This is a genomic window from Myxococcales bacterium, assembly GCA_023898405.1.
Classification (GTDB): Bacteria; Myxococcota; UBA727; order UBA727; family JABDBI01.
This window is the reverse complement of the sequence record CP060221.1, coordinates 1,894,214-2,124,899: the sequence shown is the minus strand read 5'-3', so window position 1 is coordinate 2,124,899 and position 230,686 is coordinate 1,894,214. Positions and strand designations below refer to the sequence as shown.

The 230,686-nt window shown below is 39.1% G+C and carries 211 protein-coding genes and 4 tRNA genes (2 of these 215 cut by a window edge); 112 read left to right on the top strand and 103 right to left on the bottom strand.

Annotated features, from left to right (window positions below; translation table 11 throughout):
- Positions 1-511, bottom strand: the 5' portion of a protein-coding gene (gene mreC, locus H6731_09675; protein USN50516.1) for a rod shape-determining protein MreC. It extends 368 nt beyond the left edge of the window; only the first 511 of its 879 coding nucleotides appear in the window; its start codon is at positions 509-511; its stop codon lies beyond the left edge, outside the window.
- 29 nt (positions 512-540) lie between these two features.
- On the bottom strand, positions 541-1,572 hold the full coding sequence (locus H6731_09670; GenBank protein USN50515.1) for a rod shape-determining protein: 1,032 nt from the start codon (positions 1,570-1,572) through the stop codon (positions 541-543).
- A 337-nt stretch (positions 1,573-1,909) separates the two neighbouring features.
- Between H6731_09670 and H6731_09665 the strand changes: the two genes are divergently transcribed.
- Both H6731_09665 and H6731_09660 read left to right on the top strand, forming a co-directional pair.
- On the top strand, positions 1,910-3,463 hold the full coding sequence (locus H6731_09665; GenBank protein ID USN50514.1) for a peptidylprolyl isomerase: 1,554 nt from the start codon (positions 1,910-1,912) through the stop codon (positions 3,461-3,463).
- Between the two features lie 178 nt (positions 3,464-3,641).
- Positions 3,642-4,658, top strand: a complete 1,017-nt coding sequence (locus H6731_09660; protein ID USN50513.1) for a hypothetical protein — start codon at positions 3,642-3,644, stop codon at positions 4,656-4,658.
- Here the strand turns inward: H6731_09660 and H6731_09655 are convergent.
- The 3 genes from H6731_09655 to ilvA all read right to left on the bottom strand — a co-directional run bounded on the left by H6731_09655 (position 4,629) and on the right by ilvA (position 9,063).
- Positions 4,629-5,855 carry a rhomboid family intramembrane serine protease gene (locus tag H6731_09655; GenBank protein USN50512.1) on the bottom strand — a complete coding sequence of 409 codons (1,227 nt, stop codon included), beginning with the start codon at positions 5,853-5,855 and terminating at the stop codon, positions 4,629-4,631. The two genes, H6731_09660 and H6731_09655, sit on opposite strands and share 30 nt — an antisense overlap.
- Before the next feature lie 81 nt (positions 5,856-5,936).
- Complete coding sequence (locus H6731_09650; protein USN50511.1) at positions 5,937-7,835, bottom strand: diguanylate cyclase; 1,899 nt, start codon at positions 7,833-7,835, stop codon at positions 5,937-5,939.
- On the bottom strand, positions 7,828-9,063 hold the full coding sequence (ilvA, locus tag H6731_09645; protein USN50510.1) for a threonine ammonia-lyase: 1,236 nt from the start codon (positions 9,061-9,063) through the stop codon (positions 7,828-7,830). Before ilvA ends, H6731_09650 begins: the two co-directional genes overlap by 8 nt.
- A gap of 112 nt (positions 9,064-9,175) precedes the next feature.
- On the opposite strand from ilvA, the gene H6731_09640 reads away from it, so the two are divergent.
- From H6731_09640 to H6731_09625, 4 genes are read left to right on the top strand one after another with little or no spacing between them, the layout of a single operon-like run.
- Complete coding sequence (locus H6731_09640) at positions 9,176-9,475, top strand: hypothetical protein (protein ID USN50509.1); 300 nt, start codon at positions 9,176-9,178, stop codon at positions 9,473-9,475.
- Complete coding sequence (locus H6731_09635; GenBank protein USN50508.1) at positions 9,472-9,867, top strand: hypothetical protein; 396 nt, start codon at positions 9,472-9,474, stop codon at positions 9,865-9,867. The genes H6731_09640 and H6731_09635 overlap by 4 nt, the downstream gene beginning before the upstream one ends.
- The gene (locus H6731_09630; protein ID USN50507.1) at positions 9,852-10,259 is read left to right on the top strand and encodes an NADH-quinone oxidoreductase subunit C; all 408 of its coding nucleotides are present in this window, start codon (positions 9,852-9,854) and stop codon (positions 10,257-10,259) included. Before H6731_09635 ends, H6731_09630 begins: the two co-directional genes overlap by 16 nt.
- A gap of 24 nt (positions 10,260-10,283) precedes the next feature.
- On the top strand, positions 10,284-11,468 hold the full coding sequence (locus H6731_09625; GenBank protein ID USN50506.1) for a hypothetical protein: 1,185 nt from the start codon (positions 10,284-10,286) through the stop codon (positions 11,466-11,468).
- 9 nt (positions 11,469-11,477) lie between these two features.
- Here H6731_09625 and H6731_09620 read toward each other — a convergent pair whose 3' ends face one another.
- Positions 11,478-12,314, bottom strand: coding sequence for a hypothetical protein (locus tag H6731_09620; protein ID USN50505.1), 837 nt, complete (start codon positions 12,312-12,314; stop codon positions 11,478-11,480).
- A gap of 155 nt (positions 12,315-12,469) precedes the next feature.
- On the bottom strand, positions 12,470-13,495 hold the full coding sequence (gene tsaD, locus H6731_09615) for a tRNA (adenosine(37)-N6)-threonylcarbamoyltransferase complex transferase subunit TsaD (GenBank protein ID USN50504.1): 1,026 nt from the start codon (positions 13,493-13,495) through the stop codon (positions 12,470-12,472).
- A 356-nt stretch (positions 13,496-13,851) separates the two neighbouring features.
- Between tsaD and H6731_09610 the strand changes: the two genes are divergently transcribed.
- From H6731_09610 to H6731_09600, 3 genes are read left to right on the top strand one after another with little or no spacing between them, the layout of a single operon-like run.
- Entirely contained in the window at positions 13,852-14,118 is a 267-nt protein-coding gene (locus H6731_09610; protein ID USN50503.1) for a hypothetical protein, read from the top strand.
- A gap of 34 nt (positions 14,119-14,152) precedes the next feature.
- Positions 14,153-15,079, top strand: a complete 927-nt coding sequence (locus H6731_09605) for a thioredoxin domain-containing protein (GenBank protein ID USN50502.1) — start codon at positions 14,153-14,155, stop codon at positions 15,077-15,079.
- A gap of 17 nt (positions 15,080-15,096) precedes the next feature.
- A complete protein-coding gene (locus H6731_09600) occupies positions 15,097-15,753 on the top strand; it encodes a thiamine diphosphokinase (protein USN50501.1) in 657 nt (218 codons plus the stop codon).
- On the opposite strand, the gene H6731_09595 is transcribed toward H6731_09600, so the two are convergent.
- Both H6731_09595 and scpA read right to left on the bottom strand, forming a co-directional pair.
- Positions 15,737-16,684 (bottom strand): methylmalonyl Co-A mutase-associated GTPase MeaB, encoded by a 948-nt coding sequence (locus H6731_09595; protein USN50500.1) that lies wholly within the window; start codon positions 16,682-16,684, stop codon positions 15,737-15,739. The two genes, H6731_09600 and H6731_09595, sit on opposite strands and share 17 nt — an antisense overlap.
- On the bottom strand, positions 16,684-18,822 hold the full coding sequence (scpA, locus tag H6731_09590; GenBank protein USN50499.1) for a methylmalonyl-CoA mutase: 2,139 nt from the start codon (positions 18,820-18,822) through the stop codon (positions 16,684-16,686). Before scpA ends, H6731_09595 begins: the two co-directional genes overlap by 1 nt.
- 254 nt (positions 18,823-19,076) lie before the next feature.
- Between scpA and H6731_09585 the strand changes: the two genes are divergently transcribed.
- Positions 19,077-19,802 carry a hypothetical protein gene (locus tag H6731_09585; GenBank protein ID USN50498.1) on the top strand — a complete coding sequence of 242 codons (726 nt, stop codon included), beginning with the start codon at positions 19,077-19,079 and terminating at the stop codon, positions 19,800-19,802.
- Here H6731_09585 and H6731_09580 read toward each other — a convergent pair.
- From H6731_09580 to H6731_09570, 3 genes are all read right to left on the bottom strand, one after another.
- Entirely contained in the window at positions 19,799-20,536 is a 738-nt protein-coding gene (locus H6731_09580) for a competence/damage-inducible protein A (protein USN50497.1), read from the bottom strand. The two genes, H6731_09585 and H6731_09580, sit on opposite strands and share 4 nt — an antisense overlap.
- 9 nt (positions 20,537-20,545) lie before the next feature.
- Positions 20,546-20,875 (bottom strand): integration host factor subunit beta, encoded by a 330-nt coding sequence (locus H6731_09575; GenBank protein ID USN50496.1) that lies wholly within the window; start codon positions 20,873-20,875, stop codon positions 20,546-20,548.
- Between the two features lie 337 nt (positions 20,876-21,212).
- Entirely contained in the window at positions 21,213-21,632 is a 420-nt protein-coding gene (locus H6731_09570; GenBank protein USN50495.1) for a hypothetical protein, read from the bottom strand.
- A gap of 191 nt (positions 21,633-21,823) precedes the next feature.
- Here H6731_09570 and ffh point away from each other — a divergent pair, with 191 nt between their 5' ends.
- From ffh to H6731_09540, 6 genes are all read left to right on the top strand, one after another.
- Positions 21,824-23,383 carry a signal recognition particle protein gene (ffh, locus tag H6731_09565; protein ID USN50494.1) on the top strand — a complete coding sequence of 520 codons (1,560 nt, stop codon included), beginning with the start codon at positions 21,824-21,826 and terminating at the stop codon, positions 23,381-23,383.
- 126 nt (positions 23,384-23,509) lie between these two features.
- Positions 23,510-25,843 carry a hypothetical protein gene (locus tag H6731_09560; GenBank protein USN50493.1) on the top strand — a complete coding sequence of 778 codons (2,334 nt, stop codon included), beginning with the start codon at positions 23,510-23,512 and terminating at the stop codon, positions 25,841-25,843.
- Between the two features lie 141 nt (positions 25,844-25,984).
- Positions 25,985-27,982, top strand: coding sequence for a tetratricopeptide repeat protein (locus H6731_09555; protein ID USN50492.1), 1,998 nt, complete (start codon positions 25,985-25,987; stop codon positions 27,980-27,982).
- A 6-nt stretch (positions 27,983-27,988) separates the two neighbouring features.
- Positions 27,989-28,906, top strand: a complete 918-nt coding sequence (locus H6731_09550) for an NAD(P)H-hydrate dehydratase (GenBank protein USN50491.1) — start codon at positions 27,989-27,991, stop codon at positions 28,904-28,906.
- Between the two features lie 13 nt (positions 28,907-28,919).
- Complete coding sequence (gene tsaE / locus H6731_09545; protein ID USN50490.1) at positions 28,920-29,366, top strand: tRNA (adenosine(37)-N6)-threonylcarbamoyltransferase complex ATPase subunit type 1 TsaE; 447 nt, start codon at positions 28,920-28,922, stop codon at positions 29,364-29,366.
- 36 nt (positions 29,367-29,402) lie between these two features.
- Positions 29,403-29,479 (top strand) — tRNA-Met (locus H6731_09540).
- A gap of 59 nt (positions 29,480-29,538) precedes the next feature.
- Here the strand turns inward: H6731_09540 and H6731_09535 are convergent.
- Positions 29,539-30,738: a hypothetical protein gene (locus H6731_09535; protein USN50489.1), complete on the bottom strand. Its 1,200-nt coding sequence runs from the start codon at positions 30,736-30,738 to the stop codon at positions 29,539-29,541.
- 320 nt (positions 30,739-31,058) lie between these two features.
- Between H6731_09535 and H6731_09530 the strand changes: the two genes are divergently transcribed.
- Positions 31,059-32,816 (top strand): ABC transporter ATP-binding protein, encoded by a 1,758-nt coding sequence (locus tag H6731_09530; GenBank protein USN50488.1) that lies wholly within the window; start codon positions 31,059-31,061, stop codon positions 32,814-32,816.
- Here the strand turns inward: H6731_09530 and H6731_09525 are convergent.
- A complete protein-coding gene (locus H6731_09525; protein ID USN50487.1) occupies positions 32,806-33,978 on the bottom strand; it encodes a hypothetical protein in 1,173 nt (390 codons plus the stop codon). The genes H6731_09530 and H6731_09525 overlap by 11 nt on opposite strands.
- A 615-nt stretch (positions 33,979-34,593) precedes the next feature.
- On the opposite strand from H6731_09525, the gene H6731_09520 reads away from it, so the two are divergent.
- The 3 genes from H6731_09520 to H6731_09510 all read left to right on the top strand — a co-directional run bounded on the left by H6731_09520 (position 34,594) and on the right by H6731_09510 (position 36,482).
- Positions 34,594-35,295, top strand: coding sequence for a hypothetical protein (locus H6731_09520; protein ID USN50486.1), 702 nt, complete (start codon positions 34,594-34,596; stop codon positions 35,293-35,295).
- 146 nt (positions 35,296-35,441) lie between these two features.
- A complete protein-coding gene (locus tag H6731_09515; GenBank protein USN50485.1) occupies positions 35,442-35,906 on the top strand; it encodes a hypothetical protein in 465 nt (154 codons plus the stop codon).
- 150 nt (positions 35,907-36,056) lie between these two features.
- Positions 36,057-36,482, top strand: coding sequence for a hypothetical protein (locus H6731_09510; protein USN50484.1), 426 nt, complete (start codon positions 36,057-36,059; stop codon positions 36,480-36,482).
- 625 nt (positions 36,483-37,107) lie between these two features.
- On the opposite strand, the gene H6731_09505 is transcribed toward H6731_09510, so the two are convergent.
- Genes H6731_09505 through bamA form a run of 3 tightly spaced genes read right to left on the bottom strand, consistent with a single transcriptional unit; the run spans position 37,108 to position 41,779 of the window.
- Positions 37,108-37,590: a GreA/GreB family elongation factor gene (locus H6731_09505; GenBank protein ID USN50483.1), complete on the bottom strand. Its 483-nt coding sequence runs from the start codon at positions 37,588-37,590 to the stop codon at positions 37,108-37,110.
- Positions 37,590-38,873 carry a dihydroorotase gene (locus H6731_09500; protein USN50482.1) on the bottom strand — a complete coding sequence of 428 codons (1,284 nt, stop codon included), beginning with the start codon at positions 38,871-38,873 and terminating at the stop codon, positions 37,590-37,592. The genes H6731_09505 and H6731_09500 overlap by 1 nt, the downstream gene beginning before the upstream one ends.
- Positions 38,873-41,779: an outer membrane protein assembly factor BamA gene (gene bamA / locus H6731_09495; protein ID USN50481.1), complete on the bottom strand. Its 2,907-nt coding sequence runs from the start codon at positions 41,777-41,779 to the stop codon at positions 38,873-38,875. The genes H6731_09500 and bamA overlap by 1 nt, the downstream gene beginning before the upstream one ends.
- 560 nt (positions 41,780-42,339) lie before the next feature.
- On the opposite strand from bamA, the gene H6731_09490 reads away from it, so the two are divergent.
- Complete coding sequence (locus tag H6731_09490; protein USN50480.1) at positions 42,340-43,056, top strand: hypothetical protein; 717 nt, start codon at positions 42,340-42,342, stop codon at positions 43,054-43,056.
- 377 nt (positions 43,057-43,433) lie between these two features.
- Here the strand turns inward: H6731_09490 and H6731_09485 are convergent, their stop codons facing one another.
- Positions 43,434-43,913, bottom strand: coding sequence for a hypothetical protein (locus H6731_09485; GenBank protein ID USN50479.1), 480 nt, complete (start codon positions 43,911-43,913; stop codon positions 43,434-43,436).
- Positions 43,914-43,981: 68 nt separating this feature from the next.
- On the opposite strand from H6731_09485, the gene H6731_09480 reads away from it, so the two are divergent.
- From H6731_09480 to H6731_09465, 4 genes are all read left to right on the top strand, one after another.
- Positions 43,982-44,590 carry a PspA/IM30 family protein gene (locus H6731_09480; protein ID USN50478.1) on the top strand — a complete coding sequence of 203 codons (609 nt, stop codon included), beginning with the start codon at positions 43,982-43,984 and terminating at the stop codon, positions 44,588-44,590.
- Between the two features lie 98 nt (positions 44,591-44,688).
- The gene (locus tag H6731_09475) at positions 44,689-45,030 is read left to right on the top strand and encodes a hypothetical protein (protein USN50477.1); all 342 of its coding nucleotides are present in this window, start codon (positions 44,689-44,691) and stop codon (positions 45,028-45,030) included.
- Positions 45,031-45,242: 212 nt separating this feature from the next.
- Complete coding sequence (locus H6731_09470; GenBank protein USN50476.1) at positions 45,243-46,706, top strand: sodium:solute symporter family protein; 1,464 nt, start codon at positions 45,243-45,245, stop codon at positions 46,704-46,706.
- Between the two features lie 319 nt (positions 46,707-47,025).
- Positions 47,026-47,976: a HAMP domain-containing histidine kinase gene (locus tag H6731_09465; protein ID USN50475.1), complete on the top strand. Its 951-nt coding sequence runs from the start codon at positions 47,026-47,028 to the stop codon at positions 47,974-47,976.
- A gap of 113 nt (positions 47,977-48,089) precedes the next feature.
- Here the strand turns inward: H6731_09465 and H6731_09460 are convergent, their stop codons facing one another.
- Both H6731_09460 and H6731_09455 read right to left on the bottom strand, forming a co-directional pair.
- Positions 48,090-49,244 (bottom strand): metallophosphoesterase, encoded by a 1,155-nt coding sequence (locus H6731_09460; GenBank protein USN50474.1) that lies wholly within the window; start codon positions 49,242-49,244, stop codon positions 48,090-48,092.
- Positions 49,245-49,554: 310 nt separating this feature from the next.
- On the bottom strand, positions 49,555-51,588 hold the full coding sequence (locus H6731_09455; GenBank protein USN50473.1) for a Zn-dependent oligopeptidase: 2,034 nt from the start codon (positions 51,586-51,588) through the stop codon (positions 49,555-49,557).
- A 170-nt stretch (positions 51,589-51,758) separates the two neighbouring features.
- Between H6731_09455 and H6731_09450 the strand changes: the two genes are divergently transcribed.
- Genes H6731_09450 through H6731_09430 form a run of 5 tightly spaced genes read left to right on the top strand, consistent with a single transcriptional unit; the run spans position 51,759 to position 57,710 of the window.
- Positions 51,759-53,585, top strand: a complete 1,827-nt coding sequence (locus tag H6731_09450) for a TonB-dependent receptor (protein USN50472.1) — start codon at positions 51,759-51,761, stop codon at positions 53,583-53,585.
- On the top strand, positions 53,582-55,129 hold the full coding sequence (locus H6731_09445; protein ID USN50471.1) for a hypothetical protein: 1,548 nt from the start codon (positions 53,582-53,584) through the stop codon (positions 55,127-55,129). The genes H6731_09450 and H6731_09445 overlap by 4 nt, the downstream gene beginning before the upstream one ends.
- Entirely contained in the window at positions 55,126-55,986 is an 861-nt protein-coding gene (locus tag H6731_09440; GenBank protein ID USN50470.1) for an ABC transporter substrate-binding protein, read from the top strand. Before H6731_09445 ends, H6731_09440 begins: the two co-directional genes overlap by 4 nt.
- A 4-nt stretch (positions 55,987-55,990) precedes the next feature.
- Entirely contained in the window at positions 55,991-56,980 is a 990-nt protein-coding gene (locus tag H6731_09435) for an iron ABC transporter permease (GenBank protein ID USN50469.1), read from the top strand.
- Positions 56,970-57,710, top strand: a complete 741-nt coding sequence (locus H6731_09430; GenBank protein USN50468.1) for an ABC transporter ATP-binding protein — start codon at positions 56,970-56,972, stop codon at positions 57,708-57,710. Before H6731_09435 ends, H6731_09430 begins: the two co-directional genes overlap by 11 nt.
- Here H6731_09430 and H6731_09425 read toward each other — a convergent pair.
- Positions 57,638-58,642: an NAD(P)-dependent glycerol-3-phosphate dehydrogenase gene (locus H6731_09425; protein ID USN50467.1), complete on the bottom strand. Its 1,005-nt coding sequence runs from the start codon at positions 58,640-58,642 to the stop codon at positions 57,638-57,640. The two genes, H6731_09430 and H6731_09425, sit on opposite strands and share 73 nt — an antisense overlap.
- A gap of 349 nt (positions 58,643-58,991) precedes the next feature.
- On the opposite strand from H6731_09425, the gene H6731_09420 reads away from it, so the two are divergent.
- Positions 58,992-61,460: a M36 family metallopeptidase gene (locus H6731_09420; protein ID USN50466.1), complete on the top strand. Its 2,469-nt coding sequence runs from the start codon at positions 58,992-58,994 to the stop codon at positions 61,458-61,460.
- Here the strand turns inward: H6731_09420 and H6731_09415 are convergent.
- Positions 61,443-63,941: a PBP1A family penicillin-binding protein gene (locus H6731_09415; protein USN50465.1), complete on the bottom strand. Its 2,499-nt coding sequence runs from the start codon at positions 63,939-63,941 to the stop codon at positions 61,443-61,445. The two genes, H6731_09420 and H6731_09415, sit on opposite strands and share 18 nt — an antisense overlap.
- A 166-nt stretch (positions 63,942-64,107) precedes the next feature.
- On the opposite strand from H6731_09415, the gene H6731_09410 reads away from it, so the two are divergent.
- Genes H6731_09410 through rpmF form a run of 3 tightly spaced genes read left to right on the top strand, consistent with a single transcriptional unit; the run spans position 64,108 to position 65,978 of the window.
- Positions 64,108-65,124: a DNA adenine methylase gene (locus tag H6731_09410; GenBank protein USN50464.1), complete on the top strand. Its 1,017-nt coding sequence runs from the start codon at positions 64,108-64,110 to the stop codon at positions 65,122-65,124.
- Entirely contained in the window at positions 65,124-65,765 is a 642-nt protein-coding gene (locus H6731_09405) for a DUF177 domain-containing protein (GenBank protein ID USN50463.1), read from the top strand. The genes H6731_09410 and H6731_09405 overlap by 1 nt, the downstream gene beginning before the upstream one ends.
- 24 nt (positions 65,766-65,789) lie before the next feature.
- Positions 65,790-65,978, top strand: coding sequence for a 50S ribosomal protein L32 (gene rpmF / locus H6731_09400; GenBank protein ID USN50462.1), 189 nt, complete (start codon positions 65,790-65,792; stop codon positions 65,976-65,978).
- A gap of 84 nt (positions 65,979-66,062) precedes the next feature.
- On the opposite strand, the gene H6731_09395 is transcribed toward rpmF, so the two are convergent.
- From H6731_09395 to H6731_09380, 4 genes are all read right to left on the bottom strand, one after another.
- Positions 66,063-67,127, bottom strand: coding sequence for a hypothetical protein (locus H6731_09395; protein USN50461.1), 1,065 nt, complete (start codon positions 67,125-67,127; stop codon positions 66,063-66,065).
- Between the two features lie 141 nt (positions 67,128-67,268).
- Entirely contained in the window at positions 67,269-67,637 is a 369-nt protein-coding gene (locus H6731_09390; GenBank protein USN50460.1) for a hypothetical protein, read from the bottom strand.
- Between the two features lie 102 nt (positions 67,638-67,739).
- A complete protein-coding gene (locus tag H6731_09385; protein USN50459.1) occupies positions 67,740-69,212 on the bottom strand; it encodes a hypothetical protein in 1,473 nt (490 codons plus the stop codon).
- A gap of 77 nt (positions 69,213-69,289) precedes the next feature.
- The gene (locus H6731_09380) at positions 69,290-70,360 is read right to left on the bottom strand and encodes a hypothetical protein (protein USN50458.1); all 1,071 of its coding nucleotides are present in this window, start codon (positions 70,358-70,360) and stop codon (positions 69,290-69,292) included.
- A 183-nt stretch (positions 70,361-70,543) separates the two neighbouring features.
- Here H6731_09380 and H6731_09375 point away from each other — a divergent pair, with 183 nt between their 5' ends.
- Positions 70,544-71,404, top strand: coding sequence for a hypothetical protein (locus tag H6731_09375; protein USN50457.1), 861 nt, complete (start codon positions 70,544-70,546; stop codon positions 71,402-71,404).
- A gap of 137 nt (positions 71,405-71,541) precedes the next feature.
- Here the strand turns inward: H6731_09375 and H6731_09370 are convergent, their stop codons facing one another.
- Positions 71,542-72,036 (bottom strand): hypothetical protein, encoded by a 495-nt coding sequence (locus tag H6731_09370; protein ID USN50456.1) that lies wholly within the window; start codon positions 72,034-72,036, stop codon positions 71,542-71,544.
- Positions 72,037-72,200: 164 nt separating this feature from the next.
- A complete protein-coding gene (locus tag H6731_09365; protein USN50455.1) occupies positions 72,201-73,079 on the bottom strand; it encodes a hypothetical protein in 879 nt (292 codons plus the stop codon).
- A 262-nt stretch (positions 73,080-73,341) separates the two neighbouring features.
- Between H6731_09365 and H6731_09360 the strand changes: the two genes are divergently transcribed.
- Complete coding sequence (locus H6731_09360; protein ID USN50454.1) at positions 73,342-73,506, top strand: hypothetical protein; 165 nt, start codon at positions 73,342-73,344, stop codon at positions 73,504-73,506.
- Positions 73,507-73,701: 195 nt separating this feature from the next.
- Here H6731_09360 and ruvC read toward each other — a convergent pair whose 3' ends face one another.
- From ruvC to H6731_09340, 4 genes are all read right to left on the bottom strand, one after another.
- On the bottom strand, positions 73,702-74,187 hold the full coding sequence (ruvC, locus tag H6731_09355) for a crossover junction endodeoxyribonuclease RuvC (protein ID USN50453.1): 486 nt from the start codon (positions 74,185-74,187) through the stop codon (positions 73,702-73,704).
- 5 nt (positions 74,188-74,192) lie between these two features.
- On the bottom strand, positions 74,193-74,957 hold the full coding sequence (locus tag H6731_09350) for a YebC/PmpR family DNA-binding transcriptional regulator (protein USN50452.1): 765 nt from the start codon (positions 74,955-74,957) through the stop codon (positions 74,193-74,195).
- 149 nt (positions 74,958-75,106) lie between these two features.
- Positions 75,107-75,901: a PhzF family phenazine biosynthesis protein gene (locus tag H6731_09345; protein USN50451.1), complete on the bottom strand. Its 795-nt coding sequence runs from the start codon at positions 75,899-75,901 to the stop codon at positions 75,107-75,109.
- Between the two features lie 221 nt (positions 75,902-76,122).
- Complete coding sequence (locus H6731_09340) at positions 76,123-77,349, bottom strand: hypothetical protein (GenBank protein ID USN50450.1); 1,227 nt, start codon at positions 77,347-77,349, stop codon at positions 76,123-76,125.
- A 109-nt stretch (positions 77,350-77,458) separates the two neighbouring features.
- Here H6731_09340 and H6731_09335 point away from each other — a divergent pair, with 109 nt between their 5' ends.
- The 4 genes from H6731_09335 (at position 77,459) to H6731_09320 (ending at position 81,912) form a co-directional block, all read left to right on the top strand.
- On the top strand, positions 77,459-78,301 hold the full coding sequence (locus tag H6731_09335; protein USN50449.1) for a substrate-binding domain-containing protein: 843 nt from the start codon (positions 77,459-77,461) through the stop codon (positions 78,299-78,301).
- 203 nt (positions 78,302-78,504) lie between these two features.
- Positions 78,505-79,188 (top strand): protocatechuate 3,4-dioxygenase, encoded by a 684-nt coding sequence (locus H6731_09330; protein USN50448.1) that lies wholly within the window; start codon positions 78,505-78,507, stop codon positions 79,186-79,188.
- A gap of 87 nt (positions 79,189-79,275) precedes the next feature.
- Positions 79,276-80,004 carry a hypothetical protein gene (locus tag H6731_09325; protein USN50447.1) on the top strand — a complete coding sequence of 243 codons (729 nt, stop codon included), beginning with the start codon at positions 79,276-79,278 and terminating at the stop codon, positions 80,002-80,004.
- A 60-nt stretch (positions 80,005-80,064) separates the two neighbouring features.
- The gene (locus tag H6731_09320) at positions 80,065-81,912 is read left to right on the top strand and encodes an AAA family ATPase (protein ID USN50446.1); all 1,848 of its coding nucleotides are present in this window, start codon (positions 80,065-80,067) and stop codon (positions 81,910-81,912) included.
- Positions 81,913-82,027: 115 nt separating this feature from the next.
- Here the strand turns inward: H6731_09320 and H6731_09315 are convergent, their stop codons facing one another.
- From H6731_09315 to pyrF, 8 genes are all read right to left on the bottom strand, one after another.
- Positions 82,028-82,900, bottom strand: a complete 873-nt coding sequence (locus tag H6731_09315; GenBank protein USN50445.1) for a helix-turn-helix transcriptional regulator — start codon at positions 82,898-82,900, stop codon at positions 82,028-82,030.
- A gap of 25 nt (positions 82,901-82,925) precedes the next feature.
- The gene (locus H6731_09310) at positions 82,926-84,389 is read right to left on the bottom strand and encodes a hypothetical protein (GenBank protein USN50444.1); all 1,464 of its coding nucleotides are present in this window, start codon (positions 84,387-84,389) and stop codon (positions 82,926-82,928) included.
- A gap of 203 nt (positions 84,390-84,592) precedes the next feature.
- Positions 84,593-86,092 carry a hypothetical protein gene (locus tag H6731_09305; protein USN50443.1) on the bottom strand — a complete coding sequence of 500 codons (1,500 nt, stop codon included), beginning with the start codon at positions 86,090-86,092 and terminating at the stop codon, positions 84,593-84,595.
- A gap of 11 nt (positions 86,093-86,103) precedes the next feature.
- Complete coding sequence (locus H6731_09300; GenBank protein ID USN50442.1) at positions 86,104-86,895, bottom strand: helix-hairpin-helix domain-containing protein; 792 nt, start codon at positions 86,893-86,895, stop codon at positions 86,104-86,106.
- 74 nt (positions 86,896-86,969) lie between these two features.
- The gene (locus tag H6731_09295) at positions 86,970-87,326 is read right to left on the bottom strand and encodes a hypothetical protein (GenBank protein USN50441.1); all 357 of its coding nucleotides are present in this window, start codon (positions 87,324-87,326) and stop codon (positions 86,970-86,972) included.
- Positions 87,327-87,493: 167 nt separating this feature from the next.
- On the bottom strand, positions 87,494-88,366 hold the full coding sequence (locus H6731_09290) for an SDR family oxidoreductase (protein ID USN50440.1): 873 nt from the start codon (positions 88,364-88,366) through the stop codon (positions 87,494-87,496).
- 64 nt (positions 88,367-88,430) lie between these two features.
- Positions 88,431-89,144 (bottom strand): RNA methyltransferase, encoded by a 714-nt coding sequence (locus tag H6731_09285; GenBank protein ID USN50439.1) that lies wholly within the window; start codon positions 89,142-89,144, stop codon positions 88,431-88,433.
- Position 89,145: 1 nt separating this feature from the next.
- Positions 89,146-89,868, bottom strand: coding sequence for an orotidine-5'-phosphate decarboxylase (pyrF, locus tag H6731_09280; protein USN50438.1), 723 nt, complete (start codon positions 89,866-89,868; stop codon positions 89,146-89,148).
- A gap of 251 nt (positions 89,869-90,119) precedes the next feature.
- Between pyrF and H6731_09275 the strand changes: the two genes are divergently transcribed.
- A complete protein-coding gene (locus tag H6731_09275; protein ID USN50437.1) occupies positions 90,120-90,284 on the top strand; it encodes a hypothetical protein in 165 nt (54 codons plus the stop codon).
- 136 nt (positions 90,285-90,420) lie between these two features.
- On the opposite strand, the gene H6731_09270 is transcribed toward H6731_09275, so the two are convergent.
- The 3 genes from H6731_09270 to H6731_09260 all read right to left on the bottom strand — a co-directional run bounded on the left by H6731_09270 (position 90,421) and on the right by H6731_09260 (position 94,730).
- Positions 90,421-91,305, bottom strand: a complete 885-nt coding sequence (locus H6731_09270) for a cation transporter (protein ID USN50436.1) — start codon at positions 91,303-91,305, stop codon at positions 90,421-90,423.
- Positions 91,306-92,355 (bottom strand): 3-deoxy-7-phosphoheptulonate synthase, encoded by a 1,050-nt coding sequence (locus H6731_09265; protein USN50435.1) that lies wholly within the window; start codon positions 92,353-92,355, stop codon positions 91,306-91,308.
- A 125-nt stretch (positions 92,356-92,480) separates the two neighbouring features.
- Positions 92,481-94,730 carry a serine protein kinase PrkA gene (locus tag H6731_09260; protein ID USN50434.1) on the bottom strand — a complete coding sequence of 750 codons (2,250 nt, stop codon included), beginning with the start codon at positions 94,728-94,730 and terminating at the stop codon, positions 92,481-92,483.
- Positions 94,731-94,953: 223 nt separating this feature from the next.
- Here H6731_09260 and H6731_09255 point away from each other — a divergent pair.
- The 5 genes from H6731_09255 to H6731_09235 all read left to right on the top strand — a co-directional run bounded on the left by H6731_09255 (position 94,954) and on the right by H6731_09235 (position 99,826).
- Positions 94,954-95,038: transfer RNA gene (locus H6731_09255), tRNA-Leu, on the top strand.
- A 64-nt stretch (positions 95,039-95,102) separates the two neighbouring features.
- The gene (gene tig, locus H6731_09250) at positions 95,103-96,383 is read left to right on the top strand and encodes a trigger factor (GenBank protein ID USN50433.1); all 1,281 of its coding nucleotides are present in this window, start codon (positions 95,103-95,105) and stop codon (positions 96,381-96,383) included.
- Between the two features lie 86 nt (positions 96,384-96,469).
- Positions 96,470-97,861, top strand: a complete 1,392-nt coding sequence (gene miaB, locus H6731_09245; protein ID USN50432.1) for a tRNA (N6-isopentenyl adenosine(37)-C2)-methylthiotransferase MiaB — start codon at positions 96,470-96,472, stop codon at positions 97,859-97,861.
- An 8-nt stretch (positions 97,862-97,869) separates the two neighbouring features.
- Positions 97,870-98,505 carry a phosphoribosyltransferase gene (locus H6731_09240; GenBank protein ID USN50431.1) on the top strand — a complete coding sequence of 212 codons (636 nt, stop codon included), beginning with the start codon at positions 97,870-97,872 and terminating at the stop codon, positions 98,503-98,505.
- 67 nt (positions 98,506-98,572) lie between these two features.
- Positions 98,573-99,826: an Hsp70 family protein gene (locus H6731_09235; GenBank protein ID USN50430.1), complete on the top strand. Its 1,254-nt coding sequence runs from the start codon at positions 98,573-98,575 to the stop codon at positions 99,824-99,826.
- Between the two features lie 17 nt (positions 99,827-99,843).
- Here H6731_09235 and tatC read toward each other — a convergent pair whose 3' ends face one another.
- From tatC to H6731_09215, 4 genes are all read right to left on the bottom strand, one after another.
- The gene (tatC, locus tag H6731_09230) at positions 99,844-100,569 is read right to left on the bottom strand and encodes a twin-arginine translocase subunit TatC (GenBank protein USN50429.1); all 726 of its coding nucleotides are present in this window, start codon (positions 100,567-100,569) and stop codon (positions 99,844-99,846) included.
- Positions 100,562-100,798, bottom strand: a complete 237-nt coding sequence (locus tag H6731_09225) for a hypothetical protein (protein ID USN50428.1) — start codon at positions 100,796-100,798, stop codon at positions 100,562-100,564. The genes tatC and H6731_09225 overlap by 8 nt, the downstream gene beginning before the upstream one ends.
- Positions 100,799-101,313: 515 nt before the next feature.
- Positions 101,314-102,270, bottom strand: coding sequence for a tRNA pseudouridine(38-40) synthase TruA (gene truA / locus H6731_09220; GenBank protein USN50427.1), 957 nt, complete (start codon positions 102,268-102,270; stop codon positions 101,314-101,316).
- Positions 102,271-102,335: 65 nt separating this feature from the next.
- Complete coding sequence (locus H6731_09215) at positions 102,336-102,566, bottom strand: hypothetical protein (protein USN50426.1); 231 nt, start codon at positions 102,564-102,566, stop codon at positions 102,336-102,338.
- A gap of 975 nt (positions 102,567-103,541) precedes the next feature.
- Here H6731_09215 and H6731_09210 point away from each other — a divergent pair.
- The 4 genes from H6731_09210 to H6731_09195 all read left to right on the top strand — a co-directional run bounded on the left by H6731_09210 (position 103,542) and on the right by H6731_09195 (position 106,388).
- A complete protein-coding gene (locus tag H6731_09210) occupies positions 103,542-104,267 on the top strand; it encodes a DUF72 domain-containing protein (protein ID USN50425.1) in 726 nt (241 codons plus the stop codon).
- A 62-nt stretch (positions 104,268-104,329) separates the two neighbouring features.
- The gene (locus H6731_09205) at positions 104,330-105,091 is read left to right on the top strand and encodes a CoA transferase subunit A (protein ID USN50424.1); all 762 of its coding nucleotides are present in this window, start codon (positions 104,330-104,332) and stop codon (positions 105,089-105,091) included.
- Positions 105,091-105,744 (top strand): CoA transferase subunit B, encoded by a 654-nt coding sequence (locus H6731_09200; GenBank protein USN50423.1) that lies wholly within the window; start codon positions 105,091-105,093, stop codon positions 105,742-105,744. Before H6731_09205 ends, H6731_09200 begins: the two co-directional genes overlap by 1 nt.
- Before the next feature lie 224 nt (positions 105,745-105,968).
- Positions 105,969-106,388 carry a hypothetical protein gene (locus H6731_09195; GenBank protein ID USN50422.1) on the top strand — a complete coding sequence of 140 codons (420 nt, stop codon included), beginning with the start codon at positions 105,969-105,971 and terminating at the stop codon, positions 106,386-106,388.
- Between the two features lie 334 nt (positions 106,389-106,722).
- Here the strand turns inward: H6731_09195 and H6731_09190 are convergent, their stop codons facing one another.
- The gene (locus H6731_09190) at positions 106,723-107,844 is read right to left on the bottom strand and encodes a mechanosensitive ion channel (GenBank protein USN50421.1); all 1,122 of its coding nucleotides are present in this window, start codon (positions 107,842-107,844) and stop codon (positions 106,723-106,725) included.
- A gap of 428 nt (positions 107,845-108,272) precedes the next feature.
- On the opposite strand from H6731_09190, the gene H6731_09185 reads away from it, so the two are divergent.
- The 5 genes from H6731_09185 to H6731_09165 all read left to right on the top strand — a co-directional run bounded on the left by H6731_09185 (position 108,273) and on the right by H6731_09165 (position 112,867).
- On the top strand, positions 108,273-109,925 hold the full coding sequence (locus H6731_09185; protein ID USN50420.1) for a hypothetical protein: 1,653 nt from the start codon (positions 108,273-108,275) through the stop codon (positions 109,923-109,925).
- A 289-nt stretch (positions 109,926-110,214) separates the two neighbouring features.
- A complete protein-coding gene (locus H6731_09180) occupies positions 110,215-110,700 on the top strand; it encodes an ATP-dependent zinc protease (protein USN50419.1) in 486 nt (161 codons plus the stop codon).
- On the top strand, positions 110,697-111,596 hold the full coding sequence (rimK, locus tag H6731_09175) for a 30S ribosomal protein S6--L-glutamate ligase (GenBank protein USN50418.1): 900 nt from the start codon (positions 110,697-110,699) through the stop codon (positions 111,594-111,596). The genes H6731_09180 and rimK overlap by 4 nt, the downstream gene beginning before the upstream one ends.
- A 75-nt stretch (positions 111,597-111,671) precedes the next feature.
- Entirely contained in the window at positions 111,672-111,983 is a 312-nt protein-coding gene (locus H6731_09170; protein ID USN50417.1) for a transposase, read from the top strand.
- A complete protein-coding gene (locus tag H6731_09165; GenBank protein USN51978.1) occupies positions 111,941-112,867 on the top strand; it encodes an IS3 family transposase in 927 nt (308 codons plus the stop codon). The genes H6731_09170 and H6731_09165 overlap by 43 nt, the downstream gene beginning before the upstream one ends.
- Positions 112,868-112,948: 81 nt before the next feature.
- Here the strand turns inward: H6731_09165 and H6731_09160 are convergent, their stop codons facing one another.
- Complete coding sequence (locus H6731_09160; protein ID USN50416.1) at positions 112,949-113,950, bottom strand: phosphatidylinositol-specific phospholipase C domain-containing protein; 1,002 nt, start codon at positions 113,948-113,950, stop codon at positions 112,949-112,951.
- 305 nt (positions 113,951-114,255) lie between these two features.
- On the opposite strand from H6731_09160, the gene H6731_09155 reads away from it, so the two are divergent.
- On the top strand, positions 114,256-114,768 hold the full coding sequence (locus tag H6731_09155) for a hypothetical protein (GenBank protein USN50415.1): 513 nt from the start codon (positions 114,256-114,258) through the stop codon (positions 114,766-114,768).
- 129 nt (positions 114,769-114,897) lie between these two features.
- On the opposite strand, the gene H6731_09150 is transcribed toward H6731_09155, so the two are convergent.
- A complete protein-coding gene (locus tag H6731_09150; GenBank protein ID USN50414.1) occupies positions 114,898-117,195 on the bottom strand; it encodes a DUF1554 domain-containing protein in 2,298 nt (765 codons plus the stop codon).
- A 247-nt stretch (positions 117,196-117,442) separates the two neighbouring features.
- Here H6731_09150 and H6731_09145 point away from each other — a divergent pair, with 247 nt between their 5' ends.
- Positions 117,443-117,901: a hypothetical protein gene (locus H6731_09145; protein ID USN50413.1), complete on the top strand. Its 459-nt coding sequence runs from the start codon at positions 117,443-117,445 to the stop codon at positions 117,899-117,901.
- A 43-nt stretch (positions 117,902-117,944) separates the two neighbouring features.
- On the opposite strand, the gene H6731_09140 is transcribed toward H6731_09145, so the two are convergent.
- The 7 genes from H6731_09140 to H6731_09110 form a co-directional block, all read right to left on the bottom strand.
- Positions 117,945-118,919: a polyprenyl synthetase family protein gene (locus H6731_09140; protein ID USN50412.1), complete on the bottom strand. Its 975-nt coding sequence runs from the start codon at positions 118,917-118,919 to the stop codon at positions 117,945-117,947.
- Positions 118,920-119,026: 107 nt separating this feature from the next.
- Positions 119,027-121,186: a polyphosphate kinase 1 gene (ppk1, locus tag H6731_09135; GenBank protein USN51977.1), complete on the bottom strand. Its 2,160-nt coding sequence runs from the start codon at positions 121,184-121,186 to the stop codon at positions 119,027-119,029.
- Between the two features lie 165 nt (positions 121,187-121,351).
- Positions 121,352-124,138, bottom strand: a complete 2,787-nt coding sequence (locus tag H6731_09130; GenBank protein ID USN50411.1) for a hypothetical protein — start codon at positions 124,136-124,138, stop codon at positions 121,352-121,354.
- Between the two features lie 204 nt (positions 124,139-124,342).
- Positions 124,343-125,431: an endolytic transglycosylase MltG gene (gene mltG / locus H6731_09125; protein ID USN50410.1), complete on the bottom strand. Its 1,089-nt coding sequence runs from the start codon at positions 125,429-125,431 to the stop codon at positions 124,343-124,345.
- A gap of 10 nt (positions 125,432-125,441) precedes the next feature.
- A complete protein-coding gene (ruvX, locus tag H6731_09120) occupies positions 125,442-125,867 on the bottom strand; it encodes a Holliday junction resolvase RuvX (protein ID USN50409.1) in 426 nt (141 codons plus the stop codon).
- The gene (locus tag H6731_09115) at positions 125,864-126,961 is read right to left on the bottom strand and encodes an AAA family ATPase (protein USN50408.1); all 1,098 of its coding nucleotides are present in this window, start codon (positions 126,959-126,961) and stop codon (positions 125,864-125,866) included. The genes ruvX and H6731_09115 overlap by 4 nt, the downstream gene beginning before the upstream one ends.
- Positions 126,958-127,866, bottom strand: coding sequence for a hypothetical protein (locus H6731_09110; protein USN50407.1), 909 nt, complete (start codon positions 127,864-127,866; stop codon positions 126,958-126,960). The genes H6731_09115 and H6731_09110 overlap by 4 nt, the downstream gene beginning before the upstream one ends.
- 196 nt (positions 127,867-128,062) lie before the next feature.
- Here H6731_09110 and dnaK point away from each other — a divergent pair, with 196 nt between their 5' ends.
- Positions 128,063-129,982 carry a molecular chaperone DnaK gene (gene dnaK, locus H6731_09105; protein USN50406.1) on the top strand — a complete coding sequence of 640 codons (1,920 nt, stop codon included), beginning with the start codon at positions 128,063-128,065 and terminating at the stop codon, positions 129,980-129,982.
- A gap of 260 nt (positions 129,983-130,242) precedes the next feature.
- Entirely contained in the window at positions 130,243-131,403 is a 1,161-nt protein-coding gene (locus H6731_09100; GenBank protein ID USN50405.1) for a S8/S53 family peptidase, read from the top strand.
- Positions 131,404-131,419: 16 nt separating this feature from the next.
- Here H6731_09100 and H6731_09095 read toward each other — a convergent pair whose 3' ends face one another.
- From H6731_09095 to H6731_09070, 6 genes are all read right to left on the bottom strand, one after another.
- Positions 131,420-131,950, bottom strand: a complete 531-nt coding sequence (locus H6731_09095; GenBank protein USN50404.1) for an NUDIX domain-containing protein — start codon at positions 131,948-131,950, stop codon at positions 131,420-131,422.
- 294 nt (positions 131,951-132,244) lie between these two features.
- Positions 132,245-133,294 carry a glutamine synthetase beta-grasp domain-containing protein gene (locus H6731_09090; protein USN50403.1) on the bottom strand — a complete coding sequence of 350 codons (1,050 nt, stop codon included), beginning with the start codon at positions 133,292-133,294 and terminating at the stop codon, positions 132,245-132,247.
- Positions 133,295-133,310: 16 nt separating this feature from the next.
- Positions 133,311-134,474 (bottom strand): DsbA family protein, encoded by a 1,164-nt coding sequence (locus H6731_09085; GenBank protein ID USN50402.1) that lies wholly within the window; start codon positions 134,472-134,474, stop codon positions 133,311-133,313.
- 6 nt (positions 134,475-134,480) lie between these two features.
- Positions 134,481-136,154, bottom strand: a complete 1,674-nt coding sequence (locus H6731_09080) for an FAD-dependent oxidoreductase (protein USN50401.1) — start codon at positions 136,152-136,154, stop codon at positions 134,481-134,483.
- A gap of 152 nt (positions 136,155-136,306) precedes the next feature.
- Positions 136,307-137,467, bottom strand: a complete 1,161-nt coding sequence (locus tag H6731_09075) for a thiolase family protein (GenBank protein USN51976.1) — start codon at positions 137,465-137,467, stop codon at positions 136,307-136,309.
- Positions 137,468-137,504: 37 nt separating this feature from the next.
- Positions 137,505-139,883, bottom strand: coding sequence for a hypothetical protein (locus H6731_09070; protein ID USN50400.1), 2,379 nt, complete (start codon positions 139,881-139,883; stop codon positions 137,505-137,507).
- Positions 139,884-140,132: 249 nt separating this feature from the next.
- Here H6731_09070 and H6731_09065 point away from each other — a divergent pair, with 249 nt between their 5' ends.
- Positions 140,133-140,975, top strand: a complete 843-nt coding sequence (locus H6731_09065; GenBank protein ID USN50399.1) for a hypothetical protein — start codon at positions 140,133-140,135, stop codon at positions 140,973-140,975.
- Positions 140,976-141,475: 500 nt separating this feature from the next.
- Positions 141,476-142,615 carry a branched-chain amino acid transport system II carrier protein gene (locus tag H6731_09060; protein ID USN50398.1) on the top strand — a complete coding sequence of 380 codons (1,140 nt, stop codon included), beginning with the start codon at positions 141,476-141,478 and terminating at the stop codon, positions 142,613-142,615.
- A gap of 283 nt (positions 142,616-142,898) precedes the next feature.
- On the opposite strand, the gene H6731_09055 is transcribed toward H6731_09060, so the two are convergent.
- The 6 genes from H6731_09055 to H6731_09030 form a co-directional block, all read right to left on the bottom strand.
- The gene (locus H6731_09055; protein USN50397.1) at positions 142,899-143,432 is read right to left on the bottom strand and encodes a hypothetical protein; all 534 of its coding nucleotides are present in this window, start codon (positions 143,430-143,432) and stop codon (positions 142,899-142,901) included.
- 77 nt (positions 143,433-143,509) lie between these two features.
- Complete coding sequence (locus H6731_09050) at positions 143,510-143,911, bottom strand: PilZ domain-containing protein (GenBank protein USN50396.1); 402 nt, start codon at positions 143,909-143,911, stop codon at positions 143,510-143,512.
- 61 nt (positions 143,912-143,972) lie between these two features.
- The gene (gshB, locus tag H6731_09045) at positions 143,973-144,995 is read right to left on the bottom strand and encodes a glutathione synthase (GenBank protein ID USN50395.1); all 1,023 of its coding nucleotides are present in this window, start codon (positions 144,993-144,995) and stop codon (positions 143,973-143,975) included.
- A gap of 25 nt (positions 144,996-145,020) precedes the next feature.
- Positions 145,021-146,403, bottom strand: coding sequence for an NAD(P)(+) transhydrogenase (Re/Si-specific) subunit beta (locus H6731_09040; GenBank protein USN50394.1), 1,383 nt, complete (start codon positions 146,401-146,403; stop codon positions 145,021-145,023).
- Positions 146,404-146,409: 6 nt separating this feature from the next.
- Positions 146,410-146,712 carry an NAD(P) transhydrogenase subunit alpha gene (locus tag H6731_09035; protein USN50393.1) on the bottom strand — a complete coding sequence of 101 codons (303 nt, stop codon included), beginning with the start codon at positions 146,710-146,712 and terminating at the stop codon, positions 146,410-146,412.
- Positions 146,709-147,836, bottom strand: coding sequence for an NAD(P) transhydrogenase subunit alpha (locus H6731_09030; protein USN50392.1), 1,128 nt, complete (start codon positions 147,834-147,836; stop codon positions 146,709-146,711). The genes H6731_09035 and H6731_09030 overlap by 4 nt, the downstream gene beginning before the upstream one ends.
- 265 nt (positions 147,837-148,101) lie before the next feature.
- On the opposite strand from H6731_09030, the gene H6731_09025 reads away from it, so the two are divergent.
- From H6731_09025 to H6731_09000, 6 genes are all read left to right on the top strand, one after another.
- Positions 148,102-148,551 carry a hypothetical protein gene (locus H6731_09025; GenBank protein USN50391.1) on the top strand — a complete coding sequence of 150 codons (450 nt, stop codon included), beginning with the start codon at positions 148,102-148,104 and terminating at the stop codon, positions 148,549-148,551.
- A 133-nt stretch (positions 148,552-148,684) separates the two neighbouring features.
- The gene (locus H6731_09020) at positions 148,685-149,641 is read left to right on the top strand and encodes a hypothetical protein (GenBank protein USN50390.1); all 957 of its coding nucleotides are present in this window, start codon (positions 148,685-148,687) and stop codon (positions 149,639-149,641) included.
- 588 nt (positions 149,642-150,229) lie between these two features.
- On the top strand, positions 150,230-150,463 hold the full coding sequence (locus H6731_09015) for a glutaredoxin (GenBank protein ID USN50389.1): 234 nt from the start codon (positions 150,230-150,232) through the stop codon (positions 150,461-150,463).
- A gap of 15 nt (positions 150,464-150,478) precedes the next feature.
- Positions 150,479-152,386: a biosynthetic arginine decarboxylase gene (gene speA, locus H6731_09010; protein ID USN50388.1), complete on the top strand. Its 1,908-nt coding sequence runs from the start codon at positions 150,479-150,481 to the stop codon at positions 152,384-152,386.
- Positions 152,387-152,725: 339 nt separating this feature from the next.
- A complete protein-coding gene (locus tag H6731_09005) occupies positions 152,726-153,439 on the top strand; it encodes a hypothetical protein (protein USN50387.1) in 714 nt (237 codons plus the stop codon).
- Positions 153,440-153,699: 260 nt separating this feature from the next.
- Positions 153,700-154,062, top strand: a complete 363-nt coding sequence (locus tag H6731_09000; GenBank protein USN51975.1) for a methylated-DNA--[protein]-cysteine S-methyltransferase — start codon at positions 153,700-153,702, stop codon at positions 154,060-154,062.
- 123 nt (positions 154,063-154,185) lie between these two features.
- Here H6731_09000 and H6731_08995 read toward each other — a convergent pair whose 3' ends face one another.
- The 6 genes from H6731_08995 to dapF all read right to left on the bottom strand — a co-directional run bounded on the left by H6731_08995 (position 154,186) and on the right by dapF (position 162,080).
- A complete protein-coding gene (locus H6731_08995; GenBank protein ID USN50386.1) occupies positions 154,186-155,043 on the bottom strand; it encodes a hypothetical protein in 858 nt (285 codons plus the stop codon).
- Positions 155,044-155,172: 129 nt separating this feature from the next.
- On the bottom strand, positions 155,173-157,308 hold the full coding sequence (locus H6731_08990; protein ID USN50385.1) for a PAS domain-containing sensor histidine kinase: 2,136 nt from the start codon (positions 157,306-157,308) through the stop codon (positions 155,173-155,175).
- A gap of 146 nt (positions 157,309-157,454) precedes the next feature.
- Positions 157,455-158,474 (bottom strand): M20/M25/M40 family metallo-hydrolase, encoded by a 1,020-nt coding sequence (locus H6731_08985; protein ID USN50384.1) that lies wholly within the window; start codon positions 158,472-158,474, stop codon positions 157,455-157,457.
- Complete coding sequence (locus tag H6731_08980; GenBank protein ID USN50383.1) at positions 158,464-160,035, bottom strand: Rne/Rng family ribonuclease; 1,572 nt, start codon at positions 160,033-160,035, stop codon at positions 158,464-158,466. Before H6731_08980 ends, H6731_08985 begins: the two co-directional genes overlap by 11 nt.
- A 31-nt stretch (positions 160,036-160,066) precedes the next feature.
- Positions 160,067-161,179, bottom strand: coding sequence for a Glu/Leu/Phe/Val dehydrogenase (locus H6731_08975; protein ID USN50382.1), 1,113 nt, complete (start codon positions 161,177-161,179; stop codon positions 160,067-160,069).
- Positions 161,180-161,198: 19 nt separating this feature from the next.
- Complete coding sequence (dapF, locus tag H6731_08970; GenBank protein USN50381.1) at positions 161,199-162,080, bottom strand: diaminopimelate epimerase; 882 nt, start codon at positions 162,078-162,080, stop codon at positions 161,199-161,201.
- Between dapF and H6731_08965 the strand changes: the two genes are divergently transcribed.
- Entirely contained in the window at positions 162,075-162,860 is a 786-nt protein-coding gene (locus H6731_08965; GenBank protein ID USN50380.1) for a hypothetical protein, read from the top strand. The two genes, dapF and H6731_08965, sit on opposite strands and share 6 nt — an antisense overlap.
- 89 nt (positions 162,861-162,949) lie before the next feature.
- Here the strand turns inward: H6731_08965 and H6731_08960 are convergent, their stop codons facing one another.
- A complete protein-coding gene (locus H6731_08960; protein USN50379.1) occupies positions 162,950-164,470 on the bottom strand; it encodes a transporter substrate-binding domain-containing protein in 1,521 nt (506 codons plus the stop codon).
- Between the two features lie 65 nt (positions 164,471-164,535).
- A complete protein-coding gene (locus H6731_08955) occupies positions 164,536-166,008 on the bottom strand; it encodes a transporter substrate-binding domain-containing protein (protein USN50378.1) in 1,473 nt (490 codons plus the stop codon).
- Positions 166,009-166,299: 291 nt separating this feature from the next.
- On the opposite strand from H6731_08955, the gene H6731_08950 reads away from it, so the two are divergent.
- The 10 genes from H6731_08950 to sufT all read left to right on the top strand — a co-directional run bounded on the left by H6731_08950 (position 166,300) and on the right by sufT (position 175,500).
- Positions 166,300-166,626: a hypothetical protein gene (locus tag H6731_08950; GenBank protein ID USN50377.1), complete on the top strand. Its 327-nt coding sequence runs from the start codon at positions 166,300-166,302 to the stop codon at positions 166,624-166,626.
- Between the two features lie 24 nt (positions 166,627-166,650).
- Entirely contained in the window at positions 166,651-167,997 is a 1,347-nt protein-coding gene (gene gcvPA, locus H6731_08945; protein ID USN50376.1) for an aminomethyl-transferring glycine dehydrogenase subunit GcvPA, read from the top strand.
- Positions 167,990-169,555 carry an aminomethyl-transferring glycine dehydrogenase subunit GcvPB gene (gene gcvPB, locus H6731_08940; GenBank protein USN50375.1) on the top strand — a complete coding sequence of 522 codons (1,566 nt, stop codon included), beginning with the start codon at positions 167,990-167,992 and terminating at the stop codon, positions 169,553-169,555. Before gcvPA ends, gcvPB begins: the two co-directional genes overlap by 8 nt.
- Positions 169,556-169,653: 98 nt before the next feature.
- Complete coding sequence (locus tag H6731_08935) at positions 169,654-170,103, top strand: Rrf2 family transcriptional regulator (GenBank protein USN50374.1); 450 nt, start codon at positions 169,654-169,656, stop codon at positions 170,101-170,103.
- Positions 170,096-171,547 (top strand): Fe-S cluster assembly protein SufB, encoded by a 1,452-nt coding sequence (gene sufB / locus H6731_08930; protein USN50373.1) that lies wholly within the window; start codon positions 170,096-170,098, stop codon positions 171,545-171,547. The genes H6731_08935 and sufB overlap by 8 nt, the downstream gene beginning before the upstream one ends.
- Positions 171,548-171,556: 9 nt before the next feature.
- Positions 171,557-172,333: a Fe-S cluster assembly ATPase SufC gene (gene sufC, locus H6731_08925; protein USN51974.1), complete on the top strand. Its 777-nt coding sequence runs from the start codon at positions 171,557-171,559 to the stop codon at positions 172,331-172,333.
- A complete protein-coding gene (locus H6731_08920) occupies positions 172,330-173,259 on the top strand; it encodes a SufD family Fe-S cluster assembly protein (GenBank protein USN50372.1) in 930 nt (309 codons plus the stop codon). The genes sufC and H6731_08920 overlap by 4 nt, the downstream gene beginning before the upstream one ends.
- 1 nt (position 173,260) lies before the next feature.
- The gene (locus tag H6731_08915) at positions 173,261-174,490 is read left to right on the top strand and encodes a cysteine desulfurase (protein USN50371.1); all 1,230 of its coding nucleotides are present in this window, start codon (positions 173,261-173,263) and stop codon (positions 174,488-174,490) included.
- Complete coding sequence (locus H6731_08910; GenBank protein ID USN50370.1) at positions 174,487-174,930, top strand: SUF system NifU family Fe-S cluster assembly protein; 444 nt, start codon at positions 174,487-174,489, stop codon at positions 174,928-174,930. The genes H6731_08915 and H6731_08910 overlap by 4 nt, the downstream gene beginning before the upstream one ends.
- Positions 174,931-174,933: 3 nt before the next feature.
- A complete protein-coding gene (gene sufT, locus H6731_08905; GenBank protein ID USN50369.1) occupies positions 174,934-175,500 on the top strand; it encodes a putative Fe-S cluster assembly protein SufT in 567 nt (188 codons plus the stop codon).
- 94 nt (positions 175,501-175,594) lie between these two features.
- Here the strand turns inward: sufT and H6731_08900 are convergent, their stop codons facing one another.
- Positions 175,595-176,455, bottom strand: a complete 861-nt coding sequence (locus H6731_08900; GenBank protein USN50368.1) for a hypothetical protein — start codon at positions 176,453-176,455, stop codon at positions 175,595-175,597.
- Positions 176,456-176,548: 93 nt separating this feature from the next.
- Between H6731_08900 and H6731_08895 the strand changes: the two genes are divergently transcribed.
- The 3 genes from H6731_08895 (at position 176,549) to H6731_08885 (ending at position 180,106) form a co-directional block, all read left to right on the top strand.
- Positions 176,549-177,007: a PaaI family thioesterase gene (locus H6731_08895; protein ID USN50367.1), complete on the top strand. Its 459-nt coding sequence runs from the start codon at positions 176,549-176,551 to the stop codon at positions 177,005-177,007.
- 206 nt (positions 177,008-177,213) lie between these two features.
- A complete protein-coding gene (locus H6731_08890) occupies positions 177,214-179,388 on the top strand; it encodes a S8 family serine peptidase (GenBank protein USN50366.1) in 2,175 nt (724 codons plus the stop codon).
- Between the two features lie 190 nt (positions 179,389-179,578).
- Positions 179,579-180,106, top strand: a complete 528-nt coding sequence (locus tag H6731_08885; protein USN50365.1) for a septation protein A — start codon at positions 179,579-179,581, stop codon at positions 180,104-180,106.
- Between the two features lie 8 nt (positions 180,107-180,114).
- On the opposite strand, the gene H6731_08880 is transcribed toward H6731_08885, so the two are convergent.
- Positions 180,115-180,645, bottom strand: coding sequence for an isochorismatase family protein (locus tag H6731_08880; protein USN50364.1), 531 nt, complete (start codon positions 180,643-180,645; stop codon positions 180,115-180,117).
- A gap of 176 nt (positions 180,646-180,821) precedes the next feature.
- On the opposite strand from H6731_08880, the gene H6731_08875 reads away from it, so the two are divergent.
- A complete protein-coding gene (locus H6731_08875) occupies positions 180,822-181,301 on the top strand; it encodes a hypothetical protein (protein USN50363.1) in 480 nt (159 codons plus the stop codon).
- A gap of 252 nt (positions 181,302-181,553) precedes the next feature.
- Here the strand turns inward: H6731_08875 and H6731_08870 are convergent, their stop codons facing one another.
- Entirely contained in the window at positions 181,554-183,065 is a 1,512-nt protein-coding gene (locus H6731_08870) for a hypothetical protein (GenBank protein USN50362.1), read from the bottom strand.
- 211 nt (positions 183,066-183,276) lie between these two features.
- On the opposite strand from H6731_08870, the gene H6731_08865 reads away from it, so the two are divergent.
- Positions 183,277-183,534: a hypothetical protein gene (locus tag H6731_08865; protein ID USN50361.1), complete on the top strand. Its 258-nt coding sequence runs from the start codon at positions 183,277-183,279 to the stop codon at positions 183,532-183,534.
- Between the two features lie 47 nt (positions 183,535-183,581).
- Here H6731_08865 and H6731_08860 read toward each other — a convergent pair whose 3' ends face one another.
- The 4 genes from H6731_08860 to ribD all read right to left on the bottom strand — a co-directional run bounded on the left by H6731_08860 (position 183,582) and on the right by ribD (position 188,425).
- A complete protein-coding gene (locus H6731_08860) occupies positions 183,582-184,244 on the bottom strand; it encodes a hypothetical protein (GenBank protein ID USN50360.1) in 663 nt (220 codons plus the stop codon).
- An 85-nt stretch (positions 184,245-184,329) separates the two neighbouring features.
- A complete protein-coding gene (locus H6731_08855) occupies positions 184,330-185,640 on the bottom strand; it encodes a hypothetical protein (protein ID USN50359.1) in 1,311 nt (436 codons plus the stop codon).
- Between the two features lie 84 nt (positions 185,641-185,724).
- Positions 185,725-186,888 (bottom strand): hypothetical protein, encoded by a 1,164-nt coding sequence (locus H6731_08850; GenBank protein USN50358.1) that lies wholly within the window; start codon positions 186,886-186,888, stop codon positions 185,725-185,727.
- 418 nt (positions 186,889-187,306) lie between these two features.
- A complete protein-coding gene (gene ribD / locus H6731_08845) occupies positions 187,307-188,425 on the bottom strand; it encodes a bifunctional diaminohydroxyphosphoribosylaminopyrimidine deaminase/5-amino-6-(5-phosphoribosylamino)uracil reductase RibD (protein ID USN50357.1) in 1,119 nt (372 codons plus the stop codon).
- Between the two features lie 113 nt (positions 188,426-188,538).
- On the opposite strand from ribD, the gene H6731_08840 reads away from it, so the two are divergent.
- Positions 188,539-188,615 (top strand) — tRNA-Pro (locus H6731_08840).
- Positions 188,616-188,674: 59 nt separating this feature from the next.
- Here H6731_08840 and H6731_08835 read toward each other — a convergent pair.
- From H6731_08835 to H6731_08810, 6 genes are all read right to left on the bottom strand, one after another.
- Positions 188,675-189,337 (bottom strand): TIGR00730 family Rossman fold protein, encoded by a 663-nt coding sequence (locus H6731_08835; protein USN51973.1) that lies wholly within the window; start codon positions 189,335-189,337, stop codon positions 188,675-188,677.
- A gap of 158 nt (positions 189,338-189,495) precedes the next feature.
- Entirely contained in the window at positions 189,496-190,332 is an 837-nt protein-coding gene (locus H6731_08830; GenBank protein ID USN50356.1) for an N-carbamoylputrescine amidase, read from the bottom strand.
- Between the two features lie 4 nt (positions 190,333-190,336).
- Positions 190,337-191,329 (bottom strand): agmatine deiminase family protein, encoded by a 993-nt coding sequence (locus tag H6731_08825; protein USN50355.1) that lies wholly within the window; start codon positions 191,327-191,329, stop codon positions 190,337-190,339.
- Positions 191,330-191,394: 65 nt separating this feature from the next.
- A complete protein-coding gene (locus H6731_08820) occupies positions 191,395-192,318 on the bottom strand; it encodes a DUF4215 domain-containing protein (protein USN50354.1) in 924 nt (307 codons plus the stop codon).
- A 51-nt stretch (positions 192,319-192,369) separates the two neighbouring features.
- Positions 192,370-193,194 (bottom strand): biotin--[acetyl-CoA-carboxylase] ligase, encoded by an 825-nt coding sequence (locus H6731_08815; GenBank protein USN50353.1) that lies wholly within the window; start codon positions 193,192-193,194, stop codon positions 192,370-192,372.
- A 6-nt stretch (positions 193,195-193,200) separates the two neighbouring features.
- A complete protein-coding gene (locus tag H6731_08810; GenBank protein USN50352.1) occupies positions 193,201-193,515 on the bottom strand; it encodes a DUF167 domain-containing protein in 315 nt (104 codons plus the stop codon).
- Between the two features lie 95 nt (positions 193,516-193,610).
- Between H6731_08810 and H6731_08805 the strand changes: the two genes are divergently transcribed.
- From H6731_08805 to H6731_08750, 12 genes are all read left to right on the top strand, one after another.
- On the top strand, positions 193,611-193,910 hold the full coding sequence (locus tag H6731_08805) for a hypothetical protein (GenBank protein USN50351.1): 300 nt from the start codon (positions 193,611-193,613) through the stop codon (positions 193,908-193,910).
- Between the two features lie 91 nt (positions 193,911-194,001).
- A complete protein-coding gene (locus H6731_08800; GenBank protein ID USN50350.1) occupies positions 194,002-194,403 on the top strand; it encodes a nucleoside triphosphate pyrophosphohydrolase in 402 nt (133 codons plus the stop codon).
- A gap of 143 nt (positions 194,404-194,546) precedes the next feature.
- Complete coding sequence (surE, locus tag H6731_08795) at positions 194,547-195,353, top strand: 5'/3'-nucleotidase SurE (protein USN50349.1); 807 nt, start codon at positions 194,547-194,549, stop codon at positions 195,351-195,353.
- A 78-nt stretch (positions 195,354-195,431) separates the two neighbouring features.
- Positions 195,432-196,835 carry a hypothetical protein gene (locus H6731_08790; protein ID USN50348.1) on the top strand — a complete coding sequence of 468 codons (1,404 nt, stop codon included), beginning with the start codon at positions 195,432-195,434 and terminating at the stop codon, positions 196,833-196,835.
- The gene (locus tag H6731_08785) at positions 196,836-197,726 is read left to right on the top strand and encodes a DUF368 domain-containing protein (protein ID USN50347.1); all 891 of its coding nucleotides are present in this window, start codon (positions 196,836-196,838) and stop codon (positions 197,724-197,726) included.
- Complete coding sequence (locus H6731_08780; GenBank protein ID USN50346.1) at positions 197,723-198,457, top strand: M23 family metallopeptidase; 735 nt, start codon at positions 197,723-197,725, stop codon at positions 198,455-198,457. The genes H6731_08785 and H6731_08780 overlap by 4 nt, the downstream gene beginning before the upstream one ends.
- Before the next feature lie 148 nt (positions 198,458-198,605).
- Positions 198,606-198,968, top strand: coding sequence for a hypothetical protein (locus H6731_08775; GenBank protein ID USN50345.1), 363 nt, complete (start codon positions 198,606-198,608; stop codon positions 198,966-198,968).
- Positions 198,969-199,115: 147 nt separating this feature from the next.
- The gene (locus tag H6731_08770) at positions 199,116-199,616 is read left to right on the top strand and encodes a hypothetical protein (GenBank protein ID USN50344.1); all 501 of its coding nucleotides are present in this window, start codon (positions 199,116-199,118) and stop codon (positions 199,614-199,616) included.
- A 10-nt stretch (positions 199,617-199,626) separates the two neighbouring features.
- Positions 199,627-200,355 carry a hypothetical protein gene (locus H6731_08765; GenBank protein ID USN50343.1) on the top strand — a complete coding sequence of 243 codons (729 nt, stop codon included), beginning with the start codon at positions 199,627-199,629 and terminating at the stop codon, positions 200,353-200,355.
- Positions 200,348-201,073 carry an isoprenyl transferase gene (locus H6731_08760; GenBank protein USN51972.1) on the top strand — a complete coding sequence of 242 codons (726 nt, stop codon included), beginning with the start codon at positions 200,348-200,350 and terminating at the stop codon, positions 201,071-201,073. The genes H6731_08765 and H6731_08760 overlap by 8 nt, the downstream gene beginning before the upstream one ends.
- A 17-nt stretch (positions 201,074-201,090) precedes the next feature.
- Complete coding sequence (locus H6731_08755) at positions 201,091-201,939, top strand: phosphatidate cytidylyltransferase (protein USN50342.1); 849 nt, start codon at positions 201,091-201,093, stop codon at positions 201,937-201,939.
- 33 nt (positions 201,940-201,972) lie between these two features.
- Positions 201,973-202,539 carry a hypothetical protein gene (locus H6731_08750; GenBank protein USN50341.1) on the top strand — a complete coding sequence of 189 codons (567 nt, stop codon included), beginning with the start codon at positions 201,973-201,975 and terminating at the stop codon, positions 202,537-202,539.
- Between the two features lie 72 nt (positions 202,540-202,611).
- Here the strand turns inward: H6731_08750 and H6731_08745 are convergent, their stop codons facing one another.
- Together H6731_08745 and H6731_08740 are read right to left on the bottom strand one after the other, a co-directional pair.
- Positions 202,612-202,998 carry a hypothetical protein gene (locus H6731_08745; protein ID USN50340.1) on the bottom strand — a complete coding sequence of 129 codons (387 nt, stop codon included), beginning with the start codon at positions 202,996-202,998 and terminating at the stop codon, positions 202,612-202,614.
- 153 nt (positions 202,999-203,151) lie between these two features.
- The gene (locus H6731_08740) at positions 203,152-203,709 is read right to left on the bottom strand and encodes a GNAT family N-acetyltransferase (protein ID USN50339.1); all 558 of its coding nucleotides are present in this window, start codon (positions 203,707-203,709) and stop codon (positions 203,152-203,154) included.
- 385 nt (positions 203,710-204,094) lie between these two features.
- Between H6731_08740 and H6731_08735 the strand changes: the two genes are divergently transcribed.
- The 5 genes from H6731_08735 to H6731_08715 all read left to right on the top strand — a co-directional run bounded on the left by H6731_08735 (position 204,095) and on the right by H6731_08715 (position 208,751).
- Complete coding sequence (locus tag H6731_08735; protein ID USN50338.1) at positions 204,095-204,694, top strand: peroxiredoxin; 600 nt, start codon at positions 204,095-204,097, stop codon at positions 204,692-204,694.
- A gap of 69 nt (positions 204,695-204,763) precedes the next feature.
- Positions 204,764-205,585, top strand: a complete 822-nt coding sequence (locus H6731_08730; GenBank protein ID USN50337.1) for a 3'(2'),5'-bisphosphate nucleotidase CysQ — start codon at positions 204,764-204,766, stop codon at positions 205,583-205,585.
- A gap of 165 nt (positions 205,586-205,750) precedes the next feature.
- Positions 205,751-206,719: a methionyl-tRNA formyltransferase gene (locus tag H6731_08725; protein ID USN50336.1), complete on the top strand. Its 969-nt coding sequence runs from the start codon at positions 205,751-205,753 to the stop codon at positions 206,717-206,719.
- A gap of 101 nt (positions 206,720-206,820) precedes the next feature.
- Positions 206,821-207,651 (top strand): site-specific DNA-methyltransferase, encoded by an 831-nt coding sequence (locus H6731_08720; protein ID USN50335.1) that lies wholly within the window; start codon positions 206,821-206,823, stop codon positions 207,649-207,651.
- 326 nt (positions 207,652-207,977) lie between these two features.
- Positions 207,978-208,751: a DUF1295 domain-containing protein gene (locus tag H6731_08715; protein USN50334.1), complete on the top strand. Its 774-nt coding sequence runs from the start codon at positions 207,978-207,980 to the stop codon at positions 208,749-208,751.
- 117 nt (positions 208,752-208,868) lie between these two features.
- Here H6731_08715 and H6731_08710 read toward each other — a convergent pair whose 3' ends face one another.
- Positions 208,869-209,093 carry a hypothetical protein gene (locus H6731_08710; protein USN50333.1) on the bottom strand — a complete coding sequence of 75 codons (225 nt, stop codon included), beginning with the start codon at positions 209,091-209,093 and terminating at the stop codon, positions 208,869-208,871.
- A 222-nt stretch (positions 209,094-209,315) separates the two neighbouring features.
- Here H6731_08710 and H6731_08705 point away from each other — a divergent pair, with 222 nt between their 5' ends.
- Positions 209,316-210,674 carry a winged helix DNA-binding domain-containing protein gene (locus H6731_08705; protein ID USN50332.1) on the top strand — a complete coding sequence of 453 codons (1,359 nt, stop codon included), beginning with the start codon at positions 209,316-209,318 and terminating at the stop codon, positions 210,672-210,674.
- A gap of 184 nt (positions 210,675-210,858) precedes the next feature.
- Positions 210,859-211,326, top strand: coding sequence for a CinA family protein (locus tag H6731_08700; GenBank protein ID USN50331.1), 468 nt, complete (start codon positions 210,859-210,861; stop codon positions 211,324-211,326).
- Positions 211,327-211,405: 79 nt separating this feature from the next.
- Here H6731_08700 and H6731_08695 read toward each other — a convergent pair whose 3' ends face one another.
- Entirely contained in the window at positions 211,406-214,162 is a 2,757-nt protein-coding gene (locus tag H6731_08695; GenBank protein ID USN50330.1) for a hypothetical protein, read from the bottom strand.
- 297 nt (positions 214,163-214,459) lie between these two features.
- Between H6731_08695 and H6731_08690 the strand changes: the two genes are divergently transcribed.
- The 3 genes from H6731_08690 to H6731_08680 all read left to right on the top strand — a co-directional run bounded on the left by H6731_08690 (position 214,460) and on the right by H6731_08680 (position 217,965).
- A complete protein-coding gene (locus H6731_08690) occupies positions 214,460-215,365 on the top strand; it encodes a hypothetical protein (protein USN50329.1) in 906 nt (301 codons plus the stop codon).
- 58 nt (positions 215,366-215,423) lie between these two features.
- Positions 215,424-216,341 (top strand): hypothetical protein, encoded by a 918-nt coding sequence (locus H6731_08685; protein ID USN50328.1) that lies wholly within the window; start codon positions 215,424-215,426, stop codon positions 216,339-216,341.
- A 481-nt stretch (positions 216,342-216,822) separates the two neighbouring features.
- Positions 216,823-217,965 (top strand): cation:proton antiporter, encoded by a 1,143-nt coding sequence (locus tag H6731_08680; protein ID USN50327.1) that lies wholly within the window; start codon positions 216,823-216,825, stop codon positions 217,963-217,965.
- A 107-nt stretch (positions 217,966-218,072) separates the two neighbouring features.
- On the opposite strand, the gene H6731_08675 is transcribed toward H6731_08680, so the two are convergent.
- The 4 genes from H6731_08675 to H6731_08660 all read right to left on the bottom strand — a co-directional run bounded on the left by H6731_08675 (position 218,073) and on the right by H6731_08660 (position 221,938).
- Positions 218,073-219,305 carry a zinc carboxypeptidase gene (locus H6731_08675; protein ID USN50326.1) on the bottom strand — a complete coding sequence of 411 codons (1,233 nt, stop codon included), beginning with the start codon at positions 219,303-219,305 and terminating at the stop codon, positions 218,073-218,075.
- Positions 219,306-219,474: 169 nt separating this feature from the next.
- Positions 219,475-219,852, bottom strand: coding sequence for a DUF423 domain-containing protein (locus H6731_08670; protein USN50325.1), 378 nt, complete (start codon positions 219,850-219,852; stop codon positions 219,475-219,477).
- A gap of 260 nt (positions 219,853-220,112) precedes the next feature.
- Positions 220,113-220,928: an IS5 family transposase gene (locus H6731_08665; protein USN50324.1), complete on the bottom strand. Its 816-nt coding sequence runs from the start codon at positions 220,926-220,928 to the stop codon at positions 220,113-220,115.
- Between the two features lie 56 nt (positions 220,929-220,984).
- Positions 220,985-221,938 carry a hypothetical protein gene (locus H6731_08660; GenBank protein USN50323.1) on the bottom strand — a complete coding sequence of 318 codons (954 nt, stop codon included), beginning with the start codon at positions 221,936-221,938 and terminating at the stop codon, positions 220,985-220,987.
- A gap of 614 nt (positions 221,939-222,552) precedes the next feature.
- On the opposite strand from H6731_08660, the gene H6731_08655 reads away from it, so the two are divergent.
- Both H6731_08655 and H6731_08650 read left to right on the top strand, forming a co-directional pair.
- Positions 222,553-222,768 (top strand): hypothetical protein, encoded by a 216-nt coding sequence (locus tag H6731_08655; GenBank protein ID USN50322.1) that lies wholly within the window; start codon positions 222,553-222,555, stop codon positions 222,766-222,768.
- A gap of 1 nt (position 222,769) precedes the next feature.
- The gene (locus H6731_08650; GenBank protein ID USN50321.1) at positions 222,770-223,585 is read left to right on the top strand and encodes an IS5 family transposase; all 816 of its coding nucleotides are present in this window, start codon (positions 222,770-222,772) and stop codon (positions 223,583-223,585) included.
- On the opposite strand, the gene H6731_08645 is transcribed toward H6731_08650, so the two are convergent.
- Genes H6731_08645 through H6731_08635 form a run of 3 tightly spaced genes read right to left on the bottom strand, consistent with a single transcriptional unit; the run spans position 223,528 to position 225,910 of the window.
- Positions 223,528-223,779, bottom strand: coding sequence for a hypothetical protein (locus tag H6731_08645; GenBank protein ID USN50320.1), 252 nt, complete (start codon positions 223,777-223,779; stop codon positions 223,528-223,530). The genes H6731_08650 and H6731_08645 overlap by 58 nt on opposite strands.
- A 12-nt stretch (positions 223,780-223,791) precedes the next feature.
- Complete coding sequence (locus H6731_08640; GenBank protein ID USN50319.1) at positions 223,792-224,322, bottom strand: TlpA family protein disulfide reductase; 531 nt, start codon at positions 224,320-224,322, stop codon at positions 223,792-223,794.
- Positions 224,285-225,910, bottom strand: a complete 1,626-nt coding sequence (locus H6731_08635; protein USN50318.1) for a hypothetical protein — start codon at positions 225,908-225,910, stop codon at positions 224,285-224,287. Before H6731_08635 ends, H6731_08640 begins: the two co-directional genes overlap by 38 nt.
- A 372-nt stretch (positions 225,911-226,282) precedes the next feature.
- Between H6731_08635 and H6731_08630 the strand changes: the two genes are divergently transcribed.
- The gene (locus H6731_08630) at positions 226,283-227,299 is read left to right on the top strand and encodes an ABC transporter permease subunit (protein USN50317.1); all 1,017 of its coding nucleotides are present in this window, start codon (positions 226,283-226,285) and stop codon (positions 227,297-227,299) included.
- A gap of 64 nt (positions 227,300-227,363) precedes the next feature.
- On the opposite strand, the gene H6731_08625 is transcribed toward H6731_08630, so the two are convergent.
- The gene (locus H6731_08625; GenBank protein ID USN50316.1) at positions 227,364-228,296 is read right to left on the bottom strand and encodes a TerC family protein; all 933 of its coding nucleotides are present in this window, start codon (positions 228,294-228,296) and stop codon (positions 227,364-227,366) included.
- 165 nt (positions 228,297-228,461) lie between these two features.
- On the opposite strand from H6731_08625, the gene H6731_08620 reads away from it, so the two are divergent.
- The 3 genes from H6731_08620 (at position 228,462) to H6731_08610 (ending at position 229,729) form a co-directional block, all read left to right on the top strand.
- Positions 228,462-228,538 (top strand) — tRNA-Arg (locus tag H6731_08620).
- Between the two features lie 221 nt (positions 228,539-228,759).
- Positions 228,760-229,458, top strand: a complete 699-nt coding sequence (locus tag H6731_08615) for a hypothetical protein (protein ID USN50315.1) — start codon at positions 228,760-228,762, stop codon at positions 229,456-229,458.
- A gap of 115 nt (positions 229,459-229,573) precedes the next feature.
- Positions 229,574-229,729, top strand: a complete 156-nt coding sequence (locus H6731_08610; GenBank protein ID USN50314.1) for a hypothetical protein — start codon at positions 229,574-229,576, stop codon at positions 229,727-229,729.
- Between the two features lie 180 nt (positions 229,730-229,909).
- On the opposite strand, the gene H6731_08605 is transcribed toward H6731_08610, so the two are convergent.
- Positions 229,910-230,686, bottom strand: partial view of an IS5 family transposase gene (locus H6731_08605; GenBank protein ID USN50313.1) — the 3' portion only. The gene runs 39 nt beyond the window's last position; only the last 777 of its 816 coding nucleotides appear in the window; the start codon falls outside the window, past its right edge; the stop codon is at positions 229,910-229,912.

The following is a 230,686-nucleotide window of genomic DNA, read 5'->3' as shown; positions in this document are numbered from 1 at the left end:
CGCTAAAATTGGGGGCAACACTTAGCACTTGTCCTAAAACTCCTTCATGACTTAAGACCGGACACGATGGCCTGATACCATGTTTACCTCCTTTGTCGATGCGCACCATCCGCGCCATTGGGGCCCCTACCCGAGCAATGACACGAGCAAATTCTTTTTTTGCCTGAGGAAAATCCGGCGTATGAAAATAAAGATCGAGTATCGATGATTTTTCGTTGACAAGTTCCTGTACTTTAGCTTTGAGAGCCCTACTTTCAAGCACCTCCGCTCTCAATCTAAGCACCTCCTCACTTCGGCCCACTATAAAAAGATAGCGATACAGTAAATCAGAAACGGTACCGGTAACAGCCAAAGTACCTTTTTCTAACACGCCTGCAACCTGCACCACAGGCCACACAAAAACTGATCTTATTTTAGTATCCTTGCTCTGCACATAAAGAAGAACCAAAGGAATTACGCTAAGTACGAGAATAAAAATTAATTTCTTTGCGCGTTCCAATAATGACCACATCGGCCACCCGCCTTACTCAATGGCTCAAATTAATTTCTTAGAACTAATCGAAGCTGATCGATTTCTTCCAAAACCTTGCCTGCTCCTAACACCGTTCCACTAATAGGGTCCGCTGCTAAATGGACGGGCACTCCAGTTTCTTTTTGCACCAACACATCTATGTTTTTTAATAATGCTCCTCCACCAGACAACATGATTCCTCGGTCAACGATGTCTGATGCCAATTCGGGTGGAGTTCTTTCAAGACTCATTCGCACGGCTTCCACAATTGAAGCCACGGGCACTTGAAGAGCCTCTACCACTTCACGAGCCCTAATCTCCACATTGCGTGGAACTCCAGCCATAACATCGCGCCCTCTTATGATCATTGACTCTTCATTATTATCATAAATAGCACTACCAAGCTTCTTTTTTATCTCTTCTGCAGTTCTTTCTCCAACCAATAAAGAATACTGTTTCTTGACGTGGTTAATAATAGCCTTATCCATATTATCTCCACCAATACGAATAGAGTGACTATATACAATTCCGCCCAAAGAAATCACCGCTACCTCGGTAGTACCGCCTCCGATATCAACGATCATATTACCAAAGGGCTCCGTGATCGACATCCCCGCCCCGATAGCTGCAGCCATCGGTTCTTCGATCAAAAAAACTTCTCCAGCATTTGCTGACTCAGCAGATTCACGCACTGCTCTTTTTTCCACCTCGGTTATACCGACGGGCACTCCAATCACAGCGCTGGGTTTCATCAAATTCATTTTACCGTGCACACGTGTAAGAAAATTTCTCAGCATTGCCACTGTTGCATCAAAGTCAGCAATAACCCCTTTTTGAATTGGTCTGATTGCCGAAATATTGTGAGGAGTCCTACCAAGCATTTCTTTTGCTTCTTTTCCCACAGCAACCATGCGATCTTTTTTGTAAGGATTTTGATGAATTGCGACCACAGAAGGTTCATTTACAACAATTCCCTTACCTCTCACAAAAAAGAGCGTATTCGATGTTCCTAAATCGATGGCTATGTCATTGGACAGCCAACTATGCAAAAAATTCGCCATCATTTCACCCTAAAACGATTTATCGCAACTGGAGCGACTTAGTTTTCCTATACAAAAATTTGAGAGCTTTTAAAATGAGCACTTGCTTGAAATAGTCAATCATATTAGAAATCGCTTGCAGCGCACTCTCATTGTGCCAAAATGATATTGATATAAGCTAATTCGAAAGCTTTAGCTAGAGCTGGCTTCAAAAGTGTTGTGTAAGTATTTTAGTTTAGCTAAAGAAATTAAGGTTGTGTTCAACAATGAGGCCTTATTTTTTATAGACTAGAAAGTTTGCTCTAACAAAAAAATTTGTGGGCTTAGTTTAAAAGCTTGTTAAAAAGGAAAGATTCTCATGCTTGATTTTATGAGGCGAAACGCCAACTCTTGGGTCATGATTTTTTTATTCGCTATCATCATATTTGTGTTTGCCATTAACTTTGGCCCATGGGCTGGAAATGTTTCTGGCGGAAAGCCTTATGCAGCAATTGTTAATAACCAAACTATATCTTTAGCGGAATTTCGTGCAGCCTATGCTAACCAGTTTGCTCGCATAAAACAATTTCGACCAGACTACAGCGAAGAGCAAGCTAATAAGGATGGGTTAAAAAAACTAATTCTCGAACAATTGATTTCTCGCGAACTACTCACGCAGCTAGGCCGTAAAAATCATCTAAGTATCGGCGCTAAAACCCTCGCCGAAGAAATTAAAGAACGTGTATTTGGCGAACAAGATTTTAACAAAGAAGACTATCAAAGACGTGTACTGAGTTTTTTCGGTACAAGCGTTTCAGACTTTGAAAAACTAGTAGAAAAAGAAACCATAGCCCAGTTTATGGCTGATTTTTTGGGTACCGCTCTTTATGTTTCTGATTCAGAAGTAAAACAATCGTTTATCGATAAAAACACCAAAGCAGTTGTAGAATTTGTCAAGATTAATCCTCAATACTACACATCGCAACGAGCTATTTCTCCTCAAGAAATTGGCAAATTTATAACAGAACACGAAGAGCAAATCTCAAACTATTACAACGAACATCTCAGTCAGTTTGTTAAAGAAGAACAGGTGAAAGCCAGCCATATTTTGATAAAAATTGCCTCCAATGCAAGTGATGAAGAAAAGTCAAAGAAAAAGGCTCAGGCTCAAGATTTGCTGGATCGTATTAAAAAAGGTGAAAATTTTGCAACCCTTGCCCAAAAAGAATCTGATGACTTGGGCACTAAGGCAAGCGGTGGAGATTTAGGATTTTTTACCGCCGGTATGATGGTCGAAGAATTTTCCAAAGCAGCGTTTGCTCTTAAGCCTAATGAAGTAAGTGATGTAGTAGAATCACCCTTTGGTTATCACATCATCAAAGTAAGCGACAAAATGGATGCTTCCACCCAAACGCTGGAAAACGCTCGTAATGAAATCGCTGAGATTTTAATCAAAGAACAAGAACAAAAAAGCAAAGCCCACCAAGCAGCTTCACAAGCTCTTGCCCAGCTGCAAAAAGGTGTACCGCTCAAAAATGTGCATATTCCAGGCTTGATCAATAAAATAAATTCAGCTGCCGCTGTGAGTGGAAATTCCCCTATCGCAGATGAAACAGCAAGTTTTAATCGCTCAGCTCGGTACATTCAAAAACTCGGCAAAGCCGATGACATAAGCGGAACCATTTTTAAATTGGACATGAAAAACCCAAGCGCTCAGGAGGTCATTGAGTCTAACGGCTTGCTTTATGCCATCAGACTCAAAAGTTTAGAGGAAGCCGATATGAGCAAATTTGATGAAGAAAAAGATGCTATCAGATCTAACCTTGCCTATCCTCGTAGACGTGAACTGGTACAACAATATTTAACTCACCTCAAAGACCAAGCAAAAATTAGCTACAATCAGGAGCTTTTCGCTCAAAGTGATTCTATGTAAACAAAGCTCCTTGCTTTTTCTTCGAATGGCCCCACCTCAAAATGGGGCTTTTTATATCTTCTTTCAGTCAGCTACAAAATTCACATAAAACACAACAGCCATATTTACAAAACTTATTTATCATATAATATTATATAATACAAATAGAAAACAAAAAATTATACCTTTGGAGACTGTCTTGATTAAAATTATTTTTTCTATTATTTATACCTTAATTTTAAGTTCATGCGGTTTAAACAACAATAATAACCATAAATTAATTAATAATGATCAACAAGAAAATAAATCATTAAAAAACAATAAGATAACCGCAATCAACAACAAAAATAATGATGATAATTACTGGTCTAAGCCAGATAATCTTGGTCCTCAAGAAAATATTGTTACTTATAATTCACAACAAAATTTAGCAAATGACCCAAGAGTAATCAAAGGTTATAATGATTATTATCCTGAAATAATGAAACGTTACGTGCTTTTTAGAGTTGAACATAATGGTTCTTGTTGGGTTTATTCAGCCTTAACTAATTTAGTTGTTAACTTAATAGATTCAGGTAAGGACAATTTCACTAAATCCATAACTACTCTTGATAATCTTGCAAAAGAAAATGCAGAAAAATATGAACATTTTGAAAAATTTTATAAAAGTGATGATTATAAAAAGGTTATAGATGCCTTTAAATGGATCAGCAAATCTATGGATTTTAAAAAATCTCTTGATTTTATAAATCATAAAGAAGTTCACAATGTTTTAAATAAAGCTATGCGTGCTTTTTTAGCTGCAAATAAAAGAAAACTCAATAAGATAGATCAAGCAAAAGAACTTGAAACAGAGGCTACTTGCTGGGGTGATATAGGTGATTTCTCATTTATTTTTAATACATTAAACATAAACTTATCAGGAATTAAATTTATCACTGAACAAGAAGCACTTCAGGATAAAAAAGTTACTTATAACCCATTAAATAACACTTATGTTTTCATAAATTCTAGCAAGTTATACAAAAATTTTTTAAATGAAAAACTCATTAAAACTACTGGTTATAATCATAAAAAAGATAATTTTAAAGAACACTTAAATATGTTTTTTGCCAAAGCAAAAGATACAGATTTACCAAAAATAATATATGTAAGATCTAACATTGCTTATATGGATGCCGCAGTTTTAAGTAGTTTTGCTAAAAGATTTCAGTGATTCAATAATTCTATGAGCCAAATTTTCAACTTGAGCTTGCTTAGTTGATGACTCAGTGATTACGGCAATTTTGATTACATAAGATTCACGAACAATTATGTAGGTAAAAACCGCTAAAGCACTTTGAGGCTCAAGCTTATAAAATAGCTCCGGGCCACTTTTAGGAGTCCGGAAATCGATGCTTCGTTTTAAGTCGCTCCCTACTTTTGCATCGCTAAGCAAATGTCTTTGTTGAGTTTGCAACCACTCACGTGCTAAACCTTGGCCAAGGCTCATATCTTTAAAAAACTGCAATTCTATTATCATTTGATCAAGGGAAATATCCCCAAAGATAAAGACTTGATGATGGTCTTTAGCTTCGCTTTTTTTTAATGTGAGCCCTAGAGGTAAACTTAAAGAAAATGGCACACCTTCTAAAGCAACCTGCTCTAAGCTTGCATCAAATTTATTAGTCCACGGTTTAAAGCTTATAATCACAAAAATAATGCTGTAGAGATAAGCTAAGGCAAGCACCAACGCTGACATACGGATAAAATATATTTTTACGCGATTTAAAAAATTATTCTTACTATTAAAAATTATCACTAAACTTAAAAGAAAACCCGCGATACCACCGCCAAAATGAGCCCACATATCTACCATAGGCAAAAATGAAACACCTAAATTTATTGCTAAGTTTATCAAGGTTATTTTTCTTAGACGTACGCGAATTAGATCAGGAATAATGGAATTTTTAAAAAAAGCTAAGCCTACACTTGCTCCAAATAATCCCCAAAGAGCTCCCGACGCCCCTACACTCACCAAGCCTTTGCCCCAAAAAAAACTTGATATTGATCCACCAATTCCTGAAGCAAAAAATATCATCAAATATTTTGCCTCACCCAATATGCGATTAAAAAACCCGCCCAGGGCAAATAAAACGTAAGTATTAAAAAATACATGCATAAAACCTGCATGCAAAAATACCGAGGACATGAGACGAACATACTGCCCTTCGGCAACCAAACTTTTTACATTCGCCCCCATTCTCACCAACACCGCAGTGTTAGTGCTACCGCCAAAGTATTCTTCTAAAAGATAGAGAGCGACAATAACCGCGGCTAGCGCCCACGTGGCCTTGATATCTTGCTTACTGTAGGAAAGCTGAAATCCAATAACTTGCCTTACTTCTTTTTCTTCTTGACTCGATAACACCACAATCCACTACTCCAAACTTTGGGCCTTTAAATAAAATACGTTTATAAATCTTTTTTTTGGATTTAAAAAACATAAAATTTGCTAACTAAAATCTCGATTTACAACAAAACGATCCCGCCCCAAGCCCTTAGCCTGATAAAGGGCCTGATCAGCAGCAGCAATAAGTTCGGTTGAAATTCCCTCACGGTCCAAAATATCTGCTTTACCAGAAATAACCGCAATTCCTATGGATATGGATAAGTGCCCCAAAGCTTGTTTATCAGCTCCTCGCAATTTTAGACCACGAACAGCATGACATAATTTTAAGGCCACCTCAGAAGCTGCTTTTTCATCTGTTTGAGGAAGAATTACACAAAACTCTTCGCCACCAAAGCGTGCCACAGTATCCACTTTACGAATACAAGACTTCAAAGCGCTCGCAATTTCTTTTAGGGCCAAATCCCCTAAAACATGACCCATACGATCATTGTAGGCTTTAAAATGATCTACATCTACCAAAAGCAAGGAAAGATCATTATTAAACCGCTGGGTTCTCGTCAACTCAAATTCTATTTGCCGCATCATCGCCCGACGATTTAATATTCCCGTCAATGGATCCGATGTGGCCAACTCCAATGTGGTTTCATAAAGCTCGGCATTGATTGTGGCAAGAGCAGTTTGCGCAGCCAAAGCGGCGATAAGATCAACATCTTCTTTATCAAAAACACTGTTTTCAGAAGACAAAAATAAAAACACTCCCGTCACCCGCCCCTTATGAATCATCGGCACAGCCATAAGTGATCCGCTATTACCAAGCTCCAAGGGTACTCCACTGCGATCGAGAGTCTGCCATAATTTTAGATTTTTTTCTTTTTCAAGATTGCCCATAATGATGGGAGCTCCTGTTTGAGCTACCATACCCACGACACCTTCCCCTATTATTACTTGGCTCGGTTGGGAAATTTTTCCTTTATTAATTCCTAAGGTGGCAGCTAGTCTTAAAAAATGCCGATCATGGTTTTTGCTTTCAAGCAAGAATAGGGCAAATTGAGGCCACGATAATTTTTCTTGTATAAGCTTAACCAAACCATCAACCACCGACTCTCTTTGCAAAGTCCCCCCAAGTCTGTGCGCCGCTTCCATAAGCAATTCTTGAGCATGAACCTTGCTATTAAGTCGTTCATTTGAACGTTCAAGCTGAAACAAAGTCTCTTCTAATTTTAAGCGCATATTTTTTTGCGCCTCTGCATCATGAAGGCTATGCTCTTTTTCCAAAGAACGCGCCTCAATCTGAGTAATCACTCCGAGGAGTTGATTAAATCCTACTATGGTATGACCTATTTCATCATTGCGATCAACTTCCGCTCGTATCAAAAATGATCCTTTTTCTGCATCCTCAATAAAATGCATTAAGCGAGCTAAACGAAAACTTACATGCCGCTCAACCAAACCCTTAACTAAAAAAGAAAGTACTAAGATAACGCCAAATAGCCCAATTCCAACCTGCACAAAAAGTCGATGGGTATCTAAAAACATTAAATCGCGATCAATAAAAACAGAAACACTGCCAATACCATTATTTAGGTTCGATAGCAGATGAGTAACACTTAAGAGATTGTCTTCCTTAGTAACCCCCGGACGAAAAGCATCAAATCTTCCAAGTTCTCGAGAGTCTGTACTGTAACGCACAACTCCCTGCGTATCATACACGTTTACAAGAGATATATGAGGTGTACGAGCGACTCTCAATAGCAGTTTTCGAGCAATATCGTTTGGTTCTTTTGGGCCCAATCTTTGATAAATTGCAGAAACTGCCTCTGCAAGAATGCGCGCTTCTATTATCGCGTCTTGTTCAACTCTTCCGTATTGAAATGGCAACAAAAGGAGCAAAACTCCCAGACATAAAATGCTTCCGGTACCGGCAACATATAATGACAGCCGCCACCCGATAGGCAAACTTTTTTTCCCAACGAAAGCTGAATTTTTATTTGCATCAGCCAACAACGCTATTCCCCATCAAAGTTTCAACTTTATAAGATTCCTGTTCGAGCATCATCAATAAATTGTGTTCATGAATTTCATCTCTAGTCTCGATAGTCACTATTACCATTACTTCATTCCATTTTAAAACCGCAAAAGAACGTTCATGCTGAATATCCACTATATTGCCGGATGCTTTCGTTATGGTTGATAACAGATGTGACAAGGAACCAGGCGTATCTTTAATGATCAAAGACAAACGGCACAAGCGACCTGAATTTATTAACTCCTGTCCCGTCAAACGCGATAGTAAACTGATATCAATATTTCCCCCAGAAACAATCACAACAATTTTTTTATCGACCAATTCGTCTTTAAAACGCTCTAACAACATACCAGCAGTTGCTGTTGCCCCAGCTCCCTCTGTGACAATTTTTTGCCGTTCCAGCAATAACATAATTGCGCGCTGTATCTGATAATCATCCACACCAACTAATTTTGGTTGCAACTCATCACAAATTTTATGAGTCAGCTCTCCTACTCTACGGACGGCAATACCATCGGCAATAGTTTTTTCTCCGGCCAATGAAAAAGGGCTCCCTTTATCTAACGCCTGAGCCATTGATTGAAAAGCCATTGCCTCAACACCTATCATCTGTACTTTTTTTATACCTGATAAATTCGCAAAATATTTAGCAATACCCGCAAATAACCCTCCCCCCCCAATGGGAGCAAACATATAGTCAGGTACACCTATCTGATTTTGTATTTCAAGGCCAATAGTGGCCTGCCCAGTGATTATTTCTACATCGTTATAAGCATGCACGTATTCAGCTTCGTGTTCTATGGCAAATTCTTTGGCACAAGAATAAGCCTCGTCGTAGTTTTGCCCAACGAGCTTTACATCTGCGCCATATCTCTGCGTTTGAAGAATTTTTGTATTAGAAGTGCCGATGGGCATAAATATGGTTGCCTTAACTCCCAGCCTTCGAGCATGAAAGGCAACTGCCTGGGCATGGTTACCAGCTGATGCGGCTACCACATGCCTTAAAGAAAGAGACTGTTTGCTCAACAAGAAGTTAAGCGCACCTCTTTCTTTAAACGATCCGGTGTGCTGCATATTCTCGAGTTTTAAATACACTTGCCCAGAAGTAAGCTTCGAAAGATAAGGGGAAAAAATACATGGGGTTATCACAATATTATCTTTTATACGTAAATGCGCATTTTCAATTTGTTTGTTGGTAAACACAAACACTCCTTCGGGATATCAAAATAAAATCTTAAGCTTGGCTATTGAAGCAACCTAAGGCTGCTATATTTATAGTGCTAAGGTTTTAAAAATAGGTTTTTAGTTGATAGCAATGGCACATAAAACATTCGTAGCATTGAGCGTTCTCTTTCTTGTTATCCTTTTTATATTTCTTTTTCGTGCTCTTTTACGTGCTAAAGACGCCATTAAAAAAACTCCCAGTCCAGCTATTTTGCCAGATGACTTTCTTTTCACCATCATGCTTTTTTTCAACCTTTGGATATCCTTATTATTCCTATTGTTGTCTATGAATCTTGAACTTGAGGACAAACAAAACATCATTATTATTTCTGCTATAGTAACTCCATTTTTATTTTGGTGGTGGAGAAAAAAATCGGAGAAAAAAATATGAAAACTCTACTTCCCACTTCATTCATTCCCCTAAATATTTATCAAATACTTGGAACAACATGTTGCACTAGGATGGCAAAAAACTTTGCTCATAAAAATTTTAGCCGTCACTACTTATGCTACGACACTGCTTCAATACTTGAAGCCAACATGCTTATCCTTTGGGGAAGTATTTCAAAAAAGTTGGCTCTCAAAATAAATGATTATCTTCCTTTATTGCCCGAAAAAAATTTTATCTTGCATATGAGTGGATGCAAAAAAAGAATAAATAATGAAATTACTTTTTCAGATTTATCTATTATTAAAACCAACAAAGTAATTCAGCAGTGTCAAATAAATAATGCAGAAATAAAAAATATTATCCTTGAGGCAAAAAAATGTTTAAGAGCTTAAAACAACTTTTAGATCAGCGTTTAGGAAGTCTCATAGTTCAAGATGACCTTGCACTCGACGAAGGTTATTACATCAAGGTGGATGCAACTCACCTTAATGCTGCAAGTTATTTTTTAAAACATGATCCTGATACTCGCTTGACGCTGCTCGATTATATTATGGTAATCAAAGTTGATACTCTTCCCTGGACTCTAGGAGTAATCGAGCCAAACTCCACACACGAAATTGTCTATCAACTTAAAAGTTTAAAGCTGCCTTATAAAATTAACATTGTTATCGAAGTGAGCAAAAATACAGGAGTTATTCCAAGCATTCAGAACTTATTTATTGGCGCGCGTTGGTTGGAGAATGATATTAGAGAAAATTATTATTTCGATATCAACGAAGACTAGCAACAATCTCTGAATGGAGAAATTATGAAGCCTTCAAATATTCCCCCTGATCCATCGCTACTTATTTCACGTTTCCAACAAAAGGAACTTTATCAATCGGCATCGAAAAGCAGCAATATTTCTCTGAGTATGAGTCAACTGCCCAATCATTACATAGCTCCATTCTTTGATCCCCTCGCTATTAAGATTGGTCTAAAACTTAAATTACTTGGAGCTAAAATTATCCACTGCCAAATTGAACGAGGCTTCTTAAGCCATGGCCTGGAAAAAATTATCGCCCAAGATGGTTATAAAGATGCCATAAATGATATTGCACGCATCAACCAACGAACACCCATATTTTATCAAATGGCACTTTTGAGCGCTTATGAGAATTTATGCGCTATTCATGTCTCACAAGAAATAAAAATGACGCGGGCTTTGGCTCTAGAAATTGCCCGTATCTATCATCACTTTTATGTATGCAAAAATGTATTTGTCAGCCTAAATGCTGACTCACTATTTGAACTTGCTCGAAACGGAAAAAATTCAATAAAAGATTTTGCAAAAATTTTTGGCAACCTCGATGAAATTGAAAAACAATCACCAAAACTTATTATTGATGAACTAATTGATATATGCGATTTTATCACGCAAATTGTCGAAGATATTAATAATAGTTTTGAACAGGAAAATATCTTAATCCCTAAGCTCAAACAAAAAGCCGTTATCAATTTAACTGCGGCAAGTTCATTAGGACTTACTGGAGCTTTTATCAGAGCAAATCGCTGTATCTATGACCTAAGACTGCAAAAACAAGCTTCCATTGATTACATAAAAATACCAAAAATAAACACTTCAGAAGGCGGTGATGCCTTTGCGCGTCTTAACCTTAGAATTCTCGATATACTTTCAAGCTCTCTGTGGCTGAAAGAAAAACTTAAACAATTTGATGAGCGAAATTATAAGTTCATTGCTTTTGATTATGAAAAAATTCCTGATGTAGAACTTGCCCAAAAAAACTTTTCCTTTGGTGAAATAGAAAGCCCAGAAGGCGATATTAAAGCGGCACTTTTCATAGATAAAGAACACTCGCTGACTTTCCACCTAAGAACACCTGCATATTTTATCGCCCAAGCCCTACCTCAACTTCTACTCCATGCAGATTTAGACGATCTCCCTGCGCTACTAGCTTCTTTAGGTATTAGCGCAGAAGAAATTGATAAATAAGCGAAAGGTTTAATTAAGGCCATTTACGACCAAACATCCTTCTCCTGTGCAAGAGCAACGGCTATCCCCCAAGGCACAAGCACCAACAACACAGTCCTTGCCCGAGCAGGAACAGGATTTTGAATTTCGATCGCAGATGACAGAACACTGCTCCCCCGAACATGAGCAAGAAGATCCCGATGCACAATTGAGCAAACATTGCTCTTTATCGCATTCACACCTTTCATTATCCTTACACAGGGCTGTGGGAATATTCAGACAATTTTTTCCCTCGCAGGTGCAGTTTGCGCCGTCTACACAAAAAACCCCGCAATTATCTCCTGTACAACTGCATTGTGCTTGCGGAGCACAGATTGTTGTACAATCCTCTGCTGAACAGTTGCAACTGCCCCCCACACCACATTCCACCGAGCACCCTGGCTCGTCACAGCTACAATTTTTTCCCGATTCACAGTTCTCATGATTAATAACCCGGCAATCTTTACTGGTACAATCACATGAGCGTGCTCCCTCGACACAGTCGATAGAACACCCTGCTCCACTACAGCTACACTCAGAGTTATCCGCACACAGAATTTTGCATCCAGCTCCGCTACACGAACATGAGCCTTCTTTCTCGCATAACAAAGAGCAACCATCCTCATCGCAAGAACAATTTTTTCCAGCCTCACAGACAGAAGTATTGCTCATTAAATTTTTCCCAATCAAAATGCCATCTTGAGTTTCCTTACAAAGGCTGGAATCTAACCCTTGGCATTCATCGCTGGCTTTTTGAGAACTTGAGCAGCTCCCCAAAAACAAGATAAAAATAATTTTGAAAGCTAAAAAAGACTTACTGTTTTTCATACTGCATCCCCACTTGCACAAACACAGTATAAATCAAACAAATCATTAAAAATAATTTATAAAAAAATAGACATCAGACAAATAATACACTCATTTTTAACAAGTATTTTTCTTAAACTAATTTTGCAAATATTTTCATCTATTTCTTTGATGGTTTATTGAACAAGTGCATCAGCTTGTTCTACTGGAAGAGTTGCCTTCACATCAGTTGCCAGTGAACTCACTCTGCCATCTTTTAACTCAATAAGCGCTGCACGGGCAATCATCACCGCATTATCAGTACAAAGCTCCTTAGGAGGAAGATAAAGTGAAATGCCTAAAGTATCACACTGGCTTTTTATGGTATGGCGTAAACCGGTATTCGCTGCTACCCCTCCACCGATCACAATATTTTTTATGTTTTTTTCTTGAGCAGCTCTTAGAGTTCGCTCGCACAGCGCCTGAGAAATTGCGCATTCTACCGAAGCACATAAATCTTTTAAACTCTGTTCATTAAAGGGATTTTGTTCCCGAATGCAACGTATTGCTTCCGTTTTAAGTCCAGAAAAAGAAAAATTAAAATGTGATTCTTTGCGCATGGCGATAGGTAATTTGAAACGGCTTGCATCACCTAAGCGTGCAAGTTCATCCATTTTTTTGCCTGCGGGATAGCCTAATCCCAATGCTCGACCGATCTTATCAAATGCTTCTCCTGCTGCATCATCTAAGGTTTCACCGATCAAGCTGATGCGATAATTTTTATCGCACTGATACAAAGCACTATGCCCCCCTGATGCAATCAGCGCAATGAAAGGAGGCTTTGGAAAATCAGGCTCGCTCAAGCCTGCAAGCACATGACCTCGAATATGATGCACCCCCACAAAAGGAATATTCAAAGACAAAGCTAAACCTTTAGCAAAATTTGCGCCTACCAATAGAGGGCCTACCAGCCCGGGAGCTATAGTCGCTGCTACCACATCAATTGCTGAAATTTCTAAGCATGCTTTTTTTAAAGCCAATTTAGTGGTGCACAAAATCTGTTCAATATGAGCCCTCGAACCAATCTCAGGCACCACACCACCATAACGAGCATATTCATGCACCTGAGTGTAGATTGCGTTGCCTAAAATCTGTCCTTGTTCATTGATCACGGCAACAGCTGTATCATCGCAGCTTGTTTCAATAGCAAGAATTTTTTTCATGTTTTTTTGCCTTAAAGACTGTTTAAAAATATTTGGCAAAGTTTTTTTACAACGTTTAGCTTAAACCTCACCTATACCATACAAGAAAAAATCGCACTTACTAGTCCCTTATTAAAATATAAATATTATTATTCAATAATAAACTAAACCCAGTAATTCCGGTCTAGATCAATTTTAAGATTCATCTCGTTTTTTTGTACATCAAATTATGTTGTATATTTCTACAGACATTGTAAGAGATACGGGTTTAAGAAAAACCTAAGCTTGTATCACCACAAAAGTTGGTTTCAGATACAAACATCCGTTCATGGTTGAGCCCAACATAGCCGCATAAAGATTTTACACGAGAGGTTTTTATGAGAAACAATATCTATAAGTTTATTATTTTCATGTTTTTTGCTTTTGTAACAGTGGCTATGCATCCTGCTGAATTCATGGAAGGAATTGAGCTTGAAGAAATTAATGAGATTGGGTCCGAAGAAAATGAAGAAAATACTCAGCAACAGCCTGCTGATATCGACTGCCTTTATCCACTAGATACTTTGAAAAAAATTTTTTCATGTTTTGTAGACTGCGTAGAGCTTTATGGTTCAGGTAACTATGCCAATTTAAATACCTATTAGTGCATATTTCCTACTTTTAAAAGGACGCATGGACATGAAACGTATAATATTGCTCATGGTACTTATTCTCGCCTCGTGCACTGATCAGGGATGCAGCTCGAAAAAAAACATACGAAAAGACGATGAATATGCAAAGGTCGGCAATAAAATTGAGCAGTTTCCGGCTCTTGATTTTTCAAAGCTTAATAATCAAGAACAACAAGATAAAATTATTGCTCTCTTCAACGACGAGATCTGCCCATGCGGATGTAGGAAAACTTTTGCTCAATGCTTAGTTATGAAAAATGCTTGCAAACCGGGTATCATGCTCGGCCAATGGGCCATTGATCAATTGTCTATGGGTCATCCTGAGCGCTATGTCATTCAAGGCTTAAACGAAGAAATCAATGCAGGCTTTCTTGCTACTCCTCGAAAAGTAAATCTTCTTGGAGCGCATCATAGGGGCAACAAAAAGGCTCCTATCACCATAGTTGAATTTACTGACTTTGAATGTCCTGCATGCAAAACAGTGTTTAAACCTTTATCAAAACTGATTGACGATGAAAAAGATAACGTGCAGCTGTACTTCATGCATTTTCCTCTCAAAAGACATGCCAATGCGCAAAAGGCAGCTGTCGCAGCTGAAGCGGCGGGACTTCAGGGAAAATTTTGGGAAATGCACGATCTGCTCCTGAGCCAAAATGGAAGTTTGAACGAAGATATCATCAAAACTTTGGCCTCAACTATTTTTAACGAAGAACAAATGCTGCAGTTTGAAAAAGATATACAACGAGAAGATTTAGCACAAAAAATTATTGCTCAACGTGACCATGCCATTAAAGATTTAAAACTTCTTGCAACCCCAGCGATTCTCTTTAACGGACGTCCTTTTCACCTGAGCCTAAAAGATGATGCGCTTAAACTACGTTTAGCAATGGAACTTGAGCGTGCCTCAATCAATTGCGAAGCACGTGGCCCATAGATAACTACAGGTATTTTATGTACCCATTTCCAAGCAAACAATTCACCTTAATTGCAGCTGATGGTCAAAAACCAAGCCCACATTTTTTTTTGAATCATCTCAAGCATGCATCTTCTTTGCTCGCTGCTGATGGAGCTGCATCATGGTGCTTTGACCATAATTTCAGTCCTGATCTTGTTATTGGTGATATGGATAGCTGCTCTCGCTTAACAATACCTTTCGTTCATGTAGAAGATCAAAATAGTAATGACCTGGAAAAAGTCTTTAAGTACTGCATGGAAAAGAATTTAAAAAATCTCTTAGTGATGGGGGCTTTTGGCTTAAGAGCAGATCATTTTCTCACCAATATTTTTGTTCTCAATAAATATTCATTGCATCTAAATATTTTTTTTATTGATGACCAACAAATGGCTTTTATCTGCCCACCCAATAAGCATCTTCTGATTTCAGGGAGTAATTTATCTTACTTTTCTTTATATCCACTTGCTCACCAAGTAGGACCGATAAATACTGAAGGAGTTTTGTATCCTTTAAAAAATGAATATCTGTCGATACATAACAGTCTGGGAACCCTCAATAAAATTTCTCACAACACTATTTCATTACGCTGCCAAAGCCAAAATTTATTGGTGTTGCTTCCATTTGATAAGGATCTTGTTATTGAATGCGATTAAAAATCTCATCAATCCAGGCGTTGAGCTCAGGAGCGAGCGCTTGTTTTTTTGTGACAATCTCTTGGATAATTCTTTGCGCTTTTTCTTGAGTAGAAGATTGCTCAAAGAGTCTTTTCATAAATTCACGTTCAAAAGCAAAACGTAAAAATGAATGCAAGCGCTTTTGCCGTTCTGAAAAAAGATAAGCACTCGCCATTTTTTGTTGATGGGTTTTAAAAAGATCAGAACAAAAATCATCTACACCAATATCTAGCATAGCACTCACTAAGTAGACCGGCGTATTGAGTGCTCCTTTAAGTTGATTGTAGGTCGCTCGAGCTAAAGACTTAAGGGCATCATCAAATTTATTGACAATAATAAAATCAGCTCGTTCAAGAATACCTTTTTTTAAGGCTTGCAGCTGATCACCTGCTCCAGGCTGCATCATCACAACAAAATGATCAGCTAGAGAATAAGCCAATGTTTCCGATTGACCAACTCCAACTGTCTCGATTATCACGGCATTAAAACCAAATGATTCAACGGCAAAAATTACATCGTGTGTTGCAACACTCACTCCTCCCAAAACTGCTCGTGATGAGGATGGGCGAATATACACACCTTCATCATCAAGCAATTGCGTCATCCTGGTTTTGTCAGCAAGAATACTTCCTCCATGTACCTCGCTCGCCGGATCAATAGGAAGAATAGCAACTTTATAATTTTGAGCACGCAACTTTTTGCCAAGCACATTGATAAGACTACTTTTCCCCACGCCTGGTGGCCCTGACAAGGCAATACGCAAACTCTTCTGAGAATTGTGCATGTTCTTTAAAAGATGAGCTGCTTTTTTACGATCACTTTCGCGATCCGATTCTATCAAGGTAATGAGCTGTGAAAGCGCTCGCCTATCACCGGACAAAAATGACTTGAGTAATTGTTCGTCTTTCATTATTTGATCCGTGCTTTTAAACATTCCAATACACGATGAGCAGCACTCAGCACGCTTGTACCCGGCCCAAAAATTTCTAAAACTCCAAGGCTTTTTAGTGTGTCATAATCCTGCGGAGGAATAACACCTCCCACCACCACTAAGATATCGTTGGCACTTCTCTTTTTAAGCTCTTTCATCAGCTCAGGCACCAAAGTAAGATGTCCTGCAGCTAAGGTGCTTACACCTATCACATGCACATCATTATCGATTGCTTGCTGGGCTATAGTTTTTGGCGTTTGAAAGAGTGGAGAAAGATCAACATCAAAACCAAGATCGGCAAAGGCACTGGCAATAACTTTTGCTCCCCTATCGTGCCCATCTTGACCCAATTTTGCTACCAACAATCGAGGCTGACGTCCCATCAGCTTAGCCAATGCTTTGGTTTCACTAAGTAACTCTTGAAGTTCATCTTCCTTATCATACATTTTTTTATAGACTCCAAAGCTCGATGACACTTTTGGCTCAAAGCGCCTAAATACTTGTTCTAAGGCCTCACTTACTTCACCAACACTCGCGCGATTGCGCATAGCATTGATACTCAGTTCCAATAAATTTTTTCCATCTTTCGCTCCCTGTGCCAAAGCTTCTAAAGCAAATTTACATTTGCTTTCATTGCGAGTGTTTTTAAGTTGAGCCAACTTTTCTTTTTGCTCTTTGATCACTTGATGGTTATCGATAGATAAAATTTCGATAGGTTCCTCTTCATCAAGTTGATATTTGTTTACTCCTACAACTACTTCTTGCTGACTATCGATCCTGGCCTGTCGTTCAAGTGCAGCTTCCTCAATCCACTGAGAAGGCAAACCTGTCTCTAAGGCTTTTGTCATTCCACCTGCCAAAGCTATCTGATCCATAATATGCCTTGCTTTTTTGGCAATCTTGGCTGTCAAATATTCTACATAATAAGAACCACCAAGCGGATCTACTACATCGCAAATACGGCTTTCATGTTGCAAAATTAATTGTGTGTTACGCGCTATACGTGAAGAGGTTGACGTTGGTAAAGAAATAGCTTCGTCATAAGAATTGGTATGCAGCGATTGGGTACCACCTAATACTGCAGCCATCGCTTCAATAGTAGTTCTCACCACATTGTTGAGAGGATCTTTGGCAGCAAGGCTCCAGCCTGATGTTTGACAGTGAGTTCTTAAAAACAAAGATTTTTCTTCTTTGGCTCCGAACTCTTTCATAGTGTGTGCCCAAATTGTACGAGCTGCTCGAAGTTTTGCCACTTCCATAAAAAAATCCATTCCGGTGGCAAAAAAGAAAGATAAACGCGAAGCAAAATTATCAATAGCAATACCACGATCAAGTGCGGCTTTTACATACTCAATCCCATCGGCAAGTGTAAGTCCAAGCTCTAGCGCTAAATCTGCTCCAGCTTCGTGAATATGATATCCACTGATACTGATGGAATTAAATTGAGGCAAATATCGAGAACTGTATTCAATTATATCGGCAACAATTCTCATTGAAGGTTTTGGCGGGTAAATAAAAGTATTGCGCACCAGAAATTCTTTTAAAATATCATTTTGAATCGTACCTGAAATTTTTTCTTTACTAACTCCGCTTTCTTCAGCAGCCACGATAAAAGCCGCAAGTACCGGAAGCACCGCCCCATTCATGGTCATAGATACACTCACTTGAGACAGATCGATGTCCTTGAATAATTCTTGCATATCGAGAACTGAATCAATAGCAACTCCTGCTTTACCAACATCAGCCACAACCAAAGGATTGTCAGAATCATATCCGCGATGAGTGGGTAAATCGAATGCTACGGACAAACCCTTTTGCCCCTTTTTTAAACATTCTTGATAAAAAACATTTGATGCCTTCGCGCTGCTGAAGCCTGCATATTGGCGAATAGTCCAGGGACGATGGGTGTACATAGTAGCGCGAATGCCACGGGTGTAGGGAAAAAAACCAGGCATAGATTCTTTCATGTCTGCTGTATCAAGTGAGCTATAGACAGGATCATGTTGATTTTTTTTGCTCTCTTTGCTTGAAAAAGAGTTGTTCTTTCCTGCACGCTCATACTCAGCTAATTTTTGCCAGCCAAGAATATCTGCAGAATTAATTTTATGCTCTTTCATTATGGCCTCGAGATTTTTTTGCATGTATAACGTGCATATTCATCTTTGCCCACTCTTTCTTAAAAGACCTAATTTTTTTTTAGACAAAAATAAGAACACTACCTTCAAGCTAATGACTATTACTGTCCTGAGCACAAAAAACAGAAAGGCTTTACAAATCCGAAAATAATGGTAGAAATTTCTATCTACTATTTTTGCCACATATTTACTTGAGATTAAACATAAAATAATATATTAAAAAACCAGGAAAACAAATGACATTAAAAAGATTATTTTTATTTTTTTTCATACTTATACAATCCTGTGAAAATGAAAAAAAGACATATTTTAAGCAAGAATTCCACCAAACACCCACTAAAAAACATGAGCATAATTTGACAAAAAATGACTCACCACCCAAACTCAACCGTAATCAAACAACTCTTCCCACACCTAAAAATCAAACAACTCCTCCCACACCTAAAAATCAAACAACTCTTCCCAATAAGCCAGTAACCCCTACTTCCACCCATTCAGATAAAAATGCTCAGGAACTTAGAAAACTTGAAAGTTATTTAAACGATCCACTAATTCAACTTATTACCGCCTCTCCACAGGAACTTGAGAACTCTGCTCAAAAGCTTAAAGCAGATGTTTCGATTAAAAAGTGGCCTGAAATTTATAAAATCAGCTGGATTCGGAATATTCAACAACACGAAAAAACATCAGCAATTATTGAAAATATTTTTAAAAATAGCAAACAACAAGGTCTTTTTGATTACGTGCGCGAGTTGAAAAAAAATAGCAATGATTTTTCAAAGATAGTCTTAGAAACCTGTGCCGGCAATAAAATTAACAGCACTTCTCTTAGCTTATGCCAAAAAGCCCTTACTACTAATATAAGATATTCTGGCGCATTAGCAGGATTCCAAGGGCATATTGTAGCGATCGGCGATTATTTATTCATTGATATTCCTGAAGATATTCGTGGAGGACATTAATAGTATAAAACGCGTCTTCCATCGAGCACAGAGAGTAAAAGATTTGCCACCGTTAAAACCTGATCTTTATTTTCTCCCTCCACGCTCACCAAAACCCTAAAATCTTTTTGTGGTGATTGAGGATAGGAGCCGATTTGAACTTCATTAAATTGATCTTGGATGGTGCTTAAGTCATGAGCGATCGTGCTTTCGCTTTTATCAGTAGCTATAAGTTCTCTAAAAAATTGCGAGCCATCAAACAAATAGGAGTTATGTTTGAGTAAGCGTTCAAATAGAAAAGGAACTCCGGGAAATATATAAACATTTCTCAACTGAATAAGTGGAAGCCATAGTGGTTCCACAAAATACACCTTACTACCTTTAGGAAAAGCCAACATTTTTCGCTGTGCATCGCTGACGACTGAGCCTCGACCAGCTTTTTCTTGCGCTAGCTGAAAATAGCGAAAAGCTTCTTGATGTTCGATAAGAGGTTTTCTAAACGCTAGCGAAATACCCTCTAAGGTACGATCGTCGTGAGTTGGTCCAACGCCCCCTGAAGTACACACATAATCGTACAGAGAGCTGAAACGTTTAACTGTATCGGCAATAGCTTCCAGCTGATCAGGAATTACTTCAATCCTTTCTACTTTGACGCCTCGCTCAAACATCACCGATGTGAACACAAAGCTATTCTCGTCTTTAATTTTTCCGCTGAGAATCTCGTCACCGATGACGATCAGTCCTGTTTTTTTCACAAGTAGATTTTACTCCTGCCAAGGAGATTTATTACCGCCATAAAGACTTTCTCTCGTTGGCTCTTCGTTAATGCGCTCTTTTAGTTCCTTACCTACAGTAAAAAAGGGCACATACTTTTGGGGCACCTGCACTTCATCACCGGTCCTGGGGTTCCGAGCAGCTCTGGACTTTCTAAGCTTAGGAACAAAAGAACCAAAACCTCTTATTTCTATTCGTTGCCCACGGGATAATGCTTCTGTCATGGTTTGTAAAATGGTATTCACCACCAGCTCCACATCGCGTCGCTGTATTTCTGGTGTTTGTAGGGCGATATCATCAATTAATTCACTTTTGGTCACTCGTATACCCACTGCACCCTAGGGGTGGAAAAAATCTATTTTTTTGCTTTCATCAATGCACCATTGATTAAGCCAACAACATTTATTTATCCTAGCGACACTTGTTACAAAAGGCGAATTTATAGTTTTAAAGGGCTTTAGTATGAGCTATTCGATTGTTTTTTGGGCATATTTAAATAATATTTTTTTACCCACTAAACATAAGCAATGCTCGGCTCGCTGCAAAAAAAATTCACCCAGAGTGATTGTTCAATATCAAGGGACAAAAACTGTTTTGCCCCCTTCAAAAAAGAGCGTACTAAAAATATTTATTTCAAATTGAATAAGCAGCAAACACTTAACGCAGATCTACTTTATATTCCTGTTGATTTTCAGGGTTCCATGAATCTGTCACCTTTGCCGAAAATTGATTATCTTTCAGAATAATAATGACGTGGGATCCATAATTTATGCTTCGGAAATTGAGTTCTGCCTCCTTGGAATTATATTTTACTTGGCAATACAGTCGAGTATCGGGGCTTGGATAACCCATGCCATCGGCATAGCTGTAATCAAGGTAACGAACTTTTTCTTGATTGCTTGCTAGTTTATAGGAAAATAATCTATCTTCTTGGTTTTGTTCGTAGGCCCAACAGCTTATTCCTGCATCACCAAACGAACTTTCGTTTTTAATTTCCCATCTACTGTTAAGATAATGTCCGTGGGCTTGAACAAAAAAACAAAACAGCGCAGATGAGAGAAGTAATAATTTTTTCATGGCCTATCCTCTTGTAATTCGGGGATTTGGCTCAACAACAGATAAAAAAAAATTAACATTTCAAGCAACACAAAATTATGACTAGAAAAACTCAAAAACCTGGCGTTTATAAACACCCGCTTGAACAAGCCTTCAGATTAGACTAGCCTTCGGCCCGTATATTTTACCTTTTCGCGCGGGAGCCTTCGTGCATGCTTGAGACAATTTCCAAAGGTTTTAGTGCCGCTAAAAATCTGCTTAAAAAAGAAAGCGTATTAAATGAAAACAATATTGCCAGCGCTTTGAAAGAAGTGCGTCTTTCCTTGCTCGAAGCTGATGTTGAGTATGGAGTAGTCAAGACTTTTATTAGCCGCGTTAAGGAACGCAGCCTTGGCGCGACAATCAAAACTTCTATAACGGATAAGAAAGGGCGCACCCATAAACTTTCTCCCAGTGAGCATTTTATTGGCATTTGCTATGAAGAGCTCGAAGCTCTCATGGGGCCTGAATGTGAAGAGGTTGAATTTTTCAAGCCCATTACCTCATTTATGATGGTTGGTTTGCAAGGGAGTGGAAAAACTACAACCAGCGCTAAACTTGCACGCTATCTAAAAGAAGATAAAAATAAAAAACCTCTTTTGGTTGCAGCAGATATTTATCGGCCTGGAGCAGCTCATCAGTTGGAAATTTTAGGTGAACGCCTCAAGATCCCTGTGTTTCACATTGAAAACGCAAGCGCTCAAGAGATCTGCAAACAAGGTTTTCAAAAAGCCAAAGAGCTCAAATGCGATGTAGTCATTTTCGATACAGCGGGCCGTCTCGCTATTGATGAAAAACTCATGGCCGAACTGGATGATATAAAAGATATGATCAACCCTCAACATATCTTTTTGGTTGTTGATGCGATGATCGGTCAAGATGCTGTTACCACTGCCTCACAGTTTAACAATCGCTTGGATATAAGTGGCTTTATTCTGACCAAATTGGATGGTGACGCTCGTGGTGGCGCTGCCATATCTATCAAAGAAATCACCAAAAAGCCTATTAAATTCCTCGGCATGGGAGAAGATCTCAACAGTCTAGAGCCTTTCCGGCCGCAAGGCTTAGCGAGCCGAATCCTTGGAATGGGCGACGTAGTCTCGCTAGTCAAAGATTTTGAAAAACATGTGGATGAAAAAGAAGCTGAAGCCGATGTTAAACGTCTTATGCGTGGCTCATTTTCATTCAATGATTTTATTAAACAGCTCAAGATGATTAGAAAACTAGGTTCATTTCAATCGATCCTTGAGCGTCTGCCTGGTATGCAAGATATGCTTGGTGGTCAAGCCAAAGTTGATGAGCGCGAGTTCAATAAATTTGAAGCGATGATTTCCTCAATGACTGAGCAAGAAAGAAATTTCCCTGAATTGCTGGCTAAGGTAAAGCGTCGCAGGGAACGTGTAGCCAAAGGTAGTGGTCATAAGCTTTCTGAGCTCGAGGCTCTTATTGAGCGTTTCATGATGATGAGACAGATGATGCAATCATTGGGTAAAAATCCCAACGCAATGGCTCAAATGCCTATGTTCAAAAATATGAACCGCATGTCGCAGATTGCTCAAAATTATGGGCAACCGGCAGGAAGCAACCCTCTAGATATGTTTGGACCAAACATGATGGGCGGCCAAGCTCGACCACCTGCACCACAGTTTGTTGCACCCAAAGTATCGAGCAAACAAAAGAAAGATAAACGAAAGCAACAAAAACAAGCTAGAAAGAAAAATAAGAAACGCTAGCAATTTTAGTGTGTTTCATTAATTTCTAAAAAATTGGCTCACTCAAAAATTGCTATCATTTTTATGAAACTCTGATGGCTTGTGATAAAAATCATGTTTTTTTTCAGTCACTTATGGGGTGATTCCGTGCGAACCTGGCAAAAAATAAATCTTTCATTGATCGTGCGCGCAATTATTTTCTTAGTGGCTGTTATATTTTTTTTGCTCAATCGGAAAATGCCTTTGATCGGCACAGCAGGCTTTGAGGCGGCAAATTTATTTATTATTATTTTAGGCCCGATTTTTTGCTTGGCCAGCGCTCTTCATAAAACTGAAAAAAATACCCCCAATTTTCGTTTAGTTTTTCTGAAAGAATTATTTTGGGCCTCCGTTATTGTTGGATGCTATAGCCTGCTGCTTCTCTACAATGGCTTATTTATTCATAGTTGCAGTCCGGGGGCTGGATTAACCCCATTTTTTATCACTCTTCTTCCACCGCTTCTTCTCAATGTTAGCGTAGGTGCTCTCATTGCAACGATCTTTAGGCCTTTATGGCTAAGGATAATTATTTTTGTCACAGGATATCTTTTTTACTATGCCTGGATTTTTTTAGCTTGGTGGCAGGAAACCAGCTTTCGAGTATTAACTCATGCCTCTTTGATGATCAGCTCAGATCTTTTGGCAGGAAGCGCTCTTAATTTAGGGATGGTTGGCTTTAGAACCGCAACACTCTTAATCGCAACAGCTTTAATAATTTTTGGATTTACATTTCAAACCCATTCTCGCACAAGTTTTTTTAACAGCAGCAGTAATCACCCTATAAAGAATTCTTTCCTAATTTTATTTCTTTTGCTCAGCGCAACCGTCACCCATTGGCAGAGTTTAAAAAACATAGGAAAAAATCATGCTTCTCTTGAGTCGGATTATTCTCTATCCGTATCTCATAACAGCATAATTGTCAGAACCAATCCTGAATTGGTCTCAGAACAACAGGCTCGAGAAATTCTTAATGAAGCACTGCTTTACCAAAATCGCATCAGAAAGTTTTTGCCCCCTAAGCTTTCAAAACCTATCACCATTTGGCTTTATCCAAACGACCAGGCAAAATTCACCTATACAGGAGCAGCCCACGTACACTTTGCTCTTCCCAAACACCGGGAACTTCATATCTCTTTGGCGAGCATTCCTCACCCAGTTTTAGGTCATGAACTTGCTCACATTTATATTGGTGAATATAGTCAGACCTTACTTGGGCTCCCTGGACGATTGGGAATTATACCCAATATGGCTCTAACTGAAGGACTGGCTATGTATCTGACGCCTGAGCTTGCCATAGAGAATGATTTGAGCATGTTCGAGCAAGCCCAAGCGCTTCATCAAGCAGGATTGGGAATCAATATTGAAGAGCTCTTTTCTTTGGATCCCACTCGCTTTGCTTTAAGCCATCCTCACTCCTCATATATTTTTGCCGGAGCTTTTTTAGCTTTTGTATTGGAGCACTCCGCTCATAAAGAAAGAGCAAGCGAACGGCTAAAAGTCCTTATTGCTCAAGGAACAATTGATTATCTATTTGCCTCCGATAAAGAAAAGACACAGACAATCACAGCATTTAGAAAGGAACTTGAAAAGCCGATTGAAGCCTATGCACTTTTATGGGCAAAGCATAATTTTGACCGCAGCAGCATCTTGGGCAATAACTGCCAAGACCCTTATCATAAGCAAAAATCTGCTTTTAAGAGAAATATACTCAATGACAACTACACTTCAGCACTGACTTCAATTTCCTCCCTTCCTCAAAGAGCCCAAATCGCTCTTATAAAGAAAGCTCAAACAAGTCTGCTGAATCAAGGACGTTACCAAATGACATTGGCCTTGATCAAGAATCTTGAAGAGCGCTACTCCCCACATGCCGCTGAATTTAATGAATTATGGCTTGATCAATGCAGTGCTCTGATCTACCAAGATGATTTTTCAAAAGCTTCACAAGTTCTGCAAAATATCGATCCCGAGTACCTTAATCAAGCAAGCAAACGCCAAATTGCCATTGGCAAACAACTTTTATTCAACCCAATTCAAAGCCCACTCTCAATCGCTATCCTTCAAACCACATTTGCCAAAAATAATAAGCTGTTATCACTTGTCTCTAGGCTCGGAATGAATTTGGGAAAAAATATCAGAATAAAAAATAGTGAGCTTAGTATTGGTCAATACCTCTATGCACGAATCTTAATGAGAGACAAAGATTATCAACGAGCATTAGCTATTATTGAAGAGCTTTATAAAAATCAAGCTCTGCTCCCCAAAGAACTTTTGCAAGAATTGCAGCTCATGCTTGCTCAAAGCAATTTCCATCTAAAAAACTACTCACAAGCTAAAAACATCTATCTTGCTCTTCTTAATCACGCTCAAAAAACTGCTGTTACGATTGTGCTCAACGATATGCTGGCGAGAATAGAATTCTTGCAAAACTCTCCTCTTTAATCATCAAATAAAATTCTTGCGCAAAAAAACTCACCTTTGACCACGCAGCGTTTCTTAAGCCAACCAAGCCAACATCAAAGGAATTTTTATATATTTATTTTTTAAAAAATCTATCAATTATTTCGGTGATATATTTTTTCAATGACTAAAAAAATAGATACAGATTATTTAGCAACCGCCATAGATTGGATCGGAAATAATTATGATGACATCAAGCAATTAAGCCTTGATACGTGTATTATTTCCCAAGCAAAAGATTCGTGCACACAGCAAAAAAACTTGCTCCAAGAAATTCAACCTGGAATCTTTGTTCTTACCATTCCTAAAACTCACAACATCTCACCCATTGAGATAAAAAAAATATCTGATCGTGCTCAATATTCGATACTACCAAACCGACATGATAATACCCCATTAATTAAACTTACTTTTAACCAAATAAAAAATCTTTGTTACAACGAAAAAGATTGCAATTGGGCTCAATATTTAAGCAACTATTATCAATACGACCCCAAAACACATGTAATATTTTTTTATCATTCATCAAGCATAGAAGATCAGCTTAAAAATAATATCAATAAATTGAACTTAATTATCACAGAGAAACTCTCAAATAAAACATTAATACTTTCAAATAATAAATATCATTGTCCATTTAATATTTCCCAGCTCGTAGCCTATGCTTTATGGCGAAACGAGCCCATCAAAAAAAGCATCACAGCTGAAATGCATCAACTTGAAAAACGTTTTCTTATTTTTCCTTTGTTGCATAAGACGTTGGAAAAAAATTTCAAAAATTTAAAATGGCAGCTGAGCGATGGTCTCCTACGCTACAGCTATGAAGGTGTAAGCAAAAACTTTGACTATGCAAGTCTCACTGATGATATGCTGGCGGGAAATTTCAAAGAGAGCATAGAAGAAAATTTAAGTGGATTTAAAATAAGCGATCTTGACACCTCTTCTTCCTTTCCCACAGTTGCTGTTCGTTCTTTAATTCATTTAAAAGCTCGCCCCCATTCACTTTCCTGTATCCAAAATGGTTATGCCATTTGTGCAGCCAAAGAATACGCAGGCAAACAGCATCCCATTTCTTATTCTGGCGCACATCCCAATCTAAGCTATGAAAGATGGCTTGCTCGTTCATCTCGACATTTGGCCAGACATAACTATCAAGCACGCGTTATTTTTTCAGATGAAAATAATCCTCAAGCCTTCTCTTTAGTCGGTGAGCAAGTAGCCAGCATCGCTATTTTTCCAAAGCTTGTAAAAGGTGTTTTTGAGCAACTAGAGATTCCTGTTGAAAAGAGCGCACGCCTTATCGCACACAACGAAGATGTACTCACGATCGCTACAGAATCTGCATCGTGGCAAGAGATCAACGAGGTCAACCGTAAAGCAGAGACTCTCTTTAAAATGGTTGCCACCGATGGCGCAGATCCTCTTTCTTTATTTGAAAAAAAACTACTGCCAAATCATGGTGCTGGTACATTCCATTTCAGTAAAGTGCCTCACGAATTTTTTGATTTGCTTGATACCGCTCATACTATGAAGCAAAGCATGCCACCAGGACACGATCATTACCTTATTGGTCTTGCTTACGAATGCCTTCATGAATGGAGCATGGCAGTAGAATATTTTCAAAAAGCGCTTAGGCAAGACAGAACCGATCCTGATATTCTGAACGCTCTAGGTTCAGCACACCTTGAACTTGGTCAGGCTTCAGTGGCACTACCTTTTATCAAGCGAGCTTTTGATCTTTTGCCGCAAGATCCGGAAGTGGCCGATAGCCTAGGACGCATTAATCTTGAATGCGGAAAAATCGATGATGCAATCAAAGCCTTTGAAAGAGCCGTAAGGCTTTCTCCCGCTTCAGCTAATTTTTTATCTAATCTAGGCAATGGTTACATGCTTGCATCGAGAACTAAAGAAGCATTGAGTATGTTCACCAAAGCCTTGCAATGTAATCCTAATTTTGCCCCCGCACACGAAAGCCTTGCATACTTGCACATACAAAGTGGTGACGAGTCAGAAGCCAAAAAGCACGCTTTGTTAGCTTTTAAAGAAAATCCAGTCGATCCTAATATTGCCAATCTTTTATGGCGGCTTACATTGGGAAAGAAAGATTCTCGTGAGAAATAAAGAATTATGACTACCATCGATAAGCTCATCAAAAAGCATGTGTTTATCACACTTAAAAATTTTGATGGCATTCCATGCTATCACTTCGCTTGTGATCGAGTACTGCACGAGCTTTTGCTTCCACTTGATCCTCATAGCCACAAGGGAACTTTTGGCCATGTTCTTGCTCTTCAGGGACATGAAAATTTTATAGGCGCTTCAAGGCTCTCACTTCTTGGGGCTTTACGTGCAGGTACAGGGCTTGCTACTCTTTTGTGTAAAGATTCTATACAGCACCACCCAGCCGACCTTTTTGAATTTATAAAAATAAAAGATCGCGATCTGACAATAGAATATCTCAAAAAAATATCAGCCTTAGTGATAGGACCTGGTCTTAGTAAAGATACAAATTTACAAAACTGGGGATTAGAAATGCTCCACCAAGCAGGAGCGATAGTACCGAATATCATCATCGATGCTGATGCACTTAATTTACTCAAGCGTCTTGATCCTGCTTTCATGGGTACTTCAGTCTTATGCACCCCTCACCCAAAAGAAGCGGCTCTGCTGTTGGATATAAGTATTGCAACTCTTGAATCAGATCGATTGGCAGCTTTAAACAGGCTTGCAACCCTTCCCATCAATAAAAAATGTTCGATCATTTGGCTACTCAAGGGCTCTACCACGCTTATTTATCATAAAAAAATGGGAATCTTTGCTTTGGAGGGAAATGCTCCTCTTTTATCCACCGGGGGGAGCGGTGATCTTTTAGCTGGAGCGATAGCTGGCTTAGTTTCTCAAACTAATTCGCTGCTGGAAGCGGCTATTTTAGCAGTGAATCTTATGATTGCGGCTGCGCGAAAAAATTCTTTTCTTATGGATCGAGGTATGCTTCCAAGCGAACTTAGTCAGCATTTCCCATATTTATTAAAAAGAAAATTTTGATAGTCCCAGGAATATGAAAACTATTGAGAATAAGCTTGCGAGTGTTTGTGATACCCAAGAATATGCCCGTTCTTTGGCTAAAAAATATGGCAAAAAGCCTTTACTTATCTTGTTATCAGGAAATTTAGGAGCAGGCAAAACCACCTTTGCCCAGGCTTTTCTCAGGCAACTGCTCAATAATAATATTTCTATCCCAAGCCCTACCTACAGCTATATGAATTCCTATATGGGAAATTTTTCTATCTATCATTTCGATCTCTATCGTATTGAGGAACCAAACGAGATTTATGACTTAGGACTAGCCGATGCATTAATGGATCCTCACGCTCTGCGCCTGGTTGAGTGGCCCCAACGCATGCCTAGTCTTTTTGATAAGGCAGACATTATAATTAAGCTTCACTCGAGCAATGGTTTTGTATCTGCAAAAACTATTTTTCATGCACATCACTCTATCGCTTGACACCCTAGATGTAGGGTGCTAGCACTCTACACGTGACGCGGGGTAGAGCAGCCTGGTAGCTCGTCGGGCTCATAACCCGGAGGTCGTTGGTTCAAATCCAGCCCCCGCAACCAAAAGTAAAAAATCAGCGCTTAGGTGCTGATTTTTTTGTATCTCCTGTAAGAGATTATAATTACTTCCACCATTTAGACATAAGATCGATGCAATCATCGTAATCTTTACAATATTTACCCTCAGGAACCTGACTTCCTCTTTTATTAAGAACCTTCTTAAAAGCCCTTAAAATAAGATTAAACATGTATAGATCTTGATTTTGTGAGCTAAACCCAATTTTGGTGCGCGCAATGAGAGATATCCCATCTGGCCTCATTAATTTTATAAAATCTTCCAACTCCTTTATGAAAGGACGATTTTTTATCCATACCGAATAATTAAAAGATTTTTCCTGGTCAAAGCCTTCGGAAGCCCCCAAACCAAAATCAATAATTTTTACCAATGGCCCCACCAATGGCATTTTTTTACCATTAAATTCAATGTAAAAATCTGCTTTTTCATGCTTAGCAAGCAAAATGTTGCCTGTATGAAGATCTTGGTGAACCAGCTGCCAGACTAAATATGGATTTTTTAAAGCGACAATAATTTGCATGAGCACCGACTCTAACACCATGGGCGGAGCATTGTTCAAATCGAAACCATAGTTTTCAATTTTAGCAGCCTCTTTGGGGCTTCTAGCAAACTTAGTCAAAGTAAAACCATCAACCGCTTCCCCTATCAGATAGGGATAATATTTGTTATTGCTTGAGGTAAGGTTAAAAAAAGGATCAGCGGCATTTAAAAAAGCATTATCGTAAATATCGACAAAAAATCGTGAAGCAGGAACATCCGCAGGTAAATTTGCAGCGAGGTTTAGTTTAGATAGGCGACAACTTTGAAATATCTCTAAATAACTTTGATCTTTAAGTATATCAGTTTTTTTTAAACCAGCTTCAATGGGGGGAAATAATTTGAAAAACTTAGTGTTATTATCACGCTGAGAAATAACCAATGCTGGAAATGCACCACTTTTACTTTCACTGCGTAAATCTTTTTTCAAAACATAGGCTTTACTAAATTCTTTTTTATCAATCAGATATCTTTTAGGATCTTTAAATTCCTCTAAAATATCGCCGCATGTTTCTGGTCGCCCTGGATGCAGCTTATCCTCTGGTTTCGATGGGGGCTGAATCGAAGTTTTAGTAGTTTCTTTAGAGGCCTTTGTCCCTTCTTGTTGATAGGAATCTTTTTTTGGCGAATTTAGCGCTGTATGGTCATAGCTTAGTTCATCGTTGCAGCTGTGCAAGATAATAAGGCACACACAAAAAAATAAACTCATACAGATTTTCATTTTCTTTCCAAATAAAACTATTTTAACTATAATAAAAAACAAAAAATACACAATTATAACTAACAACAAATTCCATCATTTTACATAGCTAATAAAATATCTTTCTTGCTTAAAGGCCTTCATAATAATCATTCATTGGCCCCTTACTGCAGCAGTTAGCATAAATTTTGAGACTGCTTTGCTCGTTTAAATAGCTCAGAAATTCTCGCTTGCAGCAAAAAAATCTAAGTCAAAATCCCTAGCGCCAATCTATTCCCAAATTTATGATAATAACTGCGTTAATCACAAAAAGTGCCAGGTCAAAATTCATGAGTTCATTATCGCGTCTTTTTCATTATTCACGCTCTTATCAAAAAGATATTACTCTTGCTACCATTTATTCAACACTCAACAAGCTATTCGATATTATGCCGGAAGTACTGATCGGGGTTGCGGTCGATATCGTAGTGAGAAAAAACGAATCCTTCATAGCTTCCCTTGGGATCAAAGATGTTTTCACTCAACTCATGGTGCTAGCAGGAATTATTTTATTTGCCTTTATGAGCGAATCGGTGCTGCAATTTTTATTTCAAGTAAAGTGGCGCAACCTCGCACAAGCACTGCAACACAACATGCGCATGGATTGCTATGAGCATGTACAGAAACTTGATGTCGCCTACTTCGAAGATAAAAGCACCGGCAATCTCTTATCGATCATGAACGACGATGTAAATCAGCTGGAGCGTTTTCTTGACGGTGGCGCTAACTCCCTTATTCAAGTTATTAGCGGCACTATACTGGTTGGCATAATCTTTTTTTACATCTCGCCTACGCTAGCTTTGATAGCTCTTTTTCCTATGCCATTCATTCTCTATGGTGCCTACAAATTCCAACACTTACTAGGACCTCGCTATGTTCTCGTTCGAACCATGGCCGGTAAAATAGGAGCACGGCTTTCAAATAATTTACTAGGCATGGCCACTATTCGCAGCTACAGTGCCGAAAAATTTGAAAGTAGACGTCTTGAAAAAGACAGCCTCAATTATCAAGCCGCGAATGAAAAAGCCATCACGTTAAGCTCCGCATACATCCCTATTATTCGTATGGCTATCGTTGCTGGTTTTGTAGCAACACTTATTTTGGGCGGCTATTACACGCTCACAGGCCATCTTCAAGTTGCTAGCTATAGCGTGCTGGTTTTTCTTACCCAGCGTTTATTATGGCCTTTCACGCGTCTTGCTGAAATGACCGATCTTTATCAACGAGCAATGGCTTCAGCTGATCGCGTGCTTGATCTTTTAAATACTCCAATAAAAATTCGCGATGGAGAACGTGAGCTTAGGCAAATCTATGGCGCCATAAATTTTGAACATGTTGACTTTGGTTATCAAAAAGATCTCTTAGTGCTTAAGAATTTTAATCTCTCAATGGCTCCAGGAGAAACCGTTGCTTTGGTTGGCGCTACGGGCGCAGGAAAAAGCACCATTGTTAAACTTTTATTGCGCTTTTATTCTCCACTATCGGGAAAAATTAGCATCGATGGTCAGGATATCGCCCAAATTAAACTTAGAGATCTCAGAAAGGCTATTTCATTTGTCAGCCAAGATGTTTTTCTTTTTCCCGGCACTATCAAAGAAAATATCGCTTATGGTCAAGCAAATGCTCGCTTGGAAGAAATTATTGAAGCCGCCAAAATTGCTGAAGTACACGCTTTTATTATGGGTCTGCCAAATAAATATGACACTATAGTTGGCGAGCGAGGAATCAATCTTTCTGGAGGCCAAAAGCAACGTCTTTCCATAGCCAGAGCCGTATTAAAAAATGCAGCAATATTTATTTTAGATGAGGCTACATCAGCGGTAGATAATGAAACAGAAGAAGCTATCCAAAAATCTTTGGCAAAAATCATGGGCAATAAAACCACCATTATCATTGCTCATCGCCTATCAACATGCCGCCATGCTTCAATAATCTGTGTGCTTGATAAGGGTGAAGTAATCGAAATGGGTACCCATGAACAACTACTCAAACAAAAAGGAAGCTATGAAAGATTGTGGAGAATTCAAACTGGCGAACTTACAACCTAAGAGCTTGCACTTGTTCTCTGATATTTTTCATACGCTCAGAAACCTGACCGATGAAACTTTCCACATCGGTGTACTGAGCGAAGTGACACTCCTCATCTTCGTTTGACAGATATTGTCTAGTAAATTCCATAATCTTGACCATAGCTATTTCAATTTCTCTTTCAGAAAAACCGACTATATTTTTTTTATTTTTTACAGTTTTTAGAAGCGAACCAATCAAGAAAATTACAAATTGACGATGATTTGTATGAGTATAAACTTCTAGTCCCTCATCTAAAAATCGCCAACCAAAGTTTATAGCAGATTCCAAAAGTAGTTTTATATTGTTCTTTTCTTGTTCAGATCGGAAAAAATTAATATGCCGAAAACATTTTTCTTTGCACAAACAATCTTTAAGACTTCGATCGTTAAATAACTTGTTATTCAAAATTCCTATCGATGCATCGAAATCAGAAACGAGAACATCTTTGACAAGATTCCATAGTGGCATTTGAATTTTATCAAGATGAACATTTATGTTTTTGTCTATCTCTATAATAATTTTCGTTCTTTCTTTAATTAAATTTTTTATATGCTCAGGCATAAAAAGCCAAATAAAAAAATGATTAAATATGTCATGAAAATAATTTTGGTATAAAAAACTATTCCCCTGGATTTTTTGATTCTTCACTCCACAAATTGGGGCTTTTCCTTGAGCGAGTAATTGTAGAAATTGATCCGTGCTAGCAAGTTCATGATCCAAAAGAAAATAAAAATGCTCATCTAACTGCATCTCTTTTAGCAGCTTAGATAATTTTTTAGGCCCAGGAAGGTAAAGAGAAAGTTCACAATAATCATGCCCAAAAGCAAAGTCATCATCATAGACAAAATCAAATTGCGGACACAGAGGTCTTAGAAAATAAAAAATAAAAATACGGGGATCACCCTGCACCGAAGGTAAGTCATCTTTAGAAAAATTTCCCCAGCAATGACACGGATCAAAAGGGTTTTGTTCAGCTAAACCGCAGTTACATTCCTTGAGAGCTAGCTGCAACACTTCAGGCTTATTTTGATGATTACAGACAACGAGGCTGCGCGATCCAACGGCGGAATGCTTTACTTCAGTCTGCCCGCCTCCAAGAAGCGATACAATTACAAACAGATAATTGATTACTATTTCCATTCATAGTCTCACATATAATTAAAACTAATAAACAAATTTAATTACGTAAAATATAAATCACTGTAAGTGTAAATCACACACAAAAAAACAACAAAGATAGCTCTAATCTAAACTTCAACTTTAAATTTGCACCATCATCTTTATTCCTGGCAAATTTTTGTAATTTCTAACTTATGTTTTTTTGAATATTTTTCGAACGATACCACAGCCAATGTGGAAACATAGTGAGAAAAAATCAAGCAGTAAATCTCCTAGTTACAGCAAAAAATTGATCAGTGTGAAAAAGTTAGATGTGGCATAGAATTTACTAAACCAAGATCTCATACTTCATGAGCACTAAAGCACATCAAATAAACGCGTTAATTATTTTGAAAATAAACTCCTATCTTGAGCTTATATTTTCTGGCTTAAACAAAAAGTAAATTACCGAGAAAATAAGGCATGTAAATGCATTTTATCCTTTTAAAACATCTAGCAACCTCATTTGATGCCTTTCTGATCCCTTAGCTGCGCATGGTGCCAAAAATTGCTAGATAGGCTCACGAAAATTGCATGCTTAACATCATATAGGACCTAACACCTTTTCAAACATGCATTTTTCAGGGGGGCAACACTATGAGAAATTTGAAATTCGGGCGCTATCTTTTGATGGCCTCTGCTCTATTCTTAAACTTCAGCTGTGCGCAAGAAGATGGCGCATACAATGCTGCAGATGAAATTGCGCCAGAGCATATAAAACTTGAGATTTCGCTAAAAAATGAAGCTGAAAAAACTTCGATAGCAAAATCACTGGAATCAGCTCCTCAGGCCGCATCTTTAAATCCTGCAGTGAAAAGACCATGCAGTTCAAGACAGCAAGCTATGCCAATGGGGATGGGTTTTAATCAACAACAAGGTCAAGGTCAGTGGCCAAACATGTTCAGTCAAGGTCAACAATCCCAGTGGCCCAACATGATGAACCAAAAAGCACAATGGCCAGGACAAGCTCAAAACAGCAAATGGGGACAACCATACAACCAAGGGCAATACCAATGGCCTAACAACCTTAACAGTGCTCCTGCATCCACAACTACCACTGTTGTCGATAATGTAGGTGAAGACTGTTATGATGCCGCTGCAGGAGCTCCTGGATTTGCTGGCGCTGTAGGATATCCACCGCCATTTGGTCCTCCTGCTCCTCTTCTTAACCCATACGGACCTTATTTTGTTGCTGACATCATAAGTGATGATGATGGCTTCTCACATCGCCGTCGTCGTAGACATCATGGCGATGACGATAACTACGATAGCGATGATAGCGCTCCATTAAGCTTCTAAAAGCAATCGATAATTTTGCCATAAGCCCCTTTTTTAAAAGGGGTTTTTTTGATCCGATCTTCAAATTTTTGTGTGCATATTTCAACAAGCTTAGCTACATAATGCGCGTGTGTGAGGGCAGAGGCTTTCTCACACGAGGGGGCATTATGAACTTTTTTAGCAGGATACTGGCTTCGGCTTCATTTTCTTTTTTATTGATGAGCTGTGGAAACCCGCAGGATGCGATCTTTGATGAGCAATCTTTGTGGGATGCTGAACGTCAAGAACAAAGTGAACAAAGCTTTAAACCTCAAGGCATTCAATATGAGGTAAAGATTGCTGACAGCAATATGATTCCTTCTCAGCAAAACAAGCAGGTTTCATTTGATAACAAAATTGTAGAGTCAGATAATGTGGCTTTAGCCGTACAAGAACATACTCAAATTGATCCTGTAGCACCTTCAGTTGCTCGCCGGGGATTTTTGGCTGGGGCCCACGAAGTTGATCCTTCACTAGCAAATTATGTGAACTCATATGGAGTGCTACCAACGCGCTATGCTAAAGATGGCCCCTTTCTCTATTCTCTCGATGTTCACCCGCATACAAGCGAGCATCTTGCCGGCAGCAAGTAGGTTTAAGAAAATATTTTCTAAAAGTCGAGCCTCAGGGCTCGTTTTTTTTGGATCACTTTTGGTGCCATGGTATGCATGAGAACCACTTAGTTAGTATATCCCCGCACAAAACCCACAGTGGACAACTGTGGAGTATTAGGGGGCATCACGATGAAAATTAAACACTACGCACGTAGCATATTCTTTGTTTCAGCAACTTTAATTGCAACAACACTACAGATTGGCTGTGGTGAAGATCCAAGCCTTTATCAAGGTGAAACATTAGCTTTTGAGAACACTCCTTCCATCAGCGCGAAAGATGTTGTCAATAACCCAGATGAGCTTGATCTCGGCGCAGATGAAAGCTCAGATTTCTGGCTTAATTATTACTATCCCTGGGCAGCACCTTATGCTCCATATCCTATCTTTGACTATTACCTTAGTCCCTTGGCTATAGATGTACCTATTTCTCCCGTTGCATCAATAGTTGACTATGTACATCCTTTTTACGCTTATCGTCACATAAACCCTTTCTGGGGATTTGATGATGATGATGATGGACACCGCAGACATCATGATAACGACGATGATTTTTAACCAAAATTAAAAGTAAAAACTAAGCTACTCCCCTTTTTAAAAAGGGGAGTCTTTATTTTTATAGCGGCACTTTTATAATCTCATGGGAGTTATTTGATTGATAAAATTGGATACCTTTGAACAGATATTTTCTTTTTAAAACTTTCATCTGCTTTATCGATTGCTATCTCTTGCCAATCAATTTTATCAAGCACTCGATCTTTCTTAAAATAATATGGTCCTCGAATATCGCTCATAGAATCTGTGAACTTAAGTTTCCAGCAAGACCTGCGTATGATTCAATTTTTCGCATATTTTTTTTAAGAAGAGTCGAGTAACTGCTCTAGAAATAAATTCAACAGAGCAAAAAAGAATATTTTTTACAGCGTTCTGCCAGATGTTTATTAGGTAGTTAAATTTAAAAAATGTAATACACGAACTCACATTGGATCATGTGCTGCTTACATTTGACCTCATCGTTAGAATGTGGGGCGAAAAGATGGAGGAGTAATTGCTCCTGCATTTTTTTACATCAAAAAACGGCTTTGTAAGAATTCCTAAACTTACATATTTGGGAATGCCCCCCAACGGAGCGGATGATACACCCTCGTGATTCACGATGATGGCTCATTTGCTCCGCCTATTTTTAAGGATCGATATCACCACTATTAATGGAAAGGATTTCGAATTCAGTTATTCCCTTTTGCAATTCTACTTCCACCACATCTCCGATTTTTTTGCCCAACAATGCTCTCGCTACTGGCGCACGAGCACTAATAGTACCCTGCTTATAGTCAGCTTCACCTTCGCCCACAATAGTCCATACTTTTTTGGCTCCATTCTCATCCATGACCTCGACAATGCAGCCAAAAGACACCACACTCGTATCGACCATTGATTTACTTACAATTTTAGGATTTTTCAAAATCTTGCTTAAATACTGAAGCCGCTTATCAATTTCTCTGAGGCGTTTTTTTCCATAAATATACTCCGCATTTTCAGAACGGTCCCCTTCGGCTGCAGCATTAGCAACTCCCTGAACAACCTTAGGGCGCTCTTTAAGACTCAACTCATCAAACTCTGATCTAAGCTTTAGATAGCCTTTTTTGCTCAGCATAATATTCAACATTAAATTTTTCCCGCCTGATAACCTATCTCACCGTTTAAAAATGTTGCTAAAACTCTTCCTCTGAGCTCCATTCCTAAAAATGCACTATTTTTTGAACGGCCATACATATGATTTTCATTGAGCATAAAAACAACATTTGGATCAATAAGCACAGCATTTTTAAGCGCTCTATCTCCAACTAAAGTCCCAATTCGCTCGTGCTCTTGAAGAATTTTTGCAGGGCCATCGGTCATAAGGCTTATCGCTCTCATCAAGGAAATTTTTCCTTCGTGCACTAAGCGCAACAGCACCAAAATACTTGTCTCAACGCCAACGACTCCAAAGGGGGCTTTTGTAAATAAAAGTAATTTTTCTCGTCGATGATGCGGCGCATGATCACTTGCTACAGCGTCTATGACACCATCATTGATGCCATTGAGCAGCGCATCTCGATCATCCTTGCTTCTTAAAGGAGGATTCATTTTTTTATTGCCATCTGCAACATGGATATCGCTCTCTGACAACAAAATATGATGGGGTGTCACTTCACAGCTCACCAAAGCCTTTCTCTTTTTTGCTCTTGCTACCAATTTCAATGATTGTGCGCATGATAGATGTAGCACATGATAGCGAGCCTCCAACTTTTCAGCTAAATCAATATCCCGCGCAACCATGTCGTATTCAGCTTGAGCTTTTTGCCCAGGAATACAGAGTCTTTGGCTTGCCTTACCCTCATTCAGAGCATGGCCACAACTTATTCCGGTGTGCTCAGCATGTTGCATACAGACAAGTTTATGAGCTCGGCAGGCCTTTAGCACATTCATCATCAAGCTATCTTCTAAAATTGGCTTACCATCATCAGTAATCGCTTTTGCACCACTTTGCTTTAATGCCGCAATATCGGAAATTTCTTTTCCTAAAAGTCCTTTAGTCGCTGCTGCCGCAACCATAAGATCAAAACCAAACGTGCGCGCTTTTTTTAACTGAAAGAGTACAGACTGTGGGGTATCGAGCGCGGGGTTGGTATTGGGCATAACTAAAGCCGATGTCACTCCACCCGCTAACGCCGCCCTAATTCCGCTGGCAATATTCTCCTTGTGAGTAAACCCAGGTTCGCGAAAGTGTACATGAAGATCCACCAGTCCTGGAGTTAAAATGCGGTTTCTACCATTAATGGTGGTGTATCCTTCCTTCACGTTGCTAGGAGCAATTTCAATGTTCTCAGATGAGATTAAAACATCATCAACCATATCGGTATGGGTACGAGGGTCAATGATGCGTACTTGTTTTATCAAAGTTGCCATTAGAAACTCGGGCCGATATTAAATTCAAAACCAATGGGACGATCACCTTCTTCTATTCCTGGGGTATTGGCAGGACGACGATTGAGAGGAATACCCCACTCAAATCTCAAATAACCTAAAGGACTCTGCCAGCGCAAACCAAAACCAACAGAACTATAAAGCCCTAACAGACTGTAAAGTTTAAGTGGATCAGTTGGATGAACGCGACTCGCACTTTGTGATTTTCCTCCGATGTAAAAGAAATTATCTTCATATGAGTACACATTTCCAAAATCAAAGAAGATCACTCCCCCTAGTTTAAGAGCTTTAATCAAAGGAAACTCAAGTTCAAATGAGCCATAAAATTGCTTATTACCGCCTACCAGAAGATCGCGCCTGCGATCAAAGGGGAATTGGGCACCAGATTTTTCCGTAGGACTGATTGAACGATATGCATAGCCTCGAATGCTATTTGCTCCTCCCAATGCATAATTTTCAAATAAAAGTGGGTTTCCCAAAGAATCCAAAATACCAAGTTCCAAATTGGTTTTTAAGACGAAGCCTTTTAGGAAAAACCATTCATCCAGATTGTGATACAACCTAAGATTAGCCCCGTACTTGATAAAATTATTCGCCGAGGAGGGAGGGGTTAAATAATCGCGCCCACTGCTTAACTTAGTGGTGTCTCTATTGCTACGAACATGATTTTCTAAGCGAGCAAGACCAATACTGCCTAAATACTCCGAGGCAATATCAGCGCGAATCTCAGCATAAATTCCTCGCGTAGGAAAAATACGGTTATCTCTTTGATCCAACCTTAGTGTGGGCCTAATGGATGTCGTGTAACGAGGCACTCCTTGATAGAGGTCCCATTTTCGAACATCGCTCATCAGCTCGCTAATTTTAATTCTCTCAAGGGTATAGGTCATATAAAAGAATAGAGCATCAAAATCAAAGACATAATTGACCAGACTAGGAGATACCTTACTTTTCCAATTTTTAGATAGAGATGACCACGGGCCTCCCACAGGATAACCAAAGGTTACATCTCCCCCAATGGCACTTCTGGTAAATTCACCCATTACGCGCCTACGATTATATGCAGTAAAGGCAAATGTGACGGGATTTTTCCAGGCATAAAAAAGATAAGGCTCAATAAACATAACATCGAATTCTTTACGATTGTTCGAATAATTTATCTGAGCTGAAAGTGTTTGTCCTCGGCCAAACAGGTTTTGATTGGATACCTGTCCACGCAGAACGAAACCTTCCCCACCGGTACCATAACCTGCACCAGCCTGAATATTACCCGTACTTTGTTCTTTAACTTTGATCTTCACAACCATGCTTTCAGAAGAAGTTCCAGGCTCATTAGTCACTTCTACTTTTTCAAAATAACCTAAGCGAACAACATTATTTTCGCTTAATCTTAAGGAAGTAGAGGAATAATAATCACCTTCTATGATCTCTAGCTCTCGACGAATTACTTCATCTTTGGTTTTTTCATTACCCTCGACATCAATACGTTCAATTCGAACTCTGGGACCACTTTCGATTTGAACCTTTATAGAGATACTTTTATTTTCTTCGTCAAAAAGAGGAATGGGCGAAATATTTGCATATGCATAACCTTTGTCTCGATAAATTTCTGAAATAGCCATGATATTTTGAGCCATAAGAGATTTATTAAAAATATCTCCTTGTTGCTGCCCCATTTCTTTGAGTAAATTATCGGCAAAAAATACTGGTTCATCGGGGTGCGCTTCTTGACGCAGGCGATACACCATTTCACTGTGTTCGACTTTATCGCCCTCAATACTCACTTCGCCAATCCGATATTGTTCCCCCTCAATCATGCGAAAACCAATGGTGATAGTACTTTTATCAGGACTAAGCTCTACTAAAGGAGGCAAAACTTTAGCTTTGAGCATCCCGTTGTCCTGCAAAATCTTCTCAATAATCAAGGAATCTATCTCTAAATAATCTTTACGAAATGTCCCCATATCATTCAAAATAGACAGAGCATGTCGCTCATGGGTGCGTAAAAATGGCCTAAACGCATCGGCATTTAAACGATAGTTCCCTACAAAATAAATTCGCTCTACTTCTACCTTTGACTTCTCTTCAATTTTAAAAACCACGTCAACAAAATCTGGAGCAAGAACTTTAGTTGTATCGATGTCAATCATGTAGCCCTTAGGACTAAGCGTTCCTATCCCCTCTTTTTCACGCCTTTCGATATCTTCTTGAGCTGTTGCTCTAAGCTCATAACTCACTTTAGCGAGATAGTATCCCTTCGATACATAAAGTTCATGTATTTTTTCTCGGTTTTCCTGCAAGCGTGCCATTGTTGCACCTTGATAATTTTCAAGCCCCGATAAAACCTCTTTGATTTCTTGATCATTGAGAACTTCATTGCCTGTTATTTTTATCTGAAAAATGGTTGGAATTTCTGTCAAAACATATTCAAGTTCATAAGCCCTGGAATCTTTGAGCTGATGTTTTTTTACTTCAACTTGAGAAAAAAGACCAAGCTTATATATTTCACGGACGTCTTGGGCTACCAGAGTAGGATCATAGAAGTGTCCAATTTTAGTATTCAAGCGTAAAACAATTGCATCAGGTTCAACTTTTTTAGCCCCACTGATAGTAATACGATATACCCTATCCGCTTGCGGGCTCTCTCCTATTAACTCTCCAGGTTTTTTCCCACGCTTAAAAGCCTCTTTCGTCATTTCATCAAAGCTCAGTGGACCTTCAATATTTCTTAAGGCTGGATCGAGGTTGCTTTCTTCGGACTTAGAATTTGACTTTCTCAAGTGAGTTGCCTGACCGGCCAATAAAACTTCACTTGAACATAAGAATCCTAACGCAGATAACAGTAGTACCAAACGAAATGCTAGAGTGCTCTGATAAATAGGTTTCAAAACAGTTTCCTAATGGTATTAATAAGCCTGATTTCTTTTTTTGGGAAAAAGAAATTTTCACCTTCTTCCAACTAAGACACAATCTCTCAGCATTCAATAAGCGTTCTTCAGCTTTTGTTTCAAGAAATTCACATGCTTTAGTGTAATTGCTCATTTGTATGAGACAAGCCATGTTTTTAGGCCAACTTTTTTAGTTATTTTTTACAGATAATCTCACTTACTGCTGAAATTTCAAATCTTGCTCCTCTATCCCACATAAAACCACACAAAAAACATACAGTTCAATTAATAATGATTAGTTATTAAAATAAGAAATTAAACTAAAAATAACTACGAATATTAAATCAAAAACAAAATAAAAAACACCAAACAGCACACACATACACACATATAGAATCTTCTACGTCGCTATTATTATTAACAATTAAAAAACTGATCCTAAAAACATTACTTTTACATGAAAAAAATGCACTCACTTATTACATCCCCCCAGTGCTGAAGCGCGCGTGCTCAGTGCGGCAAACCAAAGACTTTCACGCGTCATTACCTAGGGGGGTAAAATGAAAACAAGCATGATGACGAAATACGCAATGCTTGCATTATTTTCGACAAGCTTCATTGCGTTAAATAACTGCGGCAATCAGTCAAATTCAAGTGAAGACCAAGCTTACAATACCGAACAAAATGGATCTGCATCTGATTTGGTTATTTTGCCTTCACCTCCAGCTGGCTATCCGGTTTACAAGGATACTGTACTACCTACAGAAGCGGTAGAAACTACCTGTGTAGACGGTGTGGATAACGATGGTGACGGTTTGGCTGACTGCGCTGATAGCGACTGTGCAATTCACCCTGAGTGTGCTGAGTTTGGTCCTCCATTAGAAGAACTCGACAACAGTCGCTCTTTAACAATCTATCCAAACGGAATTTTGGTTCCTGAAGATGTGGTTTTCTTAAAAGAACGTGGGGCAGATGATGATGACCAACATCGTTCGCGCAGAACCAACTTCTTCTCTGCAAGTATTACAGATTGCTGGATTCGTCCACTTGAACAAGATCCTTATGAGTTTATCGCTCTTGGTGATCCTCTCGTTGCTGGCCCTGCTGGTCCAATCGGTCCACAATATGGCAAAGTTCCTCATGTTGTTGGTCCACGTCGTGGTCTGATCGATGAATGCGAAGAAGGCACTGACATCTTCGAATTCCATATGGACGACGATAACGGTGACGGCGCTGGCGCTGGTGGTGACTATAGCGATGACGAAGGTGGTACATGATAGGTTTTTGGTCGCCGCAGTGATTGTTTAACAAAACGATCACTAGGAGAAGGTCTCACCTCGGCCTTCTCCTTTTTTTTAATTTTATTTTAGGATCAATACATGCACACGGGCACAAATCATACTAGATAAAATCATCTTATTGTGCGATCAAAACTTATTGGAGAAAAAATATGAAAAGCGGCTATTGGATTCTTCCAGCAGCACTTCTTGCTGCCTTTATTTTTGTTTCAAGTGGATGTCAGGAAAAACATAGCAACGATAATCCCTACACGCAAACCGCCTAACAAGCTGCAAAGATATAATCTACAAAGCACAACAAAGCCGCCCTGCGGCTTTATTTATTGGTTTCAACAGACAAAGGCTCTTGAGCTCTACTAACCACGTGCATGAACGAGAATTTTTGGACCACTCTCAAACAAAACCTCGATCTTTTGTACATCCTTTTGCTCAACCACAACGCCAAAACCAAATTGACTATGATTGATGACATCACCGCGTGCAAACTGGGTCCTGATATTATAGGCCACCGCCATATCCACACTGCGACTTTGCAAAAGTTTAGTAAAATCTTGAGCTTTGGAACGCGTCCTCGGTGCTTTCTCTGACTTTAGCCTTGGAGAGCTCTTTTTCGATGACTCGCCTGGCTTAGTATCTTTAAACTGATGTTTCCCCTTACAGGTATTACATTGAACTCTCTTAATAACTCCTGATGCAATTGCTTCGATTGTATGCGCAAGTATGAGCTTACATTTGGTGCACCAAGAATCAACATTGGACCCGACACGATAGGTACCCATATTCGTTTTTCCCATATGACTGTAAAATAAAAGATAAAAGCTTAGCGTTTCTATCATAATTTCCCTATTGGACAAGGGTCTAAAACCTGCTTTGATGGCACTCCTAACTAAGGTGGTGAAAAATCATGAGTTTATTGAAAAGATTTAATAACGTGGTACGCGCTCATCTGAACGACTGGCTTGATAAAGCCGAAGACCCTCAGAAATTACACGCGCAAAAAATTCTTGATCTTGAGCAATCCAAAAAATCCGCTCAACAGTTGCTTATATCAGCTATGAGCTCATTAAAGTTGGCAAAAAGCAAACAAGCAAGCATTGAAGAAAAAATTGAGTCTTTAAAAAGTACAAACTCACAAAACGAAACTCAATCGCTTGAGCAAAATTATAGAGAGATGAAATCCATCATTGAGGAAGAAGAAAAAACTATAAATATGATAAACCACGGATTAAAGGCTTTAGAGAACAAGATTCTTCTTTTAAAAAATTCACCGTGCAACACCCACTTGTCCCCCTCTTCTGACACAAAAAATCAACCCGACTATGTCAACGATAGCCATGCTCTCGATACTTTTAAAAGAATGGAAGAAAAAATTGAAGCAAACGAAGCCGAAGTAGAAGCTCTTGGTGAACTCTTATCTTATCTAGAGAATAAAGAGCCAACACAAGAGGCTAAAAGTGGCCCGAGCCTTGAAGAGGAACTTGCCAAACTTAAGAAAAAACTTGAGCAAAAATAGGTCCTCTTTTGCTTTAAAAACTTAGAAAAAGCTATGAATACTAAATTAATTTACAACTTAAGCATCATGAAGAAATATACTTGGTATATCGAGATACAATGGATTGTAAAATAATGAAATCAAGCTTGGTAATTTTATTGCTTTTAATCGGATGTGGCCCTTTTAATAAACCGAATTTAGCCAATAAAAACAAAGAAACAACAAAAAAATGTGTAGCCATAGACATTCCTCTTCTCGCGAAAAATTGCAGCGCTAGCCAGATTAATGAACATCGCTATTGCGATGGTATAGGCTGTTCTATAGAGGGAACCCAATGTTTGTTCAGCCGGGAAAAATATCTTTCGCATATGAACGCTACGTGTGGAGAAATCAGTAAAAAAAATGAATGTGTGAGTATACAATATTACTTTGGCCATGCTTGTGAATGGAATGAAGATTAGAAGGCAGTTATTAACTCGTTTAAAAATATTGCACCGCAACTCAAAATACCCTCCTGCAATGAATTGATCGTGACTGGATTTTTACGTTTAGTTCTGTATTGCATTCAATGTATGAAAATTTATTTTTGTGAATTTTCCTTTTAAGCCATATCAGTTAGCAAAACTTTTTTGGGAATTAATGCATCCACCTTTAACACTTTTTTGAGTTTTTTATGGATATAGCTATTGTTGTCGTCTATTTGTTTGTAATTCTTCTTGTGGGCCTCAGAAGAGGCTATAGAACCAACAATATCCGTGACTTTGCCGTCGGAGATAAAAATTTTGGTTTTCCCGTTTTGTTGGCAACCATTTCAGCCACCTACATTGGCGGCGGCAGTACCTTAGGAGATACGGAAAGAATCTATACGATGGGAATTCTTTATGCCATCGTCTGCATAGCTTATAGCTCGTTATTTAAATTTATCATTACCTTTGTCATCACTCCCAAATTTAAAAATTTACAAAAACACATCTCTTTTGGAGAGGTGATGGGCGAATATTATGGAGAAAATGCTAAAATCATTTCAGGTTTGTTTGGAACCTTGCGCTGCATCGGAACATTGGGCAGCCAAACTGTCGGCCTAGGATTTATTTTTCATTTTTTCTTGGGAACTTCTTTTGAATTAGCGGTTATATTTTCGGCGGGAATTTTGGTACTTTACACAGCATTTGGTGGTATCCGTGCTGTAGCTGCTACTGACTTCATACAATTTTTTTCTTTGATAATCGGCATCGTTGTCATCGCCAATTGCGCTCTCATTGCCGTAGGCGGTTATGAAGCTTTATGGAAAAATCTACCAGAATCTAAGACCGTTATATTTTCTGACTCTGCCCTATTTTGGGAAAACGTATCCATGTTTTTCATTTTATCAGCCCCATTTTTAAACCCCGCTCACATCCAGCGCCTCTTGCTTTCTAACGACATTAGAAAAACTCAAAAATCCATGTTTTACTCATTCCTAATGGATCCAGTATTTTTCTTTTTAATAGCCTGTATTGGTCTAAGCTCAATCATATTATTTCCAGCCGTCGACCCGAGACTCGCTATGTTGACTTTGATCAAAGAAGTCATTCCTTCTCCTTTTTTAAAGGGAATTTGTCTTGCGGGGCTCATTTCTGTCATTATGTCCACCGCCGACTCATATCTCAATTCTGCAACTGTTGCATTTTTTAACGATTTCATTCTGCCCATCAGAAAGAAAAACTTTACTCCTCTGACAGAAATGTGGTTGGTTCGGGCCATCACCTTGTTCATTGGTATATCATCTATTTTCGTTGCTCTTTATTTCAGAAATTTAATCGATATCGTGATTGCTTTTACAAGCTTTTGGGGAACATTCATGTTCATCCCCTTCATGGCAGGTCTTTACAATCTCAAAGCCTCTAGCAAGAGTTTTTGGGCAAGCACAATTTTAGGAATTCCTTCATTTTTGATTTGGGCTCACTATTTTCAAAGCCAAACTCATATTCGAGCGATTGTACCGGGGCTTATCATGAGCTCCATTGGATTCTTTTCAATTTATTTCATTGAGAGGATGAGCGGAAAAATCCGCCGTGAAAAAAGAACTTTTACTGAACGTGATGTAATTAAAAAAAAAAAAGTTTGGCTTAGCCCAACTCACAACTGCTCTCTCTAAAATTAAATCGCCGTTTTATTACTTCGACAAAGAACGATGCGAAAAATATTACGGTGTTTTTTGTGTTTTTTGCGTGGCCAATTATTTTTTACCATTGTTTGTTTGGATGCCTAAGGAAATTGCATTTTATGATCTCACTTTGCTCCTAAGATTAATATGCGGCATGCTTTGCTTTTCGCTTTTATTTTATAAAAATTGGCCGAAAATTTATCAGCCCTACCATCCTTATTTTTGGATATTCACACTTTTTTACTGCCTTCCTTTCCTTTCAACCATCATGTTTTTGTTCAATAATTCCTCATTTTTTTGGCATGCGGGAATGTGCCTTTCTTTTTTCTTATTAGCTACATTAGTTAATTGGCAAATGTATCTAAGCCTACTTGCTGGAGGACTAATAACTGCTTTTATCCTCAGCGGGCTCTTTGTCGGAAATTTTTATTTCACTCTTTCAGCACTTTGCCAACTTCTCTATGTGGTCGCTTTCTCTCTTATCATAGGCATGGTTTTTAGCAGAAAGCGCGATAACGATACTCAAGAAAAAATAGCCAGCCTAAGAATACTCAGTGCAACAATCGCTCACGAGCTACGAACTCCTTTAACCACTATTTCTCTTGCTTGCAAAACCTTTGATTCTCATATGCCATCTCTTGTTGACACTTATGAGCGATATCCTGCAAAGGAAAAAATTCCCATTGCTCCACAAATATTAAACTATCTATCTAGTGCCCCCAGCGGCCTGTATAAAATGAGCAGAAGTAATCTCTTATTTATCGATATGATGCTCAAACGTTTTCGAGGAGTAAAAGGATTAGACAAACTAGAAAAGTGTCACATAAAGGAAAATTTAGATTTTGCCTTTGAAAATTTTGTTTTTGAAAATAACGAGCGCACACTTATCGACAGCTCTCAAGTAAGCGATTTTTTGTTTTATGGTGACTCTAATTTATTTGTACATGTAATCTTTAATCTGCTTAACAATAGCCTGAGTCAATTCCGCATAAAAAAACAAGGATGCATTATTCTAAGTAGCCATTGTAGCGAAACAAAAAACCAACTCCACTTTTGTGACTATACCGGTGGAATTCCAAAAGATATTTTTCCCTCTTTATTTTTGCCTTTGACAACTTATGGAAAAAAACATGGTACGGGAATTGGTTTGTCATTTTGCAAAGAGGTGATGCAGCGATTTCAGGGAGAAATCTCTTGCTCAAGCGATCATAAAACTTATACAAATTTTATTTTAAGTTTTCCAAAAATCGACCAACCATAATAAATGCTAGCGCAATAAAGCAGGCAAACTGCAGCAAAAGCTGTATGTTGTTTTTTACGTAAATCCACATCACAGCTCTACTCTCTAAAATCAGTTTGCCCTTACTGCATTTTTTATAAGCACCCAGTAGCTGAAATATTTTTTCCTTTTTCAATGGTAAAGCAGCCATCCTGTCTCAACTTGGTGTTTCCGATAGTTTGTTTCATTATGAGTTTAGCTTCTGTAGGGCTCACAATTTTTACATATGAAAACCCTAAAGCATCATCATCGCTGTGGTAGATAGATTTGTCACCTTTATAATGCTGACCATTACCCCACAGGAAATTTTTTTCCGAAGAAAATATAGGAAATGAGCTCTTATAAATCCTCCCCCGTTTAGCAGCTGCACCGCTTATAACGGAAACTATGACATGCCCATTGGAACAAAGATGTTTGTCTACTTCCAAATGATGGTCATGACCCGAAAGATAAAAATCAACTTTATTTTCACACAGCGTATCTATGATTGAGTTGCGGAAATTCTTGATGGAAGAGCTTTCTAACCATCCATGCAAGCCATGGCTATACAGTGGCATATGACCAAAAACTATCTTCCATCCTTTATTTGAAGACAAGGATTTTTCCAGCCACTTTTTCTGCTCAAAATTTTCACTTTTCGTATTGATAGCATCATTATTATCCGAAAGCGCTCTATGAGGATAAGTATTGGTATTAATGCTATGCAGGTAAGTGTTTCCTTTCTCAGTAACGGAATAATATGCATCAGGAAAATACCATAAGCTCGAAGAACGATTCATAGAGTCAGTGAGCGTTGGGTTATCACTATTTTTCGTAAAATTAATTTCATTACTCATCAAAGCCAGAGTTCGTTTTTTTAGAGTAGACTCTCCTTTAAATAAATCTTTAAAAATACTTATAGGACCTTCATTCCCCACATCGTGATTACCGTAACTCATGTAGAAAGGCATTTTCATAGGGCCATAAAATTTAACAAATTTTTCCACGGCAACCTTAAAGTTTGGCTTTCCATTATTGTAGTCTGCTTCATTATTTTTGAGGTTTTCTATACCCCTCGGATAGACATTATCTCCCGTGGTTATGGCAAAATCACATCCATTTTCTTTGCAGTACTGAATCATCTGCTCAGCTACCAAGCCTTGATCTTTTTCTCCCGTACCAAAATCACCAAATAAGAGAATACCTGCAGAATCAGCCACCCCACTTGTGCCAGCAATAAAAAAAACCAACAAAACAATATTTAATTTCACAGCAATCACCATCAATAAAACATTTAGAAACAGATTAAATCGCTTATTGATGTAATATCTAAGACGGATCTAAACAGCAATTCTGTCACATTAATGAAATAAATTTTATAACTGCATGACTAACAAGCTTTTTTCAAAATAAAGAATATTAAAACTAGATTTTTTTTAGCAGACAAGTCTTAAATTGTTTTTTAGAACATAAAAAACAACGCCACTTCTTCGAGCGGCATTGTTTTTTACTTACTATAGATAGATTTTTACTGGCCTTAGTAAACTATGTAGGGAATAACCAACACCAATTCAACAAATCTTAAGCTTTCAACCATTTTTCAAAAGCATCAAAACTAAAGGAACGCCCCAAGAAATCTTCGACCAAATCTTTGGCATCCTTGGAGCCCCCTGGTTTGAGCACTAAATCACGATAGCGAGCTGCCGTAGTTAAATCCATAAGCCCGTTATTTTTAAAAGGCTCCAACAAATCTTTGGCAATGCTTAATGACCACATGTAGGTATAGTACATCGCTGAATAGCCTTCGAGGTGACCAAAACTATTCTCAAAATGTGTTTTACTCTGATAGGGAAAATAAGAGTATTGTGCTTGTAGCTTTTGCAAAAGTTCGAGCGGCTCAAAACTTTTTGGATCTTTATCAAAATAATCTGCGCTCAAGGCTGCGTAAAACATTTGCTGACGCACCGATATAGCCTTACCAAATTCCTCCGCTGCACGCATTTTACTCACTAACTCAACAGGAATTGCCTCATTTTTTTCATTGGTAGCAAAAGTATTTAAAACTTCAGCAGACCACGCCCACTCTTCCAGCAACTGCGATGGGGCTTCAACAAAATCCCATTCGGTAGCAACACCCGAAAATGCCATCCACTGTTGTTGGCCGGCAAAAATATGATGCAAAAGATGACCAAACTCGTGAAACATAGTAACAACTTCACGATGTTCCATCAAAGCATTAGCATCATTTTCGGTGGGTTCAGGCAAATTACACACCAGAGCACCTTCAGGGTATTGCCGATCTTTAAGTCCACTTAACACCGTGAATTGAGCCGCGTGTTTGTATTTTCCCTCACGCGGATGCATATCGAGATAAATGCGGCCAAGTTTTTTCTGATTATCAAAAACATCATAGCTCACTACCGAAGGATGCCAAACCTCAGCATTACTCACTGGCTCATAATGAATTCCAAAAAGTTTTCCTGTTACAGCCAATAGCCCATCAAGCACTTTGTTATAGGCAAAATAAGAACGCACCTGTTGAGAATCAATGCCGAAATGCTTTTTCTTATAAAGTTCTTCTAAGTAGCTGCTTTCATAGCCTTCAATGGCAGAAGCTTGAGAATCTTTTTGACGCTTAAACTGTAGCAGTGCTGCATATTCTTTATCTGCACCTTCTTTAGCAATATCAGAAATCTTTTTAATAAACTCATGGATTGATTGAGCATTTTTAATCATTTTATCTTCAACAATATAGTCAGCATATGATTTGTAGCCGAGCAATTGTGCAAGTTCATAGCGCTTAGCGATCATCTGTTTCAAAACTGGGCTATTAGCAGCAGCTCTGTTTAAATACTGAAAGCGCAATTCCTTTTTGTACTTATCGCTATCGGCATATTTCATAAAAGGAATGTAGTCTGGATAATCGGTAGAAATTTCGATTTTGCCATCCGCTCCCGCTTGATGAGACTTAATAAAATCTGCTGGCATACCTTTAAGATCATCAACACTATCGAGCTTGATCACCAAACGATCATCGCGAATGTTTTGTCCAAATTGCTGTCCAATATCCACCAGCTCTTCTTGTATCTTTTTGATGTGCTGGCGCTCTTCTTCGCTCTTATCTACCCCAGAACGTCGGAAATCTCTTAATGTGTGTTCTACCAAGCGTGAGGCTTCTTGATCAAGCTTAGCGTTTTCTCCTTGTTGAAGAGCAGCAAATACTTCGTGGTCCAAAAATAGATCCGTAGAAAAACTTGATGCCTTCTGTTCACAACTTTCAGCTTCTTTGCGCACTTTTTCATTTGGATGGACCTGTGAAAAAAGTGAAGCCTGGCTCATGGCAGCATCAAGTCGTATTAAGATCTCATTGTAAGTATTAAGTGTGTTAAGAAATGAAACTCTCGGTGCTTGCTCTATCAATTGTTTTTTTAAAGCCCCTGCCTCATCAAGATAATTTTGACAACGTGCAAAAATATCACTGCCGCCCATATTCGAATGCGAACGATAACTTCCTTTCATAGCTCTCGTACCCTTAATTGTTTTTGTCCATGTACTGTTGCAGCCTAACAACACCACACTGACAAGCAATAGTGAGCTTTTAAAGCATTTCATCATTACTCCCCCTATTTTCTTTTTTTGATTATTGTCCGAGGCGCATTACAAAATCCATGATTATTTCTTCCCCATTTGAATTATCGAAATCCCGTTGCTAGTCCATTCTTTAAATCTTTCAGTTGTTAATGCTCCGTCTCAATTACCGTGTATTAAAGCGATGGGTGTGTTTTATGTCATTTCAAAAAAATATTGGAGCAGTCTTTGTATTTGCTTCCCTGCAGGTTTTCACTGCCCCTCAACAAGAAAGTAAAGCAGAAATTTCTCACAATAATAATCAAACAATCATCGAAGAAAAAATTGAACCCGTTGATGAAACCAACTTTGATTATTTTACCGATAGCAGTTCCTATCAGACTCCCGCCGACTCTTCCATGCTTTTGCATATTCCAGGGCTCACCCTCACACAAAAAGGTGGACCTTTGGGAAGTTCTGATATTCGTTATCGAGGACTTTCTCATTCTCAACTCAAAATTGATTTGGAAGGTTTAAATCTTAACAATCCGGTAAATGGTTTTAGCGATGCCAATGCCATGTTTCTCTTTGCAGCCAGTCGCATGCAAGCTAGCGCCCAAAGTCTTTCCATCTCTCTCCCACACTTTACCACTCCTTACGCCAAAGGAATTTTTGGTATTGGCTCTGAATATTCGATCAAAGCTGGCGCCAGCGCTGGTATGCCCATCGATGATTACTCCAGTATTTTTGCCGCAATGCAAATATCATCTACCAATGGTCGTTTTAGCTTTTCTTCACCATATCTGGATAAAAATGATCCAAAAAATCAATTTACTAGGGAGAACAATGATCAGCATCGCATGCAGGGGCTGCTCAAATACCAACGAAAAACTCCTACATCGGGCGGGCATATATTGTTTGCCATCAACACTCATGAAGGTGGCATTGCAGGATTTGCTTCTGCTCCAAGTCCAGATCTAAGAAGCAACACTGTTTTTTCTGGCTTATCACTCGGAGTATCCAAAAAGCTTGACAGCGTCGAATTCTACACCAATGTTGCTAACAGCCTCTTTAACTATCAAACATCAGATATTCCCCTCAAGAACGAGCAATTTTTAAGTAGCACTCATGAAATCACTTTTGGTGTACGCCCAATAAAATGGTTCAAGGGTATGGACTTTGATCTGGCACAACAAATCGTAATTGAAAAAGCCTATGAGCTTGACCAAAGCCGCTTTGGTGGCGGTTTTGTCATGAAGCGCGTCAATCATTTAAGTGGCCGCATGAAACCAACCATATTTGCTGAATTTAGTATGATCGGATATGAAAAATTTGGATTGGTTTTTAAAAAGAATCTTGGATTTAGCATTGAGCCAAGCAAGCAGTTGACTCTCACTGCTCGCTACGCGCGTTCTCAGCGACTGCCAACATTTTTAGAGCTCTACGCCAACAACAATTTTTTTGTGGGCAATCCCGATCTCACCAAAGAAGGTGTATGGGACATTGAGTTGGGCGCAGGCTACAAAATAGGCTCCAATGCCCATGTTCATGTTTTAGCCTTCTTAGGCCATTTGAGCGACGTGATCATTCACATTCCTCTGTTTGCAAGCAAGTACTACCCTATCAACACAGAAGAAGCCCAACGATATGGGGTAGAACTGAGTTTTGATTACGAACCTTCTGACTGGCTTAAATTTGAAACTAAAAATTCCTTTCTTTATACCAAAGTCAAAGAAACTAATGCCCCTCTTCCCCAAGCGCCACCATTTCTTGGTTTAAGCAAACTGCGCATAGGTCCACAAGATTTTATAAATTTCAGTATTCTTTCTCGTTATCGAGGGCCAACTTCAGCAAATTTAAATGGCACATTAAAAACCGATGCATATGCTTTAGTTGATGCAATCATCTCAGCCAGAGTGTTCAAAAAAGCCACCACCTCATTCTCGGTAAGCAATATTTTCAATGTAAAAACGGCGAGAGATACGTATGAAATGCCACTTCCTGGCACTATATTCTACGCCCAAATTGAATTGGAGAGTCTATGAGAAAATTTTTTCTGCTCTTATTGAGCCTGTTCTTCCTGTCTGCTTGTGGCAGTGACAAAACTCTATTTAAAGACCTTCCAAAAGGGCCGATCAAACATCAATACATTGTCATGGCACAGACCCAAAAAGGTGTTCGCGCCAGAGGATTTAAAGGCGCTACTCCCCCTAAAACCGGCATATCTTTTGGAGTGGGCACTAAAGAGTTCAAAACAACTTCGGCTCAAGATGGAAGTTTCGATATTGAAATAGATCTTGATTCCAAGCAACCAAGGGGAGATCTTGCCTTTACTGTTAATGGCAGAATTTATTATTCCAACTACTCAGTTAAAGACCTCAGCGAAAAACTCGCATTTGCGGCAAAAAAGCCTTTCAGCACTGGCCTAGAGATTGATCATATTTCACTAAATAAGTCTGAAGCTCTTTTACTATCAAGCTCTGCGGCTTTAGTCAGAGCTCACCCTGTCGATGAGCACTGGAAGCTTAAAAAAGCACCTACAAAAACTATTTTCTTAAATCCAAAAATGAGCTCAAATCTCGTTCCACGCATGGTGGCACGACTCAACGATTATGCCATAGTTCCATTTTTTGGCACCAGCGAACTTGCTTTAATCAGCCTTGAGAAAAATGAAATCATCTCGAAAACTCGCCTACTCGATAACACCGGCAAACTTTATCTCTTTGAAAATAAGCCACCGCTAACTTTAAAAAATCCGATACAAGCTGATGGTCGTTCACCTGCCAGTACAACAATCACCCGCTCCTATGCCCATAACCCTGAAAATATTCACGTCTTAGATAAAAACACTTTTCTTGTAAGCTTTGTCAATTACTATCAAGCGGCCGGAACAGTTAAAGGCGAAAAAGCCTTGGTGGGACCTGGCATTATTGCGCTGATCGCAATTGAAAATGATAGTTTTGTAACACGAGACATCATTGCTCTTCCTTTTAAAAATCCACAATATTTTGTGGCGCAATCAAACTCTGAAGTTTGGGTAAGCTGCTCTGGAAGCTATCACGATATAAACTCAAATCCGGCCAAGAGTGATAATGCGGGATTAGTAAAAATTGTGATTTCCGCTAAGCAAAAATTGAGCGTAAGCTCTCAAATTACTATGAATAACTTTACACCAGCCATCCCTACTTTTATCGATGGAAAACTGGTGGTTCCCGAGGCATGGGGTAACCGCATTGCTGTGCTTGAAGTAAGCGCCACAAGTCTTAAGAAAGAGCATATAAAAACCCACAGCTACCATCGTCCATTTGCGCTTACATTGGCCAAACACTGGCATGACGACATAGTTTTTTTGATTAGTGCTGATGCAAATTTGATTGCATACAGTCTCAAAGATGGATTTTTTCCTTTTCCCTTCGTAGAGCCTATCAAACTTAATAAAGATCAAAATAAAAAAGTCGTAATAAATCCTGCTCAGCTTTTTATACGCGATTATTCTGAAACCTACGTTCCTGGTTACAATCTATGGGCTTTAAGTCCAGTCACCAATCAAATATATCCTCTTGATCTCATGGAGATTTTTGGCCCGTGAAATTTTTGCCCCCATTGCTCGTTATATTTTTTGTGGCGAGCTCGCTTTTTTTTCACAAATGGAACGGGGAAGGTAGAGCTAAAGTTCCTTCCGATTATCAGCGCATTGTGAGCATGGCCCCTTCGTATAGTGAAACTATGGTGGCACTTAAGCAAAGCCACCGCTTGGTCGGAGTAACGACTCATTGCGATCTCAAGGAACTCAAAGAAATTACTCGCATAGGAACTTTTACCAATGCCAACGTGGAAATTATTTTATCACTTAAACCAGACCTAGTGCTTGCTGTCCCCCATCCTCTCGCCACACAAACGCTGCGACTTCTTGAAAAGCAAGGCATTGAAGTATTTGCTCATCAACCTGATTCCCTCAATGATATTCGCTTTGTCACCGAATCGCTTGCAGAAAAATTGGGAGTAAAATATCAAGCAGCTGAGTTAAATACACAACTTGAACACGCGTTGGCGCTTGCTAAAAAACGGCTTGAAGATTATCAAAAACCAAACTCCACCATTCTGATTGCGATAGCTCACACTCCCTTGGTGGTTGCCGGTAAAAAAACCTTCATGGCCGAGATTGCCAATCATATTGGTTTCACGAATTTAGCCCATAATACTCAGGCTGCTTGGCCAATTTGGCCTTTGGAAAATCTTATCAGCAACCCTCCTGATTTCTTTGTCATTCTTGAAGGAGTAAAAGTGTTAGGGGCGTATCAACGCCTATTTCGAACACTCAACCTCCATAATCATAGCTCTCACTTCAAGCTCATAATACCTAAACGACCTCTCTTCTTTTCTCCATCACCAGCCATTATTAGAGACATTGAATATTTTGCAGAGTTGCTTTCCACCAGTGTCTAAGATTATGTCGCATAAAAATATGAATCAAAAGCTTAGCCAAGCATTCTTTTTCTCTTCAATCGTTATTTTATTTTTAACTATTATTTTTTGTCTGATGATTGGTCCCCTAGGCATATCAAAATTATCTTTGAGCTCTTCTTATTTTCCAATTTTTAATTACCGGATTGGTCGGATAATACTTGCCATTATTGCTGGTTCTTCTTTGGCCGTCAGTGGAACTTCACTTCAGGCTCTCTTTCGCAATCCCCTAGCAGATCCTCACTTATTTGGTATCAGCGGTGGTGCAGCACTTGGAGCAGCACTCTCCATTGCCTTTTCGTCAAATGGTTCGTGGATTGCACCGAGTATTGGAGCTATTATTGGCGGCCTCATGGCATTTTTGTTGATATTTTTTTATCTAGAAAAATCATCAACACAATCTTTGACTCATTGTTTACTGGTAGGTGTTTTAATAAATTCTCTGGCTGCAGCCATCATCAGCTTCTTAAAAACTATTCTTCCACCGATTAAAACCCAAGGTATTTTTTACTGGATGATCGGCCACATTAGCCCTGTAGAAAATTCTCATTTTCTTTTTATTATCCCCATTTGGATACTCGCTTTATCAATTCTGATGAATATGCGCGGAGAGATGGAAATTTTATCTTTTGGTAGAATTGAAACAAGCATCTTGGGTATCAATGTCAACTCTGTCGTCAGACGATCTATTATTGCCAACAGTCTTTTGATCGGTAATGTTGTTGCCTTTACCGGGATGATTGGTTTTTTGGGATTAATGATTCCGCACTTTATTCGTCTTTTTATTTTTCCTGATTTGCGCTTTGTAATGCCAATGTCAGCCCTAATAGGCGCTATTGTTTTACTTTTTTTTGATGGACTGAGCCGTTTGAGCTTTTTTATTTGGCAAACAGAAATTCCAGTTGGTGCTCTGTGTGCATTTTTTTTATCGCCTTTATTTTTCCTCATGCTTACGAGAGGATTCAATGAAAGGTGAACTCTTTATTGATAAGCTCTGTGTAAAACGTAATTCTTCGCTCCTCATAGATAACTTTAGTGCCCATATCTGTCAGGGTTCTATCGTGGCTTTGGTAGGCAATAATGGTTCTGGAAAATCAACATTTCTTCACACCTTGGCAGGATTACTTCCTGTTGCTTCAGGCTTTCTAAAGCTCAATGGACACTCGATTGATACAATGTCCCCCTGGGATCGAGCAAAAATAGTTGTGCTCTTACAACAAACTTCTCCCTTTCAACCTTACTGTCTTACGCAGCACAGGATTGCCCATGGCCTTGTGCCTATTCATGGTTTTTCCTGGTTGAACGATGAGTGCATTGCACAAATTTATTCGCAAGCAAAAAAACTCAATATTTTTCACCTGCTCAACCGTAAGCTCAACGCAATAAGTGGAGGCGAACACCGTCTTATTGATATTGCCAAGGTGTTGATCAATCAAGAGGCCAAGCTTATTCTCCTTGATGAGCCCTCTGTATTTTTGGATTTTAGCCAAAAAAAAATTCTAACGAACAATATTATTGAAAGATCAAAAAGCGCTGTTACGATTTTCTCGAGCCATGATTTGGACTTCATTGAGAATACCGCCACCGAAATCATTCTGATCGAAAATGCTTGTGCCACCCTTATGTCAGTGGCTCAATTTCGTTCTTCTTTTAATGCGCGCTCGAGTAAGTCTTCGATAGCACGTTCAGGTTTGACTCCCCCATAAAGCACCTGATGCACTGCATAACTAATAGGCATATCGATACCGTATTTTTGCATGAGCGGTACAATGGCCTTTGCCGTTTTTGCCCCTTCTACAACAGTGCCAATGCTCTTAAGAGCGCTCGATAAATCCTTAGCCTCAGACAACAAAAGACCAAGACGGAAATTACGAGACATCTCATCGGTGCAGCTCAGTAATAAATCCCCTACGCCTGCAAGACCACTCATCGTATCTGAACGAGCGCCCATTTTTATTGCCAAACGCGTCATCTCAGCTAAACCACGAGTGATCAATGCTGCTAACGCGTTTTTTCCCAATTTGAGACCAGAGCATGTGCCTGCCGCAATCGCAATTACATTTTTCATGGCACCACCGACACACACACCTACCACATCATCTGACCAGTAAAGCCGACAATTTTTACTGGAAAAATGAATCTGGAATTTCCGTGCTGACTCATGGTTAAAACTTGCAATGGTTAAAGCCGTTGGTAAATCTTGCGCAAGTTCCCGCGCAAAAGAAGGGCCTGATAAATAACAAGCCCGTATTGCTAAATCTTTACATGTATTTTTTTTTACGATGTCTGCGCTTAACTCGAGTGTGTCACTCACAATACCTTTGGCAGTATTAATGATGATCGCATTTTGATCGATAGGAGCTTGTTTGAGCACCTCAGCCGTAGCATCCATGGGAACTGCCAATATCACATAAGAAGCTTGACTTACCGCCTCTTTTATACATGATGTTGCGTTCACATTATTATCAAGCATTATATCTCTAAGCTGCTTTGGATGCTTTCTAAGAGTGTTAATACTTTTGACCACTTGATTGTTGCGTGCCCAAACAGTTACTTGATGAGAATTTTTGGCCACAAGTTTACTTAGTGCAATACCAAATGCTCCTCCTCCCAATATGGCAACCTTATCTACTGTCATTTTTTTAACCCATCCGTTTCCAAATTATCCTAGACGCCATACATAACGCCACCTTGCTCATACAAGCTTCGTAAATAAAAAGCAAAAAAGTATTTTTGCTCAAACAAATATTTTTTTAATAACAATCCTATCTTTTGCATTAATAGATAATTTTTATTTATCATTAAAATCAAGATGAAGAGCTAAAAGGTTTTCTATTATGTCAAAATTAACCGTGTTTTTTTGGGTGTTTTTCTGTGCAACTTGCTGGACAAAAACAGATATCAAACTCCACGAATCTTCGTCGAAAAAGAGCTATAATTTTTCCATTGAAAATCCTATATCTGACATCAAACGATTCCATAGGAGCATGCTCTTATCATCTTCGCTCAGTAACCCAAGCGATTCAGAATTAAATTTTATCAGTAAAAAGACAAATATTGCTGGACAAGAAGTGCAGCGTCTTACTCCTATTATTAACGGTATCATTGTCGAAGGGGCCGATAGTATTTATAACAAGTACTCACCTAATAGCTCTTTTGAATACACGCATTTTTCTTTACCCAAAGTGCAATTCCAACTAAGCCCTGCTGAGTGCCTCGAAATAGCTATAAAAGCTCAACCTTATTCGCTCATAAAAAATCCATATACAGAAAAAATAAATGGTACTTTTGAAGCTGTATGGCTAATGCACTTTGACTCTTTAAGGCCCGTCTACAAAACACGCCTTCCCACTCTATCTTTGGCTGATCTAAAAGACATCTACGTTGATGCACAAAGTGGTGAGATCCTAAAAATTGATGAAAGTGCCTACTTTGATGAAGCCTACGCCAAAGTTTTTACCTACTCTCCATCAACAAATGGGGTTAATGAAAGTGATCTTAAAGAGGTAAAACTCAAAGACTTGGTGAATGTAAGAGAAAATAGTTTTTTAGAAGGTGAATATATGCAAGTGCGTACCTGTTGCAAATATTTTACCTGCCCTAATGATGGCCCTTGCAGCGATGAAGAAAAGCGCTGTGCTCTTTCAAGTCACCCTGGTGCTCGACAAACAAGAGAAATAATTCAACTCCCCACTGACTCTTTGGGGCTCGATCCCTTAATGTCACTCCCTCCAAAAATTAGCGTTGATACCGTTCGTTGTACCTATCTTCCTTTTGCCAAAGCAAGTCCAAAAAACAGTAACGGTTCAGCCCTTGCTTTTTATGCAACTCCAATCGATGAGCCGGGGCCTGCTTCAGAAATGGATAGCTTTAGTGAAATCCAAGCATACTTTTCAATGTCTTCATTTTTTCAGAATATTCGCTCTTTGCTTGAAGATCAGACTTGGTGCCTTCGCTCTACCGCTATGAGTTGTGACGAAGACGGAAAACCAAAAATGGAAAATAACAAACCGGTCAATCCTTACCGTATTTTTGTCAATCAACTCATTCCAGATATGAAATTGGGAAACGATCAATCAGATCCAAATAATTTCATCGTACAGATTCTTGCCGGCAAGGGCTCAAAAGAAAACCCTGTCGTGCTCAAGCAATTTACTCGTATGGGCAATGCTGCTTTCGTACCAGCCTTAAGCCAACTAAAAACCAACACCCCTCGCGCAGATGAAATTCTCTCCGACCTAATTAAGCCCTATGACCACAACGTTTTCTTCCAAGGAGACCGTGATTTTGCATATGACGGTGATGTAGTTTTTCATGAATTTATGCATGCAATCACAACCTCATTGGTCAATAAATTAAACTCGATGGGTCTTAATCGATGGGGAATTCATTTTGAGCCAGGCAGCCTTAATGAAGGTTGGTCTGATTATTTCGCAGCCGCTTTCACAAATGATCCAAGCATAGGTGAATACGCAGCCATAAGAGGTGGGTCTGGAGAAGCTAGTTTAAGAAATATTGATAACGATGCCACATGTCCAGAAAGTGTTATCGGTGAAATTCATAATGATTCTCAAGTGTGGTCTGGTGCTTTATGGGCAATTCGCAAGCAAATTACCCAGCAAAAGGGGGCTGCAGAAGCCTTAGAATTTGATCGTGCAGTCCTTACTGCTCTCTCGCAGGCAACAGTAAAAGAGGATTTCGAAACTCAAAGCCAAAAGCTTTTGGCCGCAATAAGAAAACGAGCCGCGCTAGGGGAAGGTATCGCCCAACTAGCAGAAGAGATTCTCGAAAAACGCGGTGTCAGCAATTGCTTTCGAGCATATCCTCTTTCATTTGTTGATGAAAAAAATCATCTCACAACACGAAGTAAGAACACTCTTTTCATCCCATCAAAAAATCAAATTGGACTAAAAAACTTTGCACCTTCAAGTTCTCAATTAGAAATTGCTATTCCAGCCGGTGCAAAAAAATTAACGCTGCAATGGAAGCAATTCCTAGGAGGAACAGGTGCCCTTCTTGGCACAGAAAGCACTCCAAGCTCAACAGCTAACATTATTCCCATCAGTATGATTGCAAGCTTTGATACGCCTATCACATGGCAATTTAAAAAGGCATATTCTCTGCCTTATCGTTATGGAGAAATAATTTCCGACGATCAATATGAAGCTACTTATGAAAATGGTGTTTGGCAAATAACGCTTCCGTTGGACTTTAAACGATGTGAGCAAAAGCTTCTCTATGTTTCCTTACTCAGCCATGATTTTAAATATATCTTGACTAATCTCGGCGTAGAATTCCAAACGGATAATCAAACTTCGCGCTCAGATTGCCAATTCGAGCTCACCAAGGATATGCCAAGAATTCCGAGCGCCATGAATTGCGAAACTATTCAACCTGATTTCTTTTACTTTTTATTTTGCTTAATCACATGGATGCGTTTACGGCGCAAAAGCTGAGTTTTCTAGAGCTTTAATCCTTATGGCATCTGAATTTTCCAAAGGTATTTTTGGAGCTGTGCCATCGATAAATAATTCTTTGGGAACCTCTTGAGCCACGGCTTGTGGATCGCCTTCTACAAAAGTCTGTTGCTTTTCCGATTCTGGATCTATGGGATACCAGTCCACATTGGGAGGTTGGATAAATGCTAGTGGTTCCTGATTTTCGGGTACCTCATTCATAAAACGAGCCCAAATAGGAAAAGCTGTAGTTACGCCCCACTCCTTATCACCAAGACCGCTATTATCATCGCGACCGACATAAACCAACGCGAGCACCTTAGGGGAATAGCCAAAAAACCACGCACTACGAACATCATTGGTTGTCCCAGTCTTTCCCGCCATTTCACTCTGCACCTTGCCGAGATACCGCGACCTGTTAATGCCTGAGATAACTCCCTGTAAAATATTTGTGGTGATAAAAGCTGATTCAGGCCGAATAAGCTGTCGCTCTTCTCTTAAATTATTTTCTTGTTCTTGACCATCAGCAAAAACAACCTTTGAAAAAGAGTGATAAGGGGAATATTTTCCTTCCCTTGGAAAAATTCTCATTGCATTGGCAAGATCCATAGGAATAACTTCCGCACTTCCCAAAGCAATCGTCAGGTTACGGGGAAAGGGCGTCAACGGGCTGATGAGGTTCACTTCTTTCGCAAAACTCAAGAAATTATCAATGCCTATTTTTTCAAGTAGAGTGATAGTGCAAGTATTGACCGACGATCGCAAACAGCGACGGACACTGATGTCTCCTAAATATCTTCGCGTATGGTTTCTAGGCCGCCAAAATTCTTCGGTACCAGGATCAAAAAATGCCCGTGGGGAATCCGTTATTATTGATGCTGCCGTAACCACTTCCCGATCAATTGCCAGTGAATAGATCAGAGGCTTCATACCTGATCCTGGTTGTCTTTTAGCTTGGGTGATTCTGTTAAAGGCCGAGCGCGTAAAATCATAGCCGCCTACCATCGCTAGAATTCCACCTGTCTCAACGTCCAAGGCAACAATTCCGCCGTTTATTAAAGGTGCCTGTTCTAGACTTGCCCATACTTTGCCATTTGGGTTATTGAGTTTGACAAGAATGATATCTCCGGCCTGAATAATCTGAGAAAGCTTTTTGCTATTTTCTGTCTTCTGCCGCCATGCCCAAGCAATACCATTAAAAGGAAGTTCTACAAATCTTGTTCCTACATCGATAAGTGCTGTATTTTTTGCTTCATTAATTTTTTCAACTCGAGCTCCAATGACAAGTCCTTCCTGTAGATTAACAATTCTGGAATTACGCACCAGTGAAGTAATATCTGAGTTTGCTTGAGCTCTTGCGAGCCTGCGCAAGTCCCAAACCTTTTGAGGAGCAGCTTTAGCAAAAGCTTTTTTCTTAAAGGCTGATAGTTCTTTGATTAAAGACTGGTTTTGCTTCTTATCAGGCCTTAATAACGGGCCTCTATAGCCTTGCCGCTGATCAATGGAGCGCAACCCTTCCTTCAAAGTTCTTTCCGCATGCCTTTGCAAATCGCTATCAAGCGTCGAAAAAATTTTGAGCCCACCTTTTTTTATGATTTCCTCATCAAAGTGATGCACAAGATCACTTCGCAAGGAAGTTAAAAAATATGGTGCCAAGACCTCTTCTTGTTTTTCGTGACTCGCATTAAACAAAAAAGTTTGTTTGGCTTCCTGGGCCTGCTCCTCGCTAATAAAATTACCCTTAACCATTTGTTCAAGAACATAGTTTTGCCGTTCTTTTAAGCGAACCAAATCACCAAATGGGTTAATGCGGTTGGGACTTTTTGGGATTGCAGCCAATGCTGCAGCCTCGAATAATTCTAGTTGAGATGCTGGTTTTGAAAAGTAAGTCAAAGATGCTTCTTCAACGCCATAGGCTCCGTTACCGAAATAAATCTGATTTAAATAGAGATGCAAAATCTGATCTTTTGTAAGAGCTTGCTCAATTCGTCGCGCCAGTATTATTTCTTTTATCTTCCTAATATAGGTTTGACTTGAGCTCAACAGCATGGTGCGTGCAGTCTGTTGGGTAATAGTGCTACCGCCTACGCGTCTTCCTCCCACTGTTCTATGTTTAATTTCCAAAACAACCGCGCGCAATAAGCCCAAATAATCAAGCCCATCGTGTTCAAAAAAAGACCCATCCTCAGCAGCAACAAAAGCTTGAATAACGTAGGAGGGAAGATTGTGTATGGAAATAACAGTGCGGCGTTCATCGTAAAATCGCCCAATCAAACGATGGTAGCGATCGTACACAAGCGTACTTTGTGGTGGTTGATAATCTTTTAATGCATCCAATTGTGGCAGATCTTTACTGGCAACCCAATAGAGCCCTGCTGCAGTCACTACAAAAAAAAGTGCAGACAGCACCACCAAAATTTTTATAAAAAACCAATATCGATTGCTCTTACTACGATTACCCATTTGTCTTTTTGCGCTCATTCTTACCGCTCTTCGCTTGCCATGCTAAACCTTGTTGTCAATCTTGGCTAGCGAGTAGGATGCTGATTTTATTATAACAGAATTCTCAATCCTCTAGTAAATCGGCTATTTTTGACATAGTTCATATCGTTTTTAGTTTCACATCTAGTATAAGGCCCGGAAAAGCATGATTAAGTACTTGGGTTCAAAAAGACAGCTTATCCCCTGGATTATAGAAACCATAAGGACAAATTTTCCTGACAGTCGTTCAGTGGCCGATATCTTTTCTGGCACCTCTCGAGTAGGTTTTGCTTTAAAAGAACAAGGATATTCGGTCGCTGCTAACGATCATAATTTGTTTGCCTATCACATTGCCCGCTGTTATTTACAAACCAATCAAAGTGACTTGCCTGACAATTTTGGAAAAATAATTAAACACCTCAATAACTTACCAGGAAAAGCTGATTTTTTTACCAATAATTACTGTATAAATGCACGTTTTTTCCACCCAAAAAATGGTGAAAAAATTGATGCAATTCGCGCTGGTATCGACACCCTTGATATCGATGAGCAAATAAGGTCGGTCTTGCTCGTGAGCCTAATCGAAGCTGCCGATCGCATTGATTCAACGTGCGGTATTCAGATGGCATTTTTAAAAGGATGGGCCCCGAGAGCTCACTTACCTTTGACGCTCAGAGTGCCCTCTCTCTTAGAAGCTCAGTCTGGTACAAGTTACCAAGCTCACTGCCTCGATGCCAAAGAAGCAGCCCAAAAAATTGAGTGCGATATTGCTTATCTTGATCCTCCCTATAACCAGCACAGCTATCGCAGCAATTATCACATTTGGGAAACTCTGGTGCGTAACGATCGCCCTGAACTCTACGGGCGGGCACAAAAAAGATTAGATTGCCAAACCTATAAAAGTGATTTCAACTCAAAACCCAAATTTCGCAGTTCACTGTTAGAGGTTTTAAGCAACCTAAACACACGAAAAATAGTTCTTTCATTTAGCGATGAAGGATTTATCACTAAAAGCGAAATCGAAACATTACTATCACAATTTGGCAAAGTCAGTTCTCAACAAATAGACTATAAAAGATATGTCGGTGCTCAGATTGGTATTTACAATCAAAAAGGACGCAAGGTTGGTCAAATAAAAAAGTTACGCAATAAAGAATTTTTATATGTAGTTAATCCGACATAATGAGCATTGACAAGCATTTTTTAGGCTATAAAAGTTATGTCGTTATGTTATCTTCAATCGATTTTCATAGTGATTTTAAAACCTGGATCGTTCCTACACACGAAATAGGAACGATTGGATTATCTTTTGAAAAAATGATATCAGCCCAGACTCTCTGCGCGCTTTTACATGAAAAAAATCGAAATGATTTTACGTGGAAAGCAAAAAACGATCATCGTGTGCGGTGTAAGCTGATACATGAGGGCACCAGTGCCTTTATGCTCGATATGACTGGCAGGCTAGAATTGTTTTCTTCATGCGCCAGATGTCTCAATGAAATCCAACATAGCATCGAAATCAATTTGCATATGAGGCTTCTTGAGCAAAAAATGGTCGATGCTCAAGAATCAAATTTGGAGCTCATCTTTGATAGCGATTCTTTGCAAGATGATGAAAATGAGATTGTTACAGGATATTTTTTAAGAAAGTCCATTGACTTGGGACTTATTTTGCGCGAGCAGATCTTCTTTAGTGTCCCAGACTATCCCTATTGCGGTGGGCCACTTGCTGTGAAAAAAGAAGGCTGCGGGTTATCGATTGTGACATCACCAGACCATGAGCCGCCTAAAAACCCTTTTATAAAATTGTTAAAAAAGACCTAGTCTTTATTTTTTGGAGTTAAAAGCATGCCAGTTCCTAAGCGACGTAAATCTGTTTCCCGCACAAGAATGCAACGCGCAGCCAATATGCGCCTGACCCCTGAAGCTATGCCTAGTGCATGCGCAAGCTGTGGAGAGCCAAAGGCTCCTCATCGTATTTGTCGAGCTTGCGGCAAGTACGCCAACCGTCAAGTTATTCCAGTGGTTGAATCATAATCATAGCAATCATAGAAATTGACTAATCCTTTAGTTTCGTTCTCGCTTTGCTGCGAGCCTTTGGAAATTAAAGGATTAGTCAATTTATAGGGCGCTATAGAAAATTTTTTGCAACTCTTTTAATAAGGCTTGTGTTTTTTTGCCTTTACTATTAGTGCCTGCAAAAAATTTATTTAATAGCCCTAGCTCTCCCCCTTTCTCGCTTTCACCACTGATGGTTCTTTGCAAGCACTTAATTAAATTAATTCGAGCTTGTGCTTCTTGCTCATCACTAAATTTCTGAAGAATTACATTTATAAAACGAAGAAATATGAGAGATAAAATGCGCTCCTCGGCAATAGCTCCATTACCTCTTAGAGCATGGGTACTTATTGAATGGAGCGAAAAAAATAGTCGCTGCAGGGTTTTTTGCTTTTCAATATTGCGGGAAAAAATCTTTTTTAAATCGAAAAGTAGTTGGTAAATTTTTTTTTCACATTTGCTAATATTTTTTTTCTTAATCTCGGAGAAAAATAAATAATTACTAAAATTAATTTCCCTGATTTCATTAATCAAATTTTTTGATGCATGTGCATTAAATAAAAAATCGACAATACCTGTGATCGCATCTGAATCCTCTCGTAAAAACGTGTTTTCTTTATGCTGTAATTCAACAGAAAATTCATAAAAATTAATCAATGCTTTTGTTAAATTCATTTCATCATAAATACGATGTTCTATATTCCAAAGAATTAAGCTTTTTTCTTCTAACAGAAATAAATTTTTGCTTTTAATTATTTTATTATTTTTCTTTTCACTTTCACTATCTGTCAACACAAAATTAACTGCATAACTTATGTCGCTTTTCACAAAAGGCGAGATTGCAACTTTCTCTTTAATTGTTTGATTGAGGATATCGACATTATCGTGAATAATTTTGGGATGAGTCAATAAAAGCACAAAAAATTCAAAATTATTAATTATTAAAGCATGATGAAGTGGAGGACATCCATAACCGTAATCTTGCTGATTTATGCTTTCTGTTGAGACCGAAATAATCAAATCCCAAAATTTGAAAAGTTCGTTTTTTTCTATGTAATCATGAAGAGCGTTCAGCAAGCTTGCTTGAATTAGAAGCGAAATTAAACAAAGCTTCAAAAGATTATTCATTTTGTGCTCGTAGAGTCATTACATCCTTATGAAGGATATCTCTGTAGCTCGAACAAGCAACCCAAAAAAATTATTTTCATAATAATTTGGCTGGCCTACTTTTTACCAAAAACGAAATATTTAAAAAAGATTAAACGATAACTAAAAATCGGTCATTTTTATACTACGAACAAGATTGATAGGAAATTTATTCACCGCACAAGCACAACCGCTCATAATTTTCTCAACTTTACCCTCTACTATTTGATAACGATGAAGCCAAGAATAGCGCTGCCCCAAATTTATATCGCAAAACATTGGCCCTATCATACACTTTCGAGGATGAGTAAATTGTTCATCCTTTAAACATGCACAACTTCCGTCATCACTAAATTGCAAGAAAGTATCTTTTGGGCAGTTAGTCATTTGCCCATAAGCCTCACACCATGAACTTTCTTTTGGCCAAAACTCAAGCACCGGTTCTGCAAAATTTGCACTTGCTAAGAAAAAAATAATCATGAAGACTTTCATTGTCGCTCCTCCAACAAAGCACGTTTTTTGCTTTATTTACTAAGTATCGAAGGAGCACATGTTTTGGATAGCAAAAATATATATTTTTTTACAACGCCATAGCTAATGAGAAGCATTGACCATTTTTTCGAGATTTATATAAACTTTTGGATCTTGATTATTACCAAGCAAATAATCTTTTTGTGCATCATAAATACTGTACCAACGAGATGCACTTTGATATCCCGCAGCACTCACTTTAATAAGTTTGAGATGCTCGTAGTTATTAAGACAAGGAAAATAATTATTTTTGCAACCAAATATTAGAGCGGTTTCTCCAAGAATATCAGTCGTTGATTGGGACAACAAAGTAGTCACATAAGGAGAAAAACTTCTTACATTAAAAATTGTTACTAAAGCGTTCTCTACAAGATCATTACTCTCACTATCTTTCACGATTATTTTTGCATTTTCCAAATCAGGTATATCGTTTTTCACCGAAATCATCGGATCAATTGCGCCAAGCCTCGAAGGTGAGTTAATAATTCTTGCTGTGACATGAGCAAATCGTACGATATCAATAAGCTCCTCATACAATGAGGGTCTTCCTACCAAGCTGTTATTCCAAATATTTGTAAGTAATGGATCAGAAAAATAATCCGTGTTGGTACTCCAATAGGGGTTGCTCGCAGAAAGAGAAATATCTACTTGAGGAGATATGCCTGTCGTATCACGAGCAGTAGCCAGGTTATAATATTCTCCGCTTCCTGCTCCAAAAACATGTTCAAATTCATGAGTAATATGATTAATTTGACGCCAATATTGATTAAGTAGCTGTTCTTGATATCTGCTTTGTTTGGGATTATGAATTTTATCCCATTTCAGATTCCACGCTATGTTTTGAAAAGCATTGCCGCCGTAAGTTCCATATTGAGGATTATCCGTAAGCCTTGCTTGAATATAAAAACGATCACCATAGGGCTGTTTATCGTAATAAGGAAAACCAATCGCCGATAAATCAGGATAAAGCAAAATAGCTTCTGTATCATGCATCACAAAATTTCTAAGAGTATTTTTGCCAAAAATAATATTTAAATCATCGATATACCCTGATAATCGCTCCTTTGCTTCTTCTAAAATCGCTTGTGATGGAGCACTGCAATCGAAGGGTTCATTCGTTTCTAAGGCAAGACTTTCCATTAGATCGCATTGCAGCCTAAATGTTATGGGATGAGGTGGAACATGCACTTTCTGAATTTCGCTACAAGTAGACCACCAATAATTTCCAACACAGAGTTTTAGTGATGAATCTTCGATCCTTACTTTATTCATAGGAACTTTTATGGAGATATTCTCTCCAAAACTACAAAAGAAGTCCTCTTCCAAAATAGTAGTACCGAGTGAATCAACGAGCCGTGCACATCTATAAAAATTATTGGTATATTCAATCCGAAGAAATCCCTCATTTTCCACTTGTAGTTCATGTAAAATTATTTCCCGGCTCGCATTTTGTTTTGCCTTTTCCTCGGTCTGACCTTCAATACAAAATAGTAAGAACCAAAATGTAAGAACAAAATACATTTTTTTCAACAACATAAATCTTCCCCCATTATTCCAAAAATTTACTACCTTATTCATCCATCATAAAAGCAATAAAACAGACACGCTAAAAACTAGTTTGCACTTGGATTAATTGTGCATAAATTTTGAGGTTGTATTGTATCTAAATAAGGAGAAGCTTCAAAACGCTCAAAACAGTAAAGGTGGAAATCGTTAAAGCATCCGTTAGCATCCTCATTAGTCCACCCTTTACCTGTCTGAGCATAATCACCATAGTAAGCTTCGTTGGCAAATGGTGCTGAGGGTGTTTGATTGGTCCAATTGGCACAAGCTCTAGTCCTGCCATACTCGATATACGACATGCCATCGGTGTGAGTTCCTGTCCAAACTCGACGTAAACCCAAATTTACATTACTCGCTAACAGTGCTCCAAACTCATTTACCTGAATAGGATTTTCAATATTGCCATCAATAAGATCTGCATGATCATTCGCTATGATAACTCCATCCATGCGATAATATGATGTACCTAAGTCATCTACTCTGCCCGTAGATATTGCCTGGGGAATGTCAACTAAATCTGCAGGTGTGGTATTGGGATTTTTAGAAGGATCTGGCTCTCCAGACAACCAAGCAACGAAGCGATTACACCCCTGCAAAAGCCCAGCCTGATAAGCCATGTAATCGCAATAGCAATCTGCAAACTCAAAACTTCTAAAGGTTCCTGACTCTGTAACACCGATACTGCATTTTCCGTCAGTAGCCAAAGGTATTGAACGAGGAAAATCTGCGGTGATCATTCCACTGGTGGTAAAAGCTCGTACAGCACATTTTCCTGAGCTTGAACTTGTAACAGTATTGGGATCCTTAAAACAATTGCCATCATTAACTATATGACAGTTAACCGGCCTATCGTCATCATCTGGGTTACCTGTATCGCGATTACTTGACGCACCTTGACTATTAGAATCAGGCCCTGAACAATTATCCACATATAGTGCTTTTTTAATAACTTCTTCAGCTAGACGATCTTCAACATTTTTTTGTGAATCTTTAAGTTTGTCGTCTTTGCTGTCAAAATGGCTCACGTTCTGGACTTCATTTTTTGAGTCAGAGCTGCGTCTCTTACAAGATAGGCTCACAATAAATAATAAAAATACTAACAAGAACAATAAATTTTTCATTATTTCCTCAAATAAAATCTCAAAAACATCCACACCAGAAATAAATAATAAACCAACCATAATTAAAATACATTTTACATGCACAACCACAAAAACAAAAAGATAAATATTTATCAAACATAAAAATAATACTTAAAATACTTTTAAACTATACTTAAGCAGTATTCTATTATTGAGGTTAACATGTTTCATTCAAAAATATTTTTAACTTTTTTATTGATGTTATGTAGTTCGCTAAGCTTTGCGCTTACTCCGAATAAAAAATTAATTTTTGTGGGCACTGAACTCAGTCAGGTTTGGATTGGCAGCACAAATAAAAGTAAACCCCGGGTGCTCTATCATGATTTTTCAATAGACCCCAACTACTACATAGGTATCGGCTATGATTCTCAACGAAAAAAAATCTATTGGCCCGACAATTATAACCAAGTACTGCTTGAGGGCTCGCTCGATGGCTGCATTGAAAAACATGCTTTATACTCAGATTTAGCCTTCAGCCATGTTCCATTTATTGACACGAGCAATAGCCGAATTTTTCTGTCAGCTGTCAATGATGGTATCTATGTAATGCCAAATAATGGCATGGGGCCACAGAATTTAATATTTAATGGTCAAAAACCCGTTACCGTGGTCTACGATGAAAGCTCAGATAATATTTATTTTGGCGGGCCTGACCAAGGAAAGGTTTTTAGAGGAAAAGCGGATGGAACAATGCTCACGGAATTATATGACGCACCAGAAATACGCGATGTTGAAATTTATCCTGAGCTTGGACTTATATTTTGGGTTGATCTTGATCAGATATGGCGTGCTCCGCTATCGGGAGCTGGGCCAAAAGTAGTACATGCAACTCATTTGGGAGGAAAACTGCGTTCAATAGAAATTGATAAAACAACTCAGAAGCTCTATCTCGCAGAATTTAATATTCCTGGCACACCAGGACCAGATGTAATATGGAGCGTTAATGCACTTAGTTCAGGACCTGCTGAAATAATTTATTCAGGAGATTTTGGCAGCATTAGAGGACTGGAGCTGGTTGATTAAACTTCTTGTTTAAAAAGCCGAGCGGGATTTTACATACCAATTAAATACCCGCTCATAATTCAAAGAACTCAAAAAATTAACTTAAAAAATACCTTAGACCACTTATCCATAATGAGAGTCACCCATAGAGCTAAGCCCTAATCATCTGAGTCTGCACTCTTCAATCTTTCATAATTTTTTTGTTGCTGTGCCGAATTAATTTCTGGGTGATGAATCAGCCCACCCTCATGGGCAGTGAAACCAAGAAAGGTAGTGGTGATAACAGCTATTAAGAAAACCAAAGGATAGCCTAATTTAATCCCCCAATCATAACGGCGCTCTAAAATCAAAACACAAGCCGCGAACAGCGCTGTTATTACTGATAGAACTGTACTAATCTCTGCAAGTTCCTCGTGCCTATCCACCACCTGCTCATCCATTTTTATAAATTTTTCTACCACCTCTTCTGCAGAGTCTCCCGACCAATAGGGCACAAGTGCGCTTAAACCAATCACTACACTCAGCCCCAAAATAAATCGCTTGATTGCTCCACTATGAGTAAAAATAGTAAGCAGCAAACAAAGCGTCAGTATTAAAAAACCAACCACCGGTATATGGTTAACCATTAGGTGAATTTGTGCACCATTAAACAACGCTATCTCCCCTTTATATCGCTTGATAAATCAATACGTATCAAGCAAAAAACCACACCAATACCATACAATATTTTATCTCCACTTAAGTATTAATAATAAAAACTAAAACAAAGAGTGTTCTCAATCACCCCTCAATCAAAAAACTCAGTCATTAAAATTTTTTAATTCCAAATATCAGAGATAATTTTAGCCCATTGATCGGATCTTCCCAAAGTAGGTAGTCCAAGGATCTCTTCTATGGTTCTCAGCATGCTGTAGTGGTTATAATAACGGTTCGATGTTGAAGCAGGTTTAACCCCCGCGCCCAACAATACCGTATAGATTTTATTGAAGTGAAAATAATCGTCCTCGTCAAAAGTAATAACAAAAAGTGTATCAGATAAAATTTTTTCATCACTCAGGACATCTCCAAGAGTTTCCTCCAACCAATTGCTCGCATGAGCCAGATCTGTATCGTGCCCGTCATTATCCAGATTTGGGACATACATGGCATAGGTAGGCAGTTGTCCATTTGCTATGTCAGATTTAAATTGTTCGCTCGAAACTATGTTATCACAGCGTTCTTTATGAGTCTGAACATTTTTATAACTCAAGAACGGGACATGCTTTCGTACATATAAATCTTTGCGTGCTTGCAAAAAACAATCACCAGGATAGTCCTCGGCGTAAACTTTCCAGGTTTTACCTGCTTCTTCCAATAGATTTCCTATATGCCGCGTTCTGATAGTGACATTAAAATCGGTATAAATTCTAAAATCACTTCCAGCTGTCATGGCAATGTAGTTAGGCTGTGATGGATGAGTTACACCATAGAATTGGGATAAGTAGGCTCCTCTTTGAGTAAGCTCACTAAAATAAGGCTGTTCGATAGCTTTTTTAGGATTGCCATTTTCAAAAATTATATAAACAACATGCTTTATATTTTCCCAGCCCATGGGCTTTAGATTTGCATTCCACATCTGCTGGGCCCCGATCCAGGTACAGCCCAATAAAAAAATGATTGATATTACAATAAAATAAATTCGATTTTTCACTCGCATAGTTAAACCCAAATAAACTCATCACCTCTAAAATATTAGAACATAAAATATGCGACGAAAAATAACTTACAAAAATTATATTTTTCAACTAATTGCTCTATCGCGCTATTGCCGTAATTTTTTGCTTAGTAAGTCAAGCTAGAAACTATTTTGATTTGGTAGTAAAAATTATTTTATTTCAGCTAACACAAAGTGGCACCATATCCAACTTTTGTCGCTCTGCTCGATTTTTTTCCTTCAGAGTTAGGGGCTCTAGCAAGAAATGGCTATAGGTAAAGTGATTGGAGAGCCTTCATCAGTGGTAAAAGAAGTTGTAGATATTTCGGGATCCTGTTTTGAAAATAATTTTTCGCTAACCAAAGAAAGCATTTTTGTCCAAGATTACTTGTCATCCCCGCGCAGGTGGGGATCTAACAAAAACGGTTAAGCCTGTAGTTGATTTGGATCTCCGCCTGCGCTCAAAACCTGGGTGGTCAAGCGAACCTTGGCTTAGTTAGAGAAATCAAAAGGAACAGTAAGAGACTAAAAGCAAGCGCTTGCTTTTAATAATTTTTTACCTTCATTTGGCATTTGTAAGTATTTTGCTAAAACTTCTTAAAAATGCCAAAGCATTACAACAGTTTTAAAAACTAATATTTGACTGATAACTGCATGCTAAAGCCAAAGCAAGAGCATCGGAGGCATCTTCACTGCAGGGAACGGCAATGCCAAGATTAAGTGCAACAATTTGAGCAACCTGAAATTTTTGTGCCCTTCCTCGGCCAGCTACCAAAGATTTTACTTGAGTGGGGCTCAGCTCTTGTACAGGAATAGCATTTAAACCCAAAACAGCCAGAGCAACTCCTCGCGCCTGCCCTAAAACCAAAGCAGAACGCGCATTTTTACAAAAAAATACGCCCTCCACCACCGCATAGTGAGGCTGGTATTTTTCTATCAATGTTTTGAGATCACAAGCCAAATCAGATAAACGTTCGCTTAGATTTTTTTTGGCATCAAGCACAATAGTACCGTGCGTCACATGCTCTACTTTGCTATTTGAAGAGTGCGACACTATGCCAAAACCAGTTCTCAAAGATCCTGGATCAATGCCCAGTAGAATTTTTTCCATCAGTGCTACGAGCCCATAAGCTCTTCTAATTCTTTTTCGTCGATATCCATGTTGGTATAAACATTTTGCACATCGTCAAGATCTTCAAGACCATCTACCATCGACAATAATTTTTTTGCGTTTTCCCCTGACACATGCACAACATTATCAGGAATCATGGTGAGCTCACTGGCATCAGGAATTATCTGAGCTTTTTCAAAAGCATCTTTGAGGACCAAATATTTTTCTGGCTCACAGATAAGCGTAAAACTATCATCATCTTCGCTGATTTCTTCAACCCCATACTCAAGTCCAATTTCCAAGAGTTGATCCTCGCTTAACTCTTGGCCAGCAGCGGTGGTTTTATTAAATAAAAGTTGTCCTTTTTTATGAAAGCTAAACAACACCGATCCTGTTGCTCCAAGATTTCCACCTTTTTTCTGAATAACTGTTCGCACATCGCTCAAAGTTCTATTTCGGTTATCCGTCATGCATTCAACAACTAAGGCGACCCCTGCTGGTCCGTAACCTTCATAAACCAGCTCTTCCAGATTGCCGCCCTCACCGCCAACGCCTTTAGAAATTGCCCGCATAATATTGTCTTTAGGCATATTAGCGTAGCGCGCATCATCCATAGCCTTTCTTAAACGCGGGTTTGAACTGGGATCTTCGCCACCCAATCGTGATGCCACAGTTATTTCACGAATAATTTTCGTCCAAACCTTAGAACGCTTAGCATCTGCAGCACCTTTTTTATGTTTAATTTTTGACCATTTATTATGACCTGCCATTGCTTAAACCTCATCAATATTTTCTGCCTTGCCTTTAGCAAAAAGCACTTTCATTCTTTAAATAACAACAATCTTCGGCTTCATCCAGCCCCTTTAGCTCATACTTTGGGGTGCACTGATAGTACATCAAAACTATTGAAATTTTGTTTTTAAGAGAGCATTTCAATCCGAAAAATAGTTAACGCAGCACCACTAAGAATAACTCTGTCTCCTTTAAGCTCACAGCCTACAACCCCCCCTCTCTTTGATGCTTGAAAAGCAACTAAATTATTTGAAGCTAATTTTTTACTCCAATAAGGAGCGAGAGCGCAGTGAGTAGAACCAGTAACAGGATCCTCATCAACTCCAACCCCACAAGCAAAAAAACGAGATACAAAGTCATAATCTTTATTAAAAGATTGAGCAGTTACAATTAAGCCTCTAATCGCTAGTTTTTTTAGCACATCGAATTTAGGCTTAAAATTTCTTACTAAGGCTTCTGATTCGAATTCAAGCAAAAAATCATTTTGATGATTATTTCCACAAAAAACTATTTTCTCATCAAAAGCTTCTGTAAGAAGTAGAGGAGGAAGACATTGTGTCGGTGGTTGTGATGGAAAGTCCAAATATATTTTTTCACCTCTCTTGCTGGCACTTAGCAAACCACTCTTGGTGATAAATTTAGCCGTTTCATTTTCTGACAAGTATTTTTGCTCCCATAAAATGTGTGCTGCGGCCAATGTGGCATGACCACATAGGTTAACCTCAACACTTGGGGTAAACCATCGCAGACCGTATTTATTGCCTTGTGGCCATAAAAAAGCCGTTTCCGATAGATTCATTTCCATCGCTATATCCTGCATCCACTTTTCATTGGCAGGTTCATTTAAAACGCATACTCCTGCAGGATTTCCCTTAAACGGTACTGAACTAAAAGAATCCACTTGAAAAACTATAATGCTCATACATTGCTCCTTGGCGTTGAGTTATCAAAATAAAAAAATAATTCATCAAGAAGGAGAGCTCTGCGATTAATTTTTTAGTTAAATCAAAAATCACTCAAAATTGGTATCAAAGAAATCCCTTGAATAAAAAAAGCCTGGCTTCGCTCTAAAAAGATTAATTTGTAATCAATCTTAGACAATGCCTGGCTTAACAGCTAAAAAAAACTTTTATCCCAAGCTCTTTAGGGTAAAAGATTCTTGATTTTTTTAACGCTTGACGCTTCATTTCTTTGTTGGGCCAAAGCCAAAAGCCGACGAAGCTTTGGTTCATAAAAATGGCCAAACATCTTTTTAGGATTAAAACTGTCCAAGCTCGCAATAAGTTTGAGTCCATCTTCTTCTTCATCAGTGGTCATTACTTCGATACGCCCCACCATACTTCGCACCACACTGCTCGGTGTGGGAGTGATACAAAGAGGAATTATTTCATCGCTTTGTGAACGTGGCAGCACATATAAAACCCGAATACCAGGAGTAGCAAAGTAGCTGCGCTCCCATGTATTAACCAAAGCCCTTGCTTCATCAGAAAATAAACCATCTTTAATCAACGCGGCCTCAATCATGCTTTTTGCTTGCTGAACATAAGCTGCGAATAAAAGACGTGTTGAGCTATCCGCTATGCTCACTATTTTTTCTTCATCCCCAATTGCTCCTATGGCTTTAATGACTCCACTTTGTCCATCAAAGTTTAAGATGAACGCACTTTTGATCAACGATTGAGTATTATTTTTAATATAAAGAGCTCCGCGTCTGTTTTTCACCACAATCTTGGCATCAAAATCGCCAACCCCTCGGTAGAAAATAAATTTTTCTTTCTCACCTTCTGATTCAATTGTATTTGATTTTACCTTTCGGCTTGGGTTCCAAATACTATTGGCGCTAGTTCGTGCTAGATCTTCCACTAAATTTTTCGCAAGCAATTTTACATTAAAAGAAAATCTAGATGGCCCAAGAGTAGTTGCCGAATCGTAGCTGGGTGAATAAGTATGCGCTTTGGGATAATACTGACTGATAATTCCTTGAGGAAAATCAATATCCACTTTGACGTGTTGCCCCTCCTTGCCATAGAAATAGATGACCGGAGTTTCCATTTTTTGAGTAACTCCTACGCCAATGGGATTTTTTGGCATAACATCTGAAGCTGACAGACTGTGGCTAATGCTTTCTAAAAACTCACATGGCACCTTGCCACAGTATCTTAAACTCGTTTGCAGCAATGGGCCTGCTTGTGGATTGTGAAAGCCATAGACAAAAGTTGGCAATTTTTCTTCCTCGTGATGCATACCGCTTAGACGGACTCCATCAGAACCCATAAATGATGTGAATGTCCCCCACTCGTGCACAATTAAGCTTTCAGCATTTCTTGCAAAAGATGCAAAAATTATAATGCTTAATAAAATTTCCTTCATAGTACCCCCTTATTCTTTATATGATTATGAACTCATGACGATTAAGATGGCCACAGCAAATATTGCCAGAGAAGTTTGCAATACTTGCAATGCTTTTTTTGAGGAATTTATGAGATTTTTACTGACGTCACAGGAATGTGAACTGTTGTTGAGATTCGAAGAAAATTCGAGCCTGGTAGAGTTAGCAAAAGCTCTACACAAAGATGTATCGGTGGTTTCAAGAAATCTTAAGGCTATATCACATAAGTTTGATGTTTTGAAAAAACATCAGGGGCGCTGGATACTCACTGAAAAAGGAAAATCTATCAACGCCTGGAGTAAAGAAGCAATCTTTTCTCAACAGCTCAGCCTTGGCCAACAAAAAAATATCCGCATTGCTACAACCAGAGAATTTGCTAGCCGCATACTTTTACCTAAGATTAAAATGCTGATCGGTGAGCAAGATATTTCAGTATCCATTGTCACATCCGATAGCGGTATCGAAAATTATATTCTAAGCGGCAAAGCAGATTTTGGTTTTGATTGCGGTCGCCCACAAAGCCCAGGCGTAGCTTTCAAGCGACTTGTGCGTGAAAGATTCGCTATAGTGGCATCGCCAAATTTTACTAAAAAATATTCAATCAAACATTTTGATGATCTGGACGATAAAAATCATCTTAAATTCATGCGTGCAGAAGGAGCCGTATTGGATCTAGATGTGAATACAACTCAATATTTCGGCACTTTTGGCGATATTTCCAACCTTCGCCAAGCATGCGTTCTGGGATATGGCTGGGCCGTAATGCCTTATTATATGGTAAAAAAAGAGATCGAGGAAGGAGCACTTATAGAAATTACAGGCACCCACTTTCCCGATCAAAAATTTGGTGTCTGGTGGCAAAGAGATCGCGCAAGCATTATTCCGTGGATACATCGGGCAAGCGAGTGGCTATCAAAGCAGAACTTGTGTTAATACTGGCAGCAGTTTTTACCTTTAACAATAAAACAGTAGTTCGACTTGTTCACAAAAATAGCTCCTGGCAAACAACATATAAAAATTCCCTATGGCTATGAGTGTCGCAAAGAAATAGTTAAATGGAACTTTTTCATGCTAATTTTTTCTTCTCATCAACATAATAATTTTTGTTATTACATCTAAGTTTTTTGGGGGATAAAATGAAAAAGACAGATCAAGTGGCCCGAAGAGAAATTTTAAAGTGGGGAGGCATTGGACTTGCAAGCATATCTTCTGCGGGATTATGGGCCAAAGGATTAGCAACTATGTGCGCATCTACGCCAAAGCAACCCGAGGGACCTTTTTATCCAGTTTCTCAACAACAAGATACCGATACCGATTTAACCAAAGTTTTAGGAAGAAATAAGCTCGCTGATGGACAAATAATTTTTTTGCAGGGAAAAATTATGGATCAATACTGCCAAAGTGTAGAAAATGCTGTGGTAGAAATCTGGCAAGCCTGCGCCAGTGGACGCTACAACCATCCAGGCGATATCGATAATAAAAATAAGTTGGATGAAAATTTTCAGTATTGGGGCATAGCTGTAAGTGATAATCGCGGAGATTACAATTTTAAAACCATTATCCCTGGAGCTTATGTAGCTGGTCCTGGCTGGATGCGGCCTCCTCATATTCATTTTAAAATTTATAAAAGAGGCTATCAGGATTTAATCACACAAATGTACTTTGAAGGCAATCAGTATAATGAAAATGATCGCATACTGCGAGCTTTACCAAAAAGTGAATGGCCAGCAGTGGTAAGACCATTAACAGCAAAAAATTCACAAAATGGCAGAGAGTGTTTTGATGTAAACTTTGATATTTCGATACAAAAAATCACATAAAACTAAAACTCCCGGAAAAAACCAGGTAAATTTATCAGGCCAACAAAAGCTACTTCTCCAAGAAACTAATATTTCTTGGAGAAATAAATGAAAAAAATAATACTATCGCTCTTGTTTTTGATAGTTCCCTTTAAAATTATAGCTGGTCCTGCCGGTGATGATTTCAAGCACATCGAGCCGTATTTTTATGTGGCCATTGCCGAAGCATCATATGAGGGCACCAAAAATGGTGCCCAAGAACGACTAAACCAGCTTTTGGGATCAAACCAAGCCAAGGTTTTAGATTTCAAAGACCACAGTTCTGTATTGTATGGCTCAAACCATTTTATTTTAGTTGAAGATCGCCTTGGCGGTAAACACATTGCGATAGAAGGTTCCAACTCGGCGAGAAATTGGTTGGGCAATTTGGTGGGGTTTCCTGGGAGGGGACTCGTGGCTGAGTATGATGTTCCTCCTAGAATTAGAAAATCCATGCAAAAAATTGTTGAAGGATGGAAGAAAAAACATCAGCACATAATCTCGATCGTGGGCCACTCTCAGGGAGGTATGTATGCTTCTCAACTAAAAGCAAGCAAGAAGGATAAATATAAACACACGGTAGCAATGACTTTTAATGGTTATAAAATTAAAAAAGATAAGAACAGCGATCAGTACCACTTTCTTATTAAAACCGAACACGCCGCCAGCCTGTTAACCTCGTCCGGACGATACATAAAATTAAATAAAGGTTCTGGGCATTTAAAAATTATTTCAAACCACGGAATGGAATATTTTTTAAGCAGAATAAAAGATAAAAATTGGTCTAATATCCTCTAATTCTTCACCACTAATTTATGGTCGGTAGCATTTATTGTTGCCGGCTTTTATGGAGTTTTTATGAATAATATAAAAATAGTATTACTGCTTTTATCTTTGGCTAATTTTTCTTTTTCTTTAAACCATAACCTCATTATAGAGGAAAGCTATTTTTCAAAACGCAAAGCTCACTTGTTATTAAAACTAGAAAAAATTTTGCACCCAATTCTTCATGGCCACGGAGAGCCTCCTAAAAAAGGTCTACTCCAGAAAACTTACGAGACCAGTACAAAAGTCTGGGAAGATTTAAAAGAATTTAATCTAAGCGCTGCCTATAAGACTGCATCAAAAGACAACTCTTTTTGGCAGATGGCTAAAACCCTTGCAGGGGGTACTGTTAATTATTTTGCTGGTGAACGCGCGGAAAAAGTTTTATTTCATGGTGGTTTTTATGACAGCCCCGAAGCAGAAATGAACGAGGAGCGTTTTGGTTCCGAGTCCATTAATTTGCTCAGCAGCCTAGAAGAGGAACTTGAACAGAGATTTGAAAGATGGAAGCCACAAACTGAGTGCCCAGATGGCTTAAAAAAATGCAAAAAAATTGGGCTCAACAGCAAAAATATTTTGAAGGGTCTTTATGCGTTTTTAGAAAATATTGAGAACTATGAGCGCAAGCATGGAGCTGATTTTTTTAGTAAAGATGAAATCAATCGGATTTTTAATTTTCTAGATTTGGTAGTGGTAAGACTATCGGAAATAAATATTATTGGCTCTATTGGTAATCAAGAAAAAAATATCGTAACCGACGACTCCATCTTGCAGCCCTATGTTCGGGTTATAAATCTATTAGCAGCCATTCCTACCAAAACCCATGACGTAGAAAAATCGCTGCAAGAAAATAGTGACAAAATTCTAGAGCTCATGGAATTCTTACCCGAAAAACAAAAACTTTCCTTGCTCGATTACATACGAAAACTCTCTTACAACGCACACAATAAGACCTTTGCCCATTCAAGCGGAGGATGCAGTTCGCATTTGTTATTTTCTGGCCCCACGGGTACAGGAAAAACTTTTGTGGGCAAAAAATTACCTGAGCTTTTAGGTTTTAAGCCAATTTGCATGAGCCTTGAAGAGCTTCAGCGCGGGCAGGATAATTTTTCTACTGAAATATTGGATTTAGTTGATGGCGAAGATTTATCTGGTCTTGAAAAGAAAATCCTTCAACTTGATGCACGATGTATGCAAGCTGTTTGTCATTTAAACCAAATTGTTTTTATTGATGAACTCGATGAAGATCGCAATTACCAAATAAGCGATCTAAAAGAGCAGTTCGATCAATTTAAAAAGCTCAACTTTCCTTCTTTAGGTTTGCAGGTGCCTGGCTTTTTGAATTGTATCTTTACCACCAATAATCAAAAACTTTTAAGAGACCCTGCCCTTATTTCTCGCTTTACCGAGATAGAATTTCCTCCCATGAATTTTCATAGAAAGTTAGATATTTTAAGCAAACATATCTATAAAAAATATGATTCAGAACAATTTTCTGAGCTAAGAAAAAATTTTTCTAAAAAAGAATTAGACAAACACCTAGAGAAGTTTATTAAGTTTGATGAAAGAATAAATATCAGGATTTTAATTGAAAATGTGGATGATATTTTATTTCTTCTCGATGTAAAACGCCGGGTAGAATTAGGAGACGAAAATATTCTTTTAGGACTCCAGGCTCGGGAAAGTTTTGATGATTTTTTGAGAAGAAAATTTGGAAAGCTAGATTTAGGGGATTTAGATTATAGTTCGTCCAGCGATGAAGAAGAGCAGTCAGAATCTGAATGTGATGAAGAAGAAATTCAAGATCTAATTTTGGAAAATAAAGATGGATGCCTACGACCACTCTATAAGCCTAGAGATCTTGCTTGTCATTTGCTTTAGCGCACTAATACTAATCTCATGGATTAACCAAGCCTTTAATTTCTGAACGCCCGCAGCAAAGCGAGGACTAGGAAGAAATTAGGCTTAGTTAATTTCTGAGATTGGTCCCAGGTTTTCAAGGCAAAGCAAGCCCGTCATCGACCAAAAAGGCAATTTGCTGATAATAAGAACTCAGTTCTTTTTTGCTCAAAGCGCCTAATTTATTTTTTACATTTTCCAAATAAGACTCTATAGTTTTTGGCCTAAGACTCAGCTCCTGGGCTATTTCATTTTGGGTACAAGCAAAAGAAAGCAAACGCAAAACTTTAAGTTCTTGCAATGATAAATATTGGTCACCGTGAGGAGTGGAAATGCAGAATTTTTTCACCAAACATGAAAATGGCTCACGCATAAGCTTGTCATTTTTTTCTAAAAGCATATTTGGAGATTTACTCAGTGGCAGGTCATACCCAGTTTGATATTTTTGGGCTTCACTCACAAACTTTTTTCCTTTGGCCAGAAAATAAAAACAGAAATTTTTTATTTGATTAATATTTTGATGATAATAAAGCCGTGGTAATGGCACTTCATTATCGAGTAAAGAAAAATAAAACGACTCATCATAATCGGAGCCATTTTTTAAAATTAACAAGCCACGGTTAACAATTTTAAAACCCCTGGGGTTATGTTCTTGGGCAAAAAATTTATCAACGCTTTCTTGTTGTTCTCCTTGGCCAAGCAGCTCTTTTACATCGTTATGAAAATAGATACCGGGCTCTAAAACTATACCTGTTTTATTTACAAAAACTGGACCCAAATTGTTTTGCAGCGCAATTCTAACAGGAGCAGGATCCGTATAAAAACCAATCCATTTTTGATTCCGATAATAACGATTATAAGAAAAGTATTTAATTTCAGTATTGCTAAATAAAGAATTACAAATCTCTTTAAGTTCATCGTTAAACTTAATCGAACAATAAAGATGTTTTTCTATGTGCGAATTTTCCATAACTATTTACGATTCATAAATTAAATTATTCTTTCTTTAACAACACGTCACGATTGACTTTTATGGCTTTGGCATTTTCGTAAAATTTTACGGCGTTCTCTTCTTTCAAAATACCATTATCAAATGATGATAGATCGATATTGGCCCCGGCGATTAAAAACTTAGTTTTATAGCAAAAGTTTTTCTCCAAATGGGCTTTAATATTTTTCTTAATGAGATTGAATGCTCTTACAATTTCTTCATTATTTAAATTGTCTTCAAAAATTTGTTTTTTCCCATCCAAAGAATAGACAAAAAATCCACTCAACTCACTATTCCATTTCCATATCGTGAAGGGACCATCAAAATGTCTTTTGGATTCTTGATCAAATTTCTCTGGCCATAGACTCTCGTGAGCATAGATAGTTTCTTTGCCTGCCACGAGCCTTAACAGGTATTTTTTATGATTTTTCACAATATAAAATTCATAACCAGGCATGGGTGCACAGGTGGGATACATGGGATTTGGAAAAACCGGATAGATTTCTAGAGCATGAAAATCTGTACTTTCAAAACGAGTCCGATATTCTGCTGAGGCAAGCTCAATATAATTGTCATGATGATGAAGTTTTCTATCCAAAAAACTCTCTTCTTCACTTTTTGGAAAACTTGGGCAAAAGCTAAAGTGATAAAGCGATAGAGGGTATATAAATTTACCAAAATCTAAACCTGGTTCATGGGCTATTTTGGGATCTTGCTCCATCAAATCGATGCCATATTTCATAAAAGCTGCCAGATTAAGCATAGGTAAAGAAAGCCGTGCAACAGGATTCGCTCCGCAGCTTTTTTTATCGGGAAAATTCTTTAAAAAATTTTTGGTACTCAAATTTAAGTAAAAACAACTGGGTAGAGCGCTGTGGAGATAAAGTCCTTGACTTAAACTTTGTGGTTTTTCGCCGCAGGCAACATCAACTTCATTAAAATTAGCGGGCATTAAGTAGCTTTTAGCTTCTTCATCAAATTTATATTGGTAAATATATTGAAAGCGATGCTGCATCACTTCATCAAGCGTGGGACTACCAAGATAAATAGCTAAAAAAATGGGAAGCTTGAGTTCATGAGCTGTGGCAAAAAATGTTTGTACCTGAGATTTAGAATCATACACTTCATCAACGCCACAATATTTTTCAACTTGCTTTTGCCATATTTTATAAGTTTTATTATGGACTTCTTCATTTATATCTTTCAAAAATTTATTCGCTTCAGAATTCGAGAGCTTTTGCCCACAAAATTTCAGCACATTGTTCCTAAAAATTTTCGGCGTAACGTAAGAAGAATTGTTTGGTGGTTGAACAAGAGCAATCTTGGCTGCCAAATCTTTAGCCTCAATAGTAGGCTTTTCTCTTAGTTCATTGGCCAACACAGCACAGGCTATAGCTTTCTTTTGACAGGGAAAGTTGTTATCAGTGCCAGGAATTTCTATAAAAGCGCGGTTTTTAAAACTTTCCATGCTTTTTCCTGATGAGCATTTATAGGCAACACAAGCTAAACTAATTTTCTTTGTGCTCATAATAGAAAAAGAAAAAAGCAGACTGAACGCTAAAATTAATTTTTGTAACATTTAAACACCAGATATTTTCATTAAAAAATAATACATAAAAAAAAGGAAAGAACAATGCCGCGCATTTATTTAAAGTTTAGCTCTGCTAATTTTTAGTAACCAGGCGATGGACCATGTCCTTTTGCAGAATAACGGTAGTTTGACACCTCATCACAAGCATTAACATCTAGTTTTTGAATGCTACTACCTTTATCTCCGGGCCAAAGATGAGCCCCATAACGATCGAGAATTACTTTATTTTTAAGCACAAGCTTAATGTTTTTTGCTCTGCTATTACTAAGGCCACCACACAGTGACTTTTGTTTCAGACGTATGATTTTTGTGCTATGAGGAACTGCTATTTTTTGCTCATCAAAATCATGACCCACTACCAATAAATAGCTGTGCGCTGGCCATATAAGTGTGTTGTTTTTTGGAATCAACAGGCAGTCACGATATTTTTTACTCAATGAGTCTTCAACAATCAGATGCATATCTGAAATGATTTCATCATGAGATGAAAAATTTACATACTCTAAAAATTCGTATTGATTACTCCTTTGATCGGAGTGAGGATTTACCAATATCTCAGATAAAGTAATGTAAGATTTAGACGTGGTTTCAAAATCTTTCTCATATTCAAGCTTATGATTTTGAAGATCGCGCACAAGAATGCTGACACTGTATTCGCTCTTTGGCTTCAGCCCACTTATAAAAACTGTACTAAGATAGCCTCTCTTGCCATCTATTTTGCTAGCCACTGTATTTCTTTCTATTGAACAATTTTCATCTGAACAATCTATCGCTCTGCCATTTTTTTTAATGAAAATTTCTAAGCGATGATCGTTGTTCAAAAACCATGAAAACTCAGCCCCATTTTGCATAAGCAAAAAATTTGGCTGCGATAGTGATACAAAAGGTAAAGCACTCAGTCCTACCTTAAATTTTTTTTCTATAGTGCTTTTTCTTTTATCGACGGTATAAATTTGATCTAATAAAAAATAATAATTCCCCCCATAGCTGAGCTGATTAGCTTTTATTTGCACGTGTATTTCATTTTTTTGCACAAAAAATTTTTCAATATAAATTTCATTTCCTTCTTTCGAATAAATTTTTAGTGATTCACTGTGGGGCACATATATAGGCTGAGCAAATCTAAAACTAAAAAAAATTCGATTTTGAGCAATAATCGGCCATTCACCTTCTGGCCAATCGTGTGACACAAGTTTTGGGGGAGCACTTTTGACATAAAATTTAAATTTGATCGAACACTTCTTACTTTGGCAATAGTAGATTCCATAATGAGATGCACCCGGAAGAAATTGGGGAATCATCTCAAACTCATGATTCTTTCGTGTTGATTTTATTTTAAATTCAATGGATTCGCTGAACTCATTCAAAGTGACCTCATCTCTTCCACTGTATTTAATAACTAGAAGTGAATTTTTTAGTTTTTTGCTGGATGAATACCAATCATGAATTTTTATTTTTTGAGGTTCTTCTTCTAATAAAACATCAGGGCCAAAACTTAATTGCTTATGGCCAGATAAAAAATGATTTCTGCCACACGCTGCGAGCAACATCAAAATAGAAAGGGACAATAAATTTTTCATACCATTCATGACTAAGGGTTTTCTTTTTGAAAGCGACTAAATTCACCGCCACTCAGAGAATCGAGTCGCGCAGAGAGTTCTTGAAGACGATCATTTCCTACTCTGCTCTCCTCCGAATCAAATGAATTTTGCATTTTTCGATCGAGATGGATGTAAGCAAAATAATAATCATGGAGTTGAGTGAGCAGAATTTCACGTTTTTCAAGGCGCTTTAATGCGAGTTTTGCGATATCTAATTCCGATTCATTAAAAAGTACAGAAGGCAAATCAAATTGTGCTCGCACTCCAATCCCAAATATATTGCCAAAGCGCTCTGAATTTGCATCATACTTTTTAGTACTAACATCATGTTCATTTATATCTCCACGAAAAGTAATTCTTGGGATCCAGGCGGAAAGACGCGCTCTTTTTGCTAGGCTATGCTCATATTCTTTCTCCAGACCAGCTTGCTTTAAAACTTTTTTTTCTAGCAAAAATAAATCAATAATTTTTTTTGGATGACTATACTCAGGTTGTTGCACACGCTTTTTTTTAGGGTTTTTATCAGAGATTTTTTTGTGCACCAAAAAAACAATATGATTTTTTATTCGAGCTAGTTTTTTTTCACTCATGCCTGATATTTTAAGAAGCTCTGAAGGAGTTTCTATGCTTTTTTGTTGGCGATATTTTACGATTGAGTGAGCGAGGTGACTTCCTATACCCGGCAATAGAGCAATCTGAGATGCAGATGCTTGATTGAGATCCACTGCCTGAAAGGCTTCTAATTTAAGAACAAAAAATAAAAATGGGATGATTTTTTTCATATCATCCCAATAAAACCATCAATAATTTTCTGAATCGGTCATATGACCGATAAATCAATTATTAAACAACAAGCTTAGCGACCGTAGCCACCGCTGCTACGTCGGTCGCGGCCACCACTACGGCCACCACGGTCTCCTCGATCACCACGATCACCACGATCAAATGAAGAGCGTTGGCTCGGTGGGCGAGCATGAGAAACTACCAAAGTTCTTTCTCCAGCAGGAGTTTCAGACATAGACAATGCCTCCGCTGCTACTGCATCATCATCAAAAGTAATGAAAGCAAAACCTTTTGAACGACCTGAAAATTGATCATAGATAATTTTGATATCTACAATATTTTCTCTAAACTTTCCGAATACTTCTTCCAGGTCATTTTCCTTCCAAGAGAAGGGGAAATTTCCTACATACAGTTTATTTTGCTGTTCCATTTACAAATTCTCCGTCACGCAAATGCGATCCACAAATCTTCTCTAAAAACGTGTGCATGAAGGAAACAACCAAGGAATGCTTCAAGTCAGTTCAAGGAGAGTCATGAATACTGTTCTGAGCTCAGGTTTAAGGTATGAAAAATGTTTTTACAATGGACCTTGTCAATTTAAACCAGCGCCATGGCATGAAATCCCGAATCTACGTGAATAATTTCACCGCTGATGGCACGAGACAGATCGCTCGCTAAAAATAAAACAGCATTTGCCACATCTTCAGGGGTAATAGCGCGTCTAAGCGGCGAATTTGCTTTGGTTTTTTCTACCATCGCCATCACATCTCCGATGGATTTTGCAGCGCGAGAAGGATAAGGCCCCGCACTGACAATATTTATTCGGTGACCGAACTCACCCAACTGCCATGAGAGCATTCGTGCATCGCACTCAAGAGCGGCTTTTGCTGAAGCCATGCCGCCTCCATAAAAGGGAACCGCTCTTTCGCTTGCTATATAAGACAAGGCTACGATTGATCCATTATTTTTCTTCATAAATGGCATAATGCAGCGGGTTAATGCCACCAAAGAATAAGAACTCACACTCATGGCTTTTAAATATCCTTGGCGAGACACATCAAGATGCAAACGCTCAATTTCTGGAGAAAAAGCGACTGAATGAATTACTATGTCAATATTTTCCTGATTTTTTTCCAAGATTTTTGACAAGCCACTCAGTGAAACATCCTGATCCTTATAGCCTTTTTCTTCTTTTACCCCTGTATCTAACTCTTCCATAGAATCTAGGGCCACATCACAGGGAATGATATACTCAGCTTTAAATTCTGAACCATCATCCAAGATACGGCTTTCTCGATATTTCTCTTTGGTCAAATAACGCTCTAAAATGCTCTCCACCCGTGGATGAGTACTCAGAATCACTCGCGCGCCATAACTTTTTAATACTTTAGCAATATGCCAGCCGAAGCCAACATTATCAGCAACCCCTGTAACTAACGCTGTTTTTCCACAAAGATTCATTAATGACATACAAGAACTCTCCTTTAAAATGCTTAATTGAGCAGATAAGTAGTGCACTTAAATAATGGCGCTTCTATTTAAAACTAAGTTCGTACAAAAATAGTAAAGCCGTATCACCTGCATTCAGGCAAATATCATCGCTTTTCATGGGAATATTCACAATCATATCGCACTGCTTCATAATCAAAGGCCGTATACCTTCTCCTTCTTGTCCCACTACAATGGCAATTTTTTGTGCAAAATCACAATCCCTCAAGCTCACACTGCCACTTTGATCGGCTCCATAAATAAAAAAACCACTTTGAGCAATTTTCTTTAAGGCAGAAGCCAAATTTGCCACACGCGCTACTGGCAATCGCGCTAATGCTCCCACAGCAGATTTCTCAGCGGCATTAGTGATCTGAGCACAACGATCTGTTGCAATAATCAAGCCACTGGCACCAAATAATAGCGCAGCCCTGGCTGCCCTTCCTAAGTTGGCCGCATCTTGCCAAGAATCCAGCACCATGATCTTTGATTCACTACGCTCAATTATTTCTTCGAGCGGAGTGTAGCTGAAGGGAGCACACTCGAGCACTACACCTTGTGCATCGGAACCTACACGATAGCGATTTTCCAGCGCATTTCTGTCGATAAAATCGCATGATACATTGGCTACCCGAGCTAAAGTTAGCAGTTCATCTTCATTTTTTTTTCGCGCGAGAATGAGTTTATAGGCTCGATGAGGGCTGTACTTCAGTACAGCGCTCACCGCATGAACACCATAGATAAAATTAATTTTAGCCACTTTATTCTTGATTCCTTGCTTCATTGAGTGCTTTGTTTATTTCAGCATTAATATTCCCAGCACTCATAACAACATCAGCAGATTTAGTAATGGGTCTGCCCACCACTAAAAAGTCTGCCCCATTATTTATTGCTTGATAAGGAGTCATGATGCGTTTTTGATCATCATGCTGGGCGTCAGCAGGCCTTACTCCTGGGCACACTGCTATGCAATCATTCTTAAATAATTTCTTTAAACTCGCCGCCTCATGAGGTGATGAAACAAATGCTCTCACCCCTGCCTCATAGGACATTACAATCAGTCTCTCGACACCATCTTTGACTGAATCTGCAAAGCCCAAAATACGCCATTGTTCTTCATCCATGCTTGTCAGCACCGAAACTGCCAGCAATTGTGTCTTAGAGCCACAAGCTACATGGGCTGCTTCTTTAAGCATGGTATAGCCCCCAAGGGCATGAAGCGTGAGAAATTTAGGCTCGAGATCAATCGCCTGCTCCACAGCCTTGCTTACTTGCATGGGAATATCATGCAATTTCAAATCTAAAAAAATATCCACACCATATGACTTCAGCTCCTTAACAATAGTTGGACCATGGGCACAAAAAAGCGAAACGCCAATTTTATAGGTCGCGGCAAAATCGCGAGTTTTTTCTACCAGCGCACAACAATCAGCAAAGTTGAGATCATCGAGCGCAATTATGAGTTTTTTCGCAGCGTTATTCATAATTTTTCCCCATTGTTTCGGTGCAAGTTTTGCAAAAAACTACAAAACTCATCTCAGACCTTAAAGTGAGGTCTTGCCATCATTCAAAGGGGCTGTCATGGTGTCCATCTTTCATGGCACACGGCATGGATTGGCAAAATGAGGCTGACACGGTAGTTTTGTCTAGCTTTTGTGTATTACACCTGCTAGCAGTGAACTCATTTTGAAGTATTATGCTAAGCGCTGAAGCTGAATTATTGATGGAGATAAAAATGGTTTCTAAAACAGCACAAACCTGCAAGATTCGCGAAAATAAAACCAAAAAGATGGGGCGTAAAAGAAAAAATCAAATCGCTAATAACGGTTCTACTTTGTCTCAAGAACAACTTTTTGGCACAACTCACGCTGAAGATGCTCAAAAAAAAGAAAATAAGTAATATTTTCTGCCCGACGTGTATGACCTTTTAATTTTCTTAAAAATTAAAAGGTTTTTTATTGCCCTTTTCACAAAGAAACGAGCTAAAAACTTTTTCTAATTAGTTTCCTTACTCAAACAGAAATATGCCTCTATCATCAATACTTTTGTCTTGATGGGCACTTGTTTTCTATCTGAACTGTTGCATGCTCAATGCCAAAATTTATTGTTAGCACGTGCTGAATATCATGTAAAAGTTGATTAAAATCAGCCCCTTCTTCAGCAACAACATGCACTGATAAAGCATCCTTACCCGCAGTGATACTCCAGATATGAAGATCGTGAATTTTTAAAACCAAAGGAATTGATAAAATTTCCTCGCTCACATCGTTGATATCAATGTGGCTTGGAGCATGCTCCATTAAAACTTTTAGAGTATCAAAAATTAGATGCACAGCTGAGTAGGAAATCAGGCTTGCGATAACGATAGAGACTATCGGATCAGCCATAGTCCAGTCGAATAAATATATCAACAAACCTGATACAACGACGCCAACACTACCAAGCGTATCAGACATAACATGCAGCCATGCTCCGCGAACATTGATATTGCGTGATTTATCCTGATGAAGAATTTTTAGTGATAGCAAATTGATAAACAAACCACCTACTGCGATCAGCATCATAATATCGGTCTGAATCCCTTCGGGCTTAAAAAATCTTGTAATTGCTTCTTTGATAATAAAAAAAGAAACTATCAACAACACCAACCCATTAAACAGTGCCCCGATCACTTCTGCACGATGATAGCCAAAAGTTGCTTTGGTATTTGGCGGCCGAGCAGCAATCCAAAAAGCCCCCAAGGAAACAAGCAATGCTGCCACATCTGCCAACATGTGCCCCGCATCGGCCATCAAAGAAAGCGAATTACTAAAATAGCCTCCCACCGCTTCTGCAATCATATAACTTGCAGTGAGAATCAACACCGCAACAACTCTTTTCGTAGGACGAGATTTTAACTCTCCATGGCCGTGATGTTTCATTTATTTCCTCAAAATTTGATATGCCCAGTGACAGAGATTGGTCGATTCATCAAAATCTATGCAGCCATCGGTGATAGACACCCCATATTTTAATTCGCAACTTAGTTCTTGTTTCCCTGAAAACAAATGAGACTCAAGCATAAGTCCGACAATATGCTGATTGCCACTCGCTATTTGCTCGATACAATTTCTAAATACCTGTGGCTGTTTGCGATAGTCCTTCAACGAATTGTCGTGTGAACAATCGATTATGAGATTTTTTAAAAGCCCTGCTTTTTCTAAAGAGAGCTGCGCAGACTTCACAGATGCTGCATCATAATTGGGGTGTTCCTTTCCTCCCCTCAATATGAGATGACTGTAGGAATTTCCTCGAGTAGCCACAATGGATGTTTGCCCCGCCTCATCAATTCCTAAAAAATGATGTGGCCTTTGAGAGGATTTTATAGCATTGATTGCCACCTCAATATTGCCATCGGTATTATTCTTAAATCCAACTGGTGATGACAATCCTGAAGAAAGTTCTCGATGAGTCTGAGACTCTGTTGTTCGTGCACCTATGGCTGTCCAAGAAATTAATTCCGCCAGATACTGCGGAGTGATGGGATCAAGCGATTCAGTGGCTACTGGTACTCCTTGCTTGGTAATTTCTATCAAAAGCTTGCGCGCCTTTTCTAAGCCTTCATTCATTTTAAATGAATTATCTAGTTGAGGATCGTTGATAAAACCTTTCCATCCAACGGTTGTTCGCGGTTTTTCAAAGTAGGTACGCATCACAATAAAAAGCGTCTCACTAACTTCTCTAGCCAGTATTCTAAGCCGGGCAGCATATTCCAAAGCCGACTTTGGATCATGAATGGAGCACGGACCCATGATAATTATCTTTCGAGGATCTTTGCCCATAAGTATATTGGCAATAATTTGTCGAGACTGCGCCACAACTTCAGCAGACTCTTGCGGCAAAGGAATTTTTTGGCGGATTTCATCCGGGGTAATAAGCGGTTTGAAAGATATGACATTAATATCATCAAGTTGCATCTTTTTATTATTCATTCATCTCTCCACCAATATTTTTATACTCATCATAACAATTCCAACTCTGCTCAAAGCCTTGCCCACTTAATATTTTGGCCCTTGCACCTTATGCTTCAGGCCTAAAATATTTTTGCCACATCCCGTTATGTCAGATTGAAGCTTGGTTTGGAATCTTTTGTTTCATCTCGCAAGGCATTTTTCATGTAATATGCCATTGCCCAACGTGCGCTCGATTCATTATAACCTAAACCAAGAAGTCCATCTCTAAGAGCAAAAGCTCGTGCAAGTTCTTTTTCCTCAAGACCAACTGTATCTCCATCTATCACACGCAAAAAATTAGAAATAATTTTATATATAACTTCCCTTTGTTCAGCATAAATGCTTTCTTTCAACCTTTTTATGTGGGATGAAAAAATAAAATTATAATCTAAGTCTGAATGAGGATGCTCGATCTTGTAGGCACCAATTTGGGAAATTAATTGCCTTCTAAAATCCTCATTTGATTCATTGAGAGCCAAAAGTTCTTTTTCAATTTTGCTCATAAATGCTTCATTTGCTTCAACACTTCGCCCGGCTATTGGGTCGACTAAACGCTCTTTTTTGGTCCAAGCCGAAACATGATTAACATAGCGCTTAAATAATTCTTCATAGGATTCTTGGGCATAAATTCCTAATGCTGTCCGTGCCTCATCTTCTAGCACTCTCACATAAAACCTTTTTACCAATTGCAAAAGATGTTGAGCATCACGATAGCCACGCACAACCTCTCTTCTTAAAAATTCATAGCTTGATTTTTGCTCGATAAGCTGCTCTATCTGACTAAATATTGCTCCCACACAGAGATGATCGTAGTTTGGATTTTGTGCAGCATTGAGTATGAGTGTCCTCACTTCTCTTGGTGAAGCCCCAAAGAGCCCCTCATAGCCCGATTCATTTTTATATTCTGCAACTAAGTCTTTAATATGAGCTTTTAATTCCTTTGCTTGCTGTTGCGTTAAACGAAGTGGCACTTCGGCTTGGTCATAGAGGTCGAGCTTTTCGTCTGGCGATATATCTCTTATAATTTCTTGCAAACTACTTGGGTATTTCTGCGCTGATGGTGGCTCTAGCCTTGTAAGAACTGCCCAACGAGCAGCCATGGCAATGGCATGTGGAGCTATATGAATTCCATTCAGGGCCTTTGGAATTTGATTTTGATAGATTCCTTCTTCTTCTTTAGATTGCAAAAGATATGGCACTTTTATAAGCTCTATCCTCCCCTTAAATGAGGGCCAATCAGCATATTCTTTGAAGCCTTTCAGGTGCAGCTCATTAGAGGTTGCGATCATCAATAAATCAAAAAATAGCGAAAGATTTCCCACGCTTACCTGAGCTTGCTCACAAGCCACCAACAAATATTTCCATGCATCGATAGGACGTTTGAGAAGATCACTATATTCAAGCAAGCCTCGATTTGCTTCTACCAATGGCCCTAGGGCCTCATAGAGCGAAAGATTTCTCAGAGAACTAGGCAGGGACTGCAGGGATTGGTCATTGGTTACTTGACGTATGTATGCATCAACACTCATCTGTGGTTCAATTACCGATATACCTTTCCTGTAACGGCGAGAAAAATAAAATCTCTCAACTCTTACATGGCGCAAAACTGCAAACAAATTTCCACCGTAACATGATAAAAGCGAATCATAAATTTGACGATTTTTGTATGACAAGTTTCCATTTTTTATCAAAGCTGGAATCTTAAAATTTTCTTCTTGAATACCAAGTTGCTCAAAATATTTTTGTCGTTCTTCAAATGAAAGAAGTAATAAAGGATGATCACTTTGTTCAGAAAAAATTTGCGCATCGATAGCATCTGCAGACAAATTGGCATAGCTTTCGAAATTAACTATTTCATCATCATTAAAGCCAAGAGCTTTTGACGTATTTTCTTTTCGCGGAAATACCCAGGAAAATTGATAGATAGCCCCATCGTCGCTGTAGGAATATCGCTCAGCAGCTTGAGCGAGAGTGGTAATAATAGTGGTTTTAGAAGATCCATTCGGTCCATGAAGAAGCACCAATTTATCTACTCTTCCAGCCCTAACGAAATTTTTGATCTGCGCCACAATGGCAAGCATCACTTCTTCTTGCCCAAATACACGACCTTCATGGTCGAAGGATTCAGCATCAAATAAGCGATAACGCTTTATGTTCTTTATTGGAGAGGACACTTGGTAATCGCCAAAACTGTCGATCATATCACTGAAATATTGCGCACTATTTCTTAGGTGAATTTGAGGTCTTTTGGCTACCTCTTTAAGATAATCCTCAAAGCTTAATATTGAATAACTTTCCTTAAAATATTTCGCCCGAGCTTCAGAGATATCTGATAAAAATTCTTTAGCCTGCATACGCCCCCCATGCTTTGCATTTCAATTATAAGGGTATCTGGGTGCGCTTTGTAAGTTTAATAATCCAAAGACTATTTCATTTTCAATAGTTGCGCATTTTTTTTGAATTTATTCTCTCACTTATTTTTTCAAAGCTTAAAAAATATTCACAAGTACATGTGCGCCCCCCTAGCCAAAAGAATTCTTCTTTGTTAGTTTGCTTCTATAACGAATCTAGACCGAAGCGAGCGTGGCGGAACTGGTAGACGCACTGGATTTAGGTTCCAGCGGGGCAACCCGTGGGGGTTCGATTCCCTTCGCTCGCACCATTTCCATTTATGATTAGCGCAGTGGGTTGTTTTTACTCATTTATTTAACTGTAAGGTGGTTAAAATGAAGAATGTGATTGAAAATTTAACTATGACTTCCCCTTCAGAGCATGAGAGAGAACTTACCATAACCATCCCAAGTGCTGTTGTAAGCCATGAGTTCACTAAAGCATTAAATAAAGTCCAGCGCGTAGCTACACGACCAGGATTTAGACCGGGAAAAATGCCTCAAAGCATGGTAATGAATTTTTATGGCGCTCAGGTAAAACAAGATTTAGTAGAAAAACTTGTAGAAAAAAGCCTTTCGGATGCCTGCAAAAATCAAGAGATCACACCTGTTTCTCAGCCTAAGATTGAACCTGTAAACCCCGTGGATCAGCAACAAGCCTTTTCTTATCGAGCAATTTTTCAGATAAAGCCTAAGGTTCAGGTAGAAAAATTTGAAGCTCTTCCCATCGAGTTTAAAAAATTTGTCTTTAGCGACCAAGACATTGATGATGAATTACTTTCCTTGCAAGAAAGTATGGCAACCTTTGCTCCAGTCAAAGATAGAGATCAAATCGCTGATAACGACCTGGTTGAATGCGACAGCGAAGTTTTGATCGATGGCACTCTCGATGCCAACTATAGCCACAAAGATTACTCTGTACCTCTTTTTGCTCAAAATGTTCCTGATGATCTTAAAACTGCGTTGATTGGTAAAAAAGTTGGCGAAAAAGCCTCGGTTAAATACACTATGCCGACCGATCATCAAGATGAAACGCTCAAGGGCAAAGAATGCGAAATGCTTCTGAGCATCAAAGCGTTCAAAGAGCGGATATTGCCTGCTCTTGATGATGAGTTTGCCAAAGATTTATCTGACAAGTTTACAAGCCTCGAAGAGGTTAAAGAGTCGATTCGGACACGTTTTAGTCTTACTGCTAAACGAAGAGATGAATATTTTCGTCAAGACGCTATCTGTAAAGCTTTGATTGAACACAACCCATTAGAAGTCCCTCCGGTCATGGTCGAAAAAATGGCTATGTCGATGATCAATCGCGAACTTGAAACCATGAAAGAAGACGTTGCTCAAGATGTTGTAAAAAATCATTGGCAAGAGATGTGGAATTCAGTACAAAACAGAGCGATTTTCAGAGTGAAAGTAGAACTTATTTTGGAAGAACTCATTGAAAAAATGTCTGTGAGCGCGAGCGAAGAAGAAATTGCGGAACGTGTTAAGAGCGCAAAAGAAATCAATAAAGAAGACGCCCTTTATTCAATCCAGGTTGAAAAAATATTGCATGCTGTTGAAAAATCAGCAGCTGCCACAATTATAGAAGAGCCTTTATTTAAAAAAGGCAACTAAAACATAAAAAGGTAATTCACATGCCTCACGATTCATCGGCTAAACCCGCCAAAATGCGGGTTTTTCTTGAGACTTTCGGATGCCAGATGAACATTTTAGATTCGGAATTGGTGGAGAATCAATTTCGTTCCTCTGGTCATCGCTTTGTTGATAACGCCAAAGACGCCAATGTAGTTCTTCTTAACACATGTTCAGTGCGCGATCTCAGTGAGCAGAAAGTACTGAGCCGTCTGGGCATAGTCAAAGAACGTAAAGACAAAGGCGAAAAAGTTATTGTTGGCGTTTTAGGTTGCATGGCTGAGCGTGCTCATGATCAGCTTGCAAAAAAAAGGCCCTTTATCGATGTCATGGTTGGGCCCAGCAAAATCAACGACACCAAAGATCTGGTTGAGGCTGCATTTAACAGCGTTGAAAAGCAATCTACCCAAAAAAGTTTATCTTATTTTGTAAAGCGTAAGGGTGTGAGTGAAGCTGCCTCTATGTCCCCCTTTGACAGTCTTGAGGCTCTTGATGCAGGTCGGGCTCCCAATAAAAATTTAGGAAGCCAAGCTTATGTGCGTATTACCCGTGGCTGCAACAAATTTTGCTCTTTTTGTGTTGTTCCTCGCACGCGCGGCCCCGAACTCCATCGCCCACCAGAATCCATCATCGATGAAGTAAAGCGTCTGGTTGATAGCGGTGTCAAAGAAGTTACCTTGCTTGGACAAACCATCAACCACTATTTTTATGAAGGCACAAATAAATGGTCATTTGCCGATTTGCTTTTCCAAGTCCATGAGCAGGTTCCTAATCTAGCCCGTTTGCGTTTTCTCACCAGCTATCCGCGAGATTTCAGTGACGAAGCTTTAGACGTCATGAAAAATTGTGAGCGCATATGCCGTTATTTGCATATTCCAGCTCAATCAGGCAGTGACAAAGTTCTGCGCGATATGAATCGCGGCTATGATTTAGAAACTTACATGTCTTTGATTGAACGCGCAAAAGCACGTATGCCCGACATTAGTCTTTTGGGTGATATGATTGTTGGTTTTCCCACTGAAAACGATGAAGACTTTGAAGCATCTCTAGAGCTTTTGCGCAAAGTTCGTTTTAAAAATCTTTTTATTTTTAAATACTCTCCACGTCCAAACACTGTTGCGCACAAACGCTTTTCCGATAATATCAGCGATAAAGTAAAAAAATCTCGCCATACCCTCATGCTCAACTTGCAAAATGAAATTGCTCTTGAACATCATCAAGCGATGCTCGGCCAAACTCACTCAGTGCTGTGTGAAAGTGAAGCAAAACTCGATCCCTTCTACAACAAAGATCTCGTACAGCTTCGCAGTAAATCTGAACCTTTGCGTTTAATTGGCCGCACCAGAGGTGATCATATCGTGCACTTTTCAGGTGCGCAATCTTTGATCGGAAAGCTTGTTGACGTTAAGATCGAATCAGCTCGGTCTTTGTCTTTGGGAGGCAGCTTAGTTTCCCCTTAGAGGAAACTATGCTCTTTCAAAATCGCGCAGCTGCTGCACATCTCTTAGCCAAAAAATTAACCAAGTATGGCTATGAAAATCCGCTCATTTTGGCTATCCCCAGGGGTGGTGTACCCATGGCAAAAATTATTGCCCAAGAACTACACGGACAACTCGATATCGTGCTGGTGCATAAGTTGTGCGCCCCTCTCAGTCCCGAATACGCCATTGGTTCTGTCGATGAGAATGGCAACACTTATCTCAATGACTGCTCTATCGATAAAAATTATCCAACTCAAGAAATCAACAGACAGCTAAAAAGTCTTAAATTACGTCGACAGCTCTATTCTCTAAATAAAAACAAAGCTTGCATAAAAAATCGCACAGTAATCATCGTTGATGATGGTATTGCTACGGGCTCAACACTCAAAGCCGCCATCAAAAGTATTAGAAGCGAATCACCTAAACGCATCATTGCAGCCTGCGCGGTTGCCCCTAAAGATGCTCTTGCGCACATCAAAATACTCGCTGATCAGGTTATCTGCCTTCATAGCCCTGCATTCTTTGGTGCAGTGGGAGAATTTTTTAAAGACTTTACGCAAGTCAGCGATGATGAAGTCATTGCCGTCTTGCAAGGGTTTAGCAACTCATCTCCAAGCGCTTGACAGCTTTTTCATAGCATTTTACTATTCGCAACTTCAAAAATTATCATGACACTAAGGGAGCTCGATCATGAATAATTTTTGTGGGCTAGATTTTGGCACATCCAATTCTGCCATCGGTTTTTACCAAGATAATCAGCTTAAGTTGAGTGATTTTGACGGAAAAAAATATTTGCCCTCTTCCATATTTTTTGAATATGGTGAAAGCCAACCTTTTTTTGGTGAAGAGGCTAAAAGGCGTTATATTGCCGGTTCAGAAGGCCGCATGATCTGGTCGCCCAAAAATGCTTTAGGCACCAAGCTGATTAATGAAAAAACTCAAGTGGAAAACAAGAAGCTTTCTTACACCGATATTATCGCTCTTATAATCGGCAATCTCAAAGAAAGGTGCGAGAGGCAAAAAGGCAGCCTACTGAGCAATATCGTCGTTGGTAGACCCGTGCATTATAACGATAATGACAAAAACTTAGACAAAAGCGCCCAAGACGCTATGCATGAGCTACTCAAAAATTTGGGTTTTAAAAATATTTGCTTTGAACTTGAGCCTATTGCTGCAGCCGCACACTACGAGAATGACTTAAGCCATGAAGAAATCGCTTTGATTATAGATATGGGCGGAGGAACATCTGATTTTACTATCGCTCAACTTGGAGGCAAGCAGCTTAACAACGAGGCAAAAATATTAGCCGTTGGCGGAATACACATCGCGGGTACTAATTTCGATAAAAGCTTGAGCCTTAAAAGTATTATGCCCCAGCTCGGGCTCAATACATTTTACAAATCTTTGGAGGGAAACCGATCTTTGGTACCAAAAACTCTCTATACAGATTTGGCTACCTGGCACAAAATTGGTTTTTGCTATCAGAGAAAAAATCTGGAATGGGCAAAAAAACTAAGCTTCTGCGGAGAAGAGCCTGAAAAATTTAAAATTCTATTGCAGGTGCTTGAAGCTCGCCTTGGCCATCAACTAGCTATAGAAGTGGAGAAAGCCAAAATTCAACTTAGCAGTCAAGAGAAGGCTTTAGTTTTGATCAACGAACTTGATCCGCATCTTGAACTTGAAATTGAGAGAATTATTTTTGAACAAGCTCTACAAATTGATCTTGAAAAAATTATAGCCGCCATGAAAGAAACTATTAAATCTGCCCAAATAAATGCCGACGCTATCGATGCTATTTTTATGACTGGCGGAGCTTCTTCGGTGCCGCTGGTAAGAAACTCAATGCTGGCCTGTTTGCCTAAAGCTCGCTTGGTTGAGGGAGATAAATTTGCGAGTGTAGCCACTGGCCTTAGCATTATCGCCAAGAAAAAATTTGGCACCTAGCGATTTCACCCTCAAAACTATGAAGAGCGATTTTTTATGGAAATACGGGCTAAAAATAAACCCAGTTCAAATAATAAATACGTCGGCAATGCCAGCATCACTTGAGTAATAGGATCAGGTGGTGTCAGCAAAGCTCCCACAATAAATGCCGCAACAATAACCAATCTTCGATAACTGGCAAAGGTTTCAAGGGAAACTAAATCAAAAGAAATCAATAGATAAACAGCTATGGGCATTTGAAACACTATGCCAAAGGCAAGCAGCAAGGTCATGGCAAAACCATAGAGCATGCTTATTGAATATGCTCCACTCACTTCAAGCGGGAGGCTTTCGAGAAAAAAATTGAAGGTTGGCGGAAAGACAAGAAAATAAGCAAACAGCACCCCCAAAACAAAACATAAACTTGCACTAATGACAAATAAAATGAGCATGCGCCGTTCATGCCGATAAAGCCCAGGAGAGACAAAATTCCAAATCTGTAAAAAAATCCATGGCACAGAAAGAATAAGCCCACAAAAAAGCGCAGCTTTAAGCTCGGTAAAAAAATACTCCTGCGGAGAAAGCACCACGAACTTTGAGCCTTCAGGCATGATGTCCATCATAGGTTTTTTTAGCCAATACATGATGCTATCAACAAAAAAATAAGCAACGATCATAGCTATGAAAACACCTATCAGCGCCTTGATCAGTGAGCCCCTCAGCTCGGCTAAATGAGTCAACAAAGGCTGTTCTCGTTCATCCATGCTTTTTCTCTTCAGGTAATTCTTTTATTTTATTTTTGGCCTCTAAATAATCGTCTTTCAACTCACGATCGGCACTGAGTAGTTGAAATTTAAACTCATCTCTCAGTTGAGCAAGCTGACGATAAAAACCGGCAATTTTTCGCATAACAATAGGAAGTTGTTTGGGACCAAGAGCAATAAAGCATACCAGCGCAATGATTATTATTTCCGAAAAACCCACCCCAAGCATAAATTCCTCAAAGTTTTAGCAGTCACTTCGGGGAATTAGGGCAACAAAAAGCTTATGAAAAGGTGGGGGCACAAAAGTATGTCGGAGCAATTCCAGAAATTAATACTGACTGAACGTCCGCAGCCAAACAAGAACCAGCAAGAAATTAAGGGTTCTAGTAAGTTTCTGGGATTGCTATCAGCTAGGGTTTAGAAACTGTTTTGAAAATCAAGATGACGTTGTTAAGCCATGTTAGCAAAATATTTGCAATTGCTAAAATTAGTAGAAGCAAGCAGCTGTTCCTAGCTTTTTATTGTTCCTTTTTTGGTTTCTCTAACCAAGCCAAGGTGCTATTAATTCTCTATTCTATATTAAAAAAAACAGCACGCTCTGCTCAACTAGACAGTTAGCAGTCTTGACTGGATCCCCGCCTGCGCGGGGATGACAGAGAATAGCGGGGATGACACATGATAATGGACAAAAATGCTTTCTTTGGTTAGCGCAAAATTATTTTTAAAACAGTCTCTTAATCTTTGCTAAAAACTGCTCTGACCATAAATAATATCTTCTTCTTTAAATGGCCATGTTGTTTCATCGACGGGGTAGCGCGGAAATTGTGCACCAGCCGGGATTAGCGCATCGTTTAATTCATCGGGAAAATAGACTTTGTGAAAAGTAAGTCCATGAGCAGGCGCTGTCATGCCAGCCGCCTTACGGTCTTGTGCTGTCAAAATATTTTGAATGGCATGAGGAGCAATTCTTCCACGCCCAACCTCAACCAAAGTTCCTACGATAATACGCACCATATTGAGGCAAAAGGCATTACCTCGCACATCTACCTCTATAACGTTATGGATCTTTACGATACCAACGCGCCATAGATATCTTACAGCATGGGAAGCACCGCAGTGCACAGAGCGAAAACTAGAAAAATCGTGTTCACCTTGTAAAAATTTTGCAGCAATTTTCATCTGTTCAATATCGAGCGAGGCTTTTACCTGCCACACTCGGTCACGCATAAAAGGATCTGACACCAAGGCCTGGTCAATGCGATATATATACTGTTTTCCAATACTCTGGCGACGAGCATCAAAGGGTTTAAGCATTTCATCTACACGCCACACCGCTACATCAGCCGGCAATTTGCTTGCCAAAGCCAAAAGCAATTGTCGCTGTGTCAATCTGGTATTAAATTGAGCAGATATCGCCTGTCCATGAGCATGCACGCCAGAATCAGTTCTTCCGGCTGCCGTAATGGTAATGTCCTGCTGGGTGATACTAAAAAGCGCTTTTTTTAGCTCACCTTCGACTGTCCTAAGCTCAGGCTGAAATTGAAAACCGGCAAAGCGAGTTCCTCGGTAGGACACAAACATACGAAAATATCGATATTTTCCATGGCGAGAAATGCGCTTATCAAAGCACGCTTCACATAGGCAGCTTTTATGTTTGGTATCGATTACAGACAAAGATTTTGCGGCACACCAACACTTCAAATCGGAGTTTGATGCACCACAAAAAAATTCTGAATTACAGGAAAAACACTTGATATGCATGAATATTAGAGGTGATCTTCATCTCGATCATCTGAACTCGAATATTCACCAGTAACCGCTAAACGCGTCCGGTCAGAACCATAAACCTCTGGAGTGAGCTCTTCACACTCACCTTCTAAATCTGGCAACGATGAAACATAAGTATCAAAATCATTCTTACTAATTCGTCCGGCTTGGATATTTCGCATGCTGATTCGTTTATCAAAAGAACGGTCCGTATTATTTACTTGACTCATAAAATCCTCTTTCACTCCTTTATCGGACTGCCATCTTATTAGATTAAACGCAATTAACAAGAGCAGTTAAGCCCGTAGCAATCAAGCTTTTTTTGTTTTCAAAAAATTTCCTAAAAATTTTTTATTCCAAATAAAACAAGCAGTTACAGTGCTCAACTTAAATTTCCGAACAGTTTTGATGAGCGTATATTAAAAGTTTTTTACCTTGCTCAAAGTTCTTTACACTACTCACCTGAATCAATATCGAGAGAAATCCTCAAATTATTTAGATTATGCGTTGCGTTTAGATGAGCAACCAAGAACGTACGGAAAGAACAAAATACGCTCTAGAACAACTGCAAAGGCAAATAGAGCGTGCAATGTATTCCATTGGAAACTCCAAATAAGCTAGCCACAAGCATAAGCGAGAGCCACCTGGCTCATGATGCACCCACAACTACTCTAAGTCTGGCTGGGCCGAGCCATCACTTATTAAAGTGATTCTCGCATATGCTCTCAATGCTTTTGCTTTGCATTGGCTCGATCACTCAGTAACGATAAGATTTAACTTGCCAAAAAAATATCAAGATGGAAGCGAGACCCTCACCTATACTCACGCCTTAATCACATCTATGAGCCCTACTGACTATCAAAGCGACATACAAAAAACAGCTAAGAAAACGCTTGTGATTGTAAGAGAAAATGATGAAGCTATGAATGCATCTAAATACCAAAATGTATTGTCCAAAAACAATATTTTGAGTTTAGTATTTTACCCAACATCAATCATATGAGCATCATAAGCAACACCCAAACAGTACAAGTTATGAGCACATGGCTGGGCCCGTATCCATAGCCATTCGCGCAAAGCTTTCTAAAAAATTTCATTTTATTTTTGCTGCTCTTCTTGCGCTTTGCTTTTGTCTTCCTAGCATAGGGGCCGTGTAAAACCGAATCTTTGTAAATATAAAACCCGGGCTAATTTTGGTGAAATATATGGAAATTTTGGTTGGTACTTCAGGCTGGTCTAACCCCATTTGGAATCCGAGCGGTCTATCCTGGTATGTGGATAATTCAAAGCTTAACGCTGTTGAGCTCAACATGTCGTTTTACCAGCTGCCAAAAAAAGAACAGATTCTATCTTGGGCTCAAGAAGGAAACTCACTTGTATGGACGGTTAAAATGAACCGCTCGGTGACACATTTTTTTCGTTTCAATGAAATGGCATTTGAAAAATTTCTTGAATTTCAGGAATTGTTTAAACCTCTTGATAAGCAGATTGAATATTACCTATTTCAGCTTCCCCCCAATGCCCATCCTGCTATGCGCGATGACATCGAAAAATTTTTTCACCAGTCTCAACTAGGCCCTCGCTTTGCACTTGAATGGAGAAACCCCCATTGGTACACCAAAGAGCATATCCAGTGGGCACAATCTTTGGGTATCACCGTTGTAAGCGCCGACAGCGCTCAAGTACCGCGGGAAATAATCAACACAAGTGGTACCGTTTATTTGCGACTTCATGGACGCTCCGATTGGTTTTTACATCACTATTCCAGAAAGGAACTTTCTCGTATCACAGGCGCTGTTTTAGCCAGCGGCTGTAGGCGCGTCATTGCATTTCTCAACAATGAATCTCTGCAACTTAAAAATGCACAAATGCTCTATCAAATATTTCGTGAACAACTAAACCTCACCAAAATACCGGCCGATACAAAATAAATTCAATATCCTGGCCCTTTTAGACACTAAAACAAAGGATTCTTATCAAGGGTAAATGCTGAATGAATAAAATCATTGATGATCTAATTCCGGTTATTGGGCGTATCAGCAACGGTGCTACCATTATGGTGGGGGGCTTTGGCTTATGTGGCATTCCCGAACATCTCATCTATGCTCTTTTTGAATCAGGAGTAAAAGATCTTACCATCATCAGCAACAACTGCGGAACCACCGATCTTGGCCTTGGCATACTTCTCGCTCAACGACGAATCAAGAAAATGATTTCCAGCTATGTAGGCGAAAATAAAATTTTTGAGCAACAATTTTTATCAGGCGAGCTTGAAGTTGAACTGGTACCTCAAGGCACACTTGCTGAAAAAATTCGCGCCGGTGGTGCGGGAATTCCAGCATTTTATACTCCCACAGGCGTACACACCATGGTTTCAGATGGCGGCCTGCCCATGCTCTACGATAGCCAAAATAATGTTTTGAAAAGCTCTCAAGCAAAAGAAATACGTCGCTTTAATGATCGCGATTATGTTTTAGAAGAATCTTTAAGAGCCGATTTTGCTTTGATCAAAGCTCATGAAGCTGATACTTTTGGTAATCTCAGATTCAATAAAACTGCTCGCAATTTTAACCCCATCATGGCGCAAGCTGCTGCAGTTTCTATCGTTGAGGTTGAAAATATTGTTCCCTTAGGATCACTCGACCCAGATCAAATTCATCTATCGGGTGCCTACATTCAATGCGTCTATAAAGGCCAAAACTATAAAAAGTGGATCGAACAACGAACAGTTCGGCCGCGTCCGCAGGGGGAGTAATGCTAAGCCGCGAACAGATAGCTGCACGAGTAGCACAAGAGCTTAAAAATGGATTTGTTGTTAACTTGGGCATTGGTCTCCCCACATTGATTCCCAATCATATTCCTAAAGGGATGGAAGTATTTTTTCAAAGTGAAAATGGTTTACTTGGAGCAGGACCATTCCCCTATGAAGGAGAAGAAGACCCCGATCTCATCAATGCAGGTAAGCAAAGTATTACCACTGTACCTGGAGCCTCATTTTTCTCTTCGAGCGAATCATTTGCCATGATCAGAGGCGGTCACATTGATTTAAGTGTACTTGGTGCTATGCAGGTTTCAGCTTTGGGAGATATCGCCAACTGGATGATTCCGGGCAAAATGGTCAAGGGGATGGGAGGCGCTATGGACCTAGTTGCTGGCGCCAGAAAAGTTATTGTTGCTATGGAGCATGTCAACAAAGCCAATGAACATAAAATTGTTGAAAAGTGCACTCTCCCGCTGACAGGCACGGCCTGCACTAACATGATCGTCACCGACTTGGCAGTATTTCATGTGGATGCATTGGGTCTAATGCTGGTTGAGCACGCCCCGCAGGTAAGCATTAATGAAATTAAAACTAAAACTGGTGCTCCATTTCGTATTTCAGAACAACTCAAGATGATGGAAGTATAAGAGTTTATTCTTTGTTTCATAAAAAACATGCTGAAAAAGAAAACTTATTGCGAGTTCTAATATTCTAGCAAAAAAAATTATACTTCTAAGCTAATCTTTCATAGAGCACTCAGTTGGTATATATTTTTGAATGCATTGATTTTTAACTATTGCAAAATAATTGCGCAAGCGATAGGGACAAATTTTTTACTTATTGAGCCTGGAAAAACCTTTGGAGCAGAACTATGTTTTATTTTTTTAGATGGCTTTGTCTGACTATTCTCACACTTCTGCCCTGCGCATGCCAGGAAGTAAATGAAGAGTCGAATAAGAACAGTGACTATAAAACCAAAAAAATTATTTTAGATAGAGATGCTCTGGCTCGATCGGCAGCAACTAATTTTTGGCACCTGTTTTTAGGAGCGGCCTCAAAAACCAATATCGATAGCACAGTGGATGACATCCAAAAAACACCGAAATGCGGCACAGAGCAGCTAGACTTTCTCTCTAAGTTTTGGCGGTGCGCGATCGATCAGGAGCCTGAAAATGTGGGTAAAAGATCAGTAGTCCCTATAAAAAAAGAAATATTTCATAAGTGCGAGCAACAAGCAGGCAAAGGGAATTTTCAAAAAAATATGGTTGGATGTGAATTTATTTTCACTTAGAACCAAGATCGTATTTTTTGTCCACGATCACTTGTCATCTCTATTTTGCTCATCATTACGTGTCATCCCCGCGCAGGCATGGAGCCAAATAGACGGCTGTACTTACTCTCTTAGTGCAAATTGGTGATAGTTTTTTAATTTACATAACTCATTTTAGCTGGGCACTTAGCCATCCGTGCAGGATCCCCGCCTGCACAAGGATGACAAATGATACAGCTACTGGCCGCAAACTTTCGAGAATTTGAACATGGAGATTTTTCCCAATGATTAGCAATTGTAAATATTTTGCTAAAACGGCTTAACAATGCCAATTTTTGATTTTCCAAACAGTCATCTAAGATGATGGAGGCATAAGAGCCTGGTCCTCATTTTGTAAAAAAACATGCTGAGAAGGAAAGGCAAATTTAACTCCAAGGACTTCCATCTTCGCCAAAAAGTCAAAAAACAATTGTTCTCGAACTACAGCAAAAACTCGCCATTCAGTAGTTTTGGCAAAAGCATAAATTTCTAATTCATAACCCAAATCTGTTATGCCTATCAGTCGAATTCTATAGATATCTGAATAAAAATTTTCGTTTTCCAAGAGCAAACGCTCAAATTCCGACAATAGATCTTGTACAGATTTTAAAGGTGTCGACAGGTCAATACGCAAAATAGTATAGAGACGAATTTTTTCACGCTCCATATAATTTTCGATATGCATCTCTGAAAGCTTAAAATTAGGAATCGTTACCAGCGTTCTATCAAGTGTACGAATTCTTGTGGAGCGAATGCCTATTTCTTCTATGTAGCCTAAAATATCTCCACAGCGACAGTAGTCCCCTACCTGAAACGGCTGGTCCAACGACAATACAGCTCCACCAAAAAGATTTTCTAATATTTTTTGAGCTGCCAACGCAAAGGCCAAACCTCCGACCCCAAGACCAACCAAAAAAGCTGAAACATCAATACCTACTTGGTCCAAAAGCAAAAGAAAAGCCACGATAATGAGTGAAGTTTTTGCCACTCTGCGCCCTAAGGGTAAAACTAAGCCCACCCGTGAACGAGAATCTTGGTTTTTGCGAATCATGCGCGTAAAGGCAAAATCTATCAAGCGATAAAATAGATAGGTAAAACCTAGGAACAGGGCTAATTTGATGGCAACCGAAACAGTTTGATCACTTGGTTCGGGCTGTTTTATAAAAAGACTTAGCAACAAAAATATAACAATGACAGCGAAAACTCTGATGGGTCCCTGCAGCTTTTCAACAAAAAGTTTTCTATCACTACTTTCTGTTTGATTAGATAAGAAAGCAATCAGGATACCAAGGGGCTTTGTCAATGAACTTGCCGCCAAAAGTGAAATAAATAAAGCAAAAACATTGCTCGCCCAATACCATGCAGGCAGCCCATAAACAAGCGTTTCGAGTTGGGGAAATTGCTCGAGCAAAAAACTTGAAAGAATATATTCCATCATTCACCACTGCATATTTACATAAAAACGAACAAGGCTGGAATTTCAGCCAACATAATTTCTTGTATCATTGTGAAAATAATTTTTCCCCTTTCAACCCCTGTTATAGAAACTATTTAAAAATAGTTGCCGAATGATAATTTTTTCTCTAGCTCGCCACATTGCCTGGTAAATCGTTCCCTAAAAAACATTGTTAATCAGCCTAAAAAAAGATAAAAGTTTTTGCTAAATGTTTTCAAAACAATCACTTAGCCGGTTTTTATTTTCAATTTCTTTTCTTACAAGAAAAATAACAATTTTTGCTCAAGCAATTACGCAATTAGCCAAGGTGAAAAAATAATTAAGTCAATGAAGGCTAAATGAGGTTTTTATTGGGCAAAACTGATTTTTATTAAAAAGTTGATTTTTACTTCTGTTCACGGGGAGAGAAAATGCAAAAGAATAATGCAACTTTTATAGCATCAAAGATCGTCTTTTTGATGTTCTGTATACTCGGTTTGAGTTCTTGTAAATCTGAGAAAATACATAAGCAAACATATCGTTCTTCAATAGTTAAAAGCTGTTCTGAATTCGATAATGACCAAAAAAATTGTGAGAATTTTCAAGAACAAGGCAAACAGTGTGAATTCAATGTACTCACCAAAAAATGCTACATTCCCCAGATAACTGATAAGAGTTGTCGAGATACAGAGGAAAATGCTTGTAGAGATAGTTTTTGGTGCACCTATGATGTTGATAACGGCGACTGCAATGATGCTCAGGACGCTATAAAGGGCAAATGTCGAGTTCTTCAACGAGCCTCTGTTTGCACCGCAAATAATTGCGAATGGGATGGCCAGGACTGCACAGAAAAACGAAGTACAAAAGATATCCACATTTGGAAAAAACTAAATCTTCCTGCCTTGAGCAACATAAAAGCAATAACACAAGTAGCTTTGAGTAAAAATGGAATGCACATCTATGCATTCAACAAAAGTAATGATGCAGAACAAGGACTTTACCACTCAAGTGATGATGGTGAAACATGGCAACGTGTTGGCGATAAAGCAAGCGGCATAGTAAAAGCCTTGCCCTTTAGCAATGGCGTCATCAATAATCCTTCGGAAGCAGTACTTAACACAACTATGATTGAACCTGCGATTAAAGTGACTCAAAGCGGAGCCCTTCTCTTGAGTGGCCAAAAAATCATTCTACTAGAAGGTACTTCTGCTACATGGGGCATTGATACCACCCTTCATAACCAAAGTACCTGGTACTATAATAATCAAACTGAAAATATAAAAAATGAAAGCATTAAATTTGTAGATGTGGTCAATACTCAAACGGGCGAAACTATCGTGTTTGGACAAGAAAGCCCCAACAGCGTGTTTTTAAAAAATATAACTGAGACGTCGCTTAATGGCATGCCAAAACTTTTTAAGACGCGAAATACGGGAGGTGGTGACCTCAACCAGCTTTGGCTACGAGCAGGTAATACCTACAACGATAACTTCCTTTTATTAGCTTCGGCTCAGGGGCTATGGCAATTTCCCAAAAGCCATACAAATCCCACTGATCCAGAAAAATTTGGCATAGTGGATCAAGATGCCAGAGTGCTCTTTCCAGAAGAGGCAGGAGCAAATATTAACTGGCGTGCTCATAACATTGACTACAACTTTATCGGTAGCCTCAACAACAATGGAGTGCATCACTATTTTGCTGGACTAAACTATGTAGCTGGCTCAAAAGCTGGGGGATTCGCACATTTTAATGGTAAACAAACTTCTGGGCAGCACGCTCATCTTAATTTCGTTGATGTGTCTGTACTTGATATCAGCTTTGTAGAAGTTACACGCTTAACCACCAGTGATGGCCTTTTGGCTATTCATTCGGATGGAGTAAAAGATCCTGCCAATGACTTTTCTTTTGTAAACTTGCCCTACAACACATCAGAAATGAAGCAAGACCGCTCAGCCATGGATGAGCTAAAACCTGACGATGACACCAAAACACAAGTCTTTGGCAATAACAACAAAAGTTTTTGGTGGATACATGATAAGGGTATTTTCATACGTTCAAAAAGCCACGGAAAGCCGCGCAGTTAATTGTTTTTTCAATTATTTCTTGGTTTTTTGGGCTACAGCCTAGTTAGTCCTTAAAACCAAAATATAAAGCAAAAGAACGAACAAAAACATTCGGAAATTTATGCTAAAGCTACAATATAAAGTTTAGCTTGGGATTGAATAGCAAAGAGCAATGGGGTATCAGCGCCATATGCAAGGCCATGGAAAAATTAGCGATTATCATATTGAACAAATATTTTTGCTTTCATTACCAATCATCTTGGGCAGTATTAGAAAAAATCAGAAATGCCATTGATAAGAGACCAAAGCCATGGATGAAAAAAAATTGAGAAGCAAAAAAAGAGAAAAAATTCTCATTGGCTGGAAGGAATGGTGCGCCCTACCAGAACTCAACATCAAAGAAATCAAAGCTAAAATCGATACGGGGGCTGCCACCTCAGCCCTTCATGCAGAAATATTAAGCATCACAAGTTATCAAAATCAAAGCTTTATCCGTTTTAAAGTATATGTACATCAAAGCGATAGGCTTGATTCCAAAATTTGCAAAGCCCGCCTGATTGCCCAAAGAAATGTTATGAGTTCCAATGGGTTAAAAGAAAAACGCTATGTCATCATCAGCAAAATAACCGTGGGAAAAACAACATTTGACACGCAAATCACGCTTAGTGACCGCTCCCCTTTGCGCTTTCGCATGTTGCTTGGCAGGCTTGCACTACGCAAATATTTTTTGATTGATCCAAGCAAAGCTCACCTTCAAGGGAGACCGCTTTTTCAACCTTTTACTGGTGAAAAATGAAGATTATAATTTTGGCGCGAAACCCAAAGCTTTATTCCCACAAGCGCCTTGTTGAAGCAGGGACACGTCGAGGACACGAGATTAGGATTCTCGATACGACGCGCTGCTATATGAATATTTCTCAAAGTGAAAACGGCATTCATTATCGCGGCGGAGAAATTATCACCGGTGTCGACGCAGTCATACCGCGTATCGGGGCATCGATAACTTTTTACGGAACGGCTGTTGTACGCCACTTTGAGTCTCAAGGAATTTACTGCGTGAACTCATCAGTGGCTATTGCACGCTCACGCGATAAGCTTCGTTCTATGCAGCTTCTAGCACAAAAAACTATTCCTCTTCCTACCACAGGGTTTGCTAACTCACCCGAGGATACCGAGGATCTCATTAAAATGGTGGGCGGTGCTCCTTTGATCGTAAAACTCTTGGAAGGTACTCAAGGCAAGGGAATTGTGCTTGCTGAGACAAAAAATGCCGCCAAAAGCGTTATCAATGCCTTTAAGCACATCAGAGAAAATATTTTAGTGCAGGAATATATAAAGGAAGCTAACGGCACAGATTTAAGATGTTTTGTAGTAGGAGACAAATGCGTGGCAGCCTACCAGCGAGTTGCTATGAGCGGCGAGTTTCGCGCCAATATTCACCTTGGCGGTTCAGCCCTCCCTGTAAAGCTCAGCAGTGAAGAAAGAAAAATTGCTCTTAGAGCTGCTCATGCGATGGGGCTTAATGTTGCGGGTGTTGATTTAATTCGCTCAAGCCGTGGTCCACTGGTGCTGGAAGTAAACTCTTCACCAGGACTTGAAGGGATTGAGACCGCAACAAAAAAAGATGTAGCGGATGCAATCATCGCCTACATTGAAAAACACGCGCGCCCGCGATCGAGAGCTTCTCTCTAAGCTTTGAGCGTGATCTTGCCCCACTTTGGTGGACAGTCTCTTTCGAGTTACTGTAACTAAAGTTGGAGATAAGAAATGGTAAGAAAATTAAATAGCTATACCCAAGAATTTAGGAATGAAGTTGTTAGTCTTGCTCTAAAGTCTGGCTCAGTTGGTGAAACAGCAAAAGAACTGGGTATACCTGCATCTACAGTTCATGGCTGGGTAACAAAAACAGCTTCCATTAGCTCTGTGGGTTCTTCTAAAAACCAAAAAAGATCGTTGCAAGATGATAACTATGACTTACTTACTCAAAACAAGGAGCTTAAGAAAATGATTGAGCGGCTTGAGCAGGAGAAAGCCATATTAAAAAAGGTCGCAACGTACTTTGCCAAGGAATTGAGGTAAAGTACGCCTTTATCAAGAGAGAATCAGATAATTTTTCCATACGTCTCATGTGTGATGTATTGCAGGTAAGCCGGAGTGGATTTTATAGGTGGAGCCAAGCAATCCCATCCAATAGGGCCCGTGCTAATCAAAGACTTGATATCCACATCAAAGCATTATTTATTGAGCATAAGGCTAGATATGGTGCGCCAAGGATCTTAATGGCTTTGCTTCAAGCGGGCATTAGATGCAGCAAAAAACGGGTAGCGAGCAGAATGAAAATAATGGATATCAGGGCTAAGGCTAAAGGGAAGTTTAGAGCTACCACTGATTCTGGGCATCAACATCCTGTATTTTCCAATATACTCAACCGTGACTTTAATGCGACAACAATGGACCAAAAATGGGTAAGCGACATAACATATGTTCATACAAAGCAGGGATGGCTGTATTTGGCTGTGGTCATAGATCTTTACTCCAGATCCATCATTGGTTGGTCAATGTCTAAAAGAATCGATAAAGATCTGGTTTGTAATGCTTTGCTCATGGCACTTTTTCGAAGAAAATTCCCTAAGGGTGTTGTTGTTCACTCTGACCGCGGTTCCCAATATTGCTCGAAAAAGTATAGAAAAATATTATCTTTAAATGGCTTGATAGGCTCTATGAGCCGCAAGGGCAATTGCTGGGATAATGCCCCATGTGAAAGTTTTTTTCACACATTAAAGGTAGAGTTAATTCAGAACCGGGGCTATGAAACAAGGGCAGAGGCTAAACAGGAAATCTTTTCCTACATTGAAAGTTATTACAACAAAAAAAGAATGCATTCAGCTATTGACTATAGAACGCCATATGAAATGGAATGTGAACAAAAAACTCGAATTCAACTGTCTATGAAATCGGGGTAGGATCATTCAAGTCTCGACGTTATTTTGGGAACCTATTCTCCTAAAAGACTTTTTTTACGGCCTCTACCGCTTCCCTTCTCATCAATTTTTATTGAGCTCATAAATCGCTTGAGCCATTTTGCTACTCGTAAAATCAGTGATGATGATATTGGGATTTCGTGTTGCCCACTCATTAAGCCAGGCAGGAAATTTGGCATTCACTATTTTTGCAAGATCCTCAAGACTTTTTGGCTTGCTACTAAGAGGATTTAAACCATTTTCAATGGTCTTATTATTGGCTGTTACTTGTGACTGAACCACATAGAATTTTTCCCCATTATTATTAGCTGTTCTCTTATTCATGTGTTCGTCAAGTTTCTTTTTCAGCTGGTCAGCGTTATCTACATTGGGCCAGTAATTATCAATAACGCTTTTTCGGTGCCACAACACATCTGATTGATTGGACATCTCTTTATCTTTATAGATTAAGAAAATCTGATATCCATTTTTCCAGAAATCTCGAACCATGGAAATCGGCCCTGCGATCTTAGATTTTTGAGCAAGCTTGCCTTTAAAAGTGCTTTCTATAAATTTTATGAGTTTTTCTTGGTTGCTTTGAGCTTTGCTTTCCACGCCTAAGTAATTCATATCTCCGATTTGAATTACCAAAATTTCTTTGGGATTTTCATTGAGAAATCGTGAAATTTGAGCAGCTACATCGGAAAACTTTGGACCAAATAGACCGTGGGTAACATAAAAATCATTTTTATCATCCCAATAGCTAAGCCTTAGGTCTAAATATCTAACACCGCTCTTAAGCTGATCATATATATTTTTATCTTGCGTTTTAGACCACTTTTTTATTACAGAATTTACGATAAAACCGACACCTATATACTTAAGTTTATTTATTTTATCGCTGATATCTTGATTTTTTGCTATCTCGTTGGTGAGTTGGTAGGTACCAGAGTCATGCGTACCAGGTAAAATTAACTGGTTCAGTGGCTTATCTGCAATGGCATTTCCATAGTGCTCCATCCAATTATTGGAAGCAGAAAATAGCATCAAAGGCAAGAAAAACGCAATAATAACAATTCTAAACACAAATCACCCAAGCCAAATTAACAATCACTTATTAGCTAACATTTAACACGTAAATTAACAGGTAATATTACACGTAAAAAAATTTTATCTTTCAAGCACATATTTTTTTTTAAAAAAATTTAATTTACTGCTTAAACGATCAAGCACTAAACAATTTATGAGCAAACTTATGGAATTATATTTTGTGAATAGTTTCTAAGGATTATTTTCTTTCTAGATAGTAATTTGGGAGAATATTTTTTTGCCAAACAATGTTTAATATTTTTGTTTATTTATCAGCCTAGGCAACAAAACGGTGGTTTTTTATGAGATCGATATGTTGTAATTTTGGACTCTTTTTTTTGCTGACAAATATTTCTCTCTATGCCGGCCCTGCTGAACATTCAAAAGAGCTTATGCCTCCTCAATATGAAACTCAAGATAAGCTTGCCATCGCTCAAAGTGCACTAGAAATTTTTAACAAAGACAATTCTAAATTTTCATATTTAATAGAAAATGATGACTATATAACTTTTCTCACTCGTGCTTTGCTGAGACTTAGCATAAGTTTGCATGAACCTAAAAAAGTTATTTTGATCAAGTATCAAAACAATAAAATAAAAGCACACTTAAAAATCACAGACACAATCAGTAATTTTAAAATACTAAAAATAAATACCATAGAAAATAGCATCATCGATAAAATCGTAGAACACATAAAAAATTACGATGACACATTTAATAAAAAACTTATTACCTATCTCCTAAATCAAGTTTACGGCTGCACGGCGAATTATGATTCTAGCATTGAAGAAAATAGCACGTGCAACCTGCTCTAAGCAGCAAGAACTATGGCTTTGCATTATTTGCTTTAAAGCAGATAGGGTATGATAGATCAACTTTTTCAAGCAAAATCGTAAAAAAGTTTATTTATCACCGCTATCTGCGATTTTCATCCGAAGGTGAAATTAGTTACTGATCTGGAAACAGTAAAACCTTCTTTCTACGCTACAATTTGTGCTACCTTGGCCAATTTTAACCCAGCGACTATCACTTTGTTTAGGTGATCCTGTGGTAGCTCCCACATTCGCTGCGTTACTTGTCCAATCGTTACACTCATCCTCAGTGTTGTCATAGATACCGTTTGGAAAACTGCCTGTCCAGGTTTGATTGCTGGATCCTTCTGGTATATCAGTACCAAACTCATCAACATCGATTCTATGGTTAATCATTCCATCAAGCAAATCTGCTCTACTTGTGGCAACTATACTGATAGGTTGATCTCCAGCTACAAGACACCAAGGGCCATCATTGGTAATCCGAGCGCTGGCATTGGTCATACTGTCGGAAATAAAAGCAGTAAAAGTTCCTGAAAGACCGGCATTGCTTGCCAGGCTATTACAAAGGGCATCTGCACCTGCAAGACCTCCGAAGCTTCCTCCCCTTCTTTGAGCACTACTGGTAAAAACAATAAAGCATGTGCAATCTGGGTCTTCTAGATCAATAAGCCCGTCACAATCATCATCGATACTATTATCGCAAATCTCTGTTTGTGAAGGCGGCTGTCCTTGACATGTTCCCATGACACACATATCCATAATGGTACAGGAATTATTATCATCACAACTACCCATATCGAGATTAACACCACTACATAGGCCATTGACATCACACGCGTCGGGATCGGTGCAAGGATTTTGGTCATCACAAGAAGCACCCACATCAATGCTGCCACTATCACAAATACCATCTATACATTGATCAATCGTGCATGGATCTTGGTCAGTACACACTCCATCATAAGGAGGACCTGCCACACAAGTGCCGTTCCCATCACATTGGTCCGGGGCCGTGCAAGGATTGCCATCGTCACAACCGGTACCTTGGGCAAAATCAGGACCTGGCTGACATACCCCTTCTTCACAACGACCAGGCCCACTGCACACATCTCCAGCAGCACACACCTGATTTGCGCAATTTGGATCAAGACAATCTATCAATCCATTTTCATCATTATCGATACCATCAGAACAATTTATTTCTACGATACGACAATCTTGTGAGCACCGTGCCCCGTCAGGAATATTTTGAGGATCTGGGTTAAAGCCGCCCTGATCGCAGGTCTCATAAACTCGATTTACTGCAACACTATCAATCGAATCCGGCGCTTTTTGCGGTGGATCTTGGTTGCTCACTAGTACAACTTCGCCAATATTGCGATTAACAACCGCTAGGTAATTCTCTGGCGCAGAAAACATACCCGAACTTTTATTGTTAAATGTAACGTAAGTATAGTTATTAAAAAAATCAGTATCCATGCCATTTATTCTTGGATTTGCCAATGAATCAAATAAAAATGTCAAATCAGCAACTTTAGTAGCATTTCCATCACTTTGATCTAATATCGAAAGATCTTTGTAGCCCGCATGATACAAATCATCTTCTAAAAATTTTGCAAATGCGATGCCATTTCCAATGTCATCAACGTGGCTGAGACCCACTGTTGTGTACAAACCTGTGACTAAGTCTACCGTGCCCACTTCATCCATATTGATGTTATCGGAGCTTTTATAATAGGCCCATAGTTTTCCTTGTGAATCAAAGCTGATATCATTCACAGCCCCTCCCATCATTCCTGCTGATAGTCCCATAGGGCCAATAATCGTCGCTATCCCTGTTTGACAATCCACAGTAAAAAGCTGCCACGCATTATTTATTGTCCCTGCTCCATAAAGAATGCCATCGGGAGAAAAATCTAAAGAGGTTACCCGCCGAAGTTCCTGACCGACTACGATAATAGGTGCTATGAGCGTACCCGTACCATTCACTTCATCTAGATGATACAGCTCACTGATTTGATTGGGTCCTGGAGAGGTTGAGCCATAAAGTAAGTAGGGACAAGAAGCAAGCTCTTGCAAAGATACTTCTTGAATGCCATTGCCACAGATTCCTTGAGGAGTCGTAGGAAAAACGAAGCTATCTCCTTTGGGCCCCCTACTTCCCTTCTTACCGGGGAAACCCGATCTTCCTGGCGGACCTGGCAAACCAGGAGGCCCTGGGAGTCCTGGCGGGCCAGCTATTATAACGACATCTGAACTGGGAGCCTCATCGCCATTTTTACTTATTTTCAAGCTACAGTTGGAATTGCTATCGTAGCCCTGATCAAGGCCAAAATTTTCTGCGCACAAGTCTTGTTGTTTTTCATTTATTTCGGAGTGTGATAGCTCAGTTTTCTTCATCTTATCGCAGGAAAAAAATAGCAACATGCACATAATCCCTCCCGCAAAAAAACTATATTTCATGACACTAATTCCCCCCAATTAAAATCTCACTACAACATCATATAACACCCCGTATCAGCATATAAATTATTAATTAAAAACCAATTAATAACTTTAGAACTACCTAAAAATATAAAACAAAAAAATTAAAACTCCACCGCAAGTAGATGCAGTGTCAATAAAGATGCTACAACAGAGTCATCATAGGCACCTTAAACTTCCAGGAACAATAATGGCTAAGCATCTTCTAATTTTATTACTTTTTTTTGTTGCTTGTGCCGAAGAGTTTTCCCCCGTTAAAACAGCAAAGAGAAGTAACCAAAAAAATGTAAATGAGCAAAAAATCAAAAAAATATGCGATGACGATGATGCAAAAATTTTTAAAGGTAGCCGTCTCTTTTCTGACAACTGGAGTAGCTGCTCAAGACGCTCAAAGGGTAATGCCTTACACACTGCTCGTTGCCTGCAGCAAAAATATCTCAACCAAAAAAATGAATCCTTGTTAAGTAATTCTTGCGCAGACTGTTTTGGTAAATTCGCTCAGTGTGGTTATGACAATTGCTATTGGACATGTGCTCCGAGTTTTGGCACTTCGGAAAACTGTGAGAAGTGTGGCTGGAAGCATTGTGGAAATGGTCTGGAGACATGCTTGGGATTTTCCAGATCTAATCTTTCGCGCTACTTCTACTAATGTGGAACGCACAAAAGTTACCTAAAAAAATAGGTCTAGTTTTTTACCAGGATAAACATGCAAGGTCTTGGATCCACTCGTCAAGTGCTCTATAACCACAGCTTCCTTCATGCCTGCTAAGATATTCTTGCACCTGAGAAAGCTCTTTACTGATTCGCGCTTTAGTTTCAAAAATAGCATCCGAAGATAAAACAAGCTCAGTTAAAAACGAAACATCGTCATCGCTTAAAGAATCCTTCAAATATTTTTTTTGAAATTGCTGCTTAATATTTTTATCTTTATTAACAGCAATCAAAACTGGCATAGAAGCTTCTTTGTTGCGAATATCGTTGGCTACTTCTTTTAAATTTCCATCACCGCTAAAATCTTTTAGGTCATCAACCATTTGAAAAATATTGCCAATGCGAAATCCTAAATTCCACAGTTGTTGAGCTTCAAGCTCGCGCTTACTATTGATCGCTGCAGCCCATCCGCACCAAGAAAATAAAATCCCTGTTTTACCCTTTGCCACGCGATACCACGAATCCTCGCTCACATCTATTTTCCCACGCGACTCAATCTCTAACATTGCAGAAATCGTCATTTCCCTAACCACAAGAATTGCTTGTTCTATAAATTCCCTCTTCATTCCCCTTAAAAGATCAAAAGCTTGGGTGAGAAGAAAATTTCCTGCCAGCACAGCCTGAGCATTTCCAAAAAGAGCATTCGCTGAAGTTTGCCCTCTCCGTTTATGAGCATCATCGACAACGTCATCATGCAACAAACTTGCAGCATGAATAAATTCTGCAGCCACGCCGATAGGCACGATGACATCATCAATGTCATTATTAAAAAGCCAGTGATAATAAAGACAGACCAAAGGACGAGCTCGTTTTGCATTAGGCGTAAGACACAAATGCCTCGCAATAGCTTTAGCCATGGATTGACCAGAAAACGGATTAGAAGTTGCTTCAGATTTTATCCGAGCATAAATCAGCTCGTTGGTTCTATCTAAAAAATCAACCACTCGTTGTGCCACCGATAGCTCCATTGTCTACCCAAAAACTCATGCCTAACAGCTAACAATTTTTGTGGAATTTAAAAACTGCTCTATGAAAATTTTCTTATGAAACTGTTAAAAGAATTTTATCGTCCACCTGCTAAACGCGCTATCAAGCTTGTTTGCAAAGAAATTTTTTCCGCTTTTTTATCTTTTACTTCGATCTTTTCATAGATTCCATCTTGTTCCAAAAACCATGACGTTTGGTTATCTTCGAGAGCCATGGAAAAAGCTTCTTTAATTATTCTTTTTTTAAGCCGATCATTCTCTACAGCAAATGCAACTTCAACACGCTGACTTAAATTTCTCACCATTAAATCTGCGCTGGACAAATAAACTATCTCTTCACCGTCATTGTAAAAATAATAAGAGCGCACATGTTCAAGAAAGCGCCCTATGATTGAAATCACACGAATATTCTCGGACAGTTCCAAAACTCCTGGTCGCAATGAACAAATTCCTCTCACGATTAGATCAATATTCACTCCATGACACGATGCCTTGTAAAGCATCTGAATCATTTCAGGATCAGTCAAAGAATTTATTTTTGCCATTATGTGGGCTTTTTTACCCGCCTTTTTATTGGCTATTTCATTTTCAATATGATCAATAAATTTCTTACGCATAGTAAAAGGTGCATGGAGTAATTTTTTAAGCTTGCTTGGTTTGGTGAGCCCGGTTATTTGTAAAAATATTTGATGTACATCATCACATATTTCTTCGTCAGCTGTAAAAAAACTAAAATCAGTATACATACGTGCTGTTTTCTCGTGATAATTTCCCGTGCCCAAATGCACATAGCGTTTGATGGAATCGTTTTCTCTCCGCACCACCATCAACATTTTGGCGTGTGTTTTATACCCAACCACTCCATATGAAACGTGCACACCCGCCTCTTGCAGACGGTTAGCTAAATTAATATTGGCTTCTTCATCAAACTTTGCTCGCAGCTCAACTACAACAGTGACCTCTTTTCCACGCTTGGCAGCCTCTTCTAAATAATCTACCAGCACCGATTCATTTCCTGTGCGATATAGGGTTTGCTTAATCACAAGTACCGAAGGATCAAATGCAGCCTGACGTAAGAAATCCTGCACGGGAGCAAAAGATTCATAGGGGTGGTGCAAAAGACAGTCTTGTTTTTTGATGGCCTCAAAAATTTTAGGACTCTGCGCCAACAATTTTGGTCTCGACGGAATAAGTGGTTCAAATTTGAGACTAGGTAAATCAACAATGTCATAAATCGTCATCAAGCGACTTAAGTTAAGAGGCCCATCAACAAAATAAAGCTCATCAGAAGTGAGCTTAAATTGTTTTAACAAAAGCTCTTTGAGCGAATCGCTGCAATCAGACTCTACTTCAAGGCGAACTGCCTCTCCAAATTTTCTTGAAGGCAACTCCCACGCAAGACTTTTCATTAGGTCATCAATTTCTTCTTCATCAACAAACAAATTAGAATTGCGAGTTACTCTAAATTGATAGACCCCTTTAACAGAAATATTGGAGAAAAGTTCCACCATAAAAGTACGAATGAGATCTGCTAAAAGCACGAAATGATAAATTCCTAAATTCTCGCCATTAGGTACCAAAATAACCCGGGGCAAAATTCGTGGAGCAGGAACAATTGCCACTTTTACGTCTCTGCCAAATGCACCTTTACCATCGAGTTCGACAATAAAATTTAAACTTTTATTGGTTACTCTTGGAAAAGGATGAGCAGGATCTAAACCCAAAGGACTTAAGACTGGAAGAATTTTATCTTCAAAATATTTTTTTAACCACGACTTTAAATCCTTCGACCACAAATTTGGAGGAAGAATTTTTACATTCGATGCGAATAATTCCGGCAATAATATTGAATTTAAAATTTGATATTGTTCGGCAACTAATTTTTTTGTCGCATTTCCGATCAGGCGCAACACTTCTTGCGGACTGCGATTGTCTGGTTCATTGGTCAATACTCCAGCAGTTCGTTGTTTCCTCAATAAAGAAACACGCGTTTCAAAAAATTCATCTAGGTTGGTAGATGAGATGCCCAAGAATTTTAAACGCTCAAGTAAAGGCCACTTTGAATCTTTTGCTTGAGCAAGAACTCTTTCATTGAAGGCCAGAAAACTAAGTTCGCGATTAAAAAATAATTCTGTGAAACTCAAGTCGGTTTTTGTACGAACCTTATCTCCTACAGTATCGGAAAGGCTGCCCCCATTTTGCACATCTTCAGTATTTTTACTTGCCAACAGTTTCATATTTTCATAATAAATCGGCAAATTAACGCGTTGATAATCAAGCAATTCTTTTTTGTTTTTGTTTATAATTTTGAAGAGTTCCCCCATAAAAATCACACTTCTTTCTTGCTCCATATAAAAACACTAAATAGCTCTTACCGGCTGAGTATCTACAACTACACATTCCTACTCTGCAGAAATAAGTTTATAAAGATGAGGAGTAACAGCGTAAGACTGATCAAATTGCTGTTGCGAAAAGTCCGGGTCTAGCTTTACTCTCTTTATCTCCAATTCTTTTAGCTCGCTGTATTCTTTGGTGTCAGATCCTACAGAGAATTGAATACGTCCCTCTACATAATTTCCTTCTTGCGAAAAACGCCCATTAAAGGCACATAACTGAGCTTCATTTATTTTAAGAGGAATACTCATGCCATGCCCCTCAACACGAGCTGAGGCATCAAAAATTTTGATATTCTTAAATTCGACTACTGGAGTTGAAATAGAATAAGAAATGTTTGCTTCCGATGCTGTACGAGCATCAACTCCCATGATGGGCTGAGCACTTACATAATAGAAACCATCTTCTATCACAAGGTGATATTCAGCTTTATTCTTATTTGGACGTTGTGACTCAATGGTAAAATTTTTCAGATGCGCTTTTACATCTATCGAAGTTGAACGAGGTGAAACTGGGCGCACAAATATTTCTTGGCTTTTATTCATTTTTGCGCGCAATGCATCGACAAAACGATTATTTAAAGGATTGATACGATCAAGCCATCCCTGCCTTTCGTTCAAAGGAACCCCAATTCTTGTCATAGTCCCTTCTAGCTTATCGACAAAACCCTTGATTTGATAACGTACATTAAGTCCATCAGTATAGGCTTCTATTTTTTCTCCTACATTTATTTCTGATTGATGCGATGCTTTCATGATCAAGCGCTTTTCGTTATCTTCTAATTGCCGAGTTCTCACAGCATTAAAAGAAGCTAAACTTCCAGGTATTGACGATGATGTAGCAACTTTAAGCAACGCACCAGCATTCATAACCAAAAGTCGTGCCACATTTTCAGCCATGCCATCTTCAAGTGCACATTCTTTATCATTCTCGACCAAGGCTATAGAGTCATCGCACGAAAAAATACTATCGAGGAAAGTACTTCGGACATAGTTTTCGTCAACTAAGGCAAAATTTTGGCTAGAAGTTTTAAGAGGAATTTCCATATCATTCACGTTGAGCATACCACTTTGTTGATTTTCTTGATCGCCTATCTTTCCGTTGATCAAATCGTATGCGCCATGGACATGAAAATGCATGTCATTTGTGCCCTTTTTGATTGATGATGTCATCTTATCAAGATTAACACGAGCTTTACTGATCGATGTAGGTATTGCACACATACTCTTGGTAGCTGCATCCTCTCTGAGATCTTTAGCAAGCATTGGTTCAAGTATTGCATCCGCGATACCTGAAAAGATGCTAAACTCGATGGGCTCGTAATTTTTCTCTTTAGCTTTCTTTGAGTCACTCTCTTTGCTTTTGCTGCCATCGGCCGTTGAATCTTTCTTAGATTTTTTATCCTCACCTTTTATAATCTTTGAGCAATGATGTGCATGATTGATGCTTCCGTATTTTTTATCACACACCTCTTTGATACTGAGATTGTTAAAATTAACCTTAAGCTCTATATGTGCTGAATTTTTGCTATCAGGCATCACCGCCTGTGGAAAATTATTTTTTAGAGTTTGTAAGGGCTGATTTTCAGTTATCAATTGTTCATAAAAAGGTATTTCTTCTTTTAGATTTTCTAGATGTTTCATGACGATACCAGTTATTTTTTTCTTGGCACTTTCGATCGTCACTTCACCATTAAGCTCATAGGCATATCCAAAACAATTAGGCTTGGTTGTAAAAGCAGCAAATGTCAAAGGACATGTCTTACTTAAACTTGCACTCAGCGATCCCTTTTCGCCAGGATTTCCTTCCAGTACTAAATTATGTGCTGCATCCTGACCTAAAAACCCACATTCACTGTTATCTTCAAGCGCTCCAGCAATAATCCCCAAGGTTCTAGCACTCAAAGCTCCTATGGGTGGCGCCAATAATCGTTCTAAAGGAACTTGTTCAAATGAAACCCCCTCTTTAAAATGCTCTTGGCAATCGTAGGTGGACATAAACTTTGCGCTTTCATAGTTAGGATCGAGACCTTTGCCATCGGAAGGTACATGGTGATTATTGCCAAAAATAGTAATGTAGCCATCAAGATAATTTTCGTGACCATTTTCTCCTTCACCCATCTGCATGACTAAATCGGAATTATCGATATCAACTTCCATCTCAACATCGTTGGTTTTTAATATTCCCTTCATATTTTTAAGACGAAGGCCTTCAAAACGATTGTTTGATGTAGCTTTAAGCGGCACCCCTTTAGCGTTTGCCTGCGCAAGACGAGGATAGGCCGTAAAGGAAAAATCTCCCGACTTAATATCAAGAGCCTCTTGGCTTCCTGCAGAATGGATTGCTAAATCGTGTGCTTTTCCTGAAACTTCGATCGCAACTTTTCCAAGATCTGGCAGCATGGGATCTTTGGGATTGTTGGTAATGCGACCTTGAATAGTTTTTTTGGCAGAAACCACAACCTTACCTCGCCACATCCATTTATCGCCATTGCAATCGCTATAGACTGATTCTTCTTTAGGGTAATTGATCTCAACGTTATCAAGCGTCCAGACAGCTAAGCCTTTACCGTATTCCTTTGCATCTTGAGACCTTAGAATTTCAAATTTTGCCTCAGCAGTATCAAATTTTTTATTTACTTCACTTAAAATCATCGACATATGTTGAGCCGATAATCTGCTTACTCCATCAGCGACTGCCCCTTGCATAAATTCTTTTGCAATCCAATTTTTAAGACCACAACTGTTAAACAAAAACATGCTCAGCAGGCTCAGTAAGCAAAATCGAAGTTTCATTTCAGACCTTTAAAGGAAGCTTTTGTAACACGGCTGCAAACAAGCATCGAAATTAATTTATTTCGCATTCTCCATAAACCAAGAGAGGCTATAACTTTTTGTCATAATAGACAGAGCATTTTTCATCCTCGAATAATTATTATTCAAGGGTTAATAAAGATGGTTCAGAAAAAATTGGCAGCTCAGATACTATCGCAAACAACGCTATGACTTGTTGCGTATTTTTTCTTTTTGAGCAGATTTAAAATAATCGATCTGCCATTTTTTGACCGCCTTGTTATGGCAGGATAAATTCTCGCAAAAAACATGAGTCCCATCATTTTTTGAAACAAAATAAAGATAGTTAGTTGTGGCAGGCCACAGCACAGCCTTAATAGCCTCTATACCAGGTGATGCGATTGGTCCTGGCGGCAGTCCAACTATTTTATAGGTATTGTAAGAATGAAACCCCAATAAATCAGATTTATGAATTTTGCCGTTGTAATTTTTTAAACCATAGATGACCGTCGGATCAGCTTGAAGACGCATTCCTTTATGCAATCGGTTAAGATAGACGCTTGCAATAATTGGCTTTTCACTTTTTTCTCCTGCCTCTTTTTCTACTATGGCAGCAAGTGTCAACACCTGATGCAAACTCATGCCAACTTCTTTCATACGATCTTTAATTGATTCATCTATCTTATCGACCATACGACGGTACATGATCGATATAATGGCCTTTGGCGAATCTTTTTTAGTGAAAAAATATGTATCGGGAAATAAATAACCCTCAATACCTCCGACATCATTCTTTAATTCCTTTCTTTGCTCACTGTTGGGAGCACCGATCAGATTAAGTACATCGGAACTTGTCATTGCTTCAATAAATTCCTTTTGATTAACAATCCCGGCTATTTCTAAACTTTCTACCAAATCAACCAGGCTTTCCCCTTCCCTAAAAACAAGCGGAAAAGCCTTATTTCGCCCATACTTTAAACTCTCGGCTAACTGCGATAAGCTATAAACTCCATCAAACTGATAATAACCAGCTTGAATTTTATCGGCATCATTGCGAGCCAATCGCATATACCAATAGAATTTTTTTTCACTCGGAATTACATTTTCAGAAGCGAGCAATCGAACAACACTTCTCAAAGAAGAACCGTAAGGGATCTCAACAATTACGTTATGGAGCTCAACCTTATGTTTAGCAAACGAAACAAGATAACTTTTTACGATAAGAGCTATAAGCCCAGAGCTGAGAGCCACCAATAAAAAAGCAATAAAAAAAATTCTCAAAAAATGCTTATGCATAAAAAATCCGCTATTTTTTTGAGCTTAGAAAATCTTCTACTAAAACAGCTGCCGATGCTGAATCTAGTTTCAATTGTCTATCCTTTTTTTTCAAACCACTGTGCGCCAAAATCTGTGCTGCTTTCTTAGAAGAGTAGCTTTCATCCCATAATTTCACTCTAGCCGAAATTTGATGCTCTTCAATATATTTCTCTAAAGCCTCTTTAAGTCCCATAACCCGAGAAATAACAGCTTTGCTATAGTCAGTCCTTCCCTCCGGTTGGCCAATAAGAACAAGCTCTACTTTTTCTGAAGAAACAAGATTCATAATTTTCTCAACAGCTAAAGCTCGGCTATGTGCTACAAGATTCGGAAGCATGCGTACGCTCAATCCAAGCTCATCACTTATCGCCATTCCTGTTCTTTTTATTCCTACATCAATACCCAAAACTTTCATAAAATTTTCCGTCTAAAATCTTTCAACATCAATGCCATTAAATTAACAGTCGAATGTTTCGACATATAAAGCACACGATGATCGATCATTGAAAATATATTTCGTAGCTCTTCAATAAGCTTTTGCTGATACATACACTCTTTTTCATAAAGATTCACTATACTCCGTAAACCATCAACTACACGTTTTTTTGACAATGCTGCTGCATTTTTTTGTTCGGATTTAAGCTCCTCTTTTGGATAAAAAAGAACCTGATTAATAATAATTTGCTCAATCGTTATCCCTCTATTTTTGAGTAAAATCATAAGCTTATGAGAATCAGCCACACTTGTAACAGTGGGACGGCTCACCAACACAAAATGAGTTTTTTGCGATACCAGCAAACGATCAAAGGAACGTGCCCTTTCAAGCATAGGAGCATAGATGGAATCAATGCTGAGAGCAAAATCAATCACTTCGGATAAAAAATGAGTTCCTATTATTTTTTCAAAGGTTTTTTCAAGAATTTCACCAGAAAAAAAGGCAAACTTGCGAGTGATAGCGGAAAAAGCACCTTTGCCTTGCCCCATGAGAAACTTAAATACACGGTGCTCTAACACCCGAATTAATTTCTTTGGAACATCAAAAAAAGAAACACTGTTTGAGGCTGGTGGCGTGTCTAAAATAATCACATCATAATCACCATCACGCACCAAGCGGTGTATAGTATGGGCACAAATAATTTCCGATGAACCAGGCAAGCCATCGATCATGTACTGATAAAAAGGGTTTTTACTTATCTCATGAATGGTTTTTGATGTTTTAGTAGAACTTGATAAAAAATCAGCCCATTCCTGTTTAAGATTTGGCATAAAGGCATAAAGCTCGCCTGTAGAATCACTGGGAAAAATTTTTTTTACATCTACTTTTTCAGGAGAAGATGAATTTTTCTTTAGTCCTAACGCATCCAATAAACGCTTTGCAGGATCAATGGTAACAATCAGGGTTTTTTGAGCTTTGAGTGCACAATCCAGACCTAACATCGCAGAGACAGTAGTTTTACCTACACCACCTGTTCCTACACAAATTATAATTTCTGTTTCTTTACGCTTCATGAGCCAAAATATTCCGTCAAGCTTTTAACCACATCATCCATAATTTCTCTTTCATCAAAAACACCATAGTGCTCACTCAAAATGAGCTGAGGCATTGCAAGACCAAGCTCATTAAGCCGCGCTCGTTGCCGCTCTTCGTATTCCACCTGAGAAAGAAAAAATTGCACAATCATTGCGTTTGCCTTCATTTGATCATCCAAATGAGTTTCTAAGAATTTGAGATCATCTGCAGCCATGGCTGTGCAGCGATTGATAAAAAGCAGCCCCAAAGAGATATCGTGCATCCTTTTAATATCTGAGTAGATCTCAAAACTCTCATTGATTGCAAGCTCCTGAGGCAAGGTGACTAAATGGAGCACGGCATTATCAGGATTTTTGAAAAATTTTTCTATAAGCCCAGCTTCTTTGGCCAAAGGACCTATTTTCACCACTTCTCTTACAACCCGTGCGACAGATAAAAAACGAGCAATAAAACCTGAGCTTGGCAGATCAACAATTATTTTATCAAAATGCTCAGTTTGGCTTCCTTTTTCACTATCGGCATGAAACCAAATTTTCCCCAAACGAGTCAAATCGGAAAGTCCAGGCATGGCTGTACACAATAGTTTAAAAAAATTCTTGGAAAAAATTTTATCGACCAAAGCCTGGGCTGGAATTTTTAAACGAAAATATTGATAGAGAGATTGATTGGGACAAATCTTTGTAACACTTAGGTTTTGCTCAATTTTTTCAACTTTTGCACTTTCTTTATACTCTTCACTATCCTCTTCCGATAACTCTACCAAAAGAGTTTTATAATTATTTCGAGCAAAATAAGTTGCGAGCGCCTTTGAGCATATGCTCTTGCCAACTCCTCCCTTTCCCGAAATAAAATGCACTATTGGTAACGCTTGTTTTTTATTCACAAATTAACCGGGTCAAGTTGGGTGCCTACAGGGAATATAGCAGCAAATTTACTTAGGCTAGACAGTAGTGATTTAAATAATTGTGCAATCTTGACTCATCTACAAATCTGCCTATGGTAAGCCCGTGAAATTCATCGCGGTGAAATTTAAAACCACCGCTTTGCGAAGTCTTATTAAAGCTAAGGGAGCAAAAAATATGGCAAATAAAGTTATTGGAATTGATCTTGGTACCACCAATTCAGTGGTCGCCATCATGGAAGGCGGAGAGCCAAAAGTAATCGCAAACGAAGAGGGTGCAAGAACAACACCTTCAGTGGTGGGCTTTGCCAAAGATGGTGAAGTACTTGTTGGTCAAATCGCAAGCCGACAAAGAATTACCAATCCAGAAAATACCATTTATTCAGCAAAACGCTTTATTGGTCAGCGCTACGATGAATGCAAAGATGAGCTCACTCGCTACCCATTTTCATGCACCCGCATGAATAACGGAGATGTAGGATTCAATGTATCTTCCAAAACTCTTTCCCCTCAAGAAATCAGCGCTAAGGTCTTACAAAAACTTAAGTTAGCTGCAGAAAATTATCTTGGCCACGAAGTTAAGGAAGCAGTTATCACCGTACCAGCCTATTTTAACGATTCACAAAGACAAGCGACTCGCGATGCAGGTAAAATTGCCGGCTTGGAAGTTAAACGTATCGTCAATGAACCAACAGCTGCAGCCTTAGCCTATGGTCTTGATAAAAAAGCTGATGAAAAAATTGCCGTCTTTGATTTAGGTGGTGGTACTTTTGATATTTCTATCCTTGAAGTTGGAGAAAATGTAGTTGAAGTAATTTCTACCAATGGTGATACCCACCTTGGCGGTGACGATTTTGATGATGTTTTGATCAAGTACTTGATGGATGAGTTCAAAAAAGATACAGGAATCGATGTTTCAAACGATAAGATGGTCAAGCAACGTTTGAAAGAAGCTGCGGAAAAAGCAAAAATTGAACTTTCAAGCGTAAAAGAAACTGAAATCAGCCTGCCATTCCTAACCGCTGATGCCAACGGTCCAAAACACTTGCAACTTAAACTGAGCCGTTCCAAATTTGAACAAATGGTTGAACCATTAGTTAAACGTGCTTTGACTCCTTGTGAAAAAGCTTTGGCCGATGCCAAATTAAAAGTTTCCGATATTCAAGAAGTTATTTTGGTAGGTGGTTCAAGCCGTATTCCGATGGTGCAAGAATATGTCAAAAAATTCTTTAACCGTGAACCAAACCGCTCAGTAAACCCTGATGAAGTTGTGGCTTTGGGAGCAGCAGTTCAAGCTGGTGTTTTATCTGGCGAAGTAAAAGATATGCTTTTGCTTGACGTAACACCTTTAAGCCTTGGTATTGAAACACTTGGCGGAGTAAACACTGTACTTATTCCGAGAAACACCACCATTCCTACCAAAAAGACTGAAACTTTTTCGACCGCTGCTGACAATCAAACTTCTGTTGAGGTACATGTTTTGCAAGGTGAACGAGAAATGGCTTCCGGTAATCGTACTTTGGGACGTTTTCATCTTGAAGGAATTCCTTCTGCACCACGCGGTATGCCACAGATCGAAGTAACATTTGATATTGATGCCAACGGTATTGTTAATGTTTCAGCCAAAGATCGCGCAACCAATAAGGAGCAACGCATCACTATTACTGCAAGCTCTGGTCTCTCCGAAGATGAAATCAAGCGTATGGTTGATGAGGCAAAAGATCATGCAGAAGAAGATCATAAGCGTCGTGAACTTGTAGAAGAGCGCAACAAGCTCGACTCTTTAATTTACAGCAGTGAAAAAATTATTACTGAAAATAAAGAGAAGCTTCCTGCTGACTTAGTAAGTGAAGCAGAAACTGCTATCAAAGAAGCCAAGACTAAGCTTGACGCAAGCGATGCTCATGAACTTAAAACCGCTTCTGAAGCACTTTCAAAAGTAAGCCATAAACTGGCAGAAGAAATGTATAAAAACGCAACACCACCTGCTGATGCCCAAGCCACCCAAGATGCTGCATCCAACGGCGAAGGGACACAAGACGCAAAAGCTCAAGATAACAGCAAAGTTGTTGATGCTGACTTTGAAGAAGCTAAGTAAAGGATTATAAGCTAAAAGCTTATAAAAACCCTCAGGGCAACCTGGGGGATTTTTTTAATGTTTTACCCCAATTTTTCCAGCCAAGCACTTGGCTCTAGATCTCTTAGCTTGAAACTACCGCGTAAAATGTATACATAGATCAGTCACACATATTATTCTGGAATTTCTATGTTAAATTATTTTAATTTTTTATTTTTTTTCGCGGCCTTTATGCATCGACAATTCTGCTCGCCCAATCGTTACCGAATGAGATAAATGGATTGGAGAAATTTTATAAAAATAATCTCAAAGGAGAAAAAACAACGGTGATTGTCATAGATAAGGGCTTTTTCAATTTAGATATCACTGATTCAGGAGTTACGCCAACTATTCATGCTCCCAACAAGTTTAGCTCTTTATTTAACTCTAATAATCCTTTAATCGACTCTATAAATCCTTATTTTATCGAACAATTAAATCAGATACAAAAAGAAATAAAACGTCAAGAATTATCTTTTGCAAGTAAAGGTTTAAAACTAGAAATAGATTGGGACAGTGGAGAGCTATTATCATATTCAGCTAAGGAAGGTTTTACGCTTTCCATGCATGAATACGATGCTCTAGAGGCAGCCCTTAGGAATTATAAGGAAACTTTAGACCTTGTAACAAGCGGACACGGTATGAATGTAAGCAGTGTTATTGCAGGACAAAACGGCATAGCTCCTAATGCTTCCATCATACCAATATCTACTAAAAGTGAGTCTATTGAAAACCTTGCTCTTACTACCGATAATGGAAGCAATGCTTTTTCTTTAGTAAAGGCTTTATTTTTTGCCATGTCATTGGCTAAAACAACTAAGATCGATGCTCTAAATCTGTCTATGGACCTAAATTGCGATGAAGATAACGAAGACTGTCTTTTACAATATAGACTTTTTGCCTATCTACTGAGCGAAGCAGCAAAACATAGCATCGTATTTTTTGCTCTAGATAATGAAAAGAACTCATATTTCGGTCAAAGCAGGGGACAGAAAATACTCGTTAACGCAGCAAAATCAATAGCAGAACTCTATGGCTACCCCAGAATTATCTTTAGTGTAAACTTGGAAGAAGAAAACGCTAACTTGGCTAGTGGCAAAGCATTTCTTGCCGCTGATCTAACTTTAGCAAACATCGGAAACTATCATTTACCTAAGCTTACAAACCCTGCTAAAACGAAACTGGTAAAAGGTACTTCTTTTGCATCACCCGCAAATCTTGCAATGTTTTTATTAATTAAGGAAGCAATGTTAAAACACATGAAAGAAGTATCTGATGAAACTGTGATTAAAATGATCTTTGCCCAAACAGACCACTTTTACGCAGGTAAACTTCTTCCAGCAGGTTTTTATGGCAGCGCATTTATGAACATAAACAAGTATGCCAACTTTTTGGAACTTTAAACTGGTGATTATTATTTTAAGTATCCTCAATTTCTACGGGCTCTATGGGGTAGTTTCCTTGAAAAATATCGTTCATTGAAGCCCTAAGACCTAACGGATAGATAAGCTCTTCACAATTTTGGAGGGCGTTCAGTGAAAACCATCGGGCATCTTTGATGACCTTTTTCTCTTGCGCTGATAAGTGAGACAAGGAAATCGTTTTTGAAGTTGTCCGAGTTATCATAAAACGCTGCTTTATCTTTGTTAGAGTGCCATTGAGTACAAGGCTTATTTCGCTTTTCCACACGACAGGACCAAGCTTTACCATCTCAGATGAAATCCCCGTCTCTTCAAAAATTTCTCTAAGACAAGCCTGCTCTTCACTTTCCCCTTGTTCAATTTTACCGCCTACTAAAAACCAAAATGGTCCCCTGTGGTGTCCTTCAGCAGTGGTTGTATATGGATCATCAGCCTTGAGTAGCAAAACTTCACCGGACTGATTAAGCAAAATAGCCCTTATAGACTTGCGTACCGGAATTTTTGCTTTCATCGCATTATTTTTAGACATAAAAGTATCCATTTAGAATTAAAAAATCTTTTATAAACTGAGAAATATTTTTTAATCTTAGAGGCTATTTTGAAAGTATTAAGCAAATGATTACGGAGTAATAACCAAAAATGCTTTGTTAGATACTTTTAAAACAGCCCCTAAGCTCGACTTTGGCCGAAATTTAAACGAACAGGCAGCTTCAAGATTTTTGCTTTCGCAACTTCACTTTGCTCCAGCAAAAATGGTGACTCTCGCTTGAAAAATCGACTTATCAACACCAGATGCTCAAAGAGCATTCACTCTTAACTCTTATTACAAAGCTCTGCCCTCGTTGACTGCCTCCAAAAGAAGCTTCGCTACAACGTAGGGATCACAATTAGCCCCTGGTCTACGATCTTCAATATAGCCACATTTCATTTCAGCAACGTTATTAGGTATCCTCACCGAAGCACCTCTATCATTAGCCCCTGCTCTAAATGTTTTTAAATCGCAAGTTTCATGAATGCCGGTCAAGCGCTGTTCTAGGCCTGCACCATAATTTTCAATATGCTTGTGATGACGTGCCTCAAGTGAGCTTATTAAGCTTTTAATCGAATTCCATCCCGTTTTTTCATCACGCATGGCTTTGGTAGAAAAATTAGTGTGAGTACCTGCTCCGTTCCAGTCACCAGCCAATGGCTTATTGTCGAAACTCACCACAACATCATAATCCTCCGCTATTCTAAGCAATAACCAACGTCCGATCCACAAATGATCAGAGCACGTCAGAGGATCAGCAGTTTCACCACTTTCTCCACGATAGCCAATCTGAAATTCCCATTGTGAAGGCATGACTTCTGCATTAATTCCAAAAAGCATTAGACCTGCTTCCATGCAAGAGACCATATGCTCTTCAACAATTTGGCGCCCGAAAACCCTTCCCTTACCCACGCCACAATAATAAGGACCTTGAGGCTCAGGATATCCAGTCTTTGGCCACCCTAATGGGCGCCCATCTTGGAAAAAAGTATATTCCTGCTCAAAACCTATCCAAGGATCGAGATCAGCTGAACATGCTTCAATTTGCTTACGCAATAAAGCACGCGTGTTTGAGGCGACGGGCTCTCCATCCATAGTAAAGACCTCACACATAACCAAATAATTTCCTGGACCCCGTATTGGATCATCGACAAAATTTACTGGTTTTAGAATAAGGTCAGATTTTTCTCCAGGAGCTTGATAGGTTGAAGATCCATCAAAGCCCCAATCTGGGAAATCACTGAGCGATGCTTGTCCTTCAATAGAAATAATTTTACTTTTACTTCTCAATCTGCTTGTGGGTTTGGCTCCATCCAACCAAATATACTCCGCGCAACTAAACATACTTCTCTCCCTAAAATTACGGGTTAAGAATTTCGTTTTGCAGTCTTATCCAAGAAAAACGATCTTGCCCGAATACTAGGTTGCCATTTATCTCAAAGCTAGGAACACCAAATACCCCTTTGGCGATAGCATCGTTGGTATTTTTTCTAAGGAGCGCCTTTATCTCATCCTGAGAGCTTCTTTTGACAAGGTTTTCACCATCAAAACCTGATTGACTAAGAACGGAAATTAAAATTGCTTCATCAGTAATATTTTTATTATCAGCCCACGCTGCCTTAAAAATTGCATCGATGCACTCTGGCTTAAGCAAAGCAATCCGATTAGCAGTGACACTACGAAGTGGAAAATAATCATTAAAAACAAATTGGGCCCCACGAAAGCGAGCCCAATCACTCATATCCTGATAATAATAAGCAATTTTATTTGGATGGGCGCTCAACATGGGAATCGAGCTCACTTCGTAATTTTTAAACAATGCTCCTAGCAAAACTGGAATAGCTTTAAAATTTACTCCCGAATGAGCTAGCTCTTTGAAGGCCAAGTAGCTGTATGGCGAAGCAAAATCAAAATAAAAATTAATTGGCTGAGAATTTTTTTTCCATGGACAGTCTGGAAGAGTAAGACCTAGTCTCTCTTGAAACAGGTGTATTCGATCTGCACCAAAATAGATTTTGCCGTCCACTATAAAACTAGGCACGCCAAAAATCTTCTTTTCATAGGCTTCTTGGGTGGATTCTTTGAGCTTGATTTTCGCTTCTTCATCTGGAAATGGTAGAGAAAATTCTTGAGCAATCTTTATGATTAGCTCATCTTCATCAATATCTAAATTTTCTTGCCAATAAGCTTGATAAAGCCGAGCACTGAGTTGAGCTCTTAGATGGGATGGACTCTGTATTATCAGACGCATAGCTTTGAGCGAACTTAAAGGATGACGTTCATGAAAGTTCAAAGGGACATTAAAGTAATCTGCCTGACGCTTTATATCGGTCTTAATATAATCACGCTTTACCGGAGGCATGTGCTGATTTGGATCGACTTCTTTGTTCATCAACTTGAACAATCCACCAAGCAAAATAGGACGTAGTTCTACATTATTTTGCTCAAAAACTTTATTACGGTATAAAAAGCTAAAGGCCATATAGGCATAGGGACACACTATATCATAATAAAATAACACCATTATCACCTACTCCTTAAGCACCAGGTTCCATGTAGCGAGCCCGCCGTCTAAGTGAAAAACATTTTTAATGCCACGCTGTTTTAAAAGACGCTGTGCTAAATAACTTCGATAACCGGATCTCGAGTACAAAACGATCGGAGTATCTTCCTTGCTCAACTCGTTTAAATGTTCACGCAATGATTCCAGTGGAAGGTGCTGAATTTTTTTCTGGGTATAACCTGTGAACATCGCCGTCTCACCCACATCAACCAAGCGAAAATCAACTTTGCTTGCCACCCATAAGGCTAATTGCTCAGCAGAAATACTCGTTTCACCTTCTATGAGAGCCATTTTTGCCCTGGTAGCTGCTACTTTTAAGGGATCAAAAACCGGACCTGAATCGAGCAAAAACGCCATATCGAGGTCAACCAATTTTTCGGGAGCCCAAGCTTCTGAAACTGCCACTGATATTAAATCAATGGTTCTATCTACCCCTTTTTGTCCATAAACCTCGCCCCCAATAATGCAGCCTTTATTTTTATCAACCAAGAGCCGCACACACATTTCCTGTTGACACAAAAAACTATCTTCAGCGGAACCAAAAACTGTTGTAACAAAAGTGTTGTCTTCCCTAAAAAAGGATCGAGCTTCTTGCTCAGAAAGTCCTGTTCGAGCAAAAGAGGTCTCATGTATTTTTGTATACAAAGTTCCGCAAAATGGTTTTAGATGATCTATCAAAGCTGGATCATTAATTGCCGCATTAAAACCTGCTATGTGAGCTGTACGTAAAACTATTGCAGGATGAGGCACCCACTTTCTTTGGTGGGTAACAACCATTGGTACGCTTACACTGCTGCCACAGGCATAAACATTGGGCAGAGTTGTCGCCATGGAGTCATCTACACGAATTAATCCATCTGGATCAAGTGCTGCTCCTGCGTTTACTAAAAGTGAAGTTCGTGGAGTAAGTCCAATGCAAACAACAACAAGATCACTTTCAATAATTTCATTGCTCTCAAGTCTTAATTTCAATGAATTATCAGCTTGAGTCTCGGCATCTTTTATCTGCGCTCCCAATAAAATCTCTATCCCCGCCTGCTTAAGATGATCGACTATGGACTGAGAAAAAGCTAATGAAAAGCTCTGCATGATGCGTTTTCTCTGTTCAATAATACGAACATTAAACCCCAATTCCTTGAGAGTAAGTGCCGCTTCAACCCCATAAAAGCCGCAACCGACAACAGTAGCCGTCTTTGCACCTTCTTTGATAGCCTCTTTAATGAGCGAGATATCACGAAAATCTCTAAAATGGCATATTCGCTCTCCATCAAAACCTGGCACAACAAGTCTGTTTGACTGGGCTCCTCCAGCATAAATCAACGAATCAAAGTGAAGACGTTTATAAGTTTTTTCATGCTCAACCACCAAGCAACGAGAATCAAGATCAAGCTCTACAGCACAAGTCCGCGTCATGACTTCCACATTATAGCGTTGCTGAAAATAAGAATCTCTTGCTAATAATGCAGCCATTTTATCTTCACACAGCAACTGAGAACGCACACTGGTTTGAGCCCACATGATATGAGGCGCCTGTTCGATCAGGATTATTTTGGCATTTTCATCGGCCTGACGAGCCCGAGCCACAGCATTCGGCCCCCCATGAGAGCCTCCCACAACAATAATGGTTTTATTCTTGGTCATCTTACCCGCCTTTAATGCCTTTAAAAAAATGATGCTAATATTTTTTATGTGCGTGCCTGGTTAAAAGCTAGCCAACCAAGCACTCATTTTTTTCTTTCACTTCTTAACAATAAAAAATCAAAGTTTTTATTTTGTTATTATCTGGGGATATTTTATGCTCTCTCGATCAAGCCTGCAGCACCCATACCTCCGCCAACGCACATAGTACAAATGCCATATTTTAGCTTATTCTTTTCCATGTAGTGCAGAATGGTTGCTACTTGGCGAGCTCCGGTGCACCCTAATGGATGTCCTAAAGCAATAGCTCCGCCATAAGGATTAACTTTTTGCGGATCTAGTTTTAGCTCGCCAATAGAGTAAACTGCCTGAGCAGCAAAAGCCTCATTGAGTTCAAAGACATCAATGTCACTGATGGACAATCCAGTTACAGCAAGCAATTTTTTTACAGCGGGCACTGGACCAACTCCCATAATGGTAGGATCTACTCCGGCCGTTACAAAGGCCCGAAAAAATCCTCGGATATTTTTCTTGCTCTTTTGAGCCTGTTCTTTATGCATAAGTACCACAGATGCTGCGCCATCACTCACCTGAGATGAATTTCCTGCAGTCACTGTTCCATCCTTTTTAAAAACAGGCTTTAATGCTGACAATGCGCCCATTGTAGTGTCGCTTCGTGGTCCTTCATCGGTATCAATTACATATTCAGATTCACCCGAACCATCATATTTTTTAATTGTGATTCCAACGATTTCTTCACGCATCAAACCATTTTTAATGGCCGCACAGGCCTTTTGATGGCTCAACAAAGAAAATTCATCCTGACGCTCGCGGCTAATGGCAAACTTACTCGCCACTTCTTCAGCCGTAAGCCCCATCGATAAATATACCCCAGGAAAATTTTCCATAAGATAAGGGTTTGCACTTGGTTTGTGGCCTCCCATAGGAAGCATGGACATAGACTCAACGCCACCACCAATACCAACACTGATTTGACCAAGTTCAATAGATTTTGCTACATCAGCTACAGCATGCAGACCGCTCGCACAAAAGCGATTTATGGTTGCCGCCGACACTTCCACAGGTAAGCCTGCACGCAAACTCATGATTCTGGCTACGTTCATGCCTTGCTCTGCTTCTGGCATAGCACAACCAAAGATCACATCTTCAATTTCTGCCTCTTCAACTTGCGCACGTTTTATTGCCTCTTTTATTGTTGCAGCCCCAAGCTCATCTGGGCGAGTATTTTTAAAAACCCCACGCCCTCCTCGACCGATGGGAGTTCGAACTGCTGATAAAATTGCTACATTATTCATCATCATAGTGCACTTCCTCTGCTTTATTGTGGCCTTATTAGTTACGAAGGGGTTTATTGTTTTCAAGCATATAGGCTATACGTGCCATAGTTTTCTCTTCTCCACACAACGACAAAAACGCTTCTCTTTCTAAATCGAGCAAAGCATCTTCACTAATTTTTTGAGTGGAAAAAGTATCTCCGCCGGTCATCACATGAGCGACTTTGAGCGCAATCTTATAATCATGTTCAGAAATAAAATTGCCATCAAGAAATGAACGCAAACCCATAGCAAATGTAGCATAAGCATTTTTACCAGGAAGCCTAAACTGTCTTGGCTGAGGAGGCATATAGCCTGATCGAGCCATAGCCACAGCAATGGTGCAAGCATCATGCAGTTGATAACGGCGATTCATTGAAAAAGTATCATAGTCGGCAAGATACATGAGTTCTTTGGCTTCTTGAGCACTAGTCGCGACTTTGGCCATAGCCACAGTCTCGAGAGCTCGCTGCAAGAGCTGTTCCGTGACATAGGTTGGACTATCGATTGCACCCTTGAGCGTACGAGCAAGCATTTCAATATTGCCACCACCACCAGGAATTAGTCCTACTCCTACTTCGACCAGCCCCATATAGGTCTCGGCATGAGCATGAATGCGATCGCACCACATGGATAATTCGCAGCCCCCACCCAAGGTAAGTTGAAACGGTGCTGAAACTGTGGGCACCGAACAATACTTTAAACGCTTTGAGGTATTTTGGAAAAGCCGTATAGTGGCATCAACATCATCCCACATCCCTTGACTTGCTCCCATGTAAAGAAGCAGTAAATTGGCTCCAACACTAAAATTTGCCCCATCATTGGCGAGCACCAGAGCTTCAAACTTGCCCTCTTCGCAAAGATCAATTCCCTCATTGATGCCCTTCAACACATCTTGATCAATGGAATTCATTTTGGTGTGAAACTCTACGATCAATGCGCCATTGCCTGCATCCACCAAACTGTATGCATCAAGATCCTTCACAAGCTTATTTGAATCTTTCTTGAAGGTATCGATTTTCCATTCTCTTGGAGAGAATTTTACTTCTTGTTGATCGCGTGTTTTGGGGTTGTAAACATAAAAACGCCCGATATCATCTTGAGTGAAAAAGCTTTCACGACCGGTTTTGAGCATCTCTCTTACCCAATCGGGTACTTTGATCCCTTTCTTATCCATCAACTCGATGCTGTTTTTTAGCCCCATAGCATCCCAGGTTTTAAATGGCCCCATTTCCCAGCCAAAGCCCCACATAAGAGCCTTATCGATATCTTCAATACTATCGGAGATCTCACCAAGCCTTGCTGCCGCATAGGCACAGGTTTTTGCTGCAAGCTCAAAGAACAATTTTCCGGCTCGATCATCGGCATAAGCAACAGTGCGAATTTTTTCACTCAAATCAGAAAGATTTCTTATAGCGCCTAAGGAGTCAAATCGCACTTTATTCTTTTCTCGATAATTCATGCTGTTTGGATCGAGCACCTGTATGGTTGCGTCAACTTTTTTGTAAAAACCCTGGCCTGATTTTTGCCCAAGCCAACCATTTTTTACCATCTCTTGCAAAAATGAGGGAACTTTAAAAATCTCGTGGCATTCGTCTTTGCTTAGGTTATCATAGCAATTTTGCGCAACATGAATGAAGGTATCCAACCCCACAACATCTGCGGTACGAAATATAGCACTTTTTGGTCTACCCAATGCTGGTCCGAAAACAGCATCAACTTCTTCCACCGTATAGCCATGGTCAGTAACAGCTTTGATTGCCTCCATCATGCCGTAAACACCAATACGGTTAGCAATGAAATTGGTTGTATCCTTGCCAACAACAACTCCTTTACCAAGTTTTTCTTCACCAAATTTTTTAATCGCCTCCATTACTTCAACTTTAGTTACTGAAGTAGGCACTAACTCTAGTAAGTGCAAATAACGCACAGGGTTAAAAAAATGCATCACCAAAAATTTTTCACAAAATGCTTGTGAGAGTCCTTGAGTCATTTGAGCAACAGATAGTCCCGATGTATTTGAGGCGACTATAGTCTGCGGGCCTATGAGTACTTCAATTCTTTTAAATAGTTCTTGTTTTACTTCAAGTTTTTCAATAACGGCTTCAACAACCAAATCAGACGACTTAATACCCCCGAAATCATCTTCAATATTACCTATTTTAATTCGATCAGCCACTGATTTAGTGAACGCTAGATTCGGCTTACTAGTTTGAATTTTTTTTATCGCATCTTTGACGATCTTATTTCGATCTGCGCCCTTGGCTGGAATGTCCAGTAAAGTACACTCAATACCTGCATTTGCCATGTGAGCAGCGATTGCCTGCCCCATCACACCGGCCCCAATTACCGTCACTTTTTTTATTGCTGGGTTAAACGCACAACCATTGTTTGACATATCAACCTCTTTTGGCATTTTGATCAACTAAATCAGATCCTTAGACAAAGCTGTTAACACAAGAAAATTTGCTTGACCACGAGCTTTTGACTATTTAATGGGTCAAAATCATGGAACGGCGTAGCTAGGCCCTCTATTGACGAATCATAGCAAAATTGATATTCGCTTAAGTCTATTAATAAAGCCTTAATACTGCGATTAAAAAAGGTAAAAAACACCATCTTATTTTCGCGGTAGGAGTTATATAAAATGGTACTAGGTAATAAACATTTTGACGATTTGGATGATGATTTTAGTGACTTTGATGAAAAACTTGAATCATCCGGTGAATCAGAAGGCTCTGCCGCCAGTTGCCCAAGCCCACTCGCCTGGCGTAAAGTTTTGATCGAAAAAGCTGTCATCAATGTAAGAAAGGCCTACGATAATAAAGCCGATTTAAATGCTACTTACCCATCGGGCACTCTCGTATTTGATGATGAAGCGCATAAATTTGCGCGAGTTATCGAATCACGTCCTGGTTTTCTCAATGCTACGTTTATCGGCGGCGGCAAATTAGTTAAGCAAAATATTGATAAGCTCGACTTTGTGCGTCAAAACCGAGCCAAGCTCACCTTGCAGGAGATGGCAAAAAAATTATCTATCACTGAAGTTCAAGTAATAGGAATTCTTAATCAGATTGAACTTGAAAACGAAAAAGTTACTACTAAATCTGCACCCAGCTCGAGACCGGTGATTTCTGCTGCAAAGCAAAAACCTAGCAAAAAACCAAACATAAGCGTAGTGGCTCCACTTGCTTCAAAGACAAGCCCAAGCAACTCCATTAAAATTGCGGCAAAAAAACCAACTTCACTCAAAAAAGCCAAGCTTAATCTAGCTTCTGTTTCCAAAGAAAGCTCTATAAGCTTTACTCAACTGCTTCCTAAAGGTGCAACCACAGATCCTGTGCGAGATCCTAACGGCTACATCCAACAGAATTTCCTACTAATGAGCAATAAAGAACTTGCCAATGCTACCGGACTTTCAGAGCACACCATACGCCGCAAACTCGGTGAGTGGGGTCTTAAACGAAAGGATTTCGTCAATAAAGCCTAGAAACATAATTTTGCTTTCTTAGTTAGCTTTTAAAGCACGAATCTTAGCTTCATAAAAAAACGCACCCAATGATCTGGATGCGTTTTCTTTTTACAAACGGTCAAACAAGTATCTCCGATATAAATATATCTTGAAACGTCATTTAGACCCGCTTGTTTTAAAACTGCAAATTCAAGTTCCATACGATAATACCTTTTATTTTCAAAGCGTTACCCCACCCTGACGATTAAAAAACATGAAATAACTATTGAAGTTTTGATTTTTTTTGAACCAAAGTGTCATTGACAGAATCAGGCAAATAAAATAGCACGGCCGCTCTATGAAGATGTATCTCGAGCCAAAAGAGAATAAGACGCAACATCTAACTCGTGTAGATGTTTTTTTCGTGTTCGCATCTTTTTGGTCCTATGCTGTGGGAAATGTAGTGGCCTTGCGCCACATCCTATAAATTCCTTTCACAAAATTTTTAGATATTTAGTTTTTGGCATAGGACAGTTACTATGAAATTTTCCTCTATTATCGTTTACGGTTCCGCAATATTTGCAATGTTTTTTGGGTCGGGAAATTTGGTTTTTCCTTTACAAATAGGCCTGGCATCCGGAGACCATTGGTTTTTGGCCTTTTTAGGATTAGCAATTAGTGGAATTATTCTTCCGTTTTTGGGTTTATTTGTCATTAAATTACACAACGGAAACTACTACAATTTTTTTGGTCAGGCTGGAATTCTGGCCAAACATATTTTGCCTTTATTCATTTTATCTCTGCTTGGGTGTTTTGGAGTAGTTCCAAGATGCATAACTGTTGCTCATGGTGGCTTTAGTTACTTATATCCTAATACTTCTTTATTTGCTTTTAGCCTGGTCTTTTGCGCATTAACATTTATTTTTTGCCTTAAAGATCAAAGAATGATCAGTCTTGTTGGGAAGTGGTTGAGTCCTGCTTTGATAAGCTGTTTAGTAATATTAATCTTGTTGGGTATTTATTTATCTCCTGAAACTATCAACAAAATTACTCCCGTAGAATCATTTTTTGAAGGCTTTACAACGGGCTATCAGCTCATGGATCTTTTTGCTGCATTTTTCTTTTCTTCTTTAATATTTCTCCAAATACAAAAGGAACTTCCTCATAATATTTCAACAAAAAGATTACTAAGAATTGCTATTACTCCAAGCATAATAGGCTCTACCATGCTAGCAACGGTATACCTAGGTTTTGTTTATTTAGGAGCTCATTACTCTAATATTATTGCCAATAAAGACCCAGAAATGATGCTCCCTATTATTGCCAACCATGTTATGGGCCTTATGGCCACAACTTTCATAGCTTTTGCTATGGTTCTTTCTTGTCTTACCACGGTTGTTGCATTGACAAACATCTACGCCCGTTATTTATGCAATCATATAAAAGGAGCTCGATACACATGGATACTCGCAACAACGATTGTAATTTCTTTTATATTTTCTCTGATGGATTTCCAAGGAATTGCTAAATTTTTGGTACCCATATTGGAAGTATCTTATCCAGGCATAATTTTACTTACGCTCTTAGATATTATTGCGCCTAAAATGCATAGCACCATTAAAAGCAGCGTTTTTTGGGGAGCAACTATTATTATGATAGGTGTAACGGCGTTTAACTAGAATTATATAAAGGTTTTATTGGCTCTAAAAATCTTAGAGACTGTTTTGAAAATAATTATTTTAGTAGTCTTTGAAAATATTTTTGGCCATTGTCACTGTTATCCCCGCGCAGGCGGGGATGACAAGTAACGCGAAGCAATTGTTAATTTTTGGAAAAAGAGACAAAAAAGTATTCCCCAATTATTTATAAACAGTCCCTTAATGAAACCTAGAGTTTAATAACTCTTGACTGTGCAATTTTCAAACATTTTTACTGTCTTTAGCTGCTATTTACTGCTCACAATCAACCCATTATCGCGTTGAAGGAATTAAGTTCTTTAAGCATGGCTTCCATCTCTTTAATAAACTTTCGCAAATCACTTTCTTGTCCAAGAAGATCTGAATTATAATCCTTAGACTTTGAGTCTAAAGTACGCTCTAGTCTTTCGATATAATCAGGAATACTGCAGGTATTAGACTTATCTATAGCAAATGCAATCATTTTAACTGGATTTTTAGGCGCTTCTTTATATGCACTCATACCTGCAACTGCCCCCTGTGCTGTGTAAGGAACTTTACTTTCTAGAGAATCGAGCGCATTTTCCAACCACGGTATTACCTGTTCGTCACAACGGAATCGTATCTTGTCAAAAACATTAGAATTCACCATAGCTAAAGCTTTTTTTAAAAGATTTGCATACTTCGTGTGCATTTGGGAAAACATGACTTTCTTGGTAGTTTCGTTCTTTGGCTCTTGATGTGCAGGTTTAAAATTATCATCAGAATTATTCTGACAAGCAGAAAAAAAGATGAAACATATAAAAAAATAAACACGCATATACACACTCCAACAACAACATTAAAAGCATCCCATTAAAGGCTAATAATATCGAATTATTATAACAACTTCAACGATTAAACAATCGGCTTTCCGGCTTTAATAGCTCGCACGCATTCAAGCAACCATTCTCTTAGGCGTTTTTGATCTCCAGGGGCAAATTTGACAAATTTTGCTCCCACCATCCATGAACCACTTTGATCTTCTGACCACACTACTTCTGAAGAAATTTTGAGGAGTTCAATATCTTTGCTCACAGGGATGTAGAGCAGAATGTTAACTTGATCGCCAACACTCAATTCTTCTAGAGTTTCAAAACTAACACCACCGATCGCTAAATTTCTCGAGGTTGCAGTAAAGGATTGCGGTCCTAAGGTCACTTCAATACGAATTTCAATAGGGGCTCTTAAGTGCCTGGTAGGCTTTTGCTCACTTGCTTTTGCTTCGCCTGGTTGTGGAATATCAGCTTTTTTACTCATAAAAACCTCGAACTAATAGTATTTAAAATGGGAACAGTATTTTCTACCTATCTGATTTTTTTTAGGCAATAAGGTGATCAATATAATCAATAACTTTGCCGGGTAAATCCTCTGACATTTGTAAGATACAGGTCGGACTGGTGACATTGATTTCAGTCAAAAAATTATCGATTACATCGATTCCTACAAAATGTAAGCCTAACTCCAGCAGATAAGGCCTAAGATGAGAGCATATTTCATATTCTTTTTGAGTAAGTTTGCAAGCTTTGGCACTTCCACCCGCGTGAAAATTAGCTCTATGATCACTTTTATCTGGCACTCGCAAAACAGCTCCCAACACTTCTCCACCAAGCAGTAAAATTCGTTTATCACCTTCGCGGGCTTTTTCTACATAGGCCTGAGCCATCACTGGCCGACTAAACGCTGCACTGAGCATTTCTAAGGCAGAACCAACATTAAGGTCGCCTTGTTCAAAAACCAAAACCCCGCTTCCTCCAGCCCCAAAGAGTGGCTTAAAAACAGCTTTTTTGTGTTGAGCCAAAAATTCGAGCAGATCTTTTTTGTATGAAGAAACCAAAGTGGGCGGATAAAGGTGCGAAGCAATTTGTTGGCCAAATAATTTTTCATTAGCAATGAGAAGAGCATCCGGATCATTAATAAACAGTGTCTTTTCGGCGTCATAGCAGCGAAGCATGAAAAGGCTTGCCATAAAATTTTCATCCACCGGAGGATCTTTGCGCATGAAGATTACACGAAACTCATCGGCACTGATATTATTTTTGCTGGATAAATATTGTGGGACTTTTGTGTAGCCTTTAGCGATTTCTACAGCGGCGGCATGAAAGTGCAATTTTCCATCATGCACGTTGATATCGCCAATTTCGCACGCGAAGCTCTCAATGCCGCGCGAAGCTGCCTCCGCCATAAGTGCAAGCGTAGTATCAAAATGTATATCAAGACTATCTAAGGGATCGGTAATATAGAGAAATTTTTTTGCCATCGCATTTTTTCCTGAATAAAAAACTACAACACCGATCCCTTGTGCCTTTTTTTTTTGCCATTTGAAATGACCTCGATTTTTCACGAGACCATCAAACATTTTGCCTAGGTTAAACCTCTTTGAGCGCTGCTATGACCTTGAGCAAAGACTGTTTTGCATCACCAAATACCAAACCAGTTTGTTCAAGTGTAAAAAGTGGATTCTCAACGCCAGCAAATCCTCGTCCTCTACCACGCTTCATCACAATCACTGCCTTTGCTTTATCTGCATTTAAGATGGGCATTCCGTAAAGAGGGCTTGTTTTATCTTCTCGCGCGCTAGGATTTACTACATCATTGGCACCAATGATTACAACCACATCACTCGATTCAAAATCACCGTTAATTTCTTCTAAAGAAAATAGTTCATCGTAGGGAATATCTGCTTCGGCGAGGAGCACGTTCATATGCCCCGGCATTCTGCCGGCTACTGGATGAATGGCATAACTCACTTCAACCCCCAAGGCTTTGAGAGCATCAGATAGTTCACGTAACGTTCGCTGAGCCTGCGAAACAGCTAAACCGTAGCCGGGCACTATCACTACTTTTGCTGCTTGCGATAAAAGCATGGCAGCATCAAGCGGCTGAAACTCCTTGAGCGGTTTTTCTTCGGCTAAACTTGCGGCAGTCAGAGCATTGCCAAAAGCTCCAAAGACCACATTCATCAACGAACGATTCATTGCCTGGCACATCAAACGGGTCAAAATAACTCCCGATGCCCCAACGAGTGCGCCTGAAATAATAAGAATGTTGCTGTGAACCACAAATCCTGCAGCCAGCGCCGCCAAACCTGAATAAGAATTGAGCAAGGATATAACCACCGGCATATCAGCACCACCGATAGGCAAAACCAACAAGACTCCCAAGAGCGCCGCAACAAAAGATAAAACACCAAACCCAAAAATACTGGCAGGATTTTTTATGAGCAGACCTAGACTAAGCAGAATCACTACGAAAAGCGCTCCGCTCAGCAAGCGCTGCCCCTTGAGCAAAAGAGCGCGAGTGCTAATAAGCTCTTGCAACTTTAAGTAAGCCACAATACTTCCGGTGAAGGTAACAGCCCCCACAACCACACTAAACCACGTGGTAAAACTAAAAATAAAACTCGCTGAAGTCTGCGTGTGCAAGAAGCGATAGATCTCAGCCATAGCTACCATTACGGAGGCCAAACCTCCCAGGCCATTAAAAATAGCTACCATCTGCGGCATGGCCGTCATCTCGACTCGCTTGGCCGAAAAAATTCCAACTAAAGCTCCGCTACCCATACAAAGCAAAACTGGCATCAAGTGTGCAGCTTGGTTGGCAGTCAGAGTGGCTATAACCGCTCCCCCCATTGCCACAGAGCCTATAAAATTGCCTAGGCGTGCAGTCTTGGGTGATGAGAGCATTTTGAGACATATAAAAAAACCTACTGCTGATAATAAATAAATCATTTCGATAATAAATTCGTTCATTTTCTATCAACCACCCTTTTTAGCGCGAAACATACCGAGCATGCGATCGGTGACCCAAAATCCACCGACAACATTGATAGTGGCCAAAAATATGGCACCATAGGCAATATAACTTCCTAGCTCACTCGTGCTTTCGGAAGCAACCACTAAAGCTCCCAACAAAATTATGCCAGAGATAGCATTTGAACCCGACATAAGTGGCGTATGAAGCATAGTCGGTACTTTTGATATGATTTCAAAACCAATAAAGCTCGCCAATACAAGGACATAAAGTCCTAAACTAAGCTCGTTCAAAGAAAATTCACTCATTGCTCATCCTTTTCTATTGCGCCAAATGCTTGGTGCGTCCAACGACCTTCGTGACAAATAGTGCTGTGCATAATGATTTCATCTTTCAAACTAAAACCTTGAGACAAAAATAAATTAAGCAAAGAGCATATATTTTTACTCATGGCAAAACTTGCATCCTTGGCAACATGCCGTGCTAAATTATCTGCACCGTAAAGCCATGCATTATCTATCTGTAGCCATTGGTCTACAATACTCCCTTCAATATTTCCGCCAGTCTTAGCAGCCATATCCACAATTACAGAACCAGGTTTAACCTGACTTAATAAACGCGTATCAAGCAGACGCGGCGCTGTTTTTCCAGGAATCTGAGCAGTGGTAATAATAATGTCGCAATCTTTGGCAAAATCTGTCAGCATAGAACGCTGTTTTAAAAGACTAGCCTCGGATAAACTCTTTGCGTAACCGCCTTCTCCTTCTCCAGATTCATCGAGATTAATTTCAACAAATTTTGCACCTAAACTTCCTACCTGCTCTTTTACAGCGCTGCGAACATCATAGGCAAAAACGACCGCCCCCAAACGCTTGGCAGTCGCAATGGCTTGCAATCCCGCAACACCAGCGCCAACAATCAATACGCGAGCAGGCTTTATGGTACCTGCTGCTGTCATGAAGAGCGGCATCACCTTATTGAGACGCTGTGCCGCACTAATCACTGCCACATAACCCGCAAGATTAGCTTGAGAACTGAGCACATCCATACTCTGGGCACGAGAAATACGAGGAATTAGCTCTAAAGCTACTATGCTTGCCTTACGTTTTTGCAGAGAATCCAGCAAAGACCTATTAAAATATGGATCGAACAGAGCGAGCAATAATTTACCGGCTACTTCATCCTCTGGTGTAAAATCACTGCCATCAACCGCAAGAATGACATCTGCTGCTTTAAAAACATCAGCACGATTTTCTAAGATTGTTGCTCCGAACTTTTCATATTCGCTGTCGCCATAACCTGCTCGCAGTCCAGCATTTTTTTCTACCACCACCGAAGCGCCAGTCTTGATAATATCGCCAACAGAAGCCGGCACTAAACTTACTCGGCTTTCTTGATTGTTTCGTTCCCGAACTACTCCCACGGTTTTCATAGGCATGCTCAAATAAAAAGTATGTTTAACGAACCGAGAAGTATAAAAGACAGCATCAGCAGTCAATGTATACAGAATAAATTTATCTAATAAAAATCATAAATTAATATACTTCAACTTCAATTTACTTAATTTGAAGCCGAGCAACTCAAATATCACCAACTTTTTATGTAACAAAATTTTTAATTTTTCCTTAAGCCTTTTCTTCAATCAAGCCAAAAAGGGCACCCGGAAACAACAATAAAAAATATCCAAGGAGGAATTCATGAAAGTTATTTCATATATTACACTTTTATTTTCTCTTTCTCTTAGCGCTCACATTGATACTCTCAGCACCATGAAAATAATCGCTCATACTTTGTATAATTTGGGAGATGACAACAACCACATCGATTCATCAATAATAGATTCTTCCGATGGCAATAACCTGCCTATGAAAGCATTGATTGCAACACAAGATATTATGTCAGGCATCAAAGAATGTGTGTTTATGAAAAAAGGTGCCTATGGACCGCACTTAAGCGATACGATGCAAGATAAAATCTCCCATGAGTTCAATAAATTCATTCAAAAAGAACCAAGATTGCTTACTTTCAAAATCACCAATCCGCAAATAGAATTCGGCTCTGGTATTTTTAATGCCCCTTGCATCTTCGCAATAAAAGATCCGCATTCTGGCAAGACCTTACTGTTGAGCTCTGCTGCCGAAGATTAGCATTGACGAGATGCTCTTGATGCCATACCTTGCCAAAGCAAAAAATTTTGGCATAGCCCTAAAAAGCGATATCAAATTAATATCAAATTATTTGAACAAAAAAGCCTTATACAAAACAAGGGTGGCATCATATATGAACTACATATCTCTTCCAATCAAACTCTTGTTTTTCCTAGTATCAATAGTTTTTTTGGGAATTCTTAGCACAAGCCTTGCCTTGTTTATGAATTCACAAGATCAATCTGCATTTCAGATTACAAACTGGGGCCCCGTCAGTGATGCCACTCTTTCTGGCTTCGCCTTACCCACTTACTTCAGTCAGCACAATTTATTTTTTATTTTTATTAGCGTGCTATTACTGTGTATAAGTTTTTTGGCTCTTATGATTTATCTATTTTCAAAAAACTTTAAAAACTTGAATATTTTTTTTCATAACTTCAACAAGAATCAAAAAATCAATTTGAGTCTTCGCTTAAAAAGTAAACACACGCATAGCAGTACAAATTTACCAGCAAAAATTAATGACAGCTTGAGCATATGGCGCAATTCAATTATCAACATCAACCACTGCAGCCATAAACTAGATCAGGAAATAAAAAAATTAATAACTTACCAAAAAAACCAAGAGCAAAAAAAATATGATTTCTCTCAAAAACTCAAAGCTATTGAAAACAAAATTATAAAGGTAGGCGCTTTGCAGAAAGATTATTTTTTTGAACTTGAGCGCTATGAGAGCTTAATCCACCGACAAAGTGAACTTTTACGACTAAGCGATATGGCAAATGGTGAACTTTCGAATGAATCCACCGTTCTCTCTGCCGAACTTAACCCTCATATCCAGTCTATGGTTGTAAAGTGCAAACTCGAAAATTTAAATCTTAAAAATCTCACCAAACAACATCAAAAATTAATCAACGACTTAGTTCTTAAAAAAGAAAACATAAAACAAGAATTAAATGCTGCCTATCAAGAAATCATTGAGACCACAAAAAACAATTTAAAAGAAGACAATGAACTAAACAAATCAATCATTTTTTTAACATCGACTAAAAACAATCTAAACAACCTAAGTAATAACTACATTTTATAGACTTATCTGTTGGCATTGCCATTCGAAGATTAGTTTCTTATTCTTCGTCCTCATGATGCCTAGTAAGCATAAAAAACCTTAGGAAAAAAACTATGAAAAACTATCTTATTGTTGCGCTCGTATCTCTTGCAGCCATCTCCCTAAACGGCGCCGACCTTGGGGTAATTAAAGCAAGCAAAATTATAATTTCAAACTACACCCTGACAATGAATGAAGAGGAATGATAATGAACCAATTATCTCCATTGAGGCTCGTAGTTTAAATATAATAAATTAGCTTGATTTTTGTTTAGAAAACAATCCTGTTTGTGATTGCTCTAAACCGACTTAATTATTGATAAACACCCAATGCTGATTATGGCATGGGGTTTTCTTATCAGATGGCTTTCAAATTTATTTTTGGTACAAATTGCTATTATTTTTAGCAAGCTTAAGCCCAATTTCACTGTTTGAGAAAAGCAACTTAAGCCTTTAATCGCAAAAATTTTGAAACTTTGGCCCACAAAGTTGAAAATGATATTTTCAATCGAAAAAAAATCACTTAGCAGTTGATATTACTTTTTTACTTGTAATGTTTGAGGTTGTAATCATGGAAAATATCGTAATCTACAGCATTAACAATTGCGCTTACTGCGATGCTGCTAAAAATTTGCTCAAAAATAATTCGCTTGCCTTTAATGAAATCAATCTCAGCACAGACCCAGAAGGCCGCCTCAATCTTGTAGCCAAAACTGGGCAAAGAACCATGCCACAAATTTTTATCGGCGAAAAATTTATCGGTGGCTACACCGAACTCAAAGCCTACCTTCAAAGCACACGATAAACAGGAATTTCTCACATGAAAACTAAATGGACAATTCAAGACAGCCTTGAGCACTATCTCATTTCACGCTGGGGACAGCCTTTTTTTTCTATCAATGAAAAAGGCAACCTTATATGCACTCCCAAAAAAAATGTATCCGACTCGATCGATATCAAAGAGCTTCTAGACGACTTACAAAAGCGTGGCCTTAAACCACCATTGCTCATACGATTCAACGATATTTTGGCATCACAAGTTGAATCTTTAGGCATGAGCTTTAGAACGTGTATTAAGGATTACAGTTACAACGCCAGTTATCGCACGGTAATGCCCATAAAAGTGAACCAGCAACGACATGTAGTTGAACAACTTGTAAAAAATGGTGCTGCTTTCAATCTTGGTTTAGAGGCTGGCTCCAAACCTGAGCTTCTGGTAGCCATGGCACTGCTGGAAAAAGATAGCGGATTGCTTATCTGCAATGGCTATAAAGACGAAGATTATATTGAAACTGCGCTACATGCTGAACGTTTGGGCATTCCAACCGTGTTGGTACTCGATCGATTTGCTGAACTCTATAAAGTAATCGAAGTAAGCAAACGTTTAGGCATAAAACCACGTATTGGCATTCGTGCCAAACTTGCCGCGCGAGGCAAGGGGCGCTGGGTAGAATCTTCGGGAGATCGCAGCAAGTTTGGTTTGTCCATACGCGAAATCATGCAAGCCATAGAGATTCTAAAAAATGCCAATATGCTCGAATGCTTAAATCTTCTCCACTTTCATATAGGTTCTCAGATAACAAGCATTCGCTCCATAAAAAATGCCATGCGTGAGACAGCTCATCTCTACTGTGGCCTTCGTGCTTTGGGTTGTACAGGTTTAGACCATGTTGATGTTGGTGGCGGTCTTGCCATCGATTATGATGGTTCGCAAAGCGACTTTCATTCATCCATGAACTATTCCATGCAAGAATACGCCAACGATGTTGTAAGCGTCCTTCAAGATATCTGCGACGAGTTGGAACAACCTCATCCTCATATTATTTCCGAATCAGGACGTGCTTTGGTTTCACATCACGCCGTTTTAATTTTTGATGTCTTGGGAGTTAATGAGTTGGGTGGCAAAAATGCCAAGGCCATTCACAAACCCAATGAAGAAGACCACACCATTCTTCATACCATGCATGAAGCCTACGCCAGCGTCAGCGCTAAAAATGTGCAAGAATGCTTCAACGATATTGTTGCGGCTAAAGAAGAAAGTGTCGCGCTTTTTAGTCACGGCGTCATTTCTGTGGAAGAACGGGCACGAGTTGATGAACTTTTTTGGGCAACTTGTAAAAAAATTCAAAAACTAGTGGCGACCCTGCCTTATGTTCCTGAAGATCTCGACACACTTAACAAACTGCTGAGTGACACCTACTATTGTAACTTCAGTGTTTTCCAATCGATTCCAGATGCATGGGCGGTTGATCAATTATTCCCCATCATGCCCATACACCGACTCAATGAAAAACCTACCCATGAAGCGATTTTGGCAGATCTCACCTGCGATTCAGACGGCAAAATTGATCAGTTCATTGATCTAAGGGATGTAAAAAGAACCCTAAGCCTTCATGAATTCAATGAAGAGGAGCCTTATTTTTTGGGAGCATTTTTGATCGGAGCCTATCAAGAAACTTTGGGCGACCTACATAATTTGTTTGGCGATACCAGCGCGGTACATGTTTCCTTGGGCTCAGACGGCAGATATCGCCTAGAACATGTTGTGGTCGGTGATACCGTAAGCGATGTGCTAAGTTATGTGGAATACGATTGCCGCGAACTTTTGCGCCGCATGCGCGACTCAAGCGAGCGGGCTGTACGCCGTGGGCGGATGACTATAGAGCAATCTGCTCAACTCATGAAGCGTTACGAAGAAGGGCTTTCTGGCTATACCTATCTCGTTTAAACTTGGCTAAAAAAATTGGTTTTATAAAACAAGGGGAGCTTTGCTCCCTCTATTTTTGCTCTGGCCATAATTTATAGCATTTAACTGAGTTTTTAATTTCTTCCTAGTTCTCGCTTTGCTGTGGGCGTTCAGAAATTAAAAGCCCAGTTACTTTCTAAAGATTGCCATAATATCCCCCCTTGACCAATAATCGCCCGCAGAACCTACCTATTCCACTCAAAAAAACAAAAAAAACGAATTAAAAATAAAAAAATAAAATTTTTTTAAATTTTTGGAATCAAGTTTTATCCAGCGTTGCTTATCCCGCACATTAACTCAGTAACGACGAGGAAAAAACTTATGAAATTCACTAAACGCGTAGCATATTGCGGCGGTTTTTCTGCATTGCTCTTCTCATTAAATACCAATGCAATGCAAGGACAAGATCAAGGTCAAGAAATGGCAAAATGTGATGCTATAGAAGACTGCGAAATGGTTGATTACTCTCAATCCGTACCACCACTCTTTACAGAAAAAGATTCTTTCGAAGATTACAATCGTACAACCGAAGAAGATTTCCGTTGCAAAGTCACTGTCAATCGCTGGGGAACCGATACAACAGTTGTAAAAGGAATTATTAAAATTCACCGTCAAGAAAATTGGGGTTCAGCAGATAACCGCCATGAAACCTACACTGTAGAAAAAATTATACCAAGCGATGAAAAATGCTCTATGGAACAAGAAGTAAGTCAGTTGGTTGATCAACTAAACTCAGAACAATTTACACGCGCGAGCGATAAACAAATTTACCAAATGGTGAGCGCTGAAGGACAAGCCTATCAAACCGATATCGTGACATTCCAAGATGACATGATCGAATTTACTATGCGCAAAGTTGGCAACAGCACTGGCCCTAATGAAGTTCGCAACTACTGCGGTCGCGATGCTTTGAAGCAAATTAGAAACTATGTGACTGATGCAAATGCAATACAGACCTTACAACATGCTGATGGAAAATTTAACAAAGTTGATCTTGGTCGTCACAGCAGCCACTCCAAAAAAAGAAATAAATAATTTCTAGATAACAAAAGCTCAGGAAAGCCTGGGCTTTTTTTAATTTAATAGATTTAATTCGATCACTACACTGCTTGACAGCTCTCTTTTCCATTGAAACTCTTACTTCTATGAGCACTATTTTTTATTTATCCAAGGATATTAAAACACCTCTTGGTTCTATGACTGCACTTGCTTGTGATAAGGCCTTGCATGTACTGGATTTTCACAATCGTAAAAATATTGAAGCGCGGTTGCCAAGCTTTAGTAATCGAGAAAAAATTACCTTAAAAGAAGGCAGCAACAGCATCATAGAAAGCATTAAAAAAGAACTTAAAAATTATTTTGCAGGCAATCTCAAAAACTTCACCACTCCCATTCAATTTGACGGAACAACATTTCAAAGGTGCGTGTGGCAGGCTCTTTTAGAAATTCCTTTTGGTGAAGTACGTAATTACAGCGAACAAGCTCATCGCATCAAAAAACCTCAAGCCTTTCGAGCCGTTGCCAATGCGAATGGCAAAAATTTTCTAAGTATTATTGTTCCCTGCCATCGAGTCATTAATAAAAACGGAAACTTAGGCGGCTATGGTGGTGGAATCGAAAGAAAAGCTTGGCTACTTAATCATGAGAAAAATTATTAAATCTAAGCTGTTTTGAAAAAGTTTTTTCTAGGCCTTTAAAACTAGTTTTGGCAAATAGTGGCGCTACTATTTGCCAAATGAACTCAAATAACCTTTAAAAATCCTAGACTTGGCCGAGCGGCTCTAGTTCTTATCGTCTTCGTCAAGCACAAATGAGCGTTTTTTCCGATTAAGGAGGGAATTAATTTCATCTCTTTTGCGTAAAACATCTCGATGACGTTTAAAACGCTCAACCATCACTTTCTTTGCAACCTCTTTACTTTTTTGAAGATTTTTTTGAACTCGGCTACTACCTTCTTTGAAGCTTCTTGTGCGAGAGCTTTTTATGCTATCATCTCCATCACCTCTTCTAAAGCTTCGGCGATTACTATCACTATGCCTTCTATCACCAAAGGTTCTTCTGTTATGTTGGCGAAACCTTCTGAAATCTCTTTGAGAATTACTTCTGCGAAATTTTCTTCTCACGGAATCAAAATCTCTTCTCCACCATTTCTTCCATCTCCAACTGCGATGGTGTCTGTGATGCCTCAATCTTTCAACGAATACTCCGCGATCGAGCCAGCTCCAATCAGAGCCATAGTCTGATGGATAATATCGTGTAAGCGGTATTGGCTGAGAAACACAGCTCACCACTGGTTCATATCGTTCATCTCCCACAAATATTTGGGCAACGACAAATGAATCCTCAGGTGTAGAATATCGAATTACATCGCTGTAATCGCCATAAGGATCTTGCCCGATCAAACCAACATTTTCAGCAACTTCAACCGTCTGAAGATATCTAGTGTCATAGCGATCGGGAAAGACAAAAATCAAACCATCAGGACCTTGTCTCACCATACCCAAACGAACGATATGGCCTGGCAAAGCGTTGCTTGTGGAAGCATCAGAACATCCTTCAGGAAATCCACTTACCATGGCTGCAGATATATCGAGCGCGAAAAGCGAAATAATCGCCAACAACGACATTCTAAAATTCATAAAAAAATCCTATTAAATACAGTGGTTAAAATAGTTCCACTAATACCAACAGGATACTTACTAACTCACTTGCCATGGTTCAAACCAATCAGATCAAGTCAGTTGATAAAACACACTATTTCTAGGGGCTTAACTAACGACATTGATCGGAACTTCTGAGATATAGAGCTTGGGCAGCATTTTTACATTGAGCTCATTCAGTTCATTCTGCAAATCGCGATTGGAAAATCTTGAAGTCACTAAAATAGCATTTTCAACTGCCGCCTGACTAATGACATCCAGCCCATCGAGCTCTTGATGCAGAAGTTCATAATCAGCAAGCAAAATAGTTTTATTTTTTTGTTCGTCCTTTAGTTGATGTATGTAGCTCAACGCTTCTTTTCCTTGTTCAAAATATTTCAAGGTCGCATCCTGAAATTTATCTCTCAAGCGCAACTCCCAGGCCTTATGGATGGAGGGATCGTCATCCAAAATTACAATCATGCCCTTGTCAAATATGTCTAATACTTCAGCGACCCAATGTGGTTGTTCTTTTTTATTGAAGCTCAGTTTAATTTTTGTGCCGACATTTTGAGAGGAATCAATAGCCAAACTTCCGCCATTGCGCTGCAATGTATCGCGCACCTGAGCATAACCAATGCCATGCCCTTCAGCTTTTCCTTCAGTAACAGAAATATCATTCATGATCTTCTCGACCACATGTTGCGACATTCCCTTTCCATTGTCCTCGACAACAATATCGATGGAAGTTCCACTGACATTGAGGCAAACAGTAATAATACCGTGCCTCTTCTCACAGGCCTCTACAGCATTATTTATTAAATTTGAAATCATGCGCTTAAAAGCAGCCTCGCTGGCAAATAAGAACGCTAGGTAGCCTGCTGGATTGATCGATATTCTAAACTCAACATCAAGATTAAAAAATTCATATTTCTTCTCAGAAATAATTTCCTGAAGCGCTAGGGATATTTGAAAATTATTTTTTTCAAATTTATTTTGCTCTTCATTTTTTTTATTTCTCTCTGGCCAATATTTTTCCAACAAATTATTGGCAATATCATTAATTCGTTTTGATGCACCATTGATAACATCACGAATCTCTTCGGGAATATTTTTTGTGTAAGAAGATAAAATCAATAAACTTGCAAGAGGCGATCGTATATCGTGTACTGCCTGATCTATGATCTCTTTAAATATCTTCTGCTCTTTGATCAATTTATTCTGATAGCTATTTTCAATCTCTAAGCGTTCGTTTTCGTTGCGCAGACGCTCTGCTTCTTTTTCTGCCGTAGTGTCAATTGAAGTGCCAACAATACCAATGACCGCTCCGTCATCATTATAAAGCGGCGCTTTTATGGATGAAAAATATTTGACTTGGCCGGTTGTAATATCATTAATTTTCTCTTCTTGCGCCAACACATTACCCGTATCCATAACAAGGTTATGATGATTCAAAATATGTTCGGCTATGTCAGTTGAATAAAATTCATATGGAGTTTTACCCACTATAGCTCTTGAGGTACCAATCGCCTTAAGACAGTGCTCATTAATTCCTAAAACTACTCCATTTCTATCATGCCAATAGACAGGCACTGGCAGCGCCGGAGCTGCTACTTCCAAAGCTCTAAAAATTTTACTTTGCTTAAAAGAAAGTGGACGGGTATTAGTTCTTAATTGTTCATAACAGTGTTTAACTTCCCCTTTCTCAAAATCAGCATAATAATGATTAACAGCAAGAGGGTCATCTGGTTCATACTTAAATGCATGCTCCATGGTCAATGGATATCCAATTCTCTGGTAGAATTTTTTCAGAAAATTATTATGAGTGCAGCAGCTCAGAGAAAAACCTTTTTCGTAGCAATAGCGAAAAACTTCCAAAAACAAATTCTTAATGATTCCTGGCGTAATGTACTGAGGCAAAATAGCAAACTTGGTCAGCTCATAACACTTGTCCTTATTCTGAGGCAAAAAAGCATGGAGAACTTTGCTATCCTCATAACCTTCAAGCTCCAATTTATTATCGCTATCAACCCCTTGAATACGGATACACGAAACGATTTGAGAATTTTCAAAAACACCAAACCAAGTTGAAATATCAACAAATCTATCGAGCAAAAGTTTTTTGCCGTTGCGTTCTTCAATTCTTAAATGCGAGGGATTATCAGGCAAGAATTTCCAAGCCATCCTTTCAATATAAACGTGGTACAAAAGGTTGCACGCACTTTCAATTTCTTCTCGTGTCGTTAGTCTACGAATATTTTTCATGGTCATTATTTTCAGTTTAAGTTATGGATATTTATTACAAATTTCTACCATATGGCATATATAATAAACGCATCAACATGCAATACCAGGGCGTTCTGCTTTATGATATTTTTCATATTTCTCAAAAGATTATTCTTGCAAACACATTACAATTCCAACCTAATCATTTTTAAATACATAAAATACGCACTAACTATATCGTTTATTAACATAAATTCATTTTCCTGATGGGCAACTTCTAACGATCCCGGGCCAATCAACATAATCTCCGATCCCACATCGCGCAGATAAGGAGCATCTGAGCCAAAGCCTGCAATAAAGGTGGGAACTCCATCGGGTATTTTATAATCAAAAGGATCACTCCTAGAAAAAATTTCTAAGCGAGTATTAGAATTTAAATGAGACTGCAAACTAATCAGAATTTGCTCCGCCGATTCACTAAGTCTCATGATACACTGCGCTCGAGCTTCGGCAGCAAAGGTGTTGCGAGCCCTTCCAGCTTTAAGCATACCAATATTAAGCAGGGTTTCACCAAAACGATCGTTTTTAGGCCATCTTTCTTTGAGCATCGATTCAAGCACGTGAATCATATCATGGCTTGCCGAAAAACCATGAGCAGGCAAGGAGCTATGCGCTTCTTTTCCCTGTACAACAATATCAAAAACCAAACTTCCCTTTTGAGCACGTGCAGCTTTCAGGGATGTCGGCTCACCAACAATAACAGTGCGAGCGCGTCCTTTTAATAAGGCATTGCATTTCTTTGCTCCGTCGCTCGCCTCTTCTTCTCCAACGGTGAGCAACACTGCAACATCATCTACACCTTCGTTTTGCATTTTTTTTAAAACAAGCAGCATGCATGCGGCAATACCTTTAGCATCACACGCCCCACGACCTTTCAATAAGCCATCCTCGATCGATGGAGCAATGAAAGGAGGAACCGTATCCACATGAGTACACAACAGAGTTCGGTACAGCGGACGCTTTTTGACAGCAATCAAGAGATTGAATCTTTTTGTATCAAGCGAAATTTTTTCACAGTGGAAATTATGTTTGCGTGACCATTGCACTATAAAATCTAACACTGCCCCTTCGTCAAAAGTAAGCGAAGGAATATCACATAAAGAAAAAGCCAAATGAGAAAGAGATTCTTCTAAATTATTCTCCAAGATGACTCGCTCCAAAAATATCAAATTGCTCTTGGTGAAACGATCCTCTAGGACGTACAACTATCTGCTTACCAATGCTTTCTTCTATTTTTTCCAAATTATCGTGCTCTTCACCATAAACCAAATCCACCACTTCAGGATGAGCATGCACGATTATACACGGCTCAAATAAATTCTTTCCCCTGGTAAGAAGCTGACGAAAAATTTCATAAACGATAGTTTGTTTTGATTTAAGGGTGCCCTTCCCATCACAGTAAAAACACTGCTCACACATTCTTCTTTCTAGACTCTCTCTCGTGCGCTGACGCGTCATCTCCACTAATCCAAGCTCACTAATTTTATCCACCTTACAACGAGCTCTATCTTTTTTAAGCGCCTCTATCAAAGCGTTCAAAACTTTATCTCGATCGCTTTGTGTTTCCATGTCAATAAAATCGACAATCACCATTCCACCAATATTTCGCAAGCGCAATTGGTAGGCTACCTCTCTTACTGCTTCGAGATTGGTCCTAAGAATGGTGTCTTCAAGATTTCTCTTTCCTACGAAGCGTCCGGTATTAATATCGATAACGGTCAGTGCTTCAGCTTGATCAATAATAAGATACCCGCCTGAACGAAGCCAAACTTTTCGACTCATGGCGCGAGCGATTTCCGACTCAACCCCGAATGATTCAAATATTGGCTCGTTTCTGTCGTATAGTTCAAGCTTTTCAGCCATCGGTGGGTAAAAAATTTCAAAAAACTTTTTTGCTCGTTCGTAAGCTTCTTGACTATCGACAACAATGCGACTTAGCGAATCATGAGGCATATCTCGAGCACATTTTAATAAAATATCAAGCTCTGGCTGCACCAATGCAGGTGCTTTCAAAGTTTTAAGACGACTTTGCACTTCTGACCACAGTGAAACGAGATAATCGCAATCAGCTAATATTTTCTCGTCAGCCACACCCTGGGAAACAGTGCGCGACACAAAACCGCTTTCAGAAGGTTTTTTTTGAAGAAGAAGAGATTTCAAGCGCTCTCTCTCTTCATCTTCTATAATTTTTCGGCTAATGCCGATGTGATCATAGTTCGGCATAAAGACAACATGCCTACCAGGAATAGAAATATTACAGCTGATCCGCGGCCCCTTAGTTCCTATGGGATCCTTGGTTACTTGTACTAAAATTTCTTGCCCTGGCCTCAGCAATTCTTCGATTTTATGACGTTCTTTTGCTGTTTTCTTGTGTTTGAAAGATATTTCTTGAACCTTTTCCTCTTCATGCTCCTGCGCTTCATCAAAATTTGACCGCGCATGTTCTTCTAATGCATCATTTGGATCAAGACTAGGCTGAGATCTAACGACATCTCCAACATACAAGAAAGCAGCTTTACCAATACCCAACTCTACGAAAGCGGCCTGCATTCCTGGCAAAACTCTTTGAACTTTACCAAGATAAATATTGCCAACTAAGCCACGATCGGCATGACGTTCAACCATTAGCTCTGTTACGACACCGCCTTCAAGTAAAGCGATTCTGGTCTCAAACGAGGCCTCATTTACGATCAGCTGGTCACTCACAGTTTTTCCTCAGGTTAAAAATCGATATTTCTTAGCGCTCTTTAGTTCGCCGTGTTCTTTTTCTCAAAGACATTCCCACACTCATGCGCTTAAGATTGGCAATTGACTCAATCCGTCGCTCTGCCATTGTTTTTGCGGCATTAAGTGTCGATATTTTTTCGTTTTCTGCAATCATCAGCACCTGCTCTACTATATCGTAGATGGTAGCAGCCTGAGCCAAGGCGTGCTTACGATTATAACCGGCCAACTCATTCGAGACATTGATCAAACCACCGGCACTTACGACAAAATCCGGCACATAGGTAATTCCTCTATCTTGCAATCGCACACAATCACTGTCTTCCTGGGCCAAAACATTATTTGCTGATCCCGCAACGATTTTACACTGCAGACGCGGAATGGTATCCCCGTTAAGCGTTCCCCCTAAGGCGCATGGTGCAAAGATATCGCAGGGGAAGTCATAAATTTCATTCACCGACACAAAATCTACTGACTCGTATTCGCTTTTTACTCGTTTAATACGCTCTTCATCAATATCTGAAACTACAACATGCGCTTGCTCACTAAGCAGGTGAGCTATCAGGTGAAAACCTACCTGGCCTACACCCTGTAACACCACGGTCCGTCCTTTTAAGCTATCACTGCCATAATCTTTTTTCAGAGCAGCTCGCATACCGTGATAGACCCCTAATGCTGTCACCGGACTTGGATCGCCCGAGCCTCCTAAGGCACGTGTAATCCCTGTTACGTGCTCGGTCTCCATACGGATCCACTCCATATCTTTTACGGTCGTGCCTACGTCTTCAGCAGTAATGTAGCGTCCAGCCAAACTGTCAATAAAACGACCAAAAGCGCGAAATATTGACTCGGATTTCATGCTTTTAGACTCACCAATAATTACTGCTTTACCACCACCAAGATTAAGACCGGCCGCTGCAGCCTTGTACGTCATTCCTCTAGAAAGACGTAAAACATCATCAAGTGCATCTTCTTCGGTTTGATAATTCCACATTCGGCAACCGCCCAGAGCTGGGCCTAAGACGGTATTATGAATCGCGATTATCGCTTTTAAACCCGATCGTTTATCAAAACAATAAACAACTTGTTCATGTTCTTTGGATTTCATTTTTTCAAAAATGCTCATCTTATATTGTTTCCTAATTTTACACTTCAATGTGGCCGCAAAACACTTCCACGGCAGCGCCTGATTGGGTAATTCTAAACCTAGCACTCGATCGAGAACATACTAGAGGGTCAAGCTTTAAGAAAATATCTCCTCCTAGCTGGTGAATAGTTGTCGATGAAATATCATCATGCATAGCTAAAGCCATGGCTGCAGCGATAGCTCCACTACCACAACTTTTCGTAAAGCCCACTCCTCTTTCATGCACCATCGACCGTCGCGTTCCTCGCGACACAAACCCAAGATTAAAATTTTCCCAGTCATAATAGTTTTGTTTAATCACAGCGAGCATCGCCTCTGCTTCGTATTCCTTTTCAAAAACAAAAACGAGGTGATCATTTCCCAAACTTGCTTTGTAGACCTCTGTAGCTTGCCCTAAAAAATTAGTATTTTCAATGTGATCAATCAAACACTCACCCATGTCGACAGATACATAGTGAGCCTTTTTAGTACATGTGTACGTTCGTTGCCCAAGCTCTATATCCAATATATTGCCCACTATTTCTTGTCTCTTAAATCCCCACTGAGCCGCACAACGCAAACCATTGCCGCAATTTTGAGCAATGCTTCCATCAGCATTAATAACGTGCATCATCAAATTTTGCTTTGTCTTTTGATTTTCTTTAGGGTTTGTATCACCTGCCGCGTCCACCAATAAAATTCCATCTGCCCCAATACCACGGTGACGATCACACAAAAATGAAGCCCGCTTTACCAACCAATCAATTTGCTGTCTAAGGCTTGATGATATTTTTTCTCCCTCGATAATAATAAAATCGTTACCATTGGCATTATATTTAGTAAAACTAAGACCGCTGTTCTCATTTATAGATTCATAATTATAAAGAGGTTTTTCATGCATAAAAAATCCTTACTATTTCTCTTAGTACACCTAATTTATTTATCAGGCTGCATCAGCATAAAAAGCAATGATATGATTTCTACCAACAAAAAAAACCAGCCACAATACTGGTTAAAGAGCTCTGCATTTGTCGGCAACTTTTATGATGATGATCAAATAAAATTAATTGATATAAAACCATTCTCAACTATCGATGAAGCCACTACCGTTGATGGTTTTCAGCTACTTCCCCCTCCTCCATCTCATATAATTCCTGCGGGTACGCTCGTTAAAATTGTTTCCATCTCCCACCCAACCCTTCAAGAAAAGCTAAAAAGACCTCTTTATTCTCCGAGAAGCAATATTTGGGTTTTATTTCAAGTAGCCAAAGAAAGAGGGCGGGTAAATATTTTTAATCCTGAATTACATATCCTGATCATTCCGCAAGCGCTTAAAAGCGATGAACAGATCAAGAGCTACCTGGCTCGATACCTAAGTACCCACAACCCTAATCAGTGGATTTTAAAAGAGCCTTCGCATATTCAGCAAGCCATCTGGCAAAAGCACCCTATTGTGGGAATGAACAAGGATCAAATCGAAGCATGCCTGGGTTCGCCGCTTAAAAAGCAATTCATAAAGGAATCTAACAAAAATGACATTCAAGAGCTCTGGCATTTTGACGATTATTTTATTTTTTTTGATAAAGAAAAAGTCATAAAAATAAGCTCACTAAAAAATATGGCAAAAATGAATGAAAATAAAAACGCTCTTACAAATTTCCAGCAGGCAAGTAATTCGTGATATCCCCTCAGTTAATACCTGCAAGACCATCAGCAAACTTAGGCAATTTTTAGCTTGATTAGCAAAAACGACAAAAATTCCTGGAAAATTTATGAAACCTCTGCCTCTGCTGACTTATCTTTTCTCAAATATATGTTTGGAATTTTAAAGAAATAGATCACGCTTCGAGTTGCAAAAATTCCTATCGCCGTAATCACTAGCGCATACTTAATAAAACGAGTTTGGGCAGCATGAGATTGGTTGATCAAAAATAAAGATAAGAGCAGCCCCCAGAATATGGCTATTTCAGGTAAGATGCCACCTCTCAACGCCATGATTTCTCTATTTTTCCCAATGATATCACGCAGAATTCCGCCACCCGTGCCAGTCACTAGAGCAAAGAAGGGTCCCCACAGCCATAGTGGATTCACTTTAGCCACCACTGAAACAACGATACCAGAAATAGTAAATGCAGCTAAACCTAGGGCTTCGGAAAATGCCAAAACGTGCACAAGCCAATTTTGTCTACCCAGATGCGAAAAAACCGGCCACTGTAGCCGCTCCATAATTCTCACAAAAAAGAATGCTATTACTATGACACAAAGCACCATGATAAAGTTGCTTGGATTGGCCATAGCTCTCACAGGAAAACGATCAAAAACCAAATCGCGCACTACGCTTCCGCCTAAGGAAGGCAACACCGCAAGCATTGCTGTTCCAAAAATCGTTGCTCTATCCCTATAGGCAATAACGAGCCCTGATACAGCCATTCCCAAAGCACCAATAAATTCGAACAGACGAAACCATATGGTATCAACTGTCTGCAAAAGCACCACTGGATAAAAATAAAACTCTACAATCTTGGCCATTTCGCCACTGCTCACTAATTTATTGATCGCAATATTTACAGAATTTACAATATCAATATTCACCACTTTTTTACTAAAAATAAAATATACTGGAGTTTTTATACCAAGCTCTATTTCAGTAAATTTTGAACCAAGCGACATACGCCAGATAGCCGTCGACCCAGAAATTCTATCGGCAAAAAAACCATCAATTTTTTTCTGGTTAAGCTTCTCTACATTCTCATTATCGTTTGTTGAAAATATAACGAGGCCAGTTTCTACATTTCTTTTAATCCACTCGTTAATAATTTTATTTCCATATACAAAACCACGCACGACTCCAATTTTAACACTGTTTTTTTCTATATATTTTATAAGTTCATTTACATCTGAAAAATCAAATTTATCCTGGTCGCTGCGTCGCACAAATAAAGAATTTTCTTCATACCTATATGGGATGGAATAGTAGGCGAACTCGGCCCTCTCCTCTGTATAAGTTGCACCCGCAGCATAATCTACTTCGCCATTTTTAATTCTTTCAATATGATCATGCCATGGAATTGGCTTCAACTCAGGCTGCATATCAGCTTCTTCAAATACTTTTTTTGTTATCTGAATATCTAAACCGACAAGACTGCTTTCATCTTTTGGCTTGGCTAAATACTGGTAAGGGTCCCACCAATACCAGCCTCCGCTAAGCTTTACTTTGCCGTGATCAAGCAGCTCGCCATGAGCAACCGATCCACAACATAACAATAAAAACAGATATTTTAATACTCTCATTTCAAAATAATATTACAAGAAAATTTTTTACACTAAATTTTTCAATTTTATTACTTATTACACTATCAATCTGCAGGTTTTCTAAAATATAAATTTGGAACTTTAAAAATCTGCACAACTACCCTTGTTAAAAAGACTCCAGCGACGGTAATTATAACCGCCCATTTAATGAGACGGGTTTCAACATTTTGTGACTGATAAATAAGAAAAAGCGACAAAAAGAATCCCCAGACAACTACTATCTCGGGCATCAATATCCCTTTAAGACTCATGATTTCTCTTTGCTTACTGAGAAGATCGCGCAAGATTCCTCCCCCAACCCCTGTTACCAAAGCAAAAACTGGTCCCCATAACCACAAAGGCTCAACTCTCACCATCACTGAGACAACGATTCCAGAAACAGTAAACGCCGAAAGACCTAAGGTATCTGAAATTCCCAACAATAAAGATTGCCAATTTCGATGATATTCAAGAAATTGAGGTTTCACACCATAACGCTCACTTACCCTAATAACAAAAAAACCAATAAGGACCGTTAGCATAACAGCATAAAGATAGCTGGGATATTCAATAGCGCCGATAGGAAAACGATCAAATATGACATCTCGCACAATCCCACCACCCATCGATGGAAGCAACGCCAAAACAAATGTTCCAAACAGCGTGGCTCTATCTCTATAAGCAATGACCAAACCTGAAATGGCAAAAGCTATTGTTCCTATAAATTCAACAATGCGAAACCACAGCGCATCAACCGTTTGTAAAAGCAAAATGGGGTGAAGATACCACGAAACAATTTTGTTGTATGCTTTGCTTTCATGAAGCATATCGATAGCCTGGTTAAATTTTTCCACCATGGCTGGAGATACTGTTTTTTTACTAAACATAAGATGAATTGGAGTTTTTAGACCTAACACCACTTCGTTGACTTGTTTACCAAGACCTTGACGCCAAATTGCGGTAGCTCCCACTAGCCTGTCAGCTAAAAATCCATCTATTTCTCCATTCAGAAGCTTTTTTAGACTGCCGTAATCATCTGCTGATGGATTAATCAAAGCTTGATTATCTGGATCGCTCACCCACTCATTGATTCTTGGATCAGCATAAATAAAACCATCTACAACACCAAGACGAAATGATTTTAGTTTGATGTCTCGTAATAATTCGCTCACCCCTTCAAATTGTAATACGCCTTCTTCACCTCTTCTTACAAACAATGAGTTTTCTTCAAAACGATAGGGTTTAGAAAAATAAACGTATTCACTACGCTCTTGCGTGAACGTTGCACCCGCAGCAAGATCGCGTTTCCCTGATTTGAGATCCAACTGATGTTGTCTCCACGAGACTTCATTGTACACGACTTCTTTATTCAAAATTTTGAATATTTCTCTTACCAGCTCAACATCCAAACCTGTCAGAGTAGGCCTTTGATTTTCTTCATTTTTTACATATTGATAAGGATCCAACTGATACCAACCAGCAATATATTTATTTTTTTCTGGTAAAAGTTCTTCAGCATGCATGCGATGAGATGTCACACAAAACATCACATAAACAATAATAAATTTTAAAATCTGCTTTCCCATTTTAATATTATATTTATTCTATAACTAAAGGCTAAACAATTGTCACCAAAGCCTATAAAAATATTTCCAAAGTCTTGGCTAACTAATTATTCATGATTATAAGACGGGAGATCATTGTAGACCTCAGGTTCTTTATGAGTTTTTCTTTTTCTCATAAATCAGCTGCAATCTGTTTCTTTCTCATCCCAAGTTGCAAAAAATATTATGACATTTTTAAACACTTCTCACACAAAGGAGAGCACTGTGGAAACTCAAAAACATTCTACTTTTAATGATGGAACGGAAGTATTTTTCATTCTTAAAAATCAAAACGTAGTTAATAATCAAAAAACCCTTCCAAACGATTTCTACGTCAAGGGCATAATGGAAAATGGTCGTTTTAAAGCCACGAGCCAGGTTTTAGGGCTTGGGGAATTGGCGACTCAAGGACGCTATGGATGGATAGAGCTCAACAGCAAAGAATTTTTCCCCATGGAATCGGATCAAAAAGCTAACACTCCTTTTGTCAAAGGCTACATGACCGATAGCGGTTTTTACCCATCAGAACGCGAAGTAATAGATGCACCATAAGCCCTGATTCTGCGAGAAAAGCACATGCGTTATTTTAATCATTCGCCTGATTCCATCCACTTTATGCTGAAAACAATTGGCAAAAAGTCACTTGATGAATTGGTATACTCTATCCCCTCAAAGCTCAGAGTTAATCAAGATCTTACTCTCCCATCGGCCATGGATGAGCTTCAGCTCAAACAGGAATTCACCAAGCGAACTACTATGCCTGGAATGAAAAATTTCATTGGCGCAGGTGCAACGCAACACTTCGTACCAGAATGGGTATCACAGCAATTGCTCAGGGCTGAGTGGTATACATCTTACACCCCATACCAGCCCGAAGTTTCCCAAGGTACGCTTCAAGCAATTTTTGAATTCCAATCTATGGTGGCATCGCTTTTTGGCCTCGAAATTGCTAATGGCTCCATGTACGATGGAGCAACAGCTTTGGTTGAAGCCTTACTCATGGCTATCAGAATAACTGGCAAAAAAAATATTGCCATTTGCCAGACGCTGCATCCAGAGTATCGAGCAACTCTGAAAACTTATTTAGAGCCCATCGGAGTCAATATCACTGAAATACCGTTTAATTCGCTAGGAGTAAGTGATCTTGAATTTTTGGAGTCTCTTTTAAAAAGCCATGAGCTCGCTGCTGTTGCTTTTTCTTCTCCAAATTTCTTTGGGCGTATCGAAATGTGTCAAGATTTTCACTCGCTCCTCCACTCACAGCAAACATTGCTCATCGCCTGCACTACCGATCCGAGCGCATGCGCACTGTGGCCATCCTTTGGCTTTGGTGGAGCAGATATAGCAGTAGGAGAAGGTTTGGGATTTGTCGGCTCCCTTAATTTGGGCGGACCTGGTGTGGGTCTTTTGGCGAGCAAAAAAGCGTTTTTAAGACAGATCCCAGGAAGGCTGGTGGGTTACACAAATGATAAACGTGGCCACTCATCCTATTGTTTAACTCTCTCAACAAGGGAGCAACATATTAGACGGGAGAAAGCTACCTCCAATATTTGCACCAACCACAACCTCTGTGCTTTAGCCTTTGCCATGAGTATGTCTGCCTATGGTAAGAGTGGGCTTAAAAACCTTGCTATGAGAAATATAAAGAAGACTCTGCTTTTTAGAAAATATCTCAGACAAATGCATGTGGCTATTGAATTTAATGGTCCACACTACAACGAAAGCGTTATCAACCTAAAAAATGATTCTATTCTTGATGAGCGTTTGGCTGAAGCTCGCAAATACAAGCTGGCTGCTGGATTAAAACTTTCACGTTTCTATCCTTCTTTGGCTGGCCACTTACTCGTCAATACGACCGAACTCCATAGCGATCAAGATATAAAAAAACTAGCAACTATTCTTAGTGGTGCATCTCATGAATAATAGAAAATATGCAAGTTTAGGTGTTGAAGTACATGAATCGCTGATTTTTGAACGTTCTTTGCCTGGGGTGTCTGGCATCGATTTCTTTGAAGATCAGCCCGATGAAAATATCGCTACAGAAGAGTTTAAAAAAGCTTTGGGCGATCGTCAAAGAAATCTGGATGATGAACTTCTATTACCCCAGATAAGTGAACCTGATGCGGTGAGGCACTATACACGATTGAGCAAAAAAAATTTTTCAATCGATGCTAATAGCTATCCTTTGGGCAGCTGCACCATGAAATATAACCCCAAAGTGCATGAATGGGCAGCTCGAATGCCAGGCATTTCTGAATTGCATCCCTATTTTTTAGAACACGATATCCAACCTGCTCTAGAAATCTACTATGAGCTGCAGGAATTTTTAGCTAAAATAGGTGGCTTTGATGCCGTCTCTTTGGCTCCCTCCGCCGGAGCGCAGGGCGAATTTGCGGGCCTTGCCATGATAAATAAAGCTCTCAAAGATCGCGGTGAGAATAGACACAAAATCTTGGTTCCTAAATCTGCTCACGGGACAAACCCTGCTACTGCAGCTTATTTTTCCTATGAAGTTATCTCACTGGACATCGGGCAAGATGGCCGCGTTATCACTTCCCAAGTGGCAGAACTGATGGATGATTCCTGCGCAGGTATCATGCTCACCAATCCCAATACCTTAGGCATCTTTGAATCAGATATCGCATCTATAACCCAAATTGTACATGAGCGTGGTGGCTATGTTTATGGCGATGGGGCAAACCTTAATGCTTTGATGGGATTGACACGACCCGGTGATTGGGGAGTTGATGTCATGCACTTTAATCTCCACAAAACCATGACAACTCCTCACGGAGGTGGCGGACCTGGCTGTGGCGCCCTTGGGGCAGCTAAAAGCCTTGCTCCCTATTTACCAATACCCATAGTGAAAAAAAACGAACAGAATTATCACGTTGCAGAGTGCCCGCAGTCTATTGGTCGTATCCGAAGCTTTTTTAGTAATTTTGCCATGGTAATAAGGGCGTGGTGCTATATAAAATCTCTTGGCTCCCAAGGCTTGAAAGAGGCATCTTTATTAGCCATATTAAATGCAAATTATATTCGAGCTCAACTCGAGCCGTACTACCATCTGCCTTACAAAAGCGACTGTCTTCATGAGGTGGTTTTTAGCGATAAAAAACAAAATGAATACGGAGTAAATGCGCTGGACATTGCTAAAAGAATTATTGATTTTGGCATTCACCCTCCAACCATGTATTTTCCCCTCAACGTAAAAGGTGCGCTCATGATCGAGCCGACCGAAACAGAGTCACTTTATGATCTAAACGCCTTAATCAATGCTTTTATTGAAATTGCTAAGGAAAGTAAGCACACACCAGACTTTGTAAAAAATGCGCCCCATAACACCTCACTTTTGCGTCCAGATGAGGTCAAAGCTGCCAGAAATCCAATACTTAGCTATCAAGAATTGCAAAAACTCCACCAGCAAAGTGAGGATAAAACCCAAAGCCCATCGGATAAAGTTCTCTTTGCCGCGGCATAATTTTTGACAGTTCCCCTCAGCCTTGCTGCCTTGACACTGGCAATCAATATTCTACCGTGACCAAATCAGTACTAACTTGGTACTATTTGGTTAAAGAAATGTTTAAGATTGCCAGATTAACAGATTACGGAGTCGTGCTTTTGGGCTTTTTAGCAAGTCGACAAGCACAATCGCCTATCTCTGCTCGCGATCTTTCAAAAGCTTCTGGTCTTCCCCTGCCAACGGTAAGCAAACTTTTAAAATTGCTTGCCAAGCATAAAATTGTCAGCGCTACCCGCGGTACGAGCGGAGGATATCAATTATCTCTCCATCCTGATCAGGTTTCGCTTTTAGAAATAATTGAAGTTTTTGAAGGCAGCCAATCCACCATTTCGTGTTTGAGCTTGCACCATCAAAGATGCCCACTCGATGGCCATTGCCCACAAAGAAATGGGTGGCAGATTGTTCACAACAAACTTACTCACTTGCTCAAACAAATAAGCTTGTCAGAATTAATCTCTTCTGAAGCTTGTGCACCAACTCTTATTAGAGGAATTAGACATGGCTAGCCCTGAATTGAAAGAATTTACCGAACAGCCCTATGCTTACGGCTTTTCCACTAAGATAGAGACAGAACAAACTCCCCCGGGACTAAGCGAAGAGATCGTTCGCACTATCTCCATGAAAAAAGAAGAGCCACAATGGCTGCTTGATTTTCGCCTCAAAGCCTTCGCTCATTTTTGCACTTTGCTGCGCGAAAATAAAACACCTCAATGGGCTCATCTCAAGATTGCTCCTATCGATTTTAATGATATTGTTTATTATTCAGCGCCCAAGAAAAAGCCTAAGCTCAATAGTCTCGATGAAGTGGATCCAGAAATTCTCAAGACCTACGAAAAATTAGGCATTCCATTGCATGAACAAAAAATGCTCGCCAATGTTGCTGTGGATGCGGTCTTTGACAGTGTTTCGGTTGCCACCACATTTAAAGAAAAACTAAAAAGCGCCGGAGTAATTTTTTGTAGTTTTTCTGAGGCCGTTAAAGAGCATCCAGAACTGGTTAAAAAATATTTAGGCTCGGTTGTTCCCTATACTGATAATTTTTATGCCTGCCTTAACTCAGCAGTGTTTAGCGATGGATCATTTTGCCTAGTTCCCAAAGGTGTGCGCTGCCCTATGGAGCTTTCCACTTATTTTCGTATCAATGCTTCAAATACTGGGCAATTTGAACGAACCTTGATCATCGCCGAAGATGATGCAGTGGTAAGCTACCTCGAAGGCTGTACTGCTCCAATGCGCGATGAAAATCAACTGCATGCTGCTGTTGTTGAATTAGTAGCACTAAAAAATGCCCATATAAAATATTCCACTGTGCAAAATTGGTATCCCGGAGACAAAGACGGTAAAGGTGGAATCTATAATTTTGTGACCAAACGAGGAGTATGCTCGGGCGACAACTCAAAAATTTCTTGGACTCAAGTAGAAACAGGATCTGCTATTACCTGGAAATACCCCAGCGTTATTTTGAAAGGCGACAACTCCGTTGGTGAATTTTATAGCGTCGCGGTAACCAACAATCACCAACAAGCAGACACCGGAACCAAGATGATCCACTTGGGAAAAAATACCAAAAGCACAATTATCTCCAAGGGGATTTCAGCTGGCTTGAGTCAAAACTCCTACCGTGGACTTGTAAAAGTAAGCCCTAAAGCGCAAAACAGTCGTAACTTTTCCCAGTGCGACTCTCTCCTCTTTGGTTCTGCATGTGGTGCGCATACTTTTCCCGTTATTGAAGCGCACAATTCAACAGCTCATATAGAGCACGAGGCAACCACTTCAAAAATTTCAGATGAACAGTTATTTTACTGCCGCTCACGCGGGCTTTCGGATGAAGATGCGGTGAGTCTTATTGTAGGTGGTTTTTGCAAGCAGGTATTTCAAAAACTTCCCATGGAATTTGCTGTTGAAGCACAAAAATTACTCGATATTAGTCTTGAAGGAGCAGTGGGTTAAATGTCTACTTTGCTATCTATAAAAAACTTAAGTGTATCAGTTGACAATCATCAAATACTCAAAGGTTTGAATCTTACAGTAAACAAAGGTGAGGTGCATGCCATCATGGGACCTAACGGTTCGGGCAAAAGCACTTTAGCTCATACCTTAGCGGGAAAAAATGATTATCACGTCGACGGTGGTTCTATAGAATTGTTAGGCCAATCGGTCTTGGAGCTGAATGCCGATGAACGCGCTCGTTTAGGGATCTTTCTTGCTTTTCAATATCCGGTGGAAATCCCTGGAGTAAACAATGCTTATTTTCTAAGGGCGGCACTCAATTCAGTAAGACGATCCCGAGGACAAAGTGAAATTGATGCCATTGATTTTTTGTCATTAGTTCGCAGCAAATTAACCGATTTAAAAATGGATGAACGCTTTTTGAATCGAGCAGTTAACGAAGGATTTTCTGGCGGTGAAAAAAAGCGTAATGAAATTTTGCAAATGGCTATTCTTGAGCCACGTCTGTGCATATTGGATGAAACCGACTCTGGGCTTGATATCGATGCTTTAAAAATTTGTGCTGACGGTGTTAATGCTTTGCGCAACGAAGAGCGAGGTATGATCGTGGTCACTCACTACCAACGCCTTCTCAACTATATTGTTCCTGATTTCGTTCATGTGTGTGTCGATGGACGTATCATTGAATCAGGAGGCAAAGAACTTGCGCTTAAATTAGAAAACGGCGGTTATGATTCCTTTATTACCAAGGCTAAAAATAACGGCCTGGAGGTAATAAAGTCATGAGCGAGCTTCATCCATGTTTTGATTCGGCCTATGTGGTGCATATAAAAAGCGATGGCTGCGTAAATCACGATCCTCGTCTCAACTGTTTCGTTAATTCTAATTCAGCCTTAATGATCGACGTTGATAAAACACTTAGTGCTCCAATTATTATCCACTACCAAACTAATATTTCAGTCGATGTGAACATACAAAAAAACACTCACATTCATCTCTTGGAATATTTTGATGGTATAGCCAGATCATCAGGATCAACAACAACTTCAGTGACTGTAGCAGATAATGCTCAGGCGCATTTTTATCAAGTCTCACAGGTAGATACCCAGTCTAAGGTCGAACACAAACGGCGTGCTTGCGTGCAAAAAAATAGTTATCTATCAAATCATATTTTTAATTTATCTTTGGGAGTATTTGCTCAATCTATAGATATCAAGCTTGAGGGAGAATCTGCCAATACTGATTTTTTTCTACTGGATCAATTAAGCCAATCAGCTCAAACCGAAACCCTGCTTAAGGTTTTGCACCAAGGAAAAGATAGTGAGAGTCGACAGTTGGCTCGTACAATCTATGCAGATCAGACTCAAGGAAAATTTTTGGGCAAAGTGATCGTTGATAAAGATGCAAGCAAAAGCTCTGCCCAACAGCATTACAAAACTTTATTGTTGAGCGATAAGGCCAAAGCCAGTGTATTGCCACAACTTGAAATCAATAATGATGACATCAGCGCTTCTCACGGTGCCAGTATCGGAGAACTCGATCACAACATGCTTTTTTACCTGCAATCTCGTGGTATTGATCCCATCTTAGCTAAAACACTTTTGGTATCTGCCTTTAGTTCTGAAATCACCGACACTATCTCGCAGAAAGATATCGCTCTATTCGTCAAAGACAAAGTAAAAGATTCTCTTAAACGATCGCTTGGAACATGATATGACAAATGATTTGGATCTCAGTGTTTTAAGAAAAGATTTTCCAGCCTTGCATCAAAAGGTTTATGGGCACCCTTTGGTCTATTTTGATAATGCGGCAACCGCGCAAAAACCACAGTGCGTTATCGATGAGGAACTTTCTTATTATCAAAATTTTGCTGCTAACGTTAACCGCGGCGCACATTATTTAAGCGAAAAGGCCACCAGCAAATACAACCAAGCTCGAGTGCGCGTGGCTCAATTCATTAATGCTCAAAGCCCATCAGAAATTATTTTCACTCGCTCTACTACCGAGAGCATTAATCTTTTAGCAAGTTGTTTAGGAAAATTTTATTTTCAGCCAGGCGATGAAATTATTCTCACCCAAATGGAACATCACTCCAATATCGTTCCGTGGTATTTGCTTGCAAAAGAACTAAATTTAGTTTTACGAGTTACTCCGCTGCACGACGACGGCACCCTTGATTTAGATTGCTACCGCTCACTGTTCAATAAAAAAACTAAGCTCGCAACTTTTATTCATGCATCGAATAGCCTTGGCACTATCAACCCAATCAAAGAAATGGTTGCCATTGCTCGTGCACATAAAACAGCGACAGTCGTAGATGGTGCTCAGGCAATTCATCACTTGCCTGTAGATGTTTTGGATATTGACACGGATTTTTATGCATTTTCAAGCCACAAGCTCTATGGGCCAACCGGCGTAGGTGTGCTTTACGGCAAAAAAAATTGGCTTGATGCCATGCCACCCTATCAAGGCGGTGGTGACATGATCGCATCAGTGAGCTTTGATGCTATCAGCTTTGCTCCTCCTCCTCATAAGTTTGAAGCAGGCACACCAAATATTGCTGGTGTTTTGGGTTTGGCCAAAGCGATCGAATACATCCAAGAGATTGGCTTTCATAAACTTATCGCTTACGAGGAGAAGCTTTCGGCATACTTGCTGGAAAGTCTTAAAAAAATTTCCAAGCTCACCATTATTGGCAATGCGCCCAAACGGGTTCCTTTGGTTTCATTCGTGCTTGAAGGTATTCACCCTCACGATATTAGCTCTATTTTGGATCGCGAAGGTATTGCAGTCAGAGCCGGACATTTATGCACACAGCCACTGATGAAACGTTTTGGCATCAGCGCTTTATCTCGAGCAAGCCTATCTTTTTACAACACAACAGATGAGATCGACCGTTTTGCTGACGCATTTAAACGTGTATTTGAGGTATTTTCACGATGAGTGCTCTATCTAATTTATATCAAGAAATTATCATTGATCATGCTCAGTCACCCAAGAATTTCGGAGAGCTCAATCAAAAGAGTCACCATGCTCATGGCGATAATCCCCTATGTGGAGACACTATCGACATTGATCTTTTTGTAAAAAATGAATGTGTTGAAGAGGTGCGTTTTCGAGGCGATGGGTGCGCTATCTCCAAAGCTTCTGCCTCACTCATGACCGAAAGCATCAAGGGACAGAGTTTAGAAACAATTCAAGATTTGTTTGAAGATTTTCACGGAATGCTGGTTCATGAGCAACATCCCAGCGCAACTCTTAAAAAGTTACAAGTTTTTGAAGGTGTGAAAGAATTTCCTATGCGAGTAAAATGCGCCACCTTATGCTGGCACACCTTAATGGCAGCTCTAGAAAAAAAATCCTCTCATGTGATGACGGAGTAATCTATGCATCGGCTTACTGGTACCGAAGTAGAATTAGTGCGAACGGTCAGCAGTATTCTTATTCCTGATGGAATTGAATCAAGTATTTCTAAAGGGGATAAAGTTTATATTCAGCATGTTTTAGGTGGAATGTTTACTGTTCAAACCGATCAGGGCTATTTGATGCGTGTTGATGGCAAAGATGCGGATGCTTTGGGGCAACCCATTCCCGATGAACGACGCGATATCTCGCTACAAGAAGTAAAAGAAAAGGGCATCGAGGCGTGCGTCAAAGAACAATTAAAAACCTGTTACGATCCAGAAATTCCTGTCAACATTGTCGATTTGGGATTGATCTATGAAAGTGAGATCAAATGCGTTGATAATGATAACGAGCACTTCATCGTTCGCATTGAGATGACCCTCACTGCTCCAGGTTGCGGCATGGGAGAAATTATTAAATCCGATGTTGAGAAGAAAATCCGCGATATTCCCGGTGTGGTCGATGTTGTAGTCGATTTAATGTTTGATCCGCCTTGGGAATCAAGCCTCATGAGTGAAGCTGCTAAACTGCAGCTGGGATTTTTATAGTAATAGCAATTTAATAAATTAACTGCTCTGGCTAAGAGCACTAAAAAAACCGCCCATCAGGCGGTTTTTTTTAAACTCCACAAAAAACTATCTGCTACTGAATAGAACACTCTGCATTTTGTTGTGGTTTTGTTAGCAATGGAACCTCTTCACATTTTCCTTTGGCAAAGCTTATCAAACTAAAATTATTCCATGCTTGTACCGCTGAAGAATCGGCAAGTTTTCCACCCATACTAGCAACCAAAGGCCTTACAATAAAACCAAACCCATCGATCATCTTCACAAAATTTACAATGCTGGAAGCATCAAGCCCTTTCATGAAATCATCGATAGCCATAACTTCTAAGCGTTGTATTCCCTTTCCATAGGTATTCAACAGCAATAGATTATCATCTGTGTATCCGACTATTGAATAGATATGCATAAGTTTTTGCTCTGCATTTACGACGTAATAGGCTAAAACAGGCATATCGTTTTCGATATTTTCTTGAACTATCTCTAGCAGTTCTTCTTTAGTCAATTCATTTTTACTGATCACACACGAATGCTTATTACATTCTTGCAGTTTGCCATCTAGGAATTGAGCCATATCGCGCGGTGTTGCTCCCACGCGAAAATTTCCCTCTTCATCAGTAATCATCTGCTCAATCATCCCGCCTATCATAGGATTATTCCGTAGAGGAGTAGTATTAAGATTCACCGATAGAGGATAATCGCCTGGATTTTGAAAATTCATCGCCTCACATGAAGCACCTGCGCACACCATTGTATGAGCCACCTGATGTAAACCACAACCCCATAGTGTTGTTTGTTCGGGCACTTTGATCGCGTTTTCCAAGTTAGCTTGCTTTATAGTTACAAAATAACCATACTGCTCTTCCATTGCCTGGCTAAAATCACTCGTCCAAGAAACAACGGCAAATAGAGAAAAGAAAACGTATTGAAATGTATTCATGAATCTACTCCAATTTAAAGGCAATAAAAATTATTGCCCATCGGTTTTAATCTATAGATAAAAATAATCAAGTAGGAAACTAAGGAGGCATTCGTGCAATCAATCCAAGATCAATTTGCTCCTCACAATAGATGTTTTGGATGTGGACCAAGCAATTCCAAGGGCTTACAGATCAAGAGCATGGTGGAAAATGATCAATTTTTAGCACACTTCAGACCTCAAGAACATCATCAAGCTTTTGATAATATTTTAAGTGGAGGCATATGTGGTACTTTGCTCGACTGCCACAGCAATTGGTGTGCCGCTTATCATATAATGAAATTGCAAAATATGCCTACCCCCCCGTGCACGGTTACAGCCCGCTACAGTGTTGAACTCTTAGCACCTACTCCAATGGATACAGAGCTCCTTATCAAAGCCCGTCCTATTTCTGTCAGTAACAAAAAGGCTGAAATTGAAGCTGAAATAATCGCTCACGACAAAATAACTGCAAAATGTAAGGGACTTTTTGTCGCTGTTTCTGAAGGGCATGTGGCATACCATCGCTGGTAATTTCAAGGCATAAATTTCCGGATTAAACACCTTAAAAAGATTAACACTCAGTATTTTTTAAATATATTTTTATTTTTTAAATAATTCTCTTTTATACAAAATAAAAACTCTAGAATGCATGAGGTTAAAAACTTGCGCATTTTTAGAGTCTGTGGCTTTAGTTGATTAAACTTTTAGCAAGCAGCCTCTTTTTTGCCGGAGGTCAAATGCTAGGTCATCTCTACTTTATCCTCGCCATATTTTTTATGTCATCTACAAGCTTTGCTACTCAGCAAGACAGATATGTTAAAGGGCGTCTATTGGTCAAAATAGATCCTCAACAGCCCGTTAGTATTCTTAGTGCAACCGCAGCGAGAATAGGTGCTCAAAACATAAGAAGTTACTCAATTGTAGAAGGACTCACTCTTTTTCAATTCGATGACAGCATCAGCATCGAAGAAGCACAGCAAATATTTTTACAAAACCCTTCAGTTATTTACGCTGAGCCTGATTATCTTTATTCAACCAATGAACTAAGCGATCCAAGTTTTGCCCAACAGTGGGCTTTAGAAAATATTGGGCAAAATAGTGGCCTCGTAGATGCCGATATAAATGCTGAAAAAATGTGGCTAATTGAAAAGGGAAGCCAAGATATTGTAATCGGTATTATCGATACCGGTGTTGATTACAATCACGTTGATCTAAAAGACAATATCTGGAGCAATCCTGGTGAGATTCCCAACAACGGAAAAGATGACGATAATAACGGCTACATAGATGACATTCACGGTATTAATGCTATAAACGAAAGCGGTAATCCTATGGATGACAATTCTCACGGAACCCACGTTGCGGGTACCATTGGAGCAAATGCCAATACTATTGGTGTGGTAGGAGTTGCTCAACACGTGAGCATTGCTGCATGTAAATTTCTTTCCAGCAACGGTAGTGGTTCCAATAGCGATGCCATTCAGTGTCTTGAGTACTTCGCCACCCTTAAATCCCGTTCTCAAAATCCTGTAAATCTTGTAGCAACCAATAACTCATGGGGAGGCGGTTCTTCATCCCAGGCGATGCTCGAAGCTATCAAAGCTCACGAAGCCTTAGGTACTCTTTTCATTGCCGCTGCTGGTAACGAAAGAAATAACAATGATCTTCACGATCGTTACCCCTGCAATTACAATGTTTCAAATGTTATTTCAGTGGCAGCAACCGACAATCAAGATCGACTCGCTTCTTTTTCTAACTACGGGAAAAAAACTGTTCATGTTGCAGCACCTGGCGTAAAAATTCTGAGCACTTTGCCTGGTAATCGCTATGGTGAGTTGAGCGGTACTTCCATGGCCACTCCTCATGTTACAGGCTTAGCCGCAGTCATCGCTTCGCACTTTCGTGATCTTGACTACAAAGGCATAAAAAATCTCATTATTAGCGGTGGACAGAAAATTCTTGCCGCAGCAACAACTACCATTTCCGGCAGAAGAATAAGAGGAGCAGATGATAATGGCGTTGGTTCATTAAGCTGCAACAATCAAGTTGTCAGTACTCGACGAGAGCCATTGAATAATAACCTCACTATTCCTGTAGGAGGTTCACTTATGCTTTCAGCCTTACGAATTGATTGTGCTCTAAGCGCAGGAGCACTCATAGTTTATGATGATGGCACTACAAAAATAGTTTTAGAAGATAACGGAAAAAATGGTGATCAAATAGCCAACGATGGAGTCTACAGTTACCTTTGGCAACCAGATAGCGCAGGAGAGTATGAGTTAAAATTTGATGACAACGACACAGTAAAAGTAAGTGTTTATGAAAAATCCTCTTCTAAAGAGTATCAGGCCAATGCTGACATCGGCTATGAATACGAAATGATTCAAGGACAAAGGCTCAATGCTCAAGACGAGACCCTTCATACTTTTATGTCGCCCTTTCCTATTCACTTTGCAGGAAATGAAAACGGTTTTTCAAAGCTCTATATTAGTTCCAACGGAACTATCAGCTTTAGCGATCCGATGATCTATAATTTTAAAAACCTCCATCTTCCTGACACTTCCCTCAATACTCTCGTAGCACCATTTTGGGATGATCTAATGCCAAGCAATTCTCTTTCCGATATTTATGTTGAAGTTTTGGGAGAAAGTCCCTACCGAAAACTCGTGATTGAGTGGTGGCAAATGCGTAACTATCGTTCGCGAGGTGCTGGAAGTTTTGAAGTAATATTTTATGAAGATAACTCAGATGTCAGATTTAACTATCTTGATACAGACTTTGGTAGTGTCACTTTTAACAACGGTGCTTCTGCTACGATCGGCCTTCAAAGCAGCAAAGATAATGCCCTGGAATACAGCTTCAACACTGCAGATATTCCATCTCAAAGCTCCATTCTCTTCTCATTAAAATAAACTATTGCTGAGAATAGGACATTAACAACAGGCGCCTTGTAGTAATCCCAGAAATTAACCAAGCCTTAATTTCTGGGATTGTTACAGTGCTTAGCATAAATTTCCCATAAAAATCATTCTGCACTGCCCTTGCATCAGTTCATTAGTCAAACTAGACTTTTTAAGCAGATTATCTAAATACGGCGTACATATGTCACAATTATTCGAACTCATTCCCCTGATTGGTTTTTTTGTTGCCTACAAAGCTGTGGATATTTATGTCGCAGTCATCGTGCTTATGGCCTTGATGGCAATGGGGCTTTTGGTTCTAAAAATACAAAAAAAACCTATCACCAATATGCAATGGGTATCCTTTGTCCTTGTAATTGTTTTTGGTGGTATCACTCTCATCTTTCGCAATGAGATGTTCATTAAGTGGAAACCAACGGTACTAAACTGGGGCTTTGGCTTAGCATTTTTTATCAGCCACTTTACCAAAAAGAATTTTACTCAACGACTTCTTTCAGCAGCAAAGATCAATGCTCCACTGCACGTATGGAAACGGCTTAATTTATCATGGGTAATTTTCTTTATGCTTTCAGGCGCTCTCAATATTTTTGTTGCTTATCAGTTTGACACCGATATTTGGGTTAATTTCAAACTCTTTGGATTATTTGGATTAACTTTCCTATTTGCCATCGGCCAAGCTATTTACTTAAAAAACCATTTGCGTTCATGAGTGTTATGCTAGTTCCAGAAATTAGTTAGCAGCTTCACGATATCATTGCTTTTAATTTCTTGAACATTATCAGCATAAAAATTGCTGCCGTTGTGTTTTTCGTAAACGATCTGACAATCAAGGATCGAATAGACCTGATATTCAAGATTTACAGCATCGGTCAAAGTCGACTTCAGAACTTCTTGATTAAAAAGCCCACATATCCCCACGTGCGTTATCTCTTTGCTTCGCAAATAGCGATGCAAGCTGTTGCCATAAAAAATGCTTTCTTGAGGCTGGGCTTTTATAGTGCTTTCTCGTTGTGGCTCATATATCTCAAAACTTTTATAACTATCACTGCTGAGATTTTCTTTATCTTGCTCATGGACAGAATTTATGAATATAATTTCACTTTTTAGAGCTCTTAAGTCATTGAGAAATAAAATTGATTTTTCAAGCATCATATCTCGAAAATTTGATTCAATGATGTGCGGTTTGTTTAAAAACTGATTTTCATAATGCACAAATACGCCGGCAAATTTAATTTTTTGCTCTTTCATTGAAATTTTCTCTTTAAATTTTTGCTTCAATAAAACAATAGATTATTTTTATAAAAAATTGCTAAAGCCACAAAAACAAACCAATAAATCGATTATTAATCATTGGTTATATTTTTCATTTCTCCAAATTATCTTTTTCTCCACTAAATAAAGTCATGAGCTATGAGGGAGAATTTATGAAAAAAAGCACACGTTTTATCTGCTGGCTGCTTACCAGTATTCTTATGAGCAGCCTTAGTAATTTAAGTTATGCCGATTTTTTTTCGGGCACACTTACGAATACAGACTACGACAAACTTGAACGCTATGTTTTGCGTCATCTCGAAGAATGGTGTCCTGATGCATGGTGTAGTGGTGATTTTCAGCACACATGGGAAAGCTTTAAGTATAATGTAGATACGCAAGAATGGACCTTGCAATTTACGAGCTATCAGCGTTTTAGTGAAAATTTTGAACTGCTTCCCAGCAATAATTTTTTGGGTTCAATAGAGAGCAATAAATTCATGGCAATGAGAAGTTCTTGCACTTTTCCATCAAAAGATCCTAAAGCAATGCTGGATTTTGATACGCAAGGATTCTTGGGTCTTTCTTATCTTATGAGTGAACAACTGATTATTTGCATAAGCGCGATCGAAGAGAAACTCACCAATCCCTAAAAATATTTTTTATTTTAGAGGCCAGGTTAATAGCAATCTACCTTAAAGGTTATTATCGGAGCTCTAAGTACTTGAGACTTTAGAAAATTGTCGAATGCTCTATACCACTGGGGGCCTCTTTGAAATATTTCTAACCAAAACTTCTCAAACGGCCCTCTATATTTTTAACTATTCGCAGACCATATTGCGGACTACCTAAATAGAATCAACCACACTCACACGAAATCATGGGATATGTGCAATTAACCAAGCTTATTGCCTGCACTCCAAGGTAGCAAAATTTGAAAATTTCTTTGTCTCTCGCTCACGTATCAATTGAATAAACTCAGTAAACTTTGTCTGAAAATCAATAAAGCTCGTCTCTTGATTCAAATATTTGGGCCAAGAAAAAATTTGTTTAAGTTTGGAAACCACATCCTGAGTATCAACAACACGTTTTGGTGCAAAGGCAAGATCCACACCCCATCCTAAACGCTTGGCCAAAAGCATATTGGTTTTTTCCCAAGGCAAAGCCAAAGTTGAATCAGATTTGATGAGCATCGGAGTCTTAAGCATGCCCGCTTCGGCCACTGTTGATCCTCCTGGCTTAGCTAACACCGCATCAACACTTGCCATACAAAGGGCCATGTTATGAGCATCGAGACGGTCAAGAACTTTGAGATTAAAAAGTTTGTTGTTAGCAAATTGAGCTGCATGCGCTTTAAGTCCGTCGATAACCAGCTTACTTCCGCCCGAAGCAACAATAACATGCAGCGCTTGTTCAAGTGGCTTTTGTTTTTGCATTGCATGAAATGCCTTCAAATACTGCTCAATAATTTCAAGCGATCCTCCTTTACCACCGAGTGTAATCAAAAGACTTTTGGCATTGTCGGGAATATTTAAAACTGAGCGACGATAGTTCATGATCTCTTTTATTTTTTTAGGATTTTTTGCTCTATCCATGGTCTTACGAAGATCATTAAATTCTTTGCGCAAGGGAGAGCCGATCACACAGTAGGGAACACTTGGGTGCCTTGGATCTTTTTTATAAAGCCCCCCTGTTACTTCAGGAGCTTCCATGGCTAAACCCATGAAAACATTAGCCGGCGGATTTTTTAATTCATTTATTTTATTGATGAAGTGGCTGATTTCATAATCGGTCGGAACAATAAGCAAAGGAATATCATTTTCTTTAGCGATTTCAGCATAAACATAATTGGCAATGGGAAACACACTTATGATCATGGAAGGAGGTCGTTCATCACACGCACGCATGATGCGGTTTAGAATTTTGTTATCCCAAAGAGCTTGCCTGGCATTAACAAGCTTTTCGGCAACCCATTGCAGTGAAACTAATTCTTTTAATTTTATCCATCGTTCAGCATTCATATAGTCATCAAAGCGTTGCAGCTTAGGTACAAGCCCTTCCAAAATATCTACCTTGGCAATGACAAATTTTTTATTACTCCCCAATAATTTTTTTTCAGAGGCACGTAACACCTTATCCACAGCTTCTGCTGCCGATTTGTGCCCAGTCCCTTTTGAACTATAAAGAATCACAATTTTTTCAGTATCCATGGCACCTTTGTTTTGCTCCAAAACGCTAAAATCTTCACATCTCATGTAGTGGGGATTGGTTTCTACTGCAGCTAAGTTATCAGAAGCCATGTTAGTATTGGTGGGATTAACGCCACGTTTGCATGCACAGGAGCATGTCAATAAATATAAGACTGCTATAACTATTGGAAACAAAAATAATTTCTTCACAGCGATTTTCATATTCACTTTTACTTACCTTTTAGTATTCAACAATAAAATCATAATTCAAGAACAAAAATTATTGCCCAAATACATCATGATTTTTAAGAAAAACAAAGAGCGAATTTGCTCTCAAGCTCCCATTTTTTTCCCATGAAACCTGACAAATAAACAACAATTTGCTTCATAAAACTCATTTCCACTAAAATTGGATATCAATTTGGACATGGAGAATTCAATGGTTCAGTGTGATAAAAGCAAATGCTGTTGCCAAAGAGCAGCATTATTGATTTCTGGTATTATTTTTACTTTCGTAGCCGTGTGTCATCTGTGGCGAGTTTTTAGTGGACAAGTCATTATGCTGGGCGATAATGCAATCCCTAACTGGGTGAGTATCGTTGGCATTGTTGTTGCATCCATTATGGCCATCTTGAATTTTTGCGCTCTAAAATGCCCTAAATGCAAGGCAGCTAACCCAAATTGCTCAAGCTCTTAACGATAGAAAATTAATTCGAGGCTTGGATAACTTTTTACATAAACAACTCATTGAACCCAAGCCTTTAAACAAGTTGTAACTTGACCATCTTGCCTTATGGCGAGCTCTAAATCTTTGTCATTTACAATATTGCTTTTTTCTAAAGGCCTATCGAGTTCAAGCCCCTTAAAAAAAGTTACATGAAAATACTCAAGAGAATCTTTATTTTTTGGCCATGCCTCAAGCGCTTCTTTGATCAGTAGAAAGAGTACAAGCTGCGAAGGTATTTGAATATCCTTTCTGCCATAAAGTTGAGCAAGCTCTAAGCTGCTTAAAGCAGAATTTTCTTGTCCAGCATCTTTTAGTGCATTGTGCACCCACGCTCTATCAATACTCATCCACGCTTCCCATAAAAACTGCTGCGACATCTGGGCTGTTGGCTGATAGAATTTTTTTTGCCCACGCACAAAATAAGCAATGCGAATATCTAAAGAATGATCATAAATGAAGCTACAGACATGGATGAAATTATTATTGGCACTGCTATATCGTTTGAGTTGTGAAATAGTTTCACCCTGATTTTTTTTACCCAAACTTATTTCTACATCCACCAACTGCAGCCGCTCGATGGATTCTCCATTTTTTTGATCCAATAATTTTACCAGCATCTGTGGAATTTCTTGCATTAAAGATGAGGTCCATTCATTTAAAGATTCTTTTGTTTTGCTCATAAAAAAACTCACTTATTTAGACAATAAAAAACCGCCCTAAGGCGGTTTATAGCAGTGCAATCAATAACAACAACTGCGCATCACTCTAAGAGGGATTTTTCTCTGCAAGTTTTTTTTTCTCAAGAGAAAGTTTTTCTATCTTTTTAGTCAAGGCATTGATTGTACCTTTGGTTGAAGCTGCAGCATTCGAATTGTTTTTTAGTTGTGTATGCTTAAGACGAGCTATATCAAGCTTGGTTTGGGCTATTTGAAGATCATAGTCAGCAACTTTAATGTTTGCGCTTATATCTTCAATCTCTGTTTTATAATCGAAGTCTTTATCTTCTTCATAACCTTCTTTTTCAGCTTTGAGTTCGATAAGCTTATCTGTCAACAAAACTACTTCATTCTGCAGCTGTTCGATCTCATGATCAAGCTGGCTTAGATCTTGATCAAAAAACTGAACCACATTCTGAGCATTTTTTTGCACGCCTTTGATAGTCTCTTGCCCTTCTTTGCTCACAACAAATTTTGCAGCCTCGATTATGTCACCTTTTCCGTAGGTTCCCTCTTTGATCTTTTCAATATTATCCATTGTTTCTGTTACCTTAGATGCGGTATCCAGCATTGCTTTAGCGGTACCATATAATCCAAGATTATAGATATAACCCCACGTACTTTTTGCGGCATTGCTTACAGCACTACCAACTGAACTGCAGGCATTTCCGGCCGCCTGCAACGCCTCATTGGTCCGGTCTGCATAGTCAAAAACTAGGCTGAGTTCTATATCATCGTACTCTTTAGAATAAAAACGCGCATGGCCATGAGTTGGGATAATGTCTGAAGCACTTTTTTCCATATCAATATTGATTACAATACTTTCATGGCCTTGATTGTTAACCCCTTTCTCACATTTGTTAAAAGGAACATAGATCACCATTATTTCCGTACCACTCTTAGCGCTTGTATCAAATGTGCTCTCTCCGACTACAAAGGGAAAGAATTTAAATACGAGACATGCCAAGCTTTCATCGATGCTCATTTGCAAACGGCCCCGCAAAACTTCTCCATTTTTCTTGACGCCGTTATTAAAAGAATCAGGAGCAATGAGTTTGTAATAGGAAGGTTTTCCTCCCGCGCTCGTTGCAAGCTGACTTAGAAGATCTCTTCGGTTATGAAGCTCGGCTTGATATTCCACACCACCAAACTTGATGGTCCCAGTGAGCAAAGAACGTGAGCGATTCATAAGATCGGCGATCTTAGCATATTCTTCAATATCTTCTACACTAGATTCTTGAATATCCATAAAAGTAAATTCATCGTTTTCAACCGGTTCTTGTTTCACATCATCAGAAGCATGAATAAAATACGATAAAGACATAAGTAACAAAAAATTAATTTTCAAAAATTTAAACATTTTAATCTCCAAAATAAATTAATAAATAATACAATTAAACAATTAGTGATGAGGCGAAATAAAACCCCATCACTAAAAAAACAATTAGGCCGCTGGAGCCACTGTGCAGGCAGATATACCGTAGTATTCCTGCCATGCTTGCCGAGCATTTCGAGCTGCTTTTGCAATGTCGATGATCAACGAAGGATCAAAGCTCATAGCTTTTTCTCCAGCATTGATCGTTTCCCTGATAGCGTTATAGCTATTGCCAGAAATTTTCTCGATCGATTCCAAGTAAGAAATGTTAGCTTTTACGACATCCTCTGATGAACCCATGAATTTTTGATAATAATGAATTGCATTTTTAGATGAACCCCATGCCATACGTGCATGAGAAAAAGCTAAAGGATTGAGCATGCTGGCCTCAACCATAGCAGCATAAAGCTCTGCTGTTCCAAGTATAACGTGCGCAGACATCATAGCTAAATCATAAGCTGATTCATTATGATAGGCTGAATGTGCCATACTGCTCGCACTGCTCCACGCAAGACCAGACCAATACGACAAAGAAGAAGCAACTGCCCTAAGTCCGGGTATAAGGTAATAGCTTAGAACTTCAGACGAATAGGCAATCTTTTGATCCGAAACCGCTATGCTTCCTGCATTAGCGAATACTGTTCCCTGCCTGGTCCAAAAAAGTCCTCTATCTTCAAATGTTCTGCCAATCTCAAAGCTTTCTTTTGACTCTGCAGCATTAAAATCAATATATCCCTTTTTGTTGTAGAGTTTATGAAAAGGAATGCGAATGAAAGATCCCACCACTCGGCGCAACTTGGCGTCAGTGAAGTCAGTTGTTCCTTCAGGGCTTGGTTCAAAAAATTCGATTACAAGACCCTTTAGGGTAGCCTTGACATTGATAGGCCCTTGAAAGCTTTCATCTGTGTATTCGTAGCCAACACCATTTTTTCCATAGGTTCTTCTGGTAACACTATAGTAAGAACTTTTTCTCGATCCTAACCACCGAGCCCAACTATTCAGGCTTCCGTTTCTAATAAAAATTCTTAAAGTATCATGCTGAGGATTACCATTTTCAGCAGTTCTCATCATAGAACCTTTGAGTTCCAAATTCCCAGAAAGGTAATAATTCAAGTGAGCTTTATCGGCTTCTATCTCGGCAGATGAGCGTTCAGCGGACAATGACAGCGATAAAAATAGGCCAAGGAAAAATAAAGCAGGCGCACTGCTCCTAAAAAATTTTGATAAATACATAATTATTACCTAAAAAAATTCAAATTAAAAACTCGATCAACAATCCAAAACCTGGTTGGATACTCCGGAACATAGCTTAGCGCATATACTATGTCAATAACTGGCTTTGGAACTAACTTTTGACGATGCTTTCCATTGGAACAATTCCATTTCCTTTATAATTATTTTTTGCTAGATTGCTATTCCATGAGCTATACCGCATACACCGCTTTTATCATTACAATTCACCACTTAAGCGCAGTTACCGCGGTGATCATCGCACTGTGCATCACTGCCATGCTCTTCTTGCTGTTTTTCAAGCATCAAAAACAACGATATTGCTTTATAGTGCTGGTTTTTTTGCTCAGCCTAATAGTAGGCGCTGAATTAGCTAACAAAATTTATTTGCAAAAAACATTTGATATAGAGCTGGTTCAGATCAACTGAGCATGCTTATCCTAAGCTCATCGTCTCCTACTATTATTTTCTCTTGAGTAATCAGGCCCATTTTTTTGATCTGTTCAAAGACTTGAAGCCCATCATCACCAATATTTTGTTGTGAGCGAAACCACCACATTTCATCGATCAAATTTTCCGCCATAAAACTCGACAAAATATTTTTTCCGGCTTCTACCAATAAACTGGTGATCCCTAAGTCATACAAATATTGAACAAGCGCCTGAATAGTAATTTTTTTAAGCTTGATAAGCTTAATATTTCTGTTTAGAAATTGCTGAATTTTCTCTAAGCTTGCTTCTTTTTCATAAAATATCCACGTCGGCGCAACACTTGTATCAAAAATAGCAAAGCTCAGATCTAAATTGAGATTGCTGCTGAGCACTACTCTGATAGCTTGTGTACCATGATTTGGCTCATCATCACGAGCCCTAAGTTGAGGATTATCAATCCTGAGCGTATTGGCACCGATCACTATGGCATCCACCGCTCTACGCAGTCTATGCACAATTTTATTTGATTGTGGACCTGTAATTTGAGTGCGCTCACCCACCAAAGCCAAAGCGTAATCGCTGCTCGTTGCAATTTTTAAAATAACATAGGGGCGTTTTTTTAAGATGAAATAAGAAAATGGCTCAATGCTTGCTTTAGCTTTACTGCGCAGAGCATCACATTTTATCTGCCCTACCTGAATACCTGCCTTTTCGAGTTGTTTGATTCCTTTACCTGCAACCAAAGGATTGGGATCTCTTAGGCCGTAGACCACACGAGCAATTCTTGCGTTAATGATCGCATCGGTGCAAGGCGGAGTACGTCCACTGTGGCAACATGGCTCGAGCGTCACATAAAGTGTGGCCCCCTCAACCGAATCTGTTGCATGGCTCATTGCATGTTTTTCAGCATGCATGCCACCAGCTTTTTGCGTGTATCCTTCAGCGATTATTCGTCCATGTTTTACAATGACCGCTCCCACGCTAGGATTAGGATGAGTACTCCCTGAAGCAAAATGAGCATTATCCAAAGCTTTTAAAAAAAACTTATCGTCTTCTATACAACTAGAAACTTTTTCATCAACAATCCAAGAAAAAGCTGTATCACTCATCAACAACCCCGTTTCAACTTAGGAGACATAGCATAACAGTAAAAAGCATCATTATCCTTTAGCATCGCTTGACAAGTGCTTCAATTTCTTTAGCATACGCCCTTGGTCGGTAACGGAGTGTGGCGCAGTTTGGTAGCGCACTAGACTGGGGGTCTAGGGGTCGCAGGTTCAAATCCTGTCACTCCGACCACATAAAAACATTGCGCGCTTCTAAGCTTTTTAAATCTCAAAGCTAAGATTTCTGCAGCTTTACTTGCTCTCATCACATCGTTCAAAAGGTTTTCTTGGCATTTTGCTTTTCACTCCAAAGCGCTTTTCAGTACAAGACAAAATGCAAGACAAGGCCTCTTCTGGGTCATCGGTGTAGTAAATAAGATCAAGATCATTTTTGCCAATAGTTCGATTTTTGACGAGCGTATTGTCAATAAAATCTCTCATCGGTTTCCAAAAATCTGTCCCCATCATGACAATGGGGAAATTGCTAATCTTTTGCGTCTGTTCTAGAGTAAGGGTTTCAAAAACCTCATCAAGCGTTCCAAAACCGCCAGGAAACACTACAAAAGCATACGAATAACGCAGCAACATCACTTTGCGCACAAAAAAGTGCTTAAATTCTACCGACAGATCTAAGTAGGGATTTGGCTGTTGTTCATGAGGCAGCATCACATTGCAAGCCACAGAACGTCCATCAACATCTTTTGCTCCACGGTTAGAAGCCTCCATTATCCCAGGCCCGCCTCCTGTCATGATGGTATATCCCGACTGAGCAACTAAACGAGCGGTTTCTCGAGCAAGATCATAATATCGGTGGCTACTATGAAAGCGTGCTGAGCCAAAAAAAGTGGTGCATGGCCCCACTTTATAGAGGGCTCTAAATCCTTTGACGAACTCAAGCGAAATACTCATAAGCATGCGGACATCTTGAAGGCGCCGCTTCGGGCCACTTAAAAGTCTTTTATCCTTGTTATCAACGCTATATTTTCCCCATGGATCAAAATGATTATTGGAAGAATTATTATTTTTTTCTTGAGCGTCATTCACTTTTAGCGGCCTTTAGTTTTTATGTATTTCTATTCCAACAAGGATGTATATAAATCTACACGACGATCTCTGAAAAAACCAAAAGCTGCCCTGTTTTTGGCCGCTTTTTCTAGATCAACCGTGGCAACTTTAACCGTATCCTCATCATCGAAACTCACGATTTCACTACCAAATTCATCGCAGATGAACGATGCTCCATAAAACACCTGCCCTTCTTCGTTACCAATTCTGTTGGCTGCCACCACAGGAATCATGTTAGCTACGGCGTGTCCCTTCATCACCCTTTGCCAAGGATCCTTAGTTGAAAGCCATGGTGCATGAGGTTCAGAGCCAATAGCGGTTGGATAAAATAATATCTCAGCTCCCATGAGCGTCATGATACGAGCAGCCTCAGGAAACCACTGATCCCAACAAATGCCAGCACCCATCTTTCCATACTTGGTGGAAAAAACTTTAAAGCCAGTATTACCAGGTCGAAAATAAAATTTTTCTTGATAGCCAGGTCCATCAGGAATATGGCTTTTACGATAGACGCCAAGAACCTCGCCGCTCGCATCGATCATCGCCAGTGAATTAAAGTAATGTGGACCTGATTTTTCAAAAAAAGACCAAGGAACCACAACCTCTAATTTTTTACATAAGTCGCGAACAGCTTTGAGATGGGGGTGATGTTCAAGTTCATGAGCATAAGAAAAATAATGTTCGTCCTGGGTCTTACAAAAATAATGCCCCAAGTACAATTCCGAAGGCAGAACCACCTGCGCGCCTGCTTTTTTAGCTGACTCAATGTAGTGAAGAATTTTTTGATTGTTTACTTTTGCATCATCGCTGTAACTACTCTGAATCACGCCAACATTAATAGCCATATCTTTACACCGCCTCTAAATAAAATTCTTGTGACATACAATGAAAGGCTCCGCCCCCAGACAAAATCGCTCGGGCACTCACTCCAACAACTTCACAATCGATAAAATTATTGAAGCATTCAATCGCTTCAGCATCATGTTCACTAGCATAAGTAGGCACCACAAAAGAAGAATCTCCCATGATGAAGTTTAGATAGCTTGCTGGCATAAGCTCTCCACTTTCATCAATAATTGCACCTGGGGATGGAATTTCTAATAATTTTAGAGGACGTCCTAGAGCATCAACTTCACTCTCCAGTTGTTTTTTTATGGTCTCCATCACATGTGCATTAGGATCGCCTTTTTGCGGCACCATAATCGCTACCGTCGCTGGCGCGACAAAACGTGCGATCGTATCAATATGCCCATCGGTGTGATCATTTTTAAGACCTTGTTTAAGCCAAATGACTTTTTTAACCCCAAAGAGTCGAGCAAATTCATTTTCGATGTGAGTTTTAGTTAAAGATGGATTTCGATTGGGATTAAGCAAACATTGCTCAGTAGTAAGCATTGTTCCTTCACCATCGCACTCGATCGCACCTCCTTCAAATACGACAGATGAAAAATGCGCATCCAGTTGTTTTCTATCCACAACTCGTTTGCTCAAATCTCTGTCTGACTCAAATAGATACTTTTCGCCCCAACCATTAAATCGGGGAACCACTAAGGAATATTTTTTGTGTTCATCTTTCACACAAATAGGAAAAGTATCTCTCAACCAAATATCTGCGTAGTCTAATACCTCAAATTGTACCTGAGAACTCACATGGGCACTGATTTTATGGATTTCTTCCTCATTTGGCACAACAAGCCGAACCTTTTCTTTTGATAAAGCTTTTATCAAACTCAAAACTTCAGATTGCGCTAAAGAAAGGTTGTGTTGCCAAAGAGATTTATCATAGGGCCAACCAAGCCATATTTCCTTTGGAGAAGACCATTCAGCCGGACGAATATACATTGCTCACCTCACGTGAGAGTTTTCTGACTGAAAGCTAAAATTATGTCAAGTTGGCAAATTAAAATCTAAGTATCGCTGTCTTTTGACTTGAGATGAGTGGGCACTTCTAAAGTGCAGGTTGAACTACAGCCATCACCATCTAGATGATTGCCATCATCGCACTGCTCATTTCGAGTAATGATGCCATTGCCACAAATCTCTAACTGGCAAAATTGATCACAGCCATCTCCGTTATCTTTGTTACCGTCATCGCAATCTTCATTGGGATCCACTACGTTATTCCCACATTCTTCTCGCCAACAGCACTTGGAGCAACCATCTCCGTTATCTGTATTGCCGTCATCACATTGCTCGCCCGTATCTATGCTTCCGTTACCGCAGCGCTCAAATTCGCATACTTTATTGCAACCATCGCCATCAACGACATTGCCATCATCACACCACTCATTTTTTTCTAAAACACCATTGCCGCAAACAGGAAATCTGCACAGCACATTACAGCCATCAGTATTATCATCGTTGCCATCGTCACACTGTTCAGTAATGCTTCGCTTGCCATCTCCACACACGCCGGCAACAAAATATCCGTCATCATCAAAATAATCATCATCCAAAAATTCATCATCAATCGGGGGGGGCGGCCCAAAAGGTGGTGGTGTGGGCTGTACACCGTCAAAACCATTTACAGGATATTCTGGAACAACCGGAGTTTCAGTGGGCAGCTCTTCTTCTACGGGAACATCTTCACTGATTGTTTCGACTGGAACTTCCTCATAGATAGGCACTTCTTCAACTATTTCTTCCTGAGGTTCAGTATTTTTAGCACCAGGGCTATAAACTAATTGACCATTTTCAATCACAGGATAATTACTGCTAACATAATCATTATTGACCGGCTTTATAGAATTTATTTTCTTATTTTCACATCCGCTAAAAAAAGTAAAAATAACGACAGAAAAAATAAAAATTTTTATTATTTCATTACCCATAAAACCGTCTCATTTTATAAACAGCATTATGAGATTACTATAAACAAAATTTTATGTACAAAAATTAACGTCACCAGCAAAAATTGTTTGTAAATTCCCCCCGTTCTCGATGCATAACGCTCCTTCTGGAGTAATAGAATGCCCCACCCCTCGCACAGCCTTTCCCTGGTGCTCAAATGTAAGGCTTTTTCCTAAAGATACGCATTTTTTTTGATAGGCATCGCAAAGTTTTTTCTGATAATCCATGCTGGAAAATTCACCGATATGATGGTCTAGAGTTTTCAGCAGCTCCATTAATACCGCCTGTCGTTTTATCTCAGGTTTCAGTTCTTTTAACGCTCCTCTATGCCCTATAAGAAGTTTTTTTCCTGGACTCAAGGAAATATTAATTCCAATTCCAATGATACTTGCCACAAGCAATCCTTTCCTCATGACATTCTCAATCAACAGTCCACCAACTTTTAAATAATTAGCGAAATAATCGTGATGGGTATTGGGATCGGGATTAAGCACAACCACGTCGTTTGGCCATTTGATATGGCTCGATATTCCACAATTAGATAGGGCCTGAACAAGAGCCACAGCTGGCACTAATGCAAGCAATGTAGGAGGCTTCGGCATACAAGGAGAGCGAATAAGTAATGAGCATGCTATATCACCTTTTTCCATCAGCCATGCCCTATCAAGACGACCTCTGCCAGCAGTCTGATCGTGAGTGATTACAAAGGTTCCATGGGGAGCTCCTTCTTTTTCTAGTTGCAAAAGATAGGAGTTGGTAGAATGGGTCGTTTGAAGCACCACACTATTCTTAAACAGGTTTAACCCAAGATCATTGATTGCCGATCGCAAACTCAGCGTATCCAGTGCATCGCGCATAAGTTCTCACTCAATATTCTTGGCACTTAAGCCATGAAACAACAAACGTTTTATTCGTGATGTATGACCGGAAATAATTTCTATCCGAGATTTAGGAATGGATAATAGTTCAGATAACACCTCAATTACTCTGGTATTTGCTTCTCCCTTCGAGGCGGTTGCTCTCACGCTGAGCAGAAGTTCTTGGGTAGAGGATAAAGATAATTTTTCCACAAATGCATTGGGTTTGATCTTAATGGTCAAACTCACTCCTTGTTTTTCTGTCTTAAAAAAATCCTTGAGCACGCTTGTAGATAATTCATTCAAAATTTTCTGAGTCATGCTTTACTCACTTTTAATAACAATTTTCTCTTTTCTTCGAAATATATAGTAAAGCTCAACGCTTTATTTTATAGGGGGATCAAGCGGAGGTTTTTATGTATCGGGTAAATGCCTTCTTTGCTAGTACAATCGCCATATACAGCCTTTGTATTGGTGCTGCGCTAGCTCATCATCATCTTTATCAAAAAAATTCTTTTGATCTTGAAAATTGTAAGGAGTTAAGTGAGCTGCAGCAAGGTGAATCAAAACACTTTATGGCAAAAGAATTGTATCAACAGGCTTTTCTCGCAAGTTTTGATGGCAATTGGAAAGTTGCCAAAGCTGCATCAAAATGTTCTTCACTCTTTGAAAATGGTGATTCAAAATGGAAAATTGAGGCTCGCATTTTTAAATAATTAATAGTTTTCAATTTACGGCGGGTGTTGCAAATGCCGACAATCTATCCACAATATTCAATGTACATATTGAAGCATTGTGGATAAACTCATGAAATATATTTTTCGTTGTGAGAAGCTTGTTCGCGATCGTATTCCTGAACTCATCGCTCAACCAAGCACGGTAATCGAAGTAGAAACCCTCAATCATAAAGCGCATATCGACGCATTAAAAGCTAAGCTTATCGAAGAGGCTAACAAGATACTTGAGACAGCATCTCGAGAGAAACTTATTGAAGAAATTGCCGATATTCAGGAGGTATTAGATGCTCTTGTACTCAAACTTTCAATAAAAGGGAGCGATGTAGAGAAAATTAAGCGTCAGAAGAATATGCGCAATGGTGGATTTGACAGAGGTTTGTTCTTAAAATCAGTGGAAACTCCGTGTGACTCACAAGTTGCCACGCTCTTTTTACAAGAACCCAAAAAATATCCGCATACAAGATTAAACTGACAGCCGTGAAAGAGCTCCACCTAAAAACTTAAGAGAAAATAGCGGCTTAAAAATGGTGTTCTCATGTACAGGGCTATAAAATAATTTGACCACAGTTTTTAATAAGGCTGAGCTTTTATCACACCTTAGCAAGGAACACTATCATGACAAAACCTCTCATACTTGTAAGCAATGACGATGGCTATTATTCCATGGGTATTCATGCTCTAGCACGAGCACTTTGTGTTATTGGCGAGGTTGTGGTTGTGGCCCCAGCCACCGATCAAAGTGCCATATCTCATGCTATTTCACTCAATCGCCCACTCAGACTACAGCAAAAAGCTTCTCTCCATGAAAGTGGTCAGGAAGTATTATTTTACAGTGTAGATGGTACTCCTACTGATTCGGTTTATATGGGAGTTCATCATGTTCTTAAAGGTCGTAAACCTGATCTCATGGTGTCAGGCATCAATCATGGCGCAAATTTAGGCTATGACATACTCTATTCTGGAACGGTATCTGCCGCTATGGAAGCAGCTATGCTTGGGGTCACTTCAGTTGCCGTTTCACTCGTCTCCCTCCATGACTACAATTTTGATATGGCTGCTGAATTTTGTCGAGAATTCTGCAAAGGCATTATAAAGAAGACATGGCCTACAGGAACACTTTTTAATGTTAATGTACCAAAACGCCTGAACTCGCTGGACTATGCTGTCACTCGCCTTGGTCATCATGAATACACAACAGAGGTTGCCGAAAGAAAAGATCCTCGCGGCAATAGCTATTATTGGATAGGAGGAACATGGAGTGGCTACCAAGACTTACCAGGTACAGACTGTCGTGCTATTGCCCAGGAGCTCATTTCAGTAACTCCCATCACTCTGAATCTAACCTACGCTCCACTGCTTGGAGAACTCATGAAGGTAGAATCCTCACTTAAAGCCATTCCACTTTTTACTGAAGAGACATAGACTAGACCCCATCTTTATGCTCTAAAGACAGCATTTGATATGCCACAAATGTTTAAGATGGCCCTAGAAGGAGTTCCAATGAGCCAGCCTGAAGATTTTGGACCGCATGGCCATGACCCGCTAGCGGTGCCCTTAAACCGCTTTGACCAATTATTAGAAATTTTTTATAGCGCTGAAAAGAAAGCCCAAAACCGCTTACTTGGGATCGAGTATGAGATGTTTGCTCATGATCTTGAGCACAATCGTCCGCTCTCATACGAAGGTCCTACAAGCATTTCACAACTTTTTCTCCACTTAGCGCAAAAGTCTGCTTTAACTACAGATCCTTTTATACCAGTGATGGAAGATCAAAATATTGTTGCCTTGTCCTGCCAACGAGCCACCATTGCGCTCGAGCCTGGTGGCCAAATAGAAATAGCAGCGAAACCCCATGCTACACTCGAGGATGTGAATAAAATTTTTCTTGATGTTGTGAATAATTTACAGCAAGCTGCACAGGATCTTGATATAAAACTTTTTGCTGTTGGCATTCATCCGCTTGCCCAACAAAACGATATGGCTCAGGTTAAAAAGAGCCGTTACAAAATTATGCGTTCATACATGAAGAGCATGCCTGGCTTAGGCCTCGATATGATGAAACGCTCATGTTCAATTCAGCTTAATCTCGATTACAAAAATCAAGAAGATTTTGTTCTTAAAACCAGGTTTGCTTCGCGTCTTGTGCCATTTTTATCGCTCCTTTGTTCTTCTGCCGCTTTTATTGATGGACAAGCCAGTCCTTATGCAATTCCTCGTGGACATATTTGGCAAAAAACAGATCCTGACCGCACGGGAATTCCATCGATTATTTTTGACCCTAATTTCGGCTATGAATCCTGGATCAACTGGGCATTAGATGTTCCTATGTATTTTATTCGTCGAGGAAAAAACTACATCAATGTGGCTGGATGCTCTTTTAGGGATTTTATGGCTCACGGCCTCAAGGGAGAACAGGCTACGGTCCGAGATTTTTTGGATCATCTATCTACCATATTTACCGAAGTACGCCTTAAACCTTATATTGAAATACGCAGCCCCGATTCTCTACCAGCCTCTTACGTGTGTGCACTCTCGACTCTAGTATGGACATTATTTTATGATGAACATGCTTTTAATCAGGTTTTTTCTACACTCGAATCTTTAGATCATCCGCAACTCATAAAGCTTCATCAAGAAATAATTCAGCACGGACGCACAAGCTTATGGCAAGGCATACCTGTACTTGCCACCATAGGCACAATCATAGAATACGCTAAAAATCAGCTCAAACTAACGAGCTCTTCTCATAATCATCATGAAAATTACTTACAGCCTTTCGAACAAATTATCTCTTCCAATATGACAGTTGCAGATGTAGTAAAAACAAAATTTGCAGCAATCGACAAGCAAAATATTTTAGCTATTATTGACATGCTCGATGTAACCAAAAGAACAGTATATTAAATGATATTAAAAAAATTTGATCTAAAACATTTTATATTTGGAATTTTGCTTGGCGCAGCGGGCACTATGCCTGGTCTGAGTGGAGGTTCCGTAGCATTTATCTTGGGAATCTACGAGCGACTTATCGATGCGTTGGCTAAGCTTAATCCACAAATTTTATTTCCTCTTATAAAAAAAAGAGCGTGGAAAGACATCATAAATGAAACTGACAGCCTATTTAGCGCAATGATTTTATTAGGCTCAGTGTGTGGAATTTTTATTTTTTCATTTTTCATGCCCTACCTTATGCAGCATTACACTCATCACATGAATGCGCTTTTTTTGGGTTTGATGGCTGCCTCAATTCCTCATATTTTCAAAAATTACGATCAAAACCCTCGCATGTCTGATTGGGCACTCATCATAGGCGTTGCGATTCTCACTTACTTTTTGAGCGGTATCAGGACAGAATTTTCATCTGACGGTCCCTTGTTTCTATTTTTTTCTGGAGCCCTGGCCCTTATCGCAATGCTTCTACCTGGTATTTCTGGAAGTTTTATTCTGCTTATGCTTGGCAACTATCACTACATATTTGCCCAAATAAATAAGATTTTTTTCTTTGACATCAACGCACTGCTTAATGTGTTTCCATTTATTTTGGGAGCGTTAAGCGGAAGCATCTTTTTTGTTGGAGCAATCAAATATTGCCTTCACCATTTCCGAAGCACTACCCTGGCACTACTTATTGGGCTCATGCTCGGTAGCCTCCCCTCTTTGTGGCCTTTTACCAACGCTGATAATACACAGATTTTTATGCCTCACTTTTTTGGCCTCAGTGAAGTTTTTATGATTATTTCTCTTTTTTTTGGCCTCCTTATTAGCTTTGTTTCTCTCAGGATTATGAATAAATGAGATATTTTCTTGTCGTGCTGTATATTTTTTATTGTGGCTGCGTATCGATACACAACAGACCCTATGAAAGTGAACTTGCAGGAGTTTATCATCGCGTAAAAAAAGGTGATTCATTAAGCTTTATCGCTCACAAATATAATGCCAATCCGCAAGAAATTATGGAGGTCAATGGTTTAGAAAGTGAACATTACTTACGCACTGGTCAAGAAATTTTTATTCCTTCACCCGATCCCATTGGCATAAAAATCACTCAATACAACAAAAAACAAAGCCTACAAAATACTGTTCATGCAAACGATAAGAGCCTGGCTCAACAAGGCAGTCGCCATAAAAAAACACAACAAAAAATATTTCAGTTTCCTGTGCCTGGTGGCAGTATTGTCCATCAATTTTCTAGCTCTAAACAAAAACCTTATGACGGATTAGGCATTAGCGCTCCCCGTGGCACTCCAGTAGTCGCAGCCTTAGAAGGCAAAGTAATTTTTGTTGGCAATGAAAATACTCGTTATGGCTTACTCGTAATTATCGAGCACGAACAACCTTTCATTAGCGTATATGCTCACCTTGATAAAGCTTTGGTAAAATCAGGACAAAAAATAAAACAACGACAAAAAATTGGCAGCGTAGGAGTCTCTGGCGGTGTAGCAACACCTCGCTTACACTTTCAAATACGTGTATCAGAGCGCCCCCAGGATCCAAAACGTTTTATCAATCCTCTCAGCTTTAAATAGCTTAGAGACTGTTTTAAAAGTATTTAAAACAGCCTCTAAGAGTGTTGTTCAGTTCTTTAAAATTCAATAAAAACTAAGATAAAAAATTAATTAAAAACCAAATCGTTTTACTCTAATGTTGTTTGCCGAGCCAACCTTGGAGTTTTTAATGAAGAACGCATTAACCAATGTTTTAGCAATCAGCCTGTTTGTTTTTTTAGGCGCCTGTACTTCTACTTCCGAAAATATTGCCACTCATCTTGGCTATTTTAAAAAAGCAAATATATCCCAAGAAAAACTTTTAAAAGCTCAACAGCTTCACGAAATGGGGTTGATAGAGTCAGCTATTTTGCAGCTCAAAGAGCTTATCGAAAAACCCTATGAAGTTCAGCACGATAAAGGATACGAATTACTTATCGCTTGGCTTTTAGAACTGCGCATGGACAATGAAGCTAAAGATTACGCATCTTATTTCATGAGACATCACAGCAAAAGTCCCAGCGTAGAGTACATAGTATCGCTCTTTAGATAGGGGCTCTGATAGAGACGATAGCCTCCGTCTTAACTTTGTTCCCCTCCTTATTAAAGTGCTAAACAAAGATAGAATTCAGCTTTATCATCTGAATGCTTCTAGTTTTTCAATGGTTACATAGCTAAGAGACTCTTAGGGACCATGAGCATGAGGGACGTAAATTTTTATCAACAAAAATATCTGCAAAATCTACCAAAAAAATTGCAACAAAAACGCATAAGGCGTCTTAGATCCTTGATTGCTCTTGGCAAAGAAGAAAGCCTAGAGCAACATGAAGAAACATTCAAAAAATTATCTTCAGCCCTTGGTCAGAGTTATAAATTTAAAATCGAGTGTGTAGCAAAGCTTGCCAAAAAAATGGTGATTGAACACTACGAGTCTCATCCGCATGCTATTTTATACACTCTTAAAAAACTTCTAAAAAATATTGCTGAACATACCGATGTAGAAATATCCGCGCACCCTCGTGATGCAAAAATAATAAGCAGTAATATTCATGACTTCAAAAGCTCGATGGCTAGAAAATTTTTAATTAGCGAAGACAAAAATATGGAGCAAGGATCATTAATTATTAAGGCAAATAAAAGCATCATTGATGCTCGCATAAGCACCCAAATAAGAAGAGCTACGCACGTGATATTAAATTAGGAAAAAATTAATGACGCTATTCATAAAAAAAAAATCTCTACCCAAAAAATATTTGATTCTCGACCACTATAAATTGCTTAAGACATATACGCTCATCAAAGCAAATGAATATGAGCAACAAAAAAATTCTTGTGCTCACTTTGATGACTATTTAAAAAAAATTCGGTCTATTTTTTTAGCCTACAAAAAAATAAATCAGTCAGATATTTTTAAAGGGCGTGAAAAAGGAAAAAGCCGTTCTCTTGCTGATTTGCTTAACTCTAGCCTCGACACACTCGAGCAATGGCATAAAAATATTGCCATAGAAACGCAATCAATGTTTTCCATAGCTCAAAAAATTGCTGAAAACATCACTGATACTCCCTGTGTGCCTCAAAACACTGTACGTCACCAAAGGCAACTTATTGAAAAAATGAGTGTTTTTTTAAGAATGGAAATTTATCTGCCTTTGTCTTTTTTTACTGAACATTCAAGCCTGTTTTTAAAATGGCAACAATTTTATGGAAAAATGGAGCTGTTAAGTATCACAAAACATGATAATCAACCTGAGCTTCGAATATATGTTGGCAAAGAAATTTTCTCCCTTTGTTTATCGGGCATTGATATTAAATATTTACTTGCAAAAATTAACGCGTTCTTTTTAAAAATGAATGAGTCTTTTGGCCAATCTGTAACGGACTCGCCATTGGAAGTTGAAAAATTATATAAAGACGAAGGAAAAGTCGGTGACGTTGTCTAAATCACATCGAGGATTATTAATTCCCCGTTCTATTGCAATTATCATGGACGGAAATGGGCGCTGGGCTGAAAAGCGTGGTCTTGCTCGTGAGGTTGGGCATCAGCAAGGCTCCAAAGTTGCCGAAGATATTATTCTTTACGCACGCGAGCTCGGTATCCAGTTCATTACACTTTATGCTTTTTCTACAGAAAATTGGCAGCGCCCTGCCAAAGAAGTTGATGCTGTCATGCACATCTTAGAAAATTATTTAAAGCAGGATACAGCAGACCTTATCAAAAATGACATCCGAATTAGCGCTATCGGTAATCTTGATCGCTTACCCAGCTATGTAAAAAAAGCACTCGATAAAGTTGTAGAAGAAACAAAAAATTGCTCAAAGCTCATAATAACTCTGGCTCTTTCTTATGGAGCGTGGGAAGAAGCAAGTATAGCCTGCCAAAAAATTGCTCAGAAAATTATTGAAGGCAAACTTGAAATTGCAGACATCAATCAAGCAACATTGGCACAACATCTTTACACTAGTGATATACCCGACCCTGATCTTTTTATTCGTACTTCAGGTGAACTAAGGCTTTCCAATTTTTTGCTCATGCAATCAAGCTATACAGAACTCTATTTCACCAAAACTCTATGGCCTGATTTTCAACGTTCAGATCTTGATCAAGCACTGATTGATTTTGCCCAAAGAAATCGTCGTTTTGGTAAAGTTGGTGAATAATCTTTGAAGGAACACTCATGAAAAATTTATTGGTTAGAATTATCACTGCTGTGATTTTACTGCCCTTGGTTGTTGCAGTTTTTTTAGCAGGGGGAATTTTTTTAAAATTTTTGCTTTTGCTTGCAAGCCTCATCTGTGTCTTCGAAATTTCCACCATGGTACTTCCGAATTCAAAAATAGGTCTCTTCACTGCTTTTATGGCCTGGTTTTCTTTATCGCTTCCCTCATTATGCGAAGCAAGCATTCATCAAAATACTGCTGCTGCTTTCTTAGGATTTCTATGCATCAATGGACTTTTTTTATTTGTAGCGGAAATTGAAAAATCTATATTTGAAAAAATGTCTACAATTTTTTACTTTAGTTCCTATGTTGTTCTCGGTCTCAACTGCTTATTTTGGCTGCAAAATGATTCAGTTTCTCTCAATAAAAGTGAAGGATTGGCATTTATTTTGCTGACCTGTATCGCCACGTGGGGCAATGATACGTGCGCTTACTTTGGAGGACGAATCTTTGGCAAACGTCCACTATTTAAAAGTGTAAGCGCTAAAAAAACCTGGGAAGGTTTTTTCTTTGGTGCCATTGGTTCATTGCTGCTTATTTTTCTCATCAAAAAATTAACCAGCCTCTACAATACACCCATTTTTGCGCAACTTGATAATGCAGATCTTTTGTGGGTTGGCATTCCAGCAATTATTTTTGCCCCTTTGGGGGATTTGATTGAAAGCAAATTTAAACGAATCTATCAGGCAAAAGACTCTTCAAATATTTTACCAGGACATGGCGGTCTCCTTGATCGCATCGATGCACTCATTCTCGTGCTTCCCTGGACTGCTCTGTATGCTTTTATTATTCGACCACTATGTTAGAACTCGAAAAAATTTTTCTAAGGTGTGTTGCTTGTGGAAAAGAATACTAATTCGAATGGCGTAAGTGATGCGCGGATAGATCGTCGTCAACAAATCGTCGATGCAGCCAAAGCGCTTATTGGAGCAGGAATTGCCAATGATTTTGATCCGGTGCATGCGCCTTTATGCGCAATTGACCTTGTGATGGTCGCTGGGGCACCTTGGCTCAAGGAAGCTCTTGAGCGCGATTACGGCAAAGATGAAAGTGGTTATAAAAAAATTGGAGGAGGCGCCAATACACCAAAGATGGCTTATTTTTTTCGTAGCGCCGCCAACCTTATGCACTTCTTAAAACGCCAAGGGCTTTATGTGCCAAGGGGCGGAACTCCGGATCCAGCGGCCGGCATGGCATGTTTTTTAGATTGGGACGATCGAGGCCGATTTAATTTTTCTCCCGATCGAAGTGGAATTATTATTTCTACCAAAGATCATCATATAGAGTCCATTGCGCTGCCTTTGATGCTCGATGATGGCTCCGGCAACTACCGCGTAGAAATAATTTCCGTCACACCTCAAGACAAACTCGATCGAGCCATAATTGGTTATTCTGACTTGCCCTAAAGATTTTGCGTCAAAAAATTATAGCTTCTATGAAACGAGTGCTTTGTATCAAATTTTGACCAAAATCGAGTTTTAAATAGTGACTAATTTATCAAGAAAATCATTAACAATCTGATCTCTTTCACTCAGAGTGATACGCACAAAACAGTTTCGTATTTTTATATCATTTATGTTGATATATTTTTTTATAGCAGGATATGATTTCAACAGCTCTTCACGAGTCATTTTTTTCATACGTTGAGGAAGTACTTTGCTATATTCTGTAAAACCTTCATCAAAATATCTCTTTACTGTTTTGATATTTCCAACATCAGGATCAGGCTTTTTAGCCCATTTTTCTTCACAAGACTTAATAGCTAAAGCTAAATCAGAATCAGAATATTTAGACAGTGGCGAAATTCCGCAGGAATTGATAATAAAAAATAACGATAAAAGCAGAAATTTTAAAATAAAGTTCATTAGATTGCTCCCGGTAAAAGAAATTTAAAAGCCAGTTTTTTCATTATGCCTAGTAAAAAAATCCACATAGCTTATTTGTTGTAATACTTTAGGTCACATATTTCAACAGACAACTTGCTCATTTTTAAAAACTAAATAAACCAAGAATTAAGTTTACAGTTTTAATCTCATTCTTAAAACTTTCCAGTAAATACCAAACTCATCGTAGTGCCAAAGACAAGAGTTAAGGCTTTGAAAACCTAACTTTTTATAGATCTTTATAGCTGCAACATTAAATTCTAAAACCTCAAGTTCCACCATTTTTAATTTTAATACTCGTACTCCAAAGGCTAATAAAAGTTCCATAGCCTTTTGAGCTACCCCCTTTTGTCGAGATCTTTTATCTCCGATTTCAATGAAACATTCTGCTTTTTTCTGTTCTAAATCAACATTCTTAAATCCGACATTTCCTACGTGTTTTTTGTTGTAAATAATAGCAAAACTACGATGGGTTAAATCATCTAACAATAAATCCATACAGCGATATGCATATTTTTTTGTGAAAAAATCTTTAGGTATACAACGAGGAGCAGGAACAACAAAACTTCTTTCAATAATGAAAGGCTGCATCAGCCAGAAGCTAACACGTTCGTGATCTTCTGGCTTTAGTGGGCGCAGTTTAACCTCAATTCTACTTTGACTTTTTATAGCAATCTTTTCTTTTAGCGCCATTTAAATAAGCCCTGGAATGACAAAAACGAATCACTCTATATAAGGGCTAAAATATCATCACTGAATTAATTGCAGCAAGTTATCCCATAAATTTATAACGTTAATACCCCATAAAAATAGTGAAGATTAAATAGATTTTAAAATGATTAATATCAAAATGCTTTAAATTATCGTGAAGGTTTTTTGATAAATACCGCTTAAGCTCCTGAAAAGATTTAATTATTTAATCATTTAATTTTTTAAAGTTTGATTAAAAAGGCGCGCAGCAATGTTGGCTTTTAAAGAAATATTCATAAAAAGATTTATCCATAAGCCTCTAAACTGTCTAGCCTAAGTGCCGACACTGAGTTAGAAGTAATTTATTCCCAATACCACAGGAGCTAGTATGTACACCCTGATTCAAAAGCCTGCCCCAGATTTTAGTGCTGAAGCTGTACTTCAGAGCGGAGACTTTAAAGAGATCACTCTCTCAAGTTTTCGCGATAAAAAATACGTTGCACTTTTCTTTTATCCTCTCGATTTTACATTTGTTTGTCCTTCGGAAATCATCGCGTTTTCTAAGCGCACTCAAGCCTTTGAAGCACTTAACACTCAGATTCTTGGTATCTCAGTTGATTCTAAATTTTCACACTATGCTTGGCGCAATACGCCGCTTGAAAAGGGAGGAATTGGAGCCATCGATTTTCCTTTGATTTCTGATATTACTAAAGAAATTTCACGCGATTACGGTGTATTGGTCAATGATTCTGTAGCGCTGCGCGGAACATTTATTATCGACATGAAAGGTATCGTACGCCACGCCACTCTCAATGATTTACCGATCGGCAGAAATGTTGACGAAACTTTGCGCGTTATCGAGGCACTGCAGCACACTGAAAAACATGGAGAGGTGTGCCCTGCAGGATGGACCAAAGGCAAGCAAAGCATGAAACCAGATGCTGGCGGAGTAGCTGCTTATTTGGCAAATAACGCTCAATCACTATAAGAAATGCATGATTAAATGATAACCTCCCTTTAGTGGAGGTTTTTTTTTGCTTCACAAAAGGGGCTTAAAATGGATTTACAAAAAGAGCTTAATATTGCCAAACAACTTGCCCGTGAAGCCGGAAAAATCGCGCTTGAAAAACAATCAAAACTGATTGTCAAACAAAAACCTTTGGGGCAAGGACCCGTTTCTAATGCTGATCAAATTATCGATGATTTTATTTCACAAGAACTAAAAAAATTTTTTCCAAAAGACCAAATCATCAGCGAAGAAAGTTATCAGGAAGAGACGGTCAATAAGCTTGGGAGGGTCTGGTTTGTCGATCCCATTGACGGCACTGCAAGTTATATCGCGGGACTCGATGATTTTGTCATTATGATAGGACTGATGATCAATGGCAAAACCTCGCTTGGCGTAATCTATCAACCCACGAGTGGTATCATGTGGAGCGCTTTGAGCAATGGAGAAAATCGCGAATGTGTGCGAGAGCACGGTAATAAACAAAAAATTATAACACCAGGCCACTGGGCAAAAAATAATCATCAACTTCGTATCATCACCTCTCGCACCTTTCGCTCTAATCGGCAAGAGCAATTTATCAAGACCATAGATCCTTCCCTCATTATTCGGCGAGGTTCGTTTGGATTAAAAGCAATGCTGGTTTTAGATGGAGTAGCCGATATTTATCTATGTTGGAGCAAGCGCATAAAATTGTGGGATAGCTGCGCGCCTCACGCTATCATTCAGGCCGCTGGGGGATGTATGGTTCACCTCGATAACAGCCCTCTCGACTTCAAAGATGGAATTAATCATCAACGCTCAATCTTAATAAGCAGCCATAAACTCGAAGACTCTCTCATGCTATTGCTGAGAAATATTGAACAAGGTTAAAGATAACTTAGAGGTGTTTTGAAAGCAGTTGACCAATAATTTTTTGGAATATTTTTTAGTGATTAATAAAATATCAAAAATGAGCCTACAAATTTCAGGTCATTTACATGCTGCTGTTGCTATAACATAAAGCTCGTGTTTAAATTTTTGAGTAACAGGTACCGTATGGCGCGCATTGCTTTTTTTGGCACTCCTGTTTTTGCATTGCCAGCATTAAAACAACTTCACAAATTTTGCCTAGAACATGGCCATGAACTATCGATGGTAGTAACTCAACCAGACAGACAACAAGGACGAGGGCAAAAACTTTCTCCTCCATCGGTAAAAATTTTGGCGACTAAACTTCATCTCCCTGTTTTTCAGCCAGCTTTTCTTAAAAAAAGTTCTTTAGAAGGTGAACAATTTTTTCAACACTTTCTTGCAGCTCATATAGATTTAGCTGTTGTTGTCGCTTACGGAAAAATAATTCCACAACGATTTTTGTCCTCCTCGCATTTGGGTTTTATAAATATTCATGGTTCATTACTGCCCAAATTCAGAGGAGCAGCTCCAATACAAAGGTCTTTGGAGTGTGGTGATCACAAAACAGGTGTGTGCCTAATGGATATGGTGCTTAAAATGGATGAAGGCGATATTATCGATGTCGCTCAAACACCCATCATTGCATCTGACACTTCAGAAACCTTGTTCCGTCGGCTTTCACATTTGGGCGCTCACCTTCTTTATCGCAGGATAGATGATATCCTTTCCCAAAAAATTCATAAAACCCCCCAAAATGATGACGAAGCTACCTATGCAGCTATGATCAAAAAGGAAGAAGGACTTTTGGATTTTTCTCAATCGGGACGCAACTTGGTTCTAAAAAGCCGCGCCTTTGATCCCTGGCCAGGCTCCTATGCTTTTCTTGATAAAAAAAGAATAAAATTCTTTGAAGCTTTTTTTATCGAAACCACCGTTCACCATGAACTCTCTCCTGGTACTATCATCGTCACTTCTCCTTTTTTAGGCGTAAAAACTGTTGATGGAATTTTATATTTTCAAAGAATTCAGCTGGAAGGAAAGAGTATTTTGCCCGCTAATAAGGCTTTGCAAAATTTAAATATCCAGCTCTGCCGTACAAAAATTGATTTTTAAAAATAAATTAATTTTTAAATTGCTTGGTTGTAGTCTTAAAGCTGTGACGTGTTATATTTCTCGAGGCAATAACCGCTTAACCTAAATGATTTGAGGTTTACATGACGGAAAGACTGCACCCCCAAACTCATGTGAATCCCAGTATTTGTCCAAAAAAACCTCAAGAGACTCCTGCCCCAAAAGCTCCAATCCCCAATCAAATTTTGTGCGATGACGCTATCTCGCTTATGAAAACATGGCCCAGTCAAAGCTTTGATGCATGTATTACTGACCCACCTTATAATATCGCCAAAAATCGCAAGGGCCTTAAGTGGGCTTTTTCAAACCATGTCACTATGCAAAGCGATTGGGATCGTTTTATCGACGAAGACTACGAAGCATTTACACTCGCATGGCTCAAAGAAGTCTGCCGAGTCGTGAAAAAAAATGGCAACATTTTTATTTTTGGCACCTACCACAATATTTATTTGATTGGAGCTATCGCACAGAAATTCGACTTAAGAATTGTCAACAGTATTATTTGGGCCAAACCAAATGCTCAACCAAACATTACGTGCCGTATGCTTACCGAAAGCACTGAGCAAATTATTTGGTTGTGCAACAACACAAGTAAAAAAGCTACTAAGTGGACTTTTAACTATCAAGAAGCAAAAAAACTCAACGAAGGAAAACAGATGAGGAATTTTTGGCACTTTCCTCTTACTCCTCCAAGTGAAAAAATATGCGGCAAACATCCTTCGCAAAAACCACTGAATCTGATGGAGCGTTTGGTTCTATTGGCCACTAACCCTAAAGATTTTGTGCTAGATTGCTTTGCAGGATCAGGATCAACACTCGTTGCTTGCAAAAAAAATCAACGCCGCTTTTTGGGTATAGAAAAAAACTCTGAATATTGCTCTATCTCCAGCGCGCGCCTGAAACTCATCGAATAATCATTTTAAGGCACAAAGTAAATCAAATAACCACTTAGGCATTTTTGTCCACGATCACGTATCATCCCTGCGCAAGCAGCGATCCAAATAGAGAGTCATACTTACTCTCTTAGTTTGGAGTAATTTACATTATTCATTTTAACTAGACAGCGAACTGTTCTTACTAATTTTCTATATTTATTTAGCAATTGTAAATATTTTTCTAACATGGATTAAAAACACAAATTTTTGGGATTTCCAAAATATCTCTAAGAATTCCATTTATGGCTAAGAAACTGTTAGACTTTTGAGCGTGCTGATTTATTGAAGAGTTAGAAAAAAACCTCATGAATATTTTTATCATACAACTTATTTTATTGGTGTTCCTATCCCTAACGCTATGGATTATTTCACTCAAGCTTAAAAAAGTAAGTATCATTGATATTTTTTGGCCTATTTTTTTTATTATTGCCAACCTAGCTGCTTGTATTATCTTGCACCCACCTCTCGGTTCTGCATTATTAGTAATGATTCCTGTTTGTGTTTGGGGAGTCCGCCTCTGCGTACACTTAGCCAAAAGAAACATAAAAAATTCTGAAGATATTCGTTACGTCAATCTCAAAAAAAAATATGGATCATTAAAAGAATCTTGGGCTTTATGGATAGTGTTTTTACCTCAAGCAATTCTGGCAAGTTTGATCAATTTTCCTCTGACAGTTGCTCTTATTCATGGACAAAAATTGGCATCAAAACCCATAGTAATATTCGGCATGAGTCTATTTGTCATAGGATTTTTATTTGAAACTATAGCTGATCTGCAACTTACAAACTTTTTAAAAAAACGCTCAGAAAAACAACAAATTATGAACAAAGGACTTTGGGCATGGTCACGTCATCCTAACTATTTTGGGGAATGTACATTGTGGTGGGGATTCTATTTTATAAGCGTTGGCATCAGTGAAAATATTTTTACGATTTTTTCTCCGATTTTAATAACATTCTTATTGTTGCGAGTAAGCGGAGTAACAATGCTTGATTCTGTTCTAAAAAAAACCAAACCCCGCTATACCGACTATATTAAAAACACAAGCGCCTTCTTTCCCTGGCCACCCAAAAGATAAATACACATTGATTTCACACACAAGTTTCAACAAACTATTTTAAAAATATTTTTTGACGAGCTTCGAAGTATTTTTAACAGTTAAAGCATTTCTGCCTCTTTTTCTACTTTGTAAAATTTAGCCATCAGATACTTTTAGATGAGCATATGGATATTTCTCCCAACCCAAGAGAATTTTTTTATTCACCATAGCTTCAGTTTTTTTTTGAATTGGCTTTTCCGTTAACGCTAAAGCTGTTGCAAGAGAACCAATAAAACTTCCCAAAACCAAAATGAGTTGTAATCTTGTGCAGGTTGTTCTTGGTTTAGTGGTCTGAAAAAGACTTAATTTTTCTTGATACAATTTATTCGATTCCTATTTTCACTATTAATCATTTTTATTCAAAGCAAAGTTTCTCCCCTAAATCAACACTAAAAACAAGCTTTATTTCTATCGATACTTTTTTGTAGTCGATCAAATAGTTTGTTAGAAGTTTTATCACGAGTTTCCTTAAAATTAATCATTGCATTTCAGATTCAATTTCGTGTTAAGAGTGATTTATTAAATTACTGACACGGGTGAATTATGGCAAGCAGACTGGTGGTTGAAAGAGTACCTCTAAAAACTCTTCAAAAACATCATCACAATTGGCTTAATACTTTTGGCGATCAAGAAACATTGATAGATGCTGTTGGAAATAGGCCTGGTTTTTTTGGAGCCAATCCAATCGCTTTTCTTTCTTTGGTTGCACGCAGACCCTCAATACAGCTTGGAGATCTTGATGAAGCCTTGGTGAACGACCGTACGCTTATTCGAGCTAGCGCCTTCCGTGGCTCGTTATTTCTTATCAATACACAAGACTACCCCATATATTTTAGAACCTTTAATCAGGGCCTTTTTCAAAGAGGATTACAAAAACTTGCAGATAATAAAATCAGCAAAAATCATCTCTATTATTTCGCCGATCTACTCCACACTGCTGATCCAAGTCTTCCTTTATCTATCCCTAACTTGATGGAAATTCTTTACGATGGGCGACGTGAAAGACCATCACAAGAATTAGCACAGCGCATAGTTCAAAAATTGTGCGACATGGGTGTCCTGATACGTGCGACAGCTAAAGGTTGGAAAGGCAATGATTTTAACTACGCCCTTTTTAAAAAATGGGTACCTGAAATTTCTATAAAACCTGATAATCCTGAAACAGCTCGAACAGAAACAATTCGTAAATATTTACGTGCCTACGGTCCGGCTTCTATAGAAGATATTTCATGGTGGACAGGACTATCCATTATTCAATGTCAAAGATCTGTTGGTCACCTTCGAAGAGAAGCAATAAGATTTCATATAGATACCTACCGCGACGATATGATCGGTCTTAAAGAAACGGTGGAGCTGTTAAGAAAAAAAAGCTCTCAACAAAATGAAATTCAACTGCTCCCTCCATGGGATCCATACACACTTGGATGGCGATGTCGCAAGCGTATTGCAGATAAAGAAGTTCTCCCATTCATTTACGATGCAAATGGTAATGCCACCAGTGTCATTGTTGACTGTGGCAAGGTTATTGGTCTGTGGCAATTTAGAGACAACGACTCTAGCATGCTCGAGTACCATATTTTTTCTCAGTACCGAGATAGAAAAAAAACAGCCATGCCTATAATTGAAGAGTGGGCTCAAAGTCTTACAAAGCTATCTGGCTCTTTGAATGCAAACATTATTGAACGAGCAATAGACGCTCCTCTCTGCGAACGCCCCGCTGGATCTTTTCTATGGCCTTTGGGGAAATATCTTTCAGCTAGCAAAACTCGTAAAGAAATAGTAAGTCCAATGGAACGCAGAACTTCCAATACTTTTCGGCAACGTTATCTTGATAATGAATTTTTAATTAGACCTAATGTTACACCAACCGAGCAAAATGAAGCTGATGTGGGAGCGTCGTAAATATCCATCGTCTCAAAAAATAATATTTGTGGGAAATTGAGTTTAGGAGTAATCACCAACTCAATTTTTTTATTTGAGACTATCTTTAAAAAGATTTGACCAAAAATTTATTGCCAACTAAAGGAAAAACAAACAAAAAAGTTGGCTAAAAATTTTCTACAAATTTAAAAACAATGGATTAAAAATGATTGAGAAAATTGCATTGTTGCTTAAACAAAAAAAACAAACTCTTTGTGTAGCAGAGAGTTGCACAGGTGGAGCTCTAGCTGCAAAAATTATTTCATTACCAACGGCATCAGAATTCTTTTTGGGCGGCGTTGTGGCATACTCGGAATCGGCAAAAATACATATTCTCAACGTTCCCCAATTGGTTCTAGAAAGTGAAGGAGCAGTCAGTCAAAAAACTGCGATTTTGATGGCGAGCTCAGCTCAGAAATTATTTGCAAGCACATGGGCTCTTTCAACTACAGGATTTGCTGGTCCAGGCGGCGGCACTTCCACTGAACCACTTGGTGCCCTGTGGATAGCCCTCGTCGGTCCAAAAACCACTATCACTGAACGATTTTTATTTCCTCAGCTTAAGAGAGAACAATTTGTTCAACAGGGAGTAAAGAGCGCTTTAGATATACTCTCTTTAGCTCTTTTAAGTTGACAAAAAATAAAAATCCAACTTTTTTTGATGACCTGGGAAATCATTTTTGCAACCTGGTAGTGTCGTCACATATAAGCTCTTAGTCTACTTTAGAAAAACTTAAAATAAACTCGCAATATTTACCTTCTTGAGAATTTACCGTGATGCGTCCCGACATAGTTGTCATCATCTTTCGACAATAATGAAGTCCTACTCCGCTTCCACCACTTCTTTTAGAAAATCCATGTTCAAAAACATGAGGCAAATCAGCCTCACATATTCCTTTAGCTGTATCGCAAAAATGTAAGTTTCTTTCTGTAGGAGATTCGGAAGTCCACATAATAATGCTTCCTTTTTTTTCACTCTGAATAAAAGTAAAAGCATTGCGCATCAAATTATAAAGAATGTGTACAACTAAATATCGATTGCCATAAAAATTAAAATCTTCAATGCCGTTGATATCGACTAAAGATCGTTCATTTTCTCGGAAACAATATTCATTTAAAGCAATATCAATGCATTCTTTCATAGAGCACACACTAAAGTGAGCATTCCAATCATTATCTTTGAGCTGCAACAGCAACATATCAATTATGTTAAGAGAACTTGCACAGATGTAGCGCATTCGCTCAGGAATACTCGCGACACTTTCTAAAGCCATTTGCGGAATCTTTTCGACCCTAAGACCTGCATTCCGAGCCTGCAAATAGCCATCTACCAAAACAGGCAACAAATTTTTTAAACCATTGGCTGAAACCTGAATAGAAGATAAAGGAGTACGCATTTCATGCGCGATAGTTCCACCTAGCGCTTTAAAAGTAATGAGCTTTTCCATTAGAACGAGTTCTTTATTGCGAGAAAAAAGCGCGCCTGCGCAGACCGATACTGCCACGGCATAGGCCATAATAGGAAAATTACCAATATTAATTTCAAATTGTCGAAGATCGCCAAACATCGCAAATGATAGTGCTGCAAAAAGTGCACCCAAAATAATTGTATAGATGTAGGTTTTCCAGTCCACTAGAATTCCCAAAATAAAAATAGTCAAAACTAGATCAATAACCCATTCGATTGCACATGAAGTAAACAGACACATTGTGATTGCAAAATATGGCAAACAAAAAAATAAAGTTACATGCCAATAAAGAGGAAGATACTTTAAAAATCGTCGAGCCCAAAAATCTTTAACCACTAAAATGAAACTAAAAATACTTGCTATAACGCGCAAGTAAACAATAAATTTTTGTGTCACTTCTCCAGAGGTATCAGCAAAAATAAAAGGCACAAAACATAAGTTAGCTATAGAAAACAAAACAAACATTGCATAAGGAGCTCCGAATACTTCTACCTTTTGGGCAGAACGCTCTACCAGATAAAAAAATCCTTGATGAATATGTGTTGCTCCATACTTTATTACAAAGGGAACAAGCTGAAAAAAAGATTTACTTCTGACAGTCGCTACACCATGTGAAGCTCGTTCTTTAAATTGATTTTTTCTCTCTATGAAATAATAAAACGAATAAACAAAAAAGTTAGTGGCTGTGCCTAAAACGATACTATCGATCCATAGCGTTTCATAAAAAAATAATTTTGAAATCAGAAATACCCCGAACCCACTTGATGCGCTCGCTATAAACCCGCTCTTACTTACATGCATACCTAAAATGTTGGCTATTAAAGGTATAGCAATACAAGGCAACCAACACGCATATGAAAGAATGCACAACTCAATAATATTAATAACACTAAGAGCCGCTCCCATGGCGACAATTCCAAGAGCAGCCATCACCCAAAATGATATTCGATACTCTTTAGCTTGACTCAATTTATTTTCATAGCAAGACAAAAGAATATCCTGACTGAGCAGTTTTTGTACCACCACCAATAAATATTGAGCAGTCGAAAGAATTACTGCGATGAGACTTGCAATAACAAGTGTCTGCACTCCCCAAGGAAGAGTTTTATTGATCAAGTAAATAAAAGCAGTGTCAGACTCGATACTTGGTTCTAAAACTAAAACAATTAAACCCAAAACGCCGATCATAAAGAAATAAGGAACACGCATCAAGGCAGAAATTAACAGGGATTTTTTTAATTGTGCGGCATCTTTGCCCATGAGGAAACGTATATTTAGGGCTGGAGGCATATTAGGAAGACAAAATACAAAAGCAACACCAAGCCAGCGAATCTGTTCATTCGTTTCTGGTATCAAGCTTAATTTTTGTGTTGGAAGCGAACTAAGCAAACCATAAAAACCGCCTACCATCTCAACACCAATAGTAAACGTTACCGGTATCACGATGACTAAAACACCAAACTGTATAATATCGCTTGTCTTGGCAATTTTTATACGTGCGCCTGTTGCATAAAGCATAACTATAACCGAGGTTACAATTACCCCAAGGCTATAAGGAATTTCTGTAAAATAATTGAGAATATGGCCAAGAGCTGCAATCTGCATAGCAAGATACATGCTGGCTTGCAAAACACCCGCAAGCCCCGTCAACAATTTTCCGGTCTTTCCATAAAAATTTGCAGCAATATCGCCAACAGTTGAATAGCGAGAAAGATTATGAATTCGGGGAACGATAAAGTAGGCCGTTAATATATCGCGAACAATAAAGGCTAGGCAGACGTATAAAAAAACTAAACCACAGCTATATATTCTCTCTATGACTCCCAACGTTGCGCCGCCGCCAATAAAGGTCGCAAAAATAGTAGCGACAGTCACAAATGTGGAAGTTAAATTTCCAGGTAGGCTCTCTTTTACCTCTACTTCTCTTATTCTAAAATTGTTTCTTAGTCCTGATATCAAGACTGCAGATACATAAAAGCTGATAACAAGTGTATCAAACATAGATTATGACTTTTCATCCAAGATGAGGCTCTCGCAAGAAAAATCAATAACTTACCATCTCATCATGACAAGATAGTGAAAAAATTTTCTCAGTATCTTTCTCGTAGATAAATATTACAAGCTAAGTTTTTTAATTTTCACTAGACGGCTCAAAAAACCTTACACAAGCGCAAGGCTAAAAACGATAGAATTGCCTTGTAAACACTATTGTTGCTTGGATAATTTTATTCTATAAGAGAATTTTTTTATATTTATAAAAGTTAAATTAAATGAGATTCTTTATTTAAAGGTTACCAAATGAGTTTTTTTATTTATTTATCTTTCTTCTTAATAGTTCACAGCGCTCAATCTTTTAGCTCCAACCACTTCTTCAATGATAAACAAGATGAAGCACTATTAATCCAGCGTTGGAATAATAAATTGAAGTTGTTTAATGATTCAGAAAGAGAAAATTTTATTCGTTTACACAATCTTCAGCATCAAAAGACTATCGATATGATCAGTTGTGAACAGTGCATGTCGACTTTCCAGATACGTGTGCGTAATATTTTATTTAATTCCCAAAAAACTCCTGATCGAGATAAAAGGACATGGTCGGAATTATTTTACTTTCGACCGGCACAAGAAAATGTCGAAGTAAAACCAAAGCCAATTTCTTATAAAATGTGGCTTAAATCAGGATGTAAGAAAGACCCATCATTATTTGACTCTGCCTTATTGTACGAGGGTGAACTTCTCGATTTTGTTACCTATTTTGGCGAAAAGATGTTTAGGATTGAGGCTCAGTTGAATTGGGAGTTTGTCGAAAATAAGCAAATTGATCAGCAATTTGCCATCTATGACAAGAAAAAACGTGACTATGACTTTTTTTGGATATGCGTAGATGTTCATAGGCGCATACCAACTTATCAGCCTCCAGCTTTTGAACCTTATATACCTCAAAATAATTCTACCTATATGCGTGGCAATGCCGATGCTACCCCTGCACAAATCAAAGAGAGCGAGTATTACTTAAAGCTTGCTATCGATGCTACGAGATGTTCAGCAGGTTTTGGTGAACCCACATGCCGTGTATATATTTCTTCCCAAAGCAGCCTTTGCAGCCGTTATGATTTGACAAAAAAACATTGCAATGCGCTGATAGATTACATCCAAAAAGGCAAATATTTTGGGCCTTGTAGACCATTTATCAATGATTGTTAAATTCTTGTAAAGCTATGAGAATAATCAGTGATAACTCGTTTGGAGACAGTATTATTTTATGATGTTTACGCTCTTTAAAAATCTTATATTTTTTCTATTCTTGGCAGTTTCTTCTTCTTGTTACGTGCCAAAAAATAAAATAGCTGATTTTCCCACGGGAATCTATTTTCATAGAATCAGTGCTGACAAACTTAGATATGAAGCAGCGTTTAGAAAATATCAAAGCGAAGATAGGCGAGTAAATGTGCAGTTAATCGGCGTAGATCATTTAGCTCTGCCTGAATTTTACCAGCGAGTATCCCGCAATATAAGCAAAAAAGTAGTTGTCTATGAACAATCTGGAGATGGCGCTGAAGATGAGAAAGAATTTTTGTCACGCTTAAATTCACTCAACCCGACTTATAAAAAACGCTATGAATTGATTGCTGGGCAAAAAAATGCCCTTGGTGTAGTCGGACAAAACACATCTTTGTCATACATGACTTCTGCAGAAAAAGTGTGTGGTGATATTCCTGCTTTTTCTCAAACAATCGATTATTCGCCATCCTTCATAATGTCCTACGTAGAATTTATAGCAAAAGAAACCATCAAGTCCGCAGGATTATCGTTGGCTAATGATGATGATTTAGATAAAAAACTAAAATTAGCTGTTCAAGTCTTAAACCAAAAAGAAACCAAAAAATTTATGAGCGAGAACTATCGAAAATCAGAAGAAGCATCGAGAAAATTGGTAGATAGTCTGATGGATTACCCTGATGAAATGGATTGGCCCAGATTTTCACGTGAACGAACATATATAATGCGCAATAATAAAATCAATCTAGTGCTCAAAGATTTATGGTCGCGTAAAGGCCAATTGGATATTGCTGTTGTGTATGGTGCTGGCCATTTACCTGCAGTGGCAGATTTTTTGAGGGAAAATAATTTTAAAGCTATTGCAGAAGAATGGGTTTTAGCCGCAAAATTAGTGCCATAAAGCACATGCGACTGTTCTTATGGTTCCGATAGAAAAATAATTTTGTTTGGAAACTTTAGAGAACCATTTCAGCAATCGGCTTTTTTTCGCAAATGCCTAAACCAATTTTTCATACTTAAATTAAAAACACTCCTTAACAGCTTAAAAAGTTAGGTAAATTATACTAAATAAGTGTTTTCTATGAAAAAACAGTGATTGCAAAAATAAAACAATTCCTCTGGGCACTTTCCTTTGGGCACTTTCCTTATTGAATTTTTAATCTAGCATTAACTCAAGCTGCTACAGCGTTAAGCACAAATTTCTCACCAGAATCTCGCAGGGATTTTGTTCTGGTTTGTTTTGCCTGAATAAGAATAATTTGAGCGGGCAAAGAGAAAAAACTATGCCGAAAGAACAAGCGAAGCCCTTGGAGCAATTTATGTTGGACGCTGTATAATGAGCTTAGCTTTATGATGTGACTTTTTATAGTCAAGGGTTAAATATGGATTCATTATCAACTGAAGTAACTTATGTGCTGCTTATTTTTACACTTTTTGTGGTGCCCCATTTTTTTCACCGCTATAAAATTCCTGCTGCAATCATCACTTTTTTATTGGGTGTTTTAGCAACCGTCACCGGAATTTTTCAACTTGATACCACCACTTCATTGCTAGCCACTATCGGTATCAGTGCATTATTTTTATTTGCTGGAATGGAAGTAGAATTTGATATAGTCAAAAAACACACCAAAATATTGGCACAGCATTTATTTTTTTGGGGAGCTCTCCTGGCCTTGGTTACCTGGGGCATCCATCATCTTTTTGATTTAGCCATTCGCCCATCTATCATCTGTTCACTGGCTTTGCTCACACCATCAACAGGCTTCATCATTGAATCACTTGAAGGTTATCGCTTAAATAATGATCAAAATTTCATGGTTAAATTATTAGCCATTGGTACAGAAATTATTGCATTGTTGGTGATGTTCATTGCGCTTCAATCAGAATCAGCAGAAATGCTGAGCTTATCCATATTGGCAATGATTGGAATCGTTGCAGCAATGCCGTTTCTATTTTTGCTCTTTGCACGCCTTGTACTTCCACATGCGCCCAACGCAGATTTTGCTTTCTATCTGATGCTTGCTGTTATTGCAGGATTTCTTACCAAAAAAATTGGCGCTTACTATCTTATCGGAGCTTTTATTGTTGGAATTGCTGCTCGCCGATTTGAAAGCCTTTTCCCAAGCCGTGATACCGAAATTACTCTACAATCTCTAAGACTCTTCTCAACTTTTTTTGTACCCTTTTATTTTTTTAAAGCAGGTATGAGCTTAGAGCTCACCTCATTTACCTGGATGTCACTTCTTTTGGGTATAGCTTTTTTTGTTGTAATGATGCCATTGCGAGTAGGCTTAATCATGATGCGAAGCTCTAATTTCTTTAAGATTCCCCGTCAAGAAATGATGCCAATCGCTCTTTCGCTTCTCCCAACTTTAGTATTCGGGCTCGTGCTTGTAGACATCTTAAACAAAAGATTCAATCTAAATATTGAAATAATCAATGCTCTTATGATTTACACAATCCTTGGTTCAATAGTGCCAAGATTTTTTATCAAATCTACAGAAGCATTAAAGAAAATTTTCTAAGCTCCGAAACACGAAATAAAAATGACAACATAGAAACTTTTTGAATTTAGACAACAAAAAAATCCCTCTTCAAGCTGAGGGATCTTTTTAGTTCGGTGCAAAAATTTTTACAAATCTAAGGCCGATCGTGGATCAGCAGCACGATCCAAAAGGTAGAGAATAGGCTCCCAGTTATCGTCAAATACCGTATCGATCACGGAAGCTCCTGGGTAAAACCCTCCACCCCATATGGATGAAGGAGAAAGCTCAAAGGTAAAACAAAATACATTAAGCTCTCCGTATAACCAGTCACAGGTATCTCCCGAAGCAATATATAATTCCGATGATTGCATAGGATCATAATGATTCATCTGAGCCATATCTGTCGCCATTTTTTTAAATATGGCTTCGTCTTCACCACCGACACCTTCATAAAGTCCACCCCAAGGATAAAGTATGAGCTCAGAAAAAGTATGAAATGATAAGGCTATTGTTATATTTTCATGAGCTAAAAAGAATTCTTTAACGGCTTGGGTTTCAGGCTCAGAAAATGCCGATTCCCCCATATAAACTTCAGAATAAGGATTGCTTGATGAGCCCCCTGTGCCCCAACCATATCCATAGTTTCGATTTAAATCGACACCATAACTGCCATTAGCATTAGAGCGACGATTTTTACGCCACGATTTATAGCGTCCACCCTCGATGTCGTACATGGCTCCATCAGGGTTAACCATGGGAATAATGTATACTTCGTTCCCATCAATAAGATTTTTTATATTTCCATCAAGATGGTACTCATCTAAAAGTTTTTGCGCTAGCATGATCGGCATTTCTGTTGAGAGGTGCTCTCTTGCATGATGGGTTCCCAAATAGGCAATAGCAGGAACAAGTTCCTCAGCTTCACTGCGTTTGCCCGAAATTTTTATCCCCCAAATGTCTTTACCCAAAACAGACTTTCCAATGGAAAAAACGCTTGCTAAATCAGGATATTCACTTTCAAGCGCTTTCAGATCTTCATACATTTCATCATAGGTATGAAACTTTTCGTCTCTGCTAGGAAAATCCATCGTTGCAGCCAAAAATGAAAAATCCTTAACAGCATTCTCGTTAAGCACACTCGTGGTTATAATTTTTTCTGAGTGCATTTTATATAAGCGCTGCATTTCATCAGCGCTGACTACTGAAAAAATTCTGTCGTTTTCAATGGAGTCGATATGAATTTCATTGGCAATTTGAGAACGTTCCTCCACATTGTTGGCAATCATTTCCACAACAAATGATGTTGATTCATCCTTTTTTGCAACACTATTAAGGCTGTAAATCAAAAGAAAACTTGTAAGCAACTTTAAAATACGCATTATCCCCCCAGACCTGTGCGCGCACCAAAAAAATAATTTTTCACCTTTCTCTCAATTGTAAAACAATCGTATAAATTTGTTCCACAAATCAACAAATTATTTTACTGTATTTTAAAAAGAGCACGGCTTTAGGTCTGTGAGAGAACTGAACTATGCCAAGGAAAAAACTTTAAAAAAATATCACAATCGGCACTAATGACAAAAATGCCAGCATCAATAATACCCCGCCGATTGGGGCAAAAAAACCAATACCTGTCCACAAAAGCAGGTGCTTTAAATAGATAGAGCCACAAAAAAATACGATACCCAAAAGGACAAAGGTCTGAGTAAGGATGATCCACAGGCTAGGAGTTGTTCGCCATAGAACAGACAAAACTATCAACAGCACAGAAAACAACAACTGATAACGAGCTGCTGTGGAAAGAGAGTGCTGTGCTACAAGGGTAAAATTTGAACCAAGAAATTTCTCAAGTCCATGAGCAATAAAAGCATCCATCATCAGCGCACTACTTCCCAAAAGAACAGAAAAAAGCCAAAATATCTTCATAAGCATTCCGTCCAAAGTCTTAAGGATTTCCAATTGCCTTCTACAGATACTTAGCTATACAAATCTTCTCGCAATTTCAAAACAGTACCTAATATTATCAAAGCGGATAATGCCAATCCCAAAAATTAACCAAGCTTTTCTGCCCCCCAGCAAAGAAGGGCATAGCACCCAAAAAAACAAGTTTAATTTTATAGATATTTATTCTTTAACAAATTCACTTCATCCATAAATGACTTAGAGGCTGTAAAAAAAATCAAATCTCAGGTGGTAAGCCAATTTTCCAATCGTCTGATACATAATCTTGCATTAGCGATGTAGTTCATTGATTCCTGATGCTTTGTATTCTTCTCATAGTTACGCACCAGACGCCTATTTCGATTCAGCCAAGCAAAAGTTCGTTCTACGGCCCAACGAAATATTTGTGGTACAAACCCCTTTTGCCCTTTTAAACGTTCCGCAGTTTCTGTGCTTACGCCTACTCTCAAGCCTGAAGACAAATTCTTATATGCGTTATCTCCAAGAATCTTCGCTAATCTGGGAAACTTCTCGCGCTTATTGAGCTCAGTAACCAATTCCTCGCCGGCAACCCTATCAGATACATTTGCTGCGGTACAAATGCATAGGAGCATCAATCCCATCGTATCAACAACGATGTGGCGCTTTCTTCCATTAATCTTCTTTCCCCCATCCAAACCACGCTCATCTACTCCTGGTTCCGCTGTCTGTGATTGGGAGTCGATGGAAACAAGTGAGGGGCTTGCATCTCTGCCAGCACAGGTTCTGACTATTGCCACGAGAATGCAGTTTAAGACCGCCCACAAACCAGAAACAGACCAGGTGCGAAAATAGTGATAGACAATACCGTGAGGAGGAAAGTCATTGGGTAAACAACGCCACACACAGCCGTTCTTTAAAACATAGAATATGGCATCAACTATGCTCCGAAAGCTATAGACACGACGTCTGCCTCGTTTGGCGTTAGCAGGAAAAAGTGGCTCAATCACTTCCCAGGCACAATCTGACAAACAGGTCTCATACAAGCACGACATGATATTTCCTTTCAAAAAGGTTTTCACGTCATACTTTCGTCACAGCGACATTTATTGAACCAGAATTGCCAAATTGATTTTTTTTACAGCCTCTTATTAATGTTCCCCTTGACTACTCCCATCCCCTCGCGCCAGCTGCCTGCAGCTAGTTTAACAAGCTTGAGCTCATCATACACCTTGAACTCACCAGATACTCCGAGAATTTCTTCTCGAGATGAGTACCAAAAATACTTCCAAGGGGGCTGATCCCCAGCAGGATAATCATTTATATACTGATCCTTCATACTTTGATTTAAACAATTATGAGGTACCAATATTTGAGCTTGCTCTTTCAACAAATCATCGGCATTGGCAATAATACACTTAAGCGCACTTATAAAAACTGGATCCCTTCTTTGGGGAGCCGAGAAAACTTGCAAATCACCTTCATCGAAAACAGTATGGTAAGGGTACAAATTTCTATACAAATCAGCATCAAAGCCAGGATTTAAATTTACTCCTAGCCTTTTTTCCAACTGGTTGTCAAAAAAGTTGGGTAATTCCTTGAAATAAGTGGTGGTATCAAAGTAGTAACCGCCAAATTCAGCTACTACCAACTGGCCTAGAATATCAACTTCACTGGCAAACATCTTCTTTTCGTTAAGTTTATCAACAAGATCTTTTAATTGAATCCTTTCATGTTCATTAAGAGATTGCAGTCCGTTGGATTTTTCAATTAAATCATCTATAGACTTAACTTTTATAAAGTTTTCCTTGCCACTAAATAGTTCTCTAGCAGATAAAACTACAGATTTACGAACCCAAAAATTTACATCAATATTTTTATTTCTACTACTATTATCTCTTGATAAAAGCTCATACAGTCTCTCAGGTCCCAACCCAGCCATAAGTTTTCGCTGATCAGTACCTAAGTCTCCCATCCAAACATAATGGATCTTATTTTCATAATTAGCGCATAGCCTTCCAACATAAACACAAACTAATAAAAAAATTACAATTCTCATATAACCCTCAAACGATAAAATATTAAAAAACAACTTCACTCATCCGACTCAGACTAGGAAAACTAACGCATTCGGTAAAATTGTTCATGAAATGTGCCAGTTGCATTTCTCGGCAGCTTTGGAGGGTGGATCAGCTTATTCCAATTTTCTGTTCTCTTGAAGCTGCCGATTCGTTTTAATTTCGGCCAAAGTCGAGCTCAATATATATATAAATAGTTTGTCATCCCCGCGCAGGCGGGGATCCTGGCAAAACGGCTAACTAACCTGAGTTTCGTTTAAGCCCTGGAAGTTTTTAAGAAAAAAAATGCTTAAAAGTCTGAATAACCCAATTTCAAACGGTCAAGCACTATGAAAAATCTAATAGAACTTTTTTGTCATGTAGATGACTTTGTAAACAACATCACAGACGCTACTATTCTTTCGTTGGAAAGTAGCGATTGCAAAAAGAGCAGAAAACACAGAGGCAATCTATCTCTTAGTGAGATGATGACTATTTTAATTTTTTTCATATGTCCAACTACAGAAACTTTAAAGCCTTCTATCTAGAATATGTTTCTCGGCATTTGCGAACAGACTTTCCTAAGCTGACCAGTTACAGTCGCTTTGTTGCCACCATGCCAAAAATAAGCTTGCCAATGGTTTTATTCATGCATGAACTTTTTTGGCAATGCACAGGAATATCTTTTATTGATTCAACATCTGTTGCTGTATGCCATAATAAACGTATTGCCCGAAATAAAGTTTTCAAAGAATATACTGCACGCGGAAAAACTTCGATGGGGTGGTTTTTTGGTTTTAGAGGCTGTAAAAAAAATCAATTTGGCAATTCTGGTTCAATAAATGTCGCTGTGACGAAAGTATGACGTGAAAACCTTTTTGAAAGGAAATATCATGTCGTGCTTGTATGAGACCTGTTTGTCAGATTGTGCCTGTGAGGTGATTGAGCCACTTTTTCCTGCTAACGCCAAACGAGGCAGACGTCGTGTCTATAGCTTTCGGAGCATAGTTGATGCCATATTCTATGTTTTAAAGAACGGCTGTGTGTGGCGTTGTTTACCCAATGACTTTCCTCCTCACGGTATTGTCTATCACTATTTTCGCACCTGGTCTGTTTCTGGTTTGTGGGCGGTCTTAAACTGCATTCTCGTGGCAATAGTCAGAACCTGTGCTGGCAGAGATGCAAGCCCCTCACTTGTTTCCATCGACTCCCAATCACAGACAGCGGAACCAGGAGTAGATGAGCGTGGTTTGGATGGGGGAAAGAAGATTAATGGAAGAAAGCGCCACATCGTTGTTGATACGATGGGATTGATGCTCCTATGCATTTGTACCGCAGCAAATGTATCTGATAGGGTTGCCGGCGAGGAATTGGTTACTGAGCTCAATAAGCGCGAGAAGTTTCCCAGATTAGCGAAGATTCTTGGAGATAACGCATATAAGAATTTGTCTTCAGACTTGAGAGTAGGCGTAAGCACAGAAACTGCGGAACGTTTAAAAGGGCAAAAGGGGTTTGTACCACAAATATTTCGTTGGGCCGTAGAACGAACTTTTGCTTGGCTGAATCGAAATAGGCGTCTGGTGCGTAACTATGAGAAGAATACAAAGCATCAGGAATCAATGAACTACATCGCTAATGCAAGATTATGTATCAGACGATTGGAAAATTGGCTTACCACCTGAGATTTGATTTTTTTTACAGCCTCTAAGAGGTATTTTTCTTCCAGTTCGCTAAAATTAGTATCGTGTGAGTAGTTTATTTCTATAGTCTGCAATGCGGAACTAATTTTAATAATGTCAGCGGGTTCTTCAATGCTCAAGTTAAGCCCAGATAGTGCACTGAGAGAAAAAGACAAACTTAAAAAATATATTTTCATAAAAATCTCACATTATTGAGAGTCGAGCGCTTTTTTGAGGGCTGCTTCAAGAATTTCTTGATCTAGGATTCCGTTCTTAGCCCAAACAACAATTCCTGAAGGATTGATAATATAAGTGGTTGGCAGGGTTTCCGCACGCCAATTGTTCATGACCGCGGAATCAACAAAACCGAGTTGATAGTTAAGAGAAAATCGATCTTTTAGTGCCAGTACGTCTTCCTTGTTGCTATCAACTATTGCCCCCACAAAGGATATTTGCTTTTTATACTTAGCAGCCATTTTGCTTAAAATTGGTAGCTCTTTTTGGCATGGCGGACACCATGTAGCCCAAAAATTAACCAGCATGGGTTTTTGTGCAGAAAGATTTTTAAAAGAATTACTCCTACCCGAAAGACCCAAAATTTTGTCGTTTATGGGAGCGAAAGAGCCAATCTTTAGACCAGGATTGTACCGACCTATAACAAAAAACGAAATCGCCGATGCTACACACAGGTAAATAACAATCCTAAGGATTTTGTGGTTTTGCGTGGGTTTGGTCTTCATTGGAAGCCTCATCTTTAGAAGGATCGAGGCCTTCTATGGAAACTTTGTCTTCAAAAATTAATTCAGGTTCTAGCGAACTTGGTTGAAGCAGCTCTTGTTTTTCAGTAGAGGTATTTTGTTCTGTTTTTGTTGTTTCCTCTTGCGAGTTTGGTTCTAAAGGGGACTCTACATGAGGCGGAGTAATAGTGAGCAGAGGATCTTTGTTAGGCTCTAGTTTTGGTTGTTCAAAAAAACTTTCGGGAGAAAGAGCTTGTTTAGCTGGTGGAACCTCATTGGCGTTGGCAGGAGCTTTCTTGGGCATAATGTAGAGCTCACCTTTTTCTTTACGAATTGTGAGCATTCGGGCCCCATAAAGATTTTCTGGTATCAGACTAATATTTTCAAATGGCGCAGAGGGATCGTAGTAATAGGTTTTGTCATCCAGCGTGACCGCTACGATGACTGAATAAAAAAGAGCGGGTGAAAAAATGGTTATAAGATCTGGGTTTATATATTCACTCGAAATAGCAAGAAGTTCAGAGGAATATCCTAGGCTTGTGAACATTGCTTTGGCTAGTATGGCAATATCAAACGGTGAGCCAAAACGCTTGGCGAAAGTTTTTGTTGCAGGTTGAACGCTTTGTTCCAGGTAGGGACCAACAATGGCTCTTCTTTCAATATCATTATTCAAAAATGAAAATATTCGAACGATTTTAGCAATATTAGAAGGCTGTTTTTGAGCTTCTTCGTTGGAAAATTCTCGAATAGCTTGGGAAGGATAATCGTATCGATCAATCCGGTTGTAGAGGTAGCTTGCTACCTGGCCCCAGTTATCAAAGGGAGGGTTTCGTTCATTTTGTGTAGGAGATTCAAAAGTAAAAAATAATTGCATGCGTTGGGCAGGAGTTTTACTTTTGGTATCTAAAAATTCTTTCTGAAAAATAAAGCGTGTGCCGAGTCCTTCTTCATTATCCCTTTGTCCCCAAAGGAGATTCTTATGTTCAAGATGGGTAGGTGTAAACACGCAGGGAACACCATTATCTGTGACTTGGAAATGAGACTTTACTCCGAAAGGAATATCAACATTAAGAGTGGTTTTCAGCGTGGGTACACTCTCTTCAAAATAAATTGGAGAGTGCCAGCGAGTATCCATCCACGTGTAAGTAGTGGTGAGAATTACTTCTTCTCCTGATTTTAAATAGGGTATGACAAGAGACAGCTTTGAACGGGCAGGAGTCCACACTCTTTGGTTTTGGTTTACAACTGTTTGAGATACTTTTTGGGCCTCAAATTCCCTTATCACTTTTCCGTCTTTTTTTACTTGGGCATAAAGGTTGGCATCATACATCAAGGGATCAATCACCAATTCTCGTTTAAAGGGAAGGCCTATGTGTGCTTGTGAAAACTGGTAATGCTGGATTTGGGTGATTGATAAATATGCAGGCATCCGTGACTTTGCCGGCACGAAAATAAGATTAACATCATTTTTCGTGATTGCTATTTCATGAGCTAACTCAAAATTAGTTTTAGTGACTATAACCCGTTGGATGCAGGCGCTTTGAAAGATTCCTAAAAGTATAAACAAGTAAATTAGTTTTTTTGAAAACATATCAGCGAGCCTTTAGTTTAAACCCTTACGTGATAGAGGGGGTTAACAATAAAATAGCCTGATTAGAGTAAAAAGCACAATTGGGTTTTTATCTTGTATCTGCAGTCACTTTGTCTGACCCCATAGCTTTGTTTGAAATATAATTGCTGACAAGTATTTTAAAGCTATCTCTGATTACGTTTTTTGCTAATTATTTATCGCTAACATGTAGAGTGAGATCTGCAAAATTGTTGATACTAACAAAAATTATTTTTCAAAAAACATAAATGATCGATATTTAGAGTGTGGCATAAAATAATTTTGATTGAGGGCTTGTATATCTCGATGCCTATGCAACTTTTTTGTAAGAAACAAAAATTTTTTAGGTAGGATATGAAAGGTTTAATGCTTGTTTTTATGCTGCTTGCTATAAAGTGCACGGCATTAAACGAAATATCTCTTGCCGTATTTATGGGGGGCGAACTTCAAAGCTCTCCACATTCAATCCCTACAAAAAGGCAAGAATCTTATGCTCAATCAGCAATTTCACTCTTGGGGCACTACCAAGCGCTTATGGTGAAATATCTTAGACAGCTCAAAGAAGTGGTCGAAGATGGGGGTGAGTGGATCTTTCTTTTTTGGTGGAACAATTGTTCATATTATTTTCGCGAGCTTTCTTATTATTTTGAGGAATCAATCAATTCGTTGATAAAATTTTTTTTGTCGCTTCATTGGGTTGTGATGGCAACTGTTTTTTCTCTTTTATCTTTGCTGCTACATCGTTCATGGAAATTATCTATGAGTATTTTTGGGGGATGTTTTATTGTTGCGAGCCTTTCTTTGTGGAATGAAACCATTGAAACCATCGTGCTGGTATCTCTATCGACAATTCTTGCTTTGCTTATCGGGATACCTGTCGGAATAGCTGCTGCTTATCGGCCAAAAATTTATAAAAGAATACGGCCAATCCTTGATTTTATGCGCAGCATACCGACACCAATTTATTTTTTACCAACATTAATTTTATTTGGTTTAGGTATGGGGCCTGGTCTTATTTCTACTGTTTTATTTTCTGTTGCAGCACCCATCAGAGCGACCTATGCAGCTATGAGGCAGGTCCATAGAGACTTAAATGACGTTATAGAAGCTTTTGGAGCAAATTTTTGGCAAAGGTTGATCAAGCTCGAAATGCCGAGCGCTTTTCCTGAGATGAAAAGGGGAGTCAGGCAGTGCGTAATGCTTTCTTTTTCAATGTTGATTATTGCAGCCTTTGTTGGAGCTCAAGGCTTGGGTAAGCCATTGGTACAAGCCCTCAATACTGCAGACATAAAGCTTGGATGCCAAGTAGGTATTGCTATTATAATCGTCTCTCTTCTTTTAGATAAATTACTGCCCAATGAAGCCAGGTAGTTTGGTGTTTGGCTTTTACAATTTTGAAATTTGGGAAAAATTTCCTTCCTTGCAAAAAATTAGCTTACGTTCGATTTTTTGGAGGGAACAATAAAGATGCAACAATTGCGCTGCCAAGCAAGAAGCAAATCACCAACAGTGAAAAATATATTGGTAACTGAACAATAGTGCTCAGAAGCATTTTGCTGCCTACGAAGAGAAGTATTAAGGCCAGTCCTACTCTTAAATAGTGAAAACGGCTCATTGCATGGGCAAGAGCAAAATATAAAGCGCGAAGACCTAAGACTGCAAAAATATTTGAAGTAAAAACTATAAATGGATCAGTGGTGATGGCAAAGATCGCGGGTATAGAGTCAACGGCAAAAACAAGATCGGTAGCCTCAACCGTTAACAAAACCAAAAGCAGTGGTGTGGCAACATATTGGCCTGATTTTTTCACAATAAATGCAGTGCCATGAAAATCTTTGGTCATTGGTACGAATCGCCAAAAAATACGCACGAGAAAATTTTTTCCAGGATCACTTTGAGAGGCTTTTTCAAAAAGAAGGCGCACCCCGGTCCACAGTAAAAAAATGCCAAAAATATAGACAAGCCAGTGATATTTTTGTAAAAGTGCCGCCCCAGCAACAATCAATAAAGCTCTCAATAGTAAGGCACCAATAATGCCCCAAAATAAAACTCGATGCTGTAAAAATTCAGGTACGGAAAAATATGAAAAAATTACGATGAAGATGAAGAGGTTGTCTACCGATAATGCTTTTTCAATTAAGTAACCGCTGAGAAATTCTAAAGCGGGATCGTGACCGAACCACAGCCATACCAAGAGATTAAAGGCAAGAGCAAATCCGATCCAGACTAAGGTCCAGGTCAAAGCCTCTTTAACTCGGATTTTGTGGGCTTTTCGATGAAAAATTCCCAAATCTATAGCCAACAATAACAAGACAAAAATTATAAAAGCAGCCCATAAAAATGGAGTTCCAATGCTTTCAATTTTCATATGACCTTCGAAAATATATGAGTGTGAGGTTTTAAAAGTTTTCCAAATGCCAGATTAGCAATGAATGGATCACAGAGGCAATTTTCCGCTTCTTTAGGGGGAGTAATATTTTTATTTGCGTCTAACGCTTGACAAGTTAAACCATTATGCGATTTTAGCCCGCATGCGCTCGTAGCTCAGCTGGATAGAGCATCAGACTACGAATCTGGGGGTCGCACGTTCGAATCGTGCCGAGCGCGCCACTTAACTCCCCGAAAATATTGAGTTTTATCCTAAGTAACTATGAGAAGAATACAAAGCATCAGGAATCAATGAACTACATCGCTAATGCAAGATTATGTATCAGACGATTGGAAAATTGGCTTACCACCTGAGATTTGATTTTTTTACAGCCTCTTAAGCAAAACTCAGGTTACGATAGGCGTTGAGTGGGGCGGAAAAAAGGAAGTTAGGGAAATTAACAATGAAAGCACTTATATTACTTATCGTTGCATTATCGCAACTGATCTTTATCCCTGCGCTGTCCATGAATGCTATCAGCACCGATCAATATAAAAAGAAGCGCGGTATTTTCATGGATCACCCTAGTGCGACGGAAGCGAATTTCATCAAAGAAAAATTTGACTGCGGGAAGGTTAAGCACTCGCCTGTAGAGTTTGGCTATAGCACCGTGGATAAGATCACATCGAACTCCGTAATTCATTATAAGTATCACGAGGTTACTCCGGGCGCATATCGCAGGACCATTAGTTTTGCAGTGTTCCCCAACCGTCATAATGTTTCGCAAGTGGTATCCAATAAATCGGATCTCCCCAATGAGGATCTCCTATGCACCGAGAAGTATGCGAGCATCTCAGTGCAATTCATTGGTGATCACGAGCTGGAACTCTTCATCCTTAGCGAGTATAGCTCGATGAATGAGCCCGAAGACTATACAGCAACGGTTGGGCAGACCATTAACTGGATCATCAGCGAGTTCATTCCAAGCGGGGTTTTTCACTCTGCCACCAGGGTTTTTATTGAAGACAGCTCGATTGAGCTTGAGAAGTACCTGATCGAATTATTTAGTAACCTGAAACTTAAGGTGGCCAAATACCTGCCGATCCAACCCGGTATCAACAAATACTTTGGGATTACTGTCAATCTTCAGAGTAGTAGGTAATACAAAAGCCTTTTTTTGAAAATGCCTACCTGACCAGGTTCAAACAGATGTGGGATTTTTGCGATAAATAAGAAGGGACTCTATTTTGGAATTGAGAGCCAAAGAGGAGCCCCTCATGCAGCAACATTACTTGCTTCACCAAGTATATTATAAAATAAAAAAAGTTCGCGTAAGTAGCTCAGATAAAGAAGCACAAGAACGATTTGATGCGGTAGGACGCTTTGAAGCAGCACTATCTAAGCTCGACTTTGGCCGAAATTTGATGATTTAATTTTTCATCATCCACGTTATGCGGCTTGGCAAAGTGCTTGAAGAATAAGGTTGTCATTCTTATTGCTATTATTCAACAGCCGCATGGTGCCTGGGTTGTTTTGAAATAGGTGATGCCAGGGACTGTTGTAGGGATCGAAGCCGAATACCCTTGATAAGAGGCTGTAAAAAAAATCAAATCTCAGGTGGTAAGCAAATTTTCCAATCGTCTGATACATAATCTTGCATTAGCGATGTAGTTCATTGATTCCTGATGCTTTGTATTCTTCTCATAGTTACGCACCAGACGCCTATTTCGATTCAGCCAAGCAAAAGTTCGTTCTACGGCCCAACGAAATATTTGTGGTACAAACCCCTTTTGCCCTTTTAAACGTTCCGCAGTTTCTGTGCTTACGCCTACTCTCAAGCCTGAAGACAAATTCTTATATGCGTTATCTCCAAGAATCTTCGCTAATCTGGGAAACTTCTCGCGCTTATTGAGCTCAGTAACCAATTCCTCGCCGGCAACCCTATCAGATACATTTGCTGCGGTACAAATGCATAGGAGCATCAATCCCATCGTATCAACAACGATGTGGCGCTTTCTTCCATTAATCTTCTTTCCCCCATCCAAACCACGCTCATCTACTCCTGGTTCCGCTGTCTGTGATTGGGAGTCGATGGAAACAAGTGAGGGGCTTGCATCTCTGCCAGCACAGGTTCTGACTATTGCCACGAGAATGCAGTTTAAGACCGCCCACAAACCAGAAACAGACCAGGTGCGAAAATAGTGATAGACAATACCGTGAGGAGGAAAGTCATTGGGTAAACAACGCCACACACAGCCGTTCTTTAAAACATAGAATATGGCATCAACTATGCTCCGAAAGCTATAGACACGACGTCTGCCTCGTTTGGCGTTAGCAGGAAAAAGTGGCTCAATCACTTCCCAGGCACAATCTGACAAACAGGTTTCATA

Bases quoted from the DNA above. Each gene is read 5' to 3' on its own strand.
- H6731_08690 (USN50329.1), top strand. From the start codon at position 214,460: ATGAGTTTTTTTATTTATTTATCTTTCTTCTTAATAGTTCACAGCGCT.
- H6731_08860 (USN50360.1), bottom strand. From the start codon at position 184,244: ATGAGCAAAACAAAAGAATCTTTAAATGAATGGACCTCATCTTTAATG.
- H6731_08890 (USN50366.1), top strand. From the start codon at position 177,214: ATGCTAGGTCATCTCTACTTTATCCTCGCCATATTTTTTATGTCATCT.
- H6731_08920 (USN50372.1), top strand. From the start codon at position 172,330: ATGAGCGAGCTTCATCCATGTTTTGATTCGGCCTATGTGGTGCATATA.
- H6731_08975 (USN50382.1), bottom strand. From the start codon at position 161,179: ATGAGCATTTTTGAAAAAATGAAATCCAAAGAACATGAACAAGTTGTT.
- H6731_09035 (USN50393.1), bottom strand. From the start codon at position 146,712: ATGAGTGAATTTTCTTTGAACGAGCTTAGTTTAGGACTTTATGTCCTT.
- H6731_09475 (USN50477.1), top strand. From the start codon at position 44,689: ATGGATTGTAAAATAATGAAATCAAGCTTGGTAATTTTATTGCTTTTA.
- H6731_08835 (USN51973.1), bottom strand. From the start codon at position 189,337: ATGCTTATGAGTATTTCGCTTGAGTTCGTCAAAGGATTTAGAGCCCTC.
- H6731_09070 (USN50400.1), bottom strand. From the start codon at position 139,883: ATGTCAAACAATGGTTGTGCGTTTAACCCAGCAATAAAAAAAGTGACG.
- H6731_08990 (USN50385.1), bottom strand. From the start codon at position 157,308: ATGAAAAATATTCGTAGACTAACGACACGAGAAGAAATTGAAAGTGCG.
- H6731_08995 (USN50386.1), bottom strand. From the start codon at position 155,043: ATGAATTTTAGAATGTCGTTGTTGGCGATTATTTCGCTTTTCGCGCTC.
- H6731_09570 (USN50495.1), bottom strand. From the start codon at position 21,632: ATGAAAAAATTATTACTTCTCTCATCTGCGCTGTTTTGTTTTTTTGTT.
- H6731_09325 (USN50447.1), top strand. From the start codon at position 79,276: ATGAAAAAAATAATACTATCGCTCTTGTTTTTGATAGTTCCCTTTAAA.
- H6731_09600 (USN50501.1), top strand. From the start codon at position 15,097: ATGTACCCATTTCCAAGCAAACAATTCACCTTAATTGCAGCTGATGGT.
- H6731_08965 (USN50380.1), top strand. From the start codon at position 162,075: ATGCATAAAAAATCCTTACTATTTCTCTTAGTACACCTAATTTATTTA.
- H6731_09395 (USN50461.1), bottom strand. From the start codon at position 67,127: ATGAATAATCTTTTGAAGCTTTGTTTAATTTCGCTTCTAATTCAAGCA.
- H6731_09510 (USN50484.1), top strand. From the start codon at position 36,057: ATGAAAATTAAACACTACGCACGTAGCATATTCTTTGTTTCAGCAACT.
- H6731_09330 (USN50448.1), top strand. From the start codon at position 78,505: ATGAAAAAGACAGATCAAGTGGCCCGAAGAGAAATTTTAAAGTGGGGA.
- H6731_09620 (USN50505.1), bottom strand. From the start codon at position 12,314: ATGAAAAACAGTAAGTCTTTTTTAGCTTTCAAAATTATTTTTATCTTG.
- sufT (USN50369.1), top strand. From the start codon at position 174,934: ATGCATCGGCTTACTGGTACCGAAGTAGAATTAGTGCGAACGGTCAGC.
- H6731_09095 (USN50404.1), bottom strand. From the start codon at position 131,950: ATGTCTAAAAATAATGCGATGAAAGCAAAAATTCCGGTACGCAAGTCT.
- H6731_09455 (USN50473.1), bottom strand. From the start codon at position 51,588: ATGATGAAATGCTTTAAAAGCTCACTATTGCTTGTCAGTGTGGTGTTG.
- mltG (USN50410.1), bottom strand. From the start codon at position 125,431: ATGCATAAGCATTTTTTGAGAATTTTTTTTATTGCTTTTTTATTGGTG.
- H6731_09610 (USN50503.1), top strand. From the start codon at position 13,852: ATGAGAAACAATATCTATAAGTTTATTATTTTCATGTTTTTTGCTTTT.
- H6731_09345 (USN50451.1), bottom strand. From the start codon at position 75,901: ATGAGCATTATAGTTTTTCAAGTGGATTCTTTTAGTTCAGTACCGTTT.
- H6731_08655 (USN50322.1), top strand. From the start codon at position 222,553: ATGCATGAACTTTTTTGGCAATGCACAGGAATATCTTTTATTGATTCA.
- H6731_08735 (USN50338.1), top strand. From the start codon at position 204,095: ATGTACACCCTGATTCAAAAGCCTGCCCCAGATTTTAGTGCTGAAGCT.
- H6731_09385 (USN50459.1), bottom strand. From the start codon at position 69,212: ATGTTGTTGAAAAAAATGTATTTTGTTCTTACATTTTGGTTCTTACTA.
- H6731_08865 (USN50361.1), top strand. From the start codon at position 183,277: ATGGTTCAGTGTGATAAAAGCAAATGCTGTTGCCAAAGAGCAGCATTA.
- H6731_08790 (USN50348.1), top strand. From the start codon at position 195,432: ATGAGCCAGCCTGAAGATTTTGGACCGCATGGCCATGACCCGCTAGCG.
- H6731_08910 (USN50370.1), top strand. From the start codon at position 174,487: ATGAGTGCTCTATCTAATTTATATCAAGAAATTATCATTGATCATGCT.
- H6731_09240 (USN50431.1), top strand. From the start codon at position 97,870: ATGCTCTTTCAAAATCGCGCAGCTGCTGCACATCTCTTAGCCAAAAAA.
- H6731_08850 (USN50358.1), bottom strand. From the start codon at position 186,888: ATGTATTTATCAAAATTTTTTAGGAGCAGTGCGCCTGCTTTATTTTTC.
- H6731_08800 (USN50350.1), top strand. From the start codon at position 194,002: ATGAAATATATTTTTCGTTGTGAGAAGCTTGTTCGCGATCGTATTCCT.
- H6731_08640 (USN50319.1), bottom strand. From the start codon at position 224,322: ATGAAGACCAAACCCACGCAAAACCACAAAATCCTTAGGATTGTTATT.
- ruvC (USN50453.1), bottom strand. From the start codon at position 74,187: ATGGAAAAAATTCTACTGGGCATTGATCCAGGATCTTTGAGAACTGGT.
- H6731_09260 (USN50434.1), bottom strand. From the start codon at position 94,730: ATGCAGGCTAAAGAATTTTTATCAGATATCTCTGAAGCTCGGGCGAAA.
- H6731_09185 (USN50420.1), top strand. From the start codon at position 108,273: ATGCAAAAGAATAATGCAACTTTTATAGCATCAAAGATCGTCTTTTTG.
- H6731_08610 (USN50314.1), top strand. From the start codon at position 229,574: ATGCAGCAACATTACTTGCTTCACCAAGTATATTATAAAATAAAAAAA.
- H6731_09235 (USN50430.1), top strand. From the start codon at position 98,573: ATGAATAATTTTTGTGGGCTAGATTTTGGCACATCCAATTCTGCCATC.
- H6731_09490 (USN50480.1), top strand. From the start codon at position 42,340: ATGAAAACAAGCATGATGACGAAATACGCAATGCTTGCATTATTTTCG.
- tsaD (USN50504.1), bottom strand. From the start codon at position 13,495: ATGAAAAAAATTCTTGCTATTGAAACAAGCTGCGATGATACAGCTGTT.
- H6731_09405 (USN50463.1), top strand. From the start codon at position 65,124: ATGAGCATTGACAAGCATTTTTTAGGCTATAAAAGTTATGTCGTTATG.
- H6731_09445 (USN50471.1), top strand. From the start codon at position 53,582: ATGAGAAAATTTTTTCTGCTCTTATTGAGCCTGTTCTTCCTGTCTGCT.
- rpmF (USN50462.1), top strand. From the start codon at position 65,790: ATGCCAGTTCCTAAGCGACGTAAATCTGTTTCCCGCACAAGAATGCAA.
- H6731_09360 (USN50454.1), top strand. From the start codon at position 73,342: ATGGCTATAGGTAAAGTGATTGGAGAGCCTTCATCAGTGGTAAAAGAA.
- H6731_09505 (USN50483.1), bottom strand. From the start codon at position 37,590: ATGTTGAATATTATGCTGAGCAAAAAAGGCTATCTAAAGCTTAGATCA.
- surE (USN50349.1), top strand. From the start codon at position 194,547: ATGACAAAACCTCTCATACTTGTAAGCAATGACGATGGCTATTATTCC.
- H6731_09465 (USN50475.1), top strand. From the start codon at position 47,026: ATGTGCCTTTCTTTTTTCTTATTAGCTACATTAGTTAATTGGCAAATG.
- H6731_08915 (USN50371.1), top strand. From the start codon at position 173,261: ATGACAAATGATTTGGATCTCAGTGTTTTAAGAAAAGATTTTCCAGCC.
- gcvPB (USN50375.1), top strand. From the start codon at position 167,990: ATGAATAATAGAAAATATGCAAGTTTAGGTGTTGAAGTACATGAATCG.
- H6731_08785 (USN50347.1), top strand. From the start codon at position 196,836: ATGATATTAAAAAAATTTGATCTAAAACATTTTATATTTGGAATTTTG.
- H6731_08900 (USN50368.1), bottom strand. From the start codon at position 176,455: ATGAATACATTTCAATACGTTTTCTTTTCTCTATTTGCCGTTGTTTCT.
- H6731_09320 (USN50446.1), top strand. From the start codon at position 80,065: ATGAATAATATAAAAATAGTATTACTGCTTTTATCTTTGGCTAATTTT.
- H6731_08810 (USN50352.1), bottom strand. From the start codon at position 193,515: ATGACTCAGAAAATTTTGAATGAATTATCTACAAGCGTGCTCAAGGAT.
- dnaK (USN50406.1), top strand. From the start codon at position 128,063: ATGGCAAATAAAGTTATTGGAATTGATCTTGGTACCACCAATTCAGTG.
- H6731_09415 (USN50465.1), bottom strand. From the start codon at position 63,941: ATGAGCGCAAAAAGACAAATGGGTAATCGTAGTAAGAGCAATCGATAT.
- H6731_08695 (USN50330.1), bottom strand. From the start codon at position 214,162: ATGTTTGATACACTTGTTATCAGCTTTTATGTATCTGCAGTCTTGATA.
- H6731_08685 (USN50328.1), top strand. From the start codon at position 215,424: ATGATGTTTACGCTCTTTAAAAATCTTATATTTTTTCTATTCTTGGCA.
- H6731_08825 (USN50355.1), bottom strand. From the start codon at position 191,329: ATGTATATTCGTCCGGCTGAATGGTCTTCTCCAAAGGAAATATGGCTT.
- speA (USN50388.1), top strand. From the start codon at position 150,479: ATGAAAACTAAATGGACAATTCAAGACAGCCTTGAGCACTATCTCATT.
- H6731_09065 (USN50399.1), top strand. From the start codon at position 140,133: ATGGTACTAGGTAATAAACATTTTGACGATTTGGATGATGATTTTAGT.
- H6731_08780 (USN50346.1), top strand. From the start codon at position 197,723: ATGAGATATTTTCTTGTCGTGCTGTATATTTTTTATTGTGGCTGCGTA.
- H6731_08775 (USN50345.1), top strand. From the start codon at position 198,606: ATGAAGAACGCATTAACCAATGTTTTAGCAATCAGCCTGTTTGTTTTT.
- H6731_09090 (USN50403.1), bottom strand. From the start codon at position 133,294: ATGTTTAGTTGCGCGGAGTATATTTGGTTGGATGGAGCCAAACCCACA.
- H6731_08630 (USN50317.1), top strand. From the start codon at position 226,283: ATGAAAGGTTTAATGCTTGTTTTTATGCTGCTTGCTATAAAGTGCACG.
- H6731_09430 (USN50468.1), top strand. From the start codon at position 56,970: ATGAAAGGTGAACTCTTTATTGATAAGCTCTGTGTAAAACGTAATTCT.
- H6731_09500 (USN50482.1), bottom strand. From the start codon at position 38,873: ATGGCAACTTTGATAAAACAAGTACGCATCATTGACCCTCGTACCCAT.
- H6731_08880 (USN50364.1), bottom strand. From the start codon at position 180,645: ATGAAAGAGCAAAAAATTAAATTTGCCGGCGTATTTGTGCATTATGAA.
- H6731_08755 (USN50342.1), top strand. From the start codon at position 201,091: ATGAAAAATTTATTGGTTAGAATTATCACTGCTGTGATTTTACTGCCC.
- H6731_08700 (USN50331.1), top strand. From the start codon at position 210,859: ATGATTGAGAAAATTGCATTGTTGCTTAAACAAAAAAAACAAACTCTT.
- H6731_09670 (USN50515.1), bottom strand. From the start codon at position 1,572: ATGGCGAATTTTTTGCATAGTTGGCTGTCCAATGACATAGCCATCGAT.
- H6731_08705 (USN50332.1), top strand. From the start codon at position 209,316: ATGGCAAGCAGACTGGTGGTTGAAAGAGTACCTCTAAAAACTCTTCAA.
- H6731_09410 (USN50464.1), top strand. From the start codon at position 64,108: ATGATTAAGTACTTGGGTTCAAAAAGACAGCTTATCCCCTGGATTATA.
- H6731_09155 (USN50415.1), top strand. From the start codon at position 114,256: ATGAGATCGATATGTTGTAATTTTGGACTCTTTTTTTTGCTGACAAAT.
- H6731_08875 (USN50363.1), top strand. From the start codon at position 180,822: ATGAAAAAAAGCACACGTTTTATCTGCTGGCTGCTTACCAGTATTCTT.
- H6731_09480 (USN50478.1), top strand. From the start codon at position 43,982: ATGAGTTTATTGAAAAGATTTAATAACGTGGTACGCGCTCATCTGAAC.
- H6731_09365 (USN50455.1), bottom strand. From the start codon at position 73,079: ATGCGAGTGAAAAATCGAATTTATTTTATTGTAATATCAATCATTTTT.
- H6731_09485 (USN50479.1), bottom strand. From the start codon at position 43,913: ATGATAGAAACGCTAAGCTTTTATCTTTTATTTTACAGTCATATGGGA.
- H6731_09080 (USN50401.1), bottom strand. From the start codon at position 136,154: ATGACCAAGAATAAAACCATTATTGTTGTGGGAGGCTCTCATGGGGGG.
- H6731_09470 (USN50476.1), top strand. From the start codon at position 45,243: ATGGATATAGCTATTGTTGTCGTCTATTTGTTTGTAATTCTTCTTGTG.
- dapF (USN50381.1), bottom strand. From the start codon at position 162,080: ATGCATGAAAAACCTCTTTATAATTATGAATCTATAAATGAGAACAGC.
- H6731_09420 (USN50466.1), top strand. From the start codon at position 58,992: ATGCTCTTATCATCTTCGCTCAGTAACCCAAGCGATTCAGAATTAAAT.
- H6731_09015 (USN50389.1), top strand. From the start codon at position 150,230: ATGGAAAATATCGTAATCTACAGCATTAACAATTGCGCTTACTGCGAT.
- H6731_09390 (USN50460.1), bottom strand. From the start codon at position 67,637: ATGAAAGTCTTCATGATTATTTTTTTCTTAGCAAGTGCAAATTTTGCA.
- H6731_08770 (USN50344.1), top strand. From the start codon at position 199,116: ATGAGGGACGTAAATTTTTATCAACAAAAATATCTGCAAAATCTACCA.
- H6731_08680 (USN50327.1), top strand. From the start codon at position 216,823: ATGGATTCATTATCAACTGAAGTAACTTATGTGCTGCTTATTTTTACA.
- H6731_09210 (USN50425.1), top strand. From the start codon at position 103,542: ATGGAAATTTTGGTTGGTACTTCAGGCTGGTCTAACCCCATTTGGAAT.
- H6731_08635 (USN50318.1), bottom strand. From the start codon at position 225,910: ATGTTTTCAAAAAAACTAATTTACTTGTTTATACTTTTAGGAATCTTT.
- H6731_09200 (USN50423.1), top strand. From the start codon at position 105,091: ATGCTAAGCCGCGAACAGATAGCTGCACGAGTAGCACAAGAGCTTAAA.
- H6731_09640 (USN50509.1), top strand. From the start codon at position 9,176: ATGGCACATAAAACATTCGTAGCATTGAGCGTTCTCTTTCTTGTTATC.
- H6731_09130 (USN50411.1), bottom strand. From the start codon at position 124,138: ATGAAACTTCGATTTTGCTTACTGAGCCTGCTGAGCATGTTTTTGTTT.
- H6731_09195 (USN50422.1), top strand. From the start codon at position 105,969: ATGTTTTATTTTTTTAGATGGCTTTGTCTGACTATTCTCACACTTCTG.
- rimK (USN50418.1), top strand. From the start codon at position 110,697: ATGAAGATTATAATTTTGGCGCGAAACCCAAAGCTTTATTCCCACAAG.
- H6731_08720 (USN50335.1), top strand. From the start codon at position 206,821: ATGACGGAAAGACTGCACCCCCAAACTCATGTGAATCCCAGTATTTGT.
- H6731_08675 (USN50326.1), bottom strand. From the start codon at position 219,305: ATGCGTATTTTAAAGTTGCTTACAAGTTTTCTTTTGATTTACAGCCTT.
- H6731_09275 (USN50437.1), top strand. From the start codon at position 90,120: ATGGTTTCTAAAACAGCACAAACCTGCAAGATTCGCGAAAATAAAACC.
- H6731_09300 (USN50442.1), bottom strand. From the start codon at position 86,895: ATGAAAAAAATCATCCCATTTTTATTTTTTGTTCTTAAATTAGAAGCC.
- gcvPA (USN50376.1), top strand. From the start codon at position 166,651: ATGCGTTATTTTAATCATTCGCCTGATTCCATCCACTTTATGCTGAAA.
- pyrF (USN50438.1), bottom strand. From the start codon at position 89,868: ATGAATAACGCTGCGAAAAAACTCATAATTGCGCTCGATGATCTCAAC.
- H6731_09075 (USN51976.1), bottom strand. From the start codon at position 137,467: ATGAATAATGTAGCAATTTTATCAGCAGTTCGAACTCCCATCGGTCGA.
- H6731_08765 (USN50343.1), top strand. From the start codon at position 199,627: ATGACGCTATTCATAAAAAAAAAATCTCTACCCAAAAAATATTTGATT.
- H6731_08805 (USN50351.1), top strand. From the start codon at position 193,611: ATGTATCGGGTAAATGCCTTCTTTGCTAGTACAATCGCCATATACAGC.
- H6731_09265 (USN50435.1), bottom strand. From the start codon at position 92,355: ATGAATAATAAAAAGATGCAACTTGATGATATTAATGTCATATCTTTC.
- ppk1 (USN51977.1), bottom strand. From the start codon at position 121,186: ATGAAACTGTTGGCAAGTAAAAATACTGAAGATGTGCAAAATGGGGGC.
- H6731_08830 (USN50356.1), bottom strand. From the start codon at position 190,332: ATGGCTATTAATGTTGGCGTGATTCAGAGTAGTTACAGCGATGATGCA.
- H6731_08855 (USN50359.1), bottom strand. From the start codon at position 185,640: ATGTTTAAATTTTTGAAAATTAATTTTTTGTTACTTATGTCTTTATCG.
- H6731_09030 (USN50392.1), bottom strand. From the start codon at position 147,836: ATGAAAACCGTGGGAGTAGTTCGGGAACGAAACAATCAAGAAAGCCGA.
- H6731_09295 (USN50441.1), bottom strand. From the start codon at position 87,326: ATGGAACAGCAAAATAAACTGTATGTAGGAAATTTCCCCTTCTCTTGG.
- miaB (USN50432.1), top strand. From the start codon at position 96,470: ATGAACATTTTAGATTCGGAATTGGTGGAGAATCAATTTCGTTCCTCT.
- H6731_09060 (USN50398.1), top strand. From the start codon at position 141,476: ATGAAATTTTCCTCTATTATCGTTTACGGTTCCGCAATATTTGCAATG.
- H6731_09190 (USN50421.1), bottom strand. From the start codon at position 107,844: ATGATGGAATATATTCTTTCAAGTTTTTTGCTCGAGCAATTTCCCCAA.
- H6731_09340 (USN50450.1), bottom strand. From the start codon at position 77,349: ATGAAGGAAATTTTATTAAGCATTATAATTTTTGCATCTTTTGCAAGA.
- H6731_09635 (USN50508.1), top strand. From the start codon at position 9,472: ATGAAAACTCTACTTCCCACTTCATTCATTCCCCTAAATATTTATCAA.
- H6731_09380 (USN50458.1), bottom strand. From the start codon at position 70,360: ATGAAAAATTTATTGTTCTTGTTAGTATTTTTATTATTTATTGTGAGC.
- H6731_08745 (USN50340.1), bottom strand. From the start codon at position 202,998: ATGAACTTTATTTTAAAATTTCTGCTTTTATCGTTATTTTTTATTATC.
- tatC (USN50429.1), bottom strand. From the start codon at position 100,569: ATGGATGAACGAGAACAGCCTTTGTTGACTCATTTAGCCGAGCTGAGG.
- H6731_09315 (USN50445.1), bottom strand. From the start codon at position 82,900: ATGGAAAATTCGCACATAGAAAAACATCTTTATTGTTCGATTAAGTTT.
- H6731_09550 (USN50491.1), top strand. From the start codon at position 27,989: ATGACTACCATCGATAAGCTCATCAAAAAGCATGTGTTTATCACACTT.
- ruvX (USN50409.1), bottom strand. From the start codon at position 125,867: ATGAAAGTTTTGGGTATTGATGTAGGAATAAAAAGAACAGGAATGGCG.
- H6731_09515 (USN50485.1), top strand. From the start codon at position 35,442: ATGAACTTTTTTAGCAGGATACTGGCTTCGGCTTCATTTTCTTTTTTA.
- H6731_09630 (USN50507.1), top strand. From the start codon at position 9,852: ATGTTTAAGAGCTTAAAACAACTTTTAGATCAGCGTTTAGGAAGTCTC.
- H6731_08730 (USN50337.1), top strand. From the start codon at position 204,764: ATGGATTTACAAAAAGAGCTTAATATTGCCAAACAACTTGCCCGTGAA.
- H6731_09625 (USN50506.1), top strand. From the start codon at position 10,284: ATGAAGCCTTCAAATATTCCCCCTGATCCATCGCTACTTATTTCACGT.
- H6731_09115 (USN50408.1), bottom strand. From the start codon at position 126,961: ATGAAGCGTAAAGAAACAGAAATTATAATTTGTGTAGGAACAGGTGGT.
- H6731_09425 (USN50467.1), bottom strand. From the start codon at position 58,642: ATGACAGTAGATAAGGTTGCCATATTGGGAGGAGGAGCATTTGGTATT.
- H6731_08815 (USN50353.1), bottom strand. From the start codon at position 193,194: ATGCGCGATGCACTGGATACGCTGAGTTTGCGATCGGCAATCAATGAT.
- H6731_09040 (USN50394.1), bottom strand. From the start codon at position 146,403: ATGAACGAATTTATTATCGAAATGATTTATTTATTATCAGCAGTAGGT.
- H6731_08740 (USN50339.1), bottom strand. From the start codon at position 203,709: ATGGCGCTAAAAGAAAAGATTGCTATAAAAAGTCAAAGTAGAATTGAG.
- H6731_09225 (USN50428.1), bottom strand. From the start codon at position 100,798: ATGCTTGGGGTGGGTTTTTCGGAAATAATAATCATTGCGCTGGTATGC.
- H6731_08625 (USN50316.1), bottom strand. From the start codon at position 228,296: ATGAAAATTGAAAGCATTGGAACTCCATTTTTATGGGCTGCTTTTATA.
- H6731_09555 (USN50492.1), top strand. From the start codon at position 25,985: ATGACTAAAAAAATAGATACAGATTATTTAGCAACCGCCATAGATTGG.
- H6731_09605 (USN50502.1), top strand. From the start codon at position 14,153: ATGAAACGTATAATATTGCTCATGGTACTTATTCTCGCCTCGTGCACT.
- ribD (USN50357.1), bottom strand. From the start codon at position 188,425: ATGAGTGATACAGCTTTTTCTTGGATTGTTGATGAAAAAGTTTCTAGT.
- H6731_09290 (USN50440.1), bottom strand. From the start codon at position 88,366: ATGTCATTAATGAATCTTTGTGGAAAAACAGCGTTAGTTACAGGGGTT.
- H6731_09205 (USN50424.1), top strand. From the start codon at position 104,330: ATGAATAAAATCATTGATGATCTAATTCCGGTTATTGGGCGTATCAGC.
- H6731_08820 (USN50354.1), bottom strand. From the start codon at position 192,318: ATGGGTAATGAAATAATAAAAATTTTTATTTTTTCTGTCGTTATTTTT.
- H6731_08715 (USN50334.1), top strand. From the start codon at position 207,978: ATGAATATTTTTATCATACAACTTATTTTATTGGTGTTCCTATCCCTA.
- H6731_08725 (USN50336.1), top strand. From the start codon at position 205,751: ATGGCGCGCATTGCTTTTTTTGGCACTCCTGTTTTTGCATTGCCAGCA.
- H6731_09595 (USN50500.1), bottom strand. From the start codon at position 16,684: ATGAAAGACGAACAATTACTCAAGTCATTTTTGTCCGGTGATAGGCGA.
- H6731_09310 (USN50444.1), bottom strand. From the start codon at position 84,389: ATGGAAAGTTTTAAAAACCGCGCTTTTATAGAAATTCCTGGCACTGAT.
- H6731_09585 (USN50498.1), top strand. From the start codon at position 19,077: ATGACATTAAAAAGATTATTTTTATTTTTTTTCATACTTATACAATCC.
- H6731_09085 (USN50402.1), bottom strand. From the start codon at position 134,474: ATGGTGTTATTTTATTATGATATAGTGTGTCCCTATGCCTATATGGCC.
- H6731_09375 (USN50457.1), top strand. From the start codon at position 70,544: ATGTTTCATTCAAAAATATTTTTAACTTTTTTATTGATGTTATGTAGT.
- H6731_09005 (USN50387.1), top strand. From the start codon at position 152,726: ATGAAATTCACTAAACGCGTAGCATATTGCGGCGGTTTTTCTGCATTG.
- ffh (USN50494.1), top strand. From the start codon at position 21,824: ATGCTTGAGACAATTTCCAAAGGTTTTAGTGCCGCTAAAAATCTGCTT.
- H6731_09025 (USN50391.1), top strand. From the start codon at position 148,102: ATGAAAGTTATTTCATATATTACACTTTTATTTTCTCTTTCTCTTAGC.
- scpA (USN50499.1), bottom strand. From the start codon at position 18,822: ATGAAAGAGCATAAAATTAATTCTGCAGATATTCTTGGCTGGCAAAAA.
- H6731_09170 (USN50417.1), top strand. From the start codon at position 111,672: ATGGTAAGAAAATTAAATAGCTATACCCAAGAATTTAGGAATGAAGTT.
- H6731_08960 (USN50379.1), bottom strand. From the start codon at position 164,470: ATGAGAGTATTAAAATATCTGTTTTTATTGTTATGTTGTGGATCGGTT.
- H6731_09665 (USN50514.1), top strand. From the start codon at position 1,910: ATGCTTGATTTTATGAGGCGAAACGCCAACTCTTGGGTCATGATTTTT.
- H6731_08935 (USN50374.1), top strand. From the start codon at position 169,654: ATGTTTAAGATTGCCAGATTAACAGATTACGGAGTCGTGCTTTTGGGC.
- H6731_09525 (USN50487.1), bottom strand. From the start codon at position 33,978: ATGGAAATAGTAATCAATTATCTGTTTGTAATTGTATCGCTTCTTGGA.
- H6731_09350 (USN50452.1), bottom strand. From the start codon at position 74,957: ATGGCAGGTCATAATAAATGGTCAAAAATTAAACATAAAAAAGGTGCT.
- H6731_08615 (USN50315.1), top strand. From the start codon at position 228,760: ATGAAAGCACTTATATTACTTATCGTTGCATTATCGCAACTGATCTTT.
- H6731_08885 (USN50365.1), top strand. From the start codon at position 179,579: ATGTCACAATTATTCGAACTCATTCCCCTGATTGGTTTTTTTGTTGCC.
- H6731_09020 (USN50390.1), top strand. From the start codon at position 148,685: ATGAACTACATATCTCTTCCAATCAAACTCTTGTTTTTCCTAGTATCA.
- tsaE (USN50490.1), top strand. From the start codon at position 28,920: ATGAAAACTATTGAGAATAAGCTTGCGAGTGTTTGTGATACCCAAGAA.
- H6731_09145 (USN50413.1), top strand. From the start codon at position 117,443: ATGGCTAAGCATCTTCTAATTTTATTACTTTTTTTTGTTGCTTGTGCC.
- tig (USN50433.1), top strand. From the start codon at position 95,103: ATGAAGAATGTGATTGAAAATTTAACTATGACTTCCCCTTCAGAGCAT.
- H6731_09520 (USN50486.1), top strand. From the start codon at position 34,594: ATGAGAAATTTGAAATTCGGGCGCTATCTTTTGATGGCCTCTGCTCTA.
- H6731_08670 (USN50325.1), bottom strand. From the start codon at position 219,852: ATGAAGATATTTTGGCTTTTTTCTGTTCTTTTGGGAAGTAGTGCGCTG.
- H6731_09055 (USN50397.1), bottom strand. From the start codon at position 143,432: ATGCGTGTTTATTTTTTTATATGTTTCATCTTTTTTTCTGCTTGTCAG.
- sufB (USN50373.1), top strand. From the start codon at position 170,096: ATGGCTAGCCCTGAATTGAAAGAATTTACCGAACAGCCCTATGCTTAC.
- H6731_09180 (USN50419.1), top strand. From the start codon at position 110,215: ATGGATGAAAAAAAATTGAGAAGCAAAAAAAGAGAAAAAATTCTCATT.
- H6731_09530 (USN50488.1), top strand. From the start codon at position 31,059: ATGAGTTCATTATCGCGTCTTTTTCATTATTCACGCTCTTATCAAAAA.
- H6731_09435 (USN50469.1), top strand. From the start codon at position 55,991: ATGTCGCATAAAAATATGAATCAAAAGCTTAGCCAAGCATTCTTTTTC.
- H6731_09335 (USN50449.1), top strand. From the start codon at position 77,459: ATGAGATTTTTACTGACGTCACAGGAATGTGAACTGTTGTTGAGATTC.
- H6731_09215 (USN50426.1), bottom strand. From the start codon at position 102,566: ATGAGTCAAGTAAATAATACGGACCGTTCTTTTGATAAACGAATCAGC.
- H6731_08645 (USN50320.1), bottom strand. From the start codon at position 223,779: ATGAAAATATATTTTTTAAGTTTGTCTTTTTCTCTCAGTGCACTATCT.
- H6731_09270 (USN50436.1), bottom strand. From the start codon at position 91,305: ATGAAACATCACGGCCATGGAGAGTTAAAATCTCGTCCTACGAAAAGA.
- H6731_09450 (USN50472.1), top strand. From the start codon at position 51,759: ATGTCATTTCAAAAAAATATTGGAGCAGTCTTTGTATTTGCTTCCCTG.
- H6731_09305 (USN50443.1), bottom strand. From the start codon at position 86,092: ATGAAAAATTTATTGTCCCTTTCTATTTTGATGTTGCTCGCAGCGTGT.
- H6731_09535 (USN50489.1), bottom strand. From the start codon at position 30,738: ATGAGTTTATTTTTTTGTGTGTGCCTTATTATCTTGCACAGCTGCAAC.
- H6731_09150 (USN50414.1), bottom strand. From the start codon at position 117,195: ATGTTGCTATTTTTTTCCTGCGATAAGATGAAGAAAACTGAGCTATCA.
- H6731_09050 (USN50396.1), bottom strand. From the start codon at position 143,911: ATGAGTAAAAAAGCTGATATTCCACAACCAGGCGAAGCAAAAGCAAGT.